Origin of the sequence: Photobacterium damselae, assembly GCF_003026815.1 — a bacterium.
Classification (GTDB): Bacteria; Pseudomonadota; Gammaproteobacteria; order Enterobacterales; family Vibrionaceae; genus Photobacterium; species Photobacterium damselae.
The window spans coordinates 461,372-627,211 of record NZ_PYOG01000001.1 but is presented as its reverse complement, the minus strand read 5'-3'; the positions used below and the strand labels follow the sequence as shown (position 1 = coordinate 627,211).

The 165,840-nt window shown below is 42.1% G+C and carries 152 protein-coding genes, 2 tRNA genes and 2 rRNA genes (1 of these 156 running past the window's edge); 102 read left to right on the top strand and 54 right to left on the bottom strand.

Annotated features, from left to right (window positions below; genetic code table 11):
• Window positions 1–232 precede the first annotated feature (232 nt).
• The 6 genes from rrf (CTN07_RS02890) to CTN07_RS02865 all read left to right on the top strand — a co-directional run bounded on the left by rrf (CTN07_RS02890) (window position 233) and on the right by CTN07_RS02865 (window position 4,750).
• Window positions 233–348: ribosomal RNA gene (gene rrf / locus CTN07_RS02890) — 5S ribosomal RNA — on the top strand.
• A gap of 79 nt (window positions 349–427) precedes the next feature.
• Window positions 428–543, top strand: a 5S ribosomal RNA gene (rrf, locus tag CTN07_RS02885).
• A 32-nt stretch (window positions 544–575) separates the two neighbouring features.
• Window positions 576–652 (top strand) — tRNA-Asp (locus CTN07_RS02880).
• 958 nt (window positions 653–1,610) lie between these two features.
• A complete protein-coding gene (locus CTN07_RS02875; RefSeq protein ID WP_005300917.1) occupies window positions 1,611–3,302 on the top strand; it encodes an acyl-CoA dehydrogenase family protein in 1,692 nt (563 codons plus the stop codon).
• A 271-nt stretch (window positions 3,303–3,573) separates the two neighbouring features.
• Entirely contained in the window at window positions 3,574–4,548 is a 975-nt protein-coding gene (locus CTN07_RS02870; RefSeq protein ID WP_005300913.1) for a sugar-binding transcriptional regulator, read from the top strand.
• 107 nt (window positions 4,549–4,655) lie between these two features.
• Window positions 4,656–4,750: transfer RNA gene (locus CTN07_RS02865), tRNA-Sec, on the top strand.
• Between the two features lie 63 nt (window positions 4,751–4,813).
• On the opposite strand, the gene selB is transcribed toward CTN07_RS02865, so the two are convergent.
• The 6 genes from selB to fdnG all read right to left on the bottom strand — a co-directional run bounded on the left by selB (window position 4,814) and on the right by fdnG (window position 13,848).
• A complete protein-coding gene (gene selB, locus CTN07_RS02860; protein WP_005300911.1) occupies window positions 4,814–6,733 on the bottom strand; it encodes a selenocysteine-specific translation elongation factor in 1,920 nt (639 codons plus the stop codon).
• On the bottom strand, window positions 6,730–8,181 hold the full coding sequence (gene selA, locus CTN07_RS02855; RefSeq protein ID WP_005300908.1) for an L-seryl-tRNA(Sec) selenium transferase: 1,452 nt from the start codon (window positions 8,179–8,181) through the stop codon (window positions 6,730–6,732). The genes selB and selA overlap by 4 nt, the downstream gene beginning before the upstream one ends.
• Window positions 8,182–8,257: 76 nt before the next feature.
• The gene (gene fdhE / locus CTN07_RS02850) at window positions 8,258–9,148 is read right to left on the bottom strand and encodes a formate dehydrogenase accessory protein FdhE (protein WP_005300907.1); all 891 of its coding nucleotides are present in this window, start codon (window positions 9,146–9,148) and stop codon (window positions 8,258–8,260) included.
• A 162-nt stretch (window positions 9,149–9,310) separates the two neighbouring features.
• On the bottom strand, window positions 9,311–9,943 hold the full coding sequence (locus CTN07_RS02845) for a formate dehydrogenase subunit gamma (RefSeq protein WP_036764342.1): 633 nt from the start codon (window positions 9,941–9,943) through the stop codon (window positions 9,311–9,313).
• Entirely contained in the window at window positions 9,940–10,830 is an 891-nt protein-coding gene (gene fdxH / locus CTN07_RS02840) for a formate dehydrogenase subunit beta (protein WP_005300903.1), read from the bottom strand. Before fdxH ends, CTN07_RS02845 begins: the two co-directional genes overlap by 4 nt.
• Before the next feature lie 3 nt (window positions 10,831–10,833).
• Window positions 10,834–13,848, bottom strand: a complete 3,015-nt coding sequence (gene fdnG, locus CTN07_RS02835) for a formate dehydrogenase-N subunit alpha (protein WP_005300901.1) — start codon at window positions 13,846–13,848, stop codon at window positions 10,834–10,836.
• A 104-nt stretch (window positions 13,849–13,952) separates the two neighbouring features.
• Here fdnG and fdhD point away from each other — a divergent pair, with 104 nt between their 5' ends.
• Both fdhD and mepA read left to right on the top strand, forming a co-directional pair.
• Entirely contained in the window at window positions 13,953–14,801 is an 849-nt protein-coding gene (fdhD, locus tag CTN07_RS02825; RefSeq protein WP_005300899.1) for a formate dehydrogenase accessory sulfurtransferase FdhD, read from the top strand.
• 368 nt (window positions 14,802–15,169) lie between these two features.
• Window positions 15,170–15,973: a penicillin-insensitive murein endopeptidase gene (mepA, locus tag CTN07_RS02820; protein ID WP_005300898.1), complete on the top strand. Its 804-nt coding sequence runs from the start codon at window positions 15,170–15,172 to the stop codon at window positions 15,971–15,973.
• A 94-nt stretch (window positions 15,974–16,067) separates the two neighbouring features.
• Here mepA and CTN07_RS02815 read toward each other — a convergent pair whose 3' ends face one another.
• The 3 genes from CTN07_RS02815 to CTN07_RS02805 form a co-directional block, all read right to left on the bottom strand.
• On the bottom strand, window positions 16,068–16,322 hold the full coding sequence (locus CTN07_RS02815; RefSeq protein ID WP_036764336.1) for a YfhL family 4Fe-4S dicluster ferredoxin: 255 nt from the start codon (window positions 16,320–16,322) through the stop codon (window positions 16,068–16,070).
• A gap of 5 nt (window positions 16,323–16,327) precedes the next feature.
• Window positions 16,328–17,704 (bottom strand): prephenate-dependent tRNA uridine(34) hydroxylase TrhP, encoded by a 1,377-nt coding sequence (gene trhP / locus CTN07_RS02810; RefSeq protein ID WP_005300896.1) that lies wholly within the window; start codon window positions 17,702–17,704, stop codon window positions 16,328–16,330.
• A 171-nt stretch (window positions 17,705–17,875) separates the two neighbouring features.
• On the bottom strand, window positions 17,876–18,520 hold the full coding sequence (locus tag CTN07_RS02805) for a bifunctional 4-hydroxy-2-oxoglutarate aldolase/2-dehydro-3-deoxy-phosphogluconate aldolase (RefSeq protein ID WP_005300893.1): 645 nt from the start codon (window positions 18,518–18,520) through the stop codon (window positions 17,876–17,878).
• A gap of 164 nt (window positions 18,521–18,684) precedes the next feature.
• Between CTN07_RS02805 and CTN07_RS02800 the strand changes: the two genes are divergently transcribed.
• Window positions 18,685–19,275, top strand: coding sequence for a DNA-3-methyladenine glycosylase I (locus CTN07_RS02800; RefSeq protein WP_036764334.1), 591 nt, complete (start codon window positions 18,685–18,687; stop codon window positions 19,273–19,275).
• Here the strand turns inward: CTN07_RS02800 and CTN07_RS02795 are convergent.
• The gene (locus CTN07_RS02795; RefSeq protein ID WP_036764332.1) at window positions 19,272–19,748 is read right to left on the bottom strand and encodes a methylated-DNA--[protein]-cysteine S-methyltransferase; all 477 of its coding nucleotides are present in this window, start codon (window positions 19,746–19,748) and stop codon (window positions 19,272–19,274) included. The genes CTN07_RS02800 and CTN07_RS02795 overlap by 4 nt on opposite strands.
• A gap of 232 nt (window positions 19,749–19,980) precedes the next feature.
• Between CTN07_RS02795 and CTN07_RS02790 the strand changes: the two genes are divergently transcribed.
• The 3 genes from CTN07_RS02790 (at window position 19,981) to CTN07_RS02780 (ending at window position 22,632) form a co-directional block, all read left to right on the top strand.
• On the top strand, window positions 19,981–21,354 hold the full coding sequence (locus CTN07_RS02790; RefSeq protein WP_005300885.1) for a permease: 1,374 nt from the start codon (window positions 19,981–19,983) through the stop codon (window positions 21,352–21,354).
• A gap of 44 nt (window positions 21,355–21,398) precedes the next feature.
• Window positions 21,399–22,196 carry an SDR family NAD(P)-dependent oxidoreductase gene (locus CTN07_RS02785; protein ID WP_005300880.1) on the top strand — a complete coding sequence of 266 codons (798 nt, stop codon included), beginning with the start codon at window positions 21,399–21,401 and terminating at the stop codon, window positions 22,194–22,196.
• 118 nt (window positions 22,197–22,314) lie between these two features.
• Window positions 22,315–22,632, top strand: a complete 318-nt coding sequence (locus CTN07_RS02780) for a hypothetical protein (RefSeq protein WP_036764330.1) — start codon at window positions 22,315–22,317, stop codon at window positions 22,630–22,632.
• 51 nt (window positions 22,633–22,683) lie between these two features.
• Here the strand turns inward: CTN07_RS02780 and rdgC are convergent, their stop codons facing one another.
• Both rdgC and CTN07_RS02770 read right to left on the bottom strand, forming a co-directional pair.
• The gene (rdgC, locus tag CTN07_RS02775) at window positions 22,684–23,595 is read right to left on the bottom strand and encodes a recombination-associated protein RdgC (RefSeq protein WP_172460611.1); all 912 of its coding nucleotides are present in this window, start codon (window positions 23,593–23,595) and stop codon (window positions 22,684–22,686) included.
• A 272-nt stretch (window positions 23,596–23,867) separates the two neighbouring features.
• Window positions 23,868–24,260, bottom strand: coding sequence for a EutQ-related cupin domain-containing protein (locus tag CTN07_RS02770; RefSeq protein ID WP_005300875.1), 393 nt, complete (start codon window positions 24,258–24,260; stop codon window positions 23,868–23,870).
• Window positions 24,261–24,747: 487 nt separating this feature from the next.
• Between CTN07_RS02770 and CTN07_RS02765 the strand changes: the two genes are divergently transcribed.
• From CTN07_RS02765 to CTN07_RS02745, 5 genes are all read left to right on the top strand, one after another.
• Window positions 24,748–25,989 carry an exonuclease SbcCD subunit D C-terminal domain-containing protein gene (locus CTN07_RS02765; RefSeq protein WP_005300872.1) on the top strand — a complete coding sequence of 414 codons (1,242 nt, stop codon included), beginning with the start codon at window positions 24,748–24,750 and terminating at the stop codon, window positions 25,987–25,989.
• Window positions 25,990–25,994: 5 nt separating this feature from the next.
• Window positions 25,995–29,792, top strand: a complete 3,798-nt coding sequence (locus CTN07_RS02760) for an AAA family ATPase (RefSeq protein ID WP_005300867.1) — start codon at window positions 25,995–25,997, stop codon at window positions 29,790–29,792.
• Window positions 29,793–30,061: 269 nt separating this feature from the next.
• A complete protein-coding gene (gene phoB, locus CTN07_RS02755) occupies window positions 30,062–30,751 on the top strand; it encodes a phosphate regulon transcriptional regulator PhoB (protein ID WP_005300864.1) in 690 nt (229 codons plus the stop codon).
• Window positions 30,752–30,867: 116 nt separating this feature from the next.
• Window positions 30,868–32,178, top strand: coding sequence for a phosphate regulon sensor histidine kinase PhoR (phoR, locus tag CTN07_RS02750; protein ID WP_005300860.1), 1,311 nt, complete (start codon window positions 30,868–30,870; stop codon window positions 32,176–32,178).
• On the top strand, window positions 32,178–33,266 hold the full coding sequence (locus CTN07_RS02745; protein ID WP_005300858.1) for a PstS family phosphate ABC transporter substrate-binding protein: 1,089 nt from the start codon (window positions 32,178–32,180) through the stop codon (window positions 33,264–33,266). Before phoR ends, CTN07_RS02745 begins: the two co-directional genes overlap by 1 nt.
• On the opposite strand, the gene ppx is transcribed toward CTN07_RS02745, so the two are convergent.
• The 3 genes from ppx to CTN07_RS02730 all read right to left on the bottom strand — a co-directional run bounded on the left by ppx (window position 33,229) and on the right by CTN07_RS02730 (window position 37,386).
• Complete coding sequence (gene ppx / locus CTN07_RS02740; RefSeq protein ID WP_005300855.1) at window positions 33,229–34,743, bottom strand: exopolyphosphatase; 1,515 nt, start codon at window positions 34,741–34,743, stop codon at window positions 33,229–33,231. The two genes, CTN07_RS02745 and ppx, sit on opposite strands and share 38 nt — an antisense overlap.
• Complete coding sequence (gene ppk1 / locus CTN07_RS02735; RefSeq protein ID WP_005300852.1) at window positions 34,733–36,790, bottom strand: polyphosphate kinase 1; 2,058 nt, start codon at window positions 36,788–36,790, stop codon at window positions 34,733–34,735. Before ppk1 ends, ppx begins: the two co-directional genes overlap by 11 nt.
• A gap of 74 nt (window positions 36,791–36,864) precedes the next feature.
• Window positions 36,865–37,386: a glycine cleavage system transcriptional repressor gene (locus CTN07_RS02730; protein WP_036764327.1), complete on the bottom strand. Its 522-nt coding sequence runs from the start codon at window positions 37,384–37,386 to the stop codon at window positions 36,865–36,867.
• A gap of 183 nt (window positions 37,387–37,569) precedes the next feature.
• Here CTN07_RS02730 and CTN07_RS02725 point away from each other — a divergent pair, with 183 nt between their 5' ends.
• From CTN07_RS02725 to phoU, 4 genes are read left to right on the top strand one after another with little or no spacing between them, the layout of a single operon-like run.
• Entirely contained in the window at window positions 37,570–39,825 is a 2,256-nt protein-coding gene (locus CTN07_RS02725) for an ABC transporter permease subunit (protein ID WP_005300849.1), read from the top strand.
• A 29-nt stretch (window positions 39,826–39,854) separates the two neighbouring features.
• Window positions 39,855–41,492 carry a phosphate ABC transporter permease PstA gene (gene pstA, locus CTN07_RS02720; RefSeq protein ID WP_005300846.1) on the top strand — a complete coding sequence of 546 codons (1,638 nt, stop codon included), beginning with the start codon at window positions 39,855–39,857 and terminating at the stop codon, window positions 41,490–41,492.
• Window positions 41,493–41,518: 26 nt separating this feature from the next.
• Window positions 41,519–42,337: a phosphate ABC transporter ATP-binding protein PstB gene (gene pstB / locus CTN07_RS02715; RefSeq protein WP_005300843.1), complete on the top strand. Its 819-nt coding sequence runs from the start codon at window positions 41,519–41,521 to the stop codon at window positions 42,335–42,337.
• A 14-nt stretch (window positions 42,338–42,351) separates the two neighbouring features.
• Window positions 42,352–43,062 (top strand): phosphate signaling complex protein PhoU, encoded by a 711-nt coding sequence (gene phoU, locus CTN07_RS02710; protein WP_005300841.1) that lies wholly within the window; start codon window positions 42,352–42,354, stop codon window positions 43,060–43,062.
• Between the two features lie 177 nt (window positions 43,063–43,239).
• Here phoU and CTN07_RS02705 read toward each other — a convergent pair whose 3' ends face one another.
• The 3 genes from CTN07_RS02705 to CTN07_RS02695 all read right to left on the bottom strand — a co-directional run bounded on the left by CTN07_RS02705 (window position 43,240) and on the right by CTN07_RS02695 (window position 45,897).
• The gene (locus CTN07_RS02705; protein WP_005300838.1) at window positions 43,240–44,004 is read right to left on the bottom strand and encodes a YadA C-terminal domain-containing protein; all 765 of its coding nucleotides are present in this window, start codon (window positions 44,002–44,004) and stop codon (window positions 43,240–43,242) included.
• A 290-nt stretch (window positions 44,005–44,294) separates the two neighbouring features.
• Window positions 44,295–45,032: a copper homeostasis protein CutC gene (locus CTN07_RS02700; RefSeq protein ID WP_005300834.1), complete on the bottom strand. Its 738-nt coding sequence runs from the start codon at window positions 45,030–45,032 to the stop codon at window positions 44,295–44,297.
• Between the two features lie 256 nt (window positions 45,033–45,288).
• Complete coding sequence (locus CTN07_RS02695; protein WP_005300830.1) at window positions 45,289–45,897, bottom strand: peroxiredoxin C; 609 nt, start codon at window positions 45,895–45,897, stop codon at window positions 45,289–45,291.
• 130 nt (window positions 45,898–46,027) lie between these two features.
• On the opposite strand from CTN07_RS02695, the gene CTN07_RS02690 reads away from it, so the two are divergent.
• The 3 genes from CTN07_RS02690 to aceA all read left to right on the top strand — a co-directional run bounded on the left by CTN07_RS02690 (window position 46,028) and on the right by aceA (window position 50,574).
• Window positions 46,028–46,924 carry a hydrogen peroxide-inducible genes activator gene (locus tag CTN07_RS02690; RefSeq protein WP_005300827.1) on the top strand — a complete coding sequence of 299 codons (897 nt, stop codon included), beginning with the start codon at window positions 46,028–46,030 and terminating at the stop codon, window positions 46,922–46,924.
• 669 nt (window positions 46,925–47,593) lie between these two features.
• Window positions 47,594–49,186 carry a malate synthase A gene (gene aceB, locus CTN07_RS02685; protein WP_418005637.1) on the top strand — a complete coding sequence of 531 codons (1,593 nt, stop codon included), beginning with the start codon at window positions 47,594–47,596 and terminating at the stop codon, window positions 49,184–49,186.
• A gap of 80 nt (window positions 49,187–49,266) precedes the next feature.
• The gene (gene aceA / locus CTN07_RS02680; RefSeq protein ID WP_005300821.1) at window positions 49,267–50,574 is read left to right on the top strand and encodes an isocitrate lyase; all 1,308 of its coding nucleotides are present in this window, start codon (window positions 49,267–49,269) and stop codon (window positions 50,572–50,574) included.
• A gap of 83 nt (window positions 50,575–50,657) precedes the next feature.
• Here aceA and CTN07_RS02675 read toward each other — a convergent pair whose 3' ends face one another.
• A complete protein-coding gene (locus tag CTN07_RS02675) occupies window positions 50,658–51,134 on the bottom strand; it encodes a CBS domain-containing protein (RefSeq protein WP_036764324.1) in 477 nt (158 codons plus the stop codon).
• A 182-nt stretch (window positions 51,135–51,316) separates the two neighbouring features.
• On the opposite strand from CTN07_RS02675, the gene CTN07_RS02670 reads away from it, so the two are divergent.
• The 6 genes from CTN07_RS02670 to secF all read left to right on the top strand — a co-directional run bounded on the left by CTN07_RS02670 (window position 51,317) and on the right by secF (window position 58,307).
• On the top strand, window positions 51,317–52,426 hold the full coding sequence (locus tag CTN07_RS02670) for a trypsin-like serine protease (RefSeq protein ID WP_005300818.1): 1,110 nt from the start codon (window positions 51,317–51,319) through the stop codon (window positions 52,424–52,426).
• Window positions 52,427–52,520: 94 nt separating this feature from the next.
• A complete protein-coding gene (gene queA, locus CTN07_RS02665) occupies window positions 52,521–53,573 on the top strand; it encodes a tRNA preQ1(34) S-adenosylmethionine ribosyltransferase-isomerase QueA (protein ID WP_036764323.1) in 1,053 nt (350 codons plus the stop codon).
• A 380-nt stretch (window positions 53,574–53,953) separates the two neighbouring features.
• The gene (gene tgt / locus CTN07_RS02660; protein WP_005300811.1) at window positions 53,954–55,087 is read left to right on the top strand and encodes a tRNA guanosine(34) transglycosylase Tgt; all 1,134 of its coding nucleotides are present in this window, start codon (window positions 53,954–53,956) and stop codon (window positions 55,085–55,087) included.
• 23 nt (window positions 55,088–55,110) lie between these two features.
• Window positions 55,111–55,449: a preprotein translocase subunit YajC gene (gene yajC / locus CTN07_RS02655; protein ID WP_005300808.1), complete on the top strand. Its 339-nt coding sequence runs from the start codon at window positions 55,111–55,113 to the stop codon at window positions 55,447–55,449.
• Between the two features lie 43 nt (window positions 55,450–55,492).
• A complete protein-coding gene (gene secD / locus CTN07_RS02650; RefSeq protein WP_036764322.1) occupies window positions 55,493–57,346 on the top strand; it encodes a protein translocase subunit SecD in 1,854 nt (617 codons plus the stop codon).
• Window positions 57,347–57,359: 13 nt separating this feature from the next.
• A complete protein-coding gene (gene secF / locus CTN07_RS02645) occupies window positions 57,360–58,307 on the top strand; it encodes a protein translocase subunit SecF (protein WP_036764321.1) in 948 nt (315 codons plus the stop codon).
• Window positions 58,308–58,813: 506 nt separating this feature from the next.
• Here secF and CTN07_RS23210 read toward each other — a convergent pair.
• A complete protein-coding gene (locus CTN07_RS23210) occupies window positions 58,814–58,939 on the bottom strand; it encodes a hypothetical protein (protein WP_256593851.1) in 126 nt (41 codons plus the stop codon).
• An 81-nt stretch (window positions 58,940–59,020) separates the two neighbouring features.
• Window positions 59,021–59,824, bottom strand: coding sequence for an inositol-1-monophosphatase (gene suhB, locus CTN07_RS02640; RefSeq protein ID WP_005300799.1), 804 nt, complete (start codon window positions 59,822–59,824; stop codon window positions 59,021–59,023).
• 269 nt (window positions 59,825–60,093) lie between these two features.
• Between suhB and trmJ the strand changes: the two genes are divergently transcribed.
• The 20 genes from trmJ to der all read left to right on the top strand — a co-directional run bounded on the left by trmJ (window position 60,094) and on the right by der (window position 79,384).
• Window positions 60,094–60,825 (top strand): tRNA (cytosine(32)/uridine(32)-2'-O)-methyltransferase TrmJ, encoded by a 732-nt coding sequence (gene trmJ, locus CTN07_RS02635; protein WP_005300796.1) that lies wholly within the window; start codon window positions 60,094–60,096, stop codon window positions 60,823–60,825.
• Window positions 60,826–60,935: 110 nt separating this feature from the next.
• A complete protein-coding gene (gene iscR, locus CTN07_RS02630; RefSeq protein WP_005300793.1) occupies window positions 60,936–61,457 on the top strand; it encodes a Fe-S cluster assembly transcriptional regulator IscR in 522 nt (173 codons plus the stop codon).
• A gap of 31 nt (window positions 61,458–61,488) precedes the next feature.
• Window positions 61,489–62,703, top strand: a complete 1,215-nt coding sequence (locus CTN07_RS02625; RefSeq protein ID WP_005300792.1) for an IscS subfamily cysteine desulfurase — start codon at window positions 61,489–61,491, stop codon at window positions 62,701–62,703.
• A gap of 37 nt (window positions 62,704–62,740) precedes the next feature.
• A complete protein-coding gene (gene iscU / locus CTN07_RS02620; RefSeq protein WP_005300790.1) occupies window positions 62,741–63,127 on the top strand; it encodes a Fe-S cluster assembly scaffold IscU in 387 nt (128 codons plus the stop codon).
• A 17-nt stretch (window positions 63,128–63,144) separates the two neighbouring features.
• Window positions 63,145–63,468 (top strand): iron-sulfur cluster assembly protein IscA, encoded by a 324-nt coding sequence (gene iscA, locus CTN07_RS02615; RefSeq protein ID WP_036764320.1) that lies wholly within the window; start codon window positions 63,145–63,147, stop codon window positions 63,466–63,468.
• A gap of 75 nt (window positions 63,469–63,543) precedes the next feature.
• Window positions 63,544–64,059, top strand: a complete 516-nt coding sequence (hscB, locus tag CTN07_RS02610) for a co-chaperone HscB (RefSeq protein ID WP_036764319.1) — start codon at window positions 63,544–63,546, stop codon at window positions 64,057–64,059.
• A gap of 134 nt (window positions 64,060–64,193) precedes the next feature.
• Window positions 64,194–66,047, top strand: coding sequence for a Fe-S protein assembly chaperone HscA (hscA, locus tag CTN07_RS02605; RefSeq protein ID WP_036764318.1), 1,854 nt, complete (start codon window positions 64,194–64,196; stop codon window positions 66,045–66,047).
• 2 nt (window positions 66,048–66,049) lie between these two features.
• Window positions 66,050–66,388 carry an ISC system 2Fe-2S type ferredoxin gene (gene fdx, locus CTN07_RS02600; protein WP_005300762.1) on the top strand — a complete coding sequence of 113 codons (339 nt, stop codon included), beginning with the start codon at window positions 66,050–66,052 and terminating at the stop codon, window positions 66,386–66,388.
• Between the two features lie 62 nt (window positions 66,389–66,450).
• The gene (gene iscX, locus CTN07_RS02595; RefSeq protein ID WP_085999142.1) at window positions 66,451–66,645 is read left to right on the top strand and encodes a Fe-S cluster assembly protein IscX; all 195 of its coding nucleotides are present in this window, start codon (window positions 66,451–66,453) and stop codon (window positions 66,643–66,645) included.
• A gap of 287 nt (window positions 66,646–66,932) precedes the next feature.
• Complete coding sequence (gene pepB / locus CTN07_RS02590; protein ID WP_005300759.1) at window positions 66,933–68,219, top strand: aminopeptidase PepB; 1,287 nt, start codon at window positions 66,933–66,935, stop codon at window positions 68,217–68,219.
• Between the two features lie 58 nt (window positions 68,220–68,277).
• Complete coding sequence (gene pepB / locus CTN07_RS02585; RefSeq protein WP_005300756.1) at window positions 68,278–69,555, top strand: aminopeptidase PepB; 1,278 nt, start codon at window positions 68,278–68,280, stop codon at window positions 69,553–69,555.
• A gap of 101 nt (window positions 69,556–69,656) precedes the next feature.
• The gene (ndk, locus tag CTN07_RS02580; RefSeq protein WP_036764314.1) at window positions 69,657–70,082 is read left to right on the top strand and encodes a nucleoside-diphosphate kinase; all 426 of its coding nucleotides are present in this window, start codon (window positions 69,657–69,659) and stop codon (window positions 70,080–70,082) included.
• Window positions 70,083–70,464: 382 nt separating this feature from the next.
• Window positions 70,465–71,583: a dual-specificity RNA methyltransferase RlmN gene (gene rlmN, locus CTN07_RS02570; protein WP_005300750.1), complete on the top strand. Its 1,119-nt coding sequence runs from the start codon at window positions 70,465–70,467 to the stop codon at window positions 71,581–71,583.
• A 53-nt stretch (window positions 71,584–71,636) separates the two neighbouring features.
• Window positions 71,637–72,392, top strand: a complete 756-nt coding sequence (gene pilW, locus CTN07_RS02565; protein WP_005300745.1) for a type IV pilus biogenesis/stability protein PilW — start codon at window positions 71,637–71,639, stop codon at window positions 72,390–72,392.
• Window positions 72,385–73,368: a cytoskeleton protein RodZ gene (rodZ, locus tag CTN07_RS02560; RefSeq protein WP_005300742.1), complete on the top strand. Its 984-nt coding sequence runs from the start codon at window positions 72,385–72,387 to the stop codon at window positions 73,366–73,368. Before pilW ends, rodZ begins: the two co-directional genes overlap by 8 nt.
• A gap of 13 nt (window positions 73,369–73,381) precedes the next feature.
• Complete coding sequence (ispG, locus tag CTN07_RS02555; protein WP_005300739.1) at window positions 73,382–74,503, top strand: flavodoxin-dependent (E)-4-hydroxy-3-methylbut-2-enyl-diphosphate synthase; 1,122 nt, start codon at window positions 73,382–73,384, stop codon at window positions 74,501–74,503.
• A gap of 96 nt (window positions 74,504–74,599) precedes the next feature.
• A complete protein-coding gene (gene hisS, locus CTN07_RS02550) occupies window positions 74,600–75,868 on the top strand; it encodes a histidine--tRNA ligase (RefSeq protein ID WP_005300737.1) in 1,269 nt (422 codons plus the stop codon).
• 13 nt (window positions 75,869–75,881) lie between these two features.
• Window positions 75,882–76,496: a YfgM family protein gene (locus tag CTN07_RS02545; protein ID WP_036764310.1), complete on the top strand. Its 615-nt coding sequence runs from the start codon at window positions 75,882–75,884 to the stop codon at window positions 76,494–76,496.
• An 11-nt stretch (window positions 76,497–76,507) separates the two neighbouring features.
• Window positions 76,508–77,671 (top strand): outer membrane protein assembly factor BamB, encoded by a 1,164-nt coding sequence (bamB, locus tag CTN07_RS02540; protein ID WP_005300731.1) that lies wholly within the window; start codon window positions 76,508–76,510, stop codon window positions 77,669–77,671.
• Between the two features lie 213 nt (window positions 77,672–77,884).
• Window positions 77,885–79,384 (top strand): ribosome biogenesis GTPase Der, encoded by a 1,500-nt coding sequence (der, locus tag CTN07_RS02535; RefSeq protein ID WP_005300728.1) that lies wholly within the window; start codon window positions 77,885–77,887, stop codon window positions 79,382–79,384.
• Window positions 79,385–79,442: 58 nt separating this feature from the next.
• On the opposite strand, the gene CTN07_RS02530 is transcribed toward der, so the two are convergent.
• Complete coding sequence (locus CTN07_RS02530; protein WP_198911696.1) at window positions 79,443–79,982, bottom strand: DUF5384 family protein; 540 nt, start codon at window positions 79,980–79,982, stop codon at window positions 79,443–79,445.
• Complete coding sequence (locus tag CTN07_RS02525) at window positions 79,979–80,479, bottom strand: YMGG-like glycine zipper-containing protein (RefSeq protein WP_036764307.1); 501 nt, start codon at window positions 80,477–80,479, stop codon at window positions 79,979–79,981. Before CTN07_RS02525 ends, CTN07_RS02530 begins: the two co-directional genes overlap by 4 nt.
• A 187-nt stretch (window positions 80,480–80,666) precedes the next feature.
• On the opposite strand from CTN07_RS02525, the gene CTN07_RS02520 reads away from it, so the two are divergent.
• Both CTN07_RS02520 and CTN07_RS02515 read left to right on the top strand, forming a co-directional pair.
• Window positions 80,667–81,539 (top strand): alanyl-tRNA editing protein, encoded by an 873-nt coding sequence (locus CTN07_RS02520; protein WP_005300722.1) that lies wholly within the window; start codon window positions 80,667–80,669, stop codon window positions 81,537–81,539.
• A gap of 478 nt (window positions 81,540–82,017) precedes the next feature.
• Entirely contained in the window at window positions 82,018–82,254 is a 237-nt protein-coding gene (locus tag CTN07_RS02515) for a zinc ribbon domain-containing protein (protein WP_036764306.1), read from the top strand.
• 117 nt (window positions 82,255–82,371) lie between these two features.
• On the opposite strand, the gene xseA is transcribed toward CTN07_RS02515, so the two are convergent.
• Window positions 82,372–83,712: an exodeoxyribonuclease VII large subunit gene (gene xseA, locus CTN07_RS02510; RefSeq protein WP_172460612.1), complete on the bottom strand. Its 1,341-nt coding sequence runs from the start codon at window positions 83,710–83,712 to the stop codon at window positions 82,372–82,374.
• A 316-nt stretch (window positions 83,713–84,028) separates the two neighbouring features.
• Between xseA and guaB the strand changes: the two genes are divergently transcribed.
• The 3 genes from guaB to CTN07_RS02495 all read left to right on the top strand — a co-directional run bounded on the left by guaB (window position 84,029) and on the right by CTN07_RS02495 (window position 89,224).
• Window positions 84,029–85,492 (top strand): IMP dehydrogenase, encoded by a 1,464-nt coding sequence (gene guaB / locus CTN07_RS02505; RefSeq protein ID WP_036764305.1) that lies wholly within the window; start codon window positions 84,029–84,031, stop codon window positions 85,490–85,492.
• A 114-nt stretch (window positions 85,493–85,606) separates the two neighbouring features.
• A complete protein-coding gene (gene guaA, locus CTN07_RS02500) occupies window positions 85,607–87,190 on the top strand; it encodes a glutamine-hydrolyzing GMP synthase (protein ID WP_036764303.1) in 1,584 nt (527 codons plus the stop codon).
• A gap of 471 nt (window positions 87,191–87,661) precedes the next feature.
• Entirely contained in the window at window positions 87,662–89,224 is a 1,563-nt protein-coding gene (locus CTN07_RS02495; RefSeq protein WP_005300711.1) for an AbgT family transporter, read from the top strand.
• Window positions 89,225–89,366: 142 nt separating this feature from the next.
• Here the strand turns inward: CTN07_RS02495 and fghA are convergent, their stop codons facing one another.
• Together fghA and CTN07_RS02485 are read right to left on the bottom strand one after the other, a co-directional pair.
• The gene (gene fghA / locus CTN07_RS02490; RefSeq protein WP_005300709.1) at window positions 89,367–90,212 is read right to left on the bottom strand and encodes an S-formylglutathione hydrolase; all 846 of its coding nucleotides are present in this window, start codon (window positions 90,210–90,212) and stop codon (window positions 89,367–89,369) included.
• A 91-nt stretch (window positions 90,213–90,303) separates the two neighbouring features.
• Complete coding sequence (locus tag CTN07_RS02485; protein WP_005300708.1) at window positions 90,304–91,434, bottom strand: S-(hydroxymethyl)glutathione dehydrogenase/class III alcohol dehydrogenase; 1,131 nt, start codon at window positions 91,432–91,434, stop codon at window positions 90,304–90,306.
• Between the two features lie 222 nt (window positions 91,435–91,656).
• On the opposite strand from CTN07_RS02485, the gene CTN07_RS02480 reads away from it, so the two are divergent.
• On the top strand, window positions 91,657–92,544 hold the full coding sequence (locus CTN07_RS02480; RefSeq protein ID WP_005300705.1) for a LysR substrate-binding domain-containing protein: 888 nt from the start codon (window positions 91,657–91,659) through the stop codon (window positions 92,542–92,544).
• A gap of 35 nt (window positions 92,545–92,579) precedes the next feature.
• A complete protein-coding gene (tadA, locus tag CTN07_RS02475; RefSeq protein WP_036764301.1) occupies window positions 92,580–93,092 on the top strand; it encodes a tRNA adenosine(34) deaminase TadA in 513 nt (170 codons plus the stop codon).
• A gap of 74 nt (window positions 93,093–93,166) precedes the next feature.
• Here the strand turns inward: tadA and CTN07_RS22730 are convergent, their stop codons facing one another.
• A complete protein-coding gene (locus tag CTN07_RS22730; protein WP_153274596.1) occupies window positions 93,167–93,313 on the bottom strand; it encodes a hypothetical protein in 147 nt (48 codons plus the stop codon).
• 327 nt (window positions 93,314–93,640) lie between these two features.
• Window positions 93,641–95,137 carry a membrane-bound lytic murein transglycosylase MltF gene (mltF, locus tag CTN07_RS02470; RefSeq protein WP_005300701.1) on the bottom strand — a complete coding sequence of 499 codons (1,497 nt, stop codon included), beginning with the start codon at window positions 95,135–95,137 and terminating at the stop codon, window positions 93,641–93,643.
• 387 nt (window positions 95,138–95,524) lie between these two features.
• Here mltF and purL point away from each other — a divergent pair, with 387 nt between their 5' ends.
• The 12 genes from purL to pgpA all read left to right on the top strand — a co-directional run bounded on the left by purL (window position 95,525) and on the right by pgpA (window position 108,580).
• Window positions 95,525–99,430, top strand: a complete 3,906-nt coding sequence (gene purL, locus CTN07_RS02465; protein ID WP_036764299.1) for a phosphoribosylformylglycinamidine synthase — start codon at window positions 95,525–95,527, stop codon at window positions 99,428–99,430.
• 372 nt (window positions 99,431–99,802) lie between these two features.
• Window positions 99,803–100,180 carry a hypothetical protein gene (locus CTN07_RS02460; RefSeq protein ID WP_227000293.1) on the top strand — a complete coding sequence of 126 codons (378 nt, stop codon included), beginning with the start codon at window positions 99,803–99,805 and terminating at the stop codon, window positions 100,178–100,180.
• A gap of 66 nt (window positions 100,181–100,246) precedes the next feature.
• Window positions 100,247–100,585, top strand: coding sequence for a nitrogen regulatory protein P-II (gene glnB / locus CTN07_RS02455; RefSeq protein ID WP_005300696.1), 339 nt, complete (start codon window positions 100,247–100,249; stop codon window positions 100,583–100,585).
• Window positions 100,586–100,976: 391 nt separating this feature from the next.
• Entirely contained in the window at window positions 100,977–102,227 is a 1,251-nt protein-coding gene (gene glyA / locus CTN07_RS02450) for a serine hydroxymethyltransferase (RefSeq protein ID WP_005300693.1), read from the top strand.
• A 196-nt stretch (window positions 102,228–102,423) separates the two neighbouring features.
• Window positions 102,424–102,873: a transcriptional regulator NrdR gene (gene nrdR / locus CTN07_RS02445; RefSeq protein WP_005300690.1), complete on the top strand. Its 450-nt coding sequence runs from the start codon at window positions 102,424–102,426 to the stop codon at window positions 102,871–102,873.
• A gap of 19 nt (window positions 102,874–102,892) precedes the next feature.
• The gene (ribD, locus tag CTN07_RS02440; RefSeq protein WP_005300688.1) at window positions 102,893–104,029 is read left to right on the top strand and encodes a bifunctional diaminohydroxyphosphoribosylaminopyrimidine deaminase/5-amino-6-(5-phosphoribosylamino)uracil reductase RibD; all 1,137 of its coding nucleotides are present in this window, start codon (window positions 102,893–102,895) and stop codon (window positions 104,027–104,029) included.
• A gap of 20 nt (window positions 104,030–104,049) precedes the next feature.
• The gene (locus tag CTN07_RS02435; RefSeq protein WP_005300686.1) at window positions 104,050–104,706 is read left to right on the top strand and encodes a riboflavin synthase; all 657 of its coding nucleotides are present in this window, start codon (window positions 104,050–104,052) and stop codon (window positions 104,704–104,706) included.
• 27 nt (window positions 104,707–104,733) lie between these two features.
• On the top strand, window positions 104,734–105,837 hold the full coding sequence (gene ribBA / locus CTN07_RS02430) for a bifunctional 3,4-dihydroxy-2-butanone-4-phosphate synthase/GTP cyclohydrolase II (RefSeq protein ID WP_005300684.1): 1,104 nt from the start codon (window positions 104,734–104,736) through the stop codon (window positions 105,835–105,837).
• A gap of 209 nt (window positions 105,838–106,046) precedes the next feature.
• Entirely contained in the window at window positions 106,047–106,517 is a 471-nt protein-coding gene (gene ribH, locus CTN07_RS02420; protein WP_005300681.1) for a 6,7-dimethyl-8-ribityllumazine synthase, read from the top strand.
• Window positions 106,517–106,987, top strand: coding sequence for a transcription antitermination factor NusB (nusB, locus tag CTN07_RS02415; protein ID WP_036764295.1), 471 nt, complete (start codon window positions 106,517–106,519; stop codon window positions 106,985–106,987). The genes ribH and nusB overlap by 1 nt, the downstream gene beginning before the upstream one ends.
• A gap of 84 nt (window positions 106,988–107,071) precedes the next feature.
• The gene (gene thiL / locus CTN07_RS02410) at window positions 107,072–108,058 is read left to right on the top strand and encodes a thiamine-phosphate kinase (RefSeq protein WP_005300677.1); all 987 of its coding nucleotides are present in this window, start codon (window positions 107,072–107,074) and stop codon (window positions 108,056–108,058) included.
• A gap of 36 nt (window positions 108,059–108,094) precedes the next feature.
• A complete protein-coding gene (gene pgpA, locus CTN07_RS02405) occupies window positions 108,095–108,580 on the top strand; it encodes a phosphatidylglycerophosphatase A (RefSeq protein ID WP_036764294.1) in 486 nt (161 codons plus the stop codon).
• A 124-nt stretch (window positions 108,581–108,704) separates the two neighbouring features.
• Here the strand turns inward: pgpA and CTN07_RS02395 are convergent, their stop codons facing one another.
• Window positions 108,705–108,944: a hypothetical protein gene (locus CTN07_RS02395; RefSeq protein ID WP_044176367.1), complete on the bottom strand. Its 240-nt coding sequence runs from the start codon at window positions 108,942–108,944 to the stop codon at window positions 108,705–108,707.
• Between the two features lie 143 nt (window positions 108,945–109,087).
• Here CTN07_RS02395 and CTN07_RS02390 point away from each other — a divergent pair, with 143 nt between their 5' ends.
• Complete coding sequence (locus CTN07_RS02390; protein ID WP_005300675.1) at window positions 109,088–111,175, top strand: hypothetical protein; 2,088 nt, start codon at window positions 109,088–109,090, stop codon at window positions 111,173–111,175.
• Window positions 111,176–111,293: 118 nt separating this feature from the next.
• Here the strand turns inward: CTN07_RS02390 and dxs are convergent, their stop codons facing one another.
• From dxs to xseB, 3 genes are read right to left on the bottom strand one after another with little or no spacing between them, the layout of a single operon-like run.
• Window positions 111,294–113,159, bottom strand: a complete 1,866-nt coding sequence (dxs, locus tag CTN07_RS02385) for a 1-deoxy-D-xylulose-5-phosphate synthase (protein WP_036764291.1) — start codon at window positions 113,157–113,159, stop codon at window positions 111,294–111,296.
• A 24-nt stretch (window positions 113,160–113,183) separates the two neighbouring features.
• Window positions 113,184–114,083 carry a (2E,6E)-farnesyl diphosphate synthase gene (gene ispA / locus CTN07_RS02380; RefSeq protein WP_005300670.1) on the bottom strand — a complete coding sequence of 300 codons (900 nt, stop codon included), beginning with the start codon at window positions 114,081–114,083 and terminating at the stop codon, window positions 113,184–113,186.
• On the bottom strand, window positions 114,076–114,318 hold the full coding sequence (xseB, locus tag CTN07_RS02375; RefSeq protein ID WP_005300667.1) for an exodeoxyribonuclease VII small subunit: 243 nt from the start codon (window positions 114,316–114,318) through the stop codon (window positions 114,076–114,078). Before xseB ends, ispA begins: the two co-directional genes overlap by 8 nt.
• 239 nt (window positions 114,319–114,557) lie before the next feature.
• Here xseB and pomA point away from each other — a divergent pair, with 239 nt between their 5' ends.
• The 3 genes from pomA (at window position 114,558) to thiI (ending at window position 117,895) form a co-directional block, all read left to right on the top strand.
• Window positions 114,558–115,319 (top strand): flagellar motor protein PomA, encoded by a 762-nt coding sequence (gene pomA / locus CTN07_RS02370; protein WP_005300665.1) that lies wholly within the window; start codon window positions 114,558–114,560, stop codon window positions 115,317–115,319.
• A 9-nt stretch (window positions 115,320–115,328) separates the two neighbouring features.
• The gene (locus CTN07_RS02365) at window positions 115,329–116,273 is read left to right on the top strand and encodes a flagellar motor protein MotB (protein WP_005300662.1); all 945 of its coding nucleotides are present in this window, start codon (window positions 115,329–115,331) and stop codon (window positions 116,271–116,273) included.
• 173 nt (window positions 116,274–116,446) lie between these two features.
• A complete protein-coding gene (gene thiI / locus CTN07_RS02360) occupies window positions 116,447–117,895 on the top strand; it encodes a tRNA uracil 4-sulfurtransferase ThiI (RefSeq protein WP_005300659.1) in 1,449 nt (482 codons plus the stop codon).
• 122 nt (window positions 117,896–118,017) lie between these two features.
• Here thiI and CTN07_RS02355 read toward each other — a convergent pair whose 3' ends face one another.
• From CTN07_RS02355 to CTN07_RS02320, 8 genes are all read right to left on the bottom strand, one after another.
• A complete protein-coding gene (locus CTN07_RS02355) occupies window positions 118,018–118,635 on the bottom strand; it encodes a DJ-1 family glyoxalase III (RefSeq protein ID WP_005300656.1) in 618 nt (205 codons plus the stop codon).
• Window positions 118,628–119,527, bottom strand: a complete 900-nt coding sequence (locus CTN07_RS02350) for a 2-dehydropantoate 2-reductase (protein ID WP_005300653.1) — start codon at window positions 119,525–119,527, stop codon at window positions 118,628–118,630. The genes CTN07_RS02355 and CTN07_RS02350 overlap by 8 nt, the downstream gene beginning before the upstream one ends.
• Window positions 119,528–119,688: 161 nt before the next feature.
• Entirely contained in the window at window positions 119,689–120,492 is an 804-nt protein-coding gene (locus CTN07_RS02345; RefSeq protein WP_005300650.1) for a nucleoside-specific channel-forming Tsx family protein, read from the bottom strand.
• 345 nt (window positions 120,493–120,837) lie between these two features.
• Window positions 120,838–122,223, bottom strand: a complete 1,386-nt coding sequence (locus CTN07_RS02340) for an AmpG family muropeptide MFS transporter (protein ID WP_005300647.1) — start codon at window positions 122,221–122,223, stop codon at window positions 120,838–120,840.
• A gap of 124 nt (window positions 122,224–122,347) precedes the next feature.
• Entirely contained in the window at window positions 122,348–122,707 is a 360-nt protein-coding gene (locus CTN07_RS02335; RefSeq protein WP_036764288.1) for a hypothetical protein, read from the bottom strand.
• Between the two features lie 43 nt (window positions 122,708–122,750).
• A complete protein-coding gene (locus CTN07_RS02330; RefSeq protein WP_005300644.1) occupies window positions 122,751–123,302 on the bottom strand; it encodes a peptidylprolyl isomerase in 552 nt (183 codons plus the stop codon).
• Window positions 123,302–123,886, bottom strand: coding sequence for a YajG family lipoprotein (locus CTN07_RS02325; protein WP_005300641.1), 585 nt, complete (start codon window positions 123,884–123,886; stop codon window positions 123,302–123,304). Before CTN07_RS02325 ends, CTN07_RS02330 begins: the two co-directional genes overlap by 1 nt.
• A 27-nt stretch (window positions 123,887–123,913) precedes the next feature.
• A complete protein-coding gene (locus CTN07_RS02320; protein ID WP_005300639.1) occupies window positions 123,914–125,038 on the bottom strand; it encodes a methyltransferase in 1,125 nt (374 codons plus the stop codon).
• A gap of 113 nt (window positions 125,039–125,151) precedes the next feature.
• Here CTN07_RS02320 and bolA point away from each other — a divergent pair, with 113 nt between their 5' ends.
• From bolA to dinB, 10 genes are all read left to right on the top strand, one after another.
• Entirely contained in the window at window positions 125,152–125,463 is a 312-nt protein-coding gene (bolA, locus tag CTN07_RS02315) for a transcriptional regulator BolA (protein WP_036764286.1), read from the top strand.
• Window positions 125,464–126,073: 610 nt separating this feature from the next.
• Window positions 126,074–127,414, top strand: a complete 1,341-nt coding sequence (locus CTN07_RS02310; protein WP_036764284.1) for a Na(+)-translocating NADH-quinone reductase subunit A — start codon at window positions 126,074–126,076, stop codon at window positions 127,412–127,414.
• Between the two features lie 3 nt (window positions 127,415–127,417).
• Window positions 127,418–128,662, top strand: a complete 1,245-nt coding sequence (locus CTN07_RS02305; protein WP_005300633.1) for an NADH:ubiquinone reductase (Na(+)-transporting) subunit B — start codon at window positions 127,418–127,420, stop codon at window positions 128,660–128,662.
• The gene (locus CTN07_RS02300) at window positions 128,652–129,446 is read left to right on the top strand and encodes a Na(+)-translocating NADH-quinone reductase subunit C (RefSeq protein ID WP_036764282.1); all 795 of its coding nucleotides are present in this window, start codon (window positions 128,652–128,654) and stop codon (window positions 129,444–129,446) included. The genes CTN07_RS02305 and CTN07_RS02300 overlap by 11 nt, the downstream gene beginning before the upstream one ends.
• Window positions 129,439–130,071, top strand: coding sequence for an NADH:ubiquinone reductase (Na(+)-transporting) subunit D (locus CTN07_RS02295; protein ID WP_005300626.1), 633 nt, complete (start codon window positions 129,439–129,441; stop codon window positions 130,069–130,071). Before CTN07_RS02300 ends, CTN07_RS02295 begins: the two co-directional genes overlap by 8 nt.
• A 7-nt stretch (window positions 130,072–130,078) precedes the next feature.
• Window positions 130,079–130,675: an NADH:ubiquinone reductase (Na(+)-transporting) subunit E gene (gene nqrE, locus CTN07_RS02290; RefSeq protein ID WP_005300623.1), complete on the top strand. Its 597-nt coding sequence runs from the start codon at window positions 130,079–130,081 to the stop codon at window positions 130,673–130,675.
• A 23-nt stretch (window positions 130,676–130,698) separates the two neighbouring features.
• Window positions 130,699–131,922 carry an NADH:ubiquinone reductase (Na(+)-transporting) subunit F gene (gene nqrF / locus CTN07_RS02285; protein ID WP_005300620.1) on the top strand — a complete coding sequence of 408 codons (1,224 nt, stop codon included), beginning with the start codon at window positions 130,699–130,701 and terminating at the stop codon, window positions 131,920–131,922.
• Window positions 131,923–132,150: 228 nt separating this feature from the next.
• Entirely contained in the window at window positions 132,151–133,176 is a 1,026-nt protein-coding gene (locus CTN07_RS02280) for an FAD:protein FMN transferase (protein ID WP_005300617.1), read from the top strand.
• A 15-nt stretch (window positions 133,177–133,191) separates the two neighbouring features.
• Window positions 133,192–133,413: a (Na+)-NQR maturation NqrM gene (nqrM, locus tag CTN07_RS02275; RefSeq protein ID WP_005300614.1), complete on the top strand. Its 222-nt coding sequence runs from the start codon at window positions 133,192–133,194 to the stop codon at window positions 133,411–133,413.
• A gap of 197 nt (window positions 133,414–133,610) precedes the next feature.
• Entirely contained in the window at window positions 133,611–134,690 is a 1,080-nt protein-coding gene (gene dinB / locus CTN07_RS02270; RefSeq protein ID WP_005300611.1) for a DNA polymerase IV, read from the top strand.
• Window positions 134,691–134,757: 67 nt separating this feature from the next.
• Here dinB and CTN07_RS02265 read toward each other — a convergent pair whose 3' ends face one another.
• Complete coding sequence (locus CTN07_RS02265; protein WP_005300607.1) at window positions 134,758–136,218, bottom strand: aminoacyl-histidine dipeptidase; 1,461 nt, start codon at window positions 136,216–136,218, stop codon at window positions 134,758–134,760.
• A gap of 579 nt (window positions 136,219–136,797) precedes the next feature.
• On the opposite strand from CTN07_RS02265, the gene vcdP reads away from it, so the two are divergent.
• The 7 genes from vcdP to CTN07_RS02235 all read left to right on the top strand — a co-directional run bounded on the left by vcdP (window position 136,798) and on the right by CTN07_RS02235 (window position 143,937).
• Window positions 136,798–136,890, top strand: coding sequence for a small protein VcdP (gene vcdP / locus CTN07_RS23435; RefSeq protein WP_480311178.1), 93 nt, complete (start codon window positions 136,798–136,800; stop codon window positions 136,888–136,890).
• 429 nt (window positions 136,891–137,319) lie between these two features.
• Window positions 137,320–138,609: an NCS2 family permease gene (locus CTN07_RS02260; protein WP_005300605.1), complete on the top strand. Its 1,290-nt coding sequence runs from the start codon at window positions 137,320–137,322 to the stop codon at window positions 138,607–138,609.
• Between the two features lie 76 nt (window positions 138,610–138,685).
• A complete protein-coding gene (gpt, locus tag CTN07_RS02255; protein ID WP_005300602.1) occupies window positions 138,686–139,144 on the top strand; it encodes a xanthine phosphoribosyltransferase in 459 nt (152 codons plus the stop codon).
• 256 nt (window positions 139,145–139,400) lie between these two features.
• Window positions 139,401–140,663, top strand: coding sequence for an esterase FrsA (gene frsA, locus CTN07_RS02250; protein WP_005300599.1), 1,263 nt, complete (start codon window positions 139,401–139,403; stop codon window positions 140,661–140,663).
• Window positions 140,664–140,825: 162 nt separating this feature from the next.
• Window positions 140,826–141,221, top strand: a complete 396-nt coding sequence (gene crl / locus CTN07_RS02245; protein ID WP_036764279.1) for a sigma factor-binding protein Crl — start codon at window positions 140,826–140,828, stop codon at window positions 141,219–141,221.
• Window positions 141,222–141,439: 218 nt separating this feature from the next.
• The gene (proB, locus tag CTN07_RS02240) at window positions 141,440–142,588 is read left to right on the top strand and encodes a glutamate 5-kinase (protein WP_005300596.1); all 1,149 of its coding nucleotides are present in this window, start codon (window positions 141,440–141,442) and stop codon (window positions 142,586–142,588) included.
• A 50-nt stretch (window positions 142,589–142,638) separates the two neighbouring features.
• Window positions 142,639–143,937, top strand: coding sequence for a glutamate-5-semialdehyde dehydrogenase (locus CTN07_RS02235; protein ID WP_080551734.1), 1,299 nt, complete (start codon window positions 142,639–142,641; stop codon window positions 143,935–143,937).
• A 48-nt stretch (window positions 143,938–143,985) separates the two neighbouring features.
• Here the strand turns inward: CTN07_RS02235 and CTN07_RS02230 are convergent, their stop codons facing one another.
• The 3 genes from CTN07_RS02230 to CTN07_RS02220 all read right to left on the bottom strand — a co-directional run bounded on the left by CTN07_RS02230 (window position 143,986) and on the right by CTN07_RS02220 (window position 145,775).
• Window positions 143,986–144,192 (bottom strand): DUF2897 family protein, encoded by a 207-nt coding sequence (locus CTN07_RS02230; protein ID WP_036764277.1) that lies wholly within the window; start codon window positions 144,190–144,192, stop codon window positions 143,986–143,988.
• A 79-nt stretch (window positions 144,193–144,271) separates the two neighbouring features.
• Window positions 144,272–145,405, bottom strand: a complete 1,134-nt coding sequence (gene dapE / locus CTN07_RS02225; protein WP_005300588.1) for a succinyl-diaminopimelate desuccinylase — start codon at window positions 145,403–145,405, stop codon at window positions 144,272–144,274.
• A gap of 10 nt (window positions 145,406–145,415) precedes the next feature.
• Window positions 145,416–145,775 carry an ArsC family reductase gene (locus CTN07_RS02220; RefSeq protein WP_036764276.1) on the bottom strand — a complete coding sequence of 120 codons (360 nt, stop codon included), beginning with the start codon at window positions 145,773–145,775 and terminating at the stop codon, window positions 145,416–145,418.
• A 333-nt stretch (window positions 145,776–146,108) separates the two neighbouring features.
• Between CTN07_RS02220 and CTN07_RS02215 the strand changes: the two genes are divergently transcribed.
• Window positions 146,109–146,387 (top strand): winged helix-turn-helix domain-containing protein, encoded by a 279-nt coding sequence (locus tag CTN07_RS02215; protein ID WP_036764275.1) that lies wholly within the window; start codon window positions 146,109–146,111, stop codon window positions 146,385–146,387.
• A gap of 81 nt (window positions 146,388–146,468) precedes the next feature.
• Here the strand turns inward: CTN07_RS02215 and CTN07_RS02210 are convergent, their stop codons facing one another.
• Window positions 146,469–147,095 (bottom strand): response regulator, encoded by a 627-nt coding sequence (locus tag CTN07_RS02210; RefSeq protein ID WP_005300586.1) that lies wholly within the window; start codon window positions 147,093–147,095, stop codon window positions 146,469–146,471.
• Window positions 147,088–148,794 carry a nitrate/nitrite two-component system sensor histidine kinase NarQ gene (gene narQ, locus CTN07_RS02205; RefSeq protein ID WP_005300584.1) on the bottom strand — a complete coding sequence of 569 codons (1,707 nt, stop codon included), beginning with the start codon at window positions 148,792–148,794 and terminating at the stop codon, window positions 147,088–147,090. The genes CTN07_RS02210 and narQ overlap by 8 nt, the downstream gene beginning before the upstream one ends.
• A gap of 271 nt (window positions 148,795–149,065) precedes the next feature.
• On the opposite strand from narQ, the gene napF reads away from it, so the two are divergent.
• From napF to CTN07_RS02175, 6 genes are all read left to right on the top strand, one after another.
• On the top strand, window positions 149,066–149,560 hold the full coding sequence (napF, locus tag CTN07_RS02200) for a ferredoxin-type protein NapF (RefSeq protein ID WP_036764274.1): 495 nt from the start codon (window positions 149,066–149,068) through the stop codon (window positions 149,558–149,560).
• Between the two features lie 2 nt (window positions 149,561–149,562).
• Window positions 149,563–149,835 carry a chaperone NapD gene (locus tag CTN07_RS02195; RefSeq protein WP_036764272.1) on the top strand — a complete coding sequence of 91 codons (273 nt, stop codon included), beginning with the start codon at window positions 149,563–149,565 and terminating at the stop codon, window positions 149,833–149,835.
• Entirely contained in the window at window positions 149,832–152,318 is a 2,487-nt protein-coding gene (gene napA / locus CTN07_RS02190) for a periplasmic nitrate reductase subunit alpha (RefSeq protein WP_036764270.1), read from the top strand. Before CTN07_RS02195 ends, napA begins: the two co-directional genes overlap by 4 nt.
• Before the next feature lie 71 nt (window positions 152,319–152,389).
• Window positions 152,390–152,905 (top strand): nitrate reductase cytochrome c-type subunit, encoded by a 516-nt coding sequence (locus CTN07_RS02185; RefSeq protein ID WP_036764269.1) that lies wholly within the window; start codon window positions 152,390–152,392, stop codon window positions 152,903–152,905.
• 14 nt (window positions 152,906–152,919) lie between these two features.
• Window positions 152,920–153,495 carry a NapC/NirT family cytochrome c gene (locus tag CTN07_RS02180; protein WP_005300574.1) on the top strand — a complete coding sequence of 192 codons (576 nt, stop codon included), beginning with the start codon at window positions 152,920–152,922 and terminating at the stop codon, window positions 153,493–153,495.
• A 14-nt stretch (window positions 153,496–153,509) separates the two neighbouring features.
• The gene (locus tag CTN07_RS02175; protein ID WP_065170113.1) at window positions 153,510–153,647 is read left to right on the top strand and encodes a TIGR02808 family protein; all 138 of its coding nucleotides are present in this window, start codon (window positions 153,510–153,512) and stop codon (window positions 153,645–153,647) included.
• 48 nt (window positions 153,648–153,695) lie between these two features.
• Here CTN07_RS02175 and CTN07_RS02170 read toward each other — a convergent pair whose 3' ends face one another.
• From CTN07_RS02170 to CTN07_RS02160, 3 genes are all read right to left on the bottom strand, one after another.
• Window positions 153,696–153,917, bottom strand: coding sequence for a hypothetical protein (locus CTN07_RS02170; protein ID WP_050787770.1), 222 nt, complete (start codon window positions 153,915–153,917; stop codon window positions 153,696–153,698).
• A 109-nt stretch (window positions 153,918–154,026) separates the two neighbouring features.
• Window positions 154,027–154,473, bottom strand: a complete 447-nt coding sequence (locus CTN07_RS02165; protein WP_036764267.1) for a DUF1499 domain-containing protein — start codon at window positions 154,471–154,473, stop codon at window positions 154,027–154,029.
• Window positions 154,474–154,485: 12 nt separating this feature from the next.
• Window positions 154,486–154,821, bottom strand: a complete 336-nt coding sequence (locus CTN07_RS02160) for a DUF2956 domain-containing protein (protein ID WP_036764265.1) — start codon at window positions 154,819–154,821, stop codon at window positions 154,486–154,488.
• A gap of 474 nt (window positions 154,822–155,295) precedes the next feature.
• Here CTN07_RS02160 and CTN07_RS02155 point away from each other — a divergent pair, with 474 nt between their 5' ends.
• The 3 genes from CTN07_RS02155 to CTN07_RS02145 all read left to right on the top strand — a co-directional run bounded on the left by CTN07_RS02155 (window position 155,296) and on the right by CTN07_RS02145 (window position 157,406).
• Complete coding sequence (locus CTN07_RS02155; protein ID WP_036764263.1) at window positions 155,296–155,757, top strand: DUF2919 domain-containing protein; 462 nt, start codon at window positions 155,296–155,298, stop codon at window positions 155,755–155,757.
• Window positions 155,758–155,762: 5 nt separating this feature from the next.
• Window positions 155,763–156,164, top strand: a complete 402-nt coding sequence (locus CTN07_RS02150) for a hypothetical protein (RefSeq protein ID WP_036764261.1) — start codon at window positions 155,763–155,765, stop codon at window positions 156,162–156,164.
• Between the two features lie 345 nt (window positions 156,165–156,509).
• Window positions 156,510–157,406, top strand: coding sequence for a Dyp-type peroxidase (locus CTN07_RS02145; protein WP_005300566.1), 897 nt, complete (start codon window positions 156,510–156,512; stop codon window positions 157,404–157,406).
• Between the two features lie 133 nt (window positions 157,407–157,539).
• On the opposite strand, the gene crr is transcribed toward CTN07_RS02145, so the two are convergent.
• From crr to cysZ, 5 genes are all read right to left on the bottom strand, one after another.
• Entirely contained in the window at window positions 157,540–158,049 is a 510-nt protein-coding gene (gene crr, locus CTN07_RS02140; RefSeq protein WP_005300563.1) for a PTS glucose transporter subunit IIA, read from the bottom strand.
• 40 nt (window positions 158,050–158,089) lie between these two features.
• Window positions 158,090–159,817, bottom strand: coding sequence for a phosphoenolpyruvate-protein phosphotransferase PtsI (gene ptsI / locus CTN07_RS02135; RefSeq protein ID WP_005300559.1), 1,728 nt, complete (start codon window positions 159,815–159,817; stop codon window positions 158,090–158,092).
• Window positions 159,818–159,872: 55 nt separating this feature from the next.
• Entirely contained in the window at window positions 159,873–160,160 is a 288-nt protein-coding gene (locus tag CTN07_RS02130; RefSeq protein ID WP_005300557.1) for an HPr family phosphocarrier protein, read from the bottom strand.
• Window positions 160,161–160,477: 317 nt separating this feature from the next.
• Window positions 160,478–161,446 (bottom strand): cysteine synthase A, encoded by a 969-nt coding sequence (cysK, locus tag CTN07_RS02125; RefSeq protein ID WP_005300553.1) that lies wholly within the window; start codon window positions 161,444–161,446, stop codon window positions 160,478–160,480.
• Between the two features lie 287 nt (window positions 161,447–161,733).
• Window positions 161,734–162,492, bottom strand: coding sequence for a sulfate transporter CysZ (gene cysZ / locus CTN07_RS02120; protein ID WP_005300550.1), 759 nt, complete (start codon window positions 162,490–162,492; stop codon window positions 161,734–161,736).
• Between the two features lie 330 nt (window positions 162,493–162,822).
• Between cysZ and zipA the strand changes: the two genes are divergently transcribed.
• On the top strand, window positions 162,823–164,076 hold the full coding sequence (zipA, locus tag CTN07_RS02115; protein WP_005300548.1) for a cell division protein ZipA: 1,254 nt from the start codon (window positions 162,823–162,825) through the stop codon (window positions 164,074–164,076).
• Between the two features lie 153 nt (window positions 164,077–164,229).
• Window positions 164,230–165,840, top strand: the 5' portion of a protein-coding gene (gene ligA / locus CTN07_RS02110; protein ID WP_036764258.1) for an NAD-dependent DNA ligase LigA. Its footprint extends 405 nt past the window's final position; 1,611 of the gene's 2,016 nt are visible here — the first part of the coding sequence; it begins with the start codon at window positions 164,230–164,232; its stop codon lies beyond the right edge, outside the window.

The window sequence follows — 165,840 nt, the reverse complement described above, 5'->3', positions numbered from 1 at the left end:
AGATAGGCAGGGTGTGTAAGCGCTGTGAGGCGTTGAGCTAACCTGTACTAATTGCCCGTGAGGCTTAACCATACAACACCCAAGGGGTTTTATCGGACTCCACAAACACTTGAATGTAAGTTTGAGACCGCGAGAATCGAGTTATCGAGTATCGCGATAGTCAGTTTTTAAGATTGTAACGTTAGGAGTCTCGTATCGAGAAATCTCGACACTCGTAACGAAAAAGAATTTGCTTGGCGACCTTAGCGCTGTGGTCCCACCTGAATCCATGCCGAACTCAGAAGTGAAACGCAGCAGCGCCGATGGTAGTGTGGGGTCTCCCCATGTGAGAGTAGGACATCGCCAAGCTTTAATTAAAATCTGCCGTTTAGCGGTAGAAAATTAAACAGAGCGATAATAGTAAGACTTTGTTTAGTTAAAGAATTTTTCTAGCGACCATAGCACAATGGTACCACCTGAACCCATGCCGAACTCAGAAGTGAAACGTTGTTGCGCCGATGGTAGTGTGGGGTCTCCCCATGTGAGAGTAGGACATTGCTAGATTCTTATTGCGATAAGATGAATAGACACGCTGCGGAGCGGTAGTTCAGTTGGTTAGAATACCGGCCTGTCACGCCGGGGGTCGCGGGTTCGAGTCCCGTCCGCTCCGCCACTTATTTAAGAAAAAGCCTGATTCGAAAGAGTCAGGCTTTTTTCTTTATGCAGTAAAAATCAAAGATAGATGAAAGTTAAGTGGTAGTTCAGTTGGTTTGCTTTTTGTTTAAGAGCAAGCCGACCCGTCACGCCGAGAGTCGCGCTGATGTTCGGTATAGTAGTCCCGTCCGCTCCGCCACTGATTTAAGAAAAGCCTGATTCGAAAGAGTCAGGCTTTTTTCTTTATACAGTAAAAATTAAAGATAGATGAAAGTTAAGCGGTAGTTCAGTTGGTTTGCTTTTCGTTCAAGAGCAAGCCGACCTGTTACGCTGGGAGTCGCGCTGATGTTCGGTATGGTAGTCCCGTCCGCTCCGCCACTTATTTAAGAAAAGCCTGATTCGAAAGAGTCAGGCTTTTTTCTTTATGTGGTAGAAATTAAAGATAGATGAAAGTTGAGCGATAGTTCAGTTGGTTTGCTTTTTGCTTAAGAGCAAGCCGATCCGTCACGCCGAGAGTCGCGCTGATGTTCGGTATAGCAGTCCCGTCCGCTCCGCCACTTATTTAAGAAAAAGCCTGGTTCGAAAGAGTCAGGCTTTTTTCTTTATACAGTAAAAATTAAAGATAGATGAAAGTTGAGCGGTAGTTCAGTTGGTTTGCTTTTTGTTTAAGAGCAAGCCGACCCGTCACGCCGAGAGTCGCGCTGATGTTCGGTATAGTAGTCCCGTCCGCTCCGCCACTTATTTAAGAAAAAGCCTGATTCGAAAGAGTCAGGCTTTTTTGCTATATGTCGAATCTAAAAACTTCCATTTTTCCAATCTCATTAAACTATTTTACGTCTGATCTTTATCACAAAATCTATTTTTAGTCTGATTTAGCCAACTAAATGGCTTAAATAGTCACCTGATTTTCTGTCTTCAAGCGTATGGTGAAAAAGTAACCTATGAAAATATTTCAGGTGTTATAAAGGAGATATGTGATGTTATTTAACCCTCAAAAACATAACTTTCACTATAAAGATCAAGAAACTCAGCAATTAATGCAGAAAGTTATCGATTTCTTTGAAGCTAAAGGACTGAAAAGTATAAAGAAAGATTGGCATGATAAAGTTTGGAATTATGAATTTGTCGATTTTATGAAAGATAATCAGGTGCTTGCAACGCTAATGACGCCTGAAGGATATGGTGATCCATCGGCTCGATGGGATACTTACCGTAATACTAAATTTGCTGAAATTATTGGTTTTTATGGCATAACTTACTGGTACACCTTTCAAGTATCTATGCTTGGTGTAGCGCCTGTTTGGCTTGGAAGTAATGAGGAACTGAAGCATAAAGCCGCTCAGCTATTACAAGAGGGGCATGTTTGCGCTTTTGGTTTATCGGAAAAAGAACATGGCGCTGATATTTACTCTTCAGAAATGAAATTGGTTGATAAAGGTAATGGATATTTCGAGGGGAGTGGTAGCAAATATTATATCGGAAATGGTAATGAGGCTGGTTTAGTCTCTACCTTTGGTAAGGTTGAAAATAGTGATGATTATGTATTTTTTGTCGTTGACTCTAAGCATCCTCAATACACCTGTGTGAAGAATACAGTCAATGAGCAAATCCATGTGTCAGAATATACGATTAATCACTATCCGATTACTGCTGAGGATATATCTGAGCGAGGACAAAAAGCTTGGGATGATATGCTAAACACAATCAATATTTGTAAATTCAATTTAGGGTTTGCTTCTATTGGTTTATGCGAGCATGCTTTTTATGAAGCAATTAACCATGCTGCTCATCGTAATATTTACGGCAAATATGTTACCGACTTCCCTCATATTCAACGTCTATTTGCGGACGCTTATGCTCGGTTATGTGCTATGAAGCTTTTTTCTGAACGAGCTTGTGATTATATGCGTTCAGCCTCTCAAGATGATCGCCGTTACTTACTGTTTAATCCAATGGTCAAAATGAAAGTAACTTCTCAGGGGGAGGAAGTGATTAACCACTTGTGGGATGTCATAGCAGCAAAAGGATTTGAACAAGAGCCATTTTTTGAAACTGCAGCACATGAGATCCGTATGCTTCCTAAGCTAGAAGGAACTGTGCACGTTAATATGGCGCTTGTTGTGAAGTTTATGCAGAACTATCTGTTTAATCCCAAAGATTACCCTGTTATCCCTCATCGAGATGATGTTGCAAATGATGATTTTCTTTTTAATCAAGGTCCAACTCGAGGGCTAGGAAAGATTCAATTTCATGATTATCAGCAAACTTACGATGCAGTTAAATTAGAGAATGTTGAGATCTTTAAACAGCAAATCGCGGCCTTCAAAGATTATTTATTACACCATTCGCCAAGTCAGGATCAGGCTAGAGATGTTGATTATATCTTGGCGATGGGAGAGTGCTTTACTCTGATTGTTTATGGACACTTAATCTTAGAACGTGCTCAGCACCTTGCTACTGAAGATATATTGATCAATGAAATCTTTGATGTTTTAGTTCGAGATATGTCCCATTATGCATTAACGCTCGCAAATAAGCCGTCATCGACCTCAGGTCAATATAGTGCTTTGCGTTTAATACAGCATAAACCTCATCACGATCAGGAGCGTTTTAAAGCATTATGGCAGTCTATTTATAGCTTATCTGGAACTTATACTGCTCTCGATTAATCTGGTTTTAAGAGCTAAATATTTCATTATATATAGTTAGATTTAGCTCTTGAGCTCCTATGTGCCAAAAGCTGTACAAGCTATTAATTTATTATTATTCAGTATGTTATTTTCGTATTTTGGTAAGGTTTACTGTGTTGAAAAATCATGGTTATCTTTTTGCTGTTAAATTTAAGAAAAGCTGTACAAGTGGTTGGTTGAATCTGTTATCTGGCTCTGATTACAATCGTGATATGATTACATTAGTACTGATTTCATTAAGGATATATTGATGAGCACAGCTCCAACTGATCATGTCGATAGTGACTTACTTACCGAAATAGCCATTGCTTATTATCAAGATGGTGCGACTCAAGAAGAGATTTCACAAAAGTTTGGTATGTCACGAGCCAAAGTTGGTCGTTTGCTACGTCGTGCCCGTGAAGAAGGCGTAGTTGAGATTACAGTGAAATACCATCCAGTCTTTAGTGAAAAGCTTGAGCAGCAACTGATTGAGCGCTTTAATCTTAAACGAGCTTTAATTGCTTTGGATCAGCCAGATGATGAAACTCAGCGTCAACAAGTGGCCAGTTTGGTTTCAAGCTATTTGTCTTCAGTACTGACCGATGACATGGTAGTAACGGTTGGGCAAGGTCGAAATGTTGCAGCTATAGCCGGACATGTAGGCGTGGTTCCTCATCGTAATTGTCGTTTTGTTTGTGGTATTGGCGGCACCCATCGCTCAGGAAATGCAATCAATGCTGACCATATTTGCCGTCAGTTAGCGAAAAAATACGATGGTATTAGTGAAACTTTGTATGCTCCGGCCTACGTTGAAGACATCACAGTAAAAGAAGCCTTCATGAAAAATGGTACGGTAAAAGAGACATTGGATAGAGCTCGCCGCGCTGATGTTGCGTTAGTGGGGGTGGGCGATATGAATGAAAATAGTCATATGGTGAAGCTGGGTTGGTTTTCTCCGCAAGAGATTGTCGAAGCTCGAATTCGTAAAGGCGTAGTTGGTGATATTGCAGGATATGATTTTTTTGATAGCCAAGGTCATAAAGCCGATACTATGATGAGTGATCGTGTCATTGGTTTGAGTATGGAAGAGTTACGTCATATTCCAACGGTTGTCGTTATTGCAGCGGAAAACAGTAAAGCATTGGCGCTGCTTGGAGCTCTGCGTTCTGGGGTTGTTGACGTATTGGCGACCAATGTAAGTAATGCGTTGACGATTCTCAATTTAGATCAACAAATGAAATAGTGCTCTTTTTAAGCATCTACTATTAATATGCAATCGTAATTGGCTTAATTATACTTTTACGGTTGCATCATATCGGTTATACCAATAAAATACATCACACAAATTGAGGAAGAACGGCGTATCCGGTGATGCGTCCGGATTTCAAATCCGGGTAGGGCTGCCAGCAGTCCTGGGTAGGTTCGACTCCTATGTTCTTCCGCCACTTTTTGTCCTTATCTTTCTATTATCACTTCCCTGTGAATCTTCATCGTTGAGTCTTGTATATTTAATCTTTTAGCAATTCGCTATCGCGTAACTGACGATAATTAAATTTGCGTTTGGTAAAGCCAATACGATCAAAATATTCCAAGATTTGAATGGCGACTTTACGGCCCAGTTGCGTTAGGGTCCGAAATTCTGCAGTTTCAACTTTTTCGTATTGAGCAATATGCTCTCGTGTTAAATCGGCCATAGTATGTAACTGTTGATACGTGCAGTAACGGTCTTTAACAATTGCTGATAAATAACCCAGTTGTGCCAATTTATAACTTAACTGACGAATGTTCTCTTCTGCCAAATCAAACTCTGTTGCTAAGTCCCGAATCCAATGAGGATTTAAATCTTGGTTCATTCGAGCTTCAATGGCTAACCACAGTTGTTGCTCTTGTTCTGTTAAGGTCAGTTGATGATTTGCAAGGTGCAACCAGCCTCGTGTATTACTGATTTCTCCGTTTAATAACAGCTGAGCCAAAACCTGCTCAAAGATGTCTTGAGGTTGATTTAATGCACTCATTCGATATAAGCGAGCTTTACCTACCCCAATTTCATCACAAGATTTTTGATGAAACCGTTCTAGCTGAGTCACGATTTGTTGTTGTAACTGGCATTGATAATTTGCACTGAACAAGTATAGCCCAGCTTGTTGAATCGTTTCATCTTGAGGCAATAATTGAGTTAATTGCGCTGAATGAATTTGATGTTGCCAAGCGAATGTTCTGCTATCGACCGGATGATGGTGTAATAGATGTTTTAGTATCGCTTCAGGTTGTTGTAATGTGCTGCGCTTTTGTAGATAAGCAATGCGCTCAGGCTTGCGTTTACCACGGTTAGGTGGCGCAAGATCAATAGCAACTGCTGAGGCTAGGTTATGTTTTTGCGCAGGATCGCGAAGCAGTAATTTATCTTGTTCACACAGGGCCAAAGGTTGCTCAAATTGCAGTTCAGCCAATATCGTTTCACCTGCTATAGCGCTCTCTTGTTCTAATAGTGCTACTTTCGCCATAGTGTGGCTCGCAGCATGAAAACATTGTACGCTTTGCCAGTGCTTGATTGGTTGATGAACTTGAATCGTTGCGGTAATGCGCTTGACTGTCTGTTCAGGTTTTATCGCAACGAGCCAATCACCTCGTGAAACTTGGTTTTTATCGATATTACCACTGATATTAAGGGCAATACGTTGGTCTGCTTGTGCTGTTAGTGCCTCCTGACCTTGAGCATGTAGACCTCGCACTTTAATCGGTTCACTTTCAACACCACCATGATGAGGATTATGGGTGACATAATAAAGGGTATCTCCCACCTTAACCTGGCCATTAAGTGCTGTTCCTGTGACGACTAATCCCGCCCCTTTTACTGAAAAAGCACGGTCGATGGCTAAACGAAAACCTTTACCAACGACCTGCTTTTGTTGCTCAGTATTGGCCATGGTCACTAGATGCTGTTTCAGATCATCGATGCCTTCACCTGTGATAGCGGAACAGGTGAAGGTGTGCCATTGGGTGATATTTTGCATCGCTAATGCATTTTCCACCTGGTTAATACGAAGCTGTAAAGTGGTTGGATCGACTAAGTCTGATTTGGTAATGACAACCGTTAAACTGTCCATGTTTAATAGTCGCAAAATGGTTAAATGTTCATAACTTTGCGCCATTAAACCTTCATCGGCCGCTACAATAAATAGGGCGTGATGAGCAGTACCGACACCAGCCAGCATATTCGACAGAAACTTTTCATGACCTGGAACATCGATAAAACCTAATGTTTGCTGATGATTATTTTGATCTTGATAAGGCATAAAAGCGTAGCCTAGATCAATGGTTAGACCGCGTTTTTGCTCTTCTGGTAATCGATCAGTATTGGTGCCCGTTAATGCATGCAGTAGATGAGTTTTGCCATGATCGACATGACCTGCGGTAACGATAATCATGCCATGACCTCTGAAGTAGATGAGAGTTGATTAAGTTGGGTAATAAAGTCGTTAATATCAACCAAGCCCCTCATACAGAGCCACAGTTTATTATGATGAACTCGACCGATAATAGGGATCTCACCACTTCGTAATAGATCATCCAGATCATTTAAGGATCGCGAGCTGGTGTGATTTGCTTGAAAACTGATTGCGATTGATTCCAATTGTTCAGTAGGTAACGAGCCACTGCCAATTTGGCCGTAGCTTGGCTCAATAGTAACCGTAAAATCCTTACCAGCCAGTTGATGACAATAAGGTAATAGCTGCTGAGCTTGTTCACTTAGTTGATCTAAGGTACGGGTTAGGCGCAGTAAAGTGGGTAATTCACACGGAAGTTGCTCTGGATGACGATAAAGATTAAGTGTTGCTTCTAATGCGGCCAAAGTCATCTTATCGCAACGAAGGGCTCGCTTGAGAGGATGATGTTGCAATTGTTCGATCAGATCTTTTCGGCCCGCAATGATCCCAGCCTGAGGGCCTCCTAATAATTTATCACCAGAAAAACTGACCAAATCAATACCATCACGCAACATTTGTTGAGGCATCGGCTCTGTAGGTAAGCCGTAAGTGCTAAGATCAATTAACGATCCGCTGCCCAGATCGCTAATGACGGGCAATTGATGTTGGTGGGCTAATTGGCATAAATCGGCTTCTGCAACCGAGCTGGTAAATCCTTGAATCAAATAGTTACTGGTATGTACTTTCATCAAAGCCGCAGTGTGTTCACTGATAGCTTGTTGGTAATCTCGCAGATGTGTGCGGTTAGTTGCGCCCACTTCTACCAGTTGGCATCCCGCTTGACGCATAACATCAGGGATGCGAAATGAACCTCCAATTTCAACCAATTCACCTCGGGAGACAATCACTTCTTTACCCGCCGCAGTACCTGCTAGCATCAATAAAACTGCCGCTGCATTGTTATTGACTAAACAGGCATCTTCGCAACCAATAAGCTGCTGTAGTTGTTCACTGATAGCGTGATCTCGATGACCTCGTTGACCATTTTGTAGTGAATACTCAAGTGTCGACGGATAGCGCATAACTTGAGTGACGGCTTTGATGGCCGCTTCGGCTTGTAGAGCTCGGCCTAAATTGGTGTGTAAAATGGTGCCAGTTAAGTTAAAGACACGTTGTAGCCCTTGCTGATGCTTAGGAGCAAGAGCGTGAGTTAAATGCTGTGAAAAACGATCTAAGATTAAGGCTTTAGATACCAAAGGTTCAGAGCTTGCCAGCCAACTGGGTAATTGCTGTTGAGTTCGGATTGTCTCTCTCGCTTCTTGTTGTAATTGACGTACCATAGCGGTGAGGTGAACTTTTCCATACTGAGCAATAAGGGCTTGCTGCAATGGGTGATGAATTATTTGGTCTACACTCGGTAGATGAGCAAATAAAGCACGTGCAGTCATAGTGTTCTCGTTTGTTGTTTAGCTGGCAAAATCGTTTGAATATGGTGACTTAAATAAGAAACTTCTATCGGTATTATTACTGCATTAATGGCAATAAATACGGGTTAAAACCGCTACGAAGTAGGCCATCTTCTGCTAGTTTTTGATCCAACACCAAGGTCGCTAAATCATCAGCGATAGGTTCAACTTTAAAGTCTTTTTCAATGAAAAGTATTTTTAGGTAGCTATTACAATGACTGCAGGTTTCAGCTCGAACTGCATCTTCTAGTGTGGCACTTTTTAATTGAATATCTTCACCATCATCACACTGGGTACACTCAGCACGTAAACGGTGCCATTGCGCTTCACATTGGCTGCAATGTAGGTAACGTACACCACGATCTTTAACTAGACTAGCAACAGGAGCCGCGCCACACAGTGGGCAATTATGTTGTTTTTTATCCAACTCTGGCTGCCATTCCAAGCGTAATGCAGCGACATACAGACTGACAAAAGTATTTAATACCGCAAATAATAAGATGGCTTGTTCTGACGGTACTGAGTCGAATTGGTTTTGCTGTAGCTGAGAAAAATATTGCTCTAATGTGGTGTTATCAAGTGTTTTAACTTCATTTAAAACCGCCAGCATATCCTCAGATACGACCGGGATAAGAGCGTCTAGCATTGTATTTAACATCTTGGTTAATAGTGGCATCCAAGTGTTATCAAATGTTAGTGGCCATAGTGGCGTTTGTTGGGCTGCAAAAGTTTGGATTTGAGATTCAAACTGCTCTGCAAGGTTAGCTTGTTGTTGGGCAATTTGGCCAACCAGTAGCAAATAATCACCCATGAATGAGTCTTGAGCTAATTGACGTAAGCGCTGCGCTCGAGCCGTAAAAATTGTCGTAGGTTGGCCGATAATCAAAGGGGTAAAGCCATCAGAGTTTTGCTTGATAATCATGTCTTTTTCGAGAATTTTTACGCTCATATTTTTATTCCAAATAAACAAAAAGACCAATTGCGGTTTGGTGATGTTCAAATCGCAATTGGTTAAATAAGAACAAAGCTACAGACATGTAATCTGCAGCTTTGTTATGTGTTTCAGCTTAATCAATGCCAATCTAACCAGGTAAATTGGCATGATGCTGAATTAGTGTTTCTTACCCGCTTCAAGTTCACGGAACCAGCGAGGGTGGTGTTTCTTCGCCCATGCTAGAGAGACTTTGCCTTCTAACATGCCATCGATAGAACCTTGTACCCAGTACGCCATGTATGCGTGAATGATCAAGCTTAGGCAGAACACAAAGGCTGCGATTGAGTGAACAATCAGCGCAATACGAACAGTATCAATGCTAAAGTCAGCAGAGAAATACGCACGCCAAGCAACAATGCCTGAAACCAGTAACAACACGCCACACGCTAGAAATTGACGTAAAATCATTTTCTGACCAGCGTTGTAATGGCCTGCTGGTGGTACTTTGTCTTCGTTTTCTGTTAATACATCTTTAACGCTTAACATCCATTGCATGTCGCCTTTTTCAAAGTGGTTGTACTTCCAATAGCGAGCGGCTAAGAAGAACAAACCAACCGTCATGATGATGGCACCAAATGGATGCAAAATACGCGCAAGCTGCGGTGTACCGTACACATAACTTAGAAAGTGTAGAGGGGCGAACATAAAAGACAGACCAGATAACAAGGTTAAAATACCTGTTATTGCCACCGTCCAGTGCACAACTCGGTTTAAAGGTTTATGACGTAAAACTGTTTGATTCAAACTCATTTTTCATCTCCTTTTTGGTTGCGATCTTCTTCCTCTTTCACTCGGCTACGACCTACGGTAACACGGTGAATAGCTGCAAGTGCTAACGTACCTACGATGCCCGCTGCGGCTAGTGGCTTAAAGTCATCTTTCCACAGTTTTACCGTTTCGCTGATCTTAGGATCTTTCGGTAAATCGTAACGCTCAGGATCTGTAACATCATGCAAGATGTAAATCACGTGAGTACCGTTAACACCTTCTGGGTTATAGATACCTGCTTTGCTGTGACCTTTTGCTTTAAGGGCTGCAACACGCTCATTGGCATACTCAAGGATCTCTTCACGAGAGCCAAAACGCAGTGCGCCTGTTGGGCATGTTTTCACACAAGATGGCACTTGACCTGCTTGTAGGCGATCCAAACACAAGGTGCACTTGTATACGCGGTTATCAACTGGGTTCATGCGAGGGATATCGAATGGACAACCCGCGATACAGTAACCACAGCCAACACATTTTTCAGAGTCAAAGTCCACCACGCCGTTTTCGTACTGCACGATAGCGCCAGGCTCTGGACAAGCTTTTAAGCAACCAGGATCTGAACAGTGCATACAACTGTGCTTGCTGAACAACCATTTGAACTTGTTATCTTCTTCAATTTCTTTGAAGTGGATTGTGGTCCAAACTTCAGCGGTTGTGTTTGGTGGATTTTGGTAAGAACCTTCGAATGTTCCTACTTTGCCACGCAAGTTGTTCCACTCACCACATGCGTCCATACAGCCTTTACAACCTGTACAGCATGTCACATCGATAAGTTTTGTGATCTCAATCTGACGCTCACGACCATGAGGTGCTGGTGTGATTGATGAGGTCGCAGAACTACGGATGATATTTTGCGATTCCATACCCATACGTTACTTCACCTTTTCCACATTAACTAAGAACGCTTTGTATTCAGGTGTTTGTGAGTTTGCATCACCAACACATGGAGACAGCGTATTTGCCAAATAACCTGGCTTAGTGTCGCCTTCGTAACCCCAGTGAATAGGAATACCCACTGTGTGTACGATTTGACCGTTAACATGGAGCGGAGTAATACGTTTTGAGACATACGCTTTCGCTTCAATAAAGCCACGCTTAGATGTCACACGAATCATATCCGCGTTGTTAATGCCTTTCTCTTTAGCCAATCCTTCACCAATTTCTACAAACTGTTCAGGTTGCAGTACGGCGTTGTATTGTGAGTGGCTAGTCCAAGTATGGAAGTGCTCAGTTAGACGGTAAGTAGTTGCCACAAATGGGAAATCTACTTTTGTACCTAGTTGAGCTGCATCATCTTTGAACAGACGAGCCGCTGGGTTTGAAACCACATTTTTATGCAGTGGGTTCGTACCAATTGGTGTCTCAAACGGTTCATAATGCTCAGGGAATGGACCTTCTGCCATCTTATCTAGAGCAAACAGACGACCCACACCTTCAGGCTGCATAATAAATGGACCTGCATTGCTTGATGGCGGTAGCTTCGCATTGAAGTCAGGCACATCTGGACCGACCCATTTGCTGCCATTCCACTCAACCAAAGTACGGCTCTTATCCCATGGTGTACCATCTGGACGAGTTGATGCGCGGTTATAGAGAACACGACGGTTCAAAGGCCATGCCCATGCCCAGTTTGGTGCTAGACCAAGACCCGATGGATCGTGGTTATCACGGCGCGATGTTTGACAACCTGCTTCTGTCCAACTACCTGTGTATAGCCAGCAACCAGATGTTGTTGAACCATCGGCTTTTAGTTGAGCAAAGCTAGATAGCTGATTACCGTTAGCGTCTTTACCGTTTAGCTCTTTTGCCAATTCACGAACATTTGGCTCAGATGGAATTGCATAGCTCCAATCTAGAGACAAAATAGGATCGGCGTAAGTACCACCTTCTTTTTGATACATTTCACGCATCTTCAAGAAGATACCCGCTAGGATCTCAGCATCACCTTTTGCTTCTCCTGGCATATCACCAGCTTTCCAGTGCCACTGTAGCCAACGAGCTGAACTTACGATGGTGCCATCTTCTTCAGCGAAACAAGCACAAGGTAGACGGAATACTTCTGTTTGGATATTCGCAGTATCTACTTCGTTAACGTTTGGTTTGTTCTGCCAGAAAGTTGAAGTTTCAGTCACCAGTGGATCGATAGTGATTAGGTACTTCAAGTTAGACAGAGCATCCAATGTCTTTTGCTTATTAGACATAGAAGCAACAGGGTTAAAGCCTTGGCAGATATAGCCATTTACTTTGCCTTTGTACATCATGTCAAAGTAGCGCAGCATGTCGTACATCTGATCCCATTTTGGCATCATGTCGTAGCCAAAGTTATTTTCTGCAGTTGCGTTTTTACCGTAGAAAGACTTCAGTAGTGATGTAAAGAATGCTGGGTAGTGCTGCCAGTAGTTAGTCTGCCCTGGTTCTAAAGCTGTTGGTGTGTGGTGCTTCAAGTGAGTCTGGAAGTCCACATCTTTATCTGAAGGCAGCTTTAGATAACCCGGTAGGCTTTGAGCCAATAGACCTAGGTCAGTAATACCTTGAATGTTTGAGTGACCTCGTAGGGCGTTAACACCGCCGCCAGCCATACCCATGTTGCCTAGCAGTAACTGGATCATCGCCATACAACGAATGTTTTCTGCACCTTTAGAGTGTTGAGTCCAACCGGTGGCGTACAGAATAGTTGCAGTACGGTTGTCAGCAGCAGTACTTGCTAGTGCTTTACAAACCATGTTGTATTGCTCAACAGGCGTACCTGTGATGTTGCTAACAACTTCTGGTGTATAACGAGAAACGTGATCTTTTAATAGATTCCAAACACAACGAGGGTGATTTAGCGTTTCATCTTTAAGCGCATAACCTTGGTCGTCTAGTTTGTAGAACCAGCTGCTACGATCGTACTTGCGCTCTTTTGCATCATAGCCAGAGAACAGACCATCGTGGAATTCATAATCATCACGAACGATAAAGCTAGCATTAGTGTAAGCCTTAACATATTCGTGGTTCACTTGACCAGTTTCCATCATGTAGCGAATTGCACCTAGAAGGAAAGCAATATCGGCACCTGAACGGATAGGAACATAGTGATCAGCAACAGCAGCGGTACGAGTGAAACGTGGGTCCACTACGATAAGTTCTGCGTTGTTGTGTTTTTGAGCTTCTACAACCCAACGGAAGCCTACAGGGTGAGCTTCTGCTGCGTTACCGCCCATAACTAAAATAACGTTAGCGTTTTTGATATCGACCCAGTTGTTGGTCATCGCGCCGCGGCCAAATGTTGGAGCAAGACTTGCTACCGTAGGGCCGTGTCAAATACGCGCTTGAGTGTCAACTGGAACCATACCTAAACCGCGAGCAAACTTCTGAGTTAACCAGCCATTTTCGTTGCTCTCGGCAGAAGCACATAGCATACCGGTTGATAGCCAACGGTTTACAGTTGTGCCTTGGTCATTTTTCTCAATGAAGTTTGCATCACGGTCAGCTTTCATTAGCTTAGCAATGCGAGTGAAGGCTTCATCCCAAGAAATACGCTGCCATTTGTCAGAACCTGGTGCGCGGTATTCTGGGAATTTAAGACGCTGTTCGCTGTTAACGAAACCAGAAAGGCCTGCACCTTTTGGACATAATGCGCCACGGCTTACTGGATGATCAGGATCGCCTTCAACATGGAAGATTTTTTGTTTGATATTACCGTTAGCTGCGCCTGTGCTGTATAGCAAAGTACCGCAACCTACCGAACAGTAAGAACATGTATTACGTGTCTCTTTGGCAGCAGTTAATTTAAACTCCCGCGCTTCAGCCCACGCTTTTTTTGAAATTGTGGCAAGAGAGGTAATTGTTGAAGCAACAACCGTACCTGCACACAATTTAAATAATTGGCGTCTACTAATATTCAAAGTCGAATACCTAAATATTAAAAAAAGAATTGTATAACAAAAAAACGAGTGGTTATTATAAAAACAAATTCACTATCGTCAAATCTGCAGAAATATAAAACCCTATGACAAGTTGCCCAATTGATACTGAATATTTCAAGCATGCTGAATATTCGACTCATGAAATAATTAAATATGAGAATGGAATAAAAACAGAATGTGAAGATTATATTGCTGAAGAGGTTCCTGTTGCGCTTATTTATAATGGGATATCTCATGTTGTAATGATGACAACCCCTTCTAATTTAGAGAGTTTTGCTATTGGTTTTTCGTTATCTGAGCGAATTATTTCAGATATTAAAGAAATTAAATATATTGATATAAAAAGTAATTACCAAGGAATTGAAGTTCATATTGAATTGCAAATGCGTCCCTTTATGCTGCTAAAAGAACAGCGTCGCCAATTAGTTGGTAGAACGGGGTGTGGCTTATGTGGTATCGAGCATTTAAAGCAAGCAATGAAACCTGTATCGCCAGTAAATAATGACGAGGTAATACATTTATCTGTTTTAAATCAGTGTCTTGATAAACTATATCAACAACAGGAATTAGCTGGAACAACAGGGTGTACACATGCCGCTGTGTGGGTTGATTCATGTGGTAATTTAGCCGCTATTTATGAAGATGTCGGCCGTCATGTAGCAATGGATAAATTAATTGGTGCCCGTGCAAAATCTTCATTATTGACTCATGGCGCTGTATTAATAACAAGTCGAGCAAGTTATGAAATAGTACAAAAGGCGACATCGGTTGGTATAGAAATATTAATGGCTGTCTCAGCACCAACTGCACTAGCGATCAAATTAGCAGAAGATTCTGGATTAACGTTAGTCGGCTTTTGTCGGAAGGGTAGAGCAACTATTTATACTCATCCACACCGAGTAATAACGGATAATAATATTAGATCACTTTAAATACCCTAAAATTACCTGATGAATATAAACAGAAGATTATTGATTTTAATTTTATAAGATTAGGTTAATTTATACTTAAATATAAGGTTTGAATTAATTAACAATATTATCTTAGGGGTAATAATGACTGAAATAAACCTTAGATCCCCTAAAAGGAGCTGATTTAATATAATGCAATTGAGAGTCATTCCAATATATTAATACTATATAACTGTGCTTAATGATATAAATTATCAATTGAACCAAATAAATGGCAAGTTTAAACCAAAAACGAAAATTATTATTTCATTTTTAAATAAGCTATTATTGAGCAGATAACGAAATTTTAAGCAATTAGGAATGATATTGTGTTACGGAAAATCATTATTATGGGCTGCTTAGCTGGAATGTGTGCCAGCGTATCAGCATCGCCATGGGAGAAATTTAAAACTCCGACGCAAGGAGAAGCTCAATCAATAGGCTCTTACGCAAATGGATGTCTTGCTGGTGGTGAGGCGCTACCTCTTGAAGGTGAAGGATATCAGGTGATTCGTTCTAATCGTCATCGCTATTATGGTAATCCAGAGCTTATTGAATTTTTACAGCAACTGACTCACGCATCAAATCAATTAAAAATAGGTAATGTTTTAATTGGTGATATCGCAATGGCAAGAGGTGGACGCTTCTCTTCAGGTCATGCTAGCCATCAAACTGGATTGGATGCTGATATTTGGCTCAAGATAACCGATAAACCATTAGATAAAAGTCAGCTGCAAACCGTCTCTGCGCTACCAATGGTCAACCTTGAGCAATATAAGATAAACAAAGATAACTGGACTGAAAAGCAAGCCCAACTGATCCAACTGGCTGCTAGTGATGAACGAGTGGCGCGTATTTTTGTGCACCCTGTGATTAAAGAGACTTTGTGTAAAGAAGAGTGGAAAGATCGTTCATGGCTGCGCAAAGTCCGTCCTTGGTGGGGGCACTACTATCATTTTCATGTCCGTTTGAATTGCCCTGAAGGTAGTCAATATTGTCAGGCTCAAACACCGCCTCCACCGGGAGATGGCTGTGGGGCCGAGTTAGCTTCATGGCGACCAAAGCCAGTTGATAAAACTAAACCTACTGTAAAACCTAAGCCAAAACCAAAGCCAGTTATGCCAGCACAGTGTAAGGCATTGTTAAAAGGTTAGCCGTTTTACAATCGTTAATATTCTTATGAGTATTTAATAGATAAAAAAAACGCCAGCATGGTGAGCTGGCGTTTTTGTATTGGAATGGTAAACCTTATACCAGACCTTGAAGTGTCACGAATTTTTCCAGTAACTCTTCTTCTGTCTCAGTATGGTTTGGATCGGTAATAATGCAGTTTGTAATAGGACACACCGATTGACATGTCGGCTTGTCATAGTGACCTTTACATTCTGTGCAGCGATCTGGATTAATCTCATAGATCTCTGCACCCATAGTGATAGCTTCGTTCGGACATTCCGGATCGCACATATCACAGTTAATGCATTTATCGGTGATCAGTAGTGCCATAGCGATTATTGACCGTCTTTAGGTGCGTGTGGGTTACGAGTGTTCTCACCTGAGTTTAGATTACGCATCAATAGACCGTAGCTTAGATCCATATCTTCTGGTACTGGGATAAACACAAAGTGACCGTTACCTTTTGCATCATCAACTGCTTCAGACTTACGGTTTTCCATACGCTCAAGTGTGAAGATCACATTACCTTTCGGTGTCATCACTTCTAGGCTGTCACCAACAACAAACTTATTCTTCACTTCAATTTCAGCAAGATCACCACGACGCTTACCAGTGAATTCACCAACAAACTGCTGAGTATCAGAAATTGAATAGCCGTACTCGTAGTTTTGGTACGCATCGTGTGTATGACGACGTAGGAAACCTTCCGTATAACCACGGTGAGCTAGGCTTTCTAGTGTTGTCATTAGCGTTGGATCAAATGGCTTACCAGCAACGGCATCATCAATAGCTTGGCGGTAAACTTGTGCTGTACGAGCACAGTAGTAGAAAGATTTAGTACGGCCTTCGATCTTCAGTGAGTGCACACCCATTTTAGTTAGGCGCTCAACGTGTTGAATCGCACGAAGATCTTTTGAGTTCATGATGTACGTACCGTGCTCATCTTCAAATGCCGCCATTTTTTCTTCAGGACGGTGAGATTCGCTTAGTAGCACCACTTCATCGGTTGGTTTGCCAAGGCCGATAGTGTTATCTGGGCGCTCAATTTGAACAGCCTCTTGAACTTCAACAATTTGGCCTGCATCGTTTTCAGTTGCTTTTTCAGTTTTGTATTCCCAACGACATGCGTTAGTGCATGTACCTTGGTTCGGGTCACGTTTGTTAATGTAACCAGATAGTAGGCAACGACCAGAGTAAGCCATGCAAAGAGCACCGTGAACGAATACTTCCAGTTCCATTTTAGGGCACTGCTCGCGGATCTCTTCAATTTCTTCTAGAGACAGTTCACGCGATAGGATCACACGCTCAACGCCTTGTGTTTCCCAGAACTTCACCGTTGCCCAGTTCACAGCGTTTGCTTGAACAGATAGGTGAATTGTCATCTCAGGGAACGCTTCACGAACCATCATGATAAGACCAGGATCTGACATAATTAGAGCGTCAGGGCCCATATCTACGATAGGTTTAAGATCGCGAATAAAGGTTTTTAGCTTTGAGTTGTGTGGTTGAATGTTACATACCACGTAAAACTTTTTGCCAAGGGCGTGAGCTTCATCGATACCAATTTTTAGGTTCTCGTGGTTAAACTCGTTATTACGTACACGAAGGCTGTAACGTGGTTGGCCTGCATAAACGGCATCTGCGCCATAAGCGAACGCATAACGCATGTTTTTAAGGCTACCTGCAGGGGAAAGTAATTCTGGTGTAAACATAGCTCTATTGTCTCTTTCTGATTCCAGATCAGTTCGTATCACCTAATGATACGAAGGGGAGGCGAGATTCTACGTTTTTCGAGGCGGTTGCGCTACTTTTCTCACGGGATTTTTTTGTTTAAGAACGTTCAATCTTTAAGCAGAGCTAACTTAGCCCTGCTTAGTGAGATTTTAATTACTGAGTAAGGTAACGGCTTCTTTGGTTAATTTTGTTATTTCTTCCCATTGGCCTTGCGCAATAAGATCCTTTGGCAACATCCATGAGCCACCGATCGTTGCAACTGATTTAACCGTTTTATATTCAATAACATTGGCCGTATTAATCCCACCCGTTGGGCAAAACGTGACTTGGGGCAATGGCGCGGAGATGGCTTTTAATGTTTGAGCGCCGCCGTATGCTTCTGCAGGAAAAAACTTAAGGTGGTCATAGCCCAGCTCTAATGCTTGCATAATTTCAGATGGTGTCGCCACCCCAGGAATAAGAGGTACAGTCCCTTGTTGTGCATGCAAAAGTAAAGAGGGTGACATTCCTGGTGAGATAGCAAACTTAGCGCCTGCTTGTACTGCGGCATCATATTGTGCGCAAGTTAGGACAGTACCAGCTCCAACTAAGGCTTGGGGGAGCTCATTAGCAATTAATGTCATCGCTTCAAGAGCAACAGGGGTACGTAAGGTGATCTCAAAAATAGATATACCACCTTCCATAAGTGCTTTTGCCATGGGGATTGCATCTTCGATCCGTTCTATAACCATAACGGGGATGATCGGTGAAATGGCAAAAACGTCTTGTGGTGCGATTGTCCAATTATTATTCATATCGCGCTCCCTATCTGATTGGGTTAATCTGGCTTCCGTGTCGATATGTGAGGGAGTATACCAAGTGTGCTTTTCTCTTGGACACTATAGGGATAATTTTTATGTGATAAACATCATATACTGGCTCTTGGAATTATATTCGGTAACGTAGTGATAAGTTTTTTATGGAGAATGACAAGATGACAACAACGTGTGCGTGGGCGCTGTCCGATCCTCTTTTACAGCAATATCATGATACTGAGTGGGGGCGCATTCCAAAAGACGATAACGCTCTTGCTGAATGTTTCATTTTAGAGAGTATGCAAAGTGGATTGAGTTGGTTAACGGTATTGCGTAAACGTCCGGCTTATCGCGCAGCTTTTCTCGATTTTGATTTAGCAAAAATAGAAACCGAATTGTTACCTTTAGAGCGAGAACCGTTAGTTGAGCATATTTGCCAACAGTTTGATGTGATTAAACATAAAGGTAAGGTTGCCGCTGCATTGAATAACTTGGCATTGCTGATTGAAGTACGAAAACAGACACCATTAGCCGATTTCTTTTGGCGGTTTGTTGATAATCAATCCATCGTGAATCAATGGCAGACCATGACACAAATACCCGCGCAAACTGAGCAATCTGTCATGATGAGTAAACAGCTTAAAAAGCAAGGCTTTAAATTTATTGGTCCAGTAACTTGTTACTCTTTCATGCAAGCTGTTGGTATGGTCAATGACCACTTAGTTGATTGTGATTGTTATCAAGATCATGATTAAAGTGCGCGCTCTAAATCCAACAACCGCTCTTTAATTGATATTCCACCATCATAGCCTGTCATAGAGCCATTCTTTCCAATTACTCGGTGGCAGGGAACAATAATTGCTACGGGATTATGACGATTTGCCATACCAACGGCTTGGCACGCTTTCGGTTTACCCAGTGCTTTAGCGATGTCTTGATAACAGCAGGTTTTTCCATAAGGAATTGTTAATAGTTGTTGCCAAACTGATTGTTGAAACGGTGTGCCTGATAAATCTAAAGGTGTTGAAAAAGTGGTAATGGTACCTGCAAGATAATCGGTAATTTCTTGGCAGGCTTGCACTAAAATAGGATGTGTCTCAATTCGAGTTCCTTTATCTTTTGCTTGAATTTCTTGTCCTTCAATCCAGAGATGCGTCAGACCGTTATCACTGGCACATAATGTTAATGTTCCAAGCTCAGTATCTAGCTGAGTGTAATAGCGCTGCATAGTTTTACTTATTCCTTAACCACCAAAAAGAAGTAATAGGATACGTGAAAAATAGGCGTTTTACAGTGAGGTGTTTGCCAATTAAAGCGGGAATTGAAGTTATTTGCTTGTTTTTACAAAGTCCATATTTGCAAAGTAATTTTGAATGATAAAAGCGATCTAATGCTTTAAGAGGGGCGTACTATGCTTATATAGTATTCATTATATAAATTACAATGACAAAGGTGCACTTATGGAAAGTGGAGATGGCAACATCATTTTTCATACCATATCCGTTTTTTTCAATATGGTATGGCAAGTTTATTGGCCATTAGCGTTTGGTCTAATTCTTTCTTCTTTTATCCGGCATTTATTACCCGTTGAAACGGTTGCAAAAAACTTAGGCAAAACCACCGCGAAAAGTCTTTCGTTAACAACTGTACTTGGTATGGTCTCTTCTTCTTGCTCTTATGCAGCAGCATCTCTTTCACATACCCTACTTAGTAAAAAATCAACAGTCGCTAACGCAATGGCATTTTTAGTTTCCAGTACAAACTTAATTGTCGAAATGTTCATTGTGTTAGTTGCATTATTGGGCTGGACTTTCTTTTGGGGTGAAATTCTTGGTGGATTAATCTTAATTGTTAGTGCGGCGTTTTTGTTTGAACGATTTTATCCTAAAGATGTTGAGCAGGAACTTCGAGCTAAATTAGCACAAGAGCAAGAAGGTTCAGCTGGTGGCCACAGCGATTGTGGTATGGACATGTTTTCAATGAAAAGTGAGCACGAAGACTGCGGCATGGATATGTCTTCGATGAAGCACGAACATCATGATATGGGTGCCATGCACATGAAAGGTGAGCACGAAGACTGCGGTATGGATATGTCTTCGATGAAGCACGAACATCATGATATGGGTGCTATGAACATGAAAGGCGATCATGAAGACTGTGGTATGGATATGTCTTCAATGAAGTATGATCATCATGATATGAGTGCCATGAAACCGACTGAACCTCAATCACCAATGATGGAAAAAATCACTAAGTCAGCAGGTTTCTTCCAGATGGATTTAGCCATGATTGGCAAAGAGATCCTGATAGGTGTGGTTGTTTCTTCTATTTTGATTGCTGTTGTACCGCTTGAAGGTTGGCGTACGCTGTTTATCAGTAATGATGCTGCGCTTCCTATGTGGCTTCATTCATTCCTTGATGTAGTGATTGGTATTTTTGTCGCTATGATCGCTTATGTTTGTTCTGTGGGTAACTTATTACTTGCAGCAGCGCTTTGGCATGGTGGTATCTCATTTGGTGGTGTGATCGGTTTTATCTTATCGGATGTTTTGACTATTCCAATGATGAAGGTATATCAGAAATATTACGGCAAACGTCCTGCTAAATGGATGGTTGGTTTGTTATTTATTGCTATCTTATTTACTGGCCTTTGTGTGGATGCCATCTTCCACGGTTTTGATATTAATGTGACAACAGAAGGTTTAAGAACTATCAATCAAGACGGTTTTGGATTAAATTTAACTACTATTTTGAACTGTGTTTTTATTCCTTTGTCTATCTGGTATTACCGCTTAGGTAAAAAAGCAAATGCTGGAATGGGAATGAATATGTAATTCCTATTAGTTTGTTGAAAATAATAACAAAAATCGAGGTAACTATGTCTGTGTTTACAAACAAGGTCGCACTAGTATTAGCGGGTGCTCAAGGTATTGGTAAAGCGTGTAGCCTACTTTTGGCTGAGCAAGGAGCGACAGTTTATGTTGCTGATTGGGCAGTAGAAGAGGCGCAAGCAACGGCGGATGAAATTAAAGCGAAAGGCGGTAATGCTGAAGGTCGATTCTTTAATGCTTTTGACAATGATTCCTATGCACCACTTATTGATTCTATCTTAGAAAAAGAAGGTAAAATTGATGTGTTGGTCAACAACTTTGGTGGTGTTGATCTACGAGTTGATCGCGATCTTGCCCACACAGATGTAGCTGACTGGGAAAAAAATATTCTAGCTAATATCAATAGCGTTTTCATTCCATCAAAAGCCGTGATTCCTGCGATGGTGAAAAATGGCGGTGGTAGCATTGTTAATATTTCATCTCTCTCTTCATTAAGTGCAGAAATGTCGAGTATCTCTTACGGTACAGCTAAAAATGCTATTAACCATATGACTCGCCAAATTGCGATTCAATACGCTAGCTACGGTATTCGTTGTAATGCTGTACTACCAGGTATGATTGCAACTGATGCTGTGAAGAAGAATTTAAATCAAGAATTTATTGATAACTTCTTATCGACTCAGCCAATTAAGCGTATGGGTGAGCCTGAAGATATCGCTAATGCAGTAGGCTTTTTAGCTAGTGATTTAGCAGGCTTTATTACGGGTGTTTGCTTACCAGTAACTGGTGGTATGAATATTGCGACTGCTCGTTATTTCTTTGATGCAGATAAAGTACAGTTTTAAAATTAAGACGTATTCCTAACTCTGGTTCCTTGACAGTTATTGAGATCGACTCCTACAGTTAACAAGGTAAATGTATTGTTTTTAATAAATATTTAGAATGTTTTATTGGAGCAAGACAATGAAGTTTACTTTTATACTGTTGTTATTAATCCCAATATCAAGCTATGCCATGTTGGCTAAAGATCGGGATCAGAGTTATGGCAGCTTTTACAGTGAGCAGTTACGAATTGAAGCTATAACTCCTGTGCAGCGTGAACCTGAGTCATATCCTCGCCATGATCGAGATGAGTCTCCAGGTATGGCACATGCAGAGCAGCGTCGAATTGAGGCTTTACCGGTTAATAATTATGAACCTCAGCCTATTGAGTTATTTGACCGAGATGAAAATACAAGTACTCGTTATGCTACGGAATTGCGTCTTAAAAGTTTTGAATAAAAAAAGCGATCTTCGGATCGCTTTTTATTTGTTCTTTATCGAGAAATCGAATTAACCTTTATTTTCTAGGCCGCCCACTTCTTCGAATAGATTTGGTAGGAAAGCCGAGAACTCGCCACCCATCAGTGATAAATCTGCATCAATGCGTTGTGCGATATCTTCACGATCAATGTCTTCGTTCTGATCTTTTAGCTCATCGGAGAACTTCAGACGTTTTACTGTTAAATCATCAGCAAGAACAAAGTCGATACGATCTTGCCAGTTCATCGCCAGTTTAGTTACAACCTTGTTCGCTTCAATGTGAGCAAGAATTTCGTCACAGTTTAGATCTTGTTGTTTACAACGGATAACACCGCCATCTTCTTCAACGGCTTTAAATTCAGCCTCTTCACCCATAGTGAAACCATGTGGTGCTTGGTTGCTTCGAATCCATTCAGTCATGGTTAGCGCCAGTGGTTTTTCTGCCACAACAGGCACTACAGGTAGACTACCGATGGACTTACGTAGTAGTGCTAGCATGTCTTCTGCTTTTTTGAAGCTACCAGCGTCAACGATGATGAAACCCAGCTTTGGCATAATCAGAGCGTAAGTTTGCGATTTACGGCTAAATGCACGAGGCAGTAAATCCATTACGATTTCATCTTTTAGAGTATCTTTCTCAGTCTTTTTCAGCTTACGACCAAGATCTTTTTCCTGCATTTCAATCTTGTTGTTTAGTGACTCTTTGATCACCGATGCTGGCAGCATTTTTTCTTCTTTGCGCGCACAGATCAAAATGTTGTCACCAGAAACATGGGTAAACATGTCGCCGTGTTTGCCTAACGCATGTGCCCAGCCAAACTTTTGAATGTCTTGGCTACCACAAGGCGTAAAACGAAATTCTTCCAGCTGCTTTTCCAGTTGGTCTGCATTTAAATCAATTTCACGGGTAAAGCGGTAAGTCAGTAAATTCTTAAACCACATCATGGCAGTCACACTTCCTAGGGTTAAACAGTTGGGGCGCACATCTTAACCCAACCATGAAAAATTACTAAGGACGGATTTAAAATTAACATTAAGAGTGAGTGATCATAGGGGATCATCGTGAAATGGTATAAAAAGAAAAAAGCCGCTAAGGATTGAAGTGACCTCATCGAGTGGACATTTCAATTAAGCGGCTTTATCTCTGATAACAATGACGTGTTTTTTAGTCCATTGTCGTCCAAAGATTTTAAATGGATTAGCTAGTAAGGCTCTTATTTAGCAGGAGCAAAGTCTTCTGCAGCTTGGCGATGCGCCGTGTAGATCGCTTCACCATCACTTTCAGCATCGAAGATAACAGTAACATCTGGTGAGAACAGAATAACATCGCCGACTTCTGCAACGTATTTGTTGCCATCTGTATCACGCATTACAATCTTACCTTTGGTTACGACCTTGTACTCTACTGAATCATAAAAGTATTCAAACTCTACCCCAGGAGACATAGTGAAGTGACCAATTGTTAATGGCGCACTATTATTGGTAACAGCAACTTCAGCCATATCACTTTTTAAGCCTTCAACTTCGAGTAGTTTGCTTAGGTCATTTAGTTTAAAAGAGCCAGCTTTAATTAGAGTGATGCCTGATTTTTCCGTTAATGTAGTCATTGGATTTATCCTTATTTTCTTATAATAAAAAGGCCGACAGTTGCGCATCAGCCGTGTTGCAAGGTGTAGTGATTACATGCGTGCTTTGAAGATTTAGGGTTAGCTCGCTTTAAGTAATGTGCTTCGATGGAGATATATTAATTTTCTCAGAAATAAAAACAATATCGTGTTTTTGCAATTAATTATTACTGATTGGTAATAGTCAATGGTCGCAGTATGATAGGTTAGTACCTGATGTATTTGGCTTTATCATCCTAGTACACGTAAATAGAACTATTATTGAAGACACATTCAAAAGATCGCTTTACTGCGATCTTTTTCATTTCTCCACCAATACAACCATTCCACCTTTCAAGCTAACCCTCTGACTTATGTATCAAAAATAAATTCTCGTACTAGCCGTATTAGCTGTGAAATAGCGGATGTGGTTTGGGGCTTCTCACGGTACAATCGGTAGATTATTTCTGGCTAGGTTGCGCATTATATTATGAAAATTATCCATACCTCCGACTGGCACTTAGGGCATCAACTCCATGGCTATAACCGTGAATATGAACATCAAGCGTTCTTAGATTGGTTAGCCGACGAACTTGAAACTCAGCAAGCCGATGCTTTGTTAGTGGCAGGGGATATTTTTGATACCGCCAATCCGCCAGCTAGCAGTTGGCGCATGCTTTATCGCTTCCTTGCCAAAATCTCTAAAACGCTACCAAGTTTAGATGTAGTGATGATAGGGGGGAACCACGACTCGCCAAGTAAGCTTGATGCGCCTCATGAACTATTAAAAGCGTTTGATTTGCATATGGTAGGCGGTATTCATCGTTTAGAAGATGGCTCGCTAGATGTTGAACGGATGCTGGTGCCTATTACCAATAAAGAACAACAAATTGCCGCTTATGTATTGGCTGTACCGTTTTTACGTAGCGCTGATTTACGTACTGATAACCTAGACGAAAACGACGACCGCTTAATTAAAGGAGTCGAAGTACTGTACGGTGAAATGACCCAAGCTGCCCGAAAATTGCTTACGCCAGAACAAGCAATGATCGGTATGGGACACGCTTATATGGCATCAGGACAATTATCTGAAATGTCGGAACGTCGCGTATTAGGGGGTAACCAACATGCGCTACCTGCCTCAATTTTTGCTGATGATATGAGTTATGTCGCGCTTGGGCATTTGCACTTAGCACAAAAAGTCGCGAAGAAAGAGCATGTGCGTTATAGCGGCTCGCCAATTCCGTTATCAATGTCAGAGCGTAATTATAAGCACCAAATTCTAGCGGTAGAATTAGACGGCAATGAGGTTACAGCGATTGATGAAATTAACATTCCTCGCAACGTCGATATGCTTAAAGTGCCAGCCAAACCAGCCCCCCTTGATGAAGTATTAGCTGCATTAAAATCCTTGCCTGATGATGAGCTACCACGAGAGCAACAGCCATTTTTAGAAGTGCATGTACTGCTCGATAAGCCTCAAGCTTTATTGCGAGAAAAAGTATTGCAAGCCTTAGAGGGGAAAGCGGTACGTCTTGCTAAAATCACCCCGCATTACAATCAACGTGAGCAGCAAGACAGTTTGCAGCATCGCCGTTTATCCGATGTATCACCGCAACAGGTGTTTGCCCTTAGTTGGAATAAAAAATTCGATGGTGAGCCAACAGAAGCTATGGTTGAAGCTTTTGAAACCCTATTAACGCAAGTTGAAGAACAAGACGAAGAGAGATAATAACAATGAAAATCCTTGCGCTTCGCGGCGAAAATTTAGCGAGTTTACAAAGCCAATTTGAGATTGATTTTGCTGGTGGTCGCTTAGGTGATGCTGGCTTATTTGCAATAACAGGTAAAACAGGTGCGGGTAAATCGACGTTACTTGATGCAATCTGTTTGGCGTTATTTGACCGTATTCCTCGTTTGCAATCTAACAAAAAGAACGATGCAGAGATTGGCCGCGATGATGACGATAATCGCATTAAAGCCAATGATGTGCGCAGTATTTTGTCTCGGGGTAAAGGTGAAGGTTTTGCGGAAGTCGATTTTGTTGCTAACGATGGCTCTTATTGGCGCGCGCACTGGCATGTTCGTCGTGCTCGCGGTCGAGCTGAAGGCAAAATTCAAGCGGCGGAACAATGGTTAGAAAACATTGAAACCGGGCAACGTTTTGCAGGCAAAAAGCAAGAGTTGCAAGCGGAAATTGAAAACCTGATTGGCTTGAGCTTCGATCAGTTTCGTCGTGCAGTTATGTTGCCTCAAGGTGAGTTTGCTGCATTCCTTAAAGCTGGAGCTGACGAGCGTGCGGCACTATTAGAGCGTATGACAGGCGGTGAAATTTACGGGCGTTTATCCATTGCTGCCCATGAACGCGCTAAAGACGAAAAACTCAAGTTAACTCAGCTTCAAGGTAAGTTGGGTGATATTGCCTTACTTACCGACGAAGAGCGCGAAGCGTTAAATGCGCAATTAGCGACAGCTCGTGAGCAAGTCAGTCATCAGCAACAAAAGCTTGAGCTCCTTAAACAGCACCAAGATGTATTAGTTAACGCAGAAAAACTGACTCATCGTGTCGGTGAAAGTGAGCAGCAGTTAGAACAAGCTAAGCAAGCGCAACAATTGGCTGAGCCGCGTTATCGTCAACTAAATCAGTATGAACAAGCATTACCTGCACGTGGTGATTTCACCCTATTATCGCAAGCTCAACAACAAGTAATTAAGTGGCAACAGATACTGCAATCGACAACGGCTGAATTAACAGCAAAACAGCAGCAACAAGGGCAATGGCAAATTCAGGTAGAGCAAAGCCAGCAGCAATTGACACAAAAGCAGCAGGCATTCAGAGAACTTGAACCCAAATTAAAACAAGCAGCCAGTATTGAACAAAAGCGTGATGGTCTGCAGCAACAAAGCTTAGAGCTACAACAGCAATTAGCTAGCTTAAATAAAGAGCTTACGGCACAGCGCGATCAATTGGTAAACCACCAACAACAGCAGCAAACAGCCCAATCACAGCTACAACAAGTAACTACAGCACTGATGCAAGCTCAAGGCGTAAAAGCTTTAGCAGAGCAGCAGAATGCAATTAAAGATAACATCAGTCAGTACCAACAAGCACAAAACCAGATTAACCAGTTGCAAGCGGATATCAAGCAGCGAGAAACAACTCTGGCAACAGTGACTGAGCAACTGAGCCAGCTGGATAAGCAGCTTGCGGTATTGGCTCAGAAAAAGCAGCAATTAACAGAGCAAATAACTAAGCATGATTTGACTGCACTAGAGCAATTACAAGATCAAGAACGCCAACATTATGCGGCATATCAGCAATTAAGCAGCAAGTTAAAAGAGAGCTTATTTGGCCTTGATAAATGGCATGGCTTATTGCAACAGCGTGATAAATTTCAGCTGCAGCAACAGGGTTTAGTCAATAGCATTGCCAGTAGTGAGCAACGTTTAGCGATATTGGCTCCTGAGTTATTAAAGCTCGACGTGCAGCTTAAAGAGGTTGAATTTCAGCTAAACCAAAGCCGTGCAGTTATGAGCTTAACGGACTATCGAGAGCAGCTTGTAGAAGGGGAGCCGTGTCCATTATGTGGGGCAGCAGAGCATCCTTATCAGCAGCATAATCCGCAAGTTGACAGCATTATTAACCAGCAACAACTGCGATTACAGCAATTAGCACAACAACGACAAGAGGCTCATACTGAGCAGCATCAGTTAACTCAATCAATTGCCCAAGATAAGCAACGTCAAATCGAACTTGAGCAAGAGATTTTAGGGTTAAATAACACCATTCAAGGATTAGTGGATCAGCAGCAAAGCCACTGGACTGATTTAATGGCCGTGGATTTAGATGCCATCACTTTAGCGGAAATTGCTCTAGCGACCGATAGCGATTTAGCTCAACTTTCTCACTATCAAGCAAATTGGTCGCAAGCTTTAGATGGTGCACAAGCACAAATGCAGCAGATTAAAGCGCAGGGTGAGCAGCGTAAAGTTCTCATTGAAGAGGTGAAAAAACAGCAGCATCACTTGCAGCAGTTAACTGAGCAAGAAGCTGAGCAGAAAGAGCACGGTTATCTGTTAACCCAGCAGCAAACTCAAGCACAAGAACAGTTGAATGCCTTTACTACTCAAGTAAATAACTTGCAAAACGTGGTAGCGGAACGACAGCAAGCGTTAATGGCTATCTATGGCAATGACATCTGGTTAAATGCATTAGCACAGCAAGGAACCGCAGGCTTTATTGCTGATTTAGAACTGCAAATTCAGCAGTATCAAGCCAATGTTGAACAACAGCTGCGACTTGAAAAACAACTGACTGAGCTTGCGCCAGTGCTTGCAACTTTAACTAATAGCGTGCAAAACGGTGAGCAGCAAATCAATGAGATCACCGCGAAAGTAACTCGTCTTGTTAAGGATCGGCAGGCTTGTTGGCAACAGCGTATTGAACTGATTGGTGAACAACCATTAGATACAATTGAACGCTCAGCCAAAGCCGATATTGATACGCAGCTGCAACAATGCCAACAACGACAAACACAATTAAATCAACTAGCAGAAGTGATTGCCGCCGAGCTGACGAAACAGCAGAACGCAACCCAACAGTTAGCTGAATCAGAACTCACACAACAAAAGCTGAGCCAAGTATGGCAAACGTGGTTAGAGAAATTGGCATTAACCGAGGCTGAACTAACCGAACTGCTAAGCAAAGACGATGCTTGGTTACAGCAAGAGCGCAGTGAACTTAAACAGCTAGAGCAAGCGGTATCTCAAGGTGAAACCATAGTTAAAGAAAGGCAGCAAGCCCAATTGGATTATCAGCCAACGATTGATTTGGCAACGCAGTGGTTTAATGAACATAACATCGGTGATGATACTTCAGCGCAACAGCAATTATTCACCCAGTGGCAGACAGAAAAAGCGCAACTTGATGATCAGGTATTCCAATTACGTCAGCGTTTAGAGCAGGGTGTACAAGCGGAAAAACAAGCCGGCGACCTTCGCACTGCTTTAGCGACCCAACAGACTCAAACTGAGTTATGGATGGAAATGAGCGATTTAATTGGTTCTGCAACGGGTAATAAATTCCGTACATTAGCTCAAGGATTAACCCTGCAACAGTTGGTGATTAATGCCAATGAGCACTTGTATGAACTTGCGCCTCGTTATGCATTACAACCTGTACCGGGCAGCCCATTAGCCTTGCAGGTGATCGACCATGATATGGGTGATGAAGTGCGCAGTGTGGAATCACTATCTGGTGGTGAAAGTTTCTTAGTATCACTGTCGTTGGCTTTAGCGTTAGCCTCACTCGCGGCTGATACACGCCAATTAGGATCACTCTTTATTGATGAAGGTTTTGGTACGCTTGACCCAGATAGTTTAGAGATGGCTTTGGCTTGTTTGGATGCATTACAAGCTGATGGTCGTCAAATTGGGGTAATTTCTCACGTTGGTACGCTGGTGGAACGTATTGGGGTGCAGGTCGCCGTGGAAGCACAAGGTGGTGGCCGCAGTCGTATTGAAATAAAGGGCTAATGAAAGGGATCTTTATCACATACGTTTTATCATGTAGTTATGGTAAATGTGGTTCATAAATTACAGCGGGTTAGTGAATTATTTTGTCACTAGCCCGTTTTCTTTATTGATTCGCCAATGAAAGGTGATCGAGTCAATATATTTATCGTAATAGGCAATAAGATAGCTAGTGAACAGTGAGTTTTTTATCGCACTTAGTCACAAAAGTGTCATAATTACCCCACATAATGACGCTCGACAGAGACAGAAACGACTAGGTAAATTTGATTATGGTAAGACGGATTCTTGTAGTAGAAGACGAAGCACCGATTCGTGAGATGTTGTGTTTTGTGCTAGAGCAAAAAGGCTATCAACCGATTGAAGCTGAAGATTACGACAGTGCTCTAGAAAAAATATGCGAACCTTATCCGGAGCTAATTCTAATGGATTGGATGTTACCTGGTGGCTCGGGCATTAATCTAATTAAACATCTTAAACGTGATGAGTTAACTCGTCAGATCCCGGTTGTTATGTTGACCGCTCGTGGGGAAGAAGAAGATAAAGTTCGTGGCCTTGAAGTTGGGGCTGATGATTACATTACAAAACCTTTTTCTCCTAAAGAATTAATGGCTCGTTTAAAAGCGGTGATGCGTCGAGTATCGCCTACCGCATTAGACGATACTATTGATGTGCAAGGCTTGAAATTAGATCCTGTTTCTCATCGTGTGACATCCAATGATGAACCGTTAGATATGGGGCCTACTGAGTTTAAGATGCTGCATTTCTTTATGACGCATCAAGAGCGTGTTTACAGTCGAGAGCAGTTACTCAATAACATTTGGGGAACTAACGTTTATGTTGAAGATCGCACTGTTGATGTTCATATTCGACGTTTACGCAAAGCCCTTGAAGCCAGTGGTCATGAAAAATTAATTCAGACGGTTCGTGGCGCAGGTTATCGTTTTTCAACTCGCACTTAATGCAATCATTAAAGAACGAACGACATAAAGCTGCAAGCTCAGGTTTGCAGCTTTGCTGTATCAAAAAAGTGGTATAAAAGTAGCAACGAAGCAGAACGTTGTTACGGGAGTGGAACATGGTCGAAAGACTGTCATGGAAAAAACTGGTGTGGGAACTGGTTCTGTTTTATTTGCCATGGATTGTACTGGGTATGATCTTTGGTTATTTACCGTGGTTTTTACTGATTGCCACTTGGATTCAACTTATTTGGCACTTTCATAATCAATTAAAAATGTCTAATTGGTTGTGGAATGAGCGTAGCCTAACCCCACCAACCAGTACTGGCAGTTGGGAACCACTGTTTAATGGTATCTATCGTTTGCAGCAGCGTAATCGTCGTCGTCGTCGTGAGTTAGCCACATTGATTCGCCGTTTCCGTAATGGTGCCGAATCTCTACCCGATGCGGTTGTAGTGTTTCGCAGTGAAGGTAATATCGTTTGGTGTAACAAATTAGCGCAAAACTTATTAGGTTTTCGTTGGCCCGATGATGCAGGTCAACCGATCAACAATTTGCTACGCAGCCCCGACTTTGGCCGTTATTTGGCCCATCAGCAGTTTGAACATCCTATTGAAATCACATCCCCAATGAACTACGACCGTACGTTGGAACTGCGTATTGTACGCTATACGGAAGGCGAATATTTGATGGTGGTTCGTGACGTTTCTCAACTCAAACAACTTGAAGGCATGCGTCGTAACTTCTTTGCCAATGTTTCTCATGAATTGCGTACTCCGATGACGGTTCTGCAAGGATATCTAGAGATGTCGAGCGATCCTGATATGTTAGTTGGGCCGATGTGGACACGAGCTCATGGTGTCATGACCGAGCAGTTATCACGGATGAATGCATTAGTGGAGCAACTGCTTACTCTATCTAAAATTGAAGCGGCACCAACGATTGATTTGGAAGAAGTGGTTGATGTGCCAAAGATGCTGGATCTATTAGAGAAAGAAGCGCAATCACTTAGTGGCGATAAAAATCAACAGATTCATTTTGAGATTGACCGATCTTTGAAAGTCCATGGCGATGAAGATCAGTTGCGCAGTGCAATTTCGAACCTTGTGTACAATGCGGTAAAACATACTCCTGAAAATGCCGCTATTACGGTGCGTTGGTATAACACAAAAACTGGCGCTAAATTAGAAGTGACTGACAGTGGTGAAGGGATCGCCCCACAGCATATTCATCGTTTAACTGAGCGTTTCTATCGTGTTGATAAAGCGCGATCTCGTGAAACAGGGGGAAGTGGACTGGGCTTAGCCATTGTTAAACACGCCTTAAGTCACCACGATACTCACTTAGATATTGCAAGTGAAGTTGGCGTAGGGAGTACGTTCTCTTTTGTGCTGCCAAACCGTTTAGTCGCACAAGCTGAGGTTGCGTAATGAAAAGGGGATGGCGGTTCAGTCAAATAGTGGCAATCGGTATCTTGGGGTATTGCTCGGCAGCTTTTACCCAAAATTTGACGACTTCTCCGCTTGATGTTCAAAGCGCTCAATTAGGCAGTTATAGCAGTGAGAATCGAACGGCTAACCAACCAAGCACGACTAATGAAGCTTTGACGTTACTGTTACCTCACTATCATCGAGTCAGTGGTATTTCGGGCAATTTATCATCGTCGGGCTCAGATACTTTGGCAAATCTAATGACCTATTGGGCTGAAGAGTTTAAGCGCCGCTATCCGAATGTTCATATTCAAATTCAAACGGCGGGGTCATCAACGGCACCGACGGCACTAACGGAAGCAACAGCTCAGCTTGGGCCGATGAGTCGTCAGATGAAAACCAAAGAGATTGAAGCATTTGAGCACGAATATGGCTACCCACCCACTGAAATCCGAGTTGCCATTGATACATTAGCCGTGTTTGTACATGAAGATAATCCTTTAAAAGGGCTAAACTTTAAACAGCTCGATGCGATCTACTCTCGAACGTATCAGTGTGGTGCTGTAGAGACTATTACACGTTGGGGGCAACTGGGCCTAACGGGTAGTTGGCAACATCGCCCAATTCAGCTATTTGGCAGAAACTCAGTATCAGGAACTTACGGTTATTTTAAAAAACGTGCGTTATGTCGAGGAGATTTTCGCAGTAACGTCAATGAGCAACCAGGTTCTGCATCGGTTGCACAATCGGTATCTACCTCTCTTAACGGAATTGGTTATTCGGGGATTGGTTACAAAACAACGGGTATTCGTGCTATTCCCATCGCCCGAGAAGGCAACGAATATGTAGAAGCGACCATTGATAACTCAGTATCAGGTCACTATCCCCTTGCTCGTTACTTGTATGTTTACGTCAATAAGAAACCAAACAAGCCATTAGCGCCTATTGTGCAAGAGTTCTTTCGTTTTGTTCTCTCACAAGATGGCCAGCAGATAGTGCAAAAAGATGGCTATGTTCCGGTGCCACAATCCGTTGTGGAACAAGACCTGATTAAGTTAGGTCTTGGGCATAACTCAGCTGCCAATTAACTTTGTGCCAGTAGGCTTGCTCACGTATTAAGTCGGCTTCTAGCAGTTGATTTTCTTTAAGCCATTCAGAAGGCAAAGTCAGATGCCAATGTTGCTGGTTGGCTTTGAGGTGGATAGTTGGATGAGGTAATCCACGTCGCTGACCATTAAAGATCACAGCAAGGCGTAAAGCTCGGATCATTGGATAGATTTGTTTGCGGCTATACAGTGAGAGCTCTGCCATCTCGGTCAGTTTAAGGCTTTTTCGTTGAAAACGGGCTAACGTGGCAAGTAAGGTTTGTTGCTCAAGGTTAAAGCCAGGCATGGTGGAATAACGCAATAAGTAGCTAGAATGGCGATGAAAGCCCGGATAGCTAATGCTTAACCCGACTTCATGAAGTAATGCAGCCCAATTGAGTAGTGACGTTAGCTCACTGTTGTTATCTTCTGATGGTGTTAACTGACGATATAAATACAGCGCCGTCTCTTTTACTCGAGTCGCCTGGTGGACATCAACATGATATTGCTTCGCTAAGGCTTTTGCCGTTCGTGTTCGAATATCTTGTTGGCGAAAGCGCGATTCCATTTCATAGAGTAATCCTTCACGCAATGCGCCACTGGAAAAGGACAGTGTGGCAATATTCAATTCTTGAAAAATGGCCGAGAGGATAGCAACACCTGCCGCGAAAACCGGTTGGCGATCAGCACTTAATCCAGGTAAATCCAATTGGGTTATTTTTTTACACTTTATCATCTGCTCAATAAGCTGATTCAGTTTCGCTAAAGTAATGTCACCTTCATCGAGCGCTGGGTTTTGGGCGTCTAATACTTCACGTATTGCTTTGATAGTACCTGATGAACCCAGAGCAAATTGCCATCCTAAGGCTTTGTATTGTTCGGCGATACTTTCTAGTTTTTGCTTGGCAGCTAACTGAGCTTGATGGAAGTTGCGTTTATTTAGTTTTCCATCAGCAAAGAAACGTTGGCTATAGCTGACGCACCCCATATGTTTGCTATAAAGAAGCTGTGGTGTAAATCCAGCACCAATAATCAGCTCAGTACTGCCACCGCCAATATCAATGACTAGCTTTTGTGCCATCGATTCGTGAGTATGAGCCACGCCAAGGTAAATTAATCGAGCTTCTTCTGTTCCTGGAATTATCTCAATAGGATAAGGTAAATAATGCTCGGCACGTTTTAGAAAAATATGGGCATTTTTAGCCTGGCGCAAAGTATAGGTTGCTGCGATTCTGACATCGGCTTGAGGAAAATCTTGTAACCGTTCGGCAAACATGGCCAAGCACTGAAGCCCTTGTTGCATAACCGTTTGGTTGAGGTTGTTATGACTATCTAAGCCAGAAGCTAAACGAACCCGTTGTTTATGTCGACTGATAATTTGTAAGCTATTACCGATAATACGAGCAACAACCATGTGAAAACTGTTTGAACCCAGATCGATGGCAGCAATCTCGCGAGGTGCTTTGTATTCACTGTTCATGCTGTCTCCCCAAACGCTTTTCTTGTCGTTTTAGATAACGGTAAATTGCCAGTTGTGACCGAACTTTTTTGCCCGTTGTTACTCGCTGGCGATATTGATTAGACTGCTTTGCATCGATAACTCGTGCTTTTACGGAATCTTGCAGATGCAGTGCCATTATATCAATAATAGTTTGTTTAAGTTGCGGATCATAAATAGGACATCCGACTTCGATTCGACGATCTACATTTCGAGTCATCCAGTCTGCCGATGAGATATACACATCAGGTTGTCCTTGATTGTGAAAAATCATCACTCGAGAATGTTCGAGAAAGCGATCAACAATACTGATAACGCGAATATTTTTACTCAAACTATCATCTTCGGTTTGTAAGCTGCACATACCTCGAATAATCAAGGTAATCTCCACCCCATCTTGGCTGGCTTGATACAGCTTTTCGATTAAGCCTTCATCAGTTAGGTTATTCAGCTTTAATACAATTTTTCCGATATGTCCTTGCTTAACGGCTTTTCGCTCTTGTTTGATCAGATGATAGAGCTTTTGTCGCATATTTCGTGGGGAGACAAGCAGATGTTCAAACTGACAATCATAGTAAGGATTAGCAATATAGCGAAAGACATCTCGAACTTCTTTTGTTAACTTTTTATCTGCTGTTAATAGAGAAAAATCAGTGTAAACCTGAGCACTGTCTTCGTTAAAATTTCCGGTCCCAATATGAGCATAACGAGCCCATTTCCCATGTTCTGAGCGTGTAATTAAGCACAGTTTTGAGTGTATTTTTAATCCCGGAACCCCAAATAAAACGTGAACCCCTGCTTGTTGTAATTGTTTGGCCCAAGATAAATTGGCTTCTTCATCAAATCGAGCTTGTAACTCCACGATAACCGTAACTTGTTTGCCGTTTTTGGCTGCTTGAATCAGAGAGCGAACAATACGAGATTGTGAGGCTAAACGGTAAATATTGATTTTGATGCTATGAACTAAGGGATCAAAGGCCGCTAAACGGATTAACTCGGTCAGTGGCAGAAAATCGTGATAAGGATAATAAAGTAAGACATCGTGAGCCGATATCGCTAAAAATGGATTGGGATTTTTAGCTAGCTGAGTGCTTATTAATGGTGGCAGTTTAGGATGAACAAGATGATCATTGCCAATAGATGGAAACTGCATCAGCCATTTATCGTTATGAAAATTACCCGTCGGTTGAAGGCTTAAAGGATCATCAATATTGAGCAGTTGACATAAATACTGTAACAGAGCGTCTGGCATATTGTCTTGATAGACTAAACGAACCGTTGGTGCGGATAATCGTTGGGTTAAACTTAGCGAGAGTTTGTCTAACACTGATTGCTCTTCATCTAAGCTCCAATCTAATTGGCTATCGCGGGTAATTGTAATGGCGTAACAGTGAAGCTGACGATAGGAAAATAGCGGTTGAAACAGTTTTGTCAGATAAAATCGAATTACCTCATCTAAAAAAATCAGATGGTGATGGGTTGCGTGGTGAGTCGGTATTTTAATAAAAACATCAAGTTGAGTTGGGATATCAACCAGGGCATAAATGTGTTTATCTTCTTGCTCGATAATCACAGCCAAATAACTACCATGATTATGAAACTGACTATGGACGCTAAGCAACTGAGGTGTGAGATGAGGCAATATATTCTGGCTAAAATATTGCTGGAGCCATGCTCGCTGGTAACCCGCTAAGGACTCGATACCATTGAGATGAATATGTTGCTTTTGTAGTGCGTGAATAATGTGATCATAAGCCGCAGTAAAGCGTTCATTTTGTTGGTCTATTTTCTGTTGCAGTCGAGCCAAAAGCAGTTGAGCATTATCACCTTTATTTCGTTCTGATTCGATAAGGATATGACGTTTAATTTCAGCAATGCGAACTTTGTAAAACTCATCTAAGTTATTGGCATAAATCCCTAGAAAACGCGCTCGTTCAATAAGAGGCACGCTACTATCTTCAGCCTCTTGTAAAACGCGATGATTAAAGCTTAGCCAACTGAGTTCTTTGTTAATAAAACGCATATCCATATAGTGAGTATTATTCGACAATTGAATGTTTCTATCATAGAAAAAATAGAAACAAAAAGGTATTTATAATCGAATTAAACAGTTGCTATTTCATCTGCCGTTAACAAATCCATGGTGAGATCATCAGAAAGTTGTTCAAGGTGTGCTTGTACATCACCTATTGTTAAGGCGTTTGGCAACTCTAGCTCAAAATTAGCGGAGAAAATGGGATAGCCCCAGTTGGGCGCGCTTTGGGTTTGAGAGGTCAGTTTAATGATATTAATGCCTAATTGGGTTAGATGTGCTGTCACTTCTTTAATAATGCCGGGACGGTCATTACCTGTAACCTGAAGTAAATAGTTGTCAAAGCTAACAGTTTTTTGGCTTTGGGCTTCAACAATATGGATCTGGAGTTCATCTATTTGCGATAATGCTTGGCTAAGTTGCATTATGTGGTGGGGTTCTATTTCAAGTTGAATAATCCCCGCAAATTGTCCGGACAGTTGGCTTAGTGAGCTTTGTAGCCAGTTGCCATGGTTTTGGTAAACGGTATCGGATAAACGCTCGACTAAGCCGGTACGATCTTGGCCGATAATGGTCACGAGTAATTGGGTCATAATACATTCCTTGTCAATGAATTAACGAGTGTGAAATTAAGTGTATTGATGGGCTATTGAATAAGCATAGTTCGAATTAAAAAACAGGGTAAAACGAAATGATGGCAGTGGAATAAACTTGTCACAAAAGTGTCATAATACCGTTCTACTATTGCTAACCGTATAAATCGATTCGAGGTAATAATGGCTAATGCCGATTCTTTATTTGCCAGTGACCGACTTCGCCGAATTAAAGATTCTTGGGCGCGAGTAGGGGTAACTGCAGGCGGTATTTCTGTACTTATTACTTTGGTTTTGATCTTCTTTTATTTGCTCTATGTTATTGGCCCTATTTTTTCTTCGGTCACCGTTAAACCTTCACAGCAATTTTCTCTGCCACTACAAGGGCAAACCTCAGCTCTTGGTACGGATGATAATAATCAATTAGCGTATCGATTTTCATTTGAAGGAACGGTCGATTTTGTTCGTTTATTTCAGGCTGAAAAAACGCTAACCGAGCAAGATCGCGCAGCTTCTCAACAAAGCCATTTAGTAACAACAAAGTCAGTCATCACTAACCCAACAGCCTTTGCTGCAAGCTTGCCGCGGGATCAGTTGTTTGTATACGGCAATGAACAAGGGCAAGCTATGGTGGTCAAACCGGATTTTGTCACGCATTTTGCTGATGGTCATAAAACCGTTGTACCAGAGTTACTCTATCCGGCTGGCAAGCAAGCACTACAGTTAGCGCCAGTGGACGATCCTTTGGTGAAATTGGCGATTTCAGGACGAGAAGGTGATGCTGCCTTAGTGGGTAAGACTCAGTCGGGCCAGTTTTATGCCATGGTTTTTTGGACTCATGGGCTCGATAGCAGTCAACATCAATGGCAGTATAATCGTTACCCAATTATTGGATTGCCTGCCAATGTAACTGATTTTGATGTGACGCCTGATGGCAAGACCTTATATGCCCTTAGTGGTAAAGAACTCTATGTCGTTAAGCTAACTAAGCAGCAGGCCATGATTCGTCAAGTGCTCAGTGTTTCTGATGATAAGACTATCCCGGTTGGTATGTACTTACTTTCTGGTGCACAATCATTGCTATTGGTAAACAGTGATAATACCGTTAATCAGTGGTTTGAAGTGGTGAAAGATGGCAAGCGCACTCTTGTTTATGCCCGAGAGTTTGAATTTTCTGCCAGCCCAATTTATAAGTTGATCCCTGAGTATTTTCGTAAGGGATTTTACGCCATTCAGCAAGATGGGACTGTCTCAGCATATTTTACCTCTGAACATAACATTATTTATCAGCAAAAACTGTTTACGTCCTTACCCGATTTTGTCGCTATTTCTCCCCGAGCCAATTTGCTCTTAACACTAAATGGCGAACAGTGGAAAAGTTATAGTGTTGATAATTTACATCCAGAGATTGGCTTATCGTCATTATGGCAAAAAGTGTGGTATGAGGGGTACAGTGAGCCCGATTATGTCTGGCAGTCGACCTCAGCTAGTAATGAATTTGAGCCAAAACTCAGCTTAGTACCAATCGTTTTTGGTACCTTTAAAGCGGCAATTTATGCGCTATTTTTTGCTATACCTTTAGCATTGGGTGGGGCAATTTATACCGCGTATTTTATGTCCAGTAAGATGCGTCGTGTTGTAAAACCAACCATTGAACTGATGGAAGCATTACCAACGGTTATCCTGGGTTTTCTTGCTGGTATTTGGCTGGCTCCGATCGTGGAAAAACATCTACCAGGCATTGTAATGATCTTGGTTTTGTTTCCTCTTACCATGTTATTGGTTGGGCTATTGTGGTCTATTTTACCTGGACGTTGGCGTCATAAAATTCCTAATGGGATGCACATTGCTTTATTGATGCCGGTTATTGCTCTGCTTACTTATGGCTGTTTTGCAATAAGTCCTTGGATTGAGCAGTGGCTGTTTCACGGTGATGTCAGAAGTTATGTCACCAATGAATTAGGGATTGGTTATGATCAGCGCAATGCACTTGTCGTGGGTATTGCGATGGGCTTTGCGGTTATTCCGACCATATTTTCTATTGCTGAAGATGCGATTTTTTCTGTCCCTAAACATTTAACTAATGGTTCTCTTGCTCTTGGTGCAACCCATTGGCAGACCTTAACCAAAGTGGTTCTTTTAACTGCCAGCCCAGGTATTTTCTCTGCGGTTATGATGGGATTAGGACGTGCGGTGGGAGAGACCATGATAGTCTTAATGGCGACCGGGAACACGCCTGTGATGGACTGGAATATTTTGCAAGGGATGCGAACATTAGCCGCGACTATTGCGATTGAGATGCCAGAATCGGAAGTGGGGAGTTCTCATTATCGCGTGCTGTTTTTAGCGGCATTTGTCTTGTTTGTCGCCACATTTGTCTTTAATACCATTGCTGAGCTAGTACGTCAGAGATTAAGAGAAAAATACCGTTCTTTATAGTCTCTGGCAGAAGGAAAAGAAAAAGAATAATGATTAAATGGTTTAAATCCGGTGCTCCTTGGATTTGGCTCACAGCAGGCTCAGTCAGTGTGAGTTTGCTTGCCGTATTAGGATTGCTACTTTTGATAGGCTGGAAGGGGCTGAGTTACTTCTGGCCAGATTCAGTCTATCGATTTGATATTACATCGAATGGAAAAACACATTCATTATTAGGTGAGATTTACGATCAGCAAGTGATCTCTAGGCAACAATTGCTGGAAGCTGGGGTTCAACTGGATCCCGCAAACTTAGATGATATTACTCGCTATGTGATTAAAGTAGGCAACCGTGAGCAAAATGGCTCAGACTTTGTCACTGTTCTGAGTACTCATATTGTTCAGCAACAACTAGCCGATAATGTGGTGGTGGTCGATCGTGATAAAAATGGCAAATTCTACGGTTATCCGGTGGCGATTTATGAAGGTAAGGTTGAACTGCCTTTTCATGATTATCTCCAGTTAAAAGAGAAAACCTTACAGCTCCGTCACGATCTTGAGCAGTTGCAGCAAGTTGAGATTGCAAACGTCAATTGGCAATTGGAACAGCTACGTATTCAACATCGAAAAGCGGAGCTAAAAGGACAGGCTGAGCCGGACAAAATACAGCAGTATGAGCGTCAACGTCGTCAGTTAGAGTTGGAATATAAGCAGATGGAAGGTCATCTGTTTTCATTACAAAATCAACTTGCTGATAGCGGGATCATTGTTCGCAATAGTCAGGGACAGCAAGTCAAACTGCCAATGGATCAAGTGTTGGATGTCTGGCAGCCAAATAACCTGACCTTAATCGAAAAAATAGCGCATTGGGGCCATCAAGTCGGTAAGTTTCTCAGTGAAGAACCGCGAGAGGCTAATACTGAGGGTGGTGTCTTTCCAGCCATTTTCGGTACGGTTTTTATGGTGCTGCTGATGAGTATTATAGTGACCCCCCTTGGTGTCATGGCGGCTGTTTATCTGCATGAGTACGCAAAGAAGAATGCATTTACTAAAGTGATTCGAATTGCCGTTATCAATTTAGCTGGCGTACCTTCTATTGTGTATGGGGTCTTTGGCCTAGGCTTCTTTGTTTACATGGTGGGCGGAACTATCGATGACTTGTTCTTTTCTGCCCAGCTGCCAACGCCGACATTTGGTACACCAGGAGTTTTGTGGTCGGCATTAACCTTAGCCATTTTGACATTACCTGTGGTGATTGTCTCAACCGAAGAAGGATTGGCCCGCATTCCCAATTCAGTACGCAATGGCTCATTAGCATTAGGGGCAACGCAGTCTGAAACGTTATGGCGTATCGTATTACCTATGGCAAGTCCTGCAATTATGACCGGGTTGATTTTGGCCGTCGCACGAGCCGCTGGTGAAGTCGCGCCATTAATGCTGGTGGGGGTTGTAAAAATGGCTCCGACGTTACCTGTTGATTTGCATTTTCCTTATGTTCACTTAGATCGTAAATTCATGCATCTGGGCTATCATATTTATGATGTTGCTTTTCAAAGCCCAAATGTAGAAGCGGCAAGACCTTTAGTTTATGCGACATCATTTTTATTAGTGACTGTGATTATCAGTTTGAATTTAACTGCCATTGGCATTCGTAACTATTTACGAGAAAAGTACCGCACTTTGGAACAGTAGCGAGCAATGTTAAGGACCCGTATTTTATGTTAACCATAGATCCGACATTAGGGTTATATCAATCATTAGATTTAACCTCGTTACCCGAAGAGCAAACCGCGCTTTCCATAGAAGGGTTAAACTTGTTTTATGGTAAATCTCAAGCGCTATTTGATATCAATATGCGTATAGCGAAAGGCCAAGTGACGGCTTTTATCGGGCCTTCTGGCTGTGGTAAATCGACCTTATTAAGCTGCATTAACCGGATGAACGATCTGGTTGAAGAGTGTCATATTGATGGCAAGATCGTATTAAATGGTCAAAATATCTATGATAAACAGGTTGATGTTGCCGCGTTACGACGTCGAGTTGGAATGGTTTTTCAGCGCCCGAATCCTTTCCCTAAGTCTATTTATGAAAATGTGGTTTATGGGTTACGACTACAAGGTGTAAAGGATAGACGAGTGCTTGATGATGCGGTCGAAAGTTCTTTGCGTGGTGCGGCGTTATGGGATGAAGTTAAAGACCGACTACATGAAAATGCCTTTGGTCTCTCTGGGGGGCAGCAGCAGCGCTTAGTCATTGCTCGAGCCATAGCAATAGAGCCTGAAGTGCTATTGTTAGATGAGCCAACATCTGCGTTGGACCCTATCTCAACATTGACGATTGAAGAGCTGATTAATGAGCTAAAAACCAAATATACCGTTATTATTGTGACTCATAATATGCAGCAGGCCGCTCGAGTATCGGATCAAACTGCCTTTATGCATATGGGAGAATTGGTAGAATACGCCAGCACTAATGATATTTTTACCACCCCAAGAGAAAAACGCACAGAAGACTACATTACAGGTCGTTACGGTTAAGGAGTTATTATACCGTGCTAAGCAATATCAGTTTAGGTCGTCATATATCAGGACAGTTTAACCATGAGTTAGAAAGTATTCGAACTCATGTATTGGCGATGGGTGGCCTAGTCGAACAGCAGCTTGCCGATGCATTAAAAGCACTACATAAGCAAGATGCTGATTTGGCCAAACGGGTGATTATTGAAGATCATAAAGTAAACTCGATGGAAGTTGCCATTGATGAAGCCTGTACTCGGATCATTGCAAAGCGACAACCAACCGCAAGCGATTTACGTTTGGTTATTGCCATTATAAAAACAATTACTGATCTTGAGCGTATTGGCGATGTGGCAGAAAGCATTGCTAAAGTCGCATTAGAGAGCTTTAGCAATAAGCAATATAACCTATTGGTTTCTTTAGAATCTCTTGGTCAGCATACGGTTCGAATGCTGCATGAGGTGTTAGATGCGTTTGCTCGTATGGATGTTAAAGCCGCAATAGAAGTGTACCAAGAAGATGATCGAATTGATCAAGAGTATGAGTCGATAGTCAGACAGCTAATGGCCCATATGATGGAAGATCCAAGCTCAATTCCTAATGTAATGAAAGTGATGTGGGCGGCACGTTCTATTGAGCGAGTGGGTGATCGCTGTCAAAACATTTGTGAGTACATTATCTACTTTGTGAAGGGTAAAGACGTTCGCCATACCAAACCAGATGATTTTGGTACTATGCTCGATTAATCTATACAAGAAACAAGAAGGTCGCCAGCATCGTAAATGTGGCGACCTTTTTTAATGCAAAAAAGCCCTTCTAAAGGTAAACGAAGGGCGAGAGTAACCAAATGGTCAAAATTGAGTGGATATAACATTCATGCTGATTTTGTTATTGTTGCTATATTTCAATTAGTTAACTGCGTTTCAGTTAAAGCTGTATTGTAAACCGACACCGCCTGCGACTTCTGATGACGAGTATTTACCGCTCGTTTCGTAATGGAAAGTTCCTGATACACTTAAGTTTTCGTTGATTCCATAAGCACCACCAAGGGCTAAAGCTTCTTTTGAGCCTGCAAATCCTACACCTGCACCGACTGCAAATTGACCATTGGCAACGTATGGACGAGCATTAGTTACTGCATGTAAACCCGCTCTTACCCCATCCATTTGCTCATCTAATTCACTGAACTTACGTTGTGTTTCTTCGGCAAAAGATTGGAAAGATTTTTCTAAGTTATCAATACGCACAGTATCATTTGATTTTGGTGTCACGCCAAAATCAGGGTCAGCAACAATGGGTTGTTCTGGTGTTGCTGGAACTTCAATTGGGTTCTCAGGCGCAGCTTCTATTGGCTTTGATGGCTTCGTATTTTCAATTGGGTTTTCTGGCGCAGCCTCAATAGGTTGAGATGGTTTTTCATTCTCAATCGGGTGTGTTGGTTTTGGTGGTTCAATAGGATTACTAGGCGCAGCCTCAATAGGTTGTGTTGGTCTTACATTCTCAATCGGATGTGTTGGCTTTGGTGGTTCAATAGGATTACTAGGTGCTGCCTCAATAGGTTGTGTTGGTCTTACATTTTCAATTGGATGTGATGGTTTTGGTTGCTCAATCGGATTGCTTGGTGTAGCTGCAATCGCCATTGAAGACATCAACATAGAAAGAGATAGGGCAATAGTCGTTTTTTTCATTTGGAACTCTCGTCATAATTAATTGATAAATCACTAAATGAGCGTCCTGCTCTTGTTATTGTCTTATCCGTTTCGACGAGAGGAATAATAAAAATATTTAATTAATTCATCTAATTACAACTCTTTATATCAATATTGAATCAAATTTATTAATAAGCGGGATGGATTAAAGATAATAAAAGATGTTTATGAGGTGTTGAGAAATGAATGAAAAGGAGAGTCTAGGTTTGAGTTCTATACATAAGTAACTTGGATATAAGGCTATATACCCAAGTTACTCGATACTTTAATTAAAACAACTGCTTGGCAACCGCTGCAATTTTATTAGCGTCCGTTACTGGGATTGCGAAATCGTCAATATCAGCATTACCCATATAGGCTTGATTGGAGTATTTTTTCATAAGACTTGGTCGGGTCGTTTTACCCGATAAATGAATTTCTCTAACTCCGGTAGCTGAAATAATCTGCCCAACATTTTCTGCAGTCACACCAGCTCCCGCCATAATAGCCAGTCGCTCACCACAATATGTCACCATTTCTTTTAGCGTATCTCTACCATCATAAGCGTTGGCTTTAAGGCCTGAAGTAAGAATTCGCTCACAACCTAGAGACATCAAAATATCAAGAGTTGCCATAGGGTCGATACATTGATCGATGGCGCGATGGAACGTCACCCCCATGCCTTGTGCTTGATGGATTAATGCCTTTAATTGGTCTTTATCGACCTGTCCTTGATCGGTAAGAACGCCAAGCACAACACCAGATAAGTTTGCTTGCTTTGCTGCATGTACATCAGCCAGCATAATTTCCATGTCTTGATCGGTAAAAAGGAAATCCCCTTGGCGAGGTCGAATCATGGCATAGACTGGAACTTGGGCATATTTGACGGCGGCTTGCATAAAACCAAAACTTGGCGTTAATCCACCTAAAGCAAGAGATGAGCACAGCTCAATGCGGGTTGCACCACCTTGTTGAGCTAGATGAAGAGATTCAATATTGTCGATACAAACTTCAAGTTGGAAAGTCATTATTTAATACAAAATAGCGAGAAAGGGGGTCTCAGTGTAGAGGAATTGGTAAAAAGAGACGAACAGTTAGATAAGAGAATGAGAGCTTGAGATGATTTTTATTACAACTGATAAGAAGAAAGAGTAGGGTAATAAAATTTGGATAAAAAAGGGCCCGGTGTATCCGGGCCTCATAATTTTTTATTTTAAGCTAACTTTGGCTTTACGCATATGCGTTCGTTAGTTTAAGTGCCGTTGAGCGTGGCACTATAGGTAATTACTTACCTAGATCTTCAGTGTGCTCAGATAGGTAAGCGGCAACACCTTTTGGAGATGCGTCCATACCAGCTTTACCTTCTTCCCACTGTGCAGGACATACTTCACCGTGTTTCTGGTGGAAGTTTAGTGCGTCAACCATACGTAGCATTTCATCAATGTTACGGCCTAGAGGTAGGTCGTTTACTACTTGGTGGCGAACCATGCCATCTTCGTCGATTAGGAAAGAGCCACGGAAAGCAACGCCAGCTTCTGGGTGCTCTACGTCGTATGCTTTACAGATTTCGTGCTTCACATCAGCAACTAGCGGGTATTTAACTTGACCAATACCGCCGTTTTCAACAGCAGTGTTACGCCATGCGTTGTGAGAGAACTGAGAGTCGATTGAAACACCAATTACTTCTACGCCTTTAGCTTGGAAATCTTCAAAACGCTTGTCAAAAGCGATTAGCTCAGAAGGACATACGAAAGTGAAGTCTAGTGGATAGAAGAAAACTACCGCTTTTTTACCTTTAGTGAATTCTGCAAAGTTGAAGTTATCAACGATTTCGCCGTTACCTAGAACAGCTGCAGCAGTAAAATCTGGTGCTTGACGACCTACTAGTACCATTTTGGTGCTCCTAAAATTCTGGTTTGTTACCAATTTTTGAATTGGCTCCTTACTCGTGCGAGACAAACTATAGCGAAACTGGTAGATTGGAAAAAGCGGAATAAATAGATTGAAGTAATCGAAAATAACGATGAATAAATTTCCATCACTTAAGCAGCTGCATTATTTAGTCACTTTATCTGAAACGCGTCACTTCGGTGAGGCGGCAAAGAAGTGTTTCGTGAGCCAATCAACCTTGAGCTCAGGAATTCAAAATTTAGAAGAATTACTCGACTGCCAACTTATTGAGCGAGATAACAAGTCGTTGGTATTTACAGCAACTGGCGATCAAGTTGTGACCCGAGCGCGTGAATTGCTGGCTCGATCTCAAGACTTGGTTGAGCTATCAAGCTGTCGTGGTGACGCGATGGAAGGCCAGCTTCGTATTGGATGCATTCCAACCATTGCTCCATTTTTATTGTGTGATTTAGTGCAAGAAGTGAATCGACTTCACCCTAACTTGCATCTATTGTTGCGTGAAGATACCACAACAAACCTTTTAGCGGCACTACGAAGTGGTGAAATGGATGTCTTAATTTTAGCTTTACCGGTTGAGATTAATGGCATGCACAGCAAGGTTGTGGGTCGTGATGCTTTTAAAATGGTGATTAGCAAACAGCAAGCTAATAGCGTAACGGTTCCATTACGATATGCTGATTTACCCGATGAGTCAGTATTTCTACTAGAGAAAGAGCACTGTCTGACTGATCACGCGGTATCGGCATGTAAGTTAACAACCAAGGAGAAGATCAACCCCTTTACTGCAACCAGTTTGCATACCTTGGTACAAATGGTTGCAAATGGTTTAGGTACGACCTTTATTCCACAAATGGCAATTGAACACGGGATCTTGGATAACCAAAATCTGGTTGTATTAGAGCCGCCAGGTCAGGAAGCGTACCGTGAGATTGGTTTAGTGTGGCGACCAACCTCTAGCCGTACTCATGTCTTTAATCAGCTGGCTGAGATTGTGTCGGATCTTCTTTGATACGACACTTAAGATCATATCTAATGAACGAAGGGGGCTTTATGTCCTCTTTTTTTATTCCTGCCATGTGAATCTTTACCGATAATCTGAAATTTAGTGTTAACTGCTAATATTTTGTATTATTTAAGAATTATCTGTATGTTCTTAGTGATGTTTCTCTTTGCGGGGAAAATGATAAAAATCTCTCTTTTGTAGATAAATTATGTTTCGCTTTGCAAACTAATTCATATCCATTTATTCGTCTTAAATTGATTCTTGTTTGAATATGATTCCTTCTTCATTTTAATCCTCTGTTTATTCGAAAAATTCTTATAAAAGTTAAGTAGCTCTGTGTTTAAAACGTATTTTCTTTATTTATAGTTAAGATAATTTCTGTAATTTAATTACGTAACATCTTACACATAGTGGGTATTACAGGTGTTTGAAGTAATTCTCTGTATTTTGTTTTAATTTAGTGTTTTAAGTTATTGCTCTAGTTTTTGTATTTTATTGATTATTAATAATTAATTTACTTTTGTTCTATTTTTCATACTTTGGTCTAGTTGCTTTTCTGATTTTGTTTCGGCAGTGTTTATAAAGTGTTAATAATTTTTTTGATCTTATTTTCATTACCTGCTACCACTAGAAGTGGTTATTAACTTACAAATGAGGGGCGCTATGACAATGCCAATGAATCATCAAATGAAATTGTCATTACAGGTGGCGATAACCGATGCACAACAAGAGATTCTAACAACAGAAGCGCTGTCTTTTCTTGAGCAGTTAACGGATCGCTTTGCTGCTCAGGTATCTGATCTGCTCCAAGCCCGTGAGCAGCGCCAAGCTCTGATTGATAATGGTCAATTACCCGATTTTTTACCTGAAACGCAATCTATCCGTGATAGCGAGTGGCAGATCCAATCGATTCCTAAAGATCTTCAAGATCGTCGCGTGGAAATCACAGGGCCTGTTGAACGGAAAATGGTGATTAATGCTCTTAACGCCAACGTGAAAGTTTTTATGGCCGATTTTGAAGACTCTTTTTCTCCCGTTTGGGATGAAGTGATCCAAGGTCAACGTAATTTACGTGATGCTATATTAGGTTCAATAAGTTATACCAACCCGACAACTGGTAAACACTATCAACTCAAAGATGACCCCGCGGTGCTTATTTGTCGCGTTCGTGGTCTGCATTTACCTGAGAAGCATATCTATTTTAATGGAATGCCAATACCGGGGGCTTTGCTTGATTTTGCCTTGTATTTTTATCACAACCATCGAGCTTTACTAGAAAAAGGCAGTGGGCCCTATTTTTATCTGCCTAAATTGCAGTCCCATCAAGAAGCGGCGTGGTGGAGCCAAATCTTTAGCTTTACCGAAGATCTGTTTGAGTTACCTCGTGGCACTATTAAAGCGACCGTATTGATTGAAACGCTGCCTGCTGTATTTGAAATGGATGAAATTCTTTATGCGCTAAAAGAGCACATTGTTGGCCTTAATTGTGGTCGTTGGGATTACATCTTTAGCTATATTAAGACCTTAAAAAACTATCCTGATCGTGTATTGCCAGACCGCCAGGTGGTGACCATGGAGAAACCATTCCTTAATGCTTATTCCCGACTGTTAGTTAAAACATGCCATCGTCGTGGTGCATTTGCGATGGGAGGAATGGCAGCCTTTATTCCCGATAAAGATCCTGAACGTAACGCGTGGGTACTAAATAAAATCCAAACAGATAAATCATTAGAAGCCCATAACGGTCATGATGGTACGTGGGTTGCGCATCCTGGCTTAGCTGATACTGCACGAGCGGTGTTTGATCAAGTTCTTGGCTCTCGCTCTAATCAATTGGATGTGACTCGTAGTGATGATGCTCCTATTACAGCAAGCGAGTTGCTGGCTCCTTGTGAAGGAGATCGTACAGAAGAGGGAATGCGACACAATATTCGGGTTGCTGTGCAATACATCGAAGCGTGGATTTCAGGTAATGGTTGTGTACCTATCTATGGCTTGATGGAAGATGCGGCAACAGCAGAGATTTCTCGCGCTTCTATCTGGCAGTGGATCAAACACGGTAAAGCACTTTCTAACGGTAAAGTGGTCACTAAAGCCTTATTTGAGCAAATGCTTGCCGAAGAAATGGCTGTCTTGGAGCAGGAATTAGGTAGCCGTATTTTTGAACAGGGAAATTATCAGCAAGCGGCGAAATTTATGAATGAAATAACAACCAGTGATGAGCTAGAAACCTTTTTAACTCTACCTGGGTATCAGTATTTAGATTAATGAAATAAAAGTGAATTAGATGAAATTGAAATAGACGATATAGAGATGCGAGTGATCGCGGTTAGCATGAGGGATGAGACATGACACTAACACGCCAACAGTTAATTGAAGCAATTGAAAAAGATTGGGCTGAAAATCCACGCTGGAAAAATGTAAAGCGTACTTATTCGGCTGAAGATGTGGTCAATTTACGAGGTTCAGTACTGCCTGAGCATACCATTGCTCAACGCGGAGCCGACAAGCTATGGGATTTAATCAATGGCAGTGCAAAAAAAGGGTATGTGAACTGTTTAGGTGCTCTAACGGGTGGACAAGCGGTGCAGCAAGCCAAAGCGGGTATTGAGGCGATCTATTTATCCGGTTGGCAGGTAGCTGCTGATAATAATAGTGCATCGGCCATGTATCCTGACCAATCTCTCTATCCTGTTGATTCGGTCCCTGCTGTGGTTAAGCGAATCAATAATTCATTTCGTCGTGCAGATCAGATTCAGTGGGCTAACGGTGTAACGCCAGAAGAGGGTGTTGATTATTTCTTACCGATAGTGGCCGATGCTGAAGCCGGATTTGGTGGGGTGTTAAATGCCTACGAACTAATGCGACATATGATAGAAGCCGGGGCGGCTGGGGTTCATTTTGAAGATCAGCTCGCTTCGGTGAAAAAATGTGGTCATATGGGAGGGAAGGTTTTAGTTCCAACCCAAGAAGCGGTGCAAAAATTGGTTGCTGCACGTTTAGCGGCCGATGTAGCAGGAACCACGACTTTGGTTATTGCGCGAACCGATGCGAATGCGGCAGATTTATTAACATCTGATTGCGACCCTTATGACAAAGATTTTATTGTAGGTGAGCGTAGTTCAGAAGGCTTTTATCGTGTTCGTGCTGGTATTGATCAAGCCATTGCACGTGGTCTAGCTTATGCTCCGTATGCTGATATGGTGTGGTGTGAAACCGCGACGCCGTGTTTAGAAGAAGCGCGTAAATTTGCTGAGGCGATTCATGCGCAATATCCCGATCAGATTTTGGCTTATAACTGTTCTCCATCGTTTAATTGGGAGAAAAACCTTGATGCAAAAACCATTGCTGAGTTCCAACAAGCTCTCTCGGATATGGGGTATAAATACCAGTTTATCACCTTAGCGGGTATTCATAATATGTGGTTTAACATGTTTGAATTGGCCCATGCGTACGCACAAGGTGAAGGTATGCGTCATTATGTTGAAATGGTGCAGCGTCGCGAATTTGAATCGGCAGATAAAGGCTACACGTTTGTTGCTCATCAGCAAGAAGTGGGAACGGGCTATTTCGATAAGATGACCAATATTATTCAAGGTGGTAATTCTTCGGTAACGGCATTAACCGGATCAACAGAAGAAGATCAGTTTAAATAATCATAAAGAGCGTTAGATGCTAGGTAAAAAAATAGCCGTGATAAACATTGCGGCTATTTTTCTATAAGTGATATGAGAGTCTTTTAATCAATAAAATCATGATCTAAGACCGCATCATCATCTTGTTCAATAGGGTCAATTTCTTCTTGTAATTCAAGCAAGTTAATTGCAATAGAAACAAAGTCACTATCAGTAATAATGCCAATTAATTGTTTGCCTTTAAGTATCGGTAAGCAACCTATCTTATGTTTTTGCATATAGATAGCTGCTTCTTTTAATCCTGCATGAACATCAACACTGCGCAGTGATGGGTTCATACAATCACCAATTAACGCATCAAGTGCACTTTGGGTCTGCGTTAGTGCGGCTGACTCAAGGCTTGACTCTTGTGCAGCTAAGATATCTCGCTGTGAAATAAGGCCGACTAACTCACCTTGATGATTGGTAATAGGAACATGACGAATACCACAGAGCTGCATCAAGTCCTTTGCATCATCTAAGGTGTGATCTGGTGATAGGGTATGAGGATTGGGTGTCATCATATCGGCAACAGTAAACATAACAACCTCCTTGGGCTTTTTGCATCCTTTCTGTGCTTCTTTTGACTGTACTCAATAAATACCGTTTCGCCTATGACGAGTATCAAACTTTATCAATGTTGTTATTTTGTGTTTATTTTGTTTTGTGTTGGTAACTATTTGTCTACGATTAATAAGACGGTGCACTGACAAGGATGCTCTTTATGAAAAGATCCAATTACTCTTTTATTAGCCAAACGCTGTTCCGGTTTGCTCTATTCTGGGTGATGTTTTTCTCTTCTGCGGTGTTTGCTCTGGTTACACCTAAAATTGTTGGTGGTAGTTCGGGAGCATCACTGCCATGGCAGGCTTACTTAAAGATAAATTCTCAGGGACAAACCTACACGTGTGGCGCGGTTGTGATTGGATCTCATACCATTTTAACCGCGGCACATTGCTTAGAATTTAACGATAAGATCGTCACTCCAAGTCAAGTCTCAGTTTGGACAGGAATTACTCAGACATCACAAGCAAGCTATAGCTCATCTTTACCCGTTAAGCGCATTGACCTTCATCCTTTGTTTGATAGCGATACTTTTATTAATGATATTGCGGTCATTTCTTTAGTTGATGAGGTGACATCAAATGCCATTCCAATTACGTTAACACAGCCTGATGAGCAGCAAGAGATGGATACTCAATTTGCTTTAACTTGGGTTACTAATGGTAGCCGCGAAGGAAATCTTCTGGTTTCTGGTTGGGGAAGTACCGATCCAACATTGAATGACACTTCTGGCTCTTCCCAACTGCTGGCTACGGTGCTTTCTGGTGTTCCTGATTCCATTTGTCGCAGCTTGTGGGGGGGCTTTATTTCACTCGATGAAAGCACACAATTTTTATGTGCAGCAGCCACCGCACCATGGAAAGATCAAGACAGTTGCCTAGGAGACTCAGGAGGCCCTCTTATTTGGCAAGATCCGCAACACAGTAATGACAGTGATTATGGCTTACGTTTAGCGGGAATTGTCAGTTTTGGTGATGGCTGCGATGGTAAGCGTCCTGGTGGTTATACTGAGGTGTCACACTATTATTCTTGGATTGCCTCTCATATGGATGAGGAACTCCAACTAAGTAATCAAGCGGTGTTTACTGAAAATCCCTTTACTCGTTACGACGAAGATGGCGATTTGCTCGATGAGTTTCAAGATGCTTTAGATGATGCCCAAGATGGACTGCAACAATTAGAGGATAATATTGATAAATATACTAGTGGTGGTTCACTTTCTTGGTTTACTCTTCTTGGCGTGATGTTTTTGGCGTGGCGTAGACGATGATTATCGTAATGTAAGTCTTTGCTTCTTATTTGCCCTTGATATTGCCTAAAGGTCGCATATACTACCTGCCTGCTGCAAATTAGGGTTAATTATGATGCAAGTTTCTGATTTTGATTTTGACTTACCGGATGAGCTAATTGCTCGTTATCCTCAGCCTGAGCGTACTTCTAGCCGTTTACTGCAACTTGATGGTAACAGTGGTGATATTGCGCATAAGACATTTAAAGATGTGTTAGATCTGGTTAATCCAGGCGATTTGATGATCTTTAATAACACACGAGTAATTCCTGCACGTATGTTTGGTCGTAAGGCATCAGGTGGTAAGTTAGAGGTACTTGTTGAGCGTATGTTAGATGAGAAGTCGATTCTCGCTCATGTTCGTGCATCAAAATCACCAAAGCCGGGTACTGAGTTATTGCTGGGCGAAAATGATGAGTATTCAGCAGAAATGGTTGCTCGTCACGATGCATTGTTTGAAATCCGTTTTAACAGTGATAAAACCGTATTAGAAATTTTGGATGAAGTAGGTCACATGCCTCTTCCTCCTTATATTGATCGTCCTGATGAAGATGCGGATAAAGAACGTTACCAGACGGTTTATAATGCCAAACCTGGTGCAGTAGCCGCTCCAACAGCCGGTCTTCACTTTGATGATGCACTACTTGCAGCATTAAAAGAGAAAGGCGTTAACTTTGCATTTGTGACTTTGCATGTTGGTGCAGGTACATTCCAACCTGTACGTGTTGATAATATCGATGATCACCACATGCACTCTGAATATGTGGAAGTTCCAGAGGAGGTTGTGACTGCAATCAATGAGACCAAAGCAAACGGTGGTCGCGTTGTGGCTGTAGGTACAACATCGGTTCGTTCACTAGAAAGTGCCGCACAAGATGCAGTAAAAAATGGGACCGAATTAAAACCATTTTTTGGCGATACCGAGATCTTTATCTTCCCAGGTTACCAGTTCCAATTAGTGGATGTTCTTATTACTAACTTCCACTTACCAGAATCAACCTTGATCATGCTAGTAAGCGCATTTGCTGGTTACGAGCATACAATGAATGCTTACAAAGATGCGGTTGCAAACCAATTCCGCTTCTTTAGTTATGGTGATTCTATGTTTGTGACTCGTAAGACTCTGTAATACTTTACTTATCGTTGCTTACATAAAAAATGTAATAAAGTTTCTCTAAGTGATATTTCTAAGCTAAAACTCGCTAATATATGTTGGCTTAGTTGCAATCACTCAGTGAGAATTAAGGCTGCTTTTGTTAAAATGGCAGCCTTTGTTGTCTGTATGCGGTAAAAATCGCAATAGACATATACCCAAGTAACCTCAAGCAGCGAGGTTCAGTGACAACGCTCTGAATCCTGCATCTTGAAGTCACTTGGGTATAGAATACCGCGGCTTGTTTTGGGTTTTATCTCAAACAAGTTTGCGAAACCTCTCGAGCTCAAGCTGGTGGGGTAGGGTCCCGTAATGGGAATAACGTCAGATTGTTTCTCTGGCTTTTGGAGGCCTTTGTGAAATTAAAATTTGAATTAGACAAAAAGCAGGGTAATGCTCGTCGCGGTCGTTTGATCTTTGAACGCGGCACAGTAGAAACCCCAGCTTTCATGCCTGTAGGTACTTACGGTACTGTTAAGGGTATGACTCCTGAAGAAGTAAAAGATACTGGAGCTCAGATTCTACTTGGTAACACTTTCCACCTATGGTTACGCCCTGGTCAAGAAGTGATGAAATTACACGGTGATCTGCACGACTTTATGCAATGGCAAGGTCCTATCCTTACCGATTCAGGCGGCTTCCAAGTATTTAGCTTAGGCGATATTCGTAAGATCACTGAAGAAGGTGTGCATTTCCGTAACCCTGTAAACGGTGACAAGATTTTCATGGACGCAGAAAAGTCGATGGAAATCCAAAAAGACCTAGGTTCTGATATCGTAATGATCTTCGACGAGTGTACGCCATATCCTGCGACACACGACGAAGCGAAAAAGTCGATGGAAATGTCTCTTCGTTGGGCTCAACGTAGCCGTAACCACTTTGATAAGCTAGATAACCAAAACTCACTGTTTGGTATCGTACAAGGTGGTGTTTACGAAGATCTACGTGACGTTTCTGTTGAAGGCCTAACTAAGATTGGTTTTGATGGTTACGCAGTGGGTGGTCTGGCGGTTGGTGAACCAAAAGAAGATATGCACCGCGTACTAGAGCATACTTGTCCACAGCTTCCAGAAGATAAGCCTCGCTACCTAATGGGTGTGGGTAAGCCAGAAGACTTGGTTGAAGGTGTTCGTCGCGGTATCGATATGTTCGACTGTGTAATGCCGACTCGTAACGCACGTAATGGTCACCTATTTGTGACTGGTGGTGTTGTTAAGATTCGTAACGCGTCACATAAAACAGATACAACGCCTTTAGATCCGCAGTGTGACTGTTACACTTGCCGTAACTATTCTAAAGCGTATCTACACCACCTAGATAAGTGTAATGAAATTCTAGGTGCACGCTTGAATACTATCCATAACCTTCGCTACTACCAGCGCTTGATGGCAAGTATCCGTAAGGCGATTGAAGAAGATCGTTTCGATGCATTTGTAGAAGAATTCTACGCGCGTCGTAACCGAGAAGTACCACCTTTACAAAAAGGTTAATTGTTAAACGAGGACGTTATTAAATGAGTCTTTTTATCTCTAATGCTTACGCAGCAGCTGAAGGCGCAGCACCTCAAGGTAGTAGCATGCAGCTATTTATCATGCTTGGTCTGTTCGCTGTTATTTTCTATTTCATGATTTATCGTCCACAGGCTAAGCGTGTGAAAGAGCACAAAAACCTGATGGCGTCCATGGGTAAAGGTGACGAAGTTCTAACTAATGGTGGCCTACTTGGTCGAATCACTAAAGTGTCTGCAGAAAGCGATTACATCGTGATTGCACTTAACGATTCTACTGAAGTAACTATCAAGAAAGACTTCGTAACTGCAGTGCTACCAAAAGGCACTATGAAGTCTCTATAAGACTTCAAAAATAAACACTTATTCGCTTTGAAGGATCATAGCAGTGCTTAACCGTTATCCCCTGTGGAAGAACCTGTTGGTCGTGTTCTCACTGATCATCGGTTTGCTTTATGCACTTCCCAATGTATACGGTGAAGATCCAGCGATACAAATCACCGGGGCGCGTGGCGCCTCGGTTGATATGGCCGCTTTGGATACTATCACCGCCGATTTGAAAAAAAATCACATCTCTTATAAATCTGTTGCTTTAGAAAAAGGCACAGTTCTCGTCCGATTCAATGACACTGATACTCAGATCAGCGCTCGCGATCTTCTAAACCAAGACCTTGGTGAACAATATGTTGTTGCTTTAAACCTAGCACCAGCTACACCTAAGTGGCTTGAAGATATTGGCGCAAACCCAATGAAGTTGGGTCTGGATCTTCGTGGTGGTGTTCACTTCTTAATGGAAGTGGATATGGACGCGGCGATGGAAAAGCTTCTTGGTCAACAAGAAGATACGTTCCGTACTGAATTACGCGAAGCGAAAATTCGTTATCGAGCCATCGACAAAACCAAAGATTCTGTTGTTGTACGTCTTCGTGATGCAGAGCAAGTAGAACAAGCCAAAAATGCACTTGAAAAGCTGCATCCTGACATGGTGTTTGTCGAAAACGATAGCAAAGGACGTTACCTTCTTACCGCCACTTTTACTGAAGCCCGTTTGCAGGAAATTCGTAATTACGCAGTTGATCAAAACATCACTATCTTACGTAACCGTGTTAATGAGTTAGGTGTGGCAGAGCCTCTAGTTCAACGCCAAGGTGCTAACCGTATCGTGGTTGAATTACCTGGCGTACAAGATACTGCTCGTGCAAAAGAAATCTTGGGTGCAACAGCGACACTTGAATTCCGTGAAGTTGATAGCTCAGCCGATCTTGGTGCGGCAGCGGCTGGTCGAGTTCCTGCGGGTAGTGAAGTGAAATTTACCCGTGATGAGCGTCCAGTTGTGTTGAAGAAGCGCGTTATCCTATCGGGTTCACACATTACTGATGCAAGTTCTAGTGCCGATGAATACGGTCGTCCTCAGGTTAACATCTCTCTAGATGGCGAAGGCGGCAGCAAAATGACAGCGTTCTCGCGTAATAATGTTGGCAAACTCATGGCAACAGTATTTACCGAGTACAAAGACAGCGGCAAGCGTTCACCTGATGGTAAAGTTGTGTTGGAAAAACACGAAGAAGTGATCAACCAAGCAACGATTCAGACGGCTTTAGGTCGTAACTTCCGTATCACGGGTATCGATACTCAAGCTGAAGCGCACAACCTATCTTTACTATTGCGTGCTGGTGCTTTGATTGCGCCAATCTCAATTGTTGAAGAGCGTACCATTGGTCCATCTATGGGTCAGCAGAACATCGATATGGGTGTTCAAGCGTGTATTTGGGGTATGGTTGCCGTAATGATCTTTACACTTGTGTACTACAAGGCGTTTGGTCTGATCGCTAACCTCGCATTGGCTATGAACTTGGTTCTGATCATTGGCATTATGTCGATGATTCCAGGTGCAACCATGACTCTCCCAGGTATCGCAGGTATTGTATTAACCGTAGGTATGGCGGTGGATGCTAACGTTCTTATCTTTGAGCGTATTCGTGAAGAATTGCGAGAAGGGCGAAGTCCACAACAAGCTATCCAGCAAGGTTATGCGAACGCTTTCAGTACGATTGCCGATGCCAATATCACCACCTTAATTACAGCAATTATTCTCTTTGCGGTAGGTACAGGTGCGATTAAAGGTTTTGCGGTAACACTATCTATCGGTATCTTAACATCGATGTTTACTGCAATCGTATGTACCCGTGCTGTTGTTAACTGGCTCTATGGCGGTAAGCGCATAGATAAGTTGTCGATCTAAGGAGACGCAGAAAATGAGACAATTATTGAATGCGGACAAAGTGATCGACTTTATGCGCTGGTCGAAACTGGCTTTTGCTTTTTCGATCTTAATGGTATCCCTATCTATCGCGACAGTGGCAACCAAAGGGTTAAATTGGGGTCTAGACTTCACTGGCGGTACGCTGATTGAAGTTAGCTTTGAGAACCCAGCTAACTTAGGTCAAATACGTGAAGCGTTAGAGAAAGCGGATTTTGGTGATGCGGTAGTCCAAAACTTTGGTACTGCTCGTGACGTGATGGTACGCCTGCAGCCTCGTGATGGGGTGAAAGGTGAAGTGCTTGGTGGGCAGATTATCTCAGCCTTAAAAGAGGGCACTGGGCAAAACGTTGAGATGCGTCGTATTGAGTTTGTTGGTCCTAACGTGGGCGATGAACTGGCAGAGGCGGGTGGCTTAGCTATCTTGATCTCTCTGCTTTGTATCTTGATGTATGTATCACTTCGTTTCGAATGGCGTTTAGCTGCTGGTGCGGTAATGTCATTGGCTCACGATGTTATCATCACGGTTGGTATTTTCTCTTTCTTACAAGTAGAAGTCGATCTTACCATTGTTGCGGCACTGTTGACGGTTGTTGGTTACTCACTTAACGACACCATTGTTGTATTTGACCGTATCCGTGAAAACTTCCGTAAGATGCGTAAAGGCAATGCAAGTGACATCATCAATAGCTCTATTTCGCAAACATTAAGTCGTACCTTAATTACATCGGGTACAACGTTATTTGTGGTTATTGCCTTGTTCTTAAAAGGCGGAACCATGATCCACGGTTTTGCAATGGCGCTTCTGATTGGTATTACGGTCGGTACTTACTCTTCTATCTATGTGGCTTCTGCATTAGCGCTGAAACTGGGTATTACCCGTGAGCACTTAATGCCGCCTCAAGTTGAGAAAGAAGGTGAAGAATTTGACGCAATGCCATAATCGCATTGATTGATGATTCTATAAGAAAACGGAGCGATTGCCGCTCCGTTAAGCTCAAAAGGATCGGTTAAATGATCCTATAGATGCGTAAAAATCCAAGTGTATTTAATGCACTTGGATTTTTTTATGGATGCTTTTTAAGCTCTAACGTTATGATTTACTTCCCATCGAACTTATTGATGAAGCTTATTTTCTCACTGAGTACAAACGGCCTACCCATGTTATTTGTCTTTTTAAGGCTGTGGCGTTTTCTTTTTTGAATGTGCTCCAATCTATTAGGGTTGCATAGTTGGTTCAAGATGATTTGATTAGTCGCTCTATTCAAATCATAACGTGATTCGAATAGGTGTTTTTATCTAATCGTATTGTCGTACGAAGATTTTTCATGCACTCCAAGATCGAAATCCCAATTAACAACATCACAACAGCTTGATTTTATAGGCTGAGAAATTATCTATTAATGATGTTGTTACGGTGAACAGAAATAACTATTTCATCATCATGACCTAATCGGCCTGTTTCGGACGCTTTCTTATTTTTCTTGATTTACGATCTGTTCGCGATTCATCAAGGGTTCTAAAAATTGATGCCCGCTCTTGTTCTGTGAAGCTCTCTTTTTTCTTTTCTAACATCACAACTTCTCCACTTTAGATACAAAAACGCCCCAAAGGTAATGAATACCATTTGGGGCGTTCTTTTAACTAAATAAAAACTTACTTAGTTAGTGCTTCGCTACCGTTTTCACGGATTTTAGCTAAGATAGACTTAACTACGCGAGCGTTACCAGCAACAAGGTTACCTGAAGTTAGGTAGTTAGTGTTGCCTGTAAAGTCAGTACAGATAGCACCAGCTTCACGAGCGATTAGTTCACCTGCAGTGATTTCCCAAGGCTTAAGACCTAGTTTAACAACAGCATCAACGCGAGCTGCTGCTAGGTAACATAGGTCAAGAGCGCTACAACCAGATTGACGCATATCGTCACACTCTACAAATAGAGCGCCCTGGATTTTTTGGAAGCTTTCAGCGTGCTGTTTAGCTGCGAAAGGAAGACCTGTAGCAACAACAGTTTCAGCTAGGTTACGAGGTTCAGTTGCACGGATACGTTGGCTGTTGATTTGAGCACCAGCGCCACGAGTTGCCGTGAATAGCTCGTTACGAGAAGGATCGTATACTGCAGCAACTTCAGTACGACCACGCATGCGTAGTGCAACAGAAATTGCATAGTGAGGGTAACCACGAGAGAAGTTACGAGTGCCATCTATTGGGTCAATGATCCACTGACAATCTTTATCTCGGCCTTCTTTAACAACACCAGATTCTGCACTTGTGATGCAGTGGTCTGGGTAAGACTTAAGGATTGTCTCGATGATGATAGCTTCCGCTTCAAGATCGATATTAGTAACAACGTCATTGCCTTTTTTTGCAACAGTGATTGCTTGAGTTTTTTCTAAAGATTTAATGACATGGTCACCAGCCTTTCGTGCAGCACGAATGGCAATATTAAGCATAGGATGCATAGGATCTTCCCAACAGATGTTAAAGAACTAAAAAGCGGCGGCGAGTATATCAGAGATCACAAAAAAGGGAAGTGGTGATTTTTTAATCTTGTTAAAAAAATAGCCGTAGAAAAAGATAATGAGAATGATTTCATATTGCTATTTTGATAAATAAACTAGCAATCAATAGGTTGTGACTATTAGACATATAAAAGATATGTTTTCTCCTTTTTTGCTTAGGCTGTGGTAGAATTGTCGGGTTTGAAAAATAGTCGGAAAATTGCTTCGTCATGTTAGAAAATATTCGTATTGTCCTGATCGGAACCTCCCATTCAGGAAATATAGGTTCTGCTGCTCGCGCTATGAAAGTAATGGGCTTAACCAATTTAGTCTTGGTTGATCCTGCTTGTGAAATTGATGAACAAGCGATGGCTTTAGCCGCTGGCGCATCAGATATCGTAGAAAATGCAACAATAGTTAAGACACTCGATGAAACAATTGGTGATTGTGGTCTTGTGATTGGCTCCAGTGCCCGTTCTCGTACACTAGAATGGCCACAATTGGATCCCCGGGAATCTGGGATCAAAACCGTTAATGAGTCGGCATCTCATCCAGTGGCAATCTTGTTTGGTCGTGAGCGTACTGGCCTAACTAATGATGAATTACAGAAGTGCCACTGTCATGTTTATATTCCTGCCAACCCAGAATATAGCTCGCTTAATCTAGCGATGGCGGTACAAACCATCAGTTATGAAATTCGTATGGCACATTTAGATGCGATTAAGTATCAAGGCGATGCGAAGGTAGAAGAGTACCCACGCGCAAAAGAGCTGGAATTATTCTATCAACACCTTGAAAAGATTTTGGTGAAGACCCAGTTTATAAATGTTAAGCAACCTGCAATGGTGATGGCGAAATTACGTCGTTTGTTTACGCGTGCTCGACCAGAATTACAAGAGCTTAATATTCTACGTGGTGTGCTGTCATCGGTTGAAAAGTCTCTGCCAAAGAGTGAAAAATAACCATTTTTTGTTCATGGTTAAAAGTCTGACTAAATTACTCAACTATTTACTTGACCGATTTAGTCAGGCATGCGACACTCGCCTTATATTCACACAAGGGTAGTAGTGTTATGAGACTGACTTCTAAAGGAAGATATGCTGTAACGGCTATGTTGGATGTAGCGTTACATTCACAAGATGGGCCGGTACCTTTAGCTGATATTTCTGAGCGCCAAGGTATCTCACTATCTTACCTTGAACAATTATTTTCTCGCTTACGTAAAGCCGGTCTTGTTGCAAGTGTTCGTGGTCCTGGTGGCGGTTATCGCTTAGGGGATGACGCTAATAAGATCGCAGTAGGCATGGTTATCGCGGCTGTTGATGAATCTGTTGACGCAACTAAGTGTCAAGGAAAGGGTGACTGTCAGGGTGGAGCGCGTTGCTTAACTCATACGCTTTGGCGTGATCTCAGTTCCCGTATTAGCGGCTTTTTAAACAACATCACCTTAGGTGAGTTGATGGAAGACAATGATGTGCAAGCCATTTCAGATCGTCAAGATCAAGAGCTTATTGCTCTAGGCCAGAAAACATCGTTTGGACATAAAAAAACGCACGACAGCGCCACAACAATAGGTGTCGATGTCCGCTCCTAGAGACGAGACGTTCGTGTTTTCGGAGAAGAAGATGAAACTGCCAATTTATTTTGATTATTCAGCTACTTGCCCTGTAGATCCTCGCGTTGCAGAAAAAATGATGCAGTGCCTGACTATGGACGGCACTTTTGGTAACCCAGCGTCACGTTCGCACCGTTATGGTTGGCAGGCAGAAGAAGCGGTAGATAATGCGCGTGAGCAAATCGCCGAGCTTCTTAACGCTGATCCTCGTGAGATCGTATTTACATCTGGTGCTACTGAATCAGACAACCTTGCAATTAAAGGTGCTGCTCACTTCTATAATAAGAAAGGCAAGCACGTTATTACTTGTAAGACAGAACACAAAGCGGTTCTTGACCCATGTCGTCAACTAGAGCGTGAAGGTTATGAAGTGACTTACCTTGCGCCAGAAGCTAATGGTCTTATTGATATGGCTAAGCTTCGTGATGCTATGCGTGAAGACACAGTTTTAGTTTCTATTATGCACGTCAACAATGAAATCGGTGTTATTCAAGATATTGATGCAATCGGTGAAATGTGTCGTGAAAATAAAACCATTTTCCACGTAGATGCTGCACAATCAGCGGGCAAGTTACCAATCGATGTTCAGAAAACCAAAGTAGATCTTATCTCTCTTTCTGCACATAAAATGTATGGCCCTAAAGGTATTGGTGCGCTGTATGTTCGCCGTAAGCCTCGTATTCGTCTAGAAGCACAAATGCACGGCGGTGGTCATGAGCGAGGTTTCCGTTCAGGTACTCTACCAACTCACCAAATCGTGGGTATGGGTGAAGCTGCTCATATTGCTAAGCAGCAGATGGAACAAGATTACCAACACGCAGTAACACTACGTAACCGTTTCCTAGAAGCGTTGGGCGATATTGAAGCAATGACCATTAATGGTGATTTAGAACATCGTCTACCAAATAACCTAAACATTAGCTTTGCATATGTTGAAGGTGAATCGCTTCTGATGGCCCTAAAAGATCTTGCGGTATCTTCAGGTTCTGCATGTACATCAGCAAGTCTTGAGCCATCTTATGTACTACGTGCTTTAGGTTTGAACGATGAGCTAGCACATAGCTCAATTCGTTTCTCTTTTGGTCGCTTCACAACAGAAGAAGAAGTAGACTATGCCGCTGCACAAATTAAAGGTGCAGTAGAGAAACTTCGCAGCATGTCTCCACTATGGGATATGTTTAAAGAAGGTATCGACCTAAACACAGTTGAGTGGGCTCACCACTAATCTTTAGCGGTTATTAAATATTTCGAGGAAATTCATCATGGCATATAGTGAAAAAGTAATCGATCATTATGAGAATCCGCGTAACGTGGGCTCATTTGATAAAGGCGACAAGAACGTTGGTAGTGGCATGGTTGGCGCTCCAGCATGTGGTGACGTAATGCAACTTCAGATCCGTGTATCTGATGGCGGCATTATCGAAGACGCAAAATTTAAAACGTATGGTTGCGGTTCTGCCATTGCATCAAGCTCTCTAATCACTGAGTGGGTTAAAGGTAAAACGCTTGACGAAGCAGCATCTATTAAAAACGCAGCTATTGCAGAAGAGCTAGAATTACCACCAGTGAAAGTTCACTGTTCTATCCTAGCTGAAGATGCAATCAAAGCAGCAATCAGCGACTACAAGAAGAAACACGAACAAGATTAATACCTGAGAGGGGTTGTATGGCCATTACTATCACTGAAGCGGCAGCAAGTCGCGTTTCTACATTCCTGGCAAATCGCGGCAAGGGCATTGGCCTTCGTTTAGGCGTGCGCACTTCAGGATGTTCGGGAATGGCTTACGTCCTTGAGTTCGTTGATGAACTTGAAGAAGGTGATGAGATGTTTGAAGAGAAAGGCGTGAAGATTATCGTAGATGCTAAGAGCATGCTTTATCTTGACGGCACTGAGCTTGATTTTGCCAAAGAAGGGCTAAATGAAGGCTTTAAGTTCAACAACCCGAACGTATCAAGCGAATGTGGTTGTGGTGAAAGCTTCAACGTCTAATCGTCTATGTAGTTTAATTAAACCTGACTGCTATCTTGGTTGTCAGGTTTAGTTTTTAAAGATATCTGATGCGATATGAATCATTTCGAACTATTTGGACTTCCTTTCCTATTTGCTTTAGATAACCAAGAGTTATCAACGCAATTTAGAGAATTACAGCGTCATTTCCACCCTGATAATTTTGCTATGGCTTCTGAGCGCGATCGTATGATGGCGATGCAGAAAGCAGCACAAATTAATGATGCCTTCCAGACGCTAAAAAATCCGATTTCTCGTGCAGAATATATGCTTTCTGAACGTGATGAAGACATTCGTGGCGAACAAAAAACGCTACAAGATATGGACTTCTTGATGCAGCAAATGGAGCTTCGCGAAGCGTTAGAAGCTATTGCTGAACAAGAAGAACCAGAATCTGCTCTTGCTGATTTTGACCAGCAAGTATCATCTATGTACCGATCTTATCTACAACAGTTAGAGCAACTGTTAAATCAAGAACAATGGCCACTTGCGGCAGATTGTGTACGTAAATTGAAGTTTATAGCTAAGCTTCGTGATGAAGTTGAGCAGTTAGAAGATAAACTATTTGGTTAACGCTAAGTATAAATAATACTAAGTCTACTGATATTGTTTGATGATTGAGAGATAGACTTGGTATAACCCAATGACAATCGCGATCTAGATACGGAGCGTTATTGTCATTGGCTATATAACCTATAGGAATGATAATGGCACTGTTACAGATTGCTGAACCCGGTTTAAGTGCTGCACCCCATCAACATAAATTGGCGGTGGGTATTGATTTGGGTACCACAAACTCTCTTGTTGCTGCTGTTCGCAGTGGTGTACCAGAAGCGCTTAGTGATGAGCAAGGCCGCACTATTTTGCCTTCAGTTGTACATTTTGGCTTAGAAGATACTCTCGTTGGCCATGAAGCTCGTGCAATAGCCCAACAAGATCCAACGAATACTATTGTCTCAGTAAAACGTCTGATGGGGCGCTCTCTTGCTGATATTGAGCAGCGTTATCCTCAACTTCCTTATGAGTTTGAAGCCTCTGAAAATGGTTTGCCTTTACTGAAAACATGTGTAGGTAAAATCAACCCAATCCAAGTTTCTGCCGAAATTTTAAAATCCTTGGCTGATCGTGCAACCAAAACTTTAGGTGGCGATCTTGAAGGTGTGGTGATTACTGTTCCGGCATATTTTGATGATGCTCAGCGAGCAGGTACCAAAGACGCAGCTAAGTTAGCAAACCTTAATGTATTACGACTGCTTAATGAACCTACAGCGGCAGCTATTGCTTATGGTCTAGATTCAGGCCAAGAAGGGGTTATCGCGGTTTACGATTTGGGCGGTGGTACCTTTGATATTTCTATTTTGCGTTTATCAAAAGGTGTGTTTGAAGTATTAGCAACTGGCGGTGATTCTGCGCTTGGTGGTGATGACTTTGATCATCTGATTGCCGAGTGGATTTTGTCGCAAGCTGGTATTGAGCAAGCTCTTACTGCATCAGAGCGCCGCGCTCTACAAGATATTTCCCAAGCGGCAAAAGAAGCGCTTACTGATTCTGATTCAACCGATGTGACTTTCTTAGGTTGGCAAGGTCAGTTAACTCGTGAGCAATTTGACGAGCTTGCTCGCCCGCTGGTTAAGAAGACGCTAATGTCTTGCCGTCGCGCACTAAAAGATGCTGATATTAGCTCTGAAGATGTGCTCGAAACCGTGATGGTTGGCGGTTCAACTCGTGTACCGATTGTGCGCGAAATGGTGGGTGACTACTTTGGTAAAACGCCACTAACCTCGATTGACCCTGATAAAGTGGTCGCCATAGGTGCTGCGATCCAAGCTGATATTTTAGCGGGCAATAAGCCTGATTCTGAAATGCTATTACTGGATGTGATTCCGCTTTCTCTTGGTATTGAAACCATGGGTGGCTTGGTTGAGAAAATCATTCCGCGTAATACCACAATCCCTGTTGCTCGCGCGCAAGAATTTACGACGTTTAAAGATGGTCAAACCGCGATGTCCGTTCACGTAGTACAAGGTGAGCGTGAAATGGTATCTGATTGTCGTTCTCTTGCTCGCTTTACGCTACGTGGAATCCCTGCAATGGCAGCAGGTGCGGCGCATATTCGAGTTACTTATCAAGTCGATGCTGATGGTCTGTTGTCTGTAACAGCAATGGAGAAAAGCAGCGGCGTACAGTCTACGATTCAGGTTAAGCCATCTTACGGTCTAACTGATGATGAGATCGCAACCATGATCAGCGACTCAATGACTTACGCACAAGATGACAAAGATGCTCGTGCATTGGCTGAACAACGAGTTGAAGCTGATCGCGTGCTAGAAGGTTTGATTGCTGCTCTAGCGGCTGATGGTGAAACGTTACTGAGTAAAGAAGAGCGTGACGCCCTAGAAGCGGTAATGATGGAATTGGTTCAGTTACGTCAGGGTGAAGATGCCCGCGCAATTGAAGCCGGTATTAAGAAAACAGATAAAGCTAGCCAAGACTTTGCTGCTCGACGTATGGATCAATCTATTCGCCGTGCGCTTGCTGGCCAGTCAATTGATGAGGTTTAAGCATGCCTAAGATTGTTGTACTGCCAAATGAAGATCTATGTCCTGAAGGTGCAGTGTTAGAAGCCAAAGCTGGTGAATCGGTACTGGATGTAGCACTGCGTAATGGTATTGAAATTGAGCATGCTTGTGAGAAGTCGTGTGCGTGTACAACCTGTCATGTAATTATTCGTGAAGGTTTTGACTCTTTAGAAGAGAGCGACGAGCTAGAAGATGACATGTTAGATAAAGCATGGGGTCTTGAGCCAGAATCTCGTCTAGGTTGCCAAGCTTTGGTTGCTGATGAAGATTTGGTGGTAGAAATTCCACGCTATACAGTGAACCTTGCTAAAGAGAATCACTAACTAAAAGAGGCCGTCCATTGTGACGGTCTTTTTGTATCTAAGTAGGAGAAAAAGATATGAGCTTGAAGTGGACGGATTCGCGTGATTTAGCTATTGAACTATGTGATTTACATCCTGATGTTGATCCAATGACAGTACGATTTACCCAACTACGTGAGTGGATTATGGAGTTAGATGGCTTTGAAGATGAGCCTAGCCATTGTAGCGAAAGAGTACTAGAAGCTGTTCAAATGTGCTGGATAGATGAAGCTGATTAATTTTTCTGTGGTGAGCTGGCCTTCTATGGGTGAGCTCATCATTTATTAAGTGCAATAGAGTGGCCGCTTTTGGGATAATGCTTGCTATTAACTGATGACTTTCCCCTCAAACTATTCTTTTTTCACCTCTATTTAGGCTTTTTTTGTTGTATTTTTGCCGTTAAACCCCCATAACATTAAACAATACGATAACAGTCTTGTGATGTTATCTTTTGCTGAACGTTTATGCACCTATCTGTATTTTGTATTCTTTCGTGCATACGATGTCTTTACTCAAGGAGTGGTACATGTCTACCAATATGCTTGTTTTTCTCTCTCAACAACCTGCTGATGATAAGTGGGGCAACAATGCCTTAGTGAGCTTTGATGCTAATGGTGCTGTTATTCATCTAACGGGCTCCGATCCATTACTCACGATTCAGCGTGCCGCACGTAAGTTAGATAGCCAAGGTATGAAGCAACTTGAGCTGGCAGGTGATGGCTGGGAACTTGAGCGTATTTGGGCATTTTTACTGGGTCAGCGTAGTTCAAAAACCGTTAAAACAGCAACATGGCCTACGCTATCTGAAGCCGAAGAAACAGAACTGGCTGCACGATTACAGACAACTAACTGGGTTAGAGGGATCATCAATCAACCTGCTGATGAGGTTCGTCCGTCACAACTTACTGCTCGCGCTGCTGAGTTTATTAAATCGTTAGCGCCTGAGCATGTTACCTACAAGATTATTAAAGGTAACGATCTACGCGATGAAGGTTGGAATGGTACCTATACCGTTGGTCGTGGTTCGGATCACCGTCCTGCGATGTTACGCCTAGACTACAACCCAACCGGAAACCCTGATGCACCTGTTTTTGCTTGTTTAGTGGGTAAAGGCATCACATTTGATTCTGGTGGTTATAGCATTAAACCATCAGCAGGCATGGCTGCAATGAAAGCGGATATGGGGGGTGCTGCGCTGGTAACAGGTGGCTTAGCAATGGCTATTGCTCGTGGTTTGAATAAACGAATCAAATTGGTACTGTGCTGCGCGGAAAACATGATCTCAGGTCGTGCTGCAAAATTGGGCGATGTGATCACCTATAAAAATGGTAAGACAGTTGAGATTTTAAATACCGATGCAGAAGGTCGTTTGGTTCTTGCCGATGGTCTGATTTACGCGAGCTCTCAAAATCCAGAATTGATCATCGACTGTGCGACCTTAACGGGAGCGGCAAAAATGGCCGTAGGTAATGACTACCACTCGCTACTGACCTTCGATAATTCGCTGGCACAAAAAGCATTATCAGCAGCACAAGCCGAAGGTGAAGGTATGTGGCCTCTACCTCTTGCAGAAATCCACCGTGGTATGTTGCCATCTAACTTTGCTGATCTAGCCAATATCTCATCGGGTGACTTTATGCCAGGTGCAAGTACAGCTGCGGCATTTTTATCTTACTTTGTTGAAGATTATCACCAAGGCTGGATGCATATTGATGCTAGTGCCACTTACCGCAAAGGTGCTAATGATATGTGGGGCGCAGGAGCAACAGGCGTTGGTGTGCGTACTTTAGCTAATATTTTAACGCAAGAATAATGATTGATTTAACGCCTTAGCTCATTGAGTTGAGGCGTTTTTATTTGGAACAAAAACCATGTTAAAAGTGTTGTTATGTGCTGAAGCTTCTGCCGAGCTTTGGGGTGAGAATGCATTAATCAGTTACCAGTCTGATGCTGCAACTATCCATTATGCGGGAGATTATCCTTTACGCCGAATTCAACAGGCGGCACGACGATTGCAATCCCAAGGTGTACAGAATATTCAACTAGAAGGCGATAATTGGAGTTACGAGCGCCAATGGGCCTTTTACTGTGGTTATACCTCACCAAAGGCATCAGGTATTTTGCAATGGGCAAGCATTGATGAAGATGAACTAGAGTTGCTTAATGCTCGTCGACACTGCGCAGATTGGTTGCGAAAAGTTGTCAATGCAACACCTGATGAAATGTACCCAGAGCAATTAGCCGATGAGGTCACGCAATTTTTAACGGGGATTGCTGGCGATAAAATATCGAGTCAGAAGATTGTTGGTGATGAACTACTGAACCAAGGTTGGGTTGGCATTCATAGCGTAGGTCGAGCCAGCCAAAGACCTCCTGTAATGTTAACCATCGACTATAACCCAACGGGTGATGACAATGCGCCTGTTTCTGCTTGTTTAGTGGGTAAGGGTATTACGTTTGACTCTGGCGGTTACAGCTTAAAGTCCAGCGTTGGTATGTTGGCAATGAAAAGTGATATGGGTGGAGCGGCAACGGTTGCTGCGGCTTTAGGCTATGCCATTGAGCAAGGGCTGCGTCAACGTGTTCAACTGATCTTATGTTGTGCCGAAAACCTTGTTGCGGGCAATGCCTATAAGCTTGGTGATGTGCTGCACTATAAAAATGGTGTGAGTGTTGAAGTTGTTAATACAGACGCTGAAGGTCGCTTGGTTCTGGCTGATGGTCTTATTGCTGCTAGTAAAACCCAAGCGCCACTGATTATTGATGCTGCGACATTAACCGGGGCTGCGGTAATGGCTCTGGGCGAAGATTACAACGCCATTTTCAGTTTAGATAAATCTTTATTGTTACATGCTCAAGGTTTATCAGAGTTAGTGAATGAGCCTGCGTGGCCCCTTCCTTTAGAGCCTTGGCATCAGAATCACTGCCCATCCGATTATGCCGATACTGCTAACAGCCGAGCACAACCGGGCGGTGGTATGGGAGGAGCATCCAATGCAGCGGCATTCCTCTCTCGCTTTGTGGATACCGATCAGAGTCGTTGGATTCACTTCGATTTGTCGGCAGCCTTTAAAGAAGGAAGTGATGCTCGTTGGGGAGCGGGAGCAACTGGACTTGGTGTTGCAAACATTGCTGCACTACTATTTTAAGTAGTTGCCGATGTTAAGAAAATCGTTTGAAAGAAGTGGGAGAGTGTCTGCCACTTCTTATTTGGGGAAATAGAGTACTTACGACAAAAGGAAGAATAATAATGACTATAGAAAGAACATTTTCAATCGTTAAGCCAGATGCAGTAAAGCGTAATCTAATTGGTGCGATTTATCATCGTATGGAAAATGCAGGCTTTAAAATTGTTGCAGCTAAAATGATCCATATGACATCAGAGCAAGCACAAGGCTTTTATGCTGAGCACGAAGGTAAGCCATTTTTTGATGAATTAGTGGCTTATATGACTTCTGGTCCTGTAATGGTGCAAGTACTAGAAGGTGAAAATGCGGTGGTACGTTACCGCGAGCTTATGGGTAAAACCAATCCAGAAGAGGCTGCTTGTGGCACCCTTCGTGCCGATTTTGCTTTAAGCTTACGTCATAACTCAGTTCATGGTGCCGATAGCCCAGAATCAGCAGCTCGTGAAATTGCTTACTTCTTTGCTGACGACGAGATCCTTTCTCGTTAATGTTCTGATATATAACAGTAAATCACAGAGTTAACAAATAACCCTATTAATAACAGTGGTTTATATTAGGCAATTTAATACATTAAAACGGAAGTGAGGCTCATTTCCGTTTTTTCTATTTTATCCAGCCAAATCTTTTCATATTTTCTCTTCAACTCCTTTATCCCCAGGAGGCTAGGGCATAACAAGTGGAAACTGCCTGCCAAAGCCTGTACAATTTCGCGCCTTAAACCAAACTTACCATAACGATGGTTTTTGCATATAGCCAATCTCAATGATTGATTGGTATCAAAGGTCCTGTCGCATAAGTATTTTTTGTGAAACCGCATACGCTTATGCCTAAGGCACAGATTTCGTCATGTATTTCAAGAGGCATTAACTAATGACAGCTGTTAAAGTGAATCTACTGGATTTTGATCGCAAAGGGATGCGCAAATTCTTTGCTGAGGAATTAGAGGAAAAAGCATTTCGAGCCGATCAGATCATGAAGTGGATCTATCATTTCGGCTGTGATGACTTTGATCAGATGACCAATATCAACAAGAAGCTTCGTGAAAAGCTAAAAGTGATTGCGGAAATCAAAGCTCCTACCGTATCTGCGGCTCAGTATTCAAAAGATGGCACCATTAAATGGGCGATGCGTGTAGGCGATCAAGATGTTGAAACGGTTTATATCCCAGATGATGACCGTGCAACATTATGTGTCTCATCACAAGTAGGTTGTGCTCTAGAATGTAAATTCTGTTCAACCGCTCAACAGGGCTTTAACCGAAATCTTTGTGTATCTGAAATTATTGGTCAGGTATGGCGTGCAGCTAAAGAGATTGGTGTTCAAAAAGAAACAGGCCGTCGTCCTATTACTAACGTGGTAATGATGGGTATGGGTGAGCCTCTTCTTAACATGAAGAACTTACTACCCGCTCTTGAGATTATGTTAGATGATTTGGGTTTTGGTCTGTCTAAACGTCGTGTAACCGTATCAACTTCTGGTGTGGTATCAGGTCTTGAGCAGATGATCGGTAATATTGATGTTGCATTGGCGATTTCTCTGCACGCGCCAACTGATGAGCTACGTTCTCAGATCATGCCAATCAATAATCGTTGGAATATTGAAGAATTTTTAGACGCAGTTCGCCGTTATGTAAATTCAACTAACGCTAACCGTGGTCGAGTGACAGTAGAATATGTATTGTTAGACCATATTAACGATGATATGGAACATGCGCGTCAGCTTGCGAAAGTGCTTAAAGACACTCCAGCGAAAATTAACCTGATCCCATTCAATCCATATCCAGGTTCACCTTACAATAAACCAAGTAATTCTCGTATTGACCGTTTCATGAAAACATTGATGGAATACGATATTACGGTTACTGTTCGTAAAACACGCGGTGATGATATTGATGCTGCATGTGGTCAGCTTGTTGGCGATGTGATTGACCGCACGAAACGAACTCAAGCAAAACAGCAAGGTGAACAAATCCCGGTTAAAGCTATCTAAATCAGGGATCTATCATTTAACTGCGAAACAAGGACGAAGGAGCGGAGCATCTTATGGTACGATGGACTATGTACCCATTGCTATGTGGTTTATTAATGGGTTGTGTCACGGTTAATGAAAACGGTGGCACGACACAAGAGTTCAATAGCACCGAGGCTGCAGAAGCTCGTATTACCTTAGGCTTAGGGTATTTACAAGCGGGTCAATGGCAACGGGCTAAAGAAAATTTAGACTTAGCTTTGAAGTATGCTCCAAAATATTATCGAGCCCAAAATGCGATGGCGTTTTACTATCAAAAAGTTGATGAAAATGCTAAAGCCGAGGCCATGTACAAAAAAGCTTTACAAGATTCTCCAAAAAATGGCGATGTTTTAAATAACTATGGTGTATTCTTGTGTAGTGAAGCTCGTTACGATGAAGCGATAAACGCTTTTGAACAAGCCATTAAGCAACCGTATTATTATCTGACTTCGGCCAGTTACGAAAACGCAGGATTGTGTAGTGTCAAGAAAGGGGACTTAAAGCAAGCTCGTTTCTTCTTTGAAAAATCATTAACACACGATCCAAATCGTCCGAAGTCGATGTTGCAGCTGGCGCAGCTTGATATAGATGCTCATCATCTGTCTGATGCTCGCGTTCAGCTATTTAAGTTTAATAAGAGATATGGGTATCAGCCAGATAGCCTGTGGTTATTGATTCAGCTAGAAAGAAAAGCTGGAAAGACAACGCAAGTTGCTAAATATGCAGGTTTATTGAAAAAAGAATTCCCTGATTCTCAGCAATATCAGAATTATCTAGCCAATGAATAGAGAACAGAACGAAGAACGACAAGCTGAAATAGCTCAGACTCCGGGCGAGATGTTACGTGCTGCGCGTGAACAACTTGGTTATTCACAAAAGGATATTGCCAACCGTTTGCGTCTACGTCTTTCTGTTATCAACGACATTGAAGACAACCGTTTTGAGCAAGCGCAGTTAGCAACGTTTACCCGTGGTTATGTGCGCTCTTATGCCAAATATGTTGGCGTTGATGAGAAAAGTATCTTAGCGCTGCTTGATCAATATGGTCATGCTCAGCCGCAAGAGCAAGAAATGCAAAGTTTCTCCCGCCGTACAAAACGTGAAGCTCATGATAGTCGTATTATGGGCTTAACTTGGATCTTAGCTGCCGTCTTTTTAGGACTTACTGCTGTGTGGTGGTGGCAGAGCTTGCAGGTTCAACCATCTACCCATAAAGAATCGACCGTTAAAGCAGAAGTTAGCGCTCCTGCTAATGAGAAAGACAGCAATTATGTGTCAACATTAGAAGAAAACGGAGCGGCAACGGTTACTAAAGCTGATACCTCACCATCTTCAGCCGCTGTTGCACAGCCTGAATCTGCTAATACTTCATCCCAATCCAATACATCTGCCGCATCTGAAACCGCTGCGTCATCAGAGCCTGCTACAAGCAATCAAAGCATAGCTAATCAAGCAGATACTTCTGCAACAGAGGCGAAACCTGTTGATGTTCAAACACCAGCGGCAGAAGAGACCGTTGCTGTTGTGCCAGATCTTCAATTGACCTTCTCAGGCGATTGTTGGATTGATATCAAAGATGCTAATGGTAAGCGTCTTGAAACCGGAATTAAAAAAGCGGGTGATAAACTAGATCTTGATGGGAAAGCGCCATTTAAGATTGTACTGGGAGCTCCTGGTGTTGTGAAAATGAATTACCAAGGTCAACCAGTTGATTTATCAAAATACCCAGCGGGCCGCGTAGCCCGATTTAAGCTGCCGCAGTAATAGAGTAAGAGCAATGCATAACGAATCTCCAATTAAACGTCGCCAGTCTTCCCGTATTTATGTTGGTAATGTACCAATCGGTGATGGCGCTCCGATTGCCGTACAGTCGATGACTAACACTCGTACCACCGACGTTGAAGCGACAGTGGCTCAAATTAAAGCTCTTGAGCGTGTCGGTGCTGACATTGTTCGTGTTTCTGTACCTACTATGGATGCTGCAGAAGCTTTCAAATTGATTAAGCAACAGGTGAATGTACCTTTGGTTGCTGATATTCATTTTGACTATCGTATTGCACTGAAAGTGGCTGAATACGGTGTTGACTGTCTGCGAATTAACCCTGGTAATATTGGTCGTGAAGATCGTATTCGTGCGGTAGTTGATTGTGCGCGAGATTATAATATTCCGATTCGTATCGGTGTTAACGGTGGTTCTTTAGAAAAAGACATTCAAGAGAAATACCGTGAACCAACACCAGATGCACTAGTAGAATCAGCAATGCGTCATGTGGATATTCTTGACCGTTTAAACTTTGATCAATTCAAAGTGAGCGTTAAGGCCTCTGATGTCTTCTTAGCGGTTGATTCATACCGTAAGCTAGCACAACAGATCAAACAACCTTTGCATTTAGGTATCACAGAAGCAGGTGGTGCTCGTGCAGGTTCGGTTAAATCGGCTGTAGGCTTGGGCATGCTGTTATCAGAAGGTATTGGCGATACCCTGCGTATTTCTCTTGCCGCAGATCCGGTTGAAGAGATCAAAGTTGGTTTTGATATTCTTAAATCTCTGCGTATTCGCTCTCGTGGTATCAACTTTATCGCTTGTCCAACGTGTTCACGCCAAGAGTTTGATGTTATTGGTACAGTGAATCAGTTAGAGCAGCGTTTAGAAGACTTAATCACACCAATGGATGTCTCTATCATCGGTTGTGTGGTTAACGGTCCAGGCGAAGCTGAAGCATCTCATCTTGGTGTTGCTGGTGGTAATCGTAAGAGTGCGTTCTATGAAGACGGTATTCGTCAGAAAGAACGTTTTGATAACGATAATATTATCGATCAGCTAGAAGCTAAGATCCGAGCAAAAGCGTCAATGCTTGATATGAATAATCGCATTGATGTAAAAGAATTAGAAAAATAAGCGTTAATCGTGTTCGATTAGTTTCGGACACGATTCACTATTTTCTTTAGACGTTATATATTCGATCCCATTTCCCATCGGTTAACGAGAATTAAAGTGGCGAAACAAATCCAAGCAATTCGAGGCATGAACGATTGCCTTCCAACACAGTCTCCTCTTTGGCAAAAAGTAGAAGGCACGGTTAAACAAGTGATCAGCTCATACGGCTACAATGAAGTACGTATGCCTATCGTTGAATCAACGCATTTGTTTAAACGCGCTATTGGTGAAGTGACTGATGTTGTTGAAAAAGAAATGTACACTTTTGAAGACCGCAATGGCGATAGCCTAACACTGCGTCCAGAAGGTACTGCGGGTTGTGTCCGTTCTGGTATTCAAAACGGCTTACTGTACAACCAAGAACAACGTCTATGGTACATTGGTCCAATGTTCCGTCATGAGCGTCCACAAAAAGGTCGTTACCGTCAATTCCATCAGTTTGGTGTTGAAGTATTTGGTCTAAATGGTCCAGATATTGATGCTGAACTTATCATGATGACAGCTCGTCTATGGCGTGAGTTAGGTATTCATGAGCACGTTACTTTAGAGCTAAACTCAATTGGTTCTTTAGAAGCTCGTGCCGAGTACCGCACTGCGTTAATTGCGTTCCTTGAGCAGCATATGGAAGTGTTGGATGAAGATGCTAAACGTCGCATGTACACTAACCCATTACGCGTATTGGATACCAAGAATCCAGAAATCCAAAATATTCTAGGTGATGCACCTAAGCTTTCTGAGTATTTAGACCAAGATTCTCGTGAGCATTTTGCTGGATTATGTGAACTATTAGACGCTGCTGGCATCAAATATCAAGTAAATGAACGTCTTGTACGTGGTTTAGATTATTATAACCGTACAGTTTTTGAATGGGTTACTGATAGCCTAGGTGCACAAGGTACTGTATGTGGCGGTGGTCGCTACGATGGTCTTGTGGAGCAGTTAGGTGGCAAAGTGACTCCTGCTGTGGGTTTCGCAATGGGTCTAGAGCGTCTAGTTCTGTTGATGGAAACCTTAGAACAAACAGAAGTACGTCGTTCTGTTGATGTTTATATGGTAACTGCGGGTGAAGGTACCCTTGCAGCTGGCATGAAGCTTGCTGAAGTTTTACGTTCACAGATCCCAGATCTTCGCGTTATGACACACTTTGGTGGTGGTAACTTTAAGAAGCAATTTAAACGTGCAGATAACGTAGGTGCAGTTGTTGCTCTGGTTCTTGGCGAAAACGAAATTGCTGAGAATACAGTAGTAGTAAAAGATCTACGTGGTGGTGAGCAGATCACCATGAACCAGGATGACGTAGCAGCGAAGCTCGCAGAATTGATTTAAGAGAGGACAGGAAGTGAACGACTACGCCACAGAAGAACAACAGGTTGAAGCGATAAAATCGTGGTGGACAGACAATGGCAAAGCCGTCGTTATCGGTGCTGTTATTGGCTTAGGTGGTCTTTGGGGCTGGCGTTATTACCAGGGAGAAGTCCAAGCTGGTAAAGAACAAGCTTCTAATTCATACACCCAAGTAATGGCTATGCTTGAAAGTGGCAAGAGTGATGCAATTGCAGATACTCAAGCTTTTATTCAAGCGCATAAAGATAGCCATTACTCAGTGCTAGCAGCGCTACAATTAGCAAAAGCACAAATTGAAGCAAAAGATCTTAATGGTGCAGCAGAGCAACTAAAATGGGTTGCCGCGAATTCTACAGATCAAGCAATTTTGCCTTTGGCTAAGACTCGTCTAGCGCGTGTTTACTTGCAACAAGATAAATACGATGAAGCATTAGCTGAGCTTAAGACTGTTAAAATGGCAAGTTGGAAGGCTAAAGTAGATGAGCTACGTGGTGACGTATTACTGAAAAAAGGTGATACAGATGCGGCACGTGATGCTTACATTGAAGCTCAAGAAGCAGGCGCCAACTCTCCAGTATTACAGATCAAGCTTGATAATCTGGCTCAATAAGGCGAAGGATAATGCAGAAAGTATTTAAGCGAGCATTAACAGTTGCATTGGCAATTGGCGTGTTAGCTGGCTGTGCTAGTGAAGAAGATTCTATCCATATGGCTCCGTTGCCAGTGGTGAAAAATACGTTCACTCCAGAAACTCTATGGTCTGACAGTGTTGGCGATGGCGTTGCAGGATATTTCTCTCGTTTAACGCCTGCGATTGGCGATGGCAAAATTTTTGTTGCAGATCGTGATGGATTGGTTGAAGCACTTGACCCAAGTAACGGTAAAGTTCTTTGGAAGCAAGATTTCGAAGGCGATACTAGTGCTAAGCTATCTGGTGGCATTGTTTATAGCAGTGGTGTGATCTATATCGGTTCAGAAAATGCTGATGTACTTGCAATCAATGCTGAAAACGGTGATGAAATTTGGCGTGCTAAGGTTCAAGGCGAAGTGCTTTCTAAGCCTTTAGTTGATGAAGGTCTCGTTGTTGTAAATACCAGCAATGGTTTTTTACAGGCGCTTGATGTATCAACGGGTGAGTCAAAATGGCAGATCAGCAGTGAAGTTCCAACCTTAACGCTACGTGGTGACAGTTCTCCAGTTGCGATTTCTGGTGGTGTATTTTGGGGACAAGCAAACGGACGTTTAGCTGGCGCTCTGATGCACAATGGTCAATTGTTATGGCAACAAGCGATCGCGGCACCAAAAGGCGCGACTGAAATTGATCGTCTAGTTGACGTTGATGCGACACCAGTTATTGCAGGCGATCGTCTCTATGCTATTGGCTACAATGGTTCTCTTGTTTCGATTGAACTGCGCACTGGCCAAATTGCTTGGAAACGTAATTATTCATCGGCAACTAACTTTATTGTCGATGCAAATACGCTATACCTAGTGACTGAGAAAGATCACATTGTGGCTGTTGATGCTCGCAGTGGTACCGAAATTTGGCAGAACAAAGATCTAGAATACCGTCAGTTGACTGCTCCAGCGGCAATTGATGGTTACTTGGTTGTTGGCGATGCTGAAGGTTATCTACACTGGCTAGATCAATCGACTGGTGATTTTGTTTCTCAAGAGTCGATTGGTGGTGGCGGTATGTCAGTTCCACCTGTTGCGCTTGATGATGATGCCTTTATCGTTTCAACTCGTGATGGCAAAATCAAGAAAATGCAAATATCGCAATAACACGGTATAATGCAGCAAGACTAAGTTTAATCGGCTCCAACTGTGATTACGGTTGGGGCCGTTGTTATTATATCCACCCCTGATATTATTGTCGGCTGACAGCAATCAAATTGTGTTGCTAGAGACAAAAATAGCAGGGGATATTTGAAGGTATACCACTGTTATTATCAATATACAGAATTGGTATAGAACTCTGAAAAGTAAGAGGTAGTTATGATTCCTGTTGTTGCCCTTGTCGGGCGCCCTAACGTGGGTAAATCGACGCTTTTTAACCGTCTTACCCGTACAAGGGATGCGCTGGTTGCAGATTTTCCTGGCCTAACAAGGGATCGTAAGTACGGCCGAGCTGAAATTAACGAACACGAATTTATCGTTATCGATACAGGTGGTATCGACGGTACAGAAGAAGGTGTTGAAACCAAAATGGCTGAACAATCGCTTATGGCGATTGAAGAAGCTGATGTGGTGCTATTTTTAGTTGATGGTCGTGCTGGTCTAACTGCAGCAGATGAAGCTATTGCAAAGCACTTGCGCAGTCGTAATAAGCCAACATTTTTGGTTGTAAACAAAATTGATGGTATCGATGCTGATAGTGCTTGTGCTGATTTCTGGAAGCTAGGTGCTGATGAGATGCACCAAATTGCAGCATCACAAAACCGTGGTGTAACAGCGCTAATGGAGCGTGCTTTAGAGCCGTTCTTTGAAAATATTTCTGGTTCTGATGAAGAACTTGAGTCAGATGAAATCAGTATTGAAGATCTTAACTCTGTTGCAGAGATCGAAAATGCGAATTTATCTGAGCAAGATGCAGAAGCTGCGTATAAGCGTCTACAAGAGCAGCCTATCAAGCTGGCAATTATCGGTCGTCCAAACGTTGGTAAATCAACACTAACAAACCGTATCTTAGGTGAAGAACGTGTGGTTGTGTACGATATGCCAGGTACTACTCGTGACTCTATTTACATTCCAATGGAGCGTGATGGTCAAGAGTATGTATTGATCGATACTGCTGGTATCCGTCGTCGTAAGAATATGCACGAAGCGGTTGAGAAGTTTTCGGTAATTCAGACGCTAAAAGCAGTTGAAGATGCGAACGTTGTTCTTCTTATCATTGATGCGCGTGAGAACATTTCAGATCAAGATTTAAGCCTATTGGGCTTTGCTCTTAATGCGGGTCGTTCGCTGGTTATTGCGGTGAACAAGTGGGACGGTCTAGATAATGATGTGAAAGAGCGTGTTAAAACTGAGCTTGATCGTCGTTTAGGCTTTGTTGATTTTGCGCGTATCCACTTTATCTCAGCACTGCACGGTACTGGTGTTGGTCACTTGTATGAATCTGTTGTTGAAGCATATCAGTCAGCAACAAAACGTATCAGCACTTCAATGTTGACGCGTATTATGCAAATGGCACAAGATGATCACCAGCCACCAATGATCCGTGGTCGTCGTGTGAAGCTAAAATACGCTCACGCAGGTGGTTACAACCCACCAATTATCGTTGTGCACGGTAACTTGGTTAATGAACTACCAGGCTCTTACAAGCGCTATCTAATGAACTACTACCGTAAATCATTAGAGATGATGGGTACACCAATTCGTATTCAATTCCAGAATAGCGAAAACCCATTTGAGACTAAGAAAGAGAAATTAACGATTTCTCAGCAACGTCAGCGTAAGCGCCTTGCAAGTATGATCAAAGATCGTAATAAGTAAAAATAAAAGCCCAATCGATAATGATTGGGCTTTTTATTGCGAAAAACTAAACTAAAAATTAGTTAAACCAACCTTTAGTTTCATTCTCTGCGGCTTTACCTTTTGACTCCATTAAATTCTGTGTTCCCTTTGAGATATTTCGGGTAGCGTCGGCTTCTGATTGTAAAATATCTGTCTGGGCTTTTTGTCGATTTAACTCAGCATCAATAAAGTCATTTTCACGGGAAAGTCGGGCATTTTCACGCTGAATTGCAAGCTTTTGTCTTTCTATTTCTAATTGACGTAACTCATCTTCATAATGTTGATCGCGGTACTTATCTGCAAGTCGCTCAGTTTCTTTCTCTTGTTTTTGCTTAGCTGCAAGAGCATTTCTTTGAGCTAATATAGCCGCTTGATGCTTACGTTTTTGTTCCGCTATACGTTCTTGTTTAGCTCTTTTTTCTTCTTCAATACGGTGCTGTCGACGTTGTTCTGCTTGTACATTAGCCATGCCTTGTTGCTCGGCTTGCTGTATTGCTTGGAGTTGCGATTGCAGACCATTCGCCAATGAAGAGGTCGATATTAGAGCTGTTATTATTATGAAACTTTTCTTGATCATCCTTGCTCCACACATACAGAGTTAGGTTGAACACGGGTTTCATTTTTTTCTGTTGAAACAACAAGAGCAACCCCTGGTTTAAATTCACAAGAACGACCTATTTGGGTTGAGGTGAAAATTTTGTTTTTTTCTGAATAAGTAAGGGTCACACCTTCAACCATGATCGTATCTGAAACAACAAGGCCTGTTGCACCTCCAGCAACACCACCTAAAAGGCCTCCAACTAAAGTTTCTCCTTGATTATCACCAATAAATGCACCAGCAACACTACCTAGTAAGCTACCGACTGCAGTTGTTGTTTTTTTCGCTTGAGAGTTATCGACTTGGACTTGAGCTGCAGTGACTGCGATAATATTAATCGTTTTCGCTTCTTGTTTATGATTAAGAGCTGATACTTGGTAAGAGGTTGCTTTATATTGTTCTCCTGTTGCTTGACATCCAGTCAGACCAATAATAAGAGATGATGCCATTAAACTTAGCGCTAATTTTTTATTCATCAAGGTAACTCTTTATTGCAATTATGTGTTTATATGAAGTGATATATTTTGCATATACTAATTGTTGAATAAATCGCTTTTAAGACTCATTGTGAAGGTTGTCACATATTTAATTGTATTATTTCGCTCTCATTGTATTCCTTTGCTGATTATTTATACGTATTTAGTATTTTAAAAGTTGGTTTTTATGTTAAATGCAACAAAAGTTCTGTTTACCTCTAATATTTGGCAGTGCACTGCTAAAGTACAATTGTGTGTTGCTCATTCAGAAGGGACATGGATCGTTACTGATACCACACCATTTCATCCTGTCAGTCATATTTGGCCAGATCACCCTGCCGATCGTGGTTTTATTACCGTAGCGAATCAAGATTATGCTGTTATAAATTGCTTGGTTGGTGCGGTTGAACTAGCTTCCCAAACTTTATATGTGGCTGATGCAATTCCAGTTCGTCGTGATACTGAAGGCTGGGTATTTGTGGTAGTTCACCATCTAGCACAGGATTTAATGCTGGAAATAGGCCAAGAAGTCGAATTATCAGTAGATAAAGCGTACCAGCAGGCGTTAGGCCGTGGTCATAGTGGTGGGCATCTATCATCTCTTGCCTTAAACAAAGTTTTACATCATGACTTTTGGCGTAAAGATGCGTCACGAAAAGATGAATTAGGACATTATGATTTTCACAGTTACGCTCAAGAGAAAAGCGAAGTGAGTGAAGATTGCAGTCGAGACACGTATCGTTTAGGAAAGACTTTACGTAAACGCGGACTAAATTCGGCTGATATGTTAGAACAACTCAATGATATTGCAGATAAAATAAATCAGCAATTAACTCAATGGTTAGAACTTGAATCTGCAATTACTATGCGTTGCGAAGGACAAGCATTAACCGATTCGCGTTATTGGTGCTGCGATCTTAAGGAAGGGAATGTTATTGAGATCCCATGCGGTGGTACTCATAGTCAATCTTTAGCCGAATACAATCAGCTATGGGTTGAGTTTGAATATGTGAATGATCAACAAATTGTCATGTATGCCAGATCAATAAAAAGACAATAATTTGTTTTTAAATCATAAAGATAAGCCGAAATAACTCAGAGTGACTTGTTTCGGCTTTTTTATTGGATTTTATAACCGATCCAATTTTATATATATTGGATCTTTGGTTTTACATGTAATATTTAAGAATAAAATATCGTTTAAAATCCAAAAACAGAATATGTAACTTATGCTTTCGGGAAGTGTATTGATAAATGTTCTTTTGATATGAGATCGCTGATCAAGACTCTTTTTGTCTAAGATCTGCTTTGTTATAAAAGATCCTTGGTTCTCTGATTCTTATCCATAAAGGCTATTGTTTTCTTTTGTTCTGGTTTGCAGCGATCTTCACGATAGAGATCAAAAGAGTACATTTTGAAAAATAATTTTGATTGCCAGCCAGATACAAATCAAAGCATTATGAGAGCCTATTATCTTTATACCCAGTAATCTCTAAATTTTGAAATTACATCGGGATGGACGACAGAAGGATATGTGAGTGTCTGAGAATCTATGCCCAAACTGTACCAGTGAATTAGTTTGGAAAGAGAATGGTTATTTCTGTGATTTTTGCCAGCAGAAGATCAATAAACAAGCCTTATGCCCAGATTGTGGTAAAGAGCTAGAAAAACTACAGGCCTGCGGTTCAGCCAGTTACTTTTGTAATCACTGTAATGAGTTAAAATCAAAATCACGGGTCAGTTTTGTCTTCACCCCAATAGATGAAAATGCTTAAGGTGTAGGGCGGTTAATAAAGTCCATATGCCGGAGATAAAAAATGCCGCGGCTAGAAAACTAGAGCGGCATTTATTTTTGTTAATTTAATTCTATTCTAATCACTACTTAACAATAGCTATTCAACGATTGAACGAATTTCACCTTGAGCAACTTTGGTGACTAATCTATCTCCAGTTGAGACTTGCTCTGAACTTCTAATAACCGAACCATCTTCTTTTTGGGTGATAGAATAACCACGCGCAATAGTTGCCAGTGGGCTTACTGCCTCCAGTTTTTCTGCCATCATGGCTAATTGATGACGAGCTGTTAACTGCGAGCGATCCATAGCATCAGTAAGGCGGCGCTCACTTTGCGCTAAATGATGACTAAGTTGTTTGATTGTTTGACTTGGTGAATAGAGCGATAACTTGTAATTAATACGTTCTACACGTTGATCTGCCTGAGTTAACTTTCGTTGCATCGCTTGATGTAAGTGGCCAGTTAACTCATCCAAATGTTGTTGCTGCTGATTAAGTCGCATCTGTGGATGTTGACGTTCTAATCGGTGCTGTAATCGCTGAGTTTGTTGTTGCTGTTTAGCAATATAATAGCGCATAGCATGATTTAGCTGCTGTTTCTTTTGTGTAATGGCTTGAGTTTGATGAGTCATATCGCGACTGATCAGCTCTGCTGCAGCTGATGGCGTTGGAGCACGAACATCGGCAACAAAATCGGCAATGGTGACATCAACTTCATGACCAACTGCACTGACGATAGGGATTTCACTGGCAACAATAGTACGCGCCACAATTTCTTCATTAAACGCCCATAGATCTTCAAGAGATCCACCGCCACGACCCACTATTAGCACATCACACTCTTTGCGGCTGTTAGCTCGACCAATGGCTTGAGCAATCGAAATCGCAGAACCTTCGCCTTGCACCATGGTTGGATAGATCACAATCGGTAAACCAGGATCGCGTCGGCGTAACACATTTAGAATATCAAATAATGCAGCACCTGTTTTTGAGGTAATGATCCCCACTCGTTTTGGTTGCTCTGGCAACGGTTTTTTAATGCTTTGGGCAAACAGACCTTCTGCGGCCAAAGACATTTTAAGTTGTTCAAACTGTTGCTGGAGTCGACCATCGCCTTCTGGCTGCATGCTTTCGATTATAAGCTGATAGTCACCGCGAGGCTCATAGAGGGATAAACGTGCTTTAACGAGCACTTGAGTACCATTGCTAGGTTTAAATAGTACTCGGCGATTATTGCCTTTAAACATGGCGCATTTCACCTGAGCACGAGCATCTTTTAAGGTGAAATACCAGTGACCAGAAACCGGCATGGAGAAATTAGAGAGCTCACCGACTAACCAAACAATACCCATTTCATTTTCAAGTAGTACGCGAACTTGGGCATTTAGAGTGGATACGGTAAAAATTCGATTATTGCTTTGGGTCGGTTGAGCGAACATTGTCACGATGAAAAACACCTTTACCAAAGAAGAGAGGGAAGGGCTGCGATGAAAGACGAGTATAATTCAATCAATGAACGAAATTTGGGCGCAACAAAGGAAAAGGGGGATCAATTGGACAGATCTTACCCAAAGTGTTTTGCCCGCAGCACCTGAAACTTAACCGAAATATATTACGTATCAATCGAAAAATGTCAAATATTTTTTATTAAAAATTCAAAAAAAACACTAGCCAAACGTTTGCACCGTGCGTATAATCCGTCCGCAATATTTTAATCTTCTTTATAAAACCCTTTAATTGGTGTGAGATATTGCAATGTTACGAATCAAACAAGAAGCTTTGACTTTTGATGATGTTTTGCTGGTTCCAGCTCATTCTACAGTCCTACCGAACACTGCCGATCTGCGCACCCATTTGACTAAAGAGATCACTCTGAATATTCCAATGCTGTCTGCATCTATGGATACAGTGACTGAAGGTCGTTTGGCTATCGCTCTTGCGCAAGAAGGTGGCATCGGTTTTATCCATAAGAATATGTCTATCGAACAACAAGCGGCACAAGTTCGCATGGTTAAAAAGTTCGAAGCAGGTGTTGTTTCTGAGCCTGTAACTGTTAAGCCTGATAACACCATTGCAGATGTAAAACGTCTGACAGAAGAAAATGGCTTTGCAGGTTACCCTGTTGTTACTGATAACAATGAGCTTATCGGTATTATTACAGGTCGTGATGTACGCTTTGTAACTGACCTTTCACTTAAAGTTGTGGAAGTGATGACACCAAAAGAGAAGCTTGCATCAGCAAAGGAAGGCGCTTCTCGTGAAGAAGTTGAAGCTATTATGCAAAAGCACCGTGTTGAAAAAGTGCTATTGGTTGATGATAGTTTCCGTCTTAAAGGCATGATCACCGCAAAAGATTTCCAGAAAGCAGAACGTAAACCAAATGCATGTAAAGATGAGCGTGGCCGTCTACGTGTTGGTGCTGCTGTAGGTGCTGGTGCTGGTAATGAAGAGCGTGTTCAAGCTCTAGTTGAAGCTGGCGTTGATGTGCTACTTATTGACTCTTCTCATGGTCATTCTGAAGGTGTTTTACAACGCATCCGTGAAACACACAAACAATTCCCTAATCTACCAATCGTTGGTGGCAATGTTGCAACTGCTGAAGGTGCTCGTGCACTTATTGAAGCGGGTGTAAGTGCAGTTAAAGTGGGTATTGGCCCTGGCTCTATCTGTACAACTCGTATCGTAACAGGTGTTGGTGTTCCTCAAATTACAGCGATTTCTGAAGCGGCTTCAATTGCAGATCAATATGGCATTCCTGTTATTGCTGATGGTGGTATCCGTTACTCTGGTGACCTATGTAAAGCGATTGCAGCTGGCGCTTCTTGCGTAATGGTTGGTTCAATGTTCGCGGGTACTGAAGAAGCTCCGGGTGAAGTTGAGCTATACCAAGGTCGTGCTTATAAGTCATACCGTGGCATGGGTTCTCTTGGTGCGATGTCAAAAGGTTCATCTGACCGTTACTTCCAATCTGATAACGCTGCTGACAAGTTAGTACCAGAAGGTATCGAAGGTCGCGTTGCTTATAAAGGTCACTTAAAAGAGATCGTTCATCAACAGATGGGTGGTTTACGTTCAAGCATGGGTCTAACTGGCTCTGCAACAATTGAAGACCTTCGTACTAAGGCTGAGTTTGTTCGTATCTCTGGCGCTGGTATGAAAGAGTCTCATGTGCATGATGTGACTATTACTAAAGAAGCACCAAACTACCGCCTAGGTTAATTTGTAACAAACTATTCCTAGTTAGCGAAAACGTTTGCCTAATTAAAAAGCTTATATAAGATCGGGGCACTTTGATGCCCCCTATTTTCAATAAATTTCTGAGACTGCTCGATAATGACCACTACCACAAATATTCATGATCAACGCATCCTTATTTTAGATTTTGGTTCACAGTACACTCAATTGATTGCTCGTCGTATTCGTGAAATCGGTGTTTACTGTGAGCTTTGGAGCTGGGACGTTGATGAGGCTGATATTCGTGACTTTAATCCAAACGGTATCATTCTATCTGGCGGTCCTGAGAGTGTGACCGAAGCCGGTTCACCTCGTGCTCCTCAGTATGTGTTTGAAGCTGGTGTGCCAGTATTTGGTGTATGTTACGGCATGCAGACAATGGCAGAGCAGCTAGGCGGTAAAGTTGCAGGTTCTTCTGAGCGTGAATTTGGTTATGCTCAGGTTAAAATTGTAGAACCAACAGATCTATTTAAAAACATTGAAGATGCAATTGCAGAAGATGGCACTCCATTACTTGATGTATGGATGAGCCACGGTGACAAAGTTGTTGAAATTCCTGCTGACTTTACCAAAGTTGCTGAAACTTCAACGTGCCCATACGCTGCAATGGCTAATGATGAAAAACGTTTTTACGGCGTACAGTTCCACCCAGAAGTTACGCACACTCGTCAAGGTATGCGTATCATTGAAAACTTCGTTCTTAATGTATGTGGCTGTGAAAAGCTATGGACATCTGCCAACATCATCGAAGATGCTATCGCTCGTATTAAAGAGCAAGTGGGTGATGACGAAGTGATCCTTGGCCTATCTGGTGGTGTGGATTCATCAGTAGTTGCAATGCTGGTTCACCGTGCAATTGGTGATAAGTTAACTTGTGTGTTCGTTGATAACGGCCTGCTTCGTCTAAATGAAGGCGAGCAAGTTATGGATATGTTCGGTGATCATTTTGGTCTAAACATTGTTCACGTTAAAGCTGAAAACCGTTTCCTTGAAGCACTTGCCGGTGTGGATGAGCCAGAAGCAAAACGTAAAATTATTGGCCGTGTATTTGTTGAAGTATTCGATGAAGAGTCGAAGAAACTGCAAAATGCAAAATGGTTAGCACAAGGCACTATCTACCCAGATGTAATTGAATCTGCAGCATCAAAAACAGGTAAAGCACACGTTATTAAATCACACCATAACGTGGGTGGTTTGCCTGACGATATGCAAATGGGCTTGGTTGAGCCACTAAAAGAGCTATTTAAAGACGAAGTTCGCAAGATTGGTCTTGAGCTTGGTCTGCCTTATAACATGCTATACCGCCACCCATTCCCAGGTCCTGGTCTAGGTGTTCGTGTTCTTGGTGAAGTGAAGAAAGAGTACTGTGATCTACTGCGTCGTGCTGATGCTATCTTCATTGAAGAGCTTCACAATGCAGATCTTTACAACAAAGTATCACAGGCCTTTACCGTATTCTTACCAGTTCGTTCTGTTGGTGTAATGGGCGATGGTCGTAAATATGATTGGGTTGTTTCTCTACGTGCTGTTGAAACTATCGACTTTATGACAGCGCACTGGGCTCACCTACCATATGATTTCCTAGGTAAGGTATCGAACCGCATTATTAACGAAGTCGATGGTATCTCTCGTGTGGTTTACGATGTATCAGGTAAGCCACCTGCAACCATCGAGTGGGAATAAGATTCTAAAAATTCGTAGTTAAAAAATAAGATCAAAGGCCTTTGGGGAAACTCAGAGGCTTTTTTTTGTTTCTTTCTTTTGCTTATAGGCATCAGACTTAAATAGTATCAAACGAAAATCATCTAAAACCCTTCATGTTTGAACACCGCAACTATTGTGTAGGTTAGGGGAATATCACCACTCTTGTAATTTCTTAAATATCTGCTTGTCCTTGTTATATGTATCTTTGTTGTTAATGAAAAATGGAATTTATGTTTACCATTTACACTTGTTTACAAAATACCCTTATACAAAATAGCTATTAGCTAGGTCGATCGTGCTTTTTTATTTGTCATTATGGTTACAATCCGGTGACGGTTTGTTGCATTTGTAACGACTGCTATAACATCGACGAAAATACTTAAAAGCGACAGAAATAGTCGTAAACAGACGCCAGCACCATACAACATCAATTATAGCCATGGAGTTCCCATGAGTAATCAAGCAGTAAAACAGGCACCAGAAGCGCCATCAAGTGCGATGGATAAGTTTCTAAACGGCATTGAGCGTGTCGGTAACAAAATTCCAGATCCGGCTCTTCTATTCTTTTGGGGATTGGTCCTAGTTTGGGTTCTTTCCGCAGTTCTATCACAATTTGACTTTGGTCTGGTTCACCCAGTGACTCAGCAATCAGTAGAGATTAAAAACCTACTGACTGGCGAGTCTATGGCAAGTTTCCTTGCAAATATGGTGAAGAATTTCACTGGCTTTGCACCGCTAGGTATCGTGTTAGTTGCGATGCTAGGTGTTGGTGTGGCTGAAGCATCTGGCTTTATTAATACTGGCCTTAAGAAGATGTTGAATGTAACACCAGTTAAATTCTTAACGCCGATGCTGATTTTAGTGGCAATTGTGTCACACACAGCAGCCGATGCAGGTTACGTACTGGTTATTCCTCTTGGTGGTATTATTTTCCATGCGGCAGGTCGTCACCCTCTAGCGGGTATTGCAGCGGCATTTGCTGGTGTTTCTGGTGGTTTCTCAGCAAACTTTATTCCATCAGGTATCGATCCATTACTGGCAGGTTTTACGCAAGAAGCCGCTCGTATTATGGATCCTGATTACATCGTAAACCCGCTAGCAAACATTATTTTTACTGGTCTATCATCATTCATTATTGTTGCAATTGGTTGGTATATTACAGATAAAATCATTGAGCCTCGTCTAGCGAAAACAGCGATTGATGATGATGCTGAAGAAGCACCAGATATGGGTTCATTTACAGAACTTGAGTCGAAGGCATTCTCTCGTGCTGGTTGGGCTATGGTTGCTGGTATTGCTTTACTTGTTGCTGTGCTTATTCCTGAAACATCACCGCTTCGTTCTCCATCGGGTGAGATTGCGGCATTTAATGCTCCAGTGATGCAGTCGATTGTTCCGTTGATTTTCATCCTATTTGTGATTCCAGGTATCATCTACGGTAAAGTAGCAGGCACTTTTAAAGAGAGCCAAGATGTTATTAAAGCGATGTCAACCACAATGGCTGGTATGGCGGGCTTTATGGTCATGGTATTCTTTATTGCTCAGTTCCTAGTTGCATTTACTCAATCAAACATTGGTACGCTGTTGGCTCTTTCTGGTGCTAAATTGCTGCAAGAGATGAATCTACCAGGTCAAATCACTATTATCGGTATGATTCTTCTAACCGCATCAGTAAACCTATTAGTAGGTTCTGCATCTGCGAAATGGGCATTGATTGGTCCTATTATGGTGCCAATGTTAATGGCGGTAGGTATTTCTCCTGAATTAACTCAGGCGGCATACCGTGTTGGTGATTCAGTATCTAATATCATTTCTCCGATGATGGTGTTCTTCCCGCTTGTTGTGGTTTACATGCAGCGTTATGTGAAGAGCTCTGGTATCGGTACATTGGCTTCAATGATGATGCCATATTCTATCGCGATGCTTGTAGGCTGGACTATCTTCCTATTGGTTTACTGGGCAATTGGTATCCCTCTAGGTGTTCAAGCGCCATACACTTACACCATTCAGTAAATCGCTAAGATTGTTTGAAATGAAAAAAAGCCTCGATAGTAATATATCGAGGCTTTATTTTTGGCGACGAACCATGAACATGTTATGAAGTAATCATAGTGTAACGGGTTAATTTATTTGCCCAATAATAGGCAAACTAAGGTTAACCAAAGTGCTTCATGTGGAAGCGTAGATGATCTTCAATAAAGCTCGCCATAAAGTAATAACTGTGGTCATAACCATCTTGCATACGAAGCTCTAATGGATACTCATTTGCTTCTGCTGCTGCCACAAGGCTTTCTGGACGGAGTTGGCCATCAATATAAAAGTTATCTTGAGTACCTTGGTCTACTAAGGTTGGTAGCTTTTTCTCTGCCAGGCGCATTAACTCGCTTGAGTCATAGTTTTTCCATTCTTTAGGATTATCACCAAGGTATCCATTAAATGCTTTTTGTCCCCAAGGGCAGTTGATTGGATTGGCAATCGGACTAAAAGCAGACACTGAGCTAAAACGTTCTGGATTACGCAGTGAGATCATTAGAGCACCATGACCACCCATAGAGTGACCTGAAATAGCTCGTTGCTCAGTAACTGGGAAGTTGGCTTCAATAATCGCTGGCAGTTCATTTACCACATAATCATACATACGGTAATGACGATCCCATGGTGCTTGGGTGGCATTAACATAAAAGCCCGCACCTAAACCAAAATCGTATGCACCATTTTCATCATCTGGTACGTTTTCACCGCGAGGGCTAGTATCTGGAGCTACAATGGCAATACCCAGTTCGGCTGCAATTCGTTGAGCCCCTGCTTTTTGCATGAAGTTTTCATCTGTACAGGTTAAACCTGAAAGCCAGTAAAGAACGGGAACTTTTTTACCTGTTGCTGTTTGTGGCGGTAAAAAAATAGCAAAGCGCATGTCGCAGCTTAATACTTCTGAATGGTGAGTGTATTGTTTGTGCCAGCCACCTGCACTTTTATTACAGCTGATATTTTCTAATGTCATTGGCTTGATTCGTCTTATTGGTAAAAGAGCGCTGCCCAAGTTGAGCAGCGCTAAAATTAAGAGTAGTAGTGTAGTAGGGAGTAACTCTTAATTATTTGTTGTAGTGAATTACCGTACGGATACTTTCACCTTTGTGCATTAATTCAAATGCTTCATTGATGTCTTCTAGCGCCATTGTGTGAGTGATGAACTCTTGTAGACCAAACTCACCAGCCATGTAACGCTCAACGATTTCAGGAAGCTCAGAGCGACCTTTAACACCACCGAATGCGCTACCACGCCATACACGACCAGTAACGAGCTGGAATGGACGAGTAGAGATCTCTTGACCTGCGCCTGCTACACCGATGATGATTGACTCACCCCAACCTTTGTGACAACACTCAAGTGCAGAACGCATTACGTTTACGTTACCGATACACTCAAATGAGTAGTCAACACCACCATCAGTCATTTCAACAATGACTTCTTGAATTGGCTTATCGTAGTTAGCTGGGTTGATACAATCTGTTGCACCTAGTTGAGTTGCTAGTTCGAATTTAGTTTCGTTTAGGTCAACACCGATGATACGGCTAGCACCAGCCATGCGAGCACCAATGATTGCAGATAGACCGATACCACCTAAACCGAAGATTGCTACTGTGCTACCTTCTTCAACTTTTGCTGTGTTAAGTACTGCACCCATACCTGTTGTTACGCCACAACCTAGAAGACATACTTCTTCAAGAGGTGCTTCTTTATTTACTTTCGCTAGAGAAATTTCTGGAAGTACAGTGTACTCAGAGAAAGTAGAACAACCCATGTAGTGGTAGATTGGTTGGCCGTCTTTGTAGAAACGAGTTGTACCATCTGGCATTAGGCCTTTACCTTGAGTTTCACGAACTGCTTGGCATAGGTTTGTTTTACCTGATTTACAGAATTTACACTCGCCACATTCTGCTGTGTAAAGAGGGATAACATGGTCACCAACAGCAACACTTGTTACGCCTTCACCAACCATTTCAACAATACCGCCACCTTCGTGACCAAGAATAGATGGGAAGATACCTTCAGGATCGTCACCAGATAGAGTGAATGCATCTGTGTGACACACGCCAGTTGCGATAATGCGTACAAGAACTTCGCCTTTACGAGGAAGCATTACATCTACTTCTTCGATTGATAGAGGTTGATTTGGACCCCAAGCAACAGCTGCTTTTGATTTAATAAACTTGTCAGTCATTGATTTACTCTCTTTATTTATGTATTGGGTACGAGACCGATAACTTATAATTACGTAATGCTTGTTACGTATAGACTGTAGATGAATTCTTTACTAATGCATAAGAAAGTTGTTTTCTTATTGCGTTTCGATGTGATGCATTATATTTGTTTCTTGATAAATGATAATTGGGTTAAACTGCAAATAACTTTTACCTTGATGTAATAATGGAGCAAAGTGACGATGTTTTTGTGGGAAGGGGTAACAGAATTTGTTGCCGTATCTGAAACTGAAAGCTTTACCGCTGCGGCAAAAAAGATTGGGATATCAACGGCGCAAGTGAGCCGACAAATTAGCGCTCTGGAAAATAGACTTAATACCAAACTATTTTATCGTACAACGCGTAAGGTATCCCTAACCGAAGAGGGCAGTATTTATTATCGTCATTGTCGTCAGGTGATGGATGGGCTTGAAGAAGCTGAACGCGCTATCACCAGTCTACGAGGAGTTCCTCAAGGACTTATAAAAATGACCGCGCCTGTGACTTATGGTGAAAAATACATCGTCCCTTTGGTTAATGACTTTATGTTGCAGTATCCAGAGATTGAAGTAGCGATGGATTTAACCAACCGTCAGATGGATCTGGTTGAAGGCGCGTTTGATTTAGCGATTCGTCTAGGTAAGTTGGGCAATTCATCGATGATGGCAAAACGCCTTACAACTCGTACTATGTATCTGTGTGCATCACCGGCTTACTTAGAAAAATACGGTATGCCACATACGCTATCTGAACTACGCCACCATAATTGCTTAATTGGTAACCATGACTACTGGCGATTCCAAGAAAAAGGTAAAGAAAAGAGCATTCGTATTGCGGGTTCGTTATCTTGTAATAGTGGTTATGGGCTACGAGATGCGGTGATTAAAGGCATTGGCATTGCACAGTTACCGGAATATTACGTGGATGAAGATTTAGCGAACGGTTCTATTGTCCCTATTTTGGAGAAATTCCAAGAGCCAGATGAGGGGATTTGGGCTTTATATCCTCATAACCGCCATTTGTCTCCTAAAGTACGTTTGCTGGTGGATTTTTTAGCCGAAGAGTTACCAAAAAAACGAGTAGATGCTTAATAGCTAAAGCTCAAGATTTTAACGATAGATAATCAATGACTGTAGAATATAGCGAACAAGATAAAATTTTTATGCATCGCGCCATTGAATTGGCTGCAAATGCAGAAGCTGAAGGTGAAGTGCCAGTTGGTGCTGTTGTGGTATACCAAGGCCGAGTTGTTGGGGAAGGGTGGAACCGCTCGATAGGGCAACACGACGCCACCGCCCACGCCGAAATCATGGCGTTGCGACAAGCGGGACAAGTTCTACAAAACTATCGTCTACTTGATACCACTTTATATGTCACATTAGAGCCGTGTCCTATGTGTGCCGGTGCTATGGTGCATTCTCGTGTGGGGAAGGTAGTTTATGGTGCGCCTGATCTTAAAACTGGTGCTGCTGGTAGTACGATGAATCTTTTGAGTTATGCTGGGGTGAATCACCACGTTCAGTTTGATGCCGGCTTACTAGAAGATGAGTGTCGCGCTCAATTACAAGCATTCTTTAAGCGTCGTCGAGCTGAAAAGAAAGCGCTCAAGCAAGCAGAAAAAGAAAAACAGCAGAGATAAAATTGAATTGGTATCGTTTATATGAAAAAGCTCGGTATTGTCCGAGCTTTGTTTTTTTGCGTTTTAGCTTTTGATTAGCAACATTCTGCTGTAGCACTCATAACATAACTGCGCTGACGCCAGAGCGTTTTTTTACGTAGATTACTGCTCAGACGCTTGCGTCGGGTCGAAGAGGCTTGCAGCATTTTTTTAAATTTTGATTGAGTGCGTTTACTTTTCATCCTTTATCCCTCTTGCTGGCAAAAGGCGACATTAGCGACATAAGATCAGCATAATGTGTGCCAGACATAAAATACCCAACAAATAAGGCTGGTCTCTTGGCTAAGAGAGCCATCTATTTGCTCAGTATGAGTACTGAAACGAAATCAAATAGAATACCTATAAATAAATAGGCACTAAAAAAGGTATATTGAATATCCATATAATCAATACGAACCCCACGATTGATTATGCTGGTAATTAAATGAAAGAAGCTATATCTATTTGCAAAATGAGATGAAAAAGAAGATCTGGCTCTCATTGGATTAAGAGCCAGAATAACTTATTGATTATTTAGACGCTGCAACTTTGGCCGGTTGAGGCTTGGCTGCCGCGCTAATTGTTTGTGGTGTGATTGTTTGTAGCCCATCAACAATTTCAACCCCATCACCTTGGTGTTCTCGGCTGTGAGCTTGTTCGTAACCAACGATGCTTTGGTAATAACGGCGGATATTCTCAACATAATTTAAGGCTTCATCACCGCGAGCATAGCCATATCGAGTTTGAGTATAGTATTGGCGTTGGCGCAACATCGGTAAACGTTGTTTGACATCTGTCCATGTGTCTGGATTACCACCTTGCGCCTTGGTTAAACGTCGCGCATCCATTAAGTGACCAAAACCAATATTATAAGAGGCAAGAGCAAACCAGACCTTTTCATGGGATTCAATACTATCGGGTACGCGAGCTATCATGCGGCGAAGATACTCAGTACCCCCTCGAATGCTCTGTTTTGGATCCAATCGATTCGTCACATCTACCGCTTTTGCTGTCGGTGTGGTGAGCATCATCATGCCACGGACACCCGTTGGTGATGTGGCTTCTGGGTTCCAGTGTGATTCTTGATAAGAGAGCGCGGCAATTAAACGCCAGTCAAATTCCCCAGCATATTGTTTAAATAGCGGTTTCCATTTTGGTAATTTCCCTTCAACGGCGCGTAAAAATGCGCGGGTATCTACATAATCAAATTGATCAACGTGACCGAAATACTTCTCTTCTAACTGCGCTAATTCACCGTTTTGTTTTATTTCACCAAAAAACTCAATAATGAGCGCATATAGGTTGTCATTGCTGCTGTTTTTTACAAACCAACTGATCGGCTCTTCATCGGTTAATTCCATGGCAATAGCAATATCTGGATGAATACGTTGGATCAGCGCCACATCAACTGAGTCTGCGATAGTAAAGTCAAGCTTTCCACTGGCGACATCACGCATAAGTTCATCGTCATCGGTTTCTGAGACTGCTTGCCATTTTAGGTCTGGGTATTTTTGCTGTAATTGCTTTAACTGTAATTCGTGGCTGGAGCCTTTCACTACGGTTAATGTCCCTTTATTTTTGGCAAGATCTGCTGGCGTTCTTGGGCGCCATGTTCCTTTTTTATACACCACCAGTTGGCTGGCATAGTAATAGGCTGGAGTAGCTCGAAAATCTTGTAGGCGATTGGGTGTAATCGTTAGGCCTGCGGCGAGAATATCAACATTACCCCGATCTAATGCTGGGAAAAGGCTAGAGAGAGAAAACATAGGCTGCATTTCCAGCTTTACACCCAGCTTTTTAGCAAACAGTTGAGCCAGTTCGTAATCCAGACCGGTAGGCCCTTCATTACCAATATAATACGACAGCTGATTGTTCAAGGTACCCACACGCAGTACGCCCGTTTCTCTGATGCGATCTAAAGCATTGTGTGGCTCACTTTGCCACTGACAGCCGCTGATCAGAAAAAGTGTAATAAGGCTAACAAAGTACTGCCTGATTTTTTTGGGTAACGTATAGGTACTCAACAATCTGTGCTCTCGGTTAAAATTCAGGGCTCTTTATATCAAAGCTAACGGTTGGCGGAAAGTTAAAGAATGTCGTTCTCTAATTAATTTCACTGTTATTTGCCTTTAATTCAATAAAATTGCAGCAGAAGAACCGTCTAGAAGCGATAAAAAACATGGGATTTTAGCGCTAAATACAGTTTTTTATCATAGATCGAAAAAAAATCACGCAAACGGTTGCGTCAAGAGTTACGTCACAAAAAAATTTCCCTTATACTATGCGCAACTTCTCCTCGGTTAGAGGGATTTAAGTGATGACAATTGAGGTGGCATTGACGTAACTCTAAGCGATAAGCGGTAGGATTAGGTCAATATCACCTTCACTTAACTGTTATCGAGAGACGTACGCACATGGAAATTTTGCGTGGTTCACCCGCACTGTCTGAGTTTCGCGCCGCTAAGTTATTAGAGCGTTGTCGTGAGTTATCTTTACCTGTGACCGGTATTTATGCCGAGTTTGTTCATTTTGCCGATTTAACGGCTCCTTTAACTGAAGATGAATCGCAAAAGTTAGCACAATTGCTCACTTACGGGCCTACGATTGCTGAACATCAACCAACAGGATCACTCCTATTAGTCACGCCTCGTCCTGGCACCATCTCTCCATGGTCTTCAAAAGCGACCGATATAGCCCATAACTGTGGTTTAGCTCAGATTAAGCGTTTAGAACGCGGTACTGTGTATTATGTTGAAAGTACAACAGTTCTAACAGATGAACAGCAAAAAGCACTGAATTCACTGCTTCATGACCGCATGATGGAAGTGGTATTTACGGAGCTTAATCAGGCCGCTATCTTATTTACTCAAGCACAACCAGCTCCAGTGGAGGCGGTTGATATCTTATCAGGCGGTCGTCTTGCACTTGAAAAAGCAAACGTTTACCTTGGCTTGGCACTGGCTGATGATGAAATTGATTATTTAGTGGAAAGCTTCATCAAACTTGGCCGTAACCCAAATGATATCGAATTGATGATGTTTGCTCAGGCGAACTCAGAGCATTGTCGTCATAAAATCTTTAATGCAGATTGGATCATTGATGGCGTTGAACAGCCAAAGTCGCTGTTTAAAATGATCAAAAATACCTTTGAAACCACACCTGAGCACGTACTGTCTGCTTATAAAGATAATGCCGCAGTGATGACAGGTTCAAAAGTCGGACGCTTTTTCCCAGATCCTGAGACCCGTCAATATCAATACCATCAAGAAGACGCACATATCTTGATGAAGGTTGAAACCCATAACCACCCAACAGCTATTTCGCCATGGCCTGGTGCTTCTACGGGGTCTGGTGGTGAAATTCGAGATGAAGGTGCGACAGGTATTGGTGGTAAGCCAAAAGCAGGTTTGGTTGGATTTACCGTATCTAACCTACGAATTCCAGGGTTTGAACAGCCTTGGGAGAGTGATTTTGGTAAACCAAGTCGAATCGTTAGTGCTCTAGATATTATGCTAGAGGGCCCATTAGGTGGTGCGGCGTTTAACAATGAATTTGGTCGTCCAAACTTATTGGGTTACTTCCGTACGTATGAAGAAAAAGTAACCTCTCATGCGGGTGAGGAAGTTCGCGGTTACCATAAACCGATTATGATTGCTGGTGGTCTTGGTAATATCCGCGATCAACATGTTCAGAAAAAAGAGATCCCTGTTGGCGCTAAGTTAATTGTACTTGGTGGTCCGGCGATGAATATCGGTTTAGGCGGTGGCGCTGCTTCATCAATGGCATCTGGCCAGTCAGCAGAAGATCTGGATTTTGCTTCAGTTCAACGTGAAAACCCGGAAATGGAGCGTCGTTGCCAAGAAGTGATTGATCGCTGTTGGCAGTTAGGTGAGCAAAACCCTATTGCCTTTATTCATGATGTAGGTGCAGGCGGTATTTCTAATGCTTTACCTGAATTAGTTGATGATGGTGAACGTGGCGGTAAGTTCGATCTTCGTAGTGTACCTAATGATGAGCCAGGAATGAGCCCATTAGAAATTTGGTGTAACGAATCACAAGAGCGTTATGTGTTAGCAGTAGCTCCAGAGCAGATGCCTGTTTTTGAAGCGATCTGTCATCGTGAACGAGCTCCTTTTGCCGTTGTTGGTGAGGCTACAGAAGAGCGTCATTTAAGCCTTGAAGATAGCCATTTTGACAATATGCCAATCGATATGCCAATGGATATCCTACTAGGTAAACCACCAAAGATGCAGCGTGATGTGGTTTCTCAAAAAGTAGAAAGCCCTGCTCTTGAGTGTCATGGAATTGAACTTAATGATGCTATCGACCGCGTATTGCGTCTGCCAGCCGTTGCGGAAAAAACCTTCTTAATTACGATTGGCGATCGCTCCGTAACGGGTCTAGTTGCACGCGATCAGATGGTTGGGCCTTGGCAGATCCCAGTGGCAAACTGCGCAGTAACAGCGGCAAGTTATGATACTTATCATGGTGAAGTGATGTCGATGGGTGAGCGTACCCCAGTAGCATTGTTGGATTTTGCCGCTTCTGCTCGTTTAGCTGTTGGTGAGGCTCTAACCAACATCGCAGCAACCGATATTGGTGATATTAAGCACATTAAATTGTCGGCTAACTGGATGTCTCCAGCGGGTCACCCAGGTGAAGATGCTGGCCTTTATGAAGCTGTTAAAGCAGTGGGTGAAGAGTTGTGTCCTGCATTGGGTCTAACCATCCCAGTGGGTAAAGATTCCATGTCGATGAAGACGCAATGGCAAGACGATGGTCAAGATAAAACGGTTACATCACCGCTGTCTTTGATTATTACCGCTTTTGCTCGTGTTGAAGATGTGCGTCATACCGTGACACCTCAACTTCGCACTGATCACGGTGATTCATCACTTATTTTAATCGACCTAGGTTGTGGTCAAAACCGCTTAGGTGCAACGGCACTAGCTCAAGTTTACAAACAGTTAGGTGATAAACCTGCCGATGTTGATTCTCCTCAACTGCTAAAAGCTTTCTTCAATGCTATTCAGCAATTAGTGCAGCAGCAAAATCTACTGGCTTATCACGATAAAGGCGATGGCGGTTTGCTGGTTACCTTGGCTGAAATGGCTTTTGCTGGTCATTGTGGTATTAAAGCAGATATCAGTACTCTTGGTGACGATGCTCTGGCCGCTCTCTTTAATGAAGAGTTGGGGGCCGTTATTCAAGTGGCAAACCCAGAATTAGATACAGTGTTATCGACACTGGCGGCATTTGGCTTAGATTCTTGCTCTCACGTAATTGGTTCTGTTGAAGTCTCTAATCGTTTTGATATTTATGCAAACGGTCAAATTGTCGTTGATCGTGAACGTAACCAGCTGCGTACGATTTGGGCTGAAATGACGCATAAGATGCAAGCCCTACGTGATAACTCAAGTTGTGCTGATCAAGAATTTGCAGCTAAACACAACGAGCAAGATCCTGGACTAAATACCCATCTCACTTTCGATCTTAATGAGAATGTCGCTGCACCATTTAATGCTCCGAATATTAATCTTGGTGCAAAACCTAAAATGGCTATCTTACGTGAGCAGGGTGTGAATTCGCATGTCGAAATGGCAGCGGCTTTTGATCGCGCTGGATTTAACGCTGTTGATATCCATATGAGTGATATCTTAACTGGACAAGCGGTGCTCGATGAGTATCAAGGGCTAGTTGCTTGTGGTGGTTTCTCATACGGTGACGTATTAGGTGCTGGTGAAGGTTGGGCTAAATCTATTCTGTTTAACGAGCAGGCAAGAGAGCAGTTTGAACGCTTCTTCCATCGTCAAGATACTCTATCGCTTGGGGTATGTAATGGCTGTCAGATGCTATCAAACTTAAAAGAGTTGATCCCTGGTGCTCAGTTATGGCCTCGCTTTGTACGCAACCAGTCTGAACGTTTTGAAGCGCGTTTTAGTTTGGTGGAGATCCAGCCATCAGATTCGGCTTTCTTCAGTGGCATGGCAGGCTCTAGGATGCCAATTGCCGTTTCTCATGGTGAAGGTCGCGTAGAAGTTCGAGATGATGCGCATCTTATGGCGCTAGAACAATCGGGTACTGTGGCAGTACGTTATGTTGATAACCTTGGTAATCCAACCCAAGCTTATCCTAATAACCCAAATGGTTCGCCAAACGCGATTACTGGTCTTACAACTCAAGATGGTCGTGTCACCATTATGATGCCGCATCCTGAGCGTGTATTTAGAACCGTGGCTAACTCTTGGCACCCTGATGACTGGAGCGAAAACAGTCCTTGGATGCGTATGTTCCGTAATGCTCGGGTTCACATTGGCTAATCGACAATAGTTGCCACTAACGGTTAACCTTGTTAGTCAAATTAGAGCAACACAATTAGAAAACGCTCAGTGATATCAGCACTGGGCGTTTTTTTAATTAAAGTTAATATTAATCATGACTAAATTCACTGGCTGTTCAGGCTTACCAGCTAATATGTTGATTACTGTGTTGGATTAATAATCTATTTTGTGAGCTGATTTCGATTTTTTGTTCACTTAGTTTCGGATATTGCTAAAAATAGCCACTAGAATATTTATTAAATTATCTTAATTAGTATAATCGCGCAGTGATATGCGCTCGTTCGCACTTACTGTTGTTCAAGGATTGATTTTTTTATGGGACAGGATTCTCCCGCTGGCAGGCGAAAAGCCATGGCCGCGCGAGTTTTAGCCGTTTTGGTTATACTCTGCTTAATTCGCAATATTGATAGTTTTGCCATTATCTTCAAATATAACCAAGTTGGCATCGTACCGAGCATTATTGGTATCTTGGTTCTTCTTTCTGGTGTTGGTGCCAGTATTGGGCTGTTACGAGGAAAAATGTGGGGCTTTATGCCATTGTATTTTTTTCTACCAGCATCCACGCTTTTTCTTGGTATGAGTATTTTACCCGTACTGCCAAGTCTCTTTCCTATCTCTATCCGCAGCTTTGTTGTACTGGGGCTAAACAGTGTTGTTTTAATTTATTCTGTTTTTCTTTTGCTCAGAATGATGGAACCCAATGTTTTAATAGACCATGAAAACTCTTAATTTCTATTACGGTATTTATGGTATATTGTTGACTATGAATCAGCCGCTTAGCAAAGGATTACCGAGATGAAGAAAATTGAAGCCATAATCAAACCATTTAAATTAGACGATGTGCGTGAAGCTCTTGCCGATGTCGGTATTACGGGCATGACGGTTACTGAAGTAAAAGGGTTTGGTCGTCAAAAAGGGCATACAGAGCTTTATCGCGGTGCTGAATATATGGTTGATTTTTTACCTAAAGTGAAGCTAGAAATTGTCGTTGCTGATGAAGTCGCTGAGCAATGTATCGATACAATTGTTGAAACTGCACAAACCGGCAAGATTGGCGATGGCAAAATCTTTATGTTTGATGTTGAGCGAGTGGTTCGTATCCGTACTGGTGAAGAAGACGAAGACGCCATTTAGTACTTTTTTCAGTTAATCACTCTTACATTTACATTGGTTTTTGCACAATAAGCCATAGTAAGCAATTAACATGATTTATATAACAAAGGCCTGATTGTATTAATCAGGCCTTTGTGTTTCTAACTGTTCAGATTAGTTGGTATGTTTGTATTTTGTGGCTAATAAATGCGCTGTGCCAAGTCATTATGAAAAAGTTTCATGATTAAATTGAATACAAACCAAAAGAAAATTCATTTTAGGACTATCTGATTTAGATCAATTTATTGTAGACTACAGACAATGTTAATGAATCAGACGAAAACGTTTGCGTCCGCGTGGATACTAGCGTTTACAGTTTTTCATTTTTACCTAAAAATAGGGTTTATACCTTAATCTGAGTCAGGAGATACAGATGCTTAAACGCGATATGAATATTGCCGATTATGACGCGGAACTTTATGCAGCCATTCAGGAAGAAACTGCACGTCAAGAAGAGCACATCGAGTTGATTGCTTCTGAAAACTACACTAGCCCACGAGTAATGGAAGCACAGGGTTCTCAGCTAACCAATAAGTACGCTGAAGGTTATCCTGGTAAGCGTTACTACGGTGGTTGTGAGTATGTTGATAAAGCAGAACAACTTGCCATTGATCGTGCATGCCAGCTATTTGGTGCAGAATACGCGAACGTTCAGCCTCACTCGGGTTCCCAAGCAAATAACGCAGTTTATATGGCTCTGTTAAATGCTGGTGATACAGTTTTAGGTATGAGCTTGGCTCACGGTGGTCACTTAACACACGGCTCTCCTGTAAACTTTTCAGGTAAATTGTATAACATCATTCCTTACGGTATCGATGAAAATGGTCAGATCGATTATGACGAAGTTGAAGCGTTAGCGCTTGAACATAATCCTAAGATGATCATCGGTGGTTTCTCTGCATATTCTCAAATTGTTGATTGGGAACGCATGCGCAAGATTGCCGATAAAGTGGGTGCGTACTTCTTTGTTGACATGGCTCACGTTGCCGGTCTTGTTGCAGCTGGTGTTTATCCAACTCCGGTACCTCATGCTCACGTTGTTACCACCACAACTCACAAAACATTAGCAGGTCCTCGTGGCGGCTTGATCTTATCTAATGCTGGTGAAGATATTTATAAAAAGCTAAATTCAGCAGTATTCCCTGGTGGTCAGGGTGGCCCATTAATGCATGTTATTGCGGCAAAAGCGGTTGCCTTTAAAGAAGCGATGGAGCCAGAATTTACTGAATATCAAGCTCGTGTTGTTGAAAACGCGAAAGTGATGGTGGGTGAGTTCTTAGAGCGTGGTTATAAGATTGTTTCTGGTAGTACTGAAAACCACCTATTCCTAGTAGATCTAATTGATAAAGGTATCACAGGGAAAGAAGCTGATGCGGCATTAGGTGCGGCTAATATTACTGTGAACAAAAACAGCGTACCAAATGATCCTCGCAGCCCATTTGTAACTTCTGGTATTCGTGTTGGTACACCATCGATTACTCGTCGTGGTTTTACAGCAGAAGATGCAAAGCAATTGGCCGGTTGGATGTGTGATGTATTAGATAACATCGATAATCCTCAAGTGATTGCCGATACTAAAGCTAAAGTACTAGAGATTTGCAAACGCCTACCTGTATACGCGTAATTTCTATTCTTTATCCATATTAATTGAAAGGACTTGCCTTATGGTGAGTCCTTTTTTAATGCCATTAAGAAAGATTTTACTTTGAATGAGTCATTTTCTAATAAAATCTAAACGGAAAGTGCAGAAAAAATCACCGAATACTCTCATTATTAGATTGAAATGGGTTACACTGAGCGAATGATAATAAGGAGGCAAGATGCATTGTCCTTTTTGTGGTGCAAACGACACCAAAGTAATTGATTCTCGATTGGTTGCTGACGGTCATCAAGTTCGCCGTCGTCGCCAATGTTTAGCATGCAACGAACGTTACACAACATTTGAAACCGCTGAATTAGTGATGCCTCGCGTTATTAAAAGCAATGGTAACCGTGAACCTTTTAATGAAGATAAGTTATCTGGTGGTATTCAGCGGGCACTAGAAAAACGCCCAGTTAGTACAGACGATATCGAGCGTGCAACCAATAACATCAAATCCAAACTTCGCGCAACCGGGGAGCGTGAGGTGACATCGGAGATGATCGGTAACTTAGTAATGGAAGCATTAAAAGAGCTTGATAAAGTGGCTTATATTCGTTTTGCTTCTGTATACCGTAGTTTTGAAGATATTCGTGAATTTGGCGAAGAGATCGCTAAGTTAGAGAAATAATCACGATTAGGCCGTAGTTATGTTTTCAGCGTTTGATCATAAGATGATGTCTCGGGCAATAGCCTTAGCCAAAAAAGGGCGATTTACGACGGCTCCCAATCCTAATGTTGGTTGCGTAATCGTAAACAATGGCCAGATTGTGGGTGAGGGTTTTCATTATCGAGCAGGTCTACCTCATGCTGAAGTATTTGCCTTACGTGCGGCAGGCGATAAAGCGCGTGGAGCAACAGCTTATGTGACTCTTGAGCCTTGTTCTCATTATGGTCGAACACCACCATGTGCTCTGGCATTAATTGAAGCTGGGATCTCTCGTGTGGTTTGCGCCATGGTTGATCCCAATCCCAAAGTGGCGGGTAATGGGGTTACTTTATTGCAAAATGCTGGGGTGACCGTTGAAGTCGGATTGCTAGAACAAGATGCTAAAGCCTTAAATCTTGGGTTTATTAAAGCGATGCAAACTGGGATGCCCTATGTTCAGCTTAAAATGGCATCTAGCCTTGATGGACGAACGGCTTTGGCTAATGGTGAGAGTAAGTGGATTACAGGACCACAAGCTCGTGCCGATGTTCAGCACTTTCGGGCTCAAGCAGGCGCTATTTTATCAACCAGTGCGACCGTTATTGCTGATGACCCTTCAATGAATATTCGTTGGCAAGAGCTGCCTTTTTATATCCAACAACAGTATCCCAAATCCGAGTTACGCCTTCCCATTCGTGTGATTATTGATAGTCAAAATCGCTTATCACCAGATTATCAATTATTTCATCTTCCAGGTAAGACCCTACTTGCTCGTTGTGAACAAGGTGATGAAGTATGGCCAGATTCCGTAACGCAGCTCATTATTTCTCGTACGCCAGATTCTTCTCAATTAGATTTACATGAGTTGCTACAACAACTGGTCAAGCTCGGTATTTATCATATTTGGGTTGAAGCTGGAGCTGGACTTGCTGGCGCTCTGGTACAAAATCAGCTCGTTGATAGCTTTATCTTATATCAAGCTCCTAAATTGATGGGAGCTGAGGCGCGTGGCGTGATGAATTTGCCTCAATTAACGGCAATGGGTCAGGTCCCGAATGTCAGCATCTCTGATCTAAGAATGGTTGGTACTGATATTCGAATTACCGCAGATATTCATTCATCTTACGCGCCTAATTAAATCATCAAGGAACAACACATATGTTTACTGGCATTATTGAAGCTGTCGGTACGATTACCGCCCTGACTCCTAAAGGGGCTGATATCTCCGTTACAGTAGATTCAGGTAAATTAGATTTATCCGATGTAAAACTCGGTGACAGTATCGCGACAAATGGTGTGTGTCTGACTGTAGTGCAATTAACAGGCAAGGGATATGTCGCCGATTTATCCCTTGAAACGTTAAAAAGAACCGCATTTGCCAATTACAAAGCAGGGCAAGCCGTAAACTTAGAAAAAGCCATGTTGCCAACAACACGTTTTGGTGGGCATATGGTTTCTGGTCATGTTGATGCCGTTGCTGAAGTAATTGAACGCACTCATACCGGTCGTGCCATCGAATTTTGGATTAAAGCGCCAAGTCATTTAGCGCAATACATTGCTGAAAAAGGCTCGATTGCCATTGATGGTATTAGCTTAACGGTGAATGCGATTCGTGGTGATGAATTTAAATTGACCATTGTTCCTCATACAGCGGCTGAAACGACGATGGAATCGTTTAAAGTTGGACGTCAGATCAATATTGAGGTTGATGTTATAGCCCGTTATTTAGAACGTTTGATGCTTGGACCAAAGGCGGCAGAAAAAGAGCCAAGTGTCACTATGGATCTTCTAGCTCGCAGTGGTTTTTTAGGATAATCAGAACAGATTGGTATAGGTGAGAATATGGCTTTAAGTAGCGCACAAGAGATTATTGAAGACATTCGCCAAGGCAAAATGGTGATTTTAATGGATGATGAGGATCGTGAAAATGAAGGCGACCTTATTATTGCGGCAGAAAAAATCACTCCAGATGCGATCAACTTTATGGCAACTCATGGTCGTGGCTTGATCTGTCTAACCCTAAGCAAAGCGCGTTGTCAGAAGCTGAATTTACCTTTGATGGTAAAGGATAATACTGAGCAGTTTGGTACGCCATTTACCATTTCTATTGAGGCTGCTGAAGGGGTTACCACGGGTATTTCAGCTGCCGATCGTGCGACAACCGTACAAGCAGCAGTAGCCGCAGATGCGACCTCAGCTGACATCGTTATGCCTGGTCATATTTTCCCATTGATGGCGCAAGAAGGTGGCGTATTAACTCGTGCAGGTCATACTGAAGCTGGTTGTGATGTAGCTCGTTTAGCTGGCCTTGAACCATCAAGTGTGATTGTTGAGATCTTAAATGAAGATGGCACAATGGCGCGCCGACCTCAGCTTGAAGTTTTTGCCGAAAAGCATGGCTTGAAGTTGGGTACAATTGCTGATCTGATTGAGTACCGCAATAATAACGAAACCACTATTGAACGTATTGCTGAGTGCCAGTTACCGACAGAATTTGGCGAATTTAATATGGTGACTTACCGCGATAAAATCGATAACGCAATACATTACGCGCTATCTAAAGGTGAGATCCATCAATCGGAACCTACGTTGGTTCGCGTTCATGCTCAAGATACTTTTAAAGATATTCTACACAGTGGCGCAACTCAGTGGACGTTACCTTCTGCAATGGCTCGTATTGCCGCAGAAAATGGTGTCTTGGTGATCTTAAGTAAGCAAGAGAGCCAAGAATCTATCGTTGCTAAGGTGAAAAGTTTGGCTGCAGAAGCTGCTGGCCAACCTATGGTGAAATTTAACCCTAAAGCGCAATCTCGCCAAGTGGGTGTGGGTTCGCAGATTCTTGCTGATTTAGGCGTGGGTAAAATGCGCCTATTATCTTCAAGTAATCAGCGTTATCATTCACTATCAGGCTTTGGTCTAGAAGTTAGCGAATATATTTGCGAATAACTTTTAAACAATTGTTGGAGCGCAAGAGTTGAGTATTCACTCTGAAAGCATAGAAAAATTGAAAGTGTTTCTTTGCTCTTGCTGCTTTTTTACTATAAATCGTAACAATTCCGGTGAAACCTTGGCTTTGCCTAGCAGTTTTCAATAAAAGTGTGATAGACTCCCGCGGTTTCTCATTCCGGAAAAAACACATAGTCACAGGAAGGCCCATGAAGGTAATTGAAGGCGCCATCGCGGCACCAAATGCAAAAGTTGCTATCGTAATTTCACGCTTCAATAGCTTTATTAACGAAAGCCTACTTTCAGGTGCACTAGATGCGCTGAAACGTCAAGGTCAGGTTAGCGATGACAATATCACTGTTGTTCGTTGCCCAGGTGCTTATGAACTACCATTAGTTGCACAACAAGTGGCGAAAAGTGATCGTTATGACGCTATCGTTGCTCTTGGTTCTGTAATCCGTGGTGGTACACCTCATTTTGATTATGTTGCCGGTGAGTGTAACAAAGGTCTAGCTCAAGTAGCTCTTGAGTACAATACACCTGTTGCTTTTGGTGTGTTGACTGTAGACTCTATCGAACAAGCCATTGAGCGTGCCGGTACCAAGGCTGGTAATAAAGGGGCAGAGGCTGCACTAAGCGCGCTCGAAATGGTGAATGTCCTGTCCCAAATTGAATCCTAATGGGGGTTAGTGTGAAACCAGCCGCGCGTCGTAATGCACGTCAGTTTGCTGTACAAGCAATTTATTCTTGGCAAATTACTCAAGGTGATATTGCTGATATCGAACAACATTTCCTTTCTGGCGATAAGTTTGAAGAAGAAGAATACCAAGCAGAAGCGCCTGTTCTTGCAGCGCCTCATACTGATGTTAACTACTTCCGTGATCTATTCACTGGCGTAGTGCTAAACCATCAGGACCTAGATAGCAAAATGCGTCCATACTTGTCTCGTCCGCTTCAGGATCTAGACCAGATGGAACTTGCGCTTCTTCGTCTAGCAATGTACGAAATGGTTAAACGTGAAGACGTACCATTCAAAGTTGTTATCAATGAAGCTATCGAACTAGCTAAGCTATTCGGTGCTGAAGATAGCCACAAATTCGTTAATGGTGTTCTAGATAAAGCAGCACCATCACTTCGTAAAGATAAGTAATTTATCTGCGTACAGATTCGAATAATAAAAAGGCCAGCTTTGCTGGCCTTTTTTCTAGCTGTTTGAGAGACAAGGACCAGAACAATGGCTCGTAATGAATTTGAATTGATAACACGCTACTTTGAAAATCAGGCGGTAAATCGTAAAGATGTTACCCTCTCTATCGGTGATGATTGTGCTTTATTAGAAGTACCTGCTGGTTGCCATCTGGCGGTTAGTACCGATAGCCTTGTTGCGGGAACACATTTTTTAGCTGATGCTGATCCCGCTCTTGTGGCTCACAAAGCTCTCGCGTCCAACATTAGTGATTTAGCTGCAATGGGGGCGACTCCGGCGTGGGTCTCTCTGGCTTTAACAATGCCAGAGCCTGATGAAACTTGGTTAAGTGAGTTTTGTCGCGGCTTTTTTGCTTTAGCTGAATATTACAATATTGAGTTGATTGGTGGAGATACCACCAAAGGGCCGCTAAGTTTAACGTTAACGGTGCAAGGTTTTATTCCTCATGGCCAAGCACTTACTCGCCGAGGAGCGAAAGCTGGCGACTGGATTTATGTCACGGGTAACTTAGGAGACAGCGCGGCAGGCTTAGCCGTTATTTTAGGGCAAGAAAACGGTTTATCTTCTTCTCTTGCTGAAACACTAGTTCAGCGTCACTATATATCACAGCCCAGAGTTTTAGCAGGTCAAGCGCTACGAGGCATTGCATCGGCGGCGTTAGATATCTCTGATGGACTCATTTCCGATTTAGGGCATATTTTAAAGCAATCACAAGTTGGCGCTGAAATTGATGTGACAAAACTGCCCCTCTCTCCTGAATTGCTGCAGTTTGCTGGACACAATGTAGAGCAAGCACAAAAGCTTGCACTGACCAGTGGTGAAGAGTATGAATTATGTTTTACTGTTCCTGAACATAATCGTGGCGCTTTAGATACAGCTCTGGCCCATGCAGGAGTAAAAGTAACTTGTATTGGACAATTAGTTCCAGCCCTAGGGGTTACACTAAAAAATTCAGATGTCGAACTTGATTGGCAGCTAACTGGGTGGGATCATTTTGCCCATCAAAACAATTGATATACGTTTTAGTAGAAAGATAAAAGGAAGAAAGCAGTGAGCAATCCCAAAGATTTAATTAAGCTGAGTAATCCTTGGCACTTATTAGCGACTGGATTTGGTAGTGGTTTAGCTCCGATTGTACCAGGTACGGTTGGTACGCTCGCTGCAATCCCACTTTACTGGGTTTTAGCTCAGTTACCTTTTTTACTTTATCTATTTGCTATTGTGATTGCCGCGATTATTGGTGTCACCATCTGCCAAAAAACCTCTGACGATATGAAAGTGCACGATCACGGCAGTATTGTTTGGGATGAGTTTGTCGGTTTTTGGATTACGATGGCCATTGCTCCAACCATTAGCTGGCAATGGATCTTAGCTGGATTTATTCTCTTTCGCTTTTTTGACATGTTAAAACCGTGGCCGATTAGTTGGCTCGATAAGCATGTAAGTGGGGGGTTTGGCATTATGATTGATGATATCGTTGCTGGCTTTATGGCAATGATCAGCCTATGGTTTGTTGGCTATTGGTTAGGTTTGTAATCTTTCACCAGAATCTAGAAATGAAAAAGAGCCTTGAAGTTGAAGTGACCCCCAATAGTTGGACTCCAATTATTGGGGGTCTTTTTATGTCCAAATATAGCCGAGTATTTAAGTGTTCTTAGAGCTAACTATCTGCTTTTTTTAGTAACCAATCAGAAAGTTTTTGACTGAATGATGAGTTACCACTTAAAAGACGGCAAAGAACATAAGAAAATGCGAATGTTGGGAAAAACAGAACCGCGAGTACTTTGTATAAATTAGTTTGGCCTATTTCTAATTGTTCAAGGGTGACGATACAAAAGAACATCGCTGGGATACCAAAGTAACCCACTAATAGTAAAATTAATAGGGAATCGCTCATCATGATTGCCATCTGAATTAAACACGAACGTACTCTATCGCACTTTTTTACTCAGTGTTTTTCCGCTATAAAAAATTGAGGGTATGGGCTCAATTTAGTTTTATTCATACTAGTCTTAACATAGGAGTTAGTAGTTAAGGACAGTAATGAAAAAGCTCATACTAGGGATAGGATTGCTTGTTGCAAGTTGTGTGGTTGCAAAGTCAACCCCCTCAACGCTAACGGCTTGGGTACTGACCGGAAGTTGGCAACATCCCGATAGTCAACATAGCCCCTTTACGACAATAGATAGCGTGAGAAAATGGGAAGCGACACAAACTGATATGGTATTTGGTAGTTTACAAGATTTGACCGCCAACAAAAATACGGTTGCTATTGGTTATATGTATGCCCATAAATTTGATTGTCGCCCAGATGAACAACTAGGATGGATTGCTGATAGGGCTTATCAACAAGACATTCCCCTAGAAACCGCTTTTTTACATTATCAGCAAGACACAATTGTTGCTCTCCCTGACTTAAGTTCGGGGCTTCATTATCTGTTACAAGGTGAACCACTTCTTTCTCTGTATGTTCATCAACAAAATTACGCAACTGCTCGTTTACCGCTGCAAATACAAGTCAATGATCAACTGATCACTCATTTTGCTTATCCGATAACCTCACTCTTAGTTACTGCATCTAAACCGCCTCGCATTAGTATTCCAATTTTAGATGAGGACAGTGCGATAAAAGAGTGGCGAGAAATAACCATACAATGGCAACAAACTGATCAAGGATGGTTGGCACAGCTTAGTCGACCTTTTTCATTGTTGAATAATCGGCCTGTTTATCGGGGGCGCTCTCTTAATACGGGTGATAAAAGCTTACAAGCGGGTTTTCGCCCTTGGAGTTTACAACTTACTTGGTCTGAGCCAACTCAAGTTGAACGTATTGCAACTGAGCCATGGTTAGAACTTGATAGTTATGATGATCAAACTGTGATGGTTTTTCCAGGTTGGGATCCGGCCAATGATCGTGACAGTGATGGTTATATCGATAGCAAAGAGTGGCAACAGCGAGCAAATAAAAAAGCCAGTGCTCGATTTCCTCACCAGGCACGTTTGATCCCCACTGGCAAAATGTGGAGTGGTAGCTGCTGGTATCGAACCAATTTTTCCGACGCTAAATTTAATCAGCTCCATGCTAGTTGGTATCAGTTTGATTGGCAGCGACAAGGTTTAAGTGGGGCGTATAACGATGATATGGCAAAACTGCTTGGCAAGAATCAGTTTACGCTATTTCAAGGGGGTCTGATCCGCGAAATGGTTCCTCTCATTGCTGGAGAACTGGATGCTGAGCAGAAATATGGTCAGCAATTGGCGCAATTTTTTACTGAAATAAAGCATCAAACCAAAACCCAATATTTAGCGGCTAATATTTCTGAGTTAAATTTATGGCAATACCAAGCTTGGCCGCAAGAATTAAAGCAAGTCGTGAATGTTTGGTTACGAGAGCACTATCTATATCCGGCGATAGGGTTGGCTCAATTACAACATTATTGGGAGCATTTTGCGTTAATGGCTCAGGGGGATATCAGCTTAGTTATGAGTTCGACTAAGACGGGTTTAAGTCAACAGTACCCATCACAACAGCAGGCTTGGCAGCAAGATATCACTACAGGCCTTGCGCTCTATTATTTGTTCAATGTTCCACAACAGACCTATTACCACAGTTGGAATCAAACCTTTGTTTATGGCAGCGGCAATACGAAATTTAATCCACAAAATCCAGTTAGTTCAACGTGGTATCAATCGGGTGTCCCTAAAAATTGGGCTTATTATCCGCAACATATGTTAGCGGTTGATATTGGTGAGCCTACGTTGCCTCCAGATGGCTATCGGTTAGTGAAATGGGTTTCAGAAAAAGCGAAAGCTAACAGTCAAGATACTCAACTAGGTACGATTCCAATTTATCCCTCACATTGGTTCTGGTTGAAACGTGATGGCTGGTGGGATGATATACCCAAAGAAGGTGTGATTGCGCGTCAATATAGCAAAGGGTTGGTTTTATATCGCGCGAGTCGAGAGGCTAAGCAGTCTAGTTTTTACCAAGTTGAACCAATAAATATAGAACTGCCAGAGCTATATCAACGGGTGAATTTTGATGGGACCTTGTCTCCAGCAAGCCAACAAATTTCAATCAAAGGTTATGAAGGAATTGTGCTTAAACGTTATGACGGAACAGAGCCTTAAATGGAAGGTTGTCGTTTGTTTCTGCAAGGAGATAGCAAAAAGGAAAGTAGAGATAAAAAAAGAAAAGGCTTACCCCAAATGAAGTAAGCCTTAATGACAGGGTAAATATCAGTGGTAATTATTTTGCTAGATATTCACGGATCTGTTTCTCAATGCCTGGACCATCAATTTCCAGCATTTGATGCAGTTCGGCTTGAGTACCTTGTTCAATAAATCGATCTGGTAAACCGATATTGAGTACTGGCTTAATCTGCTTTTGCTGCATTAGAAATTCAATCACGCCTGCACCAGCACCACCGGCAATGGCATTTTCCTCAACAGTAACAAGGACGTCATGAGTCGCGGCAAGTTCGAGGATTAACGCTTCATCTAATGGTTTTACAAAGCGCATATCAGCAACAGTCGCATTCAGGTTTTCAGCCGCCTCTAAAGCATACTCAAGCATAGTACCAAAGTTTAAAATTGCGACTTTTTCACCTTGGCGGCGCACAATACCTTTACCGATTTCAAGTTCAGTCATCTCTTGCTGAACATCAACGCCCATACCACTACCACGTGGATAGCGAACGGCAGATGGTCCTTGATGTTTGTGACCAGTATAGAGCATTTGACGACACTCATTTTCATCACTTGGTGTCATGATGACCATATTAGGAATGCAGCGCATAAAGCTTAGATCGAACGCACCTTGGTGAGTCTGACCGTCGGCACCGACTAGTCCACCACGATCAATCGCGAACATGACCGGAAGATCCATAATGGCAACATCATGAATCAATTGATCATAACCACGCTGCAAGAAGGTTGAATAGATGGCAACGATCGGGTGGTAACCACCAATAGCCATACCTGTCGCTAGAGTGACGGCATGCTGCTCGGCGATAGCAACATCAAAATACTGTTCTGGATACTCTTTGGAAAAACGAACCATACCAGAGCCTTCACGCATTGCAGGAGTGATGGCCATCAGTTTGTCATCTTGTGCTGCCATATCGCATAACCAATCACCAAAAATATTGGAAAAGGTTGGTTTTGCATTTTTTGCTTTCGGTAGCGGTTTTTCTGATAGATCAAACTTAGGTACAGCATGATAATTAATCGGATCGGCCTCTGCTGGTGCATAGCCTTTCCCTTTCTTGGTCATAATATGTAAGAACTGAGGACCTTTAAGATTTTTCATATTCTTAATGGTTTTAACCAGCTCATGAATATCGTGACCATCGATAGGGCCGATGTAATTAAAGCCCATTTCTTCAAATAAAGTCCCAGGCGCTACCATGCCTTTGATATGTTCTTCGGCACGTTTAACCATTTCTTTGATTGGTGGCGCACCTGCGAGTACTTTCTTGCCACCTTCTCGAATAGAAGTGTAGAAATTACCAGACAGTAAACGGGCTAGGTGATTATTTAGAGCTCCGACATTTTCTGAAATCGACATCTCATTATCATTCAAGATAACAAGCATATCTGAATGAATATCGCCAGCGTGGTTCATTGCTTCGAAAGCCATACCCGCAGTAATTGCACCATCACCAATGACGCTAACTACCTTACGACCAAGCCCTTCTTTTTCGGCGGCAATAGCCATACCAAGAGCGGCGCTAATAGAGGTTGAAGAGTGACCAACAGACAAGACGTCATACTCGCTCTCTTCTCGCCATGGGAACGGGTGAACCCCACCTTTTTGGCGAATGGTATTCATGCGTTCGCGACGACCCGTTAGAATTTTATGTGGGTACGCTTGATGGCCTACGTCCCAAATTAGATGATCAAATGGGGTGTTGTAGACGTAATGCAGAGCAACAGTAAGTTCTACCACCCCTAAGCCAGAAGCAAAATGTCCACTGGTTTGACTAACAGATTTCAGTAAGTAAGTGCGTAATTCGTCACAGACTTGCGGAAGACTGTCGATGGGTAATAGTCGTAGTTCATCTGGCGTATCTGCTAAGGCCAAATGGGGGTATTTCGAGATGTCTAAAGTCATAACTGTTCGGCGCTTGTACTTATTTTAGTTCTTACGTTCGATAAGATAACGAGCAAAAACTTCTAACTGAGTTGTGTCATAAGGAATGGCTTCAAGTGCTTGTACGGCTTCTTGATAGAGTTGCTGCGCTTTTTGTTGCGCTCCCTCTAGACCAAGTAAAGCAGGATAAGTGCTTTTATCAAGAGCAATATCTGAACCTTGTGGTTTGCCTAGCGTTTCAGTGTCACTAATAACATCTAGGATATCGTCTTGAACTTGGAATGCTAACCCAATTGCCTCTGCATATGTGTTAAGTTGAGGTAATATCTCCAAACCTTTTTCGCCTGCAGCAAGAGCCCCTAGGCGGACAGCACAGCGAATGAGTGCTCCAGTTTTATGCTTATGTATCTGTTCTAACTGGGTTAATCCCAGATGTTTTCCTTCACCATCAAGATCAAGGGCTTGTCCCATACACATACCGGCAGCCCCGGATGCTTGTGCTAGCTCTTTTATCATCTTGATGCGTTGTGATTCGCCATCAATACTTAATGTACCTTCAGCGAGAATTTCAAATGCCAAGGTTTGTAAAGCATCGCCAGCAAGAACGGCGGTCGCTTCATCAAAAGCAATATGGCAAGTTGGTTGTCCTCGACGTAACTCATCATCGTCCATCGCAGGCAGATCATCATGAATGAGAGAATAGGCATGAATGCATTCAATAGCTGCGGCTGGAGTATCAAGGTTTTCCTCATTGACTCCGAGCATATTACCTGTGACATAAGTCAAAAATGGACGAACTCGTTTACCACCAAGAAGCGCACCGTATTTCATCGCTTTAAGTAGTGTTTGGTCAGCAAAAGGTTGAGCATCTAACCAATGGGTTAGTTGCTGATTATTTCGCTCTTGATAATGCTGTAATAATTGCAGAAGAGAAGAATTAGTCATCATTTACATCAAATTCGGTCAAAGGAGCTTCATCGTCTGCTTGTAGCAAGATTTCGACACGTTGTTCGGCTTGAGTGAGTTTCTGTTGGCTGCTACGAGCAAGGGCAATACCTCGTTCGAATTTTTTTAATGCGTCTTCTAGAGCAATATTGCCTGACTCTAACTCATTTACAATTAAGTCTAGTTCGTCAAGCGCCTCTTCAAAGGCCATATTTTCTGGTTTTTTAGCTGCCATATTGATGCTCACTATTTTCTAAGTGCACGAAAAATAACGTAGAGACTGATTAGCGTCAAATTATCTCACAGTATTGTGCTTCATATATAGGAATTTTCATATTTTGCCACAAGAAAGCTAAATGAAATGAGAAAAGTGCCGATACTCCTACAGAGATAAAATTTTTGACGCGCAATTGCTGTTTTTTTATCCCAATGGATATGAGATTGCGTACACAGATAGGGTTTTGAGGTGGATTTGTGGATTTAGCTACCCTTATAGGCATGCTGGGTGCATTTGCTTTTATTGTAATGGCGATGTTGCTTGGTGGCAGTCTAGGTATGTTTTTTGATGTGCCGTCAGTCCTCATTGTATTTGGAGGAACAACATTTGTTGTCCTTATGAAATACAGTATTGGTCAGTTTCTCGGGGCTACAAAAATTGCTGCTAAAGCCTTCATGTACAAAACGGATAATCCAGAAGAGCTAATCGCTAAAATTGTAGAAATGGCCGATGCTGCTCGTAAAGGCGGCTTTTTAGCGCTAGAAGAGATGGAGATTGATAATCCTTTTTTGCGCAAGGGCATTGATTTATTAGTTGACGGACACGATGCCGATGTAGTTCGAGCGACATTACAAAAAGACATCTCGCTTACTCATGAGCGCCATGAGCAGGGGATTGGTATTTTCACGTCATTTGGTGATGTGGGTCCAGCGATGGGGATGATTGGTACCTTAATCGGCTTAGTTGCGATGCTGTCGAATATGGATGATCCTAAATCGATCGGTCCTGCTATGGCTGTTGCCTTATTAACCACACTCTATGGTTCAATCCTTGCCAACATGGTTGCACTCCCTATCGCAGATAAACTCTCACTTCGTAAAGATCAGGAAAGGCTTAACCGCCGATTGATTTTAGACGGTGTTTTAGCCATTCAGGATGGTCAAAACCCACGAGTGATTGATGGGTATTTGAAAAACTACCTGCATGAGAAAAAACGCGTTACGGCAATGGATCTATAAGGTCAGTTCATGGAAATTGAAAGCAGCAAAAAACAGAGTGGGGCGCCAGCTTGGATGGCTACATTTGCCGATCTTGCGACCTTGTTAATGTGCTTTTTTGTCTTACTTCTTTCGTTTTCTGAAATGGATGTAATGAAGTTTAAACAGATTGCTGGCTCGATGAAAAACGCCTTTGGTGTACAAAACCTATTGGATATTAATGATATTCCTAAGGGTACTAGTGTGATCGCGCAAGAGTTTAGACCAGGTCGACCTGAGCCTACGCCAATTGAAGTGATTATGCAGCAGACCATTGATATGACCCAAAGAACATTGGACTTTCATGAAGGTGAGTCCGATAAGGCTGGTGGCACCGAACGCTCTGCTGGCACTCTCACCGGTGGGCAAGCTGATAAGAAAAATAAAACTCAGCAACAAGATCAAGACCAAAATGCCTCGGACTCTCTTAAGCAACTAGAAAAAGTGCTCAATAAGGCGATAGAGCGAGAAATTGAAGAGGGTAATGTTGAGATCGAAAACTTTGGCCAACAACTGGTTATTCGAATCAAAGAACAAGGTGCATTTCCTGAAGGTTCAGCGTTTCTTCAACCTAAGTTTCGCCCGCTTGTCCGCCAAGTTGCCAGTCTGGTAAAAGATGTCCCTGGTACTGTTCGAATTAGTGGTCATACAGATGATCGCCCTGTTGAATCCGAGTTATACCGTTCTAATTGGGATATTTCGGCACAGCGTGCAGTATCAGTTGCGCAAGAAATGGCAAAAGTTACTGGCTTTGATCAGCATCGGATGCAAGTGGTGGGATTGGCTGATACTGCACCTATTGCCAGCAATGATACGGCTGAAGGGCGCAAGCGTAATCGTCGAGTTGAGATTTCTATTATGCAAGGTAAACCTTATTATTCCGATCCCATTAGTGTTGATTCGGTTCCACCCATGACAGCTGAGCACACTCAATAGATATTCACGGCAACGAAAAATATCATCTATAGTAAATTGAGATGTTATCAACCGTGTTAATTATGAAACAAACGGTTATCGGGTTAATGCGGTTTCTATGAGCTGAACCATGCTGTATAATCCACGGTTTTGATTCCGTTTAGTACTTTAAGCTCAGTGAAGCGAAGCGTGTTATGAAATTTATTGTTAAGCCCCATCCAGAGATCTTTGTTAAAAGCGATTCAGTACGTAAGCGCTTTATTAAAATTTTAGAATCTAATCTTCGTATTATTCTAAAACGTCAATCTGACACTGTATCGATTTACAACCGTCGTTTTCACCTAGAAGTGACTGAACCTGATACGGCAAAGCGCGAAGCTATTGTAGCAACGCTAACCCAGACACCAGGTATTCATCATGTACTTGAAGTTCAGCAAATGGAATTTAAAGATCTTCATGATATTTATGAGCAAACTTTCGCTCTAGTTGCGCCAAACCTTGAAGGTAAAACATTCTGCGTTCGTGCTAAACGTACTGGTCAGCATGACTTTACCTCTATTGAGTTAGAGCGTTACGTTGGTGGCGGTTTAAATCAGAATATTGAAACTGCGCGCGTTAAGCTTAAAAACCCAGATGTAACTGTTAATATCGAAGTTGAGCGTGAGAACCTAAACTTAGTGCTTGAGCGTCATCAAGGTCTTGGTGGTTTCCCTCTAGGTACTCAAGAAGATGTACTAAGCCTTATTTCAGGTGGTTTCGACTCAGGTGTTTCTAGCTACCTACATATTAAGCGTGGTTCAAAGGTTCACTACTGCTTCTTTAATCTAGGTGGTCCTGCGCACGAAATTGGCGTAAAACAAGTTTCTCACTTCCTTTGGAACAAATACGGTTCCTCTGCCAAAGTGAAATTTATCGCGGTAGATTTTGAGCCTGTTGTTGCGGAGATCCTTGAAAAAGTAGATGACGGCCAGATGGGCGTGGTGCTTAAGCGTATGTTTATGCGTGCCGCAGGTCAGGTCGCTGAGCATTTTGGTATTCAAGCTCTCGTTACTGGTGAGGCGTTAGGTCAGGTATCGAGTCAAACTCTGACTAACCTACGTCATATCGATGGTGTTACTGATACATTGATTCTTCGTCCTCTGATTAACTGGGATAAAGAAGATATTATCAATATGGCTCGTCACATTGGTACGGAAGATTTTGCCAAAACCATGCCTGAATTCTGTGGTGTGATCTCGAAAAAGCCGACGGTTAAAGCGGTAAAAGAGAAATTGGAAACAGAAGAAGCGAAGTTTGATTTCTCTATTCTTGATCGTGTAGTGAAAGAGGCGCGTGTAATGGATATTCGCGACATCGAGAAACAGAGCCAAGAGCAAGCTCCAGAAGTTGAATTAGTATCAGAAATCGCAGGCGGTGCTGTGGTTCTTGATATTCGTAGCCCTGATGAAGAAGATGAAAGCCCATTAGAAATCGATGGTGTTGAAGTTAAACATCTTCCATTCTACAAGTTGGCGACTCAGTTTGGCGACTTACCACAAGATAAGACTTACCTGCTGTACTGTGCGCGTGGCGTAATGAGCCGACTACAAGCGTTATACTTAAAAGAAAACGGTTTTGATAACGTTAAAGTATATCGTCCGTAAAATAAGTCCGGCAGATAGCTAGATTTAGCAGAATAATAAAAGGCGAGAGCAGTGATTGTTTCTCGCCTTTTTCTTTTGAGCTATTTCGTTATCCCTAGATGCAATCTTGTACAGTTAACTTGTTATGAGTTATGACCAGATGGTAAAACATCGTAGTGCATGTTTGGCCACACAACCATAGGGCCAGCAACGTCTGCAGCTTTTGCCTTTCCTGCCAGTTGGACAATAATTTCTAACGCAAACTCTTGTGAAGTCCCCGGACCTTGGCTAGTCAGTAGATTATGATTTTTGTCGTAAACCACACGTTTAGTACGCAGTTGTGCGGCAGGAATTGCATCATGAAAAGCTGGATGGCAGGTCATTATCGCCTTTGGCATCATATTATGGTGAACCAATACAAGAGCGGGAGCTGCACAAATAGCCGCAATAAGTTTACCATCATAATGATGTTGTTCTACAAATGCTGTTACTAAATCACTATCTCGGAAGCATTCAGAGCCCCCTAATCCGCCGGGTAAAACCACACAATCAAAGGGTTGATCTGCAATATCAATTAATGGTACATCAGCAACTAATTTTATGCCACGAGATCCTTCTACTATCAAAGCGCCATCGCCCGCTGCACTTGCGGTAGTCACAGTAAATCCTGCGCGACGCAAAATATTGATGCTATTTACCGCTTCCATCTCTTCTGTTCCCGGTGCGATAAGAACGACAACATGAGGCGTTGAGTTAGTCATGATAGTGGTGCTCCAATTGTTTTATCTGCTGCCAAAGCTTCTCATTATAAGGTGAGGCAATGTGATGACGGCGTGCTGTTTCTATGAGATATCCCGTAATATAGTCGATTTCAGTGGTTCGGTGGTGAAAAACATCTCGGTTCATGGATGAGTAATTTGCTTGTGTTGCTAAAATCACCTGATTAACTCGAGTTAGCAGCTCTTCTGTTGTGATGGGCGCGACCTCTTGACTCATCACCTGTGCAACCTCATGGCAAATTGCTGTGATTTGTTGCTGATGTTCAGCCGAGTCTAATTGACCATTAGTACATTGATAAATCGCAGTTAGAGGATTAATGGCACAATTGATGGCAAGCTTTAGCCATAAAGGTTCAAGAATATTTGGATGACAATGGCAAGGAGGCAAAATGTGATGAAATTGCTGTGCCCAATCGGCTACTTGTTGCTGCTCGCCTTGCAAAAGCCCTAACCATGTTTGACCAATACCGGTATGAGTCACAATATCATGTTGCTTAAAAGCTGCTTGAGCTGTGGTGGCGTAAGCGATTGTATGATGGGGAAGCAGTTGGGTTACGGAGTGCTGAGTCCCCATGCCATTATGCATAATAACAACCAGGCTAGTTGGTTTGATATCTTGATAAATAGGGCGTAGTGCATCAATAACTTGAAATGCTTTGACCGTAACCAAAACCAGATCGCTTTGACGGAGCCATTCTCGGTTGTTGGCCGGAAGCTGTAGTCGCTGCGAAAGCTTGGATGCATCATGAGGTTTAAAGGTCAATGAGTAGTGAGGTTCATCGGTTCGAGTCCACATTTGCACTAAGTGGTGCTGGTTTAGTTGATGTCCCCACAGCGAGCCAATAGCTCCAGCGCCAACAATGGTGATTTTCACTGTTTCGATCCTTTTCTGATGCACGATTAAATAGAAACTATACCCAAGTAACCTCACTGCTTGAAGTTACTTAGGAATATATGATTGCATGAGAAAAACAGAACTCATAGATAAACAAAAGGCGCTCAATGAGCGCCTCAGTAGCATGTTGCTTTCGACAATTAGAACTTGTAAGTAATATCGAAGTAGTGAGCAACACCTGTAGATTCGAATGCATCAGTATCTTTGATACCGTATACATTGTAGTAAGCTTTTAGGCCGTAACCTACAGCAAAACGCTCTGAATGCCAGTAAAGGCCGTTAAACATTGCGCCACCGTTACTTGCTGAAGAGTACTTATCCTTCATACCAAATTGGTAATCGATGTAACCTTGGTAAGATAGGAATGTACCGTTAGCAAATGTATAGAAAGGTTTAAACCAGTTAGTTGAGATCTGGTAACCGTTCCAGTCTTTGATATTTGCATCATATAGACCGTATAGGTTTAGGCCAATTTTACCTAACCATGGCACATTTACATCAGAACCAAGACCGATGAAGTAGTTATTAACACCACCATTATTGCCACCCCAGTTCATCAAAGTTGCGATATAAAGTTCTTGAACTGGACCGAAAGAAAGGTCTTTACCTGTCATGCCATCTAGAGAGAAGCGAGGTGCAAACTTCATGAACATTTTGTCGTCTGAACCTGACTTATCTTGGCTGTCAGAATTTGTTAGGTTGAACACATCAACATAGCCGTAAAGGTCGATAACACCAGAGCGACCGCCGAATTCCATTTCTAAGTAATCGTGACCAGAATGTGCATCTTTCGCACGAGGAAGTTCGCCAAGAGCATACATCAGGTTGAAGTTCATCCACTTGTAGTCATTCTTGTGGATATCGTCAGAATAGTCTGCTGCATTAACTACAGATGGTAGGGCTGTTGCTGCTAAAACGCTCAGTGCTACTAGTGATTTACGCATGGTTGTGTTCTCGCTAATTGTGTCGAATTATCGGGTCTATCGCTGGCCTCCCGATTTGTGGAGTGAATTCTAGTGCTTTATGTCACTCTTGGGAATGTAACGTTTGCGCAAACCTTTGCAAAATGTGAAGTTGATCTAATGTAATCGATTTCATTGAGGCGTTAAATGTGATCTAAAGTGTTATTTTTTGCACTTTGTGAACGATTTTTCTGAACTTAATTAGAAATTGTTAGTCTCGCGCGAGAAAAAATACGATTTTTTAGCAATAAAAGTCATAAAAAAAGAGGAGGGTTATTTCTGTTCAACAGATTTCCTCCTCTTCGATTATCAACCAATAAGACTGGGTTATTCTTGAGCTGAATGAGTCTTGGGTTGGTGATAGTTTTTATTAGACAACACTTTGATTAACACTAAGACGGGAATACCGATTAAAGCTGTGGTTAAGAAGAAAATATTGTAGCCAAAATGGTCAACATAGATGCCAGAAAAGCCTGCTATAAACTTCGGAAATAGCATCATGATTGAGCTAAACAGTGCATACTGAGTTGCAGAGAAGGCAACATTGGTTAAGCTCGACATAAAAGTAACAAAAGCGGCTGTTGCAATACCTGCACCTAAATTATCGGCTGAAATAACCAAAGTTAGCATTTCAAGGTTGTTACCCATGTAGGTAAAGACCATAAACAGGAGGTTAGTAATGGCAGATAAAAGGGCGCCTAAAGCAAGAATGCGGAGTGTGCCAAATTTACTGACTAAAATACCCCCGAGTCCTGCGCCAACTAACGTCATAATGACCCCAAACACTTTCGATACCGAGGCTACTTCTGTTTTAGTAAAGCCCATATCTACGTAGAAAGCGTTCGACATCACACCCATAACCACATCAGATATTCGATAACAGCTGATAAGTAATAAGATGGTAATTGCACTGGTACCATAGCGACTGAAGAAATCTTTAAATGGCATAACGGCTGCGGTGTAGAACCAAGCACCTAATTTTGCCGTTTTATGGCTATATCCGCGTTGTTTTAACGAGATAAAATATTCATCTTCAATTTTAGCAATGGCTTGAGTATCGAGAGTTGGCTCGTGAATGCAAAGAGTGGTGATGATCCCCACTAACATGAAACCTGCCATGATAAAATAGGCGATTTGCCAGCCATGGGCATTGTAACCACTATCACTACCAAACCAAGCTGCAAAAGCGAGCGCACCAGCTCCCGCCATAATCATAGCAAGACGATAACCAGTCATATAGGTAGCAGCAAGAGCCGCTTGAAGACGCTCTGTTGCCAATTCAATACGGTAGGCATCAATAACAATATCTTGGGAGGCAGAAGCAAAGGCAACAATGACGGCAAAAATGGCTAATTGTGCCAAGTCTGTTTGTGGATTACTCAATGCCATACCACAAAGCGAGAGCACAATAAGTAGCTGACTAAAGAGCATCCAACCGCGACGACGACCGAGTAAATGACAAAATAATGGTACTGGGAAGCGGTCTATAAGCGGTGACCAGATCCATTTAAAGCCGTAAGCTAGAGCAACCCAACTAAAGAAACCGATACTCGTTCGACTGACATCAGCTTCGCGCAGCCAAAAGGATAAGGTCCCAAAAACTAATAGGATAGGGAGTCCCGATGAAAATCCCAATGCCAACATAATTAATGCTTTGGGATTGAGATAAACACGCCAACCTTGGTCTTTATTTATCTGTGATATTTGATCCATACATTCCCCGTGCAGCAAATGGTGCTGCAAAGATTTGGTTGTGGTTTGACTATAAGTACATAGACAAAGATTATAAAAAAAGATTCTTAGAGTTGTGCTAATCCATTGTCAAACTGTGTAGCGATTAAGGTCTGATGGCAGGGAGCTTAGTGACGTAATCTTCTAAGCCTAATAGATAATGGGCGTAGTGTTTGACTTGATGTTGGGTAAATTTATGTCCTAACAACTGGTAGTCTTCAGATCTTTCTAATGTATACATTAGATTCCAATAGGCAGATTCATAATCACTATTGGGTTCATTTGATAGCACATTAAGTTGCCACCAATCTTGTAATTGCTCAGTACAGATATTTTCTAAAGCTTGATAATCAATTTTACCTTGAATAACACCTAAAGCGGTTAGTGCTAAGGCTGGTGCATGATCTGAGACAAAATGGTCGATATCTGTATCTGCTGATTGATTGGATGAAATGAGTTTCAACATAAGCACCACCTCTTGTGAAATAACTAAGGTGGTGCTATTTCACTTATTGAATAACTTTCATTGCTTTAATAACTATAGGCTGTTGTGGGACATCTTTCATACCCATAGTTGGAATAGTTGTGGTCGGGATCTCAGCCATTTTTTTCACAACAGAGAAACCATCAACAACCTTACCAAATACAGCGTAGCCCGGATTATTGGCCGATGCATTCAAGAAATCATTGTTTGCATAGTTGATATAAAATTGGCGAGTCGCTGAATTTGGATTTGAAGTACGCGCCATAGCAACAGTTGCGGTGTCATTTTTTAAGCCGTTTGTTGCTTCATTAATAATGGCGGCATAGCTTGGTCTTTGCTTCATATTTTCATCAAATCCGCCACCTTGAGCCATAAAACCAGGGATCACGCGATGAAAAATAGTACCTACATAACTGCCATCTTTGACATATTTGAGGAAGTTAGCACTTGAGATAGGCGCTTTTTGTTCATTTAATTCAATGGTGAAGTTACCTAAGTTAGTGGTTACAAGCACTTTAGTTGCCGCACTAACAGGTAGTGCGATCATTAAACACAATGCAATGAAAAAACGTTTCATTATAAATTCTCCTTGAGATATTGATTTAGTTCAGCGTCCGTGGCGATATCGTGTAAAACAGAGCTGATCAGTTTGTCCATACTCTGCTGCATATCTTCTAAGCTGGCTTCTAACGGCGCTTCTTTACTCGCTTTACCTGAGTATTGTTTCACAAATTTACCATGGCTGGTCGTGACCGTTAGCGAAAGTTGCAGGGCGGTGTTCATTTGATATTTAACTAAACTTTGGTCAACGTTCACTTGTGCCGTTTGAATGGCTATGGTCATTTTATTTGAGTTCTGGCTTACCAGTTTAACCCCTTGCGATTGCAGTTGTTGACTCAGAGCTCGATGGAATACTTCCGTTAATGGCTGACGGCTTTGATAAGCATCAACATTATTACGGCCAGAATCTACAATAGCAATGTACTTCAATTGACGAAGATCATTCACTTGCAGTTGCATTGGCTCTGACACATTCAATGACTGATGAGTCAGGGTCAATGTTGGTGTTAATGGTATGGTGGGCAGAGCTGTTGGTTGGCTCGCACATGCAGATAACAGCAAGGTTACTAATGCAAGAAAGCTTGTTTTTATTGTACTCATAAGGGTGAGGACTCCAGTTAAATTGGATTACTTTTCTGCTTGATAAATCACAAATTTCTTATTTTGAGCAATCACGGAAACCTTGCCAAAGACACGCTTTAACTTATCGTAGTAAGGAAGTTGACGATTACCAATAACAATCATCTGTCCCTTATGTCGGAGAACTTTATGTCCGTCACAGAACATCTGCCATGCGATGTGATCGGTAATCGCATTCTGCTGATGAAATGGAGGATTACAAAGTACCAAATCGGCACTATCAAAAGGAAAATCATCTAAGCAGTTCCCGACCTTAACCGTTAATTGCTCTGGATTGGTCAGGTTATGATCTGCGTTTTCGCGACAAGAGGCGCCGGCCATAAAACTTTCATCAACACAAATGACCTTTGCTTGTGGATTTAATTGCGCGGCTTTAATACCAATTACGCCATTACCACAACCTAAATCAATAATATCTTTATATTTTTCATTTAGTGGAATGTGATCCAGTAAGAATCGACCTCCGATATCTAAGCTCTCACCTGAAAAGACATTGGCATGATTGCTGATGGTCAATTGATGTTCAGGCACTGTCCAGGTTACAGGTTCAGGCAAAGCTTGAATTAAGGCTTTATTGACTTGGGTAAAAATAAGACGTGATTTTTTGATCGCTAAAGACGTTTTTGTTTCACCAAGGTATTTTTCAAACATCTTCAGTGTTGAAGAGTGAATATCTTTCGCTTTACCTGCCGTAATTACTTGGCAATCTTGTGGTAGTGCCTGGCATAGTTGCTGTAATTGCCAACGAAGTAAACGCGTACTCTTTGGTAATTTTACTAAAACTAATTGTGGGTTGTGAGGCAGTTCATCTAAGCAAGAGAGTAGGGTTACTGGCGGCAGAGTATTTGCTGCGAGATTCTCTAAATGGCCTTGTTTAGCCACAAAAGAGTCCGTCATACTAATAACTGGAGCTTTATCAGCAAACCAACAGCTAAGTGCACCGAAACTGTCGTTGAGTATTAGTATCGGACGTTCGGGGTCTAGAATTAGATCCTGAATATGATTTATTAGATACTCATCCGCGGCATCCCATGCTTGCAGAGTTTCGTTTTTACGAGCAGGATAGCGACCCAATAATAAGGTGCGATCGTGCAAAGAGAGCTCAAGTTTCATTCGCAATAGCTTTTAGGTATGTTAACAATCTGCTGCGTATTTTCGCAGAACATGCCGCTTGTGCAAAGTAAAGTCTCACCATAACAAAAACTATCAGCAAAAAGAGAAGTAAAATGATTAAAACTCAGATTGAAAATAAACTGCAGCAGGCATTTTCTCCTACCCATTTAGAGGTTATTAATGAGAGTTACATGCATCATGTTCCTGAGGGGTCTGAGAGCCATTTTAAGGTTGTTGTTGTCAGTGCGCTATTTGAAGGGCAAAGACTGCTTGGTCGTCATCGTGCAATAAATAGCATTTTAGCCGATGAACTGGCTAACCATATTCATGCATTAGCAATTCATACTTATACTCCTGATGAGTGGCGACAGCAGCAAGAGGCTCCTCAGTCACCTAATTGCCGAGGCGGTTTTCATTTAGGGTAGGTAAAATGATGCATTTATCATGAGATTTGCTCAAAATCGTGATTTTTTTCTAAAAGCTGTGCAGGTCATGGCTTTTTTTATCTGGATTCCTTGGCAAGCTCCATTCTTTTTTCTACTTAATACCTATATCATTGGTTAATTAATACACAGCTGAGATTTCAGCATAAATAGACAAAGTCGCAATTGTGAATTGTTATTAACAATAAGAGACAAAATAAAAACAATTAATACGATGTGGTTATTATTCACTTGTTGTAAATGTTTATTGTTTTAGTTGATTTTGTTAATAGCTTGATTTAAGTGAAATGAAATTATTAAAACGTAATATTTTCACATTTGTGCGTTATGTCAAATTTATGGCTAAAGATTTCCCTTGTGTTTAAATGTTCGCTAGTTTTCGACTCGATTAAGACCGATTAGCATAGAAAAATCCTGTCATTTAGTGCTAGAATCGCGGGCTCAAAAATTACTTACACACTCTAAATGTGATTGTTAAGTTAATAGGATGTTGCGTTGTTGGCAATGAAGTCGTCAACATCGGACCAAGGAAAGTCGTGTCTTAATTGCGCAATAGAAAATTCTTTTTCCCGTTAATGTAGTGCAAGTGCGTATGATTACAATAAAAAAGGGTCTGGACCTTCCTATTTCAGGAGCTCCTACCCAGGCGATTAGCGATGGCCATGCCATCAACAAAGTCGCCTTGCTTGGCGAAGAATACGTGGGTATGCGTCCGACGATGCACACTCGCGTAGGGGATGTTGTAAAAAAAGGTCAGGTTCTTTTTGAAGATAAGAAGAATCCGGGCGTGAAATTTACAGCTCCAGCTGCTGGCAAGGTTGCAGAAATCAATCGTGGTGCAAAGCGCGTTCTTCAATCAGTTGTGATTGAAGTTGAAGGCGATGAGCAAATCACGTTCAACCGTTATGAAGCGGATCAACTAGCTCAACTTGATCGTTCTGCGATTGTTGATCAACTAGTAGAGTCTGGTCTATGGACTGCGCTTCGTACTCGTCCTTTCAGCAAGGTTCCAGCAATTGATTCAGAAACAAAGGCTATCTTTGTTACTGCAATGGATACTAATCCTCTAGCTGCTAACCCTGAAATGATTATCCAAGAGCAAGCGGATGCGTTTGTTGCTGGTTTGACTGTTCTATCTCGTCTAACTGGCGATAAAGTACATGTTTGTAAATCAGGTGCAAGCCTTCCTCGTTGTACTCAAGCTAACGTTGAAGAGCATGTATTTGCGGGTCCACACCCAGCAGGTCTACCTGGTACTCACATTCACACGCTATTTGGTGCTGATGTAAACAACATTGCTTGGTACATCAACTATCAAGACGTGATTGCGTTCGGTAAGCTTTTCCTTACAGGTGAGCTATTTACTGATCGCGTTGTTGCTATTGCAGGCCCTGCAGTAAACAAGCCACGTTTAGTACGTACTCAGATCGGTGCTTCAATTGAGCAACTAACTGATTCTGAACTAATGCCTGGTGAACTGCGCGTTCTATCTGGCTCGGTACTAAATGGTGTGAAGGCAGAAGGTCCTCATGCATTCTTAGGTCGTTACCACCTACAGGTTTCGGCTCTTCGTGAAGGTTATGAGAAAGAGTTTTTAGGCTGGATTGTTCCAGGTAAAAATAAGTTCTCTGTAACTCGCACATTCTTAAGCCAATTCTTCAAAGGTCAGTTGTTCAATATGACAACGACTACGAATGGTAGTGAGCGTGCTATGGTGCCAATCGGTAACTACGAAAAAGTAATGCCATTGGATATCGAGCCAACGTTACTGCTTCGTGACCTATGTGCTGGCGACAGCGATAGTGCACAATTACTAGGCGCACTAGAGTTAGACGAAGAAGATCTAGCACTATGTACGTTTGTTTGCCCAGGTAAGTATGAGTTTGGTCCACTGCTACGTAACTGCTTGGACAAAATCGAGAAGGAAGGGTAATTCATGGGTTTCAAGAATTTCCTAGAAAGCATTGAACACCACTTTGAACCAGGTGGTAAGCATGAGCGTTGGTTTGCTCTATATGAAGCATTCGCAACTCTTATGTACACTCCAGGTACAGTGACGCGTTCAAGTGCTCACGTTCGTGATAGCATCGATCTGAAGCGTATCATGATCATGGTTTGGTTTGCGGTATTCCCGGCGATGTTCTGGGGTATGTACAACGTAGGTGATCAAGCGATCACTGCACTAAACCACATGTATGCTGGTGATAAACTAGCAGCGATTATTGCAGGCGACTGGCATTACTGGTTTACCCAGATGCTAGGTGGCACTATGTCAGTTGATGCTGGCTGGGGTAGCAAAATGCTACTTGGTGCGACATACTTCCTACCTATCTACGCAGTAGTATTTGCTGTAGGTGGCTTCTGGGAAGTGCTGTTCTGTATGGTTCGTAAGCACGAAGTTAACGAAGGTTTCTTTGTAACTTCTATCCTGTTTGCATTGATCGTTCCACCTACACTTCCTCTATGGCAAGCAGCACTAGGTATCACATTTGGTGTTGTTGTAGCAAAAGAGATCTTTGGTGGTACAGGTCGTAACTTCCTTAACCCTGCTCTTGCAGGTCGTGCGTTTCTATTCTTCGCATACCCAGCTCAGATCTCTGGTGATCTAGTATGGACTGCGGCAGATGGTTTCTCTGGCGCGACTCCGCTAAGTCAATGGGCTCAAGGTGGTCAAGCTGGCGTTGTTAATACAGTAACTGGTCACACAATCTCTTGGATGGACGCGTTTGTTGGTCATATCCCAGGTTCTATCGGTGAAGTATCGACTCTGTTCATTCTTATCGGTGGCGCAATGATTGTAGCTATGGGCATTGCTTCATGGCGCATCATCGCAGGTACAATGATCGGTATGATCGTAACTGCGACACTGTTCAACATCATCGGTTCTGATACTAACCCTATGTTCAGCATGCCTTGGCACTGGCACCTAGTTCTAGGTGGTTTTGCATTCGGTATGATGTTCATGGCAACTGACCCAGTATCTGCAGCATTTACTAATAAAGGTAAATGGTGGTACGGCGCACTTATCGGTGCAATGGCTGTGATGGTACGTGTTGTGAACCCTGCATACCCAGAAGGTATGATGCTAGCAATTCTATTTGCTAACCTGTTCGCACCGCTATTTGACAACCTAGTTGTTCAACGCAACATCAAACGGAGACTAGCTCGTCATGGCAAGTAATAAGGATAGCTTCTCTAGAACGCTGATTTTTGTTGTCGCATTGAGCCTTGTGTGTTCAATCGTAGTATCAACAGCAGCGGTATCACTACGTTCTAAGCAGCAAGACAACGCAGTTCTGGATGTTCAACGTAACATTCTGTCTGTTGCCGGTCTGCTAAAAGACAACACCAATGTTAAAGAAACTTACAACGAATTTATCGTTCCTAAGCTTGTTAACATCAAAACTGGTGAGTTCGTAGCTAAATCTGAAGAAGGCCAAACAGCAGATCAGTACAATCAACGTGCAGCTGCTAAAGATCCTAAGCAATCTATCAAGCTTTCTCCAGAACAAGACTTTGCTAAAATCATTCGTCGTGCAGACATCGCTAAGGTTTACTTAGTGAAAGACGCAGCAGGTAAAATTACTAAAGTGATTCTTCCTGTACACGGTAATGGTCTATGGTCAATGATGTACGCGTTTGTTGCTGTGGCAACTGACGGTAACACTATTGACGGCATCACTTACTACGACCAAGCGGAAACTCCGGGACTTGGTGGTGAGGTTGAGAACTTCAAATGGCGTTCTCAGTTCGTTGGTAAGAAACTGTACGATATGAATTTCAAACCTGCGATTCGTATTGTTAAAGGTGGCGCTCAGCCAGGAAGCGAGCACGATGTTGACGGTCTTTCTGGTGCAACACTAACAAGTAATGGTGTACAGCATACCTTCGACTTCTGGCTAGGCTCTCAAGGCTTTGGTCCGTTCCTAGCTAAGGTTCGTAACGGGGAATTGAACAATGGCTGATACTAAAGAAATGAAAAAGATCCTATTTGGACCTTTTATCGCCAATAACCCAATTGCATTACAGATCCTTGGTGTTTGTTCTGCGCTTGCGGTAACGACGAAACTAGAAACAGCGGTTGTTATGACGCTAGCAGTAACTGCGGTAACTGCATTTTCTAACTTATTCGTATCTCTAGTTCGTAACCAGATTCCTAACAGTGTGCGTATCATTGCTCAGATGGCGATCATCGCATCTCTAGTAATCGTGGTTGACCAGGTACTAAAAGCATATCTATACGATATCTCTAAGCAGCTATCTGTATTCGTAGGCTTGATCATTACAAACTGTATTGTAATGGGTCGTGCTGAAGCATACGCAATGAAATCTGCACCACTACCATCATTCATCGATGGTATCGGTAATGGTCTTGGTTACGGTTTTGTACTTATCACAGTAGCATTCTTCCGTGAACTACTAGGTTCAGGTAAGCTATTCGGTGTTCAGGTTCTACCACTTGTTTCTGATGGTGGTTGGTACCAGCCAAACGGTATGATGCTGTTGGCTCCGTCTGCTTTCTTCCTAATCGGTTTCATGATCTGGATTATTCGTACTTTCCGTCCAGAACAAGTAGAAGCGAAGGAGTAAGGGGAACATGGAACACTATATTAGTCTATTAGTTCGTTCGATCTTCATCGAGAACATGGCACTTTCTTTCTTCCTAGGTATGTGTACATTCCTAGCGGTATCTAAGAAAGTAAAAACATCTTTTGGTCTTGGTATTGCAGTAACTGTAGTACTGACTATCGCTGTACCTGTGAACAACCTTGTTTACACTTACTTGCTAAAAGATGGCGCATTAGTTCAAGGTGTTGATCTAAGCTTCCTGAACTTCATCACCTTTATCGGTGTAATTGCTGCACTAGTTCAGATCCTAGAAATGGTTCTTGACCGTTTCTTCCCACCACTATACAACGCGCTAGGTATTTTCCTTCCGCTAATCACAGTTAACTGTGCGATCTTTGGTGGTGTATCTTTCATGGTTCAGCGTGACTACAACTTTACAGAATCTATCGTATACGGTTTAGGTTCTGGTATCGGTTGGATGTTGGCAATCGTTGCTCTTGCGGGTATCCGTGAGAAGATGAAGTACTCAGACGTGCCTCCAGGTCTTCGTGGTCTAGGTATTACCTTTATCACTGTAGGTCTAATGGCGTTAGGCTTTATGTCTTTCTCTGGCGTACAGCTGTAATCAGGATAAGTAAGGAATAGTCAATGGATATTATTATTGGCGTAGTTATGTTTACCTTGATTATCCTGGCTCTAGTTTTAGTGATTCTATTCGCTAAATCTAAGCTAGTACCATCAGGTGACATTACTATCTCTGTAAATGGCGACCCAGAAAAAGCGATTAAAACCGCTGCGGGTGGCAAACTGCTTGGCGCACTAGCGGCAAACGGTATCTTCGTATCATCAGCTTGTGGTGGTGGTGGTTCATGTGGTCAGTGCCGCGTGAAAGTAAAAGCAGGTGGTGGTGATATTCTACCTACTGAGCTTGACCACATCACAAAAGGTGAAGCACGTGAAGGTGAGCGTCTAGCTTGTCAGGTAAACGTGAAATCAGATATGGACATCGAACTTCCAGAAGAGATCTTCGGTGTTAAGAAGTGGGAATGTACGGTTATTTCTAACGATAACCAAGCAACCTTCATCAAAGAGCTTAAGCTTCAGATTCCAGATGGCGAATCAGTACCATTCCGTGCTGGTGGTTACATTCAGATCGAAGCACCTGCTCACCATGTTAAGTACTCTGAGTTCGATGTACCTGAAGAGTACCGTGAAGACTGGGATAAGTTTAACTTGTTCCGCTACGAGTCAATCGTGAATGAGCCTATCATTCGTGCATACTCAATGGCGAACTACCCAGAAGAGCACGGTATTATCTTGCTTAACGTACGTATCGCAACTCCGCCACCTAACAATCCAGACGTACCACCGGGTCAAATGTCATCATTCATTTGGTCGCTTAAAGAAGGTGATAAGTGTGTGATTTCAGGTCCATTCGGTGAGTTCTTCGCGAAAGAAACTGACAACGAAATGGTATTTATTGGTGGTGGTGCTGGTATGGCGCCAATGCGTTCACATATCTTTGACCAGCTTAAGCGTCTACACACTAAGCGTAAGATGTCTTACTGGTACGGTGCACGTTCTAAGCGTGAAATGTTCTACGTAGAAGATTTCGATCAGCTAGCAGCTGAGAATGATAACTTTGTATGGCATTGTGCACTGTCTGATCCATTACCAGAAGATAACTGGGATGGTTACACTGGCTTTATTCACAACGTTCTTTATGAGAACTACTTACGTGATCACGAAGCTCCAGAAGACTGTGAATACTACATGTGTGGTCCACCAATGATGAACGCTGCTGTTATCGGCATGCTAAAAGATCTTGGTGTTGAAGACGAAAACATTCTTCTTGATGATTTCGGTGGCTAATAAGCCTATAACGCACTAATGAAATGGCTGACCATGAGAGTGGTCAGCCTTTTTTCGTCATGGCGTTATAAAGCCCTTTAAAACAGTAAGTCTTTATGTGAAATGATGAGCAACTAAATCATCTTTCATTATGGTTATTATCAAATATCTATTTATATATCTATGTATATAGTGTAAGCAGGCACTTACTAATCATAATTAAAAATGATTTAGAAGTTAGGAGTCATAATGAAACAACTCTGGGTTCGATTGACCGCTATTTTGGCTGTCAGTCTATTTTTAACAGCGTGTGGGGACCAGCGCGAGCAAGTGCATTTAGATGGCACGACAATGGGAACTTATTACTCGATTAAGTATATTTCTCAACCCGATTTACCAACACCAGCAACCATTAAGGCTGAAATTGATCGTAAACTTGAGTTAGTCAATGATCAGATGTCGACATATCGTCCTAGTTCTGAACTGAGTCGATTTAATCAGCATCAAAGCAGTGAGCCATTCCCAGTTTCAGCGGCAACAGCAAAAGTCATTCGTGAAGCTCTGCGTATTTCTCAGTTGTCTAATGGTGCTTATGATGTCACGGTTGGACCTTTGGTTAATTTGTGGAGTTTTGGTCCTGAAGCGCGTCCAGAGAAAATGCCAACTGAACAAGAGTTAGCTTCTCGTCAAGCTGAAGTGGGTTACCATCACCTATCGGTTACTGACGATAATAAGCTGATTAAAGATATCCCTGGCCTTTATGTGGATCTTTCATCGATTGCGAAAGGATATGGTGTTGATGTTATCGCGGAATATCTAGCAAGTTTAAATATTAAAGACTATATGGTTGATGTCGGTGGTGAGATCCGAGTTAAAGGGGCAAACGTAAATAATGTCCCTTGGCGTATTGCGATTGAAAAACCGATTAGTAATGAACGTGCGGTTCAAGATATTATCCAAGTTGGTGATAACGGCATTGCAACGTCAGGTGACTACCGTAATTACTTTGAACAAGATGGGGTTCGTTATTCTCATTTAATCAACCCTCGTACCGGTAAACCTATTGCGAACCATGTGGTTTCTGTTACTGTGATCAGCCCAAACAGCATGACGGCAGACGCTTATGCTACGACATTCTCTGTTATGGGTGAGCACGAATCAATTGCGTTAGCAAACAAAGAACAACTTCCTGTAATGCTTATTGTGAAAACTAAAGATGGCTTTAAAGAATACGCTTCTGATACGTTTGCACAGTACGTCGTTAAGAAAAATTAGTAGATAGAGGTAGTCATGGCTGTATATCTTACAACATTTGCTGTTTTCCTATTGGTTATTGTTGCAATGGCCGTAGGGTACATCTTCCAGCGTAAAACCGTAAGCGGTAGCTGTGGTGGCTTAGGTTCAGTGGGCATCGATAAAGAGTGTGATTGTCCTGAACCGTGTGATGCACGCAAAAAACGTGAAGCTCGTGCAGCACGTCAGGCTGAGTGGAAGAAGAATCAGATTATTTAAATGATTTAAGTTTCTAGAAGCTAGAGCTTAGAAAAATTTAGGATAGGGTTTAGGAGTGAAAAGCTTGATATATCGTTAGGCTTAGTCAACACATTCCTAGACCCTAGACCCTAGACCCTAGACCCTAGACCCTAGACCCTAGACCTTTTTCCCCATTTCCCGCTATAATAGTGCTGTATGAATAAACAGTGCTTTCTATGTCTCTAATTTCTCCTCAAACAGAACCCGTTCGTAAAATCATCCATGTTGATATGGATTGCTTTTATGCAGCTGTAGAAATGAGAGATGACCCTGAATTGCAACAAGTACCGTTGGCGATTGGTGGACGCTCAGAGCGTGGCGTTGTCAGTACGTGTAATTACATTGCCCGGCAATACGGTATCCACTCTGCTATGCCAACCGGAAAAGCATTAAAACTGTGTCCTCATCTGACTTTGGTTAGAGGTCGAATGGAGGTCTATAAGCAAGTCTCGCAGCAGATCCGCGAAATCTTTCGCCGCTATACCGATAAAATTGAGCCCTTATCACTTGATGAAGCCTATTTAGATGTCACAGAGTGTGAGATGTTTCGTGGCTCTGCAACTTTGATTGCGCAAGATATCCGTCAAACGATTGAGCGTGAGTTACAACTTACCGCATCAGCCGGTATTGCCCCGATCAAGTTTGTTGCTAAAATTGCTTCTGATATGAATAAGCCCAATGGGCAATATGTGGTAACTCCTGAGCAAATACTGCCTTTTGTGACAGAGCTTAAGTTAGAAAAGATCCCAGGAGTGGGGAAGGTAACGTTACAAAAACTGCATGATAAAGGTTTGTATCTTGGCAAAGATGTTCAAAATTACGATCGTACACTGTTAATGCAGCAATTTGGTAAGTTTGGTCAATCACTATGGAATCGTGCTCATGGTATTGATCCAAGAGAAGTGGTCGTTGAGCGTAAAGCAAAGTCGGTAGGTGTTGAACGTACTTTTGCTCATAATATCTCAACCTATGATGAGTGTTGGCAAGTTGTAGAAAAGCTCTATCCTGAATTAGAGCAGCGATTACAACGGGTACGACCTGAGCTTAATATTGCCAAACAAGGTGTTAAGGTAAAGTTTGCTGATTTCCAACAGACTACGGTTGAGCATTCATTCCCTAAATTAACAAAAGAGCAATTTGCTGGATTGTTGCAAGAGGCGATGACGCGTCAACAGGGGCGAGAAATTCGTTTAATTGGTTTGAGTGTTGGACTTGAACAAGGGCTAAAGGCGCAGCAACTTGCTTGGGATTTTTAGTTTATTGTTACTTTAAATATAAAAAAACGAGCACCTTTACGATGCTCGTTTTTCTTTAACCAGAAACTCAGTGTTTAACTGGGATGTTTTTCAAGATCGCAACCATTTGATCCCAGAATAGGGCAACAGTCTCGATATTAACTTTTTCATCTGGTGAGTGTGGGAACTTAATTGTTGGACCGAAAGATAGCATATCCATAGTTGGGTATGGCTTCTTAAATAGACCACATTCAAGGCCTGCATGAATCACCATGATATTTGGTGTACGGCCATACATATTGTTATAAGTATCGCGGAATAGATGCATGATTTCAGAGTCTGCATCTGGCTTCCAACCTGGGTAAGCTCCTGCAAACTCACAGCCTGCACCAGCCAGTTCGGCAACAGCTTTAAGCATGCCTTCAACGTTGCTACGACCTGAGTCAATAAGCGAACGAATCAAACAAAGAATAGTAACTTTGTTCTCTTCCGTTGTGATAACACCTACGTTTAGAGAGGTTTCAACAACACCTTGAATGTCATCACTCATACGGATCACGCCGTTAGGGCATGCATTTAGCACAGCAACTAAGCGGTTTTGATCTGCAAGAGCCATGATTTGGGCTGGTTGCTCTTGAGTTTCAATAAATAGGTTAATGTCAGTTTCAACATGGCCTAACTCAGCATTTAGCAGATCTTGATAATGACTAAACAGTTCATTTAGTTTATCTAAATTAGCAGCTGGTAGTGCCACAACGGCATTTGCTTCACGAGGAATAGCGTTACGAAGGCTACCGCCAGTGATGCTTTCTAAACGCAAACCTAATTCTTGAGCGTGACCAAATAAGAAGCGACCAAGCAATTTGTTTGCATTACCGCGACCAGTATGGATATCACAACCTGAGTGACCACCTTTCAAGCCTTTGATAACAAGTTTTGCACCAACAAGCTCTGATGGGGTAGCTTCACGAGCAATTTCGACAGTGATCGCACCGTCTACACCGCCAGCACAGCCCATGTAAACTTCACCTTCTTGCTCGGAGTCAGTATTAAGAAGAATATCACCTTCTAACCAACCCGCTTCAAGACCGAAAGCGCCTGTCATTCCTGCTTCTTCATCGATAGTTAGCAGAACTTCTAGAGGACCATGCTCAATATCTTTTGCAGCCAGAACAGCAAGACATGTTGCCATACCAATACCGTTATCAGCACCTAAAGTAGTACCTTTAGCAGTAACCCATTCGCCATCTACATATGGTTGGATAGGATCAACTAAGAAGTCGTGAGCTGTGTCTTCATTTTTCTGAGGCACCATATCGATGTGTGCTTGTAGAACCACACCTTTACGATCTTCCATTCCTGGCGTTGCTGGCTTTTTAATGATTACGTTACCAACATTATCGCGACGAACATCAAGGCCTTCTTGTTGAGCAAAGCTAACAATGTATTGTGCTAGTTGCTCTTCATACTTTGATGGGTGAGGAATAGAACAAATTTTATCGAAAAATTGCCATAACGCTTTTGGTGAAAGTTGACTGATTTCAGACACAGCAGTCTCCCTTTATAGAATCTTGGACTGAGGTTTTACCTAAAGAACAGTCTAATGCTGCTTTAGATAACCGAAATGATAGTGATATTAACTATCACGAATGGAGTCAGCATACCACTGTGTCTTTGGCCGTGATAGTGAAAAATTCTTTGCTTGAAAGGGAATGTGAGCTCTCCATCACTCTGATTGTCATAACGCTATACGATTTTGTAGAAACTTGACTGTTTTTTAACTGGCGCATTGAGCAAAAAGAAGAAATGACTTTGAATAATTGGTTGGTTGAATAAAAGCTGCTCGTTATTGGTGTAATAAAATTACCGTATAATGTCAGAATAAAGTGTTTTTTGTAAAAAGTGTGACGAACTTAAAGAAAATGCTTGTAATTAAATTACTATATGGTTATGATTTCAGCATCTTCAAAGAAAACGAAGTAAATACACTAAACGCTCAGGATGAGCCCGAGAATATCGCCTCCAAGGAACCGAGATTAAGTGGGACCAATGATGGTCTAAATTGCTCCAAGGACTTGAGCCATGCATGACGCATGTTTTTGGATTACTTATGATTAAGGTGATAACAATGAAACTATTTTCTTCTATTGCGCATTTTTGGAATAACCGTTCTATCTATACTGGTAACTTCACTTACCCAAGTTCTTTCGGTTATAAATAATTGAATTTGTGCTGTTGTATTTTCTGATACAGCAACACCGAACATTATGTTCACCCCCCTAAAATTAAGAATTCTTAAATAGCCAAATGTGGTTATTTGCAACAATTCTGCCGCCACTCCAGTTTGGGGTGGCGTTTTTTTATGCTTTTAAAAGCAAACTTGCTTAAGAATGGCATTCTTCATTTTTTAGTTGTTGAAAAAACAATCACACTTATTTTATTTATCTTATTGCTTTTAAAGGTCTTTTTATCTTTAAGTTTCTGTTGAGTATAAATAGAACTCTAATCTATTACTTTTTTGGCAATTGTCAGGGTAAATAGTGGAAATCCATCACTTCTACGACTATAATCCCACCCCAAAAATAGGCTGCGCAAACGTTTTCTATTTTTATTTTACTTTTATGCATAAATCTCCAAGGAACCGAGTTGCATGTTCGAAAAACTGTTTAAGTTAAAGGAAAACGGTACGAATGTTCGTACTGAGGTGTTAGCTGGGGTAACAACGTTCCTCACCATGGCTTATATTATTTTTGTGAATCCAACAATGCTGGCCAATACCGGTATGGATAAGGGCGCAGTGTTTGTTGCGACCTGTCTTGCTGCCATGATTGGCTGTTTTGTGATGGGCTTTATTGCGAATTATCCGGTGGCTCAAGCGCCAGGTATGGGTCTTAATGCCTTTTTCACTTACAGCGTTGTACTTGGTATGGGCTATACTTGGCAAGTTGCATTAGCTGCGGTTTTCTTATCTGGCTTATGTTTTATCGCCCTGAGTTTGCTTAAAGTTCGTGAATGGATAATTAATGCCATCCCTCATTCTTTGCGGATCGGGATATCGGCAGGTATAGGTTTATTCCTTGCTTTTATTGCCCTTCAAAGTTCGGGTATCGTTGTTGATAATCCTGCAACGTTAGTGAGTGCAGGCGATCTAACCAGTTTCCCAGCTGTTATGGCAGCTTTAGGTTTTTTCTTAACGATCGCTTTGGTTCATCGTGGTTATAAAGCTGCAGTATTAATCGCTATTTTGGTTGTTACTGGCATTAGCATTATTTTTGGTGAAGTGACGTATAACGGTGTTGTTTCTATGCCACCAAGTCTTGCACCAACCTTTATGCAGTTAGATTTTTCAGGTGCAATGGAAGTGGGCCTGATTTCAGTTGTATTTGCTTTCTTATTTGTTGATTTGTTTGATACTGCAGGCACATTAGTTGGTGTAGCAACAAAAGCAAATCTGATGGATAAAGATGGCAAACTGCCACGTTTAAGTCGTGCATTATTAGCTGATAGTACAGCAACATCGGTTGGTGCGTTATTAGGTACATCCAATACCACCTCTTTTGTTGAAAGTGTGTCGGGTGTAGCAGTTGGAGGACGTACAGGTCTTACTGCTGTCACAGTCGGTGTATTATTCCTGTTAGCTTTATTTTTTGCGCCACTTGCCGGTATGGTTCCTGCTTATGCAACCGCTGGTGCGTTATTCTATGTGGCAATTTTAATGATATCTGGGTTGGTGAGCGTAGATTGGCGTGATCTTACCGAGGCAGCACCTGTTGTTGTAGTGTGTTTATTAATGCCTTTAACCTACTCAATTGCAGAAGGGATTGGTCTTGGTTTTATTACTTACGCAGCAGTAAAAGTGATGAGCGGGAAAGGGCGTGATATCAATGTCAGTGTTTGGGTCATTGCAGGTCTGTTCTTAGCTAAAATCATTTTTCTATAAGTTTCAGTTTGGCTAGATAGTTTCTATTTAGCCTCTATATTTTTACAGTTTTATCAGAACAGAGGTTCTTTGGATTATGACTCAGAAGTTCGTCATCACTTGGGATAACATGCAGATGTACACTCGCCAGTTAGCAGAGAAATTGCTACCTGCCGATCAGTGGAAAGGTATTATTGCAGTAAGCCGTGGCGGTTTAGTACCTGCAGCGATTTTGGCTCGTGAGTTAGGCCTTCGTCATGTCGATACCGTGTGTATTTCTAGCTACGACCACGATCACCAACGTGATATGCGTGTTCTTAAGCAAGCTGATGGTGATGGTGAAGGTTTCATTATCATTGATGACTTGGTTGATACAGGCGGTACTGCTGAGAAAATCCGCGAAATGTACCCTCGTGGTAAGTTTGTGACTGTATGTGCAAAGCCTGCAGGTAAGCACCTTGTAGATGATTTTGTTGTTGATATTCCTCAAGATACTTGGATTGAACAGCCTTGGGATATGGCCGTAACATTTGTTGATCCTATCGCTAAACGTTAAGATCATCGATAAGAAGTAGTTTACTAAATCCAGTAAACTAAGATTGACTAAAAGGCGCTCTATTTTGAGCGTCTTTTTTTATGATTTAACAGCAAACCCATACTAGCCTTGTTATAGTATCTGCAATTCAAATTATCTATGTAATAACTAATGAAACAGTACGTTACTGTTTGTCTGTATTACATTGAGATACTTTTTTCTTGGCGACTGTAACTAAGTTGCAGTGTGATGCCCTTGAACGGCTAGGGAAGTTATTATGGCTGAATCTTCAAAGACCAATCTGTCTGAAAAACTATTTGCACCAAGAGCTAATATTAAAGAAACCTCAAATTTAGTGAAAATTGCTCATAGTGATACAGCGGTGCATAACGCAATTGATGGCGATAGTGAAACGGGATGGTATCGAGTTTTGCGTCGTCCGCAATGGATCTGGCAAGGGGTTGATCCCATTGTGCTTGAAGAAGTCTTGGCTCGTATCACTTCAACAGAAGCTCCTCGTACCGATGATGCACTTCTTGATACCGTGATTGGTTATCGCCCTGGTAACTGGAACTATGAGTGGTCGCAAATAGCAGGGCGCTATCATAAGCAAGCTCGTTACCAAGCATCACAAGGTAATCAAGAAACTGCTGCTGAACTGATGTTTAAATCCAGTATCCATTACAGCATTGCAGCTTATCCTCATATCAAAGGGGACGAATTAGCGGCTCAAGCAGAATTACACGCCAATCAAAGTTATAAAGAAGCGATTGAGTTACGTCCTCATGATATGCGCACAATAGATGTAAAATATGAGGGTAAAACGTTCCAAGCGTTTATTCATCTTCCTCGGACCGATAAGCTGCTTCCGACCGTTATTGTGAGCGGTGGCTTAGATACTATGCAGTGCGATCTATGGCGTTTATACACGGATTATTTAGGTCCTGCTGGTTTTGCTATGGTCACTCTTGATATGCCATCGGTGGGTTACAGTGCCCGTTGGAGTTTGACTGAAGATACCAGCCGATTGCACCAAGCCTTACTACAGCAACTGCGTGATGTCCCTTGGGTAGATCATCATAAAGTGGCGATGTTAGGTCTACGCTTTGGTGGTAATGCAGCTATTCGATTGGGATTTCTTGAGTCAGCTCGATTGAAAACCTGTATCAGTTTAGGCGGTATTATTCATAGCTTCTTTACTCAACCTAAGATGCTTGATCAAATTCCACGTATGTATTTGGATGTTTTAGCATCTCGTTTGGGCAAAAATGGGGTATCAAAAACCGCGTTATTATCTCATTTACCTGCTTGGTCATTAAAAAATCAAGGTATTGTTGGTCGACGCCCAGTAGGTATTCCTATGCTTGGTTTGAGTTTAAAAAATGACCCTGTTTGTCCTGAATCGGATAATCAGCTGATTGCGATGTCGAGTTATCGTGGTAAAGCGGTGACCTTACCAGAGAAGCCGCTTCATGATGGTTATCATCGGGCCATGACTATGGTGGTTGAGTGGTTAAACGAAAAAGTATTAGCAGATTAATAGCAACTTGCTGAAATTTAAAGCGTTAACTTGTGATGGTTAGCGCTTTTTTTTACTTTATACTGGTTTTACTTTTGTTTATCCCAAGAGACTTGTCCATAATTATTAGATAGTTAGCTAATGGGTGATTAGCTGCATAATCAAACTATGGATGGGTAGACTATGACAACAGCAACATTTCCCCCTTATGGCCGATTAGTCACAAAATTAACCGCTATCGGTCCATATTTACGTCAAGAACAGACCAGTACAGAGCTGTTTTTCTTTGACTGTTTAGCCAGTTGTATTAATGCCAATAAAGACCCTGAGAAGCGAGAGTTTTGGGGCTGGTGGATGGAATTAACACCAACTGAGCGTGGTTTTAGTTATCGCTATTTTTTTGGCCGCTATGATGTTAATGGTGACTGGAGTGAAGATAAGTTACCAGCAAAACACAAAGATGCGGTTATGGATACATTAAACGATTTCTATCCGAAGCTATGTCAGTTTGTGATTGATGAAAGCGAATTAGAGTTAATACCAAGCGAAGACTTATCTGAGCCTCAATTAGAGCGCTAAAATCACTTCTTTTTTTCGCTACGATAAAATATTTTTCCAATAGAGAGTGTCCATTTTTTCTATCTAAATAGATGAGATGGGCACTTTTTTGTTCTAAAAACCATCAACAGCTGTTTTAAGTATGAATTCATGCTATTCAATTCGCTTTTTTCTTGTGCTTTTTGCGTGGTATTGATAAAAGGAAGGTACTCTTATTATTCATCCTATTTTTAAAACCGATGGCAGAATCTAAAACACTTACAGCGAATACAAAAAACGGTGCCGATGTTAAGCACACCGTAGTTGTTAAGCTAGGTACCAGTGTTCTAACTGGTGGTACTCTAAAGCTAAACCGTGCCCACATGGTTGAGCTAGTGCGTCAATGTGCAATGCTTCGTCACGAAGGTCACAAAGTTATTGTGGTAACTTCAGGTGCAATTGCAGCAGGCCGTGAACATTTAGGTTACCCCGAACTGCCCAAAACCATGGCAAGTAAGCAGTTACTAGCAGCTGTTGGTCAAAGTTGTTTGATCCAAGAGTGGCAGAGCTTATTTGGCATTTACGGTTTTAATATTGGTCAAATGTTGTTAACTCGTGCTGATTTAAACGATCGTGAGCGTTTTTTAAATGCGCGCGATATGTTAGTTGCGCTTCTTGATAATGGCATTATCCCTGTTGTAAATGAAAATGACGCAGTAGCAACGACTGAAATTAAAGTTGGTGATAATGATAACTTATCTGCATTAGTCGGTATTTTAGCCGGTGCTGATAAACTCTTATTGTTGACCGATCAACCTGGCTTATTTACGGCAGACCCTCGCAGTAACCCTGATGCTGAGCTTATTCGTGAAGTTCATACTATTGATGAGACACTACGTAACATTGCCGGTGGCAGTGTCGGTGGCCTTGGTACTGGTGGTATGGCTACAAAACTTCAAGCGGCAGATGTTGCTCGTCGTGCGGGTATTGAAGTGGTTATTGCAGCGGGAAGCCGACCTGATGTAATCATTGATTTAGCTCGTGGCGAATCCGTTGGTACTCGTTTCTTACCTCTTGAGTGTCCACTTGAGAGTCGTAAACGCTGGATTTTAGCAGGTCCTCCTCCAGCGGGTGACATCATGATTGACGATGGTGCGGTTGTTGCTGTTCAAGAACGTGGTAGTAGCCTATTACCAAAAGGGATCACTGGCGTTAAAGGTGAGTTTGAACGAGGTGAAGTTGTCCGTATCTTCAATAAAGATGGCGTATTACTGGCTCGTGGTATCAGTCGTTATTCCAGCACTGACATGTTAAAAATTGCCGGAAAACACAGTCATGATATCCATCAAATTCTTGGTTATGAATATGGTCATGTTGCGATTCATCGTGATGATTTGGTTGTGATCTAAGCATAATTAATCAATATATTGCATATCTTTTCTGTGGTGAATAACCGACAATGGCAGAAGAGATAACAAGAATACAGCAGGGGAAGTTGGACGTGAATTTAGAATTAATGGGTCAAGCTGCACAAAAAGCGGCTTTTGAACTGGCAACCGTTGCCACAGCACAGAAAAATCAAGCACTAGCGATTATTGCAGACGAATTGGAAGTACAAGAAGCAACCATTTTAGCTGCAAATGAAAAAGACATTGCAGCTGCGCGTGAATCAGGCATGAGCGATGCACTTATCGATCGTCTTTTACTCACGAAAGATCGTTTGGTCGGTATTGCTAATGATGTTCGTAATGTCATTAAACTAAACGATCCCGTTGGCTCTGAAATTGATTGCCGAGTACTGGAAAATGGTATGCGTTTGAGCCGTCGTCGTGTACCACTTGGCGTTATTGGTGTTATTTATGAGGCGCGACCAAATGTAACCATCGATATTGCGGCCTTATGTCTAAAAACAGGTAATGCCAGTATTTTGCGTGGTGGTCGTGAAACATTCCATTCGAATATGGAACTGGTTAAAGTCATTCAATCTGCATTAGATAAAGCAGGACTTCCAGCGGCTTCGGTTCAATATATTGAACAACCTGACCGTGAATATGTGTCTCAGTTACTGCGCTTAGATCAATACGTCGATATGATTATTCCTCGCGGTGGTGCAGGCTTACATAAAATGTGTAAGGAAAACAGTACCATTCCTGTGATTATTGGTGGATTTGGTATTAGCCATATGTTTGTTGATGCCAGTGCAGATCTTACTCGCTCACTGGATGTGGTTGAAAATGCTAAAGTGCAACGTCCGTCTGCATGTAATGCATTGGATACACTACTTGTACATGAGAAAATTGCGGAAGCTTTCTTACCTCGTTTGGTTGAGCGTATGAATGCTGGCAAAGTGACCTTAGTTGCCGATGAAGCGGCATTTGCACTATTGGAAGGTAAAGCCTCATCACTACGCTTGGCTCAAGACGGCGATTTTGATACTGAATGGCTCAGCTATACACTTGGTATCAAGGTGGTAGCTGATGTTAATGAAGCTATTCTTCATATGCGCGAACATAATGCGAGCCACTCAGATTCGATTCTAACAAATGATTTGATGGCTGCTGAGCGTTTCGTTAATGCGGCAGGCTCTGCAGCGGTATATGTCAATGCATCAACTCGTTTTACTGATGGTGCACAATTTGGCTTAGGTGCTGAAGTTGCGGTATCTACTCAGAAGTTGCACGCTCGCGGGCCAATGGGCTTAGAAGAGTTAACCAGTTATAAATGGGTAGGCGTTGCGGACTATTTAAGTCGAGCTTAATCTGTCTCCATTGAAAAACGGCTGAAGTGTGATGCTTCAGCCGTTTTTTTATTTTGGATCTTGTTCTGAATTCGCGCGTTCTTTTTCTTGCTCTGCTTTTAATGCGGCTTCACGCTGCTGTTTTTCTCGGAGATAGTCAATTTTCTCTTTCTGACCAAACTTCATATGTGCGGTGTATTTAAGAGCCGCAATATTGCTGGCAATCACTGCTACGATAATTAACGATATTACCCACGGATTAAAGAGCCACTCCATTTGCACCTCTATCTAGTTAGCTTCATCATTTGTTTATCAGCATAGCAATAAGCCTTTATTTTCGCGAGAATAATTCAGACTAAGCTAATGTTTTTTCAAGCACTTTTTGATACATGTCAGTAAGCAGTTCAAGGTCTTCTATTTTGACACATTCGTTAACTTTATGAATTGTCGCATTAACTGGCCCCAGTTCGATCACTTGAGCTCCTGTACGTGCGATAAATCGACCATCTGAAGTGCCACCACTGGTTGAAAGCTCGGGGGTGATATGAGCGACTTCTTCAATCGCGGCCACCACAGCATCAACGAGTGTTCCTTTTTCGGTTAAGAATGGATGACCGCTGAGTGTCCAGTTTAAGTGATAGTCGAGCTGATGTTGATCTAAAATCTCATGAACTTGAGCTTTGATCGCTTCATCGGTTAATTCGGTACTAAAACGGAAGTTAAATTGAACCTGACACTCTCCAGGAACGACATTTGATGCTCCTGTACCTGCGTTGATATTGGGGATCTGAAAGCTGGTCGGCGGAAAATAGTCATTGCCGTTATCCCATGTTTTTGCCGCTAACTCAGCCAGTGCAGGCAGAGCTCGATGAACGGGATTATCTGCAAGGTGAGGGTAGGCAACATGGCCTTGGATCCCTTTTACAGTTAGATCGCCTGTAATGGATCCACGACGTCCATTTTTGACCACATCACCCACAACAAGCGTTGAAGATGGTTCGCCCACAATGCAGAGATCAATTTTTTCATTACGTGCTTCGAGCGTATCAACCACACGTGTTGTCCCGTTAATAAATGGCCCTTCTTCATCTGAGGTGATAAGAAGACCGATAGATCCTTGATGATCAGGGTTTTCTGCAATAAAACGTTCAATAGCGACAATCATGCAGGCTAAGGAACCTTTCATATCGGCAGCTCCTCGCCCATATAGCATGCCATCTTTAATCGTGGGCTCAAAAGGAGGAGTATGCCATTGCTCTATTGGGCCAGATGGGACTACATCGGTATGGCCAGCAAAAACAAACAGGGGAGCTTGAGTGCCTCGGCGAGCCCATAAGTTAGTAGTATCGTTAAATACCATGGTTTCAATACAAAAACCAAGTTGGCGTAAACGCTCTATCATTACATCTTGGCAGCCAGCATCTTCAGGAGTGACGGAGCGGCGGCTGAGCAAATCCTTAGCCAGCGAAATAACAGGACTATCTGACATCCTTGAATCCTTATTGTTGAGTAAAAATAGCTTGGTATTGTTCGGGTTTAAAGCCTAAATGATAAGCGTGATTATGAAGTAATACCGGACGCTTAATGATGGCTGGATTATCTAACATAATCTCAATCGCAGAGGCTTGGTCTAGCCCTGCTTTTTGCTCATCAGTCAATTGACGATAAGTGGTTCCACGTTTATTGATTAAGCTCTCCCAGCCTAATGCGGCAATAAAAGTCTCCAACATCTCTTTATTGATACCATCAACACGATAATCGTGGAATGTATAAGGGATATTCTCGGCGTCTAACCATTTCTTCATTTTTTTGATGGTATCGCAGTTTTTAATGCCGTAAGCGATAGTTGGTTCTGTCATGCTGAGTCTTCCTCTGTATTGTTCTACTCTAATGGAAGGTATGAATTCAATGCAAATGAGTTACCTTGTAAGCCATTGAGATCTTTATTTGAGTTAATTGAGAAACTCTACCTGCGTTAGTAGGACTCTGTCTAGTTTCGATTCTGTGCCAGCGAGTTTTAAGTAAGAAAATTACAAAAGTTAACGCATTCAAATTTATTTGAAATAAAAAATGAGGTCAGGATCGAGAAATTAAACTGTGGTCGTTATTAAACCGTGTGCCTAATTGATCAAACGCAACATGATTTGCGTGGAACAGAGAATAATAGACCTCAGTATAGTATGGAGGTCTCAATGGAATTGAATCCTGTTTTTGCGCGTCGTTTATATTTAGCGCTATTGGTCGAGCATTTGGAACGCCCTAATGTTCCTCGTTTAATTGAACAAACGGGTTGGCCGCGTCGTACCATTCAAGATGTACTGAAAGCGCTACCTGGTTTAGGAATCGAGCTCACATTCATTCAAGATGGTCGTCGACATAATGATGGTTATTATAAGTTGAGTGATTGGGGACCATTTGATGTTTCTTGGGTCGAAAGTCGCGAAAAGGATCTGATTATAGCCTTGAATTGATGCAGTGAGATTAGACCAATCTCAATAAGAGCAAACCGCTGCCAATACTAGGAATGACAGCGGTTTTTTTGTGTTTTATCGTTACTGACCTAATGATTCTAGATACAAAACAGTGGCTGCGGTTCTTGATTTCACTTGCAGTTTTTTCAGCAAGCTTTTCATATGAACTTTCACGGTTGATTCTGAGATAAACAGCGTGTCGGCAATTTGCTTATTGCGATGACCTTTCGCCACTTCTTGTAAAATTTGCAGTTCACGATCGGTTAGTGTGCTCAGTAGCGAGTCTTGTGCTAAGTCATCACTTAAATACTCTTTTACAATAGAACTGTATGCTTCTCCTCCTGCAAGAGCTTGATGAAGAAGAGCGATCAATTCATCGGGTTCGGTATCTTTTAGTAAATAGCCATCAGCTCCTGCGGCAACAAGGGCTTTAATATCAGCTCTACTGTCTGAAACGGTTAAGACAACAATAGTGGAGCTGATCCCTTCATTACGCATTGCGGTTAGGGTATCTAAACCTGACATCCCTTTCATATTAAGATCGAGTAGAATCAGATCTGGATTGGTCTCCAATGCTAAAGCAACCGCATCTACCCCATTACTGGCTTCTCCGATCACATTGAACTCAGGCTCAAAACTAAGTAACTGATTGATACCTCTACGCATAAGTGGGTGATCATCCACAATGATAATTTGCCAATTACTCATTTTGGTCTTCCTTTGGTAATAAAAATGTTAGCTCAATTTCACAGCCTTTTTGCGGTTGAGTATGGATCTCTAACTGCCCATGTAACCGAGCTGCCCGCTCATTCATAATGGCTAAACCGTAGTGGTTAAGCTTTGGATTTCTAGGATCAAAACCATCACCATCATCTTTAATTGAAATGGCAATTTTGTCGCCTTGTTGTAAACATCGAATTAAGATCTCATCCGCATTGGCATGTTTGATAGCATTAAGTAGTGCTTCTCGTATGACCTGTAAAAGATGAATTTGATGATGGGCTTGCAAATGCAGTGATGAGAGTTGATTATCGACCACAATCACGGCATTGGTTTGCTCTTCTAATGGTTCAACCATAGTGGTTAAAGCTTGAGCAAAATCCGCTTCTGCAACGGTTAACCGGAATGTGCTCAATAGCTCTCTAAGCTGAGTATATGCTCCTGACAACCCCTGTTCAATATCCGCTAAAATTTCCTTTGCTTGCTGAGAATTATCTTTATTTATCTGCCTCTTAAGCAATGTTAACTGTATTTTTAGATAAGAGAGCGATTGCGCTAAAGAGTCATGAAGTTCTCTAGCTATGGTCGCTCGCTCTTCCATGATCAGCAGCTGCTCGGTCTGTTTTTGAGCTCGGTTATAGTAAATACCACGAGCAAGAATTCGCGCAATATTATCGATTAGAGCTTGATCGGGGCATGGCAGTGAATATTGCCACCATAATTGTCCTAATACTTCGCCATCAATAGCCAAATCCTGATAGTGCCAAGAGCAATGAATATCGACAACACCGGATTCGATCTCATATTGATGTCCATTACTCTCACTAATACTGAGCTTTACTGCGGTTAGGCCTTCTAATGCTACTAACGTATTGAGCATGGTATGAAAATTTTCTTCGCTGAGTCTGCTTACAGAAAGCTCTTGAGAACATTGATATAGAATTTGTAATGAATCATTAGCATGCCGTAATCGATGAGTTTTCTCATTCACTTTTTGCTCTAACCCGTGATAAAGCTTACCCAGTTCAGATGCCATTGTATTAAAAGTATTGGTAAGAAGGCCTAATTCGTTGTTATTGGTTATCGCTAAATGAAGATCAAATTCACCTTGTTTAATTCGTTTACTGGCACTAACAAGGCGATTCAGCGGGGTAACAACTTGGCGCTGAGTAAAATGAATCACAAAAAGGGCGACACAAAGAATCAGGGTTAATCCCATCCCTCCTAATACCGCAAGCATACGCAGTTTTGTGATAGAAAATTCTTGTAGTTCAAACACAAACTTATCAATACGAGTTACAAAGTCAGCAACATTTGTCAGGTACTTCTGCTGTTTTGCTAAGGAATCTGGTTTGAGTTCATGCCATCTATCGATCAAGCTATAGTAATGCAATTTGATCCGCCTTGGCACTATTAGAGAGTCGAGTTCAGCCATCGGTTCTGCAAATAATGAGTGTTCAAATTTAGCTATATGATGAGGCAATTGTTCCGAATGTGTTTGAATGTCATAAGCCAAACGATAGCTTTGCATTCTAAGCGAACCTGACACGTTTACAGCTTCAGCATCGTTTAAGCTAGAAGCCAACGTTAATAAGGCAAAGCTGGTTGTGATCACCGAAAGCAGCAAAATACAGAGCATGGCTCTCGCTATTGTGGTGGTCACTGGCTTAAATGGTCGGCTCGGCACGTTATTTCAGTCCTATCTTTATTTCGCTGCAACAAAAGGGTGAGGGGCGCAAATATTGAGCGCTTTCCCCTTAAGATTTGTTGATCTATCGCAATTCTACCCCGTAATTACCTCTTAGGGGGTATTTAAGCATTTATTTCAATAATTAGACTACTCATAACAAAAAATGAAGTTTTATGAATGGTGCTGTGACGTTTTTGAGGATTTTTTTGTGATTCTCTGAGGAAGCCTACTACCATTTGTTCATATCTATTCATAAAAATATTGAGTGATGTTTGATAAATCAAGACGAAATTTATTTTCACGGCGGCAAGCTAGAGAGTGGGCAAGGCTTCCGTGGAGTATTGCTGAAGCTGAATTTGTTGATCGCTGTACACGCTGTAAAAAATGCATAACAGCTTGTGAAACACAGATTATCGCAGTCGGGGATGGAGGGTTCCCCGAAGTGAATTTTCAGCAGGGAGAAGGAGAATGCACATTTTGTTATCAATGTGCTGATGCTTGCCCCGAATCGCTTTTTTTAGAGCAGAAACAATCACCATGGCATAACAGAATTGACATTCAGAACAATTGTATCGCTCTCCAGAATGTTGAATGCAGAAGCTGTGGTGATATGTGTGAGACTCAGGCGATTTCATTTCAACTTCAAGTTGGGAGCTGTGCGGTTCCTCAACTTGATACTGATAAATGTACTGGGTGTGGGGCGTGTTTATCAACTTGTCCCGTTAGTGCCATTACATTAACAGCCCATCAATCGAAGGAGTAAGCATGGCTGTACAAGAAGTTCATATTTCCAGTTTAGTCGTGCATGTTAATCCAGAATATTTGCCACAAGTTAAAGAGCAAATCTTACAGCTGCCAAATACTGAAATATATGGCGACAGTGTAGAAGGAAAGGTCGTGGTAGTCCTTGAAACAGAGAATCAAGGCTATGTGACTGACACAATAGATAAAATTAATAATTTAGACCACGTGTTAGCAACGTTTTTGGTGTATCACCAAATTGAGCACTTTGAGACGCAATCTGAGGACAACGCATGAAGATGACAAGACGAGCATTTGTGAAAGCGAATGCTGCAGCTTCCGCAGCTGCTGTGGCGGGGATCTCTCTGCCAACATCTGCAACGAACTTAATCGTAAGTTCAGATGAAACCAAAATTAAATGGGATAAAGCGCCTTGTCGTTTTTGTGGTACAGGTTGTTCTGTTCTTGTTGGCACCCAAAATGGCCGTGTTGTAGCAACTCAAGGCGACCCTGAAGCGCCAGTGAACAAAGGCTTAAACTGTATTAAAGGCTACTTCTTATCAAAAATCATGTATGGCAACGATCGCTTACAAACGCCGATGCTACGTATGAAAAATGGTCAATACGACAAAGAAGGTGAGTTTACAGCAGTTTCTTGGGATCACGCATTTGATGTAATGGCTGAGAAGTGGAAGCAAGCACTACAAAAACAAGGCCCATCAGGTGTTGGTATGTTTGGTTCGGGCCAATGGACGGTAATGGAAGGTTATGCTGCATCTAAAATGATGAAAGCAGGTTTCCGCTCTAACAACATCGACCCTAATGCTCGTCACTGTATGGCATCAGCGGTTGTTGGCTTTATGCGTACCTTTGGTATCGATGAACCTATGGGGTGTTACGACGACTTTGAACATGCTGACGCCTTTGTGCTTTGGGGTTCAAACATGGCTGAAATGCACCCTGTTCTATGGACTCGCATTACCGATCGCCGTTTGAGTAATCCACATGTTAAGGTCAATGTGCTGTCTACGTATTATCATCGCTCATTTGAGTTAGCAGATAATGGCATGATCTTCGAGCCGCAAACCGACCTTGCAATTGCTAACTACATTGCTAATTACATTATTCAAAATGATGCAGTAAATTGGGACTTTGTTAATAAGCATACCCACTTTAAGCGCGCACAAACGGATATCGGTTACGGTTTACGTGATGATAATCCACTACAGAAAAAAGCTAAAAATCCAAACTCGGGTGAAATGTTTGCCATGACGTTTGATGAGTATAAAGCCTCTGTTGCTGAGTACACATTGGAGAAAGCGTCGGAAATGTCGGGTGTTGAGCCTGAAAAGCTCCTGACGATGGCAAAAATGTATGCAGCTCCAAAAACGAAAGTGATGTCACTTTGGACCATGGGGGTTAACCAGCATACTCGTGGCGTTTGGATGCAGAGCCTGATTTATAACCTTCACCTATTAACGGGTAAAATTGCTCAACCAGGTAATAGCCCATTCTCATTAACAGGTCAGCCGTCTGCATGTGGTACTGCTCGTGAAGTGGGAACATTTGCCCACCGCTTACCTGCTGATATGGTGGTAGCAAATCCAAAGCATCGCGCGATTGCTGAGAAAATTTGGAAATTACCAGAAGGTACTATCCCACCAAAACCTGGTTACCATGCTGTATTGCAAGATCGCATGCTAAAAGATGGCAAGCTGAACGCATACTGGGTAATGTGTAATAACAATATGCAGGCGGGTCCAAATATCAATGAAGAACGTCTACCAGGTTACCGCAACCCTGATAACTTTATTGTCTGTTCAGATCCGTATCCAACGGTAACGGCACAAGCGGCAGACCTTATTTTGCCAACTGCGATGTGGGTTGAGAAAGAAGGCGCATACGGTAACGCAGAACGTCGTACTCAGGTTTGGTATCAGCAAGTTAAAGCGCCAGCAGAAGCTAAATCCGATCTATGGCAGATCATGGAATTTTCTAAGCGCTTTAAAGTTGAAGAAGTATGGGGTGATGATCTTATCGCTCAAATGCCTGAATACCGTGGTAAGACTATGTATGACGTCTTATTTAAAAATGGTCAAGTGGACAAGTTCCCACTTACTGAAGCTCAAGAGCTTAATGATGACGCTCAAGCCCAAGGTTTCTATGTACAAAAAGGCTTATTTGAAGAGTATGCATCATTCGGTCGTGGACATGGTCACGATTTAGCTCCATATGATACTTATCATCATGTTCGAGGCTTACGTTGGCCTGTTGTCAATGGTAAAGAGACTAAGTGGCGTTTTGCTGAAGGTTCGGATCCTTATGTACCAGAAGGTAGTGAGTTTTACTTCTATGGTAAGCCAGATGGTAAAGCCAATATCATTTTTGCGCCATTTGAATCAGCACCTGAAACACCAGATAAAGAGTACGATATGTGGTTGTGTACAGGCCGAGTACTTGAACATTGGCATACAGGAACAATGACTCGTCGAGTTCCTGAATTGTATAAAGCAGTGCCTGATGCGTTTTGCTTTATTCATCCAGATGATGCAAAAAATCGTGGTTTACGTCGTGGTGATGAAGTGATTGTTGCTTCTCGTCGTGGTGAGATTAATTGTCGAGTAGAAACTCGTGGTCGTAACCGTCCTCCCGTTGGATTGGTCTTCATTCCATTCTTTGATGCTCGAATTTTAGTGAACAAGTTGATTCTTGATGCGACCGATCCGCTCTCTAAGCAGACGGACTTCAAGAAGTGCCCAGTTCAAATTCGTAAAGCATAAGGGATTAAAAGCGGCGTTGCGGCGTCGCATTTAACAGAATTAGGAATTAGCCAACTAAGGCGGAGAGAATCATGAAACGATTATTAATGGCCATCGTTGCTTCTGGATTACTGCTGGCAGGAGCCGTTCAAAGTGCAGAAGAGCCAACCAATCCAACTGAGCAAGCGGTAGCAAAATTAGAGAAACATTATGCAGGTGGTATTGGAGGACTTGCTTCACTTCGCGGTGATACTGAATTAAGCGTATCTCGACCTGCAGATCCTATGAAGCACGTGCCAAAGCAGCAACCGTTAATTGATAGCGATTATGTGTATCAACCACCATTGATTCCACACACAATTCGTAATTATGAAGTCGATTTAAATGCCAACAAATGCTTAGCATGTCACAGTTGGAAAAATGCTAAAGAGATGGGGGCGACCAAAATTAGTGTGACTCACTATGTGTCACCTCGCCAAGGTCAAGTCTTGTCTGATGTGTCTCCAAGTCGTTATTTCTGTCAGCAGTGTCACGTACCGCAAGTTGATGCGAAACCACTTGTTGGTAATCAGTTTAAGCGTGTTGAAGCACTGCAAGAATCTCATTAAACAAGGGGCTGGCAATGAAATTATTGAAGACATTTTGGCGGCGTTTAAAGTCACCAAGTAAAGTCGCTGTTGGCATCGTACTGTTTATGGGCTTTATGGGCGGTTTGCTATTTTGGGGTGCTTTCAATACGGGTATGGAAGTGACAAATACCGAGGAGTTTTGCTCTGGTTGCCATGCTCCTATTGTTAAAGAGATTAAATCAACCATTCACTATTCTAACCGTTCAGGTGTGCGTGCGATTTGTTCTGACTGTCACGTACCACATAATTGGACAGACAAGATAGTACGTAAGGTTCAGGCATCAAAAGAAATTGTGGCTCATATGATGGGAACAATCGATACTGATGAGAAATTCCAAGCTCGACGGGCACACTTAGCTGAACGTGAATGGAAACGAATGAAAGACAATAATTCACAAGAGTGTCGTAATTGTCATGAATTTAATTATATGGATTTCTCTGAGCAAGCACCTCGTAGTGCCAATCAGCACTCAACAGCCTTAGCTTCTGGTGACAAGACCTGTGTTGATTGCCATAAGGGTATTGCTCATAAATTACCCGATATGAAAAATGTCGAAGGCTGGCAATAACAGGAGAATAAGGTATGAGTACACTTGAATCTGTGATTTGGCATATCTTAGGCTATGCAGCAATGCCAGTTATTATTTTATCCGGTTTTGCTGCTGTTGCTGCTATTTGTATTTGGTTACTTTCTTTAAGTAAAGATAAGCAGATAGATTAATCGTCAAAAATAGAATAGATAAAGCCGTCTCCTTGTGAGGCGGTTTTTTTATAACTGTATATGCCAGTTCGGTTTATGTTCAGGATCTGATTTTCGGTACAATAATGCGATAGCCACCATTGCACCCCAAGCGAGATAAAGAGGAAGCCACTGAACAATAAAGAAAACAGCATCAATATTGTGGTGAGTGAGCCAGATCTCTCCTAATTGAATCGCGACCATTGCAAAAAATCCCACCAAACTAAAAACAGTAAACGACTTTCTATCCATTATTCTTACCATCATAAAAATTATGTCTATTATCTTACATGAAAGTGAGAATTATTATCAATTGGTTATGGCAATTTATTCTATCGGGTTAAACTATCATCGTTATGTGTCAGTCACTTGGGTATATATACCCTTGCTTCAGCAATTTCTTTTCCAAAAGTTCGATTCGATTACGGTTGACGTTAAAATCGTAATAGCCCACTCGTGATGCCGAGCGTACATCGAGATGATCATTTTTTTGTTGAATCTCTAAATCATCGATAAAACCAAGAAATTGGCTAGAACAGGTTATATGCAGATAATTTGGGGTCTCTTTAATGAGTTTACTGCCTGGTAAAGTTAACGCAATTGCTTTAATTGATTGCCAGTTAGATAGCCCCTGAGAGGTTAATAAAAAAGGATCTACATGGTGCTCTGGGCGCTTATCGATACTTGATACACAGTTAGGCTTATCATTACATGGATAATTGATCTGATCGCTATAGAGATGGTTATCAGGTTCTGCGCATCCAGAAAGAGATAAGAGAGCCATTGTGCTAATAATCCATGTTTTCATGATTGTTCCTTTTTAGTTATATAGAAACAGATAAGAGATAAAGCCCAGCCAAGATATTACTAATAGTCCCCATGGAACCCAAGATTGACGATATTCAATTTGATGTTCAATAACGGTATCTACATCCTCAGTTTGATTTTTCTCTTTTTGTTGTTTTTTTCTTAATTTATCTCGTTCACGTGATTTGGCTTTTTGCTGCTTTTTATATAGTTCGATACCACTTTGGATCCCTAGAGCAATCAATTTAGTCTGTTCTTTAGTTTGGCCTGGCTTTTGAGTCCCTTTGGCAATACGCATTGCCTCTGCTTGGGTTTCGGGTGAAACGCTCTGTTGTCTTTTCCCTTTCATATCAACTCGCTATGTTGGAAGTATGGCTATCAATCTACTATAGATGAGGTGAAGTGTAAAAATATCTATTATTTAGAGTAAAGTGCGTTATGTAAGAATATTTCATCATATTACTACATATGTAAATTAGCATATTATGCAGGCTTATAGTCATTATAATTCATCTAATGTATTGATTTTAAATATCTATTCAATCAGTTTTATGCGAGTTTCTTTTGTTTGATAGATAATGTGATCCGGTTAATAAAAACGCTGTTTTTGTGTTTTTTAGATCAAAAATCGTGATCCAGACAGCAAGTTATAAACCCAAATAGTGCGGTAAAGCACATTCTTTACACCTTCCTAATGGCGAACGATGAATAATCGATTAGAGTTCAATTAGGCCATACGGCTACAACATATTATTAAGAAAACTTGAATTTAAAATTATTGCCACCATAGCTTGGGATAGAACAAAACTTTTGAGGGAACAGTTTGCTTTATCCAATTGATGCTTACGACAAGCATGGAGGGTTAAAACCTTCGACAATGTTATGGCTGTCACTCGCATTTAGTGCAAAAGCGTGGGTCGTATTTATAATGGCAGGAGTCAGTCGCAATCAAGGCGCACAACTGCTGGAATTGATTTATCCCGTTCGAGAAACACTTTATGTTGGGTTGGCGTTTGGTCTTCCAGCTATTGGTTTGATGTGGCTGTCGGGTCAGCGGCATAAAAATAATAAATTAGTAAATTATTTGTGGCGGCATGGTAGGACTATCTTGCTAGCAACGTATCTAACAGACGTTATACTGCAACTGTATCATCTTGTTTTAACGCAAGGTTCATTTAGTTGGCTAGTTGGGATCAATCTATTATTGACCTTATGGCTACTCCTATACCTTTATCGTAGTTCAAGAGTTAAGAATACATTTGCAGACAAGCCTATCGAGAGGTAAAGCAAATGAATGATTGGGGAAAAGGGCTCGTACTATTTAGTGCATTTCTAAGTCCATTGGCGATGGCTGATTGGCTATTAGATGTGCATTTTGAGATGACAACAAGCGATCATAAAAAACAAACCGTAAATACATCGCTGTCACTGCTTCCTGGAGAAGAAACAGTCATTTTTGATAGTATCACCAATGAGTATCGCGACGTTGTGGGCAGTGCTGAGTTATTAGAAGTGTCTGCTGATGAAGTTAAGATTGCGTTTAAAATACGTGAGCGTCTTGATGATGGTGGCTGGCGTACAATTATTTCCCCAACCATATCGACAGGTTTAAATGGACCAACTTCTTTTGAATGTATTGACGATGCTTTACATGAGCAAGTTAAACTTCAAGTAGAAGTGATGACTGCTTAAAAAGTAACTTTCCCCATCTCTTCATTAAAGCGCCCCTAAATTGGGGCGTTTTTCATTTTAGGTCAAAGAAATCACGAATTCTTTATAAGATACGGCATTTGACAGGTTTTTTACTTGCAACTTAAGACAGGTAATTGATAATCAACCAGTAATTAATCCCTTACTTTTAATCGCTATATACCCAAGTAACGTTAAAGTGCTCGATTTATTCATCTTGCTATGAGGTCTGCATTTTGAAGTCATTTGGGTATATACAGTAATAATTTGGATAATTGAGTTAGTTTACCTAAGACTGGTTTTTATCTAGGTTACTATTCTATTTTAACGATAACTCAGGAGAATTTTATGGCCATTTCTCAACCTGCCATTGTGCCAGATCGTGGTTGTTTCGCACTTTACATTGTGATGAATGTAACTGGCGATCGAGCTAAAGTGCTTAGCCAGTGCCAAGCTATTCACCCTCTACTTGCTCAGTTAAACCAAGAGCAGCAAGATGCAAATCTTCACGCAAGTGTGGCATTTGGCAAAACATTTTGGCAGTCATTAGAGCAAAATTGTCCTCCTGAATTGACTGAGTTTCGCCAGTTTGGTCAAGGTGAAGTAACGGCTCCTGCAACTGGTGGTGACATCTTGCTTCATATCCACTCTAATCGCCACGATCTAAACTTTTATGCCTGCCGTAAGTTTCTTGAGCTGATTGCAGATGATATTGAAGTTCTTGATGAAACATATGGCTTCCAGTACCTAGATCACCGTGATATGACCGATTTTATCGATGGTACAGAAAACCCTCAAACTCAAGAGGATCGTCAAAACGTTGCTATTATTCCAGCAGGTGAGTTTGCTGGTGGTAGTTATGTGATGGTACAACGTTTCGTCCATAATCTTCCTGCTTGGCATCGTCTTAGTGTTAAAGCTCAAGAAAAGGTGATTGGTCGTACTAAACCTGATTCGGTTGAGCTAGATGATGTTCCTGCTGCATCTCACGTAGGACGTGTTGATATTAAAGAAGAGGGGAAAGGTCTGAAGATTTTACGCCACAGTTTGCCATTTGGTACAGCAAGTGGTGATCATGGCTTACTGTTTATTGCTTATTGTCAGCGTCAGTATCACTTTGATGCTATGCTTGAGAATATGTATGGTGAGCGTGATGGTAAAACAGATCAGATGTTACGCTTCTCTCAGGCTGTTACGGGCGCTTATTTCTTTGCTCCATCAGTTGAGATGTTAAACGCATTATAAGCAAGAGCCATTTACGGTAGTAAGAAAAACGAGTATGAGCATTGGCTGTACTCGTTTTTTATTGCCTAAATTTTGGCTCTAGAAACAAAAAGCGCCACCCGAAGGCAGCGCTTTGTAAGAGGTAATAAAATTATTACTTCTTGATGCGTAGAACTGGAGTTTCACCAACAGTTACTGCGCCAGATAGCTTGTTAAGCTCTTTGATCTCATCCATGTTAGAGATAACAACTGGAGTCAAAGTAGACTTAGCTTTTTCTTCTAGAAGAGCTAGATCGAACTCGATGATAGTATCGCCAACTTTAACAGTTTGGCCTTCTTCAGCGATTCGAGTAAAGCCTTCACCTTTAAGCTCAACTGTATCGATACCGAAGTGAACGAAAAGCTCGATGCCGTCTTCAGACTCAATAGAGAAAGCGTGGTTAGTTTCGAAGATCTTACCGATTGTACCGTTAACAGGTGCTACCATTTTGTTGCCAGATGGCTTGATAGCAATACCGTCACCAACAATCTTCTCAGCGAAAACTACATCTGGCACGTCTTCGATATTAACGATTTCACCAGATAGAGGTGCGATGATTTCGATTGCACCAGCTTCGCTGCTGTCGTCAGAAACTAGCTTCTTCAATTTGTCAAACAGACCCATATCGTTGCTCCTAAGCGTTGTTATTGTATCTGCAGCTATATTAGCAGATGGTCTTTTCTGCGATAAATTTTTCTACGTGGGCTTCAATTTCAGCCGCTGTTGGCATTGCAAGAGCTTGTTCAGCCATCGCTTTAACATCAGCAAAGTTAGCGTTACGGATAACTTTCTTAATGCGTGGGATAGAGATAGCACTCATACTGAACTCGTCCAGACCCATACCTAATAGAAGTAGAGTTGCACGCTCGTCACCAGCAAGCTCACCACACATACCAGTCCACTTACCTTCTTTGTGAGAAGCATCGATTACTTGCTTGATCACAGTAAGAACTGCAGGTGATAGTGGGTTATATAGATGAGAGATTAGCTCATTACCACGGTCAACTGCTAGAGTATACTGGGTTAAGTCGTTGGTACCAATACTAAAGAAAGAAACTTCTTTCGCTAAGTGGTGTGCAATTGCAGCAGCTGCTGGTGTTTCAACCATAACACCGATTTCGATGTTAGCGTCAAAAGCTAAGCCTTCAGCAGTTAATTCTGCTTTAAACTCTTCAATAGCAGCTTTAAGTGTGCGAACTTCTTCAACCGAGATAATCATCGGGAACATGATACGGATCTTACCGTGTGCTGATGCACGAAGAATAGCACGGAATTGATCACGTAGGATTTCACGACGGTCAAGGCTGATACGAATCGCACGCCAACCCAAGAATGGGTTCATTTCTTTTGGTAGATCTAGGTATGGAAGATCTTTATCACCACCGATATCCATTGTACGGATGATCACTGGCTCGCCGTGCATAGCTTCTGCAACTTCTTTATAAGCTTGGTATTGCTCTTCTTCAGTAGGAAGTGCATCGCGATCCATGAATAGGAATTCAGTACGGTAAAGACCAACACCTTCACCACCGTTACGGTTAACGCCGTCACAGTCTTTTACTGTACCGATGTTACCGCAAACTTCCACTTGCTTGCCGTCTAGAGTAATTGCAGGAAGATCTTTTAGCTTAGCTAATTCTTCTTGCTCTGCACGGTGTGCTTCACGGATTGCTTTGAATTTGTTTAGCTCTTCTTCAGATGGATTGATCACGATCTGATTGTTAATAGCATCAAGAACTAGCATATCGCCATTCTTAACACGAGCTGTAATGTCGTTCGTACCTACGATTGCAGGAATTTCTAGTGAACGAGCCATGATAGAGGTGTGTGATGTACGACCACCAATATCAGTAATAAAACCTAGTACGTATTCTAGGTTGATCTGAGCAGTCTCAGATGGAGTTAGATCGTTTGCAACAAGAATAACTTCTTCGTTGATTGCACTTAGGTTTACAACATTGATACCTAGAGCATTCTTAACGAAACGGCTACCGATATCACGGATATCTGATGCACGTTCTTTTAAGTATTCATCATCTAGTGATTCTAGCGTAGTAGCTTGCTCTTCAATGATAGAGTAGATAGCTAGATCAGCAGATGCTTTGTTGTCTTTAATGAAGGCTATGATTTCTTCTTCAAGCTCTTCATCTTCAAGCAGCATGATGTGACCTTCAAAGATCGCTTCTTTCTCTTCACCGAAAGTGATACGTGCTTTTTCTTTGATTACTTCTAGCTGGTCTGCAGATTTTTTTCGAGCGTCGAAGAAACGTTGAATTTCGTTATCGATCTGGTCAGCAGAAATCGGATTTTTATTGAGAACGATCTCTTCTTCTTGCAGTAGTAGTGCTTTACCAAAAGCAATACCCGGAGATGCCAGGATACCTGAAATCATAGCCTTACCTTAAATTAACTAAAAACTGGAAAACAAAGTCAGTGAGAATCTTTAATTAGATTTCACGGAACATTGCGATTTCTGCGCCTTCGTGCAGTTCAGTTAGAGTAACTAGCTTCTCAACAGCTTCTTGAGCTTGTGCGCCTTCAGCAGCGATAGTAATTACAGCACCTTTAACTAGGCCTAGAGTTTGTAGTTTGAATAGGCTCTTAGCACTTGCACTCTTGCCGTTTGAAGTCACAGTGATGTCTGCGTCAAATGCTTTTGCATCTTTAACGAACTGTGCAGCTGGACGAGTGTGTAGGCCGTTTGGTGCAGTGATTTCTACTTGCTTCTGATACATATTTCACCCCGATATATAGTATTTATTTAATCATTTTGTAACTGAACTTAAGCATAACCCATTTAGTTTGGTTTACTCAAATTGGTATCTAAACTACCTAACAGTTCGGCACATTAGCCTTAATCCATATCAAGTTTTTCTGACTTTTTTGTTTTAGACTAAGTTTCGCATCCAGTGTCGTTTTTTTGACCCTTTATTTTGATGCAAAAAATAAAGTGCGTCGGTTTTATATTAAAGCTCAACGTAAATTGCAATAAAAAAGCCCCCAAAAGGGACTTTTTTAAACGTTAATTAACATAGCAGATATTAAAATGTGATCACTGTCTTGTTTCTTTTTCTGTGAAGACACCTGCAAACAAGGCTGTCGATAAGTAACGCTCACCTGAACTTGGGAGGATGACAACGATATTTTTGTCTGCGTATTCTGGGCGGGAAGCTAAATTATTTGCAGCAACCACAGCTGCACCTGATGAAATTCCCGCCAATATTCCTTCTTCTGCCATTAAACGTTGTGCCATTTCGATAGCATCATCGGATGAAACGCGTTCTACTTCATCAATTAAATCTAAATCTAAGTTACCAGGAATAAAGCCCGCTCCAATACCTTGAATCTTATGTGGCGCAGGTTGTACTGTGTCGCCATTAAGAGTTTGAGTGATAACTGGTGATTCAGCAGGTTCCACGGCAACGGTTGTAATGGCTTTACCTTTTTGTTGTTTAATGTAGCGACTCACACCTGTAAGGGTGCCACCAGTTCCAACTCCTGAGACGAAGACATCAATATCACCACCTGTGGCATCCCAAATTTCAGGGCCTGTGGTTTTTTCATGGATTTCTGGGTTGGCAGGGTTGTTAAACTGTTGAAGTAGTAGGTATTTGCTTGGATTTGAGGCAACAATTTCTTCTGCTTTTTCGATTGCTCCTTTCATACCCTTGGCTGCTTCGGTTAACTCTAGGTTTGCTCCTAACGCTTTAAGTAACTTACGACGCTCAAGACTCATACTTTCTGGCATGGTAAGGGTGAGTTTGTAACCACGAGCGGCAGCAACAAAGGCAAGAGCGATACCTGTATTACCACTGGTTGGCTCAACCAATTCAACCCCTTCTTTTAATAAGCCTTTACGTTCAGCATCCCAAATCATGTTAGCGCCAATACGACATTTTACGCTAAAGCTTGGATTACGTGCTTCTATCTTAGCCAATACTTTGCCATTACTGACTCGATTTAAACGCACAAGTGGGGTGTTGCCGATGGTTAATGAGTTATCTTCGTAAATCTTGCTCATATGGTCATTCCCTCGAAAAAGACTATAAATAATACCAAGTAGATTAAGCATATACTTGTTATAGCCAATGCAAAGGAATTTATCGTTATATCTTATTGTTATAAGGATTGGATAAAAGATGATGGTCTGAGAAGACGAGAAGACGAGAAGACGAGAAGACGAGAAGACGAGAAGACGAGAAGACGAGAAGACGAGAAGACGAGAAGACGAGAAGACGAGAAGACGAGAAGACGAAAGGGGCTCGATTGTCTATGCTTTACGCTAAATCGAGATCGAACCCCTGATCATTAGTATCTTCTATATTGATCGCGATAATTATCTACCCACATCGCCGTTGCCCCACAAACTGCAATTGGCATAACAAATAGGTTGATAATTGGTGTCATAGTAAACAGCATGATAAGAGCGCCGAAGCTTAGGCTTTGACCGCGCTTTTGTTTAAGGGCATCACGCATATTAATAAAAGGTACTTTGTGGTTATCAAATGGGTAGTCAGCATATTGGATAGTCATCATCCAAGCGCTAAATAAAAACCATAAGATGGGACCTACCGTTTGACCAATTGCTGGGATCCACATCAAGATCAAAAGACCCAATGCTTTTGGTAAATAATACTTAAGTTTGATCCATTCACGACCCATGATACGAGGAAGATCTTTAATTACTTCGCTAAAGCCTGTATCGGGGGCTGGTTGTCCGGTTAATTTGGCCTCTAGATATTCTGCCAATAAGCCATTAAAAGGTGCTGCTATCCAGTTTGCTATGGTACTAAAAAAGTATGAGCAGATAACCAATGTTGCCAGCGCCATCAGTGGCCATAACACATAAGATAACCAGTCGAGCCAGCTTGGTAAGTAACTTAGCCAGTGGTGAATCCACTCTCCAAGGTTGCTAAATACATATCCAAATGCACCACCAAATAACATGATATTGATAAGCAGTGGAATAATAACAAAACGACGAGTTCCTGGTTGAGTTACCAAGGATAATCCTCGCATAAAGTAGCCTGCGCCACTTGTTGTATTTTTTATTGGCTGTGTTGACATACCTTTCTCCTTTATGAACCTCATCAAATGTGTGATCTTGATTGAGGATTTTTTGCATGTTAACGGTGACAGTGGGATGGAATCAAATAGAAAAAAGGGTGTCTTACCAAGATAATTGAATTTGAATTCAAAATCTTGATGAAAAAAACAGCAAAAAGTCAGCTAATTGAAATATCTTCACCGAATATAGATATTCATCTTCTCATTGTGAATTGAGATTTGGTACATTAAACAGTTAGACAATATCGGCAGTACGTTTTTGCTTGCCGAGAGGATTTTTTACTATCATTAACCCCGTCAGGGATAACGAGTTAATTTAGAGTATTCGGTATGCAGGAATTGCGTCTAGTTCTTATAATTTTCGGTGCGCTAATTATTGCAGCACTTCTTCTACATGGGCTTTGGACCAGCAAAAAAGAAAAGCCCGCTAAATTTGGTGAAAAGCCTCAGAGCAAGCTAAATGAGTCTGTTGTTGAGCCTAAAGTTGAAACACCTAAAGTGGTTCAAGAGAGTGTAGAAACGCCAGTAGTCAAAGAATCAAAAACGAAAAAGGCTGAGCGTAAAGAACCAGAATTACATTTTGGTGCAAAGCCTGAAGCAGATCCTTTGTTAGGGGATATTGCACCTATTTCAGCTGATGATGATTTGCCTAAAATGAGTGCGGTTGATGAGCCTAAAGCGGCCGTACAACCTCAAGCTATTGTTGAGCCTGTAGCACAAACGGTTGTTTCTGAGCCTGCACAAGCACAAGCACAAGCACAAGCACAAGCACAAGCACAAGCACAAGCACAAGCACAAGCACAAGCACAAGCACAAGCAGTAGAGCCAACTATTGAAGCTCCAGTTTCAGTGCCAGAGCCTACAATGACCGCAGAGCCAGTTGTTCATACTCCAGTTGCTGAGCCTATTGCAGCAGAGATGATTACGCCAGTTGTTGAGACTACGGTAACGCCAGTGATTGAAACGCCAGTAACGGCTACTGAACCACAAGTTGAGCCTCGCCATGAAGAATTGGTAGAAGAGGTGGTTACACCAGCTGAAGTTTCACAACCTGTGCCTGAAATTAAGCAACCAGAAGTGAAGGTTGAACCAGAATTTGTTGAGCCAGAGCCTTATGAAATTATTGAGCCTGTTATTGCTGAGCCAGAACCCGAGCCTGCACCTTTAGAGCCAAGTTATATTTCTCTATGTGTTCATGCCCGTAGTGGTGGTGTGTTAATGGGTCGTCAGCTGTTTACTGCTTTGGAGAATCATGGCCTGATTTTTGGTGAGAATTCTGTTTATCATCGCCATCTTGATCGTGCTGGCACTCAGCCTGTTATTTTTTCTGTAACGAACTTGGTAGCGCCAGGTAATTTCCCTGATATCAATGATGCACATTTTGAAACGCCAGGAATTGGCTTCTTCTTAATGTTGCCATGTCCAGGACGTGCCGATGATAACTTCAATACGATGTTACAAACGGCTCAGCGTATTGCTGACGATTTAAATGCAGATGTTTTGGATCATGAGCGCAATATGATTACACCGTATCGTATTACAGCGTATCGAGATAAGGCCAAACTTTACGCAAATGCAAAGTAATATAGAAATTACGCTAAGCAGGCTCTCAATTGAGGGCCTGTTTTTTTATTAATGTAGTAAAATCTAACGAATACCATATTTGCACATACTCCTATGTACCTTAACGTTACTTGAGTATATGCAAAGATAAAATATATTTAGGTAAGTAAGACAATGAGTAACGAACTTCATCAAGAACTATTATCGCTACGCGAACAGTTAGATTATCACGGTTATCGCTATTACGTTGAAGATAATCCAGAAGTCCCAGATGCTGAATATGATCGTTTAATGCAACGATTACTGACTATCGAATCTGAGCATCCTGAGTGGGTGACAATAGACTCTCCTAGTCAGCGTGTTGGTGGTGTTCCTCTTGATGGCTTTACTCAAGTTAAGCACGAATTACCTATGCTATCACTTGATAATGCATTTAATGATGATGAGTTACGAGCTTTTCAAAAACGTATTCAAGATCGTCTAAATGATGCCTCAGCTATCCAATACTGCTGTGAGCCTAAATTGGATGGTTTGGCTGTCAGCTTATTGTATGAAAATGGTGTTCTTGTTCAGGCTGCCACTCGAGGCGATGGTACCACAGGCGAAAATATTACGAATAATGTGCGTACCATTCGCAGCATTCCGTTAAAACTACAAGGTAATGATTGGCCAACTCGAATTGAGGTTCGAGGTGAGGTCTTTATGCCTAAAAAAGGGTTCGAACAACTCAATCAACGAGCACTAAAAAAAGGCGAGAAAACCTTTGCTAACCCGCGTAACGCAGCAGCAGGTAGCCTACGTCAGCTTGATTCTAAAGTAACTGCAACCCGTCCATTAAGCTTTTATGCTTATGCGGTTGGTATTGTAGAAGGCCGTGAGTTAGAAGGCTCGCAATATGACCGTTTGTGCCAATTAAAATCGTGGGGCTTTCCAATGAGTCCTGAAATTCGTCGAGTTGATAGTATTGAAGAGGTTATTCGCTATCATCAGATGATCGGCGAAAAGCGCGAGTCGTTAGAATACGATATTGATGGTGTCGTAATTAAAGTGGATAAGGTTGATACTCAGTTACAACTTGGTTTTGTGGCACGAGCACCTCGTTGGGCGATTGCGTATAAATTCCCTGCTCAAGAAGAGATGACGCTACTGAATAATGTGGAGTTTCAAGTTGGCCGAACAGGAGCGATTACCCCTGTTGCTAAGCTTGAGCCTGTCTTTGTCGGTGGGGTAACGGTTAGTAACGCAACACTTCATAACGCTGATGAGATTGCCCGCTTAGGTGTGATGGTGGGCGATACCGTGATTATTCGCCGTGCAGGTGATGTGATCCCACAAATTGTTTCTGTGGTTGAGTCTCGTCGGCCAGCTGATGCAAGCCCAGTAATCTTCCCAACTGAGTGTCCGGTATGTCAGTCTAAAGTCGAGCGAATAGAAGGTGAAGCCGTTGCGCGTTGTACAGGTGGCTTATTCTGCCAAGCTCAGCGTAAAGAAGCTTTGAAGCACTTTGTGTCTCGTAAAGCACTTGATGTTGATGGTTGTGGTGAAAAGGTGATTGAACAATTGGTTGATCGCGAAATGGTAACTACGCCTGCTGATTTGTTCCGTTTAAGCGCTGGTGTGGTTACGGCTTTAGATCGAATGGGGCCTAAGTCGGCACAGAAATTGGTTGATGCTCTTGGTAATGCCAAAGAAACGACATTGTCTCGCTTTATCTATTCATTAGGTATTCGAGAAGTAGGGGAAGCGACTGCTGCAAACCTAGCTCATTACTTTGAGACTTTAGAA

Excerpts from the sequence above, each read along its gene's own strand:
- CTN07_RS02875 (WP_005300917.1), top strand. The coding sequence starts at position 1,611 with ATGTTATTTAACCCTCAAAAACATAACTTTCACTATAAAGATCAAGAA.
- CTN07_RS02870 (WP_005300913.1), top strand. The coding sequence starts at position 3,574 with ATGAGCACAGCTCCAACTGATCATGTCGATAGTGACTTACTTACCGAA.
- selB (WP_005300911.1), bottom strand. The coding sequence starts at position 6,733 with ATGATTATCGTTACCGCAGGTCATGTCGATCATGGCAAAACTCATCTA.
- selA (WP_005300908.1), bottom strand. The coding sequence starts at position 8,181 with ATGACTGCACGTGCTTTATTTGCTCATCTACCGAGTGTAGACCAAATA.
- fdhE (WP_005300907.1), bottom strand. The coding sequence starts at position 9,148 with ATGAGCGTAAAAATTCTCGAAAAAGACATGATTATCAAGCAAAACTCT.
- CTN07_RS02845 (WP_036764342.1), bottom strand. The coding sequence starts at position 9,943 with ATGAGTTTGAATCAAACAGTTTTACGTCATAAACCTTTAAACCGAGTT.
- fdxH (WP_005300903.1), bottom strand. The coding sequence starts at position 10,830 with ATGGGTATGGAATCGCAAAATATCATCCGTAGTTCTGCGACCTCATCA.
- fdhD (WP_005300899.1), top strand. The coding sequence starts at position 13,953 with ATGACAAGTTGCCCAATTGATACTGAATATTTCAAGCATGCTGAATAT.
- mepA (WP_005300898.1), top strand. The coding sequence starts at position 15,170 with ATGGGCTGCTTAGCTGGAATGTGTGCCAGCGTATCAGCATCGCCATGG.
- CTN07_RS02815 (WP_036764336.1), bottom strand. The coding sequence starts at position 16,322 with ATGGCACTACTGATCACCGATAAATGCATTAACTGTGATATGTGCGAT.
- trhP (WP_005300896.1), bottom strand. The coding sequence starts at position 17,704 with ATGTTTACACCAGAATTACTTTCCCCTGCAGGTAGCCTTAAAAACATG.
- CTN07_RS02805 (WP_005300893.1), bottom strand. The coding sequence starts at position 18,520 with ATGAATAATAATTGGACAATCGCACCACAAGACGTTTTTGCCATTTCA.
- CTN07_RS02800 (WP_036764334.1), top strand. The coding sequence starts at position 18,685 with ATGGAGAATGACAAGATGACAACAACGTGTGCGTGGGCGCTGTCCGAT.
- CTN07_RS02795 (WP_036764332.1), bottom strand. The coding sequence starts at position 19,748 with ATGCAGCGCTATTACACTCAGCTAGATACTGAGCTTGGAACATTAACA.
- CTN07_RS02790 (WP_005300885.1), top strand. The coding sequence starts at position 19,981 with ATGGAAAGTGGAGATGGCAACATCATTTTTCATACCATATCCGTTTTT.
- CTN07_RS02785 (WP_005300880.1), top strand. The coding sequence starts at position 21,399 with ATGTCTGTGTTTACAAACAAGGTCGCACTAGTATTAGCGGGTGCTCAA.
- CTN07_RS02780 (WP_036764330.1), top strand. The coding sequence starts at position 22,315 with ATGAAGTTTACTTTTATACTGTTGTTATTAATCCCAATATCAAGCTAT.
- rdgC (WP_172460611.1), bottom strand. The coding sequence starts at position 23,595 with ATGTGGTTTAAGAATTTACTGACTTACCGCTTTACCCGTGAAATTGAT.
- CTN07_RS02770 (WP_005300875.1), bottom strand. The coding sequence starts at position 24,260 with ATGACTACATTAACGGAAAAATCAGGCATCACTCTAATTAAAGCTGGC.
- CTN07_RS02765 (WP_005300872.1), top strand. The coding sequence starts at position 24,748 with ATGAAAATTATCCATACCTCCGACTGGCACTTAGGGCATCAACTCCAT.
- CTN07_RS02760 (WP_005300867.1), top strand. The coding sequence starts at position 25,995 with ATGAAAATCCTTGCGCTTCGCGGCGAAAATTTAGCGAGTTTACAAAGC.
- phoB (WP_005300864.1), top strand. The coding sequence starts at position 30,062 with ATGGTAAGACGGATTCTTGTAGTAGAAGACGAAGCACCGATTCGTGAG.
- phoR (WP_005300860.1), top strand. The coding sequence starts at position 30,868 with ATGGTCGAAAGACTGTCATGGAAAAAACTGGTGTGGGAACTGGTTCTG.
- CTN07_RS02745 (WP_005300858.1), top strand. The coding sequence starts at position 32,178 with ATGAAAAGGGGATGGCGGTTCAGTCAAATAGTGGCAATCGGTATCTTG.
- ppx (WP_005300855.1), bottom strand. The coding sequence starts at position 34,743 with ATGAACAGTGAATACAAAGCACCTCGCGAGATTGCTGCCATCGATCTG.
- ppk1 (WP_005300852.1), bottom strand. The coding sequence starts at position 36,790 with ATGGATATGCGTTTTATTAACAAAGAACTCAGTTGGCTAAGCTTTAAT.
- CTN07_RS02730 (WP_036764327.1), bottom strand. The coding sequence starts at position 37,386 with ATGACCCAATTACTCGTGACCATTATCGGCCAAGATCGTACCGGCTTA.
- CTN07_RS02725 (WP_005300849.1), top strand. The coding sequence starts at position 37,570 with ATGGCTAATGCCGATTCTTTATTTGCCAGTGACCGACTTCGCCGAATT.
- pstA (WP_005300846.1), top strand. The coding sequence starts at position 39,855 with ATGATTAAATGGTTTAAATCCGGTGCTCCTTGGATTTGGCTCACAGCA.
- pstB (WP_005300843.1), top strand. The coding sequence starts at position 41,519 with ATGTTAACCATAGATCCGACATTAGGGTTATATCAATCATTAGATTTA.
- CTN07_RS02705 (WP_005300838.1), bottom strand. The coding sequence starts at position 44,004 with ATGAAAAAAACGACTATTGCCCTATCTCTTTCTATGTTGATGTCTTCA.
- CTN07_RS02700 (WP_005300834.1), bottom strand. The coding sequence starts at position 45,032 with ATGACTTTCCAACTTGAAGTTTGTATCGACAATATTGAATCTCTTCAT.
- CTN07_RS02695 (WP_005300830.1), bottom strand. The coding sequence starts at position 45,897 with ATGGTACTAGTAGGTCGTCAAGCACCAGATTTTACTGCTGCAGCTGTT.
- CTN07_RS02690 (WP_005300827.1), top strand. The coding sequence starts at position 46,028 with ATGAATAAATTTCCATCACTTAAGCAGCTGCATTATTTAGTCACTTTA.
- aceB (WP_418005637.1), top strand. The coding sequence starts at position 47,594 with ATGAATCATCAAATGAAATTGTCATTACAGGTGGCGATAACCGATGCA.
- aceA (WP_005300821.1), top strand. The coding sequence starts at position 49,267 with ATGACACTAACACGCCAACAGTTAATTGAAGCAATTGAAAAAGATTGG.
- CTN07_RS02675 (WP_036764324.1), bottom strand. The coding sequence starts at position 51,134 with ATGTTTACTGTTGCCGATATGATGACACCCAATCCTCATACCCTATCA.
- CTN07_RS02670 (WP_005300818.1), top strand. The coding sequence starts at position 51,317 with ATGAAAAGATCCAATTACTCTTTTATTAGCCAAACGCTGTTCCGGTTT.
- queA (WP_036764323.1), top strand. The coding sequence starts at position 52,521 with ATGCAAGTTTCTGATTTTGATTTTGACTTACCGGATGAGCTAATTGCT.
- yajC (WP_005300808.1), top strand. The coding sequence starts at position 55,111 with ATGAGTCTTTTTATCTCTAATGCTTACGCAGCAGCTGAAGGCGCAGCA.
- secF (WP_036764321.1), top strand. The coding sequence starts at position 57,360 with ATGAGACAATTATTGAATGCGGACAAAGTGATCGACTTTATGCGCTGG.
- CTN07_RS23210 (WP_256593851.1), bottom strand. The coding sequence starts at position 58,939 with ATGTTAGAAAAGAAAAAAGAGAGCTTCACAGAACAAGAGCGGGCATCA.
- suhB (WP_005300799.1), bottom strand. The coding sequence starts at position 59,824 with ATGCATCCTATGCTTAATATTGCCATTCGTGCTGCACGAAAGGCTGGT.
- trmJ (WP_005300796.1), top strand. The coding sequence starts at position 60,094 with ATGTTAGAAAATATTCGTATTGTCCTGATCGGAACCTCCCATTCAGGA.
- iscR (WP_005300793.1), top strand. The coding sequence starts at position 60,936 with ATGAGACTGACTTCTAAAGGAAGATATGCTGTAACGGCTATGTTGGAT.
- CTN07_RS02625 (WP_005300792.1), top strand. The coding sequence starts at position 61,489 with ATGAAACTGCCAATTTATTTTGATTATTCAGCTACTTGCCCTGTAGAT.
- iscU (WP_005300790.1), top strand. The coding sequence starts at position 62,741 with ATGGCATATAGTGAAAAAGTAATCGATCATTATGAGAATCCGCGTAAC.
- iscA (WP_036764320.1), top strand. The coding sequence starts at position 63,145 with ATGGCCATTACTATCACTGAAGCGGCAGCAAGTCGCGTTTCTACATTC.
- hscB (WP_036764319.1), top strand. The coding sequence starts at position 63,544 with ATGAATCATTTCGAACTATTTGGACTTCCTTTCCTATTTGCTTTAGAT.
- hscA (WP_036764318.1), top strand. The coding sequence starts at position 64,194 with ATGGCACTGTTACAGATTGCTGAACCCGGTTTAAGTGCTGCACCCCAT.
- fdx (WP_005300762.1), top strand. The coding sequence starts at position 66,050 with ATGCCTAAGATTGTTGTACTGCCAAATGAAGATCTATGTCCTGAAGGT.
- pepB (WP_005300759.1), top strand. The coding sequence starts at position 66,933 with ATGTCTACCAATATGCTTGTTTTTCTCTCTCAACAACCTGCTGATGAT.
- pepB (WP_005300756.1), top strand. The coding sequence starts at position 68,278 with ATGTTAAAAGTGTTGTTATGTGCTGAAGCTTCTGCCGAGCTTTGGGGT.
- ndk (WP_036764314.1), top strand. The coding sequence starts at position 69,657 with ATGACTATAGAAAGAACATTTTCAATCGTTAAGCCAGATGCAGTAAAG.
- rlmN (WP_005300750.1), top strand. The coding sequence starts at position 70,465 with ATGACAGCTGTTAAAGTGAATCTACTGGATTTTGATCGCAAAGGGATG.
- pilW (WP_005300745.1), top strand. The coding sequence starts at position 71,637 with ATGGTACGATGGACTATGTACCCATTGCTATGTGGTTTATTAATGGGT.
- rodZ (WP_005300742.1), top strand. The coding sequence starts at position 72,385 with ATGAATAGAGAACAGAACGAAGAACGACAAGCTGAAATAGCTCAGACT.
- ispG (WP_005300739.1), top strand. The coding sequence starts at position 73,382 with ATGCATAACGAATCTCCAATTAAACGTCGCCAGTCTTCCCGTATTTAT.
- bamB (WP_005300731.1), top strand. The coding sequence starts at position 76,508 with ATGCAGAAAGTATTTAAGCGAGCATTAACAGTTGCATTGGCAATTGGC.
- der (WP_005300728.1), top strand. The coding sequence starts at position 77,885 with ATGATTCCTGTTGTTGCCCTTGTCGGGCGCCCTAACGTGGGTAAATCG.
- CTN07_RS02530 (WP_198911696.1), bottom strand. The coding sequence starts at position 79,982 with ATGATCAAGAAAAGTTTCATAATAATAACAGCTCTAATATCGACCTCT.
- CTN07_RS02525 (WP_036764307.1), bottom strand. The coding sequence starts at position 80,479 with ATGAATAAAAAATTAGCGCTAAGTTTAATGGCATCATCTCTTATTATT.
- CTN07_RS02520 (WP_005300722.1), top strand. The coding sequence starts at position 80,667 with ATGTTAAATGCAACAAAAGTTCTGTTTACCTCTAATATTTGGCAGTGC.
- xseA (WP_172460612.1), bottom strand. The coding sequence starts at position 83,712 with ATGTTCGCTCAACCGACCCAAAGCAATAATCGAATTTTTACCGTATCC.
- guaB (WP_036764305.1), top strand. The coding sequence starts at position 84,029 with ATGTTACGAATCAAACAAGAAGCTTTGACTTTTGATGATGTTTTGCTG.
- guaA (WP_036764303.1), top strand. The coding sequence starts at position 85,607 with ATGACCACTACCACAAATATTCATGATCAACGCATCCTTATTTTAGAT.
- CTN07_RS02495 (WP_005300711.1), top strand. The coding sequence starts at position 87,662 with ATGAGTAATCAAGCAGTAAAACAGGCACCAGAAGCGCCATCAAGTGCG.
- fghA (WP_005300709.1), bottom strand. The coding sequence starts at position 90,212 with ATGACATTAGAAAATATCAGCTGTAATAAAAGTGCAGGTGGCTGGCAC.
- CTN07_RS02485 (WP_005300708.1), bottom strand. The coding sequence starts at position 91,434 with ATGACTGACAAGTTTATTAAATCAAAAGCAGCTGTTGCTTGGGGTCCA.
- CTN07_RS02480 (WP_005300705.1), top strand. The coding sequence starts at position 91,657 with ATGTTTTTGTGGGAAGGGGTAACAGAATTTGTTGCCGTATCTGAAACT.
- tadA (WP_036764301.1), top strand. The coding sequence starts at position 92,580 with ATGACTGTAGAATATAGCGAACAAGATAAAATTTTTATGCATCGCGCC.
- CTN07_RS22730 (WP_153274596.1), bottom strand. The coding sequence starts at position 93,313 with ATGAAAAGTAAACGCACTCAATCAAAATTTAAAAAAATGCTGCAAGCC.
- purL (WP_036764299.1), top strand. The coding sequence starts at position 95,525 with ATGGAAATTTTGCGTGGTTCACCCGCACTGTCTGAGTTTCGCGCCGCT.
- CTN07_RS02460 (WP_227000293.1), top strand. The coding sequence starts at position 99,803 with ATGGCCGCGCGAGTTTTAGCCGTTTTGGTTATACTCTGCTTAATTCGC.
- glnB (WP_005300696.1), top strand. The coding sequence starts at position 100,247 with ATGAAGAAAATTGAAGCCATAATCAAACCATTTAAATTAGACGATGTG.
- glyA (WP_005300693.1), top strand. The coding sequence starts at position 100,977 with ATGCTTAAACGCGATATGAATATTGCCGATTATGACGCGGAACTTTAT.
- nrdR (WP_005300690.1), top strand. The coding sequence starts at position 102,424 with ATGCATTGTCCTTTTTGTGGTGCAAACGACACCAAAGTAATTGATTCT.
- ribD (WP_005300688.1), top strand. The coding sequence starts at position 102,893 with ATGTTTTCAGCGTTTGATCATAAGATGATGTCTCGGGCAATAGCCTTA.
- CTN07_RS02435 (WP_005300686.1), top strand. The coding sequence starts at position 104,050 with ATGTTTACTGGCATTATTGAAGCTGTCGGTACGATTACCGCCCTGACT.
- ribBA (WP_005300684.1), top strand. The coding sequence starts at position 104,734 with ATGGCTTTAAGTAGCGCACAAGAGATTATTGAAGACATTCGCCAAGGC.
- ribH (WP_005300681.1), top strand. The coding sequence starts at position 106,047 with ATGAAGGTAATTGAAGGCGCCATCGCGGCACCAAATGCAAAAGTTGCT.
- nusB (WP_036764295.1), top strand. The coding sequence starts at position 106,517 with ATGGGGGTTAGTGTGAAACCAGCCGCGCGTCGTAATGCACGTCAGTTT.
- thiL (WP_005300677.1), top strand. The coding sequence starts at position 107,072 with ATGGCTCGTAATGAATTTGAATTGATAACACGCTACTTTGAAAATCAG.
- CTN07_RS02395 (WP_044176367.1), bottom strand. The coding sequence starts at position 108,944 with ATGATGAGCGATTCCCTATTAATTTTACTATTAGTGGGTTACTTTGGT.
- CTN07_RS02390 (WP_005300675.1), top strand. The coding sequence starts at position 109,088 with ATGAAAAAGCTCATACTAGGGATAGGATTGCTTGTTGCAAGTTGTGTG.
- dxs (WP_036764291.1), bottom strand. The coding sequence starts at position 113,159 with ATGACTTTAGACATCTCGAAATACCCCCATTTGGCCTTAGCAGATACG.
- ispA (WP_005300670.1), bottom strand. The coding sequence starts at position 114,083 with ATGACTAATTCTTCTCTTCTGCAATTATTACAGCATTATCAAGAGCGA.
- xseB (WP_005300667.1), bottom strand. The coding sequence starts at position 114,318 with ATGGCAGCTAAAAAACCAGAAAATATGGCCTTTGAAGAGGCGCTTGAC.
- CTN07_RS02365 (WP_005300662.1), top strand. The coding sequence starts at position 115,329 with ATGGAAATTGAAAGCAGCAAAAAACAGAGTGGGGCGCCAGCTTGGATG.
- thiI (WP_005300659.1), top strand. The coding sequence starts at position 116,447 with ATGAAATTTATTGTTAAGCCCCATCCAGAGATCTTTGTTAAAAGCGAT.
- CTN07_RS02355 (WP_005300656.1), bottom strand. The coding sequence starts at position 118,635 with ATGACTAACTCAACGCCTCATGTTGTCGTTCTTATCGCACCGGGAACA.
- CTN07_RS02345 (WP_005300650.1), bottom strand. The coding sequence starts at position 120,492 with ATGCGTAAATCACTAGTAGCACTGAGCGTTTTAGCAGCAACAGCCCTA.
- CTN07_RS02340 (WP_005300647.1), bottom strand. The coding sequence starts at position 122,223 with ATGGATCAAATATCACAGATAAATAAAGACCAAGGTTGGCGTGTTTAT.
- CTN07_RS02335 (WP_036764288.1), bottom strand. The coding sequence starts at position 122,707 with ATGTTGAAACTCATTTCATCCAATCAATCAGCAGATACAGATATCGAC.
- CTN07_RS02330 (WP_005300644.1), bottom strand. The coding sequence starts at position 123,302 with ATGAAACGTTTTTTCATTGCATTGTGTTTAATGATCGCACTACCTGTT.
- CTN07_RS02325 (WP_005300641.1), bottom strand. The coding sequence starts at position 123,886 with ATGAGTACAATAAAAACAAGCTTTCTTGCATTAGTAACCTTGCTGTTA.
- CTN07_RS02320 (WP_005300639.1), bottom strand. The coding sequence starts at position 125,038 with ATGAAACTTGAGCTCTCTTTGCACGATCGCACCTTATTATTGGGTCGC.
- bolA (WP_036764286.1), top strand. The coding sequence starts at position 125,152 with ATGATTAAAACTCAGATTGAAAATAAACTGCAGCAGGCATTTTCTCCT.
- CTN07_RS02310 (WP_036764284.1), top strand. The coding sequence starts at position 126,074 with ATGATTACAATAAAAAAGGGTCTGGACCTTCCTATTTCAGGAGCTCCT.
- CTN07_RS02305 (WP_005300633.1), top strand. The coding sequence starts at position 127,418 with ATGGGTTTCAAGAATTTCCTAGAAAGCATTGAACACCACTTTGAACCA.
- CTN07_RS02300 (WP_036764282.1), top strand. The coding sequence starts at position 128,652 with ATGGCAAGTAATAAGGATAGCTTCTCTAGAACGCTGATTTTTGTTGTC.
- CTN07_RS02295 (WP_005300626.1), top strand. The coding sequence starts at position 129,439 with ATGGCTGATACTAAAGAAATGAAAAAGATCCTATTTGGACCTTTTATC.
- nqrE (WP_005300623.1), top strand. The coding sequence starts at position 130,079 with ATGGAACACTATATTAGTCTATTAGTTCGTTCGATCTTCATCGAGAAC.
- nqrF (WP_005300620.1), top strand. The coding sequence starts at position 130,699 with ATGGATATTATTATTGGCGTAGTTATGTTTACCTTGATTATCCTGGCT.
- CTN07_RS02280 (WP_005300617.1), top strand. The coding sequence starts at position 132,151 with ATGAAACAACTCTGGGTTCGATTGACCGCTATTTTGGCTGTCAGTCTA.
- nqrM (WP_005300614.1), top strand. The coding sequence starts at position 133,192 with ATGGCTGTATATCTTACAACATTTGCTGTTTTCCTATTGGTTATTGTT.
- dinB (WP_005300611.1), top strand. The coding sequence starts at position 133,611 with ATGTCTCTAATTTCTCCTCAAACAGAACCCGTTCGTAAAATCATCCAT.
- vcdP (WP_480311178.1), top strand. The coding sequence starts at position 136,798 with ATGAAACTATTTTCTTCTATTGCGCATTTTTGGAATAACCGTTCTATC.
- CTN07_RS02260 (WP_005300605.1), top strand. The coding sequence starts at position 137,320 with ATGTTCGAAAAACTGTTTAAGTTAAAGGAAAACGGTACGAATGTTCGT.
- gpt (WP_005300602.1), top strand. The coding sequence starts at position 138,686 with ATGACTCAGAAGTTCGTCATCACTTGGGATAACATGCAGATGTACACT.
- frsA (WP_005300599.1), top strand. The coding sequence starts at position 139,401 with ATGGCTGAATCTTCAAAGACCAATCTGTCTGAAAAACTATTTGCACCA.
- crl (WP_036764279.1), top strand. The coding sequence starts at position 140,826 with ATGACAACAGCAACATTTCCCCCTTATGGCCGATTAGTCACAAAATTA.
- proB (WP_005300596.1), top strand. The coding sequence starts at position 141,440 with ATGGCAGAATCTAAAACACTTACAGCGAATACAAAAAACGGTGCCGAT.
- CTN07_RS02235 (WP_080551734.1), top strand. The coding sequence starts at position 142,639 with ATGGCAGAAGAGATAACAAGAATACAGCAGGGGAAGTTGGACGTGAAT.
- CTN07_RS02230 (WP_036764277.1), bottom strand. The coding sequence starts at position 144,192 with ATGGAGTGGCTCTTTAATCCGTGGGTAATATCGTTAATTATCGTAGCA.
- dapE (WP_005300588.1), bottom strand. The coding sequence starts at position 145,405 with ATGTCAGATAGTCCTGTTATTTCGCTGGCTAAGGATTTGCTCAGCCGC.
- CTN07_RS02220 (WP_036764276.1), bottom strand. The coding sequence starts at position 145,775 with ATGACAGAACCAACTATCGCTTACGGCATTAAAAACTGCGATACCATC.
- CTN07_RS02215 (WP_036764275.1), top strand. The coding sequence starts at position 146,109 with ATGGAATTGAATCCTGTTTTTGCGCGTCGTTTATATTTAGCGCTATTG.
- CTN07_RS02210 (WP_005300586.1), bottom strand. The coding sequence starts at position 147,095 with ATGAGTAATTGGCAAATTATCATTGTGGATGATCACCCACTTATGCGT.
- napF (WP_036764274.1), top strand. The coding sequence starts at position 149,066 with ATGTTTGATAAATCAAGACGAAATTTATTTTCACGGCGGCAAGCTAGA.
- CTN07_RS02195 (WP_036764272.1), top strand. The coding sequence starts at position 149,563 with ATGGCTGTACAAGAAGTTCATATTTCCAGTTTAGTCGTGCATGTTAAT.
- napA (WP_036764270.1), top strand. The coding sequence starts at position 149,832 with ATGAAGATGACAAGACGAGCATTTGTGAAAGCGAATGCTGCAGCTTCC.
- CTN07_RS02185 (WP_036764269.1), top strand. The coding sequence starts at position 152,390 with ATGAAACGATTATTAATGGCCATCGTTGCTTCTGGATTACTGCTGGCA.
- CTN07_RS02180 (WP_005300574.1), top strand. The coding sequence starts at position 152,920 with ATGAAATTATTGAAGACATTTTGGCGGCGTTTAAAGTCACCAAGTAAA.
- CTN07_RS02175 (WP_065170113.1), top strand. The coding sequence starts at position 153,510 with ATGAGTACACTTGAATCTGTGATTTGGCATATCTTAGGCTATGCAGCA.
- CTN07_RS02170 (WP_050787770.1), bottom strand. The coding sequence starts at position 153,917 with ATGGATAGAAAGTCGTTTACTGTTTTTAGTTTGGTGGGATTTTTTGCA.
- CTN07_RS02165 (WP_036764267.1), bottom strand. The coding sequence starts at position 154,473 with ATGAAAACATGGATTATTAGCACAATGGCTCTCTTATCTCTTTCTGGA.
- CTN07_RS02160 (WP_036764265.1), bottom strand. The coding sequence starts at position 154,821 with ATGAAAGGGAAAAGACAACAGAGCGTTTCACCCGAAACCCAAGCAGAG.
- CTN07_RS02150 (WP_036764261.1), top strand. The coding sequence starts at position 155,763 with ATGAATGATTGGGGAAAAGGGCTCGTACTATTTAGTGCATTTCTAAGT.
- CTN07_RS02145 (WP_005300566.1), top strand. The coding sequence starts at position 156,510 with ATGGCCATTTCTCAACCTGCCATTGTGCCAGATCGTGGTTGTTTCGCA.
- crr (WP_005300563.1), bottom strand. The coding sequence starts at position 158,049 with ATGGGTCTGTTTGACAAATTGAAGAAGCTAGTTTCTGACGACAGCAGC.
- ptsI (WP_005300559.1), bottom strand. The coding sequence starts at position 159,817 with ATGATTTCAGGTATCCTGGCATCTCCGGGTATTGCTTTTGGTAAAGCA.
- CTN07_RS02130 (WP_005300557.1), bottom strand. The coding sequence starts at position 160,160 with ATGTATCAGAAGCAAGTAGAAATCACTGCACCAAACGGCCTACACACT.
- cysK (WP_005300553.1), bottom strand. The coding sequence starts at position 161,446 with ATGAGCAAGATTTACGAAGATAACTCATTAACCATCGGCAACACCCCA.
- cysZ (WP_005300550.1), bottom strand. The coding sequence starts at position 162,492 with ATGTCAACACAGCCAATAAAAAATACAACAAGTGGCGCAGGCTACTTT.
- zipA (WP_005300548.1), top strand. The coding sequence starts at position 162,823 with ATGCAGGAATTGCGTCTAGTTCTTATAATTTTCGGTGCGCTAATTATT.